This window comes from Nostoc sp. DSM 114161, assembly GCF_052692665.1.
Map to the genome: position 1 here is coordinate 3,868,515 of NZ_CP195141.1, position 230,686 is coordinate 4,099,200.

At 41.8% G+C, this 230,686-nt stretch carries 199 protein-coding genes, 1 tRNA gene and 8 pseudogenes (1 of these 208 running past the window's edge); 103 read left to right on the forward strand and 105 right to left on the reverse strand.

All coding sequences use genetic code 11. From position 1 onward, the window contains the following. The first annotated feature begins 7 nt into the window (after positions 1-7). From NSTC745_RS16780 to NSTC745_RS16810, 7 genes and pseudogenes are all read left to right on the forward strand, one after another. Complete coding sequence (locus tag NSTC745_RS16780) at positions 8-1,108, forward strand: LLM class flavin-dependent oxidoreductase (protein WP_445638152.1); 1,101 nt, start codon at positions 8-10, stop codon at positions 1,106-1,108. Positions 1,109-1,226: 118 nt separating this feature from the next. Continuing rightward, the gene (locus tag NSTC745_RS16785; protein ID WP_445638153.1) at positions 1,227-2,411 is read left to right on the forward strand and encodes an LLM class flavin-dependent oxidoreductase; all 1,185 of its coding nucleotides are present in this window, start codon (positions 1,227-1,229) and stop codon (positions 2,409-2,411) included. A 90-nt stretch (positions 2,412-2,501) separates the two neighbouring features. Continuing rightward, positions 2,502-3,218 carry a Type 1 glutamine amidotransferase-like domain-containing protein gene (locus NSTC745_RS16790; protein ID WP_445638154.1) on the forward strand — a complete coding sequence of 239 codons (717 nt, stop codon included), beginning with the start codon at positions 2,502-2,504 and terminating at the stop codon, positions 3,216-3,218. 420 nt (positions 3,219-3,638) lie between these two features. After that, positions 3,639-3,866 (forward strand): annotated as a pseudogene (locus NSTC745_RS16795) (co-chaperone GroES); the annotation flags it as partial. A gap of 527 nt (positions 3,867-4,393) precedes the next feature. Next, positions 4,394-6,301, forward strand: coding sequence for an ABC transporter ATP-binding protein (locus tag NSTC745_RS16800; protein WP_445638155.1), 1,908 nt, complete (start codon positions 4,394-4,396; stop codon positions 6,299-6,301). 375 nt (positions 6,302-6,676) lie between these two features. Next, on the forward strand, positions 6,677-8,428 hold the full coding sequence (locus tag NSTC745_RS16805) for an ABC transporter ATP-binding protein (protein WP_445638156.1): 1,752 nt from the start codon (positions 6,677-6,679) through the stop codon (positions 8,426-8,428). Positions 8,429-9,253: 825 nt separating this feature from the next. Beyond that, complete coding sequence (locus NSTC745_RS16810) at positions 9,254-9,493, forward strand: transposase (RefSeq protein ID WP_445638157.1); 240 nt, start codon at positions 9,254-9,256, stop codon at positions 9,491-9,493. Between the two features lie 47 nt (positions 9,494-9,540). Here NSTC745_RS16810 and NSTC745_RS16815 read toward each other — a convergent pair. Beyond that, positions 9,541-9,978: pseudogene (locus NSTC745_RS16815) on the reverse strand (CHASE2 domain-containing protein); the annotation flags it as partial. A 108-nt stretch (positions 9,979-10,086) separates the two neighbouring features. Here NSTC745_RS16815 and NSTC745_RS16820 point away from each other — a divergent pair. The 5 genes and pseudogenes from NSTC745_RS16820 to NSTC745_RS16840 all read left to right on the forward strand — a co-directional run bounded on the left by NSTC745_RS16820 (position 10,087) and on the right by NSTC745_RS16840 (position 12,429). Continuing rightward, a pseudogene (locus NSTC745_RS16820) lies at positions 10,087-10,796 on the forward strand (IS1 family transposase). Positions 10,797-10,808: 12 nt separating this feature from the next. Then, a complete protein-coding gene (locus tag NSTC745_RS16825) occupies positions 10,809-11,714 on the forward strand; it encodes a PAS domain-containing protein (protein WP_445638626.1) in 906 nt (301 codons plus the stop codon). Positions 11,715-11,726: 12 nt separating this feature from the next. Further along, positions 11,727-11,939: a PAS domain-containing protein gene (locus NSTC745_RS16830; RefSeq protein WP_445638158.1), complete on the forward strand. Its 213-nt coding sequence runs from the start codon at positions 11,727-11,729 to the stop codon at positions 11,937-11,939. Continuing rightward, a pseudogene (locus tag NSTC745_RS16835) lies at positions 11,905-12,248 on the forward strand (sensor histidine kinase); the annotation flags it as partial. The gene NSTC745_RS16830 and the pseudogene NSTC745_RS16835, both read left to right, overlap by 35 nt. Beyond that, positions 12,154-12,429 carry a hypothetical protein gene (locus NSTC745_RS16840; protein ID WP_445638787.1) on the forward strand — a complete coding sequence of 92 codons (276 nt, stop codon included), beginning with the start codon at positions 12,154-12,156 and terminating at the stop codon, positions 12,427-12,429. The pseudogene NSTC745_RS16835 and the gene NSTC745_RS16840, both read left to right, overlap by 95 nt. On the opposite strand, the gene NSTC745_RS16845 is transcribed toward NSTC745_RS16840, so the two are convergent. Then, on the reverse strand, positions 12,426-13,658 hold the full coding sequence (locus NSTC745_RS16845; RefSeq protein ID WP_445638159.1) for a cysteine desulfurase-like protein: 1,233 nt from the start codon (positions 13,656-13,658) through the stop codon (positions 12,426-12,428). The two genes, NSTC745_RS16840 and NSTC745_RS16845, sit on opposite strands and share 4 nt — an antisense overlap. A gap of 533 nt (positions 13,659-14,191) precedes the next feature. Between NSTC745_RS16845 and NSTC745_RS16850 the strand changes: the two genes are divergently transcribed. Further along, positions 14,192-14,413, forward strand: coding sequence for a DUF4327 family protein (locus tag NSTC745_RS16850; RefSeq protein WP_445638160.1), 222 nt, complete (start codon positions 14,192-14,194; stop codon positions 14,411-14,413). Positions 14,414-14,716: 303 nt separating this feature from the next. Here the strand turns inward: NSTC745_RS16850 and NSTC745_RS16855 are convergent, their stop codons facing one another. Then, complete coding sequence (locus NSTC745_RS16855) at positions 14,717-14,968, reverse strand: hypothetical protein (protein ID WP_445638161.1); 252 nt, start codon at positions 14,966-14,968, stop codon at positions 14,717-14,719. A gap of 470 nt (positions 14,969-15,438) precedes the next feature. On the opposite strand from NSTC745_RS16855, the gene NSTC745_RS16860 reads away from it, so the two are divergent. From NSTC745_RS16860 to NSTC745_RS16870, 3 genes are all read left to right on the forward strand, one after another. Next, positions 15,439-15,933, forward strand: a complete 495-nt coding sequence (locus tag NSTC745_RS16860; RefSeq protein WP_445638162.1) for a helix-turn-helix domain-containing protein — start codon at positions 15,439-15,441, stop codon at positions 15,931-15,933. A gap of 52 nt (positions 15,934-15,985) precedes the next feature. Then, entirely contained in the window at positions 15,986-16,522 is a 537-nt protein-coding gene (locus tag NSTC745_RS16865; RefSeq protein WP_445638163.1) for an IS630 family transposase, read from the forward strand. Between the two features lie 420 nt (positions 16,523-16,942). Further along, positions 16,943-20,005 carry a PAS domain S-box protein gene (locus tag NSTC745_RS16870; protein WP_445638164.1) on the forward strand — a complete coding sequence of 1,021 codons (3,063 nt, stop codon included), beginning with the start codon at positions 16,943-16,945 and terminating at the stop codon, positions 20,003-20,005. Here the strand turns inward: NSTC745_RS16870 and NSTC745_RS16875 are convergent. After that, a pseudogene (locus NSTC745_RS16875) lies at positions 19,994-20,440 on the reverse strand (transposase); the annotation flags it as partial. The gene NSTC745_RS16870 and the pseudogene NSTC745_RS16875 sit on opposite strands and share 12 nt — an antisense overlap. Before the next feature lie 25 nt (positions 20,441-20,465). Continuing rightward, positions 20,466-20,816, reverse strand: a complete 351-nt coding sequence (locus NSTC745_RS16880) for a transposase (RefSeq protein ID WP_445634837.1) — start codon at positions 20,814-20,816, stop codon at positions 20,466-20,468. A gap of 66 nt (positions 20,817-20,882) precedes the next feature. Between NSTC745_RS16880 and NSTC745_RS16885 the strand changes: the two are divergent. Both NSTC745_RS16885 and NSTC745_RS16890 read left to right on the forward strand, forming a co-directional pair. Beyond that, positions 20,883-21,713 (forward strand): annotated as a pseudogene (locus NSTC745_RS16885) (ATP-binding protein); the annotation flags it as partial. A 398-nt stretch (positions 21,714-22,111) separates the two neighbouring features. Continuing rightward, entirely contained in the window at positions 22,112-22,495 is a 384-nt protein-coding gene (locus tag NSTC745_RS16890; RefSeq protein ID WP_445638165.1) for a beta-lactamase hydrolase domain-containing protein, read from the forward strand. A gap of 303 nt (positions 22,496-22,798) precedes the next feature. On the opposite strand, the gene NSTC745_RS16895 is transcribed toward NSTC745_RS16890, so the two are convergent. The 8 genes from NSTC745_RS16895 to trxA all read right to left on the reverse strand — a co-directional run bounded on the left by NSTC745_RS16895 (position 22,799) and on the right by trxA (position 30,032). Beyond that, positions 22,799-23,062 (reverse strand): HetP family heterocyst commitment protein, encoded by a 264-nt coding sequence (locus NSTC745_RS16895; RefSeq protein ID WP_445638166.1) that lies wholly within the window; start codon positions 23,060-23,062, stop codon positions 22,799-22,801. Positions 23,063-23,605: 543 nt separating this feature from the next. After that, positions 23,606-24,376 carry a class I SAM-dependent methyltransferase gene (locus NSTC745_RS16900; protein ID WP_445638167.1) on the reverse strand — a complete coding sequence of 257 codons (771 nt, stop codon included), beginning with the start codon at positions 24,374-24,376 and terminating at the stop codon, positions 23,606-23,608. Positions 24,377-24,409: 33 nt separating this feature from the next. Continuing rightward, positions 24,410-25,099 (reverse strand): SDR family NAD(P)-dependent oxidoreductase, encoded by a 690-nt coding sequence (locus NSTC745_RS16905; protein ID WP_445638168.1) that lies wholly within the window; start codon positions 25,097-25,099, stop codon positions 24,410-24,412. A 4-nt stretch (positions 25,100-25,103) separates the two neighbouring features. Next, on the reverse strand, positions 25,104-26,396 hold the full coding sequence (locus NSTC745_RS16910) for an MFS transporter (RefSeq protein WP_445638169.1): 1,293 nt from the start codon (positions 26,394-26,396) through the stop codon (positions 25,104-25,106). A 226-nt stretch (positions 26,397-26,622) separates the two neighbouring features. After that, positions 26,623-27,285 carry a nitroreductase family protein gene (locus tag NSTC745_RS16915; protein WP_445638170.1) on the reverse strand — a complete coding sequence of 221 codons (663 nt, stop codon included), beginning with the start codon at positions 27,283-27,285 and terminating at the stop codon, positions 26,623-26,625. Between the two features lie 176 nt (positions 27,286-27,461). Further along, entirely contained in the window at positions 27,462-28,574 is a 1,113-nt protein-coding gene (locus NSTC745_RS16920) for an alkene reductase (protein ID WP_445638171.1), read from the reverse strand. Positions 28,575-28,719: 145 nt separating this feature from the next. Continuing rightward, on the reverse strand, positions 28,720-29,514 hold the full coding sequence (locus NSTC745_RS16925; protein WP_445638172.1) for an SDR family NAD(P)-dependent oxidoreductase: 795 nt from the start codon (positions 29,512-29,514) through the stop codon (positions 28,720-28,722). A gap of 194 nt (positions 29,515-29,708) precedes the next feature. Further along, positions 29,709-30,032, reverse strand: a complete 324-nt coding sequence (trxA, locus tag NSTC745_RS16930) for a thioredoxin (protein WP_096535548.1) — start codon at positions 30,030-30,032, stop codon at positions 29,709-29,711. Positions 30,033-30,113: 81 nt separating this feature from the next. Between trxA and NSTC745_RS16935 the strand changes: the two genes are divergently transcribed. Beyond that, positions 30,114-30,482: an ArsR/SmtB family transcription factor gene (locus tag NSTC745_RS16935; protein WP_445638173.1), complete on the forward strand. Its 369-nt coding sequence runs from the start codon at positions 30,114-30,116 to the stop codon at positions 30,480-30,482. 18 nt (positions 30,483-30,500) lie between these two features. Here NSTC745_RS16935 and NSTC745_RS16940 read toward each other — a convergent pair whose 3' ends face one another. The 3 genes from NSTC745_RS16940 to NSTC745_RS16950 form a co-directional block, all read right to left on the reverse strand. Continuing rightward, entirely contained in the window at positions 30,501-31,397 is an 897-nt protein-coding gene (locus NSTC745_RS16940) for a DUF4351 domain-containing protein (RefSeq protein ID WP_445638627.1), read from the reverse strand. A gap of 189 nt (positions 31,398-31,586) precedes the next feature. Continuing rightward, positions 31,587-32,117 carry a hypothetical protein gene (locus tag NSTC745_RS16945; RefSeq protein WP_445638174.1) on the reverse strand — a complete coding sequence of 177 codons (531 nt, stop codon included), beginning with the start codon at positions 32,115-32,117 and terminating at the stop codon, positions 31,587-31,589. Positions 32,118-32,248: 131 nt separating this feature from the next. Then, complete coding sequence (locus NSTC745_RS16950; protein ID WP_445638175.1) at positions 32,249-33,550, reverse strand: glycosyltransferase; 1,302 nt, start codon at positions 33,548-33,550, stop codon at positions 32,249-32,251. Positions 33,551-33,676: 126 nt separating this feature from the next. On the opposite strand from NSTC745_RS16950, the gene shc reads away from it, so the two are divergent. After that, positions 33,677-35,590, forward strand: a complete 1,914-nt coding sequence (gene shc, locus NSTC745_RS16955; RefSeq protein ID WP_445638176.1) for a squalene--hopene cyclase — start codon at positions 33,677-33,679, stop codon at positions 35,588-35,590. Positions 35,591-35,713: 123 nt separating this feature from the next. On the opposite strand, the pseudogene NSTC745_RS16960 reads toward shc, so the two are convergent. From NSTC745_RS16960 to NSTC745_RS16975, 4 genes and pseudogenes are all read right to left on the reverse strand, one after another. Further along, a pseudogene (locus NSTC745_RS16960) lies at positions 35,714-36,190 on the reverse strand (Uma2 family endonuclease); the annotation flags it as partial. 46 nt (positions 36,191-36,236) lie between these two features. Further along, on the reverse strand, positions 36,237-36,875 hold the full coding sequence (locus NSTC745_RS16965; protein WP_445638177.1) for a Uma2 family endonuclease: 639 nt from the start codon (positions 36,873-36,875) through the stop codon (positions 36,237-36,239). A gap of 294 nt (positions 36,876-37,169) precedes the next feature. Further along, positions 37,170-39,089, reverse strand: a complete 1,920-nt coding sequence (locus NSTC745_RS16970; RefSeq protein WP_445638178.1) for a sensor histidine kinase — start codon at positions 39,087-39,089, stop codon at positions 37,170-37,172. A 235-nt stretch (positions 39,090-39,324) separates the two neighbouring features. After that, positions 39,325-45,249 carry an ATP-binding sensor histidine kinase gene (locus NSTC745_RS16975; protein WP_445638179.1) on the reverse strand — a complete coding sequence of 1,975 codons (5,925 nt, stop codon included), beginning with the start codon at positions 45,247-45,249 and terminating at the stop codon, positions 39,325-39,327. A 314-nt stretch (positions 45,250-45,563) separates the two neighbouring features. Between NSTC745_RS16975 and NSTC745_RS16980 the strand changes: the two genes are divergently transcribed. The 4 genes from NSTC745_RS16980 to NSTC745_RS16995 all read left to right on the forward strand — a co-directional run bounded on the left by NSTC745_RS16980 (position 45,564) and on the right by NSTC745_RS16995 (position 48,511). Further along, complete coding sequence (locus NSTC745_RS16980; RefSeq protein WP_445638180.1) at positions 45,564-46,289, forward strand: pyridoxine 5'-phosphate synthase; 726 nt, start codon at positions 45,564-45,566, stop codon at positions 46,287-46,289. Positions 46,290-46,449: 160 nt separating this feature from the next. After that, the gene (locus tag NSTC745_RS16985) at positions 46,450-47,166 is read left to right on the forward strand and encodes a SnoaL-like polyketide cyclase (RefSeq protein WP_445638181.1); all 717 of its coding nucleotides are present in this window, start codon (positions 46,450-46,452) and stop codon (positions 47,164-47,166) included. Between the two features lie 65 nt (positions 47,167-47,231). Beyond that, on the forward strand, positions 47,232-47,561 hold the full coding sequence (locus NSTC745_RS16990) for an MgPME-cyclase complex family protein (protein ID WP_445638182.1): 330 nt from the start codon (positions 47,232-47,234) through the stop codon (positions 47,559-47,561). A 326-nt stretch (positions 47,562-47,887) separates the two neighbouring features. Further along, complete coding sequence (locus tag NSTC745_RS16995) at positions 47,888-48,511, forward strand: hypothetical protein (RefSeq protein ID WP_445638183.1); 624 nt, start codon at positions 47,888-47,890, stop codon at positions 48,509-48,511. A gap of 223 nt (positions 48,512-48,734) precedes the next feature. Here the strand turns inward: NSTC745_RS16995 and NSTC745_RS17000 are convergent, their stop codons facing one another. The 3 genes from NSTC745_RS17000 to folD form a co-directional block, all read right to left on the reverse strand. After that, positions 48,735-49,190 carry a divergent PAP2 family protein gene (locus NSTC745_RS17000; RefSeq protein WP_096538633.1) on the reverse strand — a complete coding sequence of 152 codons (456 nt, stop codon included), beginning with the start codon at positions 49,188-49,190 and terminating at the stop codon, positions 48,735-48,737. A gap of 157 nt (positions 49,191-49,347) precedes the next feature. Next, positions 49,348-50,280: a geranylgeranyl diphosphate synthase CrtE gene (crtE, locus tag NSTC745_RS17005; RefSeq protein ID WP_445638184.1), complete on the reverse strand. Its 933-nt coding sequence runs from the start codon at positions 50,278-50,280 to the stop codon at positions 49,348-49,350. 178 nt (positions 50,281-50,458) lie between these two features. Next, positions 50,459-51,337: a bifunctional methylenetetrahydrofolate dehydrogenase/methenyltetrahydrofolate cyclohydrolase FolD gene (gene folD / locus NSTC745_RS17010; RefSeq protein WP_445638185.1), complete on the reverse strand. Its 879-nt coding sequence runs from the start codon at positions 51,335-51,337 to the stop codon at positions 50,459-50,461. Positions 51,338-51,481: 144 nt separating this feature from the next. Between folD and NSTC745_RS17015 the strand changes: the two genes are divergently transcribed. The 4 genes from NSTC745_RS17015 (at position 51,482) to NSTC745_RS17030 (ending at position 54,187) form a co-directional block, all read left to right on the forward strand. After that, the gene (locus NSTC745_RS17015) at positions 51,482-51,784 is read left to right on the forward strand and encodes a hypothetical protein (protein WP_445638186.1); all 303 of its coding nucleotides are present in this window, start codon (positions 51,482-51,484) and stop codon (positions 51,782-51,784) included. A 131-nt stretch (positions 51,785-51,915) separates the two neighbouring features. Then, a complete protein-coding gene (locus tag NSTC745_RS17020) occupies positions 51,916-52,404 on the forward strand; it encodes a hypothetical protein (protein ID WP_445638187.1) in 489 nt (162 codons plus the stop codon). Positions 52,405-52,433: 29 nt separating this feature from the next. Further along, positions 52,434-52,865, forward strand: a complete 432-nt coding sequence (locus NSTC745_RS17025; RefSeq protein WP_445638188.1) for an NUDIX hydrolase — start codon at positions 52,434-52,436, stop codon at positions 52,863-52,865. 212 nt (positions 52,866-53,077) lie between these two features. Further along, the gene (locus NSTC745_RS17030) at positions 53,078-54,187 is read left to right on the forward strand and encodes an AI-2E family transporter (protein WP_445638189.1); all 1,110 of its coding nucleotides are present in this window, start codon (positions 53,078-53,080) and stop codon (positions 54,185-54,187) included. A gap of 179 nt (positions 54,188-54,366) precedes the next feature. Here NSTC745_RS17030 and NSTC745_RS17035 read toward each other — a convergent pair whose 3' ends face one another. Then, complete coding sequence (locus NSTC745_RS17035) at positions 54,367-55,803, reverse strand: ATP-binding protein (protein WP_445638628.1); 1,437 nt, start codon at positions 55,801-55,803, stop codon at positions 54,367-54,369. A 412-nt stretch (positions 55,804-56,215) separates the two neighbouring features. On the opposite strand from NSTC745_RS17035, the gene NSTC745_RS17040 reads away from it, so the two are divergent. After that, on the forward strand, positions 56,216-57,796 hold the full coding sequence (locus NSTC745_RS17040; RefSeq protein WP_445638190.1) for an alkaline phosphatase D family protein: 1,581 nt from the start codon (positions 56,216-56,218) through the stop codon (positions 57,794-57,796). Positions 57,797-57,968: 172 nt separating this feature from the next. Here NSTC745_RS17040 and NSTC745_RS17045 read toward each other — a convergent pair whose 3' ends face one another. Beyond that, complete coding sequence (locus NSTC745_RS17045; protein ID WP_445638191.1) at positions 57,969-58,682, reverse strand: calcium-binding protein; 714 nt, start codon at positions 58,680-58,682, stop codon at positions 57,969-57,971. A gap of 281 nt (positions 58,683-58,963) precedes the next feature. Here NSTC745_RS17045 and NSTC745_RS17050 point away from each other — a divergent pair, with 281 nt between their 5' ends. Together NSTC745_RS17050 and NSTC745_RS17055 are read left to right on the forward strand one after the other, a co-directional pair. Next, a complete protein-coding gene (locus tag NSTC745_RS17050) occupies positions 58,964-60,148 on the forward strand; it encodes a sensor histidine kinase (RefSeq protein WP_445638192.1) in 1,185 nt (394 codons plus the stop codon). A 163-nt stretch (positions 60,149-60,311) separates the two neighbouring features. Then, positions 60,312-60,956, forward strand: a complete 645-nt coding sequence (locus NSTC745_RS17055) for a response regulator (protein ID WP_445638193.1) — start codon at positions 60,312-60,314, stop codon at positions 60,954-60,956. 313 nt (positions 60,957-61,269) lie between these two features. Here the strand turns inward: NSTC745_RS17055 and NSTC745_RS17060 are convergent, their stop codons facing one another. After that, the gene (locus tag NSTC745_RS17060; RefSeq protein ID WP_445638194.1) at positions 61,270-62,151 is read right to left on the reverse strand and encodes a hypothetical protein; all 882 of its coding nucleotides are present in this window, start codon (positions 62,149-62,151) and stop codon (positions 61,270-61,272) included. Positions 62,152-62,529: 378 nt separating this feature from the next. Between NSTC745_RS17060 and NSTC745_RS17065 the strand changes: the two genes are divergently transcribed. From NSTC745_RS17065 to NSTC745_RS17080, 4 genes are all read left to right on the forward strand, one after another. Next, positions 62,530-62,760, forward strand: coding sequence for a hypothetical protein (locus NSTC745_RS17065; RefSeq protein WP_445638195.1), 231 nt, complete (start codon positions 62,530-62,532; stop codon positions 62,758-62,760). 100 nt (positions 62,761-62,860) lie between these two features. Beyond that, positions 62,861-63,556 (forward strand): hypothetical protein, encoded by a 696-nt coding sequence (locus NSTC745_RS17070; RefSeq protein WP_445638196.1) that lies wholly within the window; start codon positions 62,861-62,863, stop codon positions 63,554-63,556. 354 nt (positions 63,557-63,910) lie between these two features. Beyond that, entirely contained in the window at positions 63,911-66,217 is a 2,307-nt protein-coding gene (locus NSTC745_RS17075; protein ID WP_445638629.1) for a CHAT domain-containing protein, read from the forward strand. Positions 66,218-66,289: 72 nt separating this feature from the next. Then, entirely contained in the window at positions 66,290-66,460 is a 171-nt protein-coding gene (locus tag NSTC745_RS17080; protein ID WP_445638630.1) for a hypothetical protein, read from the forward strand. Between the two features lie 42 nt (positions 66,461-66,502). Here NSTC745_RS17080 and NSTC745_RS17085 read toward each other — a convergent pair whose 3' ends face one another. Beyond that, on the reverse strand, positions 66,503-67,009 hold the full coding sequence (locus NSTC745_RS17085) for a hypothetical protein (RefSeq protein ID WP_445638197.1): 507 nt from the start codon (positions 67,007-67,009) through the stop codon (positions 66,503-66,505). Between the two features lie 192 nt (positions 67,010-67,201). Here NSTC745_RS17085 and mutS point away from each other — a divergent pair, with 192 nt between their 5' ends. The 5 genes from mutS (at position 67,202) to NSTC745_RS17110 (ending at position 72,368) form a co-directional block, all read left to right on the forward strand. Further along, the gene (mutS, locus tag NSTC745_RS17090) at positions 67,202-69,841 is read left to right on the forward strand and encodes a DNA mismatch repair protein MutS (protein WP_445638198.1); all 2,640 of its coding nucleotides are present in this window, start codon (positions 67,202-67,204) and stop codon (positions 69,839-69,841) included. 218 nt (positions 69,842-70,059) lie between these two features. Beyond that, the gene (locus NSTC745_RS17095; protein ID WP_445638199.1) at positions 70,060-70,452 is read left to right on the forward strand and encodes a hypothetical protein; all 393 of its coding nucleotides are present in this window, start codon (positions 70,060-70,062) and stop codon (positions 70,450-70,452) included. Continuing rightward, positions 70,449-71,669 carry an NRAMP family divalent metal transporter gene (locus NSTC745_RS17100; RefSeq protein ID WP_445638200.1) on the forward strand — a complete coding sequence of 407 codons (1,221 nt, stop codon included), beginning with the start codon at positions 70,449-70,451 and terminating at the stop codon, positions 71,667-71,669. The genes NSTC745_RS17095 and NSTC745_RS17100 overlap by 4 nt, the downstream gene beginning before the upstream one ends. 1 nt (position 71,670) lies before the next feature. Beyond that, positions 71,671-72,030 carry a hypothetical protein gene (locus NSTC745_RS17105; RefSeq protein ID WP_445638201.1) on the forward strand — a complete coding sequence of 120 codons (360 nt, stop codon included), beginning with the start codon at positions 71,671-71,673 and terminating at the stop codon, positions 72,028-72,030. Beyond that, positions 72,030-72,368, forward strand: a complete 339-nt coding sequence (locus tag NSTC745_RS17110; protein ID WP_445638202.1) for a hypothetical protein — start codon at positions 72,030-72,032, stop codon at positions 72,366-72,368. The genes NSTC745_RS17105 and NSTC745_RS17110 overlap by 1 nt, the downstream gene beginning before the upstream one ends. A 191-nt stretch (positions 72,369-72,559) precedes the next feature. Here the strand turns inward: NSTC745_RS17110 and NSTC745_RS17115 are convergent, their stop codons facing one another. Next, the gene (locus tag NSTC745_RS17115) at positions 72,560-75,322 is read right to left on the reverse strand and encodes a beta strand repeat-containing protein (protein WP_445638203.1); all 2,763 of its coding nucleotides are present in this window, start codon (positions 75,320-75,322) and stop codon (positions 72,560-72,562) included. Positions 75,323-76,230: 908 nt separating this feature from the next. Here NSTC745_RS17115 and NSTC745_RS17120 point away from each other — a divergent pair. Beyond that, positions 76,231-77,589 carry a lipopolysaccharide biosynthesis protein gene (locus NSTC745_RS17120; RefSeq protein ID WP_445638631.1) on the forward strand — a complete coding sequence of 453 codons (1,359 nt, stop codon included), beginning with the start codon at positions 76,231-76,233 and terminating at the stop codon, positions 77,587-77,589. 382 nt (positions 77,590-77,971) lie between these two features. Here the strand turns inward: NSTC745_RS17120 and NSTC745_RS17125 are convergent, their stop codons facing one another. The 9 genes from NSTC745_RS17125 to NSTC745_RS17165 all read right to left on the reverse strand — a co-directional run bounded on the left by NSTC745_RS17125 (position 77,972) and on the right by NSTC745_RS17165 (position 89,376). Beyond that, positions 77,972-79,363 (reverse strand): ATP-binding protein, encoded by a 1,392-nt coding sequence (locus NSTC745_RS17125; RefSeq protein ID WP_445638204.1) that lies wholly within the window; start codon positions 79,361-79,363, stop codon positions 77,972-77,974. Positions 79,364-79,595: 232 nt separating this feature from the next. Beyond that, complete coding sequence (locus NSTC745_RS17130; RefSeq protein WP_445638205.1) at positions 79,596-81,260, reverse strand: FAD-dependent oxidoreductase; 1,665 nt, start codon at positions 81,258-81,260, stop codon at positions 79,596-79,598. Between the two features lie 427 nt (positions 81,261-81,687). Beyond that, positions 81,688-81,897 carry a hypothetical protein gene (locus NSTC745_RS17135; protein ID WP_445638206.1) on the reverse strand — a complete coding sequence of 70 codons (210 nt, stop codon included), beginning with the start codon at positions 81,895-81,897 and terminating at the stop codon, positions 81,688-81,690. Positions 81,898-82,247: 350 nt separating this feature from the next. Then, the gene (locus NSTC745_RS17140; RefSeq protein WP_445638207.1) at positions 82,248-82,442 is read right to left on the reverse strand and encodes a hypothetical protein; all 195 of its coding nucleotides are present in this window, start codon (positions 82,440-82,442) and stop codon (positions 82,248-82,250) included. 211 nt (positions 82,443-82,653) lie between these two features. Beyond that, entirely contained in the window at positions 82,654-85,959 is a 3,306-nt protein-coding gene (locus tag NSTC745_RS17145) for a type 2 lanthipeptide synthetase LanM family protein (protein WP_445638208.1), read from the reverse strand. A gap of 139 nt (positions 85,960-86,098) precedes the next feature. After that, positions 86,099-86,386 carry a Nif11-like leader peptide family natural product precursor gene (locus tag NSTC745_RS17150; protein WP_445638209.1) on the reverse strand — a complete coding sequence of 96 codons (288 nt, stop codon included), beginning with the start codon at positions 86,384-86,386 and terminating at the stop codon, positions 86,099-86,101. 272 nt (positions 86,387-86,658) lie between these two features. Continuing rightward, positions 86,659-86,949, reverse strand: coding sequence for a Nif11-like leader peptide family RiPP precursor (locus NSTC745_RS17155; protein WP_445638210.1), 291 nt, complete (start codon positions 86,947-86,949; stop codon positions 86,659-86,661). Between the two features lie 106 nt (positions 86,950-87,055). After that, complete coding sequence (locus NSTC745_RS17160; RefSeq protein ID WP_445638211.1) at positions 87,056-87,346, reverse strand: Nif11-like leader peptide family RiPP precursor; 291 nt, start codon at positions 87,344-87,346, stop codon at positions 87,056-87,058. A 941-nt stretch (positions 87,347-88,287) separates the two neighbouring features. Further along, positions 88,288-89,376 carry an aromatic ring-hydroxylating dioxygenase subunit alpha gene (locus NSTC745_RS17165; RefSeq protein ID WP_445638212.1) on the reverse strand — a complete coding sequence of 363 codons (1,089 nt, stop codon included), beginning with the start codon at positions 89,374-89,376 and terminating at the stop codon, positions 88,288-88,290. A 387-nt stretch (positions 89,377-89,763) separates the two neighbouring features. Between NSTC745_RS17165 and NSTC745_RS17170 the strand changes: the two genes are divergently transcribed. Further along, positions 89,764-90,183 carry a heavy metal-responsive transcriptional regulator gene (locus NSTC745_RS17170; protein WP_096539039.1) on the forward strand — a complete coding sequence of 140 codons (420 nt, stop codon included), beginning with the start codon at positions 89,764-89,766 and terminating at the stop codon, positions 90,181-90,183. Between the two features lie 194 nt (positions 90,184-90,377). Beyond that, on the forward strand, positions 90,378-92,999 hold the full coding sequence (leuS, locus tag NSTC745_RS17175) for a leucine--tRNA ligase (protein ID WP_445638213.1): 2,622 nt from the start codon (positions 90,378-90,380) through the stop codon (positions 92,997-92,999). A 111-nt stretch (positions 93,000-93,110) separates the two neighbouring features. On the opposite strand, the gene NSTC745_RS17180 is transcribed toward leuS, so the two are convergent. Together NSTC745_RS17180 and NSTC745_RS17185 are read right to left on the reverse strand one after the other, a co-directional pair. After that, positions 93,111-93,857 carry a DUF561 domain-containing protein gene (locus NSTC745_RS17180; protein WP_445638214.1) on the reverse strand — a complete coding sequence of 249 codons (747 nt, stop codon included), beginning with the start codon at positions 93,855-93,857 and terminating at the stop codon, positions 93,111-93,113. 198 nt (positions 93,858-94,055) lie between these two features. Further along, positions 94,056-95,615, reverse strand: coding sequence for a hypothetical protein (locus NSTC745_RS17185; RefSeq protein WP_445638215.1), 1,560 nt, complete (start codon positions 95,613-95,615; stop codon positions 94,056-94,058). Positions 95,616-95,912: 297 nt separating this feature from the next. Between NSTC745_RS17185 and NSTC745_RS17190 the strand changes: the two genes are divergently transcribed. The 5 genes from NSTC745_RS17190 to NSTC745_RS17210 all read left to right on the forward strand — a co-directional run bounded on the left by NSTC745_RS17190 (position 95,913) and on the right by NSTC745_RS17210 (position 99,678). Beyond that, complete coding sequence (locus NSTC745_RS17190; RefSeq protein WP_445638216.1) at positions 95,913-96,494, forward strand: protein-tyrosine phosphatase family protein; 582 nt, start codon at positions 95,913-95,915, stop codon at positions 96,492-96,494. Between the two features lie 108 nt (positions 96,495-96,602). Beyond that, positions 96,603-97,298: an SAM-dependent methyltransferase gene (locus NSTC745_RS17195; RefSeq protein ID WP_445638217.1), complete on the forward strand. Its 696-nt coding sequence runs from the start codon at positions 96,603-96,605 to the stop codon at positions 97,296-97,298. 70 nt (positions 97,299-97,368) lie between these two features. Beyond that, positions 97,369-98,289: a histone deacetylase family protein gene (locus NSTC745_RS17200; RefSeq protein ID WP_445638218.1), complete on the forward strand. Its 921-nt coding sequence runs from the start codon at positions 97,369-97,371 to the stop codon at positions 98,287-98,289. A 630-nt stretch (positions 98,290-98,919) separates the two neighbouring features. Then, complete coding sequence (locus NSTC745_RS17205; protein ID WP_180267350.1) at positions 98,920-99,057, forward strand: hypothetical protein; 138 nt, start codon at positions 98,920-98,922, stop codon at positions 99,055-99,057. Between the two features lie 177 nt (positions 99,058-99,234). Next, on the forward strand, positions 99,235-99,678 hold the full coding sequence (locus NSTC745_RS17210; RefSeq protein ID WP_445638219.1) for a tellurite resistance TerB family protein: 444 nt from the start codon (positions 99,235-99,237) through the stop codon (positions 99,676-99,678). Positions 99,679-99,859: 181 nt separating this feature from the next. Here NSTC745_RS17210 and NSTC745_RS17215 read toward each other — a convergent pair whose 3' ends face one another. Then, a complete protein-coding gene (locus tag NSTC745_RS17215) occupies positions 99,860-100,279 on the reverse strand; it encodes a hypothetical protein (RefSeq protein WP_445638220.1) in 420 nt (139 codons plus the stop codon). A gap of 56 nt (positions 100,280-100,335) precedes the next feature. Continuing rightward, positions 100,336-100,884, reverse strand: coding sequence for a bifunctional adenosylcobinamide kinase/adenosylcobinamide-phosphate guanylyltransferase (gene cobU, locus NSTC745_RS17220; protein ID WP_445638221.1), 549 nt, complete (start codon positions 100,882-100,884; stop codon positions 100,336-100,338). 589 nt (positions 100,885-101,473) lie between these two features. Between cobU and NSTC745_RS17225 the strand changes: the two genes are divergently transcribed. From NSTC745_RS17225 to NSTC745_RS17250, 6 genes are all read left to right on the forward strand, one after another. Further along, complete coding sequence (locus tag NSTC745_RS17225; RefSeq protein ID WP_445638222.1) at positions 101,474-102,274, forward strand: hypothetical protein; 801 nt, start codon at positions 101,474-101,476, stop codon at positions 102,272-102,274. 275 nt (positions 102,275-102,549) lie between these two features. After that, positions 102,550-103,494, forward strand: coding sequence for a glycosyltransferase family 2 protein (locus NSTC745_RS17230; protein ID WP_445638223.1), 945 nt, complete (start codon positions 102,550-102,552; stop codon positions 103,492-103,494). A 12-nt stretch (positions 103,495-103,506) separates the two neighbouring features. Further along, positions 103,507-104,463: a glycosyltransferase family 2 protein gene (locus NSTC745_RS17235; protein ID WP_445638224.1), complete on the forward strand. Its 957-nt coding sequence runs from the start codon at positions 103,507-103,509 to the stop codon at positions 104,461-104,463. A 90-nt stretch (positions 104,464-104,553) separates the two neighbouring features. Further along, positions 104,554-105,135, forward strand: coding sequence for a hormogonium polysaccharide biosynthesis acetyltransferase HpsU (hpsU, locus tag NSTC745_RS17240; protein ID WP_445638225.1), 582 nt, complete (start codon positions 104,554-104,556; stop codon positions 105,133-105,135). Positions 105,136-105,640: 505 nt separating this feature from the next. Continuing rightward, positions 105,641-107,689, forward strand: coding sequence for an ATP-binding response regulator (locus tag NSTC745_RS17245; RefSeq protein ID WP_445638226.1), 2,049 nt, complete (start codon positions 105,641-105,643; stop codon positions 107,687-107,689). Between the two features lie 150 nt (positions 107,690-107,839). Next, positions 107,840-108,328, forward strand: a complete 489-nt coding sequence (locus NSTC745_RS17250; RefSeq protein ID WP_445638227.1) for a hypothetical protein — start codon at positions 107,840-107,842, stop codon at positions 108,326-108,328. Between the two features lie 118 nt (positions 108,329-108,446). Here the strand turns inward: NSTC745_RS17250 and NSTC745_RS17255 are convergent, their stop codons facing one another. Next, positions 108,447-108,845 (reverse strand): nuclear transport factor 2 family protein, encoded by a 399-nt coding sequence (locus tag NSTC745_RS17255; RefSeq protein WP_445638228.1) that lies wholly within the window; start codon positions 108,843-108,845, stop codon positions 108,447-108,449. Positions 108,846-109,390: 545 nt separating this feature from the next. Here NSTC745_RS17255 and NSTC745_RS17260 point away from each other — a divergent pair. Together NSTC745_RS17260 and NSTC745_RS17265 are read left to right on the forward strand one after the other, a co-directional pair. Continuing rightward, complete coding sequence (locus NSTC745_RS17260) at positions 109,391-110,296, forward strand: DUF4437 domain-containing protein (RefSeq protein WP_445638229.1); 906 nt, start codon at positions 109,391-109,393, stop codon at positions 110,294-110,296. 95 nt (positions 110,297-110,391) lie between these two features. Continuing rightward, positions 110,392-111,135: a maleate cis-trans isomerase family protein gene (locus tag NSTC745_RS17265; RefSeq protein ID WP_445638230.1), complete on the forward strand. Its 744-nt coding sequence runs from the start codon at positions 110,392-110,394 to the stop codon at positions 111,133-111,135. Between the two features lies 1 nt (position 111,136). Here NSTC745_RS17265 and NSTC745_RS17270 read toward each other — a convergent pair whose 3' ends face one another. From NSTC745_RS17270 to NSTC745_RS17280, 3 genes are read right to left on the reverse strand one after another with little or no spacing between them, the layout of a single operon-like run. Further along, positions 111,137-112,459 carry a hypothetical protein gene (locus tag NSTC745_RS17270; protein ID WP_445638231.1) on the reverse strand — a complete coding sequence of 441 codons (1,323 nt, stop codon included), beginning with the start codon at positions 112,457-112,459 and terminating at the stop codon, positions 111,137-111,139. Then, complete coding sequence (locus tag NSTC745_RS17275; RefSeq protein ID WP_445638232.1) at positions 112,452-112,613, reverse strand: hypothetical protein; 162 nt, start codon at positions 112,611-112,613, stop codon at positions 112,452-112,454. The genes NSTC745_RS17270 and NSTC745_RS17275 overlap by 8 nt, the downstream gene beginning before the upstream one ends. A gap of 24 nt (positions 112,614-112,637) precedes the next feature. After that, positions 112,638-113,279: a hypothetical protein gene (locus tag NSTC745_RS17280; RefSeq protein WP_445638233.1), complete on the reverse strand. Its 642-nt coding sequence runs from the start codon at positions 113,277-113,279 to the stop codon at positions 112,638-112,640. A 1,105-nt stretch (positions 113,280-114,384) separates the two neighbouring features. On the opposite strand from NSTC745_RS17280, the gene NSTC745_RS17285 reads away from it, so the two are divergent. Continuing rightward, positions 114,385-114,813: a hypothetical protein gene (locus NSTC745_RS17285; RefSeq protein ID WP_445638632.1), complete on the forward strand. Its 429-nt coding sequence runs from the start codon at positions 114,385-114,387 to the stop codon at positions 114,811-114,813. Positions 114,814-115,180: 367 nt separating this feature from the next. Next, on the forward strand, positions 115,181-115,735 hold the full coding sequence (locus NSTC745_RS17290; protein WP_445638234.1) for a hypothetical protein: 555 nt from the start codon (positions 115,181-115,183) through the stop codon (positions 115,733-115,735). Between the two features lie 125 nt (positions 115,736-115,860). Here NSTC745_RS17290 and NSTC745_RS17295 read toward each other — a convergent pair whose 3' ends face one another. Continuing rightward, positions 115,861-116,535, reverse strand: a complete 675-nt coding sequence (locus NSTC745_RS17295; protein ID WP_445638633.1) for a glycoside hydrolase family 24 protein — start codon at positions 116,533-116,535, stop codon at positions 115,861-115,863. Between the two features lie 387 nt (positions 116,536-116,922). Between NSTC745_RS17295 and NSTC745_RS17300 the strand changes: the two genes are divergently transcribed. After that, positions 116,923-117,885, forward strand: coding sequence for an aldo/keto reductase (locus tag NSTC745_RS17300; RefSeq protein WP_445638235.1), 963 nt, complete (start codon positions 116,923-116,925; stop codon positions 117,883-117,885). 44 nt (positions 117,886-117,929) lie between these two features. Here the strand turns inward: NSTC745_RS17300 and NSTC745_RS17305 are convergent, their stop codons facing one another. Both NSTC745_RS17305 and NSTC745_RS17310 read right to left on the reverse strand, forming a co-directional pair. Beyond that, positions 117,930-118,445: a DoxX protein gene (locus NSTC745_RS17305; protein ID WP_445638236.1), complete on the reverse strand. Its 516-nt coding sequence runs from the start codon at positions 118,443-118,445 to the stop codon at positions 117,930-117,932. A gap of 202 nt (positions 118,446-118,647) precedes the next feature. Next, positions 118,648-120,063 carry an NAD(P)/FAD-dependent oxidoreductase gene (locus tag NSTC745_RS17310; protein ID WP_445638237.1) on the reverse strand — a complete coding sequence of 472 codons (1,416 nt, stop codon included), beginning with the start codon at positions 120,061-120,063 and terminating at the stop codon, positions 118,648-118,650. 441 nt (positions 120,064-120,504) lie between these two features. On the opposite strand from NSTC745_RS17310, the gene NSTC745_RS17315 reads away from it, so the two are divergent. After that, positions 120,505-120,951: a DUF3592 domain-containing protein gene (locus NSTC745_RS17315; RefSeq protein WP_445638238.1), complete on the forward strand. Its 447-nt coding sequence runs from the start codon at positions 120,505-120,507 to the stop codon at positions 120,949-120,951. A 200-nt stretch (positions 120,952-121,151) separates the two neighbouring features. On the opposite strand, the gene NSTC745_RS17320 is transcribed toward NSTC745_RS17315, so the two are convergent. From NSTC745_RS17320 to NSTC745_RS17335, 4 genes are all read right to left on the reverse strand, one after another. Next, on the reverse strand, positions 121,152-122,552 hold the full coding sequence (locus NSTC745_RS17320) for a cytochrome c biogenesis protein (protein WP_445638239.1): 1,401 nt from the start codon (positions 122,550-122,552) through the stop codon (positions 121,152-121,154). A 229-nt stretch (positions 122,553-122,781) separates the two neighbouring features. After that, on the reverse strand, positions 122,782-123,522 hold the full coding sequence (locus tag NSTC745_RS17325) for a cytochrome c biogenesis protein CcdA (RefSeq protein ID WP_445638240.1): 741 nt from the start codon (positions 123,520-123,522) through the stop codon (positions 122,782-122,784). Positions 123,523-123,853: 331 nt separating this feature from the next. Continuing rightward, a complete protein-coding gene (locus tag NSTC745_RS17330) occupies positions 123,854-124,417 on the reverse strand; it encodes a pentapeptide repeat-containing protein (protein WP_445638241.1) in 564 nt (187 codons plus the stop codon). Positions 124,418-124,781: 364 nt separating this feature from the next. Then, a complete protein-coding gene (locus NSTC745_RS17335) occupies positions 124,782-126,515 on the reverse strand; it encodes a protein kinase domain-containing protein (RefSeq protein WP_445638242.1) in 1,734 nt (577 codons plus the stop codon). Positions 126,516-126,810: 295 nt separating this feature from the next. Between NSTC745_RS17335 and NSTC745_RS17340 the strand changes: the two genes are divergently transcribed. Together NSTC745_RS17340 and NSTC745_RS17345 are read left to right on the forward strand one after the other, a co-directional pair. Then, positions 126,811-127,188 (forward strand): papain fold toxin domain-containing protein, encoded by a 378-nt coding sequence (locus NSTC745_RS17340; RefSeq protein WP_445638243.1) that lies wholly within the window; start codon positions 126,811-126,813, stop codon positions 127,186-127,188. A gap of 32 nt (positions 127,189-127,220) precedes the next feature. After that, entirely contained in the window at positions 127,221-127,568 is a 348-nt protein-coding gene (locus NSTC745_RS17345; protein ID WP_445638244.1) for a hypothetical protein, read from the forward strand. Between the two features lie 148 nt (positions 127,569-127,716). Here the strand turns inward: NSTC745_RS17345 and dnaG are convergent, their stop codons facing one another. Then, positions 127,717-129,630, reverse strand: a complete 1,914-nt coding sequence (gene dnaG / locus NSTC745_RS17350) for a DNA primase (RefSeq protein ID WP_445638245.1) — start codon at positions 129,628-129,630, stop codon at positions 127,717-127,719. 256 nt (positions 129,631-129,886) lie between these two features. Here dnaG and tftA point away from each other — a divergent pair, with 256 nt between their 5' ends. Next, positions 129,887-131,236 (forward strand): hormogonium tapered terminus morphoprotein TftA, encoded by a 1,350-nt coding sequence (tftA, locus tag NSTC745_RS17355; protein WP_445638246.1) that lies wholly within the window; start codon positions 129,887-129,889, stop codon positions 131,234-131,236. 127 nt (positions 131,237-131,363) lie between these two features. On the opposite strand, the gene NSTC745_RS17360 is transcribed toward tftA, so the two are convergent. Then, positions 131,364-132,137: a hypothetical protein gene (locus NSTC745_RS17360; RefSeq protein WP_445638247.1), complete on the reverse strand. Its 774-nt coding sequence runs from the start codon at positions 132,135-132,137 to the stop codon at positions 131,364-131,366. A gap of 315 nt (positions 132,138-132,452) precedes the next feature. Between NSTC745_RS17360 and NSTC745_RS17365 the strand changes: the two genes are divergently transcribed. After that, a complete protein-coding gene (locus NSTC745_RS17365) occupies positions 132,453-133,610 on the forward strand; it encodes a hypothetical protein (RefSeq protein WP_445638248.1) in 1,158 nt (385 codons plus the stop codon). A 163-nt stretch (positions 133,611-133,773) separates the two neighbouring features. On the opposite strand, the gene NSTC745_RS17370 is transcribed toward NSTC745_RS17365, so the two are convergent. Next, positions 133,774-134,178, reverse strand: coding sequence for a hypothetical protein (locus NSTC745_RS17370; RefSeq protein ID WP_445638249.1), 405 nt, complete (start codon positions 134,176-134,178; stop codon positions 133,774-133,776). Positions 134,179-134,245: 67 nt separating this feature from the next. Between NSTC745_RS17370 and NSTC745_RS17375 the strand changes: the two genes are divergently transcribed. Beyond that, positions 134,246-134,911 carry an O-methyltransferase gene (locus tag NSTC745_RS17375; protein WP_445638250.1) on the forward strand — a complete coding sequence of 222 codons (666 nt, stop codon included), beginning with the start codon at positions 134,246-134,248 and terminating at the stop codon, positions 134,909-134,911. A gap of 75 nt (positions 134,912-134,986) precedes the next feature. Here NSTC745_RS17375 and NSTC745_RS17380 read toward each other — a convergent pair whose 3' ends face one another. Next, positions 134,987-136,630 (reverse strand): metallophosphoesterase, encoded by a 1,644-nt coding sequence (locus tag NSTC745_RS17380; RefSeq protein WP_445638251.1) that lies wholly within the window; start codon positions 136,628-136,630, stop codon positions 134,987-134,989. A 330-nt stretch (positions 136,631-136,960) separates the two neighbouring features. Here NSTC745_RS17380 and NSTC745_RS17385 point away from each other — a divergent pair, with 330 nt between their 5' ends. Then, complete coding sequence (locus tag NSTC745_RS17385; protein ID WP_445638252.1) at positions 136,961-137,200, forward strand: hypothetical protein; 240 nt, start codon at positions 136,961-136,963, stop codon at positions 137,198-137,200. Continuing rightward, a complete protein-coding gene (locus NSTC745_RS17390) occupies positions 137,188-137,631 on the forward strand; it encodes a type II toxin-antitoxin system VapC family toxin (RefSeq protein ID WP_445638253.1) in 444 nt (147 codons plus the stop codon). The genes NSTC745_RS17385 and NSTC745_RS17390 overlap by 13 nt, the downstream gene beginning before the upstream one ends. Before the next feature lie 42 nt (positions 137,632-137,673). On the opposite strand, the gene NSTC745_RS17395 is transcribed toward NSTC745_RS17390, so the two are convergent. Further along, positions 137,674-137,967 carry a hypothetical protein gene (locus NSTC745_RS17395; RefSeq protein WP_445638254.1) on the reverse strand — a complete coding sequence of 98 codons (294 nt, stop codon included), beginning with the start codon at positions 137,965-137,967 and terminating at the stop codon, positions 137,674-137,676. Positions 137,968-138,085: 118 nt separating this feature from the next. Here NSTC745_RS17395 and NSTC745_RS17400 point away from each other — a divergent pair, with 118 nt between their 5' ends. After that, positions 138,086-138,601 (forward strand): hypothetical protein, encoded by a 516-nt coding sequence (locus NSTC745_RS17400; RefSeq protein WP_445638255.1) that lies wholly within the window; start codon positions 138,086-138,088, stop codon positions 138,599-138,601. 60 nt (positions 138,602-138,661) lie between these two features. On the opposite strand, the gene NSTC745_RS17405 is transcribed toward NSTC745_RS17400, so the two are convergent. The 4 genes from NSTC745_RS17405 to NSTC745_RS17420 form a co-directional block, all read right to left on the reverse strand. Beyond that, positions 138,662-138,735: transfer RNA gene (locus tag NSTC745_RS17405), tRNA-Pro, on the reverse strand. Positions 138,736-138,830: 95 nt separating this feature from the next. Further along, on the reverse strand, positions 138,831-139,196 hold the full coding sequence (locus tag NSTC745_RS17410; protein ID WP_445638256.1) for a DUF1818 family protein: 366 nt from the start codon (positions 139,194-139,196) through the stop codon (positions 138,831-138,833). A gap of 62 nt (positions 139,197-139,258) precedes the next feature. After that, positions 139,259-139,777 carry a hypothetical protein gene (locus tag NSTC745_RS17415; RefSeq protein ID WP_445638634.1) on the reverse strand — a complete coding sequence of 173 codons (519 nt, stop codon included), beginning with the start codon at positions 139,775-139,777 and terminating at the stop codon, positions 139,259-139,261. A gap of 190 nt (positions 139,778-139,967) precedes the next feature. Next, positions 139,968-140,204 carry a DNA-directed RNA polymerase subunit omega gene (locus tag NSTC745_RS17420; RefSeq protein WP_094351515.1) on the reverse strand — a complete coding sequence of 79 codons (237 nt, stop codon included), beginning with the start codon at positions 140,202-140,204 and terminating at the stop codon, positions 139,968-139,970. Between the two features lie 151 nt (positions 140,205-140,355). Here NSTC745_RS17420 and NSTC745_RS17425 point away from each other — a divergent pair, with 151 nt between their 5' ends. Then, the gene (locus NSTC745_RS17425) at positions 140,356-140,775 is read left to right on the forward strand and encodes a fasciclin domain-containing protein (RefSeq protein WP_445638257.1); all 420 of its coding nucleotides are present in this window, start codon (positions 140,356-140,358) and stop codon (positions 140,773-140,775) included. 210 nt (positions 140,776-140,985) lie between these two features. Here the strand turns inward: NSTC745_RS17425 and NSTC745_RS17430 are convergent, their stop codons facing one another. Next, the gene (locus NSTC745_RS17430) at positions 140,986-142,443 is read right to left on the reverse strand and encodes a glycoside hydrolase family 13 protein (protein ID WP_445638258.1); all 1,458 of its coding nucleotides are present in this window, start codon (positions 142,441-142,443) and stop codon (positions 140,986-140,988) included. A gap of 12 nt (positions 142,444-142,455) precedes the next feature. Here NSTC745_RS17430 and NSTC745_RS17435 point away from each other — a divergent pair, with 12 nt between their 5' ends. The 3 genes from NSTC745_RS17435 to NSTC745_RS17445 all read left to right on the forward strand — a co-directional run bounded on the left by NSTC745_RS17435 (position 142,456) and on the right by NSTC745_RS17445 (position 145,040). Beyond that, on the forward strand, positions 142,456-142,638 hold the full coding sequence (locus tag NSTC745_RS17435) for a hypothetical protein (RefSeq protein WP_445638259.1): 183 nt from the start codon (positions 142,456-142,458) through the stop codon (positions 142,636-142,638). Positions 142,639-142,895: 257 nt separating this feature from the next. Then, on the forward strand, positions 142,896-144,623 hold the full coding sequence (locus NSTC745_RS17440) for a S8 family peptidase (protein WP_445638260.1): 1,728 nt from the start codon (positions 142,896-142,898) through the stop codon (positions 144,621-144,623). Positions 144,624-144,737: 114 nt separating this feature from the next. After that, positions 144,738-145,040: a hypothetical protein gene (locus tag NSTC745_RS17445; RefSeq protein WP_445638261.1), complete on the forward strand. Its 303-nt coding sequence runs from the start codon at positions 144,738-144,740 to the stop codon at positions 145,038-145,040. Between the two features lie 40 nt (positions 145,041-145,080). Here NSTC745_RS17445 and NSTC745_RS17450 read toward each other — a convergent pair whose 3' ends face one another. Beyond that, positions 145,081-145,449: a CU044_2847 family protein gene (locus tag NSTC745_RS17450; RefSeq protein ID WP_445638262.1), complete on the reverse strand. Its 369-nt coding sequence runs from the start codon at positions 145,447-145,449 to the stop codon at positions 145,081-145,083. A gap of 146 nt (positions 145,450-145,595) precedes the next feature. On the opposite strand from NSTC745_RS17450, the gene NSTC745_RS17455 reads away from it, so the two are divergent. Beyond that, positions 145,596-146,741 carry a caspase family protein gene (locus NSTC745_RS17455; protein WP_445638263.1) on the forward strand — a complete coding sequence of 382 codons (1,146 nt, stop codon included), beginning with the start codon at positions 145,596-145,598 and terminating at the stop codon, positions 146,739-146,741. Positions 146,742-146,757: 16 nt separating this feature from the next. Here NSTC745_RS17455 and NSTC745_RS17460 read toward each other — a convergent pair whose 3' ends face one another. Next, complete coding sequence (locus tag NSTC745_RS17460; protein WP_445638264.1) at positions 146,758-148,098, reverse strand: trypsin-like serine peptidase; 1,341 nt, start codon at positions 148,096-148,098, stop codon at positions 146,758-146,760. 40 nt (positions 148,099-148,138) lie between these two features. On the opposite strand from NSTC745_RS17460, the gene NSTC745_RS17465 reads away from it, so the two are divergent. The 4 genes from NSTC745_RS17465 (at position 148,139) to NSTC745_RS17480 (ending at position 153,646) form a co-directional block, all read left to right on the forward strand. After that, entirely contained in the window at positions 148,139-150,163 is a 2,025-nt protein-coding gene (locus NSTC745_RS17465; protein WP_445638265.1) for a pentapeptide repeat-containing protein, read from the forward strand. 323 nt (positions 150,164-150,486) lie between these two features. Next, the gene (locus tag NSTC745_RS17470) at positions 150,487-151,776 is read left to right on the forward strand and encodes a glucose-1-phosphate adenylyltransferase (RefSeq protein WP_445638266.1); all 1,290 of its coding nucleotides are present in this window, start codon (positions 150,487-150,489) and stop codon (positions 151,774-151,776) included. 114 nt (positions 151,777-151,890) lie between these two features. Beyond that, the gene (locus NSTC745_RS17475) at positions 151,891-152,349 is read left to right on the forward strand and encodes an AAA family ATPase (RefSeq protein WP_445638267.1); all 459 of its coding nucleotides are present in this window, start codon (positions 151,891-151,893) and stop codon (positions 152,347-152,349) included. A 301-nt stretch (positions 152,350-152,650) separates the two neighbouring features. Beyond that, positions 152,651-153,646 (forward strand): DnaJ C-terminal domain-containing protein, encoded by a 996-nt coding sequence (locus NSTC745_RS17480; RefSeq protein WP_445638268.1) that lies wholly within the window; start codon positions 152,651-152,653, stop codon positions 153,644-153,646. A gap of 165 nt (positions 153,647-153,811) precedes the next feature. Here the strand turns inward: NSTC745_RS17480 and fabD are convergent, their stop codons facing one another. From fabD to NSTC745_RS17515, 7 genes are all read right to left on the reverse strand, one after another. After that, positions 153,812-154,693: an ACP S-malonyltransferase gene (gene fabD / locus NSTC745_RS17485; protein ID WP_445638269.1), complete on the reverse strand. Its 882-nt coding sequence runs from the start codon at positions 154,691-154,693 to the stop codon at positions 153,812-153,814. A gap of 25 nt (positions 154,694-154,718) precedes the next feature. Next, the gene (locus NSTC745_RS17490) at positions 154,719-154,913 is read right to left on the reverse strand and encodes a hypothetical protein (protein WP_445638270.1); all 195 of its coding nucleotides are present in this window, start codon (positions 154,911-154,913) and stop codon (positions 154,719-154,721) included. After that, on the reverse strand, positions 154,901-155,893 hold the full coding sequence (locus NSTC745_RS17495; RefSeq protein WP_445638271.1) for a beta-ketoacyl-ACP synthase III: 993 nt from the start codon (positions 155,891-155,893) through the stop codon (positions 154,901-154,903). The genes NSTC745_RS17490 and NSTC745_RS17495 overlap by 13 nt, the downstream gene beginning before the upstream one ends. Before the next feature lie 175 nt (positions 155,894-156,068). After that, positions 156,069-157,091, reverse strand: a complete 1,023-nt coding sequence (gene plsX, locus NSTC745_RS17500; protein WP_445638272.1) for a phosphate acyltransferase PlsX — start codon at positions 157,089-157,091, stop codon at positions 156,069-156,071. Between the two features lie 261 nt (positions 157,092-157,352). Then, the gene (locus NSTC745_RS17505; protein ID WP_445638273.1) at positions 157,353-158,834 is read right to left on the reverse strand and encodes a leucyl aminopeptidase; all 1,482 of its coding nucleotides are present in this window, start codon (positions 158,832-158,834) and stop codon (positions 157,353-157,355) included. A gap of 92 nt (positions 158,835-158,926) precedes the next feature. Then, positions 158,927-159,232, reverse strand: coding sequence for a hypothetical protein (locus NSTC745_RS17510; RefSeq protein ID WP_445638274.1), 306 nt, complete (start codon positions 159,230-159,232; stop codon positions 158,927-158,929). A 39-nt stretch (positions 159,233-159,271) separates the two neighbouring features. After that, entirely contained in the window at positions 159,272-160,435 is a 1,164-nt protein-coding gene (locus NSTC745_RS17515; protein ID WP_445638275.1) for a hypothetical protein, read from the reverse strand. A 163-nt stretch (positions 160,436-160,598) separates the two neighbouring features. Between NSTC745_RS17515 and NSTC745_RS17520 the strand changes: the two genes are divergently transcribed. Continuing rightward, on the forward strand, positions 160,599-160,991 hold the full coding sequence (locus NSTC745_RS17520; protein ID WP_445638276.1) for a DUF1308 domain-containing protein: 393 nt from the start codon (positions 160,599-160,601) through the stop codon (positions 160,989-160,991). Between the two features lie 48 nt (positions 160,992-161,039). On the opposite strand, the gene NSTC745_RS17525 is transcribed toward NSTC745_RS17520, so the two are convergent. The 4 genes from NSTC745_RS17525 to NSTC745_RS17540 all read right to left on the reverse strand — a co-directional run bounded on the left by NSTC745_RS17525 (position 161,040) and on the right by NSTC745_RS17540 (position 163,438). Then, complete coding sequence (locus tag NSTC745_RS17525; RefSeq protein ID WP_445638277.1) at positions 161,040-161,237, reverse strand: type II toxin-antitoxin system PemK/MazF family toxin; 198 nt, start codon at positions 161,235-161,237, stop codon at positions 161,040-161,042. Positions 161,238-161,239: 2 nt separating this feature from the next. Then, positions 161,240-161,590, reverse strand: a complete 351-nt coding sequence (locus NSTC745_RS17530) for a hypothetical protein (RefSeq protein ID WP_445638278.1) — start codon at positions 161,588-161,590, stop codon at positions 161,240-161,242. A gap of 1 nt (position 161,591) precedes the next feature. Beyond that, entirely contained in the window at positions 161,592-162,419 is an 828-nt protein-coding gene (locus NSTC745_RS17535) for an alpha/beta fold hydrolase (RefSeq protein ID WP_445638279.1), read from the reverse strand. A gap of 296 nt (positions 162,420-162,715) precedes the next feature. After that, positions 162,716-163,438: a lysophospholipid acyltransferase family protein gene (locus tag NSTC745_RS17540; protein ID WP_445638280.1), complete on the reverse strand. Its 723-nt coding sequence runs from the start codon at positions 163,436-163,438 to the stop codon at positions 162,716-162,718. Between the two features lie 381 nt (positions 163,439-163,819). On the opposite strand from NSTC745_RS17540, the gene metG reads away from it, so the two are divergent. The 8 genes from metG to NSTC745_RS17580 all read left to right on the forward strand — a co-directional run bounded on the left by metG (position 163,820) and on the right by NSTC745_RS17580 (position 171,760). Further along, positions 163,820-165,424: a methionine--tRNA ligase gene (gene metG, locus NSTC745_RS17545; protein WP_445638281.1), complete on the forward strand. Its 1,605-nt coding sequence runs from the start codon at positions 163,820-163,822 to the stop codon at positions 165,422-165,424. Between the two features lie 166 nt (positions 165,425-165,590). Next, positions 165,591-166,220, forward strand: a complete 630-nt coding sequence (locus tag NSTC745_RS17550) for a LabA-like NYN domain-containing protein (protein WP_096541968.1) — start codon at positions 165,591-165,593, stop codon at positions 166,218-166,220. Beyond that, the gene (lptC, locus tag NSTC745_RS17555; protein ID WP_445638282.1) at positions 166,217-167,455 is read left to right on the forward strand and encodes an LPS export ABC transporter periplasmic protein LptC; all 1,239 of its coding nucleotides are present in this window, start codon (positions 166,217-166,219) and stop codon (positions 167,453-167,455) included. Before NSTC745_RS17550 ends, lptC begins: the two co-directional genes overlap by 4 nt. Positions 167,456-167,704: 249 nt before the next feature. Continuing rightward, positions 167,705-168,106 (forward strand): metal-sensing transcriptional repressor, encoded by a 402-nt coding sequence (locus NSTC745_RS17560; RefSeq protein ID WP_445638283.1) that lies wholly within the window; start codon positions 167,705-167,707, stop codon positions 168,104-168,106. Between the two features lie 113 nt (positions 168,107-168,219). Further along, a complete protein-coding gene (locus NSTC745_RS17565) occupies positions 168,220-169,242 on the forward strand; it encodes a serine/threonine protein kinase (RefSeq protein WP_445638284.1) in 1,023 nt (340 codons plus the stop codon). 71 nt (positions 169,243-169,313) lie between these two features. Next, a complete protein-coding gene (locus NSTC745_RS17570; RefSeq protein ID WP_445638285.1) occupies positions 169,314-170,645 on the forward strand; it encodes a GUN4 domain-containing protein in 1,332 nt (443 codons plus the stop codon). A gap of 329 nt (positions 170,646-170,974) precedes the next feature. After that, the gene (locus NSTC745_RS17575) at positions 170,975-171,304 is read left to right on the forward strand and encodes a hypothetical protein (RefSeq protein WP_445638286.1); all 330 of its coding nucleotides are present in this window, start codon (positions 170,975-170,977) and stop codon (positions 171,302-171,304) included. Further along, positions 171,305-171,760: a type II toxin-antitoxin system VapC family toxin gene (locus NSTC745_RS17580; RefSeq protein WP_445638287.1), complete on the forward strand. Its 456-nt coding sequence runs from the start codon at positions 171,305-171,307 to the stop codon at positions 171,758-171,760. Positions 171,761-171,801: 41 nt separating this feature from the next. On the opposite strand, the gene NSTC745_RS17585 is transcribed toward NSTC745_RS17580, so the two are convergent. After that, on the reverse strand, positions 171,802-173,970 hold the full coding sequence (locus tag NSTC745_RS17585; protein ID WP_445638288.1) for a DEAD/DEAH box helicase: 2,169 nt from the start codon (positions 173,968-173,970) through the stop codon (positions 171,802-171,804). Positions 173,971-174,122: 152 nt separating this feature from the next. Here NSTC745_RS17585 and NSTC745_RS17590 point away from each other — a divergent pair, with 152 nt between their 5' ends. From NSTC745_RS17590 to NSTC745_RS17600, 3 genes are all read left to right on the forward strand, one after another. Beyond that, on the forward strand, positions 174,123-174,560 hold the full coding sequence (locus NSTC745_RS17590) for a DoxX family protein (protein WP_445638289.1): 438 nt from the start codon (positions 174,123-174,125) through the stop codon (positions 174,558-174,560). A 45-nt stretch (positions 174,561-174,605) separates the two neighbouring features. Next, positions 174,606-175,172 (forward strand): DUF2808 domain-containing protein, encoded by a 567-nt coding sequence (locus NSTC745_RS17595; RefSeq protein ID WP_445638290.1) that lies wholly within the window; start codon positions 174,606-174,608, stop codon positions 175,170-175,172. Positions 175,173-175,262: 90 nt separating this feature from the next. Further along, entirely contained in the window at positions 175,263-176,126 is an 864-nt protein-coding gene (locus NSTC745_RS17600) for an SDR family oxidoreductase (RefSeq protein WP_445638291.1), read from the forward strand. Between the two features lie 241 nt (positions 176,127-176,367). Here the strand turns inward: NSTC745_RS17600 and NSTC745_RS17605 are convergent, their stop codons facing one another. From NSTC745_RS17605 to NSTC745_RS17615, 3 genes are all read right to left on the reverse strand, one after another. Next, positions 176,368-177,678: a GTPase family protein gene (locus NSTC745_RS17605; RefSeq protein ID WP_445638292.1), complete on the reverse strand. Its 1,311-nt coding sequence runs from the start codon at positions 177,676-177,678 to the stop codon at positions 176,368-176,370. 966 nt (positions 177,679-178,644) lie between these two features. After that, positions 178,645-179,196 carry a response regulator gene (locus NSTC745_RS17610; protein ID WP_445638293.1) on the reverse strand — a complete coding sequence of 184 codons (552 nt, stop codon included), beginning with the start codon at positions 179,194-179,196 and terminating at the stop codon, positions 178,645-178,647. Between the two features lie 409 nt (positions 179,197-179,605). Continuing rightward, positions 179,606-180,313, reverse strand: coding sequence for a rhomboid family intramembrane serine protease (locus tag NSTC745_RS17615; RefSeq protein ID WP_445638294.1), 708 nt, complete (start codon positions 180,311-180,313; stop codon positions 179,606-179,608). A 201-nt stretch (positions 180,314-180,514) separates the two neighbouring features. On the opposite strand from NSTC745_RS17615, the gene NSTC745_RS17620 reads away from it, so the two are divergent. From NSTC745_RS17620 to NSTC745_RS17630, 3 genes are all read left to right on the forward strand, one after another. Then, positions 180,515-182,644, forward strand: a complete 2,130-nt coding sequence (locus tag NSTC745_RS17620) for a tetratricopeptide repeat protein (RefSeq protein WP_445638295.1) — start codon at positions 180,515-180,517, stop codon at positions 182,642-182,644. A 226-nt stretch (positions 182,645-182,870) separates the two neighbouring features. Then, complete coding sequence (locus NSTC745_RS17625; protein WP_445638296.1) at positions 182,871-185,306, forward strand: ATP-binding protein; 2,436 nt, start codon at positions 182,871-182,873, stop codon at positions 185,304-185,306. Continuing rightward, positions 185,303-186,595, forward strand: coding sequence for a hybrid sensor histidine kinase/response regulator (locus NSTC745_RS17630; protein ID WP_445638297.1), 1,293 nt, complete (start codon positions 185,303-185,305; stop codon positions 186,593-186,595). Before NSTC745_RS17625 ends, NSTC745_RS17630 begins: the two co-directional genes overlap by 4 nt. Positions 186,596-186,768: 173 nt before the next feature. Here the strand turns inward: NSTC745_RS17630 and NSTC745_RS17635 are convergent, their stop codons facing one another. From NSTC745_RS17635 to NSTC745_RS17645, 3 genes are all read right to left on the reverse strand, one after another. Then, the gene (locus NSTC745_RS17635) at positions 186,769-186,972 is read right to left on the reverse strand and encodes a hypothetical protein (RefSeq protein ID WP_445638298.1); all 204 of its coding nucleotides are present in this window, start codon (positions 186,970-186,972) and stop codon (positions 186,769-186,771) included. A gap of 99 nt (positions 186,973-187,071) precedes the next feature. Next, entirely contained in the window at positions 187,072-187,254 is a 183-nt protein-coding gene (locus NSTC745_RS17640; protein ID WP_445638299.1) for a hypothetical protein, read from the reverse strand. Between the two features lie 56 nt (positions 187,255-187,310). Beyond that, positions 187,311-188,648 (reverse strand): LLM class flavin-dependent oxidoreductase, encoded by a 1,338-nt coding sequence (locus tag NSTC745_RS17645; RefSeq protein WP_445638300.1) that lies wholly within the window; start codon positions 188,646-188,648, stop codon positions 187,311-187,313. 502 nt (positions 188,649-189,150) lie between these two features. Between NSTC745_RS17645 and NSTC745_RS17650 the strand changes: the two genes are divergently transcribed. The 7 genes from NSTC745_RS17650 (at position 189,151) to NSTC745_RS17680 (ending at position 196,888) form a co-directional block, all read left to right on the forward strand. Beyond that, a complete protein-coding gene (locus tag NSTC745_RS17650) occupies positions 189,151-189,309 on the forward strand; it encodes a hypothetical protein (protein WP_445638301.1) in 159 nt (52 codons plus the stop codon). A gap of 345 nt (positions 189,310-189,654) precedes the next feature. Further along, positions 189,655-191,325: an FAD-dependent oxidoreductase gene (locus NSTC745_RS17655; RefSeq protein WP_445638302.1), complete on the forward strand. Its 1,671-nt coding sequence runs from the start codon at positions 189,655-189,657 to the stop codon at positions 191,323-191,325. Between the two features lie 13 nt (positions 191,326-191,338). Next, positions 191,339-191,680, forward strand: a complete 342-nt coding sequence (locus NSTC745_RS17660; protein ID WP_445638303.1) for a 4Fe-4S binding protein — start codon at positions 191,339-191,341, stop codon at positions 191,678-191,680. Between the two features lie 419 nt (positions 191,681-192,099). Then, a complete protein-coding gene (locus NSTC745_RS17665; protein ID WP_445638304.1) occupies positions 192,100-192,660 on the forward strand; it encodes a hypothetical protein in 561 nt (186 codons plus the stop codon). Positions 192,661-192,821: 161 nt separating this feature from the next. Beyond that, positions 192,822-194,084 (forward strand): MFS transporter, encoded by a 1,263-nt coding sequence (locus NSTC745_RS17670; protein WP_445638305.1) that lies wholly within the window; start codon positions 192,822-192,824, stop codon positions 194,082-194,084. A 137-nt stretch (positions 194,085-194,221) separates the two neighbouring features. Continuing rightward, positions 194,222-196,135, forward strand: a complete 1,914-nt coding sequence (gene ilvB / locus NSTC745_RS17675) for a biosynthetic-type acetolactate synthase large subunit (RefSeq protein WP_445638306.1) — start codon at positions 194,222-194,224, stop codon at positions 196,133-196,135. 303 nt (positions 196,136-196,438) lie between these two features. After that, on the forward strand, positions 196,439-196,888 hold the full coding sequence (locus NSTC745_RS17680) for a tellurite resistance TerB family protein (protein WP_190953747.1): 450 nt from the start codon (positions 196,439-196,441) through the stop codon (positions 196,886-196,888). A 210-nt stretch (positions 196,889-197,098) separates the two neighbouring features. Here the strand turns inward: NSTC745_RS17680 and NSTC745_RS17685 are convergent, their stop codons facing one another. Continuing rightward, entirely contained in the window at positions 197,099-197,707 is a 609-nt protein-coding gene (locus NSTC745_RS17685) for a hypothetical protein (RefSeq protein ID WP_445638307.1), read from the reverse strand. Between the two features lie 632 nt (positions 197,708-198,339). Here NSTC745_RS17685 and NSTC745_RS17690 point away from each other — a divergent pair. Beyond that, positions 198,340-198,618 (forward strand): Precorrin-3B methylase, encoded by a 279-nt coding sequence (locus NSTC745_RS17690; protein WP_445638308.1) that lies wholly within the window; start codon positions 198,340-198,342, stop codon positions 198,616-198,618. A 225-nt stretch (positions 198,619-198,843) separates the two neighbouring features. Here NSTC745_RS17690 and NSTC745_RS17695 read toward each other — a convergent pair whose 3' ends face one another. The 5 genes from NSTC745_RS17695 to NSTC745_RS17715 form a co-directional block, all read right to left on the reverse strand. Continuing rightward, positions 198,844-199,419, reverse strand: coding sequence for a hypothetical protein (locus tag NSTC745_RS17695; RefSeq protein WP_445638309.1), 576 nt, complete (start codon positions 199,417-199,419; stop codon positions 198,844-198,846). Positions 199,420-199,618: 199 nt separating this feature from the next. Continuing rightward, positions 199,619-200,242, reverse strand: coding sequence for a class I SAM-dependent methyltransferase (locus NSTC745_RS17700; protein ID WP_445638310.1), 624 nt, complete (start codon positions 200,240-200,242; stop codon positions 199,619-199,621). Positions 200,243-200,462: 220 nt separating this feature from the next. Next, positions 200,463-200,963 carry an anthrone oxygenase family protein gene (locus NSTC745_RS17705; protein WP_445638311.1) on the reverse strand — a complete coding sequence of 167 codons (501 nt, stop codon included), beginning with the start codon at positions 200,961-200,963 and terminating at the stop codon, positions 200,463-200,465. A 638-nt stretch (positions 200,964-201,601) separates the two neighbouring features. Further along, positions 201,602-201,847: a hypothetical protein gene (locus NSTC745_RS17710; RefSeq protein ID WP_445638312.1), complete on the reverse strand. Its 246-nt coding sequence runs from the start codon at positions 201,845-201,847 to the stop codon at positions 201,602-201,604. Between the two features lie 105 nt (positions 201,848-201,952). Then, positions 201,953-204,910, reverse strand: coding sequence for a PAS domain-containing protein (locus NSTC745_RS17715; protein ID WP_445638313.1), 2,958 nt, complete (start codon positions 204,908-204,910; stop codon positions 201,953-201,955). A gap of 635 nt (positions 204,911-205,545) precedes the next feature. Between NSTC745_RS17715 and NSTC745_RS17720 the strand changes: the two genes are divergently transcribed. Beyond that, positions 205,546-205,851, forward strand: a complete 306-nt coding sequence (locus tag NSTC745_RS17720; RefSeq protein WP_445638314.1) for a hypothetical protein — start codon at positions 205,546-205,548, stop codon at positions 205,849-205,851. Between the two features lie 390 nt (positions 205,852-206,241). On the opposite strand, the gene NSTC745_RS17725 is transcribed toward NSTC745_RS17720, so the two are convergent. The 3 genes from NSTC745_RS17725 to NSTC745_RS17735 form a co-directional block, all read right to left on the reverse strand. Next, on the reverse strand, positions 206,242-207,003 hold the full coding sequence (locus NSTC745_RS17725; RefSeq protein ID WP_445638315.1) for a TylF/MycF/NovP-related O-methyltransferase: 762 nt from the start codon (positions 207,001-207,003) through the stop codon (positions 206,242-206,244). Positions 207,004-207,478: 475 nt separating this feature from the next. Next, complete coding sequence (locus tag NSTC745_RS17730; RefSeq protein WP_445638316.1) at positions 207,479-211,978, reverse strand: PAS domain S-box protein; 4,500 nt, start codon at positions 211,976-211,978, stop codon at positions 207,479-207,481. A gap of 63 nt (positions 211,979-212,041) precedes the next feature. Next, positions 212,042-212,284 (reverse strand): helix-turn-helix domain-containing protein, encoded by a 243-nt coding sequence (locus NSTC745_RS17735; protein ID WP_445638317.1) that lies wholly within the window; start codon positions 212,282-212,284, stop codon positions 212,042-212,044. Between the two features lie 491 nt (positions 212,285-212,775). On the opposite strand from NSTC745_RS17735, the gene NSTC745_RS17740 reads away from it, so the two are divergent. After that, positions 212,776-214,122, forward strand: a complete 1,347-nt coding sequence (locus NSTC745_RS17740; protein WP_445638318.1) for a lipid-A-disaccharide synthase — start codon at positions 212,776-212,778, stop codon at positions 214,120-214,122. 319 nt (positions 214,123-214,441) lie between these two features. Here NSTC745_RS17740 and NSTC745_RS17745 read toward each other — a convergent pair whose 3' ends face one another. Next, on the reverse strand, positions 214,442-214,828 hold the full coding sequence (locus tag NSTC745_RS17745; RefSeq protein ID WP_096538568.1) for a hypothetical protein: 387 nt from the start codon (positions 214,826-214,828) through the stop codon (positions 214,442-214,444). Positions 214,829-215,581: 753 nt separating this feature from the next. Here NSTC745_RS17745 and NSTC745_RS17750 point away from each other — a divergent pair. After that, on the forward strand, positions 215,582-216,214 hold the full coding sequence (locus tag NSTC745_RS17750) for a M23 family metallopeptidase (RefSeq protein ID WP_445638319.1): 633 nt from the start codon (positions 215,582-215,584) through the stop codon (positions 216,212-216,214). Between the two features lie 96 nt (positions 216,215-216,310). On the opposite strand, the gene aroF is transcribed toward NSTC745_RS17750, so the two are convergent. From aroF to NSTC745_RS17815, 13 genes and pseudogenes are all read right to left on the reverse strand, one after another. After that, entirely contained in the window at positions 216,311-217,423 is a 1,113-nt protein-coding gene (aroF, locus tag NSTC745_RS17755) for a 3-deoxy-7-phosphoheptulonate synthase (protein WP_445638320.1), read from the reverse strand. Next, positions 217,407-217,595: a hypothetical protein gene (locus NSTC745_RS17760; RefSeq protein WP_445638321.1), complete on the reverse strand. Its 189-nt coding sequence runs from the start codon at positions 217,593-217,595 to the stop codon at positions 217,407-217,409. Before NSTC745_RS17760 ends, aroF begins: the two co-directional genes overlap by 17 nt. 93 nt (positions 217,596-217,688) lie before the next feature. Then, on the reverse strand, positions 217,689-218,810 hold the full coding sequence (gene trpD, locus NSTC745_RS17765; protein WP_445638322.1) for an anthranilate phosphoribosyltransferase: 1,122 nt from the start codon (positions 218,808-218,810) through the stop codon (positions 217,689-217,691). A gap of 123 nt (positions 218,811-218,933) precedes the next feature. Then, on the reverse strand, positions 218,934-220,163 hold the full coding sequence (gene trpB, locus NSTC745_RS17770; RefSeq protein ID WP_445638323.1) for a tryptophan synthase subunit beta: 1,230 nt from the start codon (positions 220,161-220,163) through the stop codon (positions 218,934-218,936). Positions 220,164-220,341: 178 nt separating this feature from the next. Continuing rightward, complete coding sequence (trpA, locus tag NSTC745_RS17775; protein ID WP_445638324.1) at positions 220,342-221,175, reverse strand: tryptophan synthase subunit alpha; 834 nt, start codon at positions 221,173-221,175, stop codon at positions 220,342-220,344. A gap of 48 nt (positions 221,176-221,223) precedes the next feature. Next, on the reverse strand, positions 221,224-221,535 hold the full coding sequence (locus tag NSTC745_RS17780) for a hypothetical protein (protein ID WP_445638325.1): 312 nt from the start codon (positions 221,533-221,535) through the stop codon (positions 221,224-221,226). Continuing rightward, positions 221,525-222,355: an indole-3-glycerol phosphate synthase TrpC gene (gene trpC, locus NSTC745_RS17785; protein WP_445638326.1), complete on the reverse strand. Its 831-nt coding sequence runs from the start codon at positions 222,353-222,355 to the stop codon at positions 221,525-221,527. Before trpC ends, NSTC745_RS17780 begins: the two co-directional genes overlap by 11 nt. Before the next feature lie 174 nt (positions 222,356-222,529). Continuing rightward, positions 222,530-224,734 carry an anthranilate synthase gene (locus tag NSTC745_RS17790; RefSeq protein WP_445638327.1) on the reverse strand — a complete coding sequence of 735 codons (2,205 nt, stop codon included), beginning with the start codon at positions 224,732-224,734 and terminating at the stop codon, positions 222,530-222,532. A gap of 421 nt (positions 224,735-225,155) precedes the next feature. Next, complete coding sequence (locus tag NSTC745_RS17795; protein WP_445638328.1) at positions 225,156-226,055, reverse strand: prephenate dehydrogenase/arogenate dehydrogenase family protein; 900 nt, start codon at positions 226,053-226,055, stop codon at positions 225,156-225,158. A gap of 15 nt (positions 226,056-226,070) precedes the next feature. Then, positions 226,071-227,361: pseudogene (locus NSTC745_RS17800) on the reverse strand (glycosyltransferase family 4 protein). Between the two features lie 158 nt (positions 227,362-227,519). Then, a complete protein-coding gene (gene scyF / locus NSTC745_RS17805; RefSeq protein ID WP_445638329.1) occupies positions 227,520-228,716 on the reverse strand; it encodes a scytonemin biosynthesis PEP-CTERM protein ScyF in 1,197 nt (398 codons plus the stop codon). A 174-nt stretch (positions 228,717-228,890) separates the two neighbouring features. Continuing rightward, positions 228,891-230,267 carry a ScyD/ScyE family protein gene (locus NSTC745_RS17810; RefSeq protein WP_445638330.1) on the reverse strand — a complete coding sequence of 459 codons (1,377 nt, stop codon included), beginning with the start codon at positions 230,265-230,267 and terminating at the stop codon, positions 228,891-228,893. 32 nt (positions 230,268-230,299) lie between these two features. After that, positions 230,300-230,686 carry the end of a ScyD/ScyE family protein gene (locus tag NSTC745_RS17815; protein WP_445638331.1) on the reverse strand. 912 nt of this gene lie beyond the right edge of the window, so the window shows 387 of its 1,299 coding nt (coding positions 913-1,299); its start codon lies beyond the right edge, outside the window — the gene reads right to left on this strand; it ends in the stop codon at positions 230,300-230,302.

Here is a 230,686-nt window from a genome sequence, read left to right on the forward strand (position 1 = left end):
AATTATCATGCCAGTTGAGTTCATCGGGTTAATCCGCACCAAACCTGCTTCGGAGTTAAACAGTGTACCAGGTAGTCTGGCGGATGACATTATTGACCCCGGATATGTACGTGAGTTTGCCCAAGCGCATGAAAAAGGCGATTTTGATAAAGTATTAATCGGCTATAGCTCTAGTAGCCCTGATGGTTTTACTGTTGCTACCCATGCAGCTGCATTTACCGATCGCTTAGGCTTTTTGATTGCTCATCGACCAGGTTTTGTAGCACCAACTTTAGCAGCACGCAAAGCAGCTACCCTCGATCATTTCACTAATGGTCGGATTGCAGTGCATATTATCACTGGGGGTAGTGATGCTGACCAGCAAAGAGATGGCGACTGGCTTGACCATGACAACCGTTATCGCCGTACTGATGAGTATCTCGAAATTGTCCGTCGTGTCTGGACAAGCGATACACCCTTTGATTATGAGGGTGAATTTTACCGTGTTAAAGATGCTTTCTCCGCCATCAAGCCACTGCAAAAACCCCATATTCCCCTTTACTTTGGCGGTGCATCTGGCCCAGCAGTAGAAGTAGGAGCCAAGCATAGTAGCGTGTATGCTTTGTGGGGTGAGCCAATTGCCGCAGTAAAAGAACGGATCGCCCAAGTTCGTGCGGCTTTACCAGCAGGTCGTTCTATTCGCTTTAGTGTATCTCTGCGTCCCATCTTGGGTATGACAGAAGAACAGGCTTGGGAAAAAGCCAGAAATATTTTAGGGCGGATTCAAGAACAACGAGGAGGTGCAAAAGTCGCTCCCCCAGCTAGACCACAGGCGGTAGGATCGCAAAGGTTACTGGATTTCGCAGCTAAAAGCGAAATCTACGATAAGCGTTTATGGACACCGATCGCTGCTGCTACTGGTGCTGCTGGCAACACAACTGCGCTAGTAGGAACACCAGAACAAGTTGCAGAAGCTTTAGTTGATTACTATGACGCAGGTGTAACTACCCTGTTAATCCGGGGTTTCGATCCGCTACAAGATGCCATTGATTACGGGCGGGAAGTCATTCCTCTAGTGCGTGCAGAAGTAGCAAAACGAGAACGTGAAACTGTTGCAGTTGGGAGATAGCGATCGTGGTACAAACATCTACTAGAACCGTTGAATTAATTACAGTTGATACCGCACTAGCAACGTTGAGTGCGATCGCAGTAAAGCCAATAGATTAGTTATCTACCAAATTTGAACGATGATCCTTAGCCATCACCCCGGTTCGATTGTCGGTTGCGATCGCTTTCTGGCTCCGACAGATTTTCCTAATAGCCCCCTCTCCCAAGCGTTGAAACAGCCTATATTGCTGGGTTTATTTTTACCCATCCAAGCAGGCGGTTGGAGCGCCTCCACACTACCACGGACTACAGACTGGAGCTTTGAATATAATAAGGCTCTTGTACTGCAAGCCGAGGCGCTGGGGTTTGATTTGATATTTGCGTTGTCACAGTGGTTACCCAAAGGTGGCTATGGCGGCGTGTTCAACGGCCAAGCCCTGGACTCTTTTGTGACCACAGCTGCACTCACCAGCCTGACACAGAAGATCGTGCTGATCTCCACCATCCATGTGTTGTATGGGCCGATTCATCCCTTACACTTAGCCAAATATGGCGCAACACTCGACCATATATCAGGGGGTCGCTGGGGTATTAACGTGGTGACTGGACACCGCGCTGTTGAACACGAAATGTTTGGTTGGAAGCGCATTGAGCATGACCACCGTTATGAACTTGCTGCTGAGTTTATCGAAGTGCTGCAACGCCTGTGGGGTGATGATGAGAACTTTTCATTTGAGGGCAAGTCTTCGTGGAAGCTCAATGATGCCTATATTACACCTAAGCCGAAATATGGCCGCCCAGTGCTAGTCAACGCTACAGGCTCAGATGCAGGAATTTCTTTCGCTGCACGCTATTCTGATATTGTGTTCATCACCAGCCCCACAGGTTCAGATTTCAAGAGCGCCATTGAAGCATTACCTGCACATACTAAAAGAGTAAAGCAAGCTGCACGCGATATAGGGCGGGAAGTACGAACACTCCTCAACCCGATGGTAATCAGCCGCGAAACTGAGCGCGAAACTTGGGATTATCACGATGCGATTGTTGCTCATGCTGACCCATCTGCACCCTTGGGCTTTAGCAGATTCGATAGTGACGCACACGCTTGGAAGGGTCGCGTGGGTAAAGATAAACCGAAGCGCCGGGCTATTGGCGGTAACATCGAGGTCATCGGTACGCCTGAGCAGGTAGTCGAGCAGTTTGTAAAGTTGAAAGAGGCTGGTATTGATGGGTTGCAGTTGAGCTTTTATGACTTTAAGCCAGACCTGGAATTTTTTGGCGATCGCATCTTACCTCTGATGAAACAGGCGGGTCTCAGGCTATAAATTGCTTGAAAATCAATATGTATAGCTATCAATAACATGATTTAACTAGCAAAATTATTTTGCTGAAGTTAGAAATTCTCAACTTTTAATATGAGCAATAATCTTCCCAGTAAACAAATATTTGCAATGGGTGGTGGTGGCTTTTCAATGGAACTTAAAAACCCTCTATTAGACAAATATATATTAGGACTAGTAAATAAAAATAAGCCGCGAGTTTGCTTTGTTCCTACAGCTAGTGGTGATTCTGCTCAATATATTGTTGATTTCTATTCAGCTTTTGCGAAATTATCTTGCACTCCCTCTCATTTATCATTGTTTAATCTACCAACTATCGACCTCAAAGCTTTTGTATTAGAGCAAGACATTATCTATGTAGGAGGAGGTAGCCCCAAAAATTTAATTGCACTTTGGCGAGAATGGGAACTAGATAAAATTTTTAGAGAAGCTTGGGAAAAAAGTATTATTCTTTGTGGCTTGAGTGCAGGCTCAATGTGTTGGTTTGAAGCGGGAATCAGTGCTTATGCTCCAGGCTCGCTGGATAATCCAGTAAAGTGTCTCGGTTTTTTAAAAGGTAGCTACTGTCCTCACTACGATCGCGAACCAGAAAGAAGACTAGGTTATTATCGGTTATTATCAGAAGGCTTGCTAGATGAAGGTTATGGATCTGATGATGGAGTTGGTCTGCATTTTGTGGGCGATCGCCTCCAAAAAATCGTTAGTTCTCGCCTCAATGCCAAAGCATACCGCGTTGAAAAAATTGGTGAAACCGTTAAAGAAAATCCTTTGGAGTCTACCTATTTAGGCTAACTATAGCTTCTGGCTTTTAACGGTATTTTCGCTTCAGGGTTGGGTGTGGAGCGTAGGGAAGGAAGAAGAGAATTTTTTTAGCTACAAAATTGCATAAAGCATTTGTTGAGTTGGAAGTCCCTAAATTCAGGGGTTTCAGAAATGCTTGATTTTTGAAAGACTATATGACATCATACTTAATATCATTAAAATAATACTAATTCGATAAATTTACAGTAGTTTAAACTCTATTACTAGCAATCTCTGATTTTGCTGGCTATTCATGAGATTGGTTTTATGATAAAACCTTCCATGCCTACTGTTTGATTGGAGAAAGACAACGCATGATGAATTTTCCTGCTAGTTAGATATGTGTGATTAGTTCATGACTTAATTGCACTAATTTGTTGGCTTTAAGAAAGTTCGTTTTCAGAATTTTGTATGGCAGCTATAGCGTTAAGCGTATCTACTGTTAAGCCTCTAGGCGATCGCGTTTTCATCAAGATTAGTGAATCTAAAGAGAAAACAGCAGGGGGTATTCTTTTACCTGATAGCGATAAAGAAAAGCCACAGGTGGGTGAAATTGTTGCAGTCGGCCTTGGTAAACAAAGAAGAAACTTAATGTCAGAGAAGTCTGATTTGCAAAACCTGCTTTTAGATGAAGTACTAGCTCATTATGAGCGTGGTCTGGAAGCCGAACGCTTATGAAAGCGGACAAATCCGATTGAACTTGTTCAAAAGTTCGGATCTCTATGTTCGCCATAGTAATTATGCTATTTGCATAGCATCACTATTATTAGACTACCTTGGTAAACCATTCCGTTGATTTGCGCCCTACACAGACCATAAGCCAGGAATTAACTAATCATTCTCATAGCAAGAATGGCTAGATATTTTTATGCTTGCCTTTTACTCTGGTTCATGAGACTATTAAACTTCATCAAAATGCGCTAAATCGACCGATTAACAGTATTTTACAAAAGTGGTTCTAGGAACTAAAACAAGCACTAGGAAATAGAAGAAGTAAAATATCAGCTTAATCTGGAATCAATAAGACCGGAAATTTATTGATCTCTCTAGTAGCAAATACATCAAACAAGTAATGATTACATGACCTAGCGAAAAACCAATGCCACAACGCCGAAGCAAGCTGTAAAGCAGTCACAAATCTATACAGAAGTCCTGGGGGAGCAACTATGACATCATCAAAGACCTCTAACACTCTTGGTCGGCTTGACCCCTTTGAAGTATCAATCGATAAACGTAATTCCTTTGTCAGCAATGTCTGGCGACTACGGCACTGGATGGCCCCGTACCGCTGGCGTATTGCGTTCGCACTGCTGTTTGCAATGCTTTCGGCTACAGCTGCCGTTTTGATACCAGTTGTAATTAGCCGGGTGGTAGTAGACGGCATCTTGATGAATAACTACCGGACTGATTTACCAGACTATGGACAAACGGCATTAATCCAATGGTTAACAACCATGCTAAACATCGAACAAATAATTGCTGCCGCCTTTGTGGGCTTACTTTGGGTACTGCTGTGGTCTGGCTTTGGGTATGCCTTCCGCTCGCAGTTGTCTTATGCAGCACTGTTGGGTCTGAGCGACTTGCGCCGCGATTTGTTTGCCCATGTCGAGCATCTGCCTGCTGCTTTTTATGACCGGGTGATGGTTGGGCAGGTATTGACCCGGATTACCAACGATATCGAGAGTTTGTCCGAACTTTTGACTGGTGTCGGTGCGTTGGCTGGAGAATTGATTCCATTGGTTGTTGCTTTCAGCGTAATGCTGTCTCTGGATGCAATGCTTACCGTAGAACTATCACCCTTAATGTTGTTTGTGGCGGGTGTAATCGTAATTTTTAGGCGTTACTCTAGTTCGATCTATCAGGTCATCCGTGGCACTTTATCGCGTCTCAACGAGCATTTGCACGAACACTTATCAGGGATTGAAATTGTGCAGATGTCTGGGCGAGAAGAACTCAGCTTTCAACAGTACTCTGCGATTAACCAAGCCAATAAAGTAGCCGAAACTCAGGCTATCATGGCAGAGACTGTGTACAATCCTATCATCGACAACATATCCTATTTAGCGATCGCTAGTATCCTGTGGTTAGGCGGGCAACACGTACTTAACCACACTACTACCCTGGGATCGGTGGTGTTGTTCTTGCAATTTAGCGATATGTTGTTCCGTCCGATTGTAGCTTTGGGGGATCAAGCAAATGCAGTGTTCCGAGCAGCGGCAGCCTGCGAACGCATATTCGGGCTGTTGGACTGGAACGAGTCTTTGTCAGTGCCATTGCAACCTATACCCTTACCTGAAGGTTTGCAAGGTCGGATTGAGTTTCGCGATCTGAATTTTTGTTATGAAAACGGCGAAACAGTTATTCGTCACTTCAATCTGACTGTGGCATCAGGAGAAAACATCGCGATCGTCGGGCCCACTGGTTCTGGCAAGACAACATTGACACGGCTGATTTGTCGTTTCTACGATGTGCCTGAAAATAGCTTATTCATAGATGGCATCGACATCATGCAGATAGATCCTGCACAGATCCGTAGGCGAGTAGGTATCATCTTTCAAGACTTTCATCTGTTCCCTGGTACTGTTTATGACAACATCGCCTTGGGTAATCCAACTATCACACTGGAAGATGCCCGACAAGCCGCTAAAGTGATACAGTCCTTGGATTTCATTGAAGCCTTGCCACTAGGCTTTGATACAGTATTGGAAGACCGCGGCCAAAATTTATCGCAAGGACAACGCCAGTTATTAGCGTTTACTCGTGTCATTGCCTTAAATCCTGAAATTCTGATTCTGGATGAAGCCACTGCGAGTATCGATCCGGAAACTGAAGCTGCCATACAAGCTGCTTTGGAGAAAGTAACAGCCAATAGAACTTCTATTATCATTGCTCACAGATTACAGACTATTCGCCGAGTAGACCGCATTGCAGTTTTAAATCATGGTCAACTAGTGGAGGTAGGAAACCACGAGGAATTAATGCTTCTTAATGGTTTTTATAAAACTCTTTATGAAGCGCAATTGTACAAAAATAGACGTGAAAACACGTCATCCTGCTTTGCTCAGGATGTCTAATATTGAAACAATTTATCAAAATCTATTTGTACAAAAAGTCAAACTCAAATAAGCTGGTTTGCTAACTTTCATTAACTTCATCATAATAATTCAAAAGCCCAAATTCAGTAGCCAGAATTGACTTAGTTTAATAATCAATATATAGAGTCTAATCAAACTTTTATTTAGTAATGACTGATTCTTTAATAACTCCCAATTCTGACTCCTGAATTTCTGAATTTTTCAGTTTCATTATTTGGTTGTAAATTAAAAACTGAAAGTTTTATTAAATGTGAAATATTATGATTGAGGAATTTCACAAAATAATTGCTTTTATCTAACCGAGATATTTTTCTATTTACCCAGATTAAACTAATATTAGCTGACCGAGGAAAAATGAAATCAGATTTACGTACTTTAACTGCGTTGTCAAGACTTTTTTACTACTTTAAACCTTATCTTTTTCAGTGGTTAATAGCAGTAATAGCCCTTTTGAGCGTTCATGTTGTTGAAGCTGCTATTCCTATTTATTTAAAAATTGGTATTGATTTAATTTCCAAACAGGATGAGAATATTTTATTACCGACTCTGGCGATACTTGGTTTGACAGTTGTGCGCTTTGCAATTCTGCACTTTGGTCGTCGCAAAAATGCGCTGATTTCAATTTATATATCTTATGATTTGCGGCAAGAATTCTATGCACACTTACAGACCCTTGGACGTGGCTTCTATGCAAACTACCATTTAGGTGACTTGATTGCACGAGCGACTAATGACATGGAATCGATTCGTCGCTTTTTCCGGTCTGCTGTGCATCGACTGGTGAGCCTGTTTGGTGTGGCGTTGATTGCCCCAATTTTTATGTTACAACAGTCACTTCAGTTGACATTGTTGCTCCTTCCTTTACTAGTAGTGATAGTTGCTAACGGCTGGTATTTAGCCGGACGCATTTTGCTAGCATCGGCAGCGGTGCAAGCAGGTTTTGGTAAGTTGACAGAAACAGTACAGCAAAACCTCAAGGGTATCCGTACCATCCAGTCTCATGCTCAGGAAGAGCGTGAGATTAGTCATTTTACAGGCGTGTCAAATCGTTATGCACTAGCTAATCAAAAGTCGATCGATTTGAATGCTATTCTCACTGCTTCCATTGTGCTAGGTAGTGGTTTGATGACCTTAATCGTTGTTGGAGTGGGTGGAAACCAAGTATTGGCAGGGCAAATGAGCGTCGGCACGCTGACAGCTTTCATTTTTTATTTGGCAATGATTTTGGGGGTAATCAAAGAGAGCAGCTTTGTCGTGTATACTTTGCTCAATGCCAGTACAGCTGCAAGTAGAGTATTTGAGATTATGGATGAAAAGCCAGAGATTCAAGATGCTCCCACCAGCTTATCAGCCCAGCCGATCGATGGCAAAATCGCAGTTTGCGATCTGTCATATAGTTACCCAGTCAGTGGAAAAGAGCCATCGCGTCTGGTTCTAGAGCAGATATCCCTGAATATTAGCCCTGGCGAAATGATTGCCATCATTGGTCGTGTAGGCTCTGGCAAATCTACCTTGTTGCGTTTGCTGGCCAGACAATTGGAGCCATCGAGCGGACAAATCAAAGTGGATGGGCAAGATCTACGAGACATCGGGCTGAGACATCTGCGCCAAAACCTGTCATTTGTTCCTCAAGATACTTTCCTGTTTGCTGCACCAATTTCAGATAACATCTCCTTCGATAAACCAGATCGACCATTAGAGTTAATCTGGCAGGCTGCGCGAGATGCACAGCTTGAGGCAACGATCGACAAATTCAGTGCAGGCTTATCCACATTAATTGGCGAGCGTGGGGTAACTTTATCAGGTGGACAGAAGCAAAGAACTAGCCTAGCTCGCGGGCTGATTCGCCAAACCCCCATCTTGTTGCTGGACGACTGCTTTTCTGCGTTGGATACCAGAACCGAAGCTTTGGTTCTATCGCAATTGCGAGCAGTCAGGGACGGACTCACCACGGTACTGGTTTCTCATCGGATGTTGGCGGCACGTTATGTAGACAGGATCTACGTACTTGAGCAAGGGCGTATCGTGGAGGCTGGCAGTCATGACGAACTACTTGCCCAGGATGGTTATTACGCCAAGCTAATTAGTATGCAAGACGAAACTTGAACTGTCGTGAATCGAACTCAATTTGCTTAATCGTTCCTGATTCCAAACACTTCACCTACCATACTTGGCAAATACGCTAAATCAATAGTTTTAACCTAGCGTGGCAAAACTTACTAGAGAAGAGTGAAAATCCTGTAATCTTGACCTTGTAGTAAAATAATGGTGCAAAAACTTGGCATGAAATTGTCTAAAACCAGAGGCAACATCGTTTGAAGTACTCGATTGTGTTCAAAAAAAATGCCCTTCGTGCGGTCAAGCAATGTGGAATGAATACAATAATCCTCGACATATAAGAACGTTAAATGGGGTAGTAGAACTACAGCTAAAAATTCGGCGATGTCAAAATAAATCATGTCTCTTGTACAAAAAAGCATATCGACCAGAGCAAGAAGGGTCACTCGCTCTACCACAAAACGAATTTGGTTTGGATGTGATTGCTTATATAGGAGCATTACGCTACCAGGAACATAGAAGTGTTCCCCAAATACACGCTCACCTAGAATTAAAGGGTATATGTATCTGATTTAGCACAGGTTGATATTCATACTTGGCTCGAATTACGCTCTCAATTGCAAAAACACCACGCATTGCCAGAATTGAACAGTATCGATTTCGCACAGACCCCAAGGCTTACTTAGCTAATCTAGAGAGTCGTCTTCTCTAGTGAGTTTTACCACACTAGGAAAAAATTGCAAATGCTGGGAATGTGAGTTCCTGAAATAGCTACTTGCATTTCCAGCATCAATGGGCGTTGTTGCATGAATAGGGAAAATGGTAAATTTTACCTATCTCTTAGTTATGTTCTATCGCCGCACTTAGCACAAGATGAAGACGAAAGCCCAGTACAAAGTTAAGAATTGGAACGCCTATGATGCAGCACTAAAGCTTCGAGGCAGTATAACTTTCTGGCTGGATGAAGAAGTAATCGAGCAGTGGCGCAACCAGCAAAAAACGGGGAAAAAAGGAGCATCGAATTATTACTCAGATACGGCGATGTCTGACGACAAGCCGCTAACGCGTCTACGCTACAATGGGAACAATTCAATCAGTGTTTCATTTACCTAGACGGCAAGCAGAAGGATTTTTAGAATCACTGTTTATGCTTATGGGGATTAAGGAGCCGCACACATAGCGATCGCACAAACTCCATATAAAATGATAGCGATCGCAAATATCGCGCATCCTTTATTGAGTAGCGAACAACACATGCACTCAACCATCAAACCAGACACACTCGACCATACCCATATCCAAACAATATCGCCCCAGAAAGGCAAAACCCCAAGAATCGGACGTTCGTCTAAAACTGCACTCAGAATTTGGCTGACCATTTGTGCTTGTATAAATATGCCCGGTATTTCCTGGTAAGGTTGCTGTGCAGCGGAGTTGGGAGTTGACCAAGTCTCGCTGATAGTGTTAGCTGTCACTCCAATAAGAACTATCCTATCTTTGAAAAAACCATAGTTAACCTTATCGCTCAATACATCTGCTAAAGAAACTCTTTGATAATCTGCATTCCGGTAGTTGACAAGTATTTGAAATCCGCCTAAATCAACTCGTTGTTGATAGCCACCACTGCGACCTGGCTTTAAGCGTTTAAATACTTTAGAACCAAATTAGGCGTTGCATAATAGAGGGATGAATTGAGGTCGTCTACTGTGCAATGTCCATACTGTAGGTCTACGAAAATACGGAAGAATGGAAAACGCAGAGGTAAACAAAATCACATTTGTACAAACTGCGACGTGCGTTCCGCCCCGCTTCGCTAACGCCAATTTATCGACGTGTACGATCCGCCCAAAGGATATTCAGAGGAACTGAAACAAGAATGCTTAAAAATGTACTTGAATGGCATGGGTTTTCGTGGGATAGAACGGGTTAAAAGTGTACATCATACGACGATAATTTATTGGGTTAAGCAATTAGGAGAAAAACTTTCAGATGTACCCAAAGAAGAGGAAATTCCCGAAGTTGGAGAATTGGATGAGTTGGAAACATTTATAAGTTCAAAAAAAACATAATTTGGCTGTGGACGGCAGTAAATCACTTTAATCAAGGAATTTTAGCCTGGGTTTTAGGAGATCGAAGTGCTAAAACATTTGAGCCATTGTGGGAAACCGTGAAACAATGGAAAAGCTATTTTTATGTAACAGATGGCTGGAAAGTTTACCCTATTTTTATTCCCAATGGAGACCAAATTATTAGCAAAACATACATGACAAGAGTTGAAAATGAGAATACCCGATTACGCCATTATCTTGCACGACTTCACCGAAAAACTTTATGTTATTCCAAGTCAGAAGAAATGCTGAGGTACTCAATTAAATTATTACTGCACTATTTGAAGTATCAAAACTTACCTGCATAAATTAATTCATCCCTGAATTCAGCAACGCCCCTTAAACAAATTATTGCTAACCTACTAGAAAACGCCATCAAATTCACGTCAGAGGGAGGAAGGGTAGAAGTTGGGTTGTCATTAGTCACTGGTCATCGATCGTCGGTAGAAGAACAAATGACAAATGACAAAGGACTAATGACTAACTACGTTCAAATTACAGTCAGCGATGTTGGCGGCAGCACCCCCCGTAACTTTAGACCGTGCGGGGTTTGTCTGGAGCAAGATGTTCCAGTTCTGTTTTCTTATCCTGAGCGCTATTTCACCTACTTTCAGGAAGCCAATACCCCGATCGTCAAAGGGTTAGTGTTGCCGCTTGTTGCCGACAGTCATGTCTTCGGCACGATCTGGATTACGTCCCACGATGAGCAGCGGCAGTTTGACTTAGAAGATGTGCGAGTCATGACGAGTTTGGCAGACTTTACCGCCACTGCCCTGCTGTTGCAGCAGCGTCAGACAGGAGAATTGCTGGCGGCGAATGCGGTGTTAGAGACAGAAATTGTAGAACGCAAGCAGGTCGAAGCGCAGACCCACGCTTTGATCGCAAATTTGCCCGGTGGGGCAGTGTTTGTTGTCGATCGCAACTTGCGCTATTTGCTGGCAGAGGGAGAAGCACTGTCCGCCGCCAGATTCAAGCCCGAAGACTTTGTTGGGCGAACTATTTTTGAGGTGCTGCCGCCTGAATTAGCCGCAAGTTACGAGCCGATGTACCGTCAAGCTCTGGCAGGCGAACCCTTTGAGCATGAACATAATGCCCACCATCACACCTACCTCTCACGGGGAACACCGCTGCGATCTCCTGATGGTGAAGTATATGCGGTGCTGGCAGTTTCTTACGACATTACCGAACGCAAACGTGCTGAATCAGCGCTGCGCGAATCAGAATAAAAATATCGGGGTTTGTTTGATGCGATCGATGCCGGTTTCTGCATTATCGAGGTACTTTTCGACCCACAAGAAAAGCCGTTTGATTATCGCTTTCTCGAAGCAAATCCCGCTTTTATCGATCAAACCGGACTCACCAACGCGATCGGCACAACCATTCTCGAATTCGCACCCGAACACGAAACATTTCGGACAAGTTATCTCCAATCTCCTCAGCAATGCCATTAAATTTACCCCCTCTTCAGGTAGCGTCACCATTGAATTATCAGTAATTGACGATGACCATTCTCCTAATATTTCTTGTGCTCGAATTTGTGTCACCGATACAGGCATTGGCATAGCTGCTGATTTCCTTCCCCATGTCTTCGAGCGCTTCCGTCAAGCTAGAGATTCAGATGCAGCCAAAGGGATGGGCTGGGGTTGGCGATCGCCCGTCACTTAGTTGAACTCCACAACAGTACAATTTCTGCCCAAAGTCCTGGAGTTGGTCAGGGAGCAACTTTTACAGTCAAACTACCGCTATATTTATCTCATTGACACTCCACGTGTACTCGCGCCTGTTATTGCTGGAAGTTTCGCCGCCTTCATCGATGCAAGACAAGTTTTCTTTTTGGATGCTCTCAGCTTTGCGATCGCGGCAGTCTTAATATTCACACTACCAGGTCGGCTCGTCGTTGCCCAAACTCAACAGCCTTCCATAACCCATGCCCCATATTAAAATACCTGTTCAAAAGCTTCAATCAGCCTATTAACTTCCTCAAGGGTGTTGTAATGTACCATACTCACCCTAACAATTCCACCTTGAGATGCTAAACCTAAATATTCAATTAAGCGTTTAGCATAAAAGTCTCCGTAGCGAATTCCAATATAGTGTTTGTCAATTTTTGGTGGAATTGTTGAACTGTGTATTCCATCTACGACAAAAGATATAGTTGGTACGCGAGAATTGCGGTCAGCTTTTGGTTGACCGATGACTCGAACATTAGGCTTACTGTTGAGGTAATTTAGGAGGCGATCGCTAATCTGTTCTTCGTGTATGCTAATTAAATCAAATGCCTGTACCATCTGATTTCTCAAATCCGGTGCAGTTTGATTATCGTAGTGAAGTTGTGCTAGTTCGCTCAGATAATCACATAAACCCAACATTCCATAACTCAATTCAAAATTCACATTTCCTAGTTGAAATTTATAAGGTATATCTGTTTGGCCGATAAAATAATGATTCAGCCCAGGCAATCTTAATAAATGTTCTTTTTTTCCATAAAGTAAAGCATGATGCGGTCCATAGACTTTATAAAAACTCAGAGCATAAAAATCAACATCTAAATCTTGAACATCAATCAATCTGTGTGGCGCGTAAGCAACACCATCGACGCAAATCATAGCATGGCGATCGCGTACAAATGCAGCAATTTCTTTAATAGGGTTGATAGTTCCTAAAACATTAGAAGCATGAGTTAAGGCTACTAATTTTGTCCGCTCATTCATCAATGGTTCCAAATCTGCAAGATCGAGTTCCAAGGTATCTGGGCGAATTTGCCATACTTTTATCTTTATTCCTTGTTTTTCCAGAGCAAGCCAAGCACCGATATTCGCCTCGTGGTCGCAATTAGTAACAATAATTTCATCACCAGGTGCGAAGGTTTGACCTAAACAAATTGAAAGAACTCTTAACATCATGGTAGTAGATGGCCCCATTACCACTTCTTGAGGAGAATTAGCATTAATCAAAGTAGCAATTGCTCTAGTTGCTAAAGCTAGTCGTTCTCCTGCAAGTTGCGAAACTCCATAAGAAGCTCCCAACTGAACATCAGAAGTCAAGAGAAATTCGCTAATTCTATCTACTACTTTTTTCAGGGTTTGTGACCCGCCAGCATTATCAAAAAAAGTCCATTCACCAGCAAGGGCAGGAAAATATTGACGAACTTTATCAACATTCAGGAGCATGGTACAAATTCTCTAGAGAACGTTATTTACACTAGCCTATCTTTTGGCAAGTCGCCCAGAGAACATATGCATCGTTCCCTGTTTGCTCTTAAAGTTTGTCATGCCAGCCTTTCTACCTTTCAAAAACCTCTATCTGAAGGGGGTATACTTAGAAGACAAAAGAGTATATTACTAACATTTCTAGTTTACAGCAAGCATTAATGTCTTGATTCTTCACAATTTTCACGAATTTTTTTGATAAGTTTAAGGTAGAGTCAAAGCAAGGATTGTTTTGATTCTTACAGTAGATTTCAAGTTAGTAAAGTACGCAAGCTAAATTCCAAAATTAGGTATTAATCCTGTTTTACCTCCAAAGTTTCCTTCGCCCTTGGCATTGGCAAAGCCAGGCGATCGCAAATACGCCTTAGCTGTGCGATCGCCCCAAGTCGGCAATAGAACTTAATCTGTTAAATTCTGTATTTTGTTAGCGTAGCGGGGCATAGCCCATTCTGAATTCTGCTGTAATTCCTTGATTGAAAACAAAGGAACAACCCATGAAAACTACGGTTAAATATGACATCGAGCTGATCAAGGAAGAAGCACTTGAACTTGTTAAAAAGAGACTTGTTAACCGTCAGCAGCAAATTTATACCCTCTGTAAATATATTCCTCATCGTGATTGGGTTAATTTTGAACTTGAGCTAGAAAAAAACGAATTTCTACTCAGAGATCGAATTATTGACTTACTAGAACACGAATCTTGGGATGAAGACTGAGGCTGCATTTAGAAGCTGAAGCTATTAGCAACACCGTAATAAATAGGAAATTACAAATCAAGTTTTCAAAACGAAAAACCCTTAAATTGATTCGGGGTTTATAAGATACAGCGTATTTCAGGTAAATGAAGTACGCAAAGAGGGGCAAAACATCTCGTGCCCCTCTGCTTCTCCACTCTCCTACTTTTTTCGTATTGTGTCAGGTAATACTTAATATGCGGGCTAGAGCCTAGCATTTTCAATCAATTCATTACCTAAAAAGATAGTAGGAAATTATACTTATTTAATTTCAGAAAATTGCTATTAGGCAGGTAACTCTTGTAATCCAATCCATCCATTGATGGATCGGCGTCGCCTTGCGTAGATAGGTGTAGTGCTACGTTCAATATTTTGAGGCTGGCTAGGTAATTTTCCTATAACGGTCTCTGCAAATGAACCGGGTTCGTTCCAATTATAAACAGGCATTTCTTGCCAACAGTGGCGACAGAACCAATAAGTTTCTCCACCGCGTATATGTTCTAAAAGTAGACCAGAACAGCAAGGACAGTAATTCATATTTTGTCAAATCCTGTTAATAAAAGTGTTATTGCAAATCCAGGCAGCCAGTTGAAAAACCCGTAGTTACTTAAAACTAATTTGTCTATATTTTGACTATAGTCTCAGAATGTGAGGAAGTTGTGAGGAAATATAAAATACTTATTATTTCTATAATATTTATACATATTTATTGAGTAATGGCCCCAGGATATTGAACTTTTTGTTTATAAGATCCTGAAATTTTCCTAGTACAACCACAGAGTTCAAAAGAGGCAGGGGAGGCAGGGAGGCAGGGGGGCAGGGGGGACAGGGGAGGCAGGGGGAGAAAAAAAGCTTAAGCTTAACTGAACGGTATGGGGCTATAGGGGTGTAGGGAAAAGAGTTACTGTCTGTTAACTCTTGTTCCTTTAGACCCTTATACCAATTCTGTATGAAGATGCGCCAAACTACGTCAAACTTTATAGATGGGTGCATTTAGTAATTTTGTTATGAGTCGTCCATTTGAAATTGAGATTTCAGAAAGCCTTGAAGAATTGGAGAAAGCTCTCAGACATGCCACAGTGGCAAGTAGCAAAGAAAGATTGCAAATGCTTTATTGGCTTAAGAGCGGTCAAGTCAGCAGCAGGCGATCGCTAGCAGAACGTTTAGGGCGTGATGAAGCAACTATAACTCGTTGGGTTAGAAAGTATAAAGATGAAGGGCGAAGTGGCTTGCTTGAAGTAAAACATGCACCAGGGAAAGTTCCCTTCCTCAGTGGTTCAGACTTAGAACGCTTGAAACAGCAATTGCAGGAACCATCTGGGTTTCAAAGCTATGGTCAAATTCAACAATGGCTCAAGAGCGAATTAGGACTTTCACTTGCCTACAAAACAGTGTATGAAATTGTTCGCAACCGTTTGGGTGCGAAGTTGAAAGTGCCTCGTCCTCAAAGCTCCAAGCAACACCCAGAAAGTCTATCTCACTTTAAAAAAAACTTCCTTTAGCATTTAAATTCTTGCAAGAGGAGTTTGGAGAGGGGAAACGATTGAGGTACTTGTGCGGAGCCGGAGACGCTCCGCCTCCGGTCAGGATGAAACACGTTTAGGATTAAAGACAATTGCAGGACGTTTAATTACGGCTCGAGGAGTTAAACCTGTAGGTTTAAGCCAATGGCAGCGTGAAAATTTTTATTTATACGGAGTTGTAGAACCCCTAAATGGATACAGCTTTTTCTATGAGTTCCCTTATCTCAATGGTGATTGTTTCCAACATTTTTTAGAGTTGCTGTCTGCTGACCTTGGTGATGACATCGCGGTTATCCAGTTTGACCAAGGGTCTTTTCACAAAGCGAAAGCTCTCGATTGTCCAGATAACATTATCCCTATTTTTCAACCTCCTCACTCTCCTGAACTCAACCCAATTGAGCGGTTTTGGGAATTTCTCAAATCTAAACTCCAATGGGAAAATTGTAAAACCCTCACACAACTACAGCAGAAACTAACTGATGTCCTCAAAGCGATTACACCTGAGATGATTGCCTCTCTCACTTCTTATGACTTTATTCTTGAAGCTTTATTTAGCGCAGCTTCATAAAGAAATGGTATTACACCCTCACACCCTTACACCCAGTCTCAACAGACAACCTTTGTGGGTAAGTGCTGCCTCTAATCGTATTGTCAATTTCTAAAATTTCACGCTACGTAATACTACAACGCCATTAATTAAGGTAATCTCTTTAAATAACAGCTCATCTATATTGAATTTGACAATAGAATTAGTTTGTCTGCTTTAAAATTCTATCTACTTGCTGTTCCTGGCTTAGTTACTAAATTGTGCTGTTTTTCCTGTATTCGTCTAGTGAAGTTTACAGGGCATATTTATCGACATACTTGATTGATTACTTCATTAAGCACAAAAATTATTGATTTCCAGCAATTTACTTACTTTTAATTTTGCTAGCTTGCGCTAGTTCCTCCTGTTATCAACAAGATAATTAGAACTGACTAATTAACTATGCAATTCAACGATCGCCTGATTGATTTACCTGCTTTATATCATGTGATTAATCGTACCCCATTAACGATTAACCCTGATAGTTATGTAGTCGAAGCTATTGTCTTAATGAGTCAGGAAAGATGTAATAAATATGCACAGTCTAGTTTAAATAGATCGTTTGATTTAAGTCTTCGAGAGCAATCATTAACCGATTGTGTGTTGGTTATGGAGGCAGGAAACTTATTAGGTATTTTTACACAAAAAGATGTAGTTAGACTTATAGCTTCTGAAATTGATTTATCGACGGTGACAATGGCTCAAGTGATGACGCAGCCAGTTGTGACTTTGAGAGAATCAGATTCTCAAGATATTTTCATGGCCTTATCGTTATTGCGTCAGCACCAAATTCACCATCTGCCAGTTTTAGACGATGGTGGGCAATTGGTAGGAGTCATCAGTGAGGCTAACTTGTTACAAGCCTTTGATTTAGTAAAAATGGCTGGCGTTGTTGAAGGATTACAGGAATGTTTCCAAAAACACACAAATGAATTTAGGCAAATTAATCAGCAAGTTGAAATAGACCAAGTGCGCTACCAAACTCAAAATTTTTTAAAACTATGGGTTGAGGCACAATCTCGTGAAATCATGCAAGTAAATCAGGAACTTCAGCAAGCGCTGGAAGAATTTCAGACGGCACAAGAGGATCTGCGGCAACAAAATGAAGAACTGCTTGCTGCTCGCGAACTAGTAGAATTAGAGCGGCAGCGTTACCAAGATTTGTTTGATTTTGCTCCAGATGGTTACTTAGTAACTAATACAGCAGGTATTATCCAAGAGGTTAATCATGCGGCAGCAACATTGCTTGCTATGCCCCAAAAATTTTTGTTTAACAAACCGTTAGTATTGTTTGTTGCTCAGGAAGACCGCCAGACCTTTAGCACCCGACTGAATAATTGCCAGCAGGTGCAGGAGTGGGAAATTAGCCTCAAACCGCTGAAAAAGAAACCTTTCCTGGCTAGGATTAAAGTGGCTGCGATATACGACTCACAAGATGAGCAGGTTGGCTGGCGGTGGTTAATTTGCAACATTAGCGAACGGCAACAAGCAAAAGAAGCACTGCGCCAAGCTAACGATGAGCTAGAAAGACGAGTGGCAGAACGAACAGCAGAACTTGTCTTGTCCAACGTACTATTGCAAAAAGAAATTAGCCAACGCCAACACGCCGAAGAGGCATTAAGGCAAAGTGAAAACCTCTATCGCCAACTCGTAGAAAGCCAAACGGATATTATTATCCGCATTGATTTGCAAGGGCAGGTGACCTTTGCCAATGCGGCTGCTTGTCAAACCTTTGGCTGGAAACAAGATGAGTTTCGCGGTCAGCCGATTTTTGAGTTTCTTCATCCAGATGACTTGCCGCAAACTAAGGAAAATATCACAAATTTAATATCTGGGTCTTATTCCTTGACAACTGGCGAGCGACGTGTATTGACTGTCAACGGTATTCGTTGGTTTGAATGGAAGAGTATTGGGATTAAAGATGAAAAAGGAGAGATTGTTGAAATTCAAGGGGTAGGGAGAGACATTACCGAACAGCAAGTAGCACTGCGCGATCGCCAAATTGCCGAAGAAGCACTGCGCCAGAGTGAGGAGAAATTCCGCAATTTCGCCGAAAATACCGAGGCAGTGATTTGGATTGCTAGCCCTAATTCATTGCAACCTTTGTACATTAGCCCAGCTTATGAAAAAATTTGGGGACGTTCTCGTAGGAATTTGTTTGAAGAGTCATTATGGATAGATACGGTTTATCCAAACGATCGCGATTTGGCCAGCAAATTCATCGAACAATTGCTGAATAATCAGTCGGCTTCAGCAGAATATCGGATTTTCCAACTTGACGGCTCCTTACGCTGGATTTGGAACCGGGGTTTTCCTGTGTGCGATCGCCAAGGAAAAATTAACTACTATAGCGGTATCGCCGAAGATATCACCGAGCGCAAACTCGCTGAAGAATCACTGCGCGAAAGTGAAGCGCGATTGAATTTAGCTCTAGAAACTGCCCACATGGGCATCTGGGATAGGAACCTGAAGGCCAATACCGTTATTTGGTCTGCCAATATGGGACTACTGTATGGTTTACCCTGCGGCAGTCCATGTCCTTCCTTTGAAGATTACCTGAATTTAATCCATCCAGAAGACCGCGAATCTATGCTTGCAACTATAACTCGCGTTATTGAAGAAGGAAGAGGAACCATAGAGTATCGAGTCGTCTGGCCTGATGGCAGTATACACTGGTTAAACTGTACAAGTCAGGTATACTACAACGAAATTGGCGAGCCAATACGAACCATCGGCACAAGCAGAGATATCACCGATCGCAAACTCAACGAACAAAAAATCTCCGAACAAGCTGCTCTACTTGATATTGCCACCGATGCCATATTAGTTCGAGATTTCCAATTCCAAATATTATTTTGGAATAAAGGTGCAGAGCGGATCTACGGTTGGCTTTCCACAGAGGTTGTTGGAAGAGACTCTAGAGAGATTTTGTTTCAACCAGAAACTCAATCGCAATTAGAAGTGCCGCTAAAAAGCGTAATAGAAAATGGTTCTTGGCAAGGTGAGTTAAATAAAATTACCAAATCGGGTAAGAAAATTGTCGTCGAAAGCCGTTGGACATTAATGCAGGATGCAAACGGTAAACCCAAATCGATCCTTTGTGTTGACACAGATATTACAGAAAAGAAACAACTCCAAGAGCAGTTTTTTCGTACCCAGCGATTGGAAAGCGTTGGTATCCTTGCAGGCGGCATTGCCCACGACTTAAATAACATATTGACGCCAATTTTAGCCGCATCTCAATTGTTACAAAACAAATTTTTCCAAGACGAAGACCGTTGTCAGCAGCTAATGACACTTGTAGAAAGTAACGCCAAACGCGGGGCGACATTAGTCAAGCAAGTCTTATCTTTTGCGCGAGGATTTAAAGGAGAGCGCACAATTATCCAAGTTGAGTATTTGATTTCAGAAATTATCCAAATTGCTCGGCAAACATTCCCCAGATCCATGAATCTATCCCACTAATAAAATTCTGCTAATCCAAATATGAATTGTGGCTAGAGAAAGAAAACCATTGAAGCAGGCAGCAATTCTTTCCCATCTCACAACGAGCCGACGATATTTTCGTTGGAACCAAGCAAAACAACGCTCTTGTTGAAAACGCGGCACGGAAATTTTAATTGGTCTACCCCGATTTTTCTTGCTCTTCCAAGTACGCTTGGGCCATTGGGGTCTAATACCTCGTTTACGTAAGGCTGCACGTTTATCCTTAGAATCGTAACCTTTATCAGCTGCAAGAACTTTAACTCGTTTACGAGGTCTACCGGGTCTATTCGTTTTGACTTTGACGCTATCGAGAAGCGGTATAACTTGTTCCCGTTCATTACCATTGGCAGGTGTTGTGCAATTAGCTAATGGCATCCCATTACCATCAGTGAAGGTATGTATTAGAACTCCCTTTCCTTTATGACCATACGCAACCCCCTCACCGCCACCTTTTCCAGGGGGAAAAAGACCCGTCTACAGCACCGTAGTTCCAGTTGATTAAACCCTTCTCTTGAGCAATTCCTAATGTACGTGCTTGTAAACTTTCTAACGTCCCATCTGTTTGCCAACGCTGAAGCCATCTGTGCGCTGCACTTTTTGATGCCCAAATTTCCCCTTTTGGAATATCACACCAACGACATCCTGTTATTAATATATACAGCAATGTGTTCAGTACATGACGAAATGGTGCATGAGGCATTCCGCGATCGCGCTTTTCTGGTTCCTTGGGAAATATATCCTCAAACAGCTTCCATTCCAGATCGCTTAATCCTTCAAATCGCCCAGCCATAACTCGATCAAACTTACCGTTATCAACAGCAGATTATCATATTGCTGGTATTAGTGGGATAGATTCATTGAATTTTCAACAAGCATCGCAGAAGATATTTGGGCTGTAACTGGAGACACCACACAACTACATCAAGTATTAATGAATCTAGTAGTCAATGCCCGCGACGCTCTGCCAGACGGCGGCAATATCCAAATTTCGGCAACAAATGAGTTTCTTGATGAAGCTTATGCGAAAATGAATCTTGATGCACAAGTTGGCAATTATATTGCGATTACTATTGCCGATAATGGAATGGGGATACCGCCAGAAATATTAGATAAAATTTTTGAGCCATTTTTTACTACAAAAGAAGTTAATACAGGTACTGGGTTAGGGCTTTCAACTGCAATTGGCATTATAAAAAGCCACGGTGGTTTTATTAAAGTATCCAGCCGAGTTGGTAAAGGCAGCAAATTTCACGTTTTTTTACCAGCAGTGGAAGCAACCCAAGTATTGAATGTAGAAAATTCAGAAGCGCAAATAGGACAAGGAGAATTAATTTTAGTTGTAGATGACGAACCTCAAATTCGTGAGATTGCTAAAATCATCCTCGAAAATCACAATTACAAAATGCTCGCTGCCAGTACTGGCATTGAAGCGATCGCCCTTTATGCCCAGTACAAACATCAAATTAAAGCTGTATTAATGGATATCATGATGCCAGAAATGGATGGCATTACCGCTATTCGCACCTTACAAAAAATGAACAACCAAGTTCAAATTATTGCCTGTAGCGGTCTCAACTCAATGGAAATCTTTACCGAAGCTGCTGATGCTAGAGTGCAAGCAGTTTTGTCAAAACCTTACACAGCAAAAGAATTATTGAAAATATTACACCAAATATTTAGAAATTGAAGATTCAGAATTGGCAATTTAAGATTCGTTGACTGTTGAGTGAAGAGTTAAAAGTTAAAAGTTCTTCTCCCCCTGCTTCCATTGCCCCTCCTTGCAAGAGTGATGAGTAGAGGCGGGGGGCAGGGGGCAGGGGAGGCTCTTGAGGCAGGGGAAAAGGTTAAAGGGAAAAGGGAAAAGGAATAAATTTAATCTTTCCCCTTTTCCCCGGTTGGTGAGCTTGCCTGTCCTGAGCTTTGTCGTTGGCGAAGCCTCTCGTAGAGAAGGGTCGAACCATACCCCTTTCCCCTTCCCCATGCCCAATGCCCAATTCCCAATTCCCAATTCACTCACAACTTCCTCAAATTGTTTTTTTAAACTGGGGCTGTGGGTAACATATTGTTAAAATTGGGATACTCCCGATGAATATTGTTAGGAAGATTAATGATGAGTTAGCGATCGCTGGACAAATTACATTAGTTCAGCTAAAACAAATAGCTGATGAGGGTTATAAGTCTGTACTGAATTTGCGTTCGCCTGATGAAACAGGTTTGTTAGCTAATGAACAGGAGAAAACTGAGTTTTTGGGATTATACTATCTAAACCTCCCGTTCAAACCTCAAGACATTAAAGACGAATCTACACTGCAAATATTTCAGAGAATTGGTGAATTACCAAAACCGACTGTCATTCATTGTGATAATTCAATTCGTTCAGTCACTATAGTATTGCTATATATTGCCTTAAAACAAGGCATAAGCTTTGATAAAGCACTGCAAAAAGTTATTAATTTAGGCTTAATTTAGCTAGAAAATCGGCATATTCTAGATGCTATCTGAGTCGTTTGCCGTAGGTTGCAACATCAATAGCCCAACTGTTTGAGACGTTTTTAAGTAGGAAGACATAATTAAATGTAAAATACAAATGTTTAAAACCTTAATAAAAACTGGCTTTTCCATCCTGCCCCCTGCCGACGCTCGCAGACTCGCTCTAAGCGTTCGTGCAGCGTCTCGTAGAGAAGCCATGCCCTTGGCAAAGCCTCTCGTAGAGAAGGCTTTACGCTGCGCTATCGTGCCTCCTACTTAATCATTGCCAAAATTAATTAAAAATTACGAATTTAGCCTAGTGGTAGATACAGGCGAGTTCGGAACATAGGTATTTTCTTCGATTGAACGACTGTAATTTTCTTTGATTAAACGGCTGTAAGTTCTTTGGGGAATAAAATGGAGTGGATTGTACCCAATAAAACGTAGAATCAGCACGCAAGCCCAGGAATATCGACCATCAGTAATTGCTGCGATCACCTGCTCCAATTGTTCTGGATTCATAGCTTTTTGAAAATTTTTTTGAGAGGAAGAAATTTGGTAGTTCATGGTTAACCCTGATGTAACTTACCCAAACAGTCTTGTTCGATAGCGATTACTCAATAATTTGGTTTGACTAAAGCGGCTTCACTCTTCAAGAAAAACAAATTTTTGCTTTTGATAGGATTGCTATAGTTATGCCTGATTGAAAACTTATACACATCTAGAATAATATGTATTTGCGTCTTAGTTAGCCAAATTGGCAGTTTTTTAAGAAAAAAGACTTGTATTTTTTCATTCTATAAGTTTGAATCTATAGGAATCCGATTTGAGTATTGAAAAAATCTAACTATGTGTAGTGGCGTGGCAAGCTTAAAATAGTGCATTAGCTTGACTCTTGTGGGGTGGGCATCCTGCCCGCCCAGACGGGTGAGGACACCCATCCCACAATAAAATCTATTGCAACATTTTAGCCTTGTCACGCCAGTAATATAACGCACCATTCTTAACTGAATGTTGTTTTGGTTCCTGAGTATCTGTGATGCCAAAAAATTCTTAAAAAGAGGCTGCTTAAATATAATCAGCAAATTTACATGTAAGTTTGAATTATTACTATGGCTTTGGTGATTTGGCGATCGCTGCCCACACTCGATGATGTACTTGCAAAATTGGTGTGGGATATTTCGCTTCCAGTAATAACGCTAGTTCCTGGTCAAATATTTCTACCTTTTCTTGTGTCAAACTCGCTCCTACACCCGCACTAGCACGAATTCGCCCCCGCCAATCTTCATGGGTATAAGATACAAATAGGTCGTAAGAAAATGTACGGATGTCTCGAAATCCGGCTTCTCCAATATCTTGTAACCACTGGGGATACAATCCATTACCGCCCCCCAGATTCCACGCGGGATTATGAGCTTTAATCAGTTGTTCTGTTGCTTCAAGGACATTACCTTTTAAAGGTATCCAATCAAAATGAGCGATCGCAATTAAACCATTCGCTCTCAGTATTCTGGTAATTTCCTTGACAGCACGCGCACGGTCAAACCAATGCCAACATTGTCCGGCGGTGACTACATCAGCACTTGCATCTGGTAACCCGGTATCTTCAGCAGTGGCGACTCGATAATCTACTTTGATTTGGGCTGATTCGGTTAACTGTCTGGCTTGTTCTAGAAGTGAAGCTGATGGGTCGATGCCAATTACATAAGCTCCTCTATTAGCAAAACCCCGCGCTAGCGTTCCTGTTCCTGTACCCAGGTCAACAATGTTCTGCCCTGGTAAACCAATACCATATTCAGACAGTTTGTTAAATAATGAACTGGGAAAACCAGCGCGGTGTTTTGCATAATCAACAGCAGTTGCACCAAAATCAATTTTCATACGTTCAAACTATTCTTGTAACAATTGCCTTGGCTAGAAGTTCTCTACCCACGGACGTAGTTCCACCTCCCATGTCCAAGCACTGCGGGGTTGGCGGAGGATACTGAGGTAAGTTTGGGCGATCGCATCCGGATCGAGAGTACTATCAGTATTATCTACTGGATCTGGGCGGACTGCCGAGCGAATTGCCCCATCAATTATAAAATGTGCCACATGGATATTCTTTGGTGCTAGTTCCTTGGCAATGCTCTGAGCTAAACCCCGCAGTGCGAATTTACCCATTGCAAAGGGAGCAGAGTGAGGAAAACCCTTAACACTAGCTGTGGCTCCAGTAAAGAAAATCGCACCACCCCCCTGTTGCAACATCCGTTTGGCAGCAGCTTGGGCAACCAAAAAGCCACCGTAGGCAGTCACTTCTAGAGTTTTTGCCACACCATCGGGATCTAGCTCAACCAAAGGCCCCCGGACGCGGAAACTAGGATTATAAATTACGATATTTGGCGAACCTAGCTGGTTTTCAACATCAATAAATAATTTTTCTACCTCATTAGGTTTTGAGGCATCAGCGGCTAAACTCAGCGCCCCAATTTCATTAGTTAGCTGAGTGAGTTTCTCTATTTGACGAGCAGCTAAAGCCACACTTATTCCCTCTTTCGCAAATAATCGGGCTAAAGAGGCACTTAGTCCGCTACCCGCTCCCACTATCAATGCTGTTGTTGCCATAATTTCAAGTTTCCTGTTTTAATAGCTGGGAATTGCCCTTAGTGGGACTTTGACCAATCCGCAGTACGCAAACTGCGGCAATCAAGCAGAGAACGCCCGATAAAATAAACGCCTGTAAGTAAGTGCCTGTAGAAGTTCTTAGCATCCCGGCTCCGAATGCTGCTGTGGCTGCACCAATTTGATGTCCTGCTACAATCCAGCCGAACATGACGCCGACGTTTTCTTTGCCGAAGACATTAGCAACGAGACGTACTGTAGGCGGTACGGTGGCAATCCAATCAAGCCCATAGAAGACAGCGAAGGCAGAAAGCCCATAAAAGGAAAAATTAAAACTGAAGGGTAAGAAAATCAAAGACAAACCCCGCAGTCCGTAGTACCAACACAACAAGTAGCGATTATTCCAGCGGTCAGATAGCCAGCCGGAAATTGTTGTTCCCAGAAAATCAAATAGACCCATGATTGCTAAAAGACCAGCAGCTTTGACTTCTGGAATACCGTGGTCAATACAAGCAGGAATCAGATGAGTCCCAATTAATCCATTTGTGCTAGCACCACAGATAAAAAAGCTACCAAATAATAACCAAAAGTCGCGGTTACGCATTCCCAGCCAAAGGGCACTGAAGGTAGAGGCGATGGAATTTGCTTTAGGCTGTAATACTTCAGCAGTTTCGCTGTTGTCACCAAAGGGCCGCAAACCGACTTGCGCCGGTCGATCGCGCATAAAAATAGCGATCGCTGGCATAATTAAAACTGCTGCACCAGCGAGAATCAAAGCCGCAGTTCGCCAGCCAAAGCGATCGGTAATTGAAGCCAGTACAGGTAAAAACACTAGTTGCCCAGTAGCAGTACTAGCAGTCAAGATACCTAAAACCAAACCCCGCCTTTCAAAAAACCAGCGATTGACAACAATCGCACCCAAAACCAGGGCGATAACTCCGCTACCACAACCGACAACTATGCCCCACAGCAAAACTAACTGCCAGGGCGCTGACATCAAAGTAGTTAAACCAACACCCATCGCCAGCGCAGCCAGGGAAAACACCATCATCCGACGAATGCCGATGCGTTCCATAACTGTGGCAGCAAAAGGGCCGATTAGTCCGTAAAGTACCAAGTTCAGCGAGATTGCCAAAGATATAGTAGCTCTACTCCAGCCGAATTCCTGTTCGAGAGGCACTATAAAAACTCCGGGAGCAGAGCGAATTCCGGCTCCCACCAACAAAGCGAGAAATGTTAAACCCGCGACGAGCCAGCCATAATGAAGCGAACGACGGGCGAGGAATGAGGGTAGGGACATAGGGCAGGGGGCAGGGGGCAGGGGCAGAGGGGCAGAGGGGCAGAGGGGCAGAGGGGCAGAGGAGCAGGGAGCAGGGGGCAGAGGGGCAGAGGGGCAGGGGAAAAGGTTAAAGGGAAAAGGAATAAATTTAATCTTTCCCCTTTTCCCCGGTTGGTGAGCTTGTCGAACCATACCCCTTTCCCTTTCCCCACGCCCCATGCCCAATGCCCCATGCCCCATATCCAATTTAGCTATATGGGTTACCGATTCTGTCTACAGAGACGTTGTAGGAAAATGGTAAACGGCCGGGATTTAAGCGTGGTTCTGCTGCGTAGCCTACGGGAACTACAACGGCGATCGCTAAATCTGGATTATCGGCAGCACCAATCACTTCTTTGACTTTCTCTTCAATCCAACCGTTCATAAAACATGTTGACAATCCCAGGCTTTCTGCTGCTAACACCAAATGGGTAGCGGCAATGATCGCATCTTTGATGGCATATTCACGTCGCTTGTCGCCTAACCCACCTTGGAATTGTGGGATGGCGGTTTTAAAGTAGTCTACGGTTTTATCATTCCATGCTCCAGTCTGGAGTGCCTGCTCAAAAATCGGGGTCAAATCTTGTTCGCCGGCGTTAGGATTGGCAGCAAATACAAAGGTTACAGGTGCTTGAACAATTTGCTGTTGATTCCAAGATGCTGCTGATAGCGCCGCTTTTTGTGCCTCATCTTGTACGAGAATAATTTGCCAGTCCTGGATATTAAAACTGCTCGGTGCTGCCACAGTTAACTCTACCAATTGTTTGAGTAGTTCTGGAGCTATGGGGTCTGATTTAAAAGTTTTAATTGAACGACGTTGAGCGATCGCAGTTGGTACATCTAAAGGTTGGACTTGGGTGATTGAACTCATGAGATTCTCCTCTTTTGATAGTTAGTTGAGTTAAGCAATTTTGGATTTTCGATTGAGATTTTAGATTCTTTCTACTTAGCTTACTTGGAGCAGAGCGAGTAGAAATTCGCTTGCTCTGAGACATTTTTAAACCTTAGATGCAAGAATTGTAAATCCAAAATCCCAAATTCGGCGAATTATGAGTTGGCTACTGCTTCGCTAGCAGCCGACCAAAATGGATAGTCTATATATCCCTTTTCATTGCCACCATAAAATGTGGCTTGATTGGGTTCATTTAGTGGTGCATTCAAAGCCAAACGTTGAGGTAAATCTGGATTTGAGATAAATAATGTGCCAAAGGCAACTAAATCTGCTGCTTTGTTTGCGATTACAGCATTGCCTTTTTCGCGAGTATAACCACCATTGACAATGAGTGTATTTGTAAAGCGATCGCGTATATGACTAGTAGGCACAACAACCGCACCATGTCTGATATCTGCTTCTATTGCTTCAAAAATATGCAGATATGCCAAATTAAACTGGTTTAACGCACCAGCCGCATAACCAAATGTCTCCAGAGGATTGGAGTCACGCATATCGTTAAAAGTCCCACTGGGAGAAAAACGTACTCCCACTCGCTGAGAATCCCACACACTAGTTACCGCCTCTGTCACCTCCAACAAAAATCGAGCGCGATTTTCTATGGAACCCCCATATTTATCTGTGCGCTGATTGGTGCCATCCCGCAGAAACTGATCTATTAAATAACCATTAGCTGCATGAATTTCCACCCCATCAAACCCAGCCGCCAGAGCATTTGCCGCTGCTTGGCGATATTGTTCTACTATCTGCGGTATTTCTGAAGTTTCTAAAGCACGAGGAGTAACAAACGGTTTCGGCCCCTCAAAAGTTGAGGCTTCACCCTTAGCAGCAATGGCAGAGGGAGCCACAGGTAAAGCTCCATCAGGTTGTAAGTCAGGGTGAGAAATTCTGCCTACGTGCCATAGTTGCAGAAAAATTCTCCCTCCCTCCTGATGTACAGCATTGGTTACTAACTTCCAACCCTCCACCTGTTCTGCCGAATGAATTCCTGGTGTAGCCGGATAGCCTTGTCCTTCTGGGCTTACCTGTGATGCTTCAGAAATAATCAATCCAGCCGAAGCACGTTGGGCGTAGTAGGTAGCATTAAGCTGGTGTGGTACGTTTCCCTCACCCGCCCGATTTCGGGTTAACGGCGCCATCACTACTCGGTTCGGCAGTTCCAGATCCCCCAATTGATAAGGAGAAAATAAGTTAATTTCAGTACTCATTAGTTATAGCTCCAAATTGTTATTAATTATTGGGTATTGGGCAAAACCCTTCGGGTAGGGAAAAGGAAAAGGGAAAAGGTAGGGTTTATTCCCTTTACCCCTTGCCCCTTGCCCTTTGCCCCTTACCCTTTGCCCTTTGCAGAGACTAAACAATCGACCGAATAACGCCACCATCTACTCGCAAAGCTGCACCATTGGTTGCTGAAGCTAGAGGACTCGATAGATAAACTACCAGGGCTGCTACTTCTTCATTGGTTGCAAAACGTTTAATTAGAGAAGTTGGACGCACATTTTGGAAAAATTCCGCCTCAACTTCGGCTCTACTGTTACCACGTTCCTGCGCTAGGTTGGAAATAAATTCTTCAACACCTTCTGAACGGGTTGGCCCCGGTAAGACAGAGTTCACTGTGACTCCAGTACCAATTGTCATTTCTGCTAAACCCCGCGCAATAGCAAGCTGCGCTGTTTTAGTTGTGCCATAGTGAATCATTTCCACAGGAATTTGAATTCCAGATTCACTAGAAATAAAAACAATCCGCCCCCAGTTTTCCTGTAGCTGCTTTTGAAGATATTGCCGACTCAAACGTATTCCACTGAGTACATTGATTTCAAATATTTTTAACCAGTCTTCATCGCTAATCTCAAAGAAGGTTTTTGGTTCGTAAATACCTAGATTGTTAATTAGGATATCAACGTGAGGAACTTCTTGAAAAAGTTGTTCTACTCCTGCTTTTGTACCTGCGTCAGCAACAACCCCAGAAACTTTCGCTTCGGGGATAGTTTGCTGAATTTTGGCGATCGCCTGTGCTACTCTTTCCTCAGATCGACCGTTAACAATTACCGATGCACCCTCTTCGGCTAACCCTTGGGCTATGGCAAAACCAATGCCTGCCGTTGAGCCAGTTACCAGTGCGGATTTACCATGCAATTTCAAGTCCATTTGGCTTTCCCCGCTTATTTACTCTAGGACTGGGTACTGGGGAGATGGCTTCGCTAAGGGAAAAGGTTAAAGGTTAAAGGGAAAAGGAATAAATTTAATCTTTCCCCTTTTCCCCGGTTGGTGAGCTTGTCGAACCATACCCCTTTTTCCATGCCCTATGCCCCATGCCCCATACCCCATACCCTTTACCTACATTAAAGATGCTGTGCTAAGGTCTTATTTAATGTGGTTTTCGGAACTGCCCCCACGACAGTATCGACTTGCCGACCCTCTTTGAAAACCATCAAGGTCGGAATGCTGCGAATTCCATAATGGCTGGCTACAGTAGGATTTTGATCTGTATTCAGTTTCACTACTTTTACCTGTCCTTGGTATTCAGTAGCCACTTCGTCTACAACCGGAGCCACCATCCGACAAGGGCCGCACCACGGTGCCCAAAAGTCCACTAACACTGGAATTGTACTTTCCAAAACTTCTTGCTTGAATGTGGCTTCTGTGACATTTGTAATGGATGACATAAATTGCCTTCCTGATTTAATTCTATAATTCGATAATATCGAATAATAAAAATATATGCTACTTGATGAGATAATGCAACTATGAGATTCCTTTATCATCCAGATAGAAAAAATATTTCTTTGCCGGGAGTGTTGTATGCATTGGGCGACCCGGTGCGGTTAGAGATTGTGCGGCTGTTAGCGAGTGAGGGGGAACAATGCTGTGCGAGGTTTGACTTTGCGATCGCCAAGTCTACCATGTCCAATCACTTTAAAATTTTACGCGAATCGGGCGTAGTATTTACACGTAAAGAAGGGACGCAGCACATTAATATCCTGCGGCGTGAAGATTTAGAGATGCTGTTTCCAGGTTTGCTCGATGCTGTGTTGAAAGCAGCTCGACCATTGTCTGTTGACCCCACCACTACTAAACAAACAGCCTCAACTAGAGGAAGGGGGCAAGATTGGTGATATATACTCGTATTTAAGTTACGAATTTTGCTGCCTTTGTGATAACCAATTAGTTAGATCGGTAACTGAGGTAAAATCAAGTAATGCTTCGGCTAATGCTTCCAACTCTCCAATAGATAAAGAACGTACACGGTCAATTAATGCGTTATCAATATTACCTAAACGTCGATTTAGTAGCCGCGTTACCAACAATAACGCTTCTTGCAGCCTAGCATCGCGCTCGAAAGTAGTTACATATTTCATACGTCGTTGCGCCTCAAGTTGTCGTATTTCCAGTTTAAACTCTGCTTCCAAATCTGGTGGTAGAGTTAACATCCAATCCACAAAAGCTAGTAAATTCAAAACATCTTGTTCTTCAAAGCCTTTTTCATACAATCTTCGTGCCAAAACCAGTTTTTGGACTTTCCGTTCGTTGCGATTACTGCGAGTATTTAATGCTGCTAAGTGGGCTATAACTACTGTTGCAAATGGGTTGTTATCGTTTTCTAGTTCAGATAATAGGGGTTGATAATCTATCAACTTAATAATTGGAAATTGGAAATTCAACGTACAGCCAAACAGACTATAACTAAATTGTGACGGTCGCCAATTTTTTCTTTCGTCTCCCAGAATAGCAAGCGAGGCTACAGATCTCTTATATTTATCGTAAATACGATAATTATATGTATACATTCGAGCGGCAAAGTCTGACTCTTCTTGAGACTGTACCTCGATATGGACTAATACCCACTTTTCTTGACCATTCTTGAGATATAACTTTACTAATTTATCGGCAAAACGGCGTCCAATTTCTGCATCTGCTACTACTTCTTGTAGTTCTTTGTCTAAGAATTCTGGCTGCTGTGTCCAATCAATTTCGTTATATGCCGCCGGGAAAAAGAATTGAATAAACTCTGGAAAATATACTGTTAAAATATCTTTCTAAGGTGAATCATATTCGGTTGCTGGGTTATTTTCTTTGTTATCGTTATTATTAGTCATTTGCAGTAACACTGAAATTTTTTAAATGCATTTTAATCTCCGATAAAAATTTTAGTAAATTTAGTAGATGTAGGGTGTGTGATGCATTAGGCTAACGCACCATTAACAATTAAAGGAGGTTAATTATTTGATTAATTCATATTGAATTAATCTGTCTGTTTCCGTTTCAGGTTCTGTTTTATAAAACTTATAATACATTACTTCAGAACTTCGATCTGCCAAATAGTATTCGTAATCTTCTTTTACATATAGACCTACTGACTTTAAATAATTATCAGAAATGGCAGTAACTTTTACTTTTGCTATGACAGTCATTTCATCTTCATCATCAAAAGGTATTCTCTTGTACTCAACCGTACATAAATATCTCTGTCTTTTTTTTGGGTCAGTACTAAGTGCAAAATCTCTTGCTAAAGTTAAACATTTAATATTATCTTCGTGAACAATTCGATTGCCTTGATAATCTAACAATTTTTGAGCAAAATCAGATAATTGTTTAGCATTGAAATTTTCAATTATAGTATTTTTATAATAACTATTAATAAAATCAAATAAAGGTTTTGTTTCTTGCAAAATTGAAGAATATTTATCTAAATAATCTGAAAAATTTTCAAAATCAATACGCATTTCAACTTCTTTTTCTAAGTTTAACATATCTGTTTTTCAACTTTGATACCTAAGATTTTTCGCTAAAGATAAAAGCTTGGACAACATATTCTAGATTCTAGAGTTGGAATTGGTTGTCTGTTATTATAACTGTTTGAATCAACCACTCTCGCTGACTTTTATTTTGCGGGATATACTCTTCCTTTCCAGTTACCGCCGCGTCCTTGCCAGTGACGGAGTGCAGAATCTAGAGTCATTAGGGTATAAAGAAAAGCGATCGCGGGTAAACTCAAGGCGAACCAAAAAGAACATTTATAAAAGCGAATTGTCGGGTAGTAAGCCAAGGTCATTAATAACCAAGCGAATAAAGCTGTAAAGGCGATCGCCCAATTATTCCAAAGTACACCCAAAATCAAACCTATAGGTGGAACTAAATAAATTAAGCTCATTCCTAGCAAAGTTCCTAATAGTAATAATGGAGAATAATTCAATTGTGTATAAGCAGTACGGGCAACCATATTCCAAATCGTCGCCAAGGAATTATAGGGGCGCAAACTGCGAGTTAAAGTACTCAATCCCAGCCAGATACGCCCTGTACTGGTGATTGATGATTGGGGATTGGGCAAAACCCTTCGGGTAGGGAAAAGGGAAAAGGGAAAAGGGAAAAGGAGGGATCTTTCCTCTGTCCTTGGCGAAGCCATCTCCCCAGTCTCCAGTCCCCAGTCCCCAGTCCCTCTTTTAACCGCCTTAGCCAAAGCGCAATCATCAATTAAAGCTTGGCGAATCGTTTGAATACCGCCAATTCGCTCTAAAGCTTGTTTGCGAATCAGGATGGAACCCCCAGCAGCAGCGGCTGTGGGATGGTTGGGATTATTTACCCAGCGGAAGGGATAGAGTTTTTGGAAGAAAAAGACGAAGGCGGGAATCAATAATTTTTCCCAAAAGCTTTCACATCTGAGTCGCACCATCACTGAAACTAAGTCTAAATTTTCTTCCTCAGCTTTAGCAACGAGTCGCCAAAGACTACTCACGTCATGTTCGATATCTGCATCGGTAAGGAAATAATAGTCAGGCGTCAATAAACTCGCCTTCTCGATACCTTGCTCAACTGCCCAAAGTTTCCCCGACCAACCGGGAGGTAGTGGTTCTCCTGAGATAATATGCAATTGCTCGGATTTACCTAAAGCGTAGGCGACTCCTTCGGCGAAATTTGCTGTACCGTCTGTGCTGCGATCGTCTACTAAAAACACATGCAAAGAACCAGGATAATCTTGGAGTAAGAGCGATCGCAAGCTGATTGGCAGTAATTCAGCTTCGTTACGCGCAGGAACCACCGCACAAACCGTAGGTTGTAAAGACGTTGTATGCAGCTTCTCTACCTCTAGTTGCTGGTCTAACCGCCAAAACTGCCCCCGAAAACACAGTAATCCTAACCAAATTGCCAAGGATAAAAGCATCAATCCTAATACAATTACACCCATGACCTATTGCAAATTCTCAGTGACTCAAGACAGAATACTATGTCTACTGATAGAGGAAAATAATTTTTTTCACCTGCATTGCCGTGTTGTTAACTAGTGTTGAGTGTTGAGGTTGAACGGTTTTTGATGCAAACACAAGACAGGGTAAAAGTCAAGCAAGTCGCCCAAGCGATCGCAGCTAGCCAAGAATATCTGCTTTCAATTCAAAATCCGGCAGGTTACTGGTGGGCAGAGTTGGAATCTAATGTCACCATCACTGCCGAAGTCGTGCTTTTGCATAAGATTTGGGGAACAGACCAAAAAAGACCTTTGCACAAAGTAGCAGCCTACCTGCGTCAAGAACAACGGGAGCATGGCGGCTGGGAGCTTTTCTATGGTGATGGCGGAGAACTTAGTACCTCAGTTGAAGCCTATATGGCGCTGAGACTGTTGGGTGTGCCAGCAAGCGATCCGGCGCTGGTTCGGGCGCGAAGGTTTATTCTCGAACGCGGTGGTATTAGCAAAACTCGGATTTTTACCAAGTTGCACTTAGCTTTGATTGGCTGTTACAACTGGCGCGGTATTCCTTCGCTACCACCTTGGATAATGCTGTTGCCGGAAGCTTTCCCGGTGAATATTTACGAGATGTCTAGTTGGGCGCGTTCCAGCACTGTACCGTTGTTGATTGTATGCGATCGCAAACCGATTTTTCTCACCGACCAAGGTATCAACCTAGATGAACTATACGTTGAAGGTGTGGATCGAGTCCAGTGGGAGTTACCCAAAAAGAACGATTGGACAGATTTATTCCTCACCTTGGATGATGCTTTCAAGTTGGCAGAACGCCTAAATTTAGTCCCTTTCCGGGAAGAAGGCATCAAAGCTGCCGAAAAGTGGGTTTTAGAACGGCAAGAAGCTACAGGCGACTGGGGCGGAATTATTCCGGCGATGCTCAATTCCATGCTGGCTTTGCGGTGTTTGGATTATGACCAAAACGACCCCATTGTGGAACGAGGGTTAGGGGCAATTGACAATTTTGCGATTGAAACAGAGGACTGCTACCGAGTACAGCCTTGTATTTCACCCATTTGGGACACAGCTTGGGCGATGCGTGCTTTGGTAGATTCTGGTTTTGCATCAGATCATCAGGCTGTGGTACGAGCTGGCGAATGGTTGCTGCAAAAGCAAATTTTAGACTACGGAGATTGGGCCGTCAAAAATCGCCAGGGAAAACCGGGGGCTTGGGCGTTTGAGTTTGAGAATCGCTTTTATCCCGATGTCGATGACTCGGCTGTGGTGGTGATGGCGCTGCATCAAGCGAAACTGCCTAATGAAAAAAACAAGCAGGCTGCGATCGCTCGTGCCTTAAAATGGATTGCATCTATGCAGTGTAAACCAGGCGGTTGGGCTGCTTTTGATTTGGACAACGACCAAGATTGGCTTAACTCCATCCCCTATGGAGACTTGAAAGCGATGATCGATCCAAACACCGCAGATGTTACCGCTAGGGTAGTAGAAATGCTGGGTGATTGCGGTTTGTCAATTGAACCGCGTAACCTTGAGCGGGCGCTCACTTATCTTTTAAACGAACAAGAAACAGAAGGTTGTTGGTTTGGGCGTTGGGGTGTAAATTACATCTACGGGACGAGTGGCGTTTTATCAGCTCTGGCGTCGATCGATCCTCAAAAGTATAAGCTCAATATAGAACGGGGTGCTGCTTGGTTAGCGGGATGTCAAAACCCAGATGGTGGTTGGGGCGAAACTTGCCGCAGCTACGACAATCCCAGCCTTAAAGGAAAAGGGCGCAGTACTGCATCTCAAACTGCTTGGGCTTTAATTGGCCTGTTGGCAGCAGGTGAGGCAACTGGTAAATTAGCCCTTGAAGCCATTGAACGCGGAATTAACTACCTTGTGGCAACTCAACAACCGGATGGTACTTGGTTTGAGGCAGACTTCACAGGTACTGGCTTCCCAAGCCATTTTTATCTCAAGTATCACATGTATCAACAATACTTTCCTTTAATTGCGCTAGGGCGCTATCAAAAGATGATTATTGACTAATGGTTGATGACTGTTGACTTAACAGTCAACAGTCACTACTTATGCGTAAGAAAATCAGCTTTGATGATAATTGTTCAACTTAATTTGCGGTAAATTCTGTTAGTAATGTATCGATTAAAATATTTGCTGATTACCATCTAAATGCCATCCTTGCAAAGAATTCGGGTCAAAGGGATCGTAGACAAAATAATCTGACGTATGAAAAGTTTGTTCGTAAAGGTCTTTCTTAACAGTTTTATCTATTTTGGCTGTGGATGGTGACATTAATTCTACAATTACATCAGGATAACGACCGTTTTCTTCCCACACTACCCAACCTTGCCGAGAATTAGTCCCGTCCACATTCAAGACAGCAAAGAAATCGGGGCCGCGGAAATCTTGGTTACGTACTTGGGCGCTGCTGTAATAAATAAACATATTACCACCAGCGAAGAAATCATTGCGATCGCCCCAAGCTTGTTGCAATGACCGAATCAACACATTCATCGCAATACGATGTCGATTTGATTCCAAAGGTTCCCCATCATCAAAAATTAAATCTGTGGGTGGTGTGGGGTGTTCCCAGTCTACAATCGTTGCTGGATTGTTTTCGGTAGTCATGAGCGATCGCCTTTTTCAAAAAGTGTTGAATAATAATTCAGAATGTCTATAAATTATCTTTAACCCAATTTCTAAAGTTACGCATAGCTTGACTTCTGCCAATTGTTAAACACTGCTGCACATATTCATTCACTAATTCAACAATTGGGATATTAGGAAAATTAGGGCTAGATTCAGATTTAATATATTTTCCTTCTTGTAACAAACAAATTTCTAAACCTTTTCGTGTATGTCGCCACAGTTCAGGAACTCCCAAAATTGCATAATTATCAAATCGGCTGCGAGAAGTAATATCAATCTCAATTGCTAAATCTGGGGGCGGATCTATATTTAAATCTATGCGGTTTTTGCCAATTACAGCAGCTTGATTTTGAATATAAAAACTAGTATCTGGTTCTACTGCTTGGCGCATTCGCTCATTTTTAAGTGTTGTAGAACCAAAAGGTTCAAAATCAATTTGTAGTGTTTCTAATAAAATTTTGACTAAATCACCAATATATTCTTTATCTTTTTCGTGTTCTGGTAGAGGAACCATAATTTCTAACCAACCATCACTATAAGAAATGCGTGCCGCACGCCTTTCTCCCATTTCTTCTAAAATATTTTCTAACTGCTGCCAACTTATGTCTTGGAGTAACATTTGTTGACCGGGTTTAACAACAATTTGTTGCAGTTTTAAAAGCATATCACCTCAGAGAGTTGATGTCTTAGCTGTTGTGTACGGAATTACCAAGAAATAAATTTTACAATCTTCCGGGGTGGACATATTGTCCGCTCTTGCTTACGGGCGGGCGAGACGCCCACCCCACAAGAAAAGTTGAATGTTTTTTATTTGGAATTCCTACGGGAAATTTAAATTATGAATCAACTTTCTTTAAGTATATAACCCTTGCCAATTACATGACGTACAAAAATTTGTCGGGATACCAAGCTTGACACCTCTATCTTTCAGCGATCGCTGAATTCTTATTTTTAACAATTACTTTTTACTTGTTAAAGGAATACGGATGGTAAACTCTGTCTGGCATCCTGGAGTCGAATCAACTTCAATACTTCCTGCATGTTTTTCTACGACAATTTGATAGGCGATCGCCATTCCTAATCCAATTCCTTTACCTACAGGTTTAGTAGTAAACATGTGGTCGAATACTCGTTGCTTGACCTCCTCGCCCATGCCAATACCATTATCATAAATTTGAACGATCGCGCTCTGAGCTAACTTGTCAAGTTGGGTTTGAATTCTAATATGATTGGGATTACTTTTAAGAGCCTCAAAATTGCGTTCTTCGCTGGCTGCTTCTAGTGCATCAATGGCATTTACCAAAACATTCATAAACACCTGATTGAGTTGCCCTGCATAACATTCTACTTCGGGTAAATCGCCGTATTTTTTAATAATTTGAATTTCTGGGCGTTCGGATGTGGCTGTCAGGCGATGATTGAGAACCATCAAAGTGTTGTCTAATCCTTCATGAATATCTACCAATTTCATGTCTGCTTCATCGAGACGAGAGAAGTTACGCAGAGACAGCACAATTTGACGAATGCGCTTGGTTCCCACTTGCATAGATGTCATGAGCTTGGGTAAATCTTCTGCCAAAAACTCAATATCAAGGTCTTGTGCGAGTTCGCTAATTTCTGGTGTTGAATTTGGATAGGTTTGTTGATAAAGTTTGAGCAAATCTAGGATGCTTTCGGTGTATTCGCTGGCATGGTTGAGGTTAGCATGAATAAAATTCGCCGGATTATTGATTTCGTGTGCCACCCCAGCCACTAATTGTCCCAAGCTAGACATTTTTTCTGAGTGAATGAGTTGAGCTTGAGTATTTTGCAATTCTCTGAGGGTTTTGCTGAGTTGCTGCGCCTGGTGGCTGGAAATCAAGGCGCGTTCCCGAATTTCTTCGTATAGTTGCAATTGTCGCCATGCACTAATCAACCCAACCAGCAGCAATCCTCCCAAAACTGTAGCCAAGATATTCAATGCTTGCAATGGGGATTCAATATTTTCTTGTGGCACAATCAAAGCGATCGACCAATTTGCCTCTCTCAGCGGCGTGTAAGCAACATAGTTCCATTTGCCATCTACTTGAGCTAATTCAATATTTGTGCGTTTAGCTACCATTTTTTTGGCAATTTCAGCTAACCGGGGATTGGGAGAGTTGAGGAAACTCTGGGCGGCTCTTTCAGGCGTGCCAATTAGTCGCGTGTCGGGATGGACGATGGGAACTCCTTGAGAATTGAGCGCAAAGGCATAGCTACCCTTGCCTTGCTGTAAATTGCTAACTACTTCAATTACTCGATTAATCGGAATTCCTCCCATCAACACACCTGCTGGTTTTGTGCCTGTTTTACTAGGAACTGGCGAACTAATTTGAACTTGTAACTGTTTGGTTGTGCGTCCAATAATTGGATCGGCTGCTATTGTTTCACCTACTATACTCCGCTGAAAAAATTCTCGGTCTCGAACGTCGAGACGATCTCCTGGAGTATTCATTAATACAGCATCTGGTGTAGCGAAGGCCATGAGCAAAAACGTTTGCAGCCGCTTTAACTCAGATTGCAAGTAAGGTTCCATCAATGACCAATCTAGCGATCGCACCACACCGGAGTTTGCCAAGGTCTTGATTTCTGTCTTGCGAATCGCTAACCAGTTATCAATATCATCCTCACCTTGTTGTGCTTTTAACAGTGCTTGCTGCTTGAGACTGTCGAGCAATAATCCTTTAACAAAGTTGTAACTAGCGATCGCGGTAGCGCTAATACTAATGGACAGCATTATTACAAGTGATAATAACAGGAGATTTCGCGATCGCCATTTCAATGAAAAGTAATTTTTTTGATTTTTACCAAACTTTTGCGGGTTGATTTTCAACCAGGCTTTGAATAATTTGAGTATCATCCTTGCTTGTCTCCAAGTTCAAAATAAAATGCCAAAGTAAAAATGTCAAACAAAGATGATTTTTGACAAAGAAGACAGGAGGAAAGAAGTATTACTCCCAATACTTGTCGGGTTTTGGGGAAAGGGGAAAGAAAAAACCTTTAACCTTTACCCTTTAACCTTTTCCCCAAATCCAATTCCGAGTTAAAAATCCACAAAGCGTGCAGTATTGGTATTACTCCTGCCTCCTGACTTTTTAACTTTGTTGAGTAGAAATTTTAATGACAAACTCTGTCCCTCGTCCAAGTTCGGAAGTGCAGGAGAGCGAACCGCCATGTCCTTCTACTATAATTTGACGAGCGATCGCTAATCCCAATCCCGTACCTTTGCCTACAGGTTTAGTAGTAAAAAGATGGTCAAATACTTTTTGTTTAACTTCTGGTGACATCCCCACACCATTGTCAGCAATCTTAATCGCAATCTGATTGCCTGAATCTGCTACACGCGTTTGAATGGTAATGCAATTGGGATTAGCTAAAATCTCTTCTAAGCTCCGCCCTGTATTATATTCTTCAAGTGCATCAATGGCATTTGCTAACAAATTCATAAACACTTGATTGAGTTGCCCAGCAAAACATTCCACTAAAGGTAATTGACCATAATCTTTGACTATTTCAATTCCCGGATGATTTTCGTTAGCTTTCAAACGGTGTCTGAGAATCAAAATAGTGCTATCAATACCTTCGTGAACATCAAAGGGAACTTTATAATCGCGATCGGCTCTAGAGAAAGTTCGCAGACTATTACTGATACTGCGGATACGGCTAACACCTAATTTCATCGAGTCGAGTAATTTCGGCAAATCTTCCCGTAAATAATTTAAATCCATCGCATCAATTTCGTCTTCAATTTCTGAACCGGGGCGGGGAAATTTTTCTTGGTAAAGGTTAATTAGCCCAAACAATTCTTTAACATAATCCTTAGCTGGCTCAATGTTACCGGCAATAAAGCTAATAGGATTGTTGATTTCATGAGCAACACCCGCTACCAAATTCCCCAGAGCAGACATTTTTTCATTCTGAACTAATTGCAATTGCATTGTTTGGAGTTCTTGCAATGCTTGTTCTAATTGTTGCTTTTGCTGTTGCAGCAATTGTTCTGCTTGCTGGCGTTCGGTTATATCTTCACTTGTGCCAAGGATGCCAAAAACATTTCCGTCTCGATCTCGTAGCGGAATCTTATTTGTATTCGACCAGATTTGTTTTCCGTCTGGTTGCAACAATGTTTCAATAATGTTGAGTTCAGCTTGTCCGGACTCCATGATGCGGCGATCGCATTCTACATAGTAATCCGAGTGTTCGTCAGACGAGGGAAATTGATAGTCGGTTTTACCGATAATATTCTCTGGTACTTCTAAACCCACAGTCTCAGCAAATTTGTGGTTACAGCCTAAATAAATGCTATTGCGATCTTTCCAGAAAACAGACTGGGGAATATTATCAATAATTAACCGCAAAAATTGTTCGGTTTGCCCAAGGTTTTTGAATGCTTCTTGTGCCTGTTGATACAATCTGGCATTTTCCAGGGAGATTGCAGCTTGAGTACATAATAAATTGAGGATTTCCACGCGATCGCTTGTAAATGCCCCAGTAGTCAGATTATTCTCTAGATACAAAATCCCCAATAGTTTGCCTTGGTGGATAATCGGCATACACAGCAGGCTTTTGGGCTGCTGACGCATGATATAGGGATCGGCGAGTAGCGTCGAATACATTGCTGTATCAATAATGACGCTAGGTTGCAGATTGCGTTTGACGGCGTAAATTAGGCTACGGGGAACCTCTGGGCTATCATCAATAGGAACTGATTGCAGGACGGTTGATTGCTGCCCAACTTCAGCAGTCGCCTCAACGACTAATCTATCTTCTTTGAGCAATAACAATACACACTTGTCTGCGCCTGCATTTTCAATTACTACAGAAAGCAGTTTAGTAAGTAATTTTTCTAGTTCAATTTCACCAGATAGTGTCTGAGAGGCTTTGAGAACTGTTGTCAAATCTAGCATCAATGAGATATTGCTACTAGAAGTTACCGATTTGCTGAAGCTGGGATGCAATGTAGAAAAGTTATCATTGTTTGCGATGGTGTCATTGGGCGCAAGCGGCGATACTCTTTGAGAGTCACTTCGTGAACGCGTTTGTTCTAAAATCGGAGCTAGGAGTCGCGGATAGCGCTGTTCTAAGTCATCAATTTTTGCTTTAGCATCCCAACGAGCGTAGCAATAGTATGCATCAATCAAATATTCTTGGGCAATGCGTTCTTTGCCCCATTCTAAATAAAACTTGGCTGCGAGTTCATTGGCAAGTGCTTCTTCGTTCAGGTATTCATTATTCTTAGCTTTGGCAATGGCGCGATCGTATAATTCGATGGCGTTCATATACTTGCCAGAAATTCTTGCCATTTCCGCAGATAACAATAGATATCTATGCAGAAAGTTTTTCGGGCAACTATTCGCCCAGTTTTTCTGGATTTGTTGATGCTCTTGCATAATTTCCCAATACTGCTTTTTCTCATCTGATGTCGCATAGGGATAAACTGCTGCCAGAGTCAATGGATAATAGAAATGATATTGAATAATTGGAAAGAAACCAGAGTTAGTAGGTAAAGTTTTCTTAGCTTCTTCTGCCGCTTGAATAGCATCTATATAGCGGCCATAAAGGTAGGATAATTGAATTTTGAGAAAACAGTACCAGTTAATTCCATGCTCAAAATTTTGCTTTTGTCTCCAAACTTCTATGTAAGGAATATCTTGCTCATTGTTATTATCCCAGAAATCAGAGTTGTTCGAGACACCTTGTAAGTTTAGGAGAAACTGCCGCTGTAAAGTAAAGGCATACAGCATATTGGGATCGTTAACTTGTTGTACGTAGCCCAGATATTTCTCAGTTTCGGCATAGACATCTGATAAGCGATCGCCTTTAATTAACATTGCCCAAATGTAAAACGAAACTGCCCAGACACCAAACACCAAATTTCCATTTTCTTGGCAGACTTGGAATGATTGCTGGGAAATCGGCAAATTTGTTTTTAAATGCTGATTATACGGGTTAATCGTGTGGGCAAAAATGTTATTTGTCTTAAAAATAAATTGGGTGCTATTGAAGTGGCGATCGAGTTTTAATGCTAACTTTCCAAACTCATAGGCAGTTTGATAATTTCCTTGATTTGCTAGACCCATTCCATACAGACAATAAGCAAAACCAGAGCTTTCGGCATTGCCATAACTCAAGGATATATTAATCATTAATAGAGGAATCAGACAACTCAGGTTTTGATGTCCTCCCATATAAGCAGCAGCCCAAACGTCAGCTAAAAGACTCATGCAAACCTTGTGAACTGGATCTGTCATCTCAGGCAAATCAAATAAATCTGCTGGGCGAATCGTTGCCAGTTGAGCTTTTAATTCTGCTTCTTCAGTTTCGATAGCAGCTTGCTGTTCTTCAGAAGTGACAGGCAAATGCATTCCCATGATGCTTAAAGCTTTCAGTCCAGCTTGAATACTAGCTTCGATATTTTCGCCCTGAGTCATTTTCAGATACATCTGAATGGCATAAATATCTGCCTGTTCAAATTTGTCATGACTATGATTTAAGGCAATTTCAAACAGCTTTTCTGTTTGGTTAAAATTGCCAATTAAGTATTCACACTCTCCACATTCTCTATATAAATTAAAAGTGAGTTTGTAATGAGTTTCCCAACTATCTTCACCGAGCAAACCTCTGGCAAAAGTGAAATACTTCACAGATGCTTTATAGGCAGTAGAAGCTTTTGCCTTCTTACCAGCAATGAAATTTAGTTGAGCGAGTTCATATTTTTGGGATTGTTCATCAATTATGTCAATTCCCTCATTGAACTGATTAACAATATCAAAAATGTTTGCTTCAATAGCCTCTGCTGGTGTAGATTTCAACAACAATCGTCCAATTTTTAAATGAGTAGCTTGCTTTTGAGATTCAGGAATCAGCGAATAAGCAGCTTGCTGGACGCGATCGTGCAGGAATTTGTACGAGCAATTATGATAATTGTCATGCTGAAATTCAGAATTTGAAATTCTAAATTCCGACTCCTCTTGATAAAATTTGTAGACTTCATTGATGGGAATAATTAAACCTTCCTGCACAGCTTTCCAAAAGTCGGTGGCTGTTTCCATCTGGGATTTTTCATGGACTATTGCCAGAGTCATCAAATCAAATTGGTTGCCTATACAAGCGGCTAACTTCAAAACTTCTTGAGTCTGTGTTGGCAACTTTTGGAGTTGAATTGCCATGAATTCGACTACATCATCAGTCAGAGAGAGCGATCGCACCTGAGCAAGATCGCATTCCCAATAGCCACCCTCAAAATTAAATGTAATTAGTCGATCTTGATGTAGCGCTTTGAGAAACTGGGTGCAGAAGAAGGGATTGCCTTTGGTTTTACTTAATACCAAGTTTGTTAACGGTATCGCTAACTCCAGAGAACAACTCAACGTGTCTGCAACCAAATGATTGACGGATATTTCGTTGAGGGGATCTAAAGTAATCGTATTGACTGTAGCGCCTAACTTCTGGATTTCATCTAAAGTCAGTACCAGCGGATGTACTGGGTTGACTTCGTTATCGCGGTAGGCACCGATTAATAGTAGATAGCTGATGTCAGCTTCACTCATCAACAAGTGCATTAATTTTAATGAAGCCGAATCCGCCCACTGCAAATCATCAATGAAGATTACCAAGGGATGTTCTGGCACAGTGAACACTTGAGTGAACTTCAAGAACAGCAAATTGAAGCGATTTTGTGCTGCACTTGGTGAGAGTTCTGGCGCAGGAGGCTGTTTACCAATCAGACTCTCCAGTTCTGGAATTACCTCAATCATCACTTGTCCGTTTTCACCCAAGGCTTTGAGAAGCTTAGACTTCCACTGTTCTAGTTGAGTGTCAGTTTCACTGAGCAGTTGTGTTATCAAATCTCGAAAGGCTTGCACAAACGCAGAGAAAGGGATATTGCGCTGGAATTGGTCAAATTTACCTTTAATGAAATAACCGCGCTGTCGGACAATTGGCTTGTGGACTTCGTTAACCACAGCAGTTTTGCCAATTCCAGAGAAGCCTGCTACTAACATAATCTCAGTGCTTCCCCAACTGACTCTCTCAAATGCATTCAATAAAGTTTCTACTTCAGGTTGCCGACCGTAGAGCTTTTCAGGGATGATAAAGCGATCGCAAATGTCTCGCTTAGCTAATTCAAATCTTTCAATCTTTCCAGTTTCTTGCAGTTGACGCCGACAAACTTCTAGATCGTATTTCAGCCCTAATGCACTCTGATAGCGTTGTTCAGCATTCTTCGCCATCAATTTCATCACAATATCACACAGAACTGGAGGAACTTCTCCCCTCTGCTCCCTGCCCCCTGCCCCCCTGCCCAAACTTGGCGGCTGTTTGGCGATGTGACAGTGAACCAACTCCATCGCATCGTTAGACTCAAAAGGTAGCTGCCCAGTCAGTAATTCATAAAATGTAATTCCCAGCGAGTAGTAATCGCTGCGGTAGTCAATTGAGCGATTCATTCGTCCGGTTTGTTCGGGGGAAAGGTAGACAAGAGTACCTTCTAAGACATTAGGATTCTGAATTTCCTGGGTTTCTCTGGGCAAAAGTGAGGCAATGCTAAAATCTATTAACTTGACTTCCTTAGTTTCTGGGTTAATGAGAATGTTGGCAGGCTTGATGTCTTTGTGGATCGTTCGATGTCGATAAAGTCCGTCGAGAATTTCACTCAAAGCGATCGCAATATCTAAAAACTCTTCCAAGAAATTTGGATTACTCTCCATTGCTGTTTTCATCCATTCCCTCAGAGAAATACCCCCGAAATCCTCCATTACCAAAGCATAGCTGTTGCCGTAGGGTTCTAAGCTGTAGGGACGAACAATACTTGGGAGGTCAATATTTTTGGCAATAGTATACTGATTGCGAAACTGGAGAAGTTCGCTGAAGGTAGGATACTCCTGATGAAGCAGTTTAATAATCACCGGAAGTCGATCGTCTTCTCGAATTCCACGGTAAACTAACGTTCTAAAGCTCGTATAAAGTTGCTCGCTAATTTGATAGTTTAGAATCTGAGATATATGTTTAACTGCTGTATTCATGCTTGATTGAGTCTCTTGAAATCAGCTATTTATTTCAACTAGTTTGCCCAAATATAAGGTTTAGCTAACTCAGTGTGATTTTGAGCGTAGGCGTAATACCATTTCACGAAAATCTTGATACATATAAATCTACCGTAGGGGCTTTTACAGCTGTGCGCCCTTACCAAGGTATTTGTATCAAGTTTAAAGTGAAACAGTATAACCCGTTGCAGACAGCGCATTTCTGATCTCTGGCATCCATAGCCAAAAGGCTAAACTCCTATTATTTCCGGTAAAATCAATTTCTGAGGACTGTAATTTGGGAGAATTTTGGGGTGCCCACACTTGGCGTTAACATTGACCACATTGCCACCATCCGGCAAGCACGGCGGACGGTGGAACCAGACCCCGTAGCGGCGGCGGTGCTGGCAGAATTAGGAGGTGCAGATGGAATTACAGTGCATCTGCGAGAAGATAGACGGCATATCCAAGACAGGGATGTGCGAATCTTAAGACAAACAGTGAGAACTCACTTAAATTTAGAGATGGCCGCTACAGATGAAATGTTAGCGATCGCCCTTGACATCAAACCAGATTATGTAACTTTAGTCCCCGAAAAACGCGAAGAAGTCACAACAGAAGGCGGACTAGATATCGTTGGGCAAATTGCTAGAATAGGTGAGATCGTTGATAAATTGCAAGGCGCTGGCATTCCAGTTAGTTTATTTATCGACGCCGAGCCAGCACAAATCGAAGCATCTGTCAAGGTGCAGGCTAAATTTATTGAATTGCACACCGGACAATACGCTGAGGCTAAGGATGAAACAACTCGCCACCGAGAATTAGCCGTATTAGCGAAAGGGTGCGAACAAGCGATTCAAGCCGGACTGCGAGTCAACGCCGGACATGGACTCACCTACTGGAACGTCTACCCAGTGGCTGCGCTTGCTGGCATGGAAGAACTGAACATCGGTCATACCATCATCAGTCGGGCAGCCTTAGTAGGTATAGAACGAGCAGTTCGGGAGATGAAAGAAGCGATAATAGGGCATGGGGCATAGGGCATGGAAAGGGGAAAGGGGAAAGGGGAAAGGGAAAAGGGGAAAGGCATTGATTTTTAATTATTCTCCTCTGCCCCTCTGCCTCCCCTGCTCCCCCTGCTCTCCCCCAGAGGGGTTGTAACTGCGAAATCTAGAAATCAATCTTCAACTAAAAAATTCTATGAGCGCAACACAGTCTAACAACCTGCCGCTTTGGGTACAGGATCGCGATCGAGTGATAACAGAAAGTATTGATACTGAGTGGCGCTATCAGACACCACCAGATTATTCTCGCTCCAAAGAAAATCTGGCTCAAGAAAGTACCCGCAATCACTTAGAAGGTACACTAGAAGCGATCGTGCAAAACTTGGTGCGAACCTTCGAGATGGAAGTATCCTTTAAAGCTAACCCAGAACAGTGGTTATCTATTGTGAATGATAAGTTTCGCCTCAGTACTAATGGCGGAGTGGACTATACAGCGGCAGATTTATCAGCCCAAGGTACTTACAATCTATTTATGCCTGATTCAGAACACTACAAAGCTTCAGAAGAAAGCTTTGAATCATCGGCAAAACTCTTCCACACAACATTTCCCAAAGGATTTCCTTGGGAAGTGCTGGAAGTTTTCTCAGGGCCACCGAATGTAACATTTAAATGGCGGCATTGGGGACATTTTAACGGACAATACAAAGACTATGCACCTACTGGAGAGACGGTGGAAATTATCGGCATGAGCATTGCAAAAGTTACCGATGACTTAAAGATTATTTCCTTAGAACACTACTTTGACAATAGTCTGTTCTTGACCAAGCTAACATCTGGTGGCAAGGCAAATGCAGACAATCAAGGAAGTGCTTGTCCCTTCAGTTCTTGGTTCAAAAAGTTCCAAAAAAGTTAATTTTCAGGGGTACAGTGTGTAGGACTGTGCCCTGAAATTATTTCCATAACAAGCAAAGGATGAAAATGCAAACATATCATTACGTTTTGGCCAGTCAACGTTTTATCCTCGAAGAAGAACCGATAGAGGAAGTTCTCAAAGAACGTACCCGTCATTACCACGAACAAGAAAAACAAATTGATTTTTGGCTAATTGAGCAACCCGCTTTCTTAGAAGCGCCCCAGTTTGCAGAAATAAAAGCAAAGTGTCCCCAGCCAGCAGTGGCAATTATTTCCACTAATCCCCAATTTATTACTTGGTTAAAGTTGCGTTTAGAGTACGTTATCACAGGAGAATTCCAAGCTCCTTGTGAGGAAATACCTGATGCTCTAGCATCTTTGGCTACTGTGTCTTAGGAATTGGGTATGGGGCATTGGGCATTAGGCATGGGAAGAGGACAAGGAGACAAGGGGAAAGGGGAAAGGGGAAAGGGGAAAGGGAAAAGGGGAAAGGGGAAAGGGAAAGGCATTGATTTTTAATTATTCTCCTCTGCCCCTCTGCCTCCCCTGCCTCCCCTGCCTCCCCTGCCCCTCTGCTCCCCCTGCTCCCTGCTCCCCATGCCCCATGCCCCATACCCTATGCCCATTTCGCATTTTTCTTTATAAAATCTTTGATGACACCATAATTTATCTATATAACTTTTGTGCTGAGATTTCAGATACCAAGTGTTTTAGGATTAGCGATGTCTACGACGAGCTTCGCTTACGCTGGGTTGATTGGTGGCATGAGTTCTGTCTCTGCCCAACAAGCCATTCCCAATTGTCAACCACCGAATGCAGGAGAATATCTTTTATTAGTAGTTAGTCCTACGTCAGAAAATCAAAAGCAGTTGCGTAGTGCCCTACCGCCTGAACTCAAGACTATCACCTGCCAATATCTCAACGAAACTGTGACGCGCATCGGGGGCTTTAATCAAATTGATGATGCCAATCGCTGGGCAAGGTATGTCAGTAATATTGTTGGTTTGTCTGCCATCATTACTACTCGGCCGACAGCACCAGATGTTGTACAAGCACAGCCACTTCAGCAGCAGAGAGTCACCTATAATCCTCAAGCGTTAGGAGAGGGTTATGCGGTGTTGGTAGATTATTACAATCGACCAGAAATAGCAACTAGCGTACAGCAAGTGGTGGGAGGTAACGTGGGTTTTGCTTCTTATGGGCAACGCCCATACTTGCTGGCAGTTTATACTACTAACCAAAGTGAAGCATACAACACATTACAAAAGCTAAACGATCGCGGTTTTGTTGCCAGTATCGTAAATAGCCGTAAGGTGATTTTGTTACGCTCAACCGTGGGATTGTAAGAACAAAGAATTCAGGAGCCAGGATTGGTGAATTCGTACTGAAGTCTGTACGAGTGGCGGTGAAGTTATCAGGTTGAAGCTCCTCACTAAATCTTCTCTACCAGATGCTCTTGCTAGCTTGCTTCGACTTAAAAGTACAATTTAATGGCAACAATAAAGTAGCGGGTCTAAATTACCCACTAAAAAATTGCTGAATTCTGTATTCTCAATACTGCATTCTTCTTTAATAAGCAGACCTAGCTAACCAATAAACGGTTATACCCAAAGCTGAGCCAGCTATTACCTGAACTGGTGTATGTCCAAGTAATTCCTTAAGGCGGTCTTGGCTAAAGTCTGGTTTTTCATGAAATAATTCATCAATCATTTGATTGAGAATGCGAGCTTGCTTGCCAGCCGCTTGGCGAACTCCGGCTGCATCGTACATAACGATGATGGCAAAAACCATTGCCACCGCAAAATCGGGAGACGCCCAACCAAGAGTTTGCCCTACACCAGCAGCTAGAGCCGTAACTAAAGCTGAGTGGGCACTGGGCATACCTCCGGTTGTGACTAAAACACGCACATTCAGCTTGCGATTTTTGACAATCTCGATTATGAGTTTTAATGCTTGAGCGATAAAACAAGCTACCAGAGCAACCAGCAGCACCCTGTTATCTAAAATGTTGCCTATATCCTGCATGGTATTGTGATTAGGTTAGTGATAAGAGCAGCAGTTGTTGGTTGAGGAAACATTTAGATTCAACCCAAAATCTTAAATTAACCTAGTACATCGGGTGGAAATAACCCGACGGTTAAAAATAGACAAAAAGTTGCCTCTTGCTTTTTGCCTTTTTGTACTAGTTATTGCGACTGATGATAAAATGAGCGATCGCTTGGAGTGGCTTGGCTCTTTCCCCAAATGTTTCTAATTCCGCGCAAGCTGCTTTAATTAGCTCTTGGGCTTTTGAGCGGGATTGCTCGATTCCCCAAAGGCTGGGATAAGTAACTTTCTTAGCTTTTTCGTCTTTGCCGGCTGTTTTGCCTAGTTGCTCTTGGGTAGCAGTGATATCCAGAATATCATCTACGATCTGAAATGCTAGCCCAATATTTTGAGCATAACGGCTGAGTCGTTGCACATCTTCAGATGAGGCCCCGGCTACGATCCCGCCACAAACTACACAAGCTTCCAAAAGGGCAGCTGTTTTGTGTTCGTGAATGAAATTCAGCGTTTCTAGAGAAATATCTGATTTACCTTCACATTCTAAATCCACAACTTGACCGCCGACTAAACCAGCTGCCCCCAGAGCGCGACCAAGACGGACAACTACTTGCAAAACTCGGTCTCTGGGAACACTTGCAGGAGTATGAAGGGCAACATATTCAAAAGCCAGAGCCAACAAACCATCTCCAGCTAAAATTGCCACATCTTCGCCATAAACCTTATGATTCGTTAGCTTTCCGCGGCGGTAATCGTCATTATCCATTGACGGAAGGTCATCATGAATCAAAGACATTGTGTGGATCATTTCTACCGCACAAGCTGTTGGCATAGCCATTTCGATGGTGCCACCCATCATTTCACAGCTAGCAAGGCAGAGAACTGGGCGTACACGCTTACCTCCAGCTAATAATGAGTAGCGCATCGACTCATAAATTGTTTCTGGATAAACGACGGGAATAGCCCGATCTAAAGCGGTATCACAAAGCTTTTGACGTTCTTTGAGATAGGCTGCTAGGTTAAAGTTAGCTTCCTCTGGTGGTGTCTTTTGAAACTTATCAGTTGCTACCATTCTTCAATTCCTGACATTTTGTGATTTTCGTCTTATACGTCACAATTTTAAGTTGCTGTGGGACTCAAAAAATGGGGAGTTGGGAGTTAAGAGTTAAGAATTAGGAGTTGGGAGTTGAGAATATAACTCATAACTTTTAACTCATCACTCTTAACTCATAACTCTTAACTCATAACTCTCACTTTTTTACTGCCCTAGAATAGCTAGCAAATGTATTTTGCAACAACAAGGCGACGGTCATTGGCCCAACACCTCCAGGAACTGGGGTGATAAATCCTGCTACAGCAGCAGTTGATTCCAAATCGACATCGCCAACTAGACGACTTTTGCCACTGGTATCAGTGACCCTATTCATTCCCACATCTACCACAACAGCGCCCGGTTTTACCATATCAGCAGAGATTAGTCCGGGACGACCTGCTGCTGCAATCAGAATATCAGCATTTTGAGCGATCGCTTTGAGATCGTGCGATCGCGAATGAGCAATGGTGACCGTAGCATCAGCTTCTAACAGCATTAACGCCATTGGCTTACCCACTAAAATACTACGTCCTACTACTACCGCCTGCTTTCCTTGCAAAGGAATTTCATATTCTTCTAAAAGCCGCATCACGCCAGCAGGGGTACAGCTACGTAAACCTGTTTCTCCCCGTACTAGTCGCCCCAAATTAACTGGGTGCAGCCCATCAGCATCTTTATCGGGATCGATTTGATGTAACAAGCTAACAGCATCCAAATGGTTAGGTAAGGGTAGCTGTACGAGAATGCCATCCACCCGTTCATCGTGATTGAGTGCAGTAATAACTTCTTCTAATTCCCCTTGGGTAGTTTGGGCGGGAAAATGCTTGCCAAAAGAGGCTATACCAACTTTAGCGCAGGCTTTTTCCTTATTGCGTACATAGGCAGCTGAAGCTGGGTTATCGCCAACCATCAGCACTGCTAAGCCAGGAGGCCTTCCAACTTCTGGCTGTAATTCGGTAATGGCAACAGAAAGTTCTTGCTGAATTTTTGCAGCTAAAGCTTTACCGTCAAGGAGTTTGGCAGTTTGTGTTTTCATAAGAATTTCTGGCTATGTTCGTCTTTTGTCGCAAGTTTGATTGAAAAGGGCATTGGGCATGGGGCACTTGTACTGAGCGTAGCCGTTGGCGCAGCCTCTCGTAGAGAAGTATTGGGCATGGGGCATGGGGAATGATTTATAACTATGATTTCCTATAAATCTAAGATTTGTGAACGAGTCTTTGATATTCGTGGGCGAGTCTTTGATACTCGTGAACGAGTCTTTGATACTCGTGAACGAGTCTTTGATACTCGTGGGCGAGTGTTTGATACTCGTGAGCGAGTGTTTAATACTCGTGAGCGAGTGTTTAATACTCGTGAACGAGTCTTTGATACTCGTGGGCGAGTCTTTGATACTCGTGGGCGAGTCTTTGATACTCGTGGGCGAGTCTTTGATACTCGTGGGCGAGTCTTTGATACTCGTGGGCGAGTGTTTAATACTCGTTAACGAGTTTTTGAACTCCACTCCTTTGCCCCCATGCCCGATGCCCCATGCCCAATACTTCTCTACGAGAGGCTGCGCCAACGGCTACGCTCAGTACAAGTGCCCCATACCCAATTCAGAACAAAGTACCATAGATGGGAACTGACCCGATGGAAGTGGCGACAAAACAAGCAGTGAAGCAAAAATTGGCTCAATCGGTGGCTTTCATGCAACAAACGAGAAATTTGTCCCTTGCCTTTTTGTATGGACACAGTATTGTTCTCTACCGTGTAGGGTTAGCTTTTTTCCTGGTAGCAGGACTTTCTAGTTGTGGTAATTTAGCTTCCTCTGGCTTGAATGGGGCTGGGTTAAAATTTGGCGCTAATGTTACTCCAATTCGAGAAATTAAAGCAGAACAAAAGAATCAGGCTACAGTTTACATCCAAGGTAAGGTAGAAAAGCAAGCTCCGCTGATGAAGCAGTGGGCTTATCAAATAGATGATACAACCGGCAAAATTTGGGTTGTCACTAACCAAAAAAGTTTGCCAGAGGGTTCGGAAGTAGTGTTTAAGGGTAAAGTTCGCTACCGAAGCATTCCTTTAGCTGGTAAAGAAGTGGGAGAAATTTATTTAGAAGAAGAGTAATCGAGCAATTAAAAATTAAAAATGAACATATGAGCAATGAAATAGTACATGTAGCGATCGCTATTCTCTACCAAAACAACAAATTTCTCATGCAACTAAGGGATAACATCCCCAGTATTCGTTATCCTGGCTACTGGGCGCTATTCGGCGGTCATATCGAACCTGGTGAAACGCCGGATGTGGCAGTCAAACGAGAAATTTTAGAAGAAATCGGTTATACTCTGCCGCCTTTTGTTGAATTTGGCTGTTATCTCGATGAAACAGTTGTCCGTCATGTTTTCCATGCACCACTCTTAGTGGAGATGAATGAATTGGTTTTGAATGAAGGCTGGGATATGGGATTATTGACTCCAGAAGATATTCGCCAAGGTAAGTGTTATTCAAAAAATGCCAACGAAGTGCGACCATTAGGGGAAATGCATCAGCGAATTATGTTGGATTTTATCGAGAAGAATCGATAAATTGGGGCATAGGGCATGGGGCATAGGGCATGGGGCAGAGGATGGGGGGATAAGGGGATGGGGAGATGGGGTGAAACAAGAATTACTTTCTCCCTCATCTCCCCACCTCCCCACCTCCCCACCTCCCCATCTCCCCATCTCCCCACCTCCCCCAGTCAACAGTCAACAGCAGCCAAAATAAAGTTAAAACTCTTGTGGAGTAATCATCACTAATGCAATCAGCAAACAAACTGCCACGATGGTTAAGTATAGGATTGGCATTCCCTATTATTATTCTCAACGGCTGGCTGTTGCTCCAGGTTGTGCAGTATTTTCAACCTCTGGTAAGCGTTATTGCCGCAGCCATGCTACTAGCTTTCGTTTTGGACTATCCAATTCAGTTTCTTCAGCAGCAAGGGGTGAAACGGAACTTGGCGATCGTGGGAGTGTTACTTTTGACTGTGGTGATTATAGTGGGTTTAGGCATCACTTTGGTGCCGTTAATAATACAACAACTCAATGAATTAGCTAATATTTTGCCGAGTTGGATTGATTCTGGTACTGAGCAGTTACAAGCTTTCCAAGATTGGGCATTAAGTCAACAGCACCTACCTATTAATTTAAGTGCTTTAGTTAGCGAAATTTTAGAAAGATTATCTAATCAACTCCAGTCTTTCACGGGAAGAATTCTCGGTTTTGCTGTTGATACTATTGGTACTGTGGTCAACGTACTGCTAGCGGTGGTGCTGACTATCTACCTGATATTGAACGGGCAACGTCTTTGGGATGGAATTTATCAATGGTTCCCTCCTAATATTGGCTCAAAAGTTCGACAGTTACTGCGAGAAGATTTTCACAATTACTTTATCGGTCAGGCTACATTGGGTGCTGTGCTGGGAGCGACAGTTACACTGGCATTTTGGATTTTGCAGGTTCCCTTGGCGCTACTTTTTGGTATTGGTATTGGCTTGTTTTCTTTGTTCCCTTTTGGTACAGGAATAGGTATCGCTATAGTCAGCCTTTTGGTAGCCTTGCAAAACTTTTGGTTAGGAGTGGAAGTTTTAGGTGTAGCTGTTGCGATCGATCAAGTTAATTCTAATTTTATTGCACCCCGAATTCTCGGCAATTTAACTGGCTTAAATCCTGTCTGGGTAGTAATTTCTTTACTATTGGGAGCTAAATTAGGAGGCGTGCTGGGTTTGTTAATTGCAATTCCGGTTGCCAGTTTCATCAAAGATGTTGCAGATAGTTGGCGTGCTGGCGAGTTTAATAAAATAGATGATGATGATATTGATTTAAAGCCTACAAAAACCGCAAATGAAACGGCAGGGACTTATAGTTAGCATTTAATTAATGATATTTGAGTCGTGAAATTAGTTGTGGAGATAGGCAATAGTAAATATTAAGTAGGGTGCGTTACGGCTATAGCCGTAACGCACCGCAAGATAACTACATTAAAATATGCGCCTAACACAGCCTCAAATCATTTTATTTTTAAATTCAAAATAAACTCTTATATTAACTAAATACAAAAACTAAGTTCAACTGGAATTTTAATAATAAACTCAGTTCCTTTGCCAGAAGCAGAAACACATTGTAGTTGACCGCGATGTTTTTCTACAATGATTTGATGGCTAATAGATAACCCTAATCCAGTTCCTTTACCAACGGGTTTAGTAGTAAAAAATGGGTCAAACAATCGCTTTTGTAAACTTTCTGGAATTCCAGAACCATTATCGGCAATGCGAATAATTACTTCCCTATCTTCAATGAGTTCAGTACGAATGCGAATTTCAGGTATGGGGCACTTGTACTGAGCGTAGCCGTTGGCGCAGCCTCTCGTAGAGAAGTATTGGGGATTGGTTATTTCTCCCCGTTCGCCACTCTCTATTACCTCTTCTATGGCATCAATAGCATTAGCCAAAATATTCATAAATACCTGATTGAGTAGACCAGGATAACACTCGATTAAGGGAAGATTTGCGTATTCTTTAATCAGGTTGATGTTTTTACCAATGTGATGATTGTTAAGACGACTTTGTAAAATTAACAAAGTACTTTCAATACCTTCATGGATGTCAACTAATTTTTTTTCAGATTCATCAAGGCGGGAAAAATTTCGCAAGGAAAGAATAATTTCCTCGATTCGCTTTGTACCCACCTTCATAGAGTTGAGAAGATTAGGGAGATCTCTAGTTAAAAAATCAAGTTCAATTTGAGCGATCGCAGTTTTAATATCTGCTTCTGGTTCGGGATAACATTGTTGGTACAATCTAATTAAACTCAGCAAATCCTGGCTATACTCAATTGCATGGACAAGATTACCAGCAATAAAGTTAACAGGGTTGTTAATTTCGTGGGCAATTCCAGCCACGAGTTGTCCCAAGGCAGCCATTTTTTCATTCTGAATTAATCTGGTATAATTTTCTTGTAAATCGCGAAAGCCTGCTTTAGCAATTCTCGATTGTTCTTCTACCTGCTGTAATTGAACTAGTGTTAAAACGTGAATTTGAGAGTAGGCTAAAAGTAATTGATGGAAATCAACCAATTTATATTTTCCAGAAGCACTTTTAACTAAAATTGGCTCATAGGTAATTTGATGTGGTCGTTGCAAAGTTACTTCAGTGGCTTTGACAATGGACATATCCTCAGAAAGTATTAATATCTCTCTGTGAAAAAACTTGTAGAGAATTCTAATCGGTCTAAGAGAAAATAATGACAAACTATAGGGATGACTCATCTGCTCAAAGAATTTTCGCCGTGAAATCATCCCCACATATTGTTGATGGTTATTAAGAATAATTCCTGGCAGTAAAGGCTCTTGCTTAAAAAGCGTAACTAAATCATTGCCTGGACGCTCTACTTCGATTTGAACCTGCCAAAAGGGTAATTCTTGTAAAGTTGACTCTAATCGCAAGTTCGGCTGATTAGCATTTTTCATGCCACTTGTAGCCATCATACTCTCAATACTAGACTGTTGAGGTAATATTTCTGGTAACATGCTGAACAACCATCTCGCTAATTTTTAACTTCATCAATTGTTACAAATTTATTTTTCCCAAATTGCTAACTAAAATTCACAGGTTATACCAATTCGTAATGGGCTACGCCCCGCTTCGCTAACGTAATACTTGCCTTCAACGAGAAGCAAGCTGCCTAAAAATTTTGTTCCTGAAGAGTAAAAAGATAAATGAAGTATAAGACATTCATACTTCATTTATCTTTTGTTTAATTTTAGGTTAATAAATCATTAAGGTATCGTACTTTTAACGCAGTAGATAGTTTCGTGTCGGCTATTGATAGTTGATTGTCTTAAAAAGATATGTTAAACACTTATCGTGTAATGCTCCTTAGGCTTGATATTATTTAATATGCTAAACCGTCGCCAGTTTTTGCTACATTCGGCTGTTACAGCAGGTGGAATTATCGCCACAAATGTTGTATCAAAATCCCCAGTTTTTGGACAAGCACCTGCAATTATTACCTCTGACAAAATGCGTCCTGATATACCTTATGGTGTAGCTAGCGGAGATATATCCAACGATGGCATTGTAATTTGGAGTAAGAGCGATCGCCCTGCTAAAATAATCGTAGAATATTCTACCAGCGAATCTTTTAGAAATGTACAGCGAGTTGTGGGGTCGGATGCTTTAAAAGATCGTGACTTTACAGCACGACTTTTTTTGAAGAATTTACCACCAGACCAACAAATATTTTATCGGGTAACTTTTCAAGATTTAAATTCTAAAAATACCTATAGCGCACCTGTTAAAGGTAGTTTCAGAACTCCCTCCAAATATGGGCGAGATATATTCTTTGTTTGGGGTGGTGACACCGCCGGTCAAGGATGGGGAATTAATCCTGATTTCGGTGGGATGAAAATTTACGAAACCATGCGCCAGCTTAAACCTGACTTTTTCATCCATTCTGGAGATAATATCTATGCTGATGGGCCAATTCAAGCAGAAGTTATCTTAGACGACGGTACAACTTGGAAAAATATTACTACACCAGAAAAATCCAAAGTTGCAGAAACATTAAAAGAATTTCGTGGCAATTATATCTACAATTTGCTTGATAATAATATTAAACGTTTCAACGCCGAAGTTCCCATTTTGGCACAGTGGGACGACCACGAAGTCACAAATAACTGGTATCCTGGCGAAGTTCTTTTAAGCGATAATCGCTATACAGTTAAAGATGTTAACTTGCTAGCTCAAAGGGCAAGGCAAGCGTTTTTAGAATATATGCCTATTGGGTATGAAACAAACAATCCAGATAAAGCGAGAATTTATCGCTCCTTTAAGTATGGCCCATTATTAGACATTTTCATGCTCGATGAACGCACTTACCGCGGGCCAAATACTCCTAATAATCAATCGATACCAAATAAAGAAACGCAGTTTTTAAGCAGGCCTCAAATACAGTCCTTAAAAAGAAAATTACTATCATCAAAAGCCACATGGAAAGTAATTGCTAGTGATATGCCTCTGGGATTAATAGTTAGAGATGGTAGCACAGATTTTGAAGCTTGGGCTAACGGAAACGGCCCAGCTTTAGGAAGAGAATTAGAACTTGCTGATTTACTACGATTTATCAAAAACAAAAATATCCAGAATGTTGTTTGGTTAACTGCTGATGTACATTATGCAGCAGCCCATTATTACAACCCTGCAAAAGCGCAGTTCGCTGACTTTAAGCCTTTTTGGGAATTCGTCGCCGGGCCTTTGAACTCTGGTACATTTGGGCCTAACGAATTGGAAAATACTTTTGGCCCAGAATTGAAATTTCAAAGCATTCCTCCAGGTACAAAAGCAAATCGTCCGCCAAGTGAAGGCTTGCAATTTTTTGGAGGAGTTAAAATTAATGCAAATACAAAAGTGATGACAGTTTCATTGCGTAACTTAACAGGAGAAACTGTTTACAAAGTAGATTTGCCACCGGAAAAATAAATATTCAGCAATCAGAATAATAAATTCGGTTGTGATGTTTAGATCCCCGACTTATTAAAGAAGTCGGGGATCTGACTTTTTACAAATGATTAACTAATACTATAAATCAGTCCTAAATCAGGAAGTGCAATCTTAGATACACTCAACGACCAACCGTCAACATTCATTAATATTAAGTAAGGGTGATAAAAGAGAAATCAGCACTGGAAAACTTAGCTTGGTTAGACAAGCTTGTAAGATTAGTCAGATTAGCCACAACGCTGATTGCTCCGCCGTCGTCTAAGTCAGTAGAATAGACTACTCTTGAAATGCCAAGTGTAGAGTTGTAATAAACAAATAATCCTTCATCAGATGTAATCTTATTGTTATTAGCAATTGCTTTAGCAGCAGCAGCAGCATTTGGAAATGCATCGAGCAATACTAATACATTCGCATTACCCGATAGTTTAGAGCTAACACCTTCTTGATATTTAACCTTAGCGCCAAAATCAAGCCCCAACTGTCCAGTTTCAAAGACGAAATTATCAAAACCGATTTGGTAGTCAGTAATTTTATCTGGCTGATTCAACACTCTAATCCCGTTGGGACTTTGCACTGGGTAACCGTTAGCAAACAGGGGATCGTAGTAGCCAAAAGTATCTCTACCAGAACCACCAGTGAGTACATCAACACCTGTACCACCATCTAAGAAATCGCTGCCCCAACTGCCTTTTAAAACATCATTGCCGCTACTACCATAAAGGTTATCGTTTCCCAGATTGCCTTGAAGAGTATCATTTCCTCCAAATCCATAGAGAAAATCATTTCCTCCCTTGCCATCAATCAAGTCATTTTTGGCTGTACCAAACACGATATTGTTGCCGTCATTTCCAATTATATTTGCCATAATTAGTTATCCTTGAAAAATGTAAATTCATGTTGTGCGAACTGCATTTATCGTAGAAATTTCACAAAGGATAAACATCTGAAAAACGTCTCTAATCGCAGCACAACTAATTAGATAAATTATTTTTGACTTTGGTTTCTCGCTAAGTAAATCTCTCTATATCTTTCGTCGTGGTTCAAAAGCATCTGCTACAACGAAAGTTATAAACATCTGAATTGCTGTGGTGTTAAAGATACAGTTAAGAGTATTAATGAAAGAAAGCTTTGCATCCAGCTAGTTCTATGAGTCTGTTACTTCCCATCCGTCCTAATCCTTTTCGCTTTCTGCTTTACACTGAATGGGTAATGCTCACGTGTTGCGGTTCGCTCGCTGTCATTGAAGGTGTAGAAAATCGAAGTATCCCAGTTCAACATGTGCTGATTTTGGTTTTGCTTGGTTTGATGGGTTTGAGATTACCAAGCGGTCATTTATGGCTGAAAGTGGTGTATACTGCGATCGCCATTATTTTGATTTTTAGTGGCACAGTATTGGGATATCTTCATATCTTGCCCACCTTGTATTTAATTGTGCTGATTCGCAGCTGCTTTTTATTTGGAGCGCGTGGGCGCTTAATTGTGGCAGGTTTGTGCTTTATTCTTTTTTTGGTGCATCAAGCACAATATCTTCAAACCGTTGTTCAGGTGGTACCGATGGGACAACAACAGCGATTTTGGATGCATCAATTAGCTGAGATGCTGATGTTTGCATTGGGATTATTCTTGGTTTTGCAATTGGTAAATATATTGTTGGTCGAGCAAAAGACGCGAAAACAACTCACTGTTGCCCACGAGCAACTGCAACAGTATGCTTTGCAAATAGAAGACCTCGCAGCGGTGCAGGAACGTAACCGCATCGCCCGCGAAATTCACGATTCCTTAGGTCATGCGCTGACAGCTCTCAACGTGCAAATCCAAACGGCAATTAGACTTTGGTCTGTTAATCCTGTCTCAGCCGAGTCATTTTTGACCCAAGCTCAACGACTAGGAGAAATGGCCATGAAGGAGGTACGCCAGTCTGTGAGGGCGTTGCGCGAAGATTTACCAGACCGACCTTTAGAAGATGCGATCGCATCTTTGGTGGAAGATTTTCGTCAAGGCACTGGTTTGTCTCCCAGTACTAAAATCAATCTGGGAGTAATTGTACCATTGCCTGTGGTCAGAACCGTATATCGAATTGTTCAGGAAGCCTTGACTAATATTTGCAAATATGCACAAGCCACAGAAGTCAAAATTGAGATTGTTAGTAGCAACGACACGATAAATCTGCGAATTGAGGATAACGGGAAGGGATTCGATCTCAACGATAAAATTACTGGATTTGGCATCCAGGGAATGCGAGAACGAGTGGCGGCTTTAGAAGGTTACTTCCACCTGGAAACCCAGCCTGGTTGTGGTTGTAGAATAACAGTTGAATTGCCATTGCAATAGTTTAGGACACAAAACCATCGTCAAACCCCAACTAAAATAGACTTTCTTTGCCTTTTGCCCATTGCCTATTGCCTATTCCCTGCTATATCTAAAAATAATCCGAAATTCTACTCGTCGCATTGGTAGATTAAATAATGTTTACCTAAGTAAAGTCGCACTTCACATGATTCGCTTGTTACTGGTGGACGATCAAAGTTTAATCTGCCAAGGTCTGAAAGCCATGCTAACGCTGGAACCAGATTTGCAAGTGGTAGGAACTGCTGATAACGGTGAAACAGCCATTGAGCAGGTAGCTGCTTTACAACCAGATGTAGTTTTGATGGATGTACGGATGCCTGTGATGGATGGTAGAGAAGCCACACGGATTATCTGTCAGCAGTATCCACAGACCAAAATCTTAGTCTTGAGTACATTTGATGATGATAGGTATGTAGCTCAGTCTATTCGTGCGGGAGCAAGGGGGTATTTGCTCAAAGATATGCCTTCCCAAGAGTTAGCGCAGGCGATTCGGTTTGTGCATTCGGGATATACTCAACTAGGGCCAGGGCTAATGGAAAAGCTGATGGCTAATGTTCCACCAGAGCCTGTTAAATCCAAGCCAGAAAAGAAAGAATTAACTGAGTTAACCCCCCGCGAACGAGATGTGTTGCGCTTGATTGGCCAAGGCTTGACTAATCGTGAAATTGCTCAAGAACTTTACATTGCCGAAGGAACGGTGAAAACTCATGTTACTCATCTCTTAAGCCGCCTCAATTTACGTAATAGATCGCAGATGGCGATTTATGCTAACTCTATTTGTACATCTTAAATTTTTTGGATAATTTATTGATAATTAAAAGCTTTTATTAACGTGAGTTCGACGGCTCTAAAAACCCCTCTCCAAACCTCTCCCCCGCAGGGAGAGAGGCTTTTAAAGCCTAATTTTTTCGTTGTCAACTAAGAATATTTCTGCCCCTCTCCGCCTCGGAGAGGGGTTGGGGAGAGGTTCATCGAACTCACGTTTTATTAGTGGCGTAGGTAAAGCCCACCGCAGGCATCGTACAAAAGGTAAATATTGAGCGATCGCCACTCATAAGAGCTAATACCACTTTGTTTCTATGACTTGACACTATTATTACAAATTAAGGAGAACTAGTTTTAGAAACTTCTGGGCTGCGAATTATAATATGTCCTTTATCACTTTCTTGAATAGCTAATATCGATGGTATCTCGTTAGGTTTGGCATTTGGAGGCAATGCTTGAAACAAATAAATCCAGCCCCCACGTTCTAAGAGTAAACGCCAGACTCTCGGCTGCTTGGGATTGCTAATATCATTATCTTCTCTGCCTCGCAAGTCCTCGAATAGACCTCTGTCGCCAATTATGCGGTATCCTTTCAAGTCAGGGTCAGCAAATATATTATCTAGTTTGCGCCCGACGGCAAATTTCTCTTCAGGTGTAACTAAAGCTATAACTGGCAAAGTCGAGTTTTCACCAGCGTCTCGCCTAGCATCTGCTATGCCTTGCCAACGAGCTAACCAAAATATCGCAATTAATACCCAGGATACTATTACTATCTCATTGATTAGCGATCGCAAAAACTCCACCGATCGCAGTTGTCCAATACCAAATTCCGCCAAAGACTTTAGCTGTTGAGCTATCCACGAGCGTTTGTGTTGGGTTGCCCAGATGATGCGATTCAGTAATAATTGGTTTGCCGAGACGACTGTATCAGTAACGATTTTTATTAACCATAATGTAACCTGAATTGCGATCGCAGTTACAAAAAAAGCGATCGTACTTTTAAATATTGCCCAACCATTTCCCAGAAATATTTGCAACGGAACTATGATAAAAGACTGCGCGGGTAAGTCAAGGGTATTAATTTCTAGCTGAAAAAAGTAGAAATACGACCAACGGTAAATCCACCCTGCAAAGAAAAGCGCCGCACCCAGTAAGCCAAGTACACTTGTAAATTTACCTAGAATATTAGTTTCTTGGTTCGGGTTAGGCGCTTGAGTCATGGTTAATTTGTAATTAAGTAGGGTGTGTTACCGCGAAGCGTAACGCACCGAAAATTTAGGATGGTGCGTTATATCAATTCTCTATGAAGTGTGCTTTACTAGACCCCCCTTAATCCCCCCTTTCCAAGGGGGAAAACAAGAAAAATCCGGTTCCCTCCCCTTGTAAAGGGGAGGGTTAGGGTGGGGTAAAAAATCTTTGATACATCACAAAAGACTTTTCAAACATCCTCTAACGCACCACCAAAGATTTACGGTGCAGCGCTTGGCGACAACACACCCTACGAAAAGAAATTTGAGGAGCTGCATCTTAGTTCAGTAAAATTATCAAAATTTTGTATGAAATAAAACAAGAAAATCTGTAATTAACGCAAAAATTATGTGTTTGTCAATGAAACAGATGTGTTTGTCAATGAAACAGATGTGTTTATCAATGAAACAGTTGCGTTTGTCAATGAAACAGATGTGTTTATCAATGAAACAGTTGCGTTTGTCAATGAAACAGATGTGTTTATCAATGAAACAGTTGTGTTTATCAATGAAACAGTTGCGTTTTACTCTAAATTAGAGAATTTAGAAAAACAGCCCCCAGCAAGAACTGTAAAAGCGTAACGCACCGAAAATTTCTGATGGTGCGTTAGCCTACCGCATAACACACCCTACAAAATCTTCTGTGATTTTACGGAAATTATACATCCGCTTTGGAAGTTTAATGAGAAAGTTAAATTATAGTCAAATATCTGTTAAAGCCATGAAAGCTTTTTTTCAGGGATGGTTTGTGGCAATTTTAGTAATGGCAGCAGCACTAGCAGGAAATATCAAAGCTGGAATTAGCAAGGATGTCAGCCCCTTTGGGGAAGTCAAAAGTCAAAAGTTTACACTGAGCGAAGTCGAAGTGTCAAAAGTCAAAACTGAAAACTTCTTGTTGGCACAGACACAAATCAAAACAGATGAATTAGAACTTCCAGTCGCCTTACCAGATTTAGCACAGATTGTTCTCAAGGGAGGTAACTCCAGCAGTGGTCGAGTAGTAGGAATTGATGCCAACACAGAAGCATTATCAATTGAGCGTAGTGGTAAAACTGGTACAATTCCCCTGAGCCAAATTCAAAAAGTCATCTTCAAGACTGGGGCGTTGGTTTATAGACGCGATGGTAGTCAATTTATTCGGGGTGAGCGAAACCGTCCCACAGGTAAGGCTGTAACTTGGAGTGGTATACCTCTAAATGCTTTTACTGTCAAAAATCCTGCTCAAGGTCAAGCGGTGGTAAAGCTCAAACCACCTATAGTTTCTACAGCCAAGTTGCAGGGTATTCAGTCAGTGGCTAGAGACCGGCAATATGTGGTAGATGAAATCCAGTTCAATCAGCAACAACGCACGATCGCAATTCTGGCAAAACCTTATTGAATGCAATTGAGTTGTAGGGCGATGTATGTCTAATACCCCCCCTAACCCCCCCTTTCCAAGGGGGGGAATAATCTCTTAAAGCCCTCCTTTACAAGGGGCTTAAATTTTGGTAGATGCTGATGGAAATGTATCTGGGGAATAATCTCTTAAAGCCCTGCTTTACAAGGGGGGTTGGGGGGATAATGTCAGAACTTAATGTGCTATACGACACTTTTCAAACATTCTCTTACGACAGATGTGGTTTTGCCCCTATTCATATTTTGTCACTTGTGTCAGTGCGTAAGTCTTAACTATATGAAAAAAATTCTGACCAATCTTTTGGCTGTGGGTATTTATCTCACGCCTGTAACAGTAATGCTAATTGCTCAACCCACTTGGGGACAAACTCAAAACTCGCAAGCGCAAGCAGCCGAAAAACTGCTAGAACAGGCAATACAAAAGGCACAGCAACAGGAATATAAACAAGCAATACCCATATTCCAGCAAGTTTTGGTCATGGCACAAGAACTTAAAGACCAAAAAAATGAAGCACTAGTACTGGTATGGCTTGGGTTTTGCAACAATGCATTAGGAGAAAACCAGCAAGCACTGTCATTCTTCAACCAAGCTCTGCCCCTATATCGTGCAGTGGGCGATCGCTCTGGGGAAGCGACTACACTCAATAACATCGGTCTAGTCTACTCAGATTTAGGACAAAAGCAAAAAGCACTCGAATTTTACAACTCTTCTTTGCCCCTAAGACGTGCAGTGGGCGATCGCTCTGGGGAAGCGACTACACTCAATAACATCGGTGCAGTCTACGACGATTTAGGACAAAAGCAAAAAGCACTGGAATTTTACAACTCTTCTTTGCCCCTCAGACGTGCAGTGGGCGATCGCACTGGTGAAGCGACTACACTCAATAACATCGGTGGAGTCTACTCAGATTTAGGACAAAAGCAAAAAGCACTGGAATTTTACAACTCTTCTTTGCCCCTCAGACGTGCAGTGGGCGATCGCACTGGTGAAGCTCGTACACTCAATAACATCGGTGCAGTCTACGACGATTTAGGACAAAAGCAAAAAGCACTGGAATTTTACAACTCTTCTTTGCCCCTCAGACGTGCAGTGGGCGATAAGGCAGGCGAAGCTATCACTTTGGCTAATAGAGGTATATTATTTCAAAATACAAATCGACCCACTGAAGCCATTACAGATTTAGAAAAATCTCTCCAAATCTCTTTAGAAATGCGTCGGGGTTTACAGCTGCAAAATCGCCAAAAGTTTTTACAACAAAATGATTGGAGTGCAACTGCATTAGTTAATGTCCTAATTGAACAAAAAAAAGATGCTCAAGCCTTTGAATGGGTTAATTTATTCACCACATCTGAGCTAGCTGACTATAATCGTTTAATTAATGCCAAAGTTGCAAATTCCGAAGCACAGCAAGCCATTAATAAGTGGAATCAACAAAATCTACAACTGGAATCACTCAGACAACAACTACAAACCGATGATTCGGAAGCTTTAGCCCAAAAAATTCGCCAATTAGAAACGCAAGTTTATCAGCAAGCAGCAGAAATATCAAGCAATTTTCCTGAAGTTGCAGAACTATTTGAAACTACACCCGCAGATATTAATCAACTTAAATCTTCAATCCCCGCAGGTACGGTAGTAATTCAACCTGTTTTATTGACAGATGTGATAGATATGCCTGATTTTCTTGCTATTTTTGTCTTAACTAAAGATAAACTAAATATTATTAAAACCTCGATTAATCCTAGTGAATTTGATAAATTACTTACTCAATATCTACAACAAGTGCAAGATGACAGTGATGCTGACTACGTTGAAACTAGTGGCAAACTCTACGATATCCTGATTCGCCCTGTAGAAGATGCCATCAACTTGTCAGATAAACAAGTGAGTATTATCGCCACTGGGAAACTGCGCCATCTACCTTTTGAAACCCTCAAAGACAGCAAAACTCAACAATATTTAATTGAGAAATACCCCATCAATTATCTCAGCCGCATCTCCACTCGTTCTTTAGAATCTGTCGAGAAGCAAGGTATTTCCACCCAAGTAAAAAAAGTAGTTTTAGCATTTGGAAATCCCGTACCCCGCAAACCGCAACAGTTACCGGGAGCAGAAACGGAAGTCAAAAGAATTGAGCAATTACTACCAGGAAGTAAAGCCTATATTCACGAAAAAGCCACCCTCGCAACCTTCAAATCTCAAGCCTTGCGCTTTCCTTTTCTGCACTTAGCTACTCATGGCTGTTTTCAAGACACAGATTGTAAAACATTAAATTTAGAAAATAACACATTGCTGTTTGCAGACACACAATTTAAAATTGCTGATGCTGCTCTATTAGGATTACAAGGCACGCAATTACTGACTTTAAGTGCCTGTCAAACTGCCTTAGATATTAATGCTAAAGGTCAAGGAATTGCAGGTATCGCTTATATATTTGAGCGTGCTGGTGCTAAAGCTGTGATGGCAAGTTTGTGGGCGGTTGATGATGCCGCAACTCAGGAATTGATGGTTGATTTTTATCAGAATCTCAACCAGGGTAAGACTAAAGGTGAAGCTTTGAGAGAAGCTAAGTTGAAGTTAATTAAAGACCATCGACATCCTTTTTATTGGTCGCCATTTATTTTAATTGGTGATGCACGTTAAAGTAATTCGTAATTCGCCGAGTGACACCTTAAATTGTTGATGGTGCGTTAGCCTACGGCATAACAGACCCTACTGGCTCGTGCCACTAAAAAGGGTGAGTACCACAAAATCAAACACGCCTCCAAGCTTTTAGAATTGCTAGACGCGGACAGAGTATGTCAAGCTTCGCCATATTGCGATCGCCTCTCTACCACACTAACTGCAAAAATGGGTATATCAACCAACGACCCCAGCCAAGAGTAAAAAAACCTCGATCGATCGCAATTCCATAGTTTTATTATCGCTCTACCCCATTCTTAGGGGAAGATAAAACAGCATTGCTTGTGGTTCGCAAAATTGTCTACGCCAAGGGTCACTGTTACAATACAATGTGAATCTTGTATAAATAGCGATCGCTATAATACTGTAAGTTAAAATCATCATCATTAACAACACTTTTTGTTTGCGCTTTGGAGAAAGTCTGAGTCCGCAAATAATACCTGCTACTGCTCCACAGATTACTCCTAAAGGTACTAAAAATATACCCATTTGAATTATTGTTAGCGCCCCAAGCCCCCCGCCACCTGATAAACCTGGTGTAGACAACATAGGCAACATGGCAATCAGCATTGTGCCGAAAAACGCTCCAATAATAGCAGGTAAAATTGTACGCTGGTTGTGATGAAAGATTGTCCTTGCTAATAATCCAATGACACCTCCAATTACAACTGCGATCGCGGCGCTAAAAATTGAGCTAAAGATTAACCTCGACACAACAGTATTAAAAATCAAGTAAACATTAAAATCAAACATTGTGGAAAATTTATATATGGGTAAGCTTAATGTAGCTGCGATTCGCCTTTTCAGTACACTAACAACAATCATGGGTGCATCAGCAAGCTAATATAACAAAGGGTAAAAAAACCTTGAGCGATCGCCCTTTGCCTCTAACATCACGTTATCATCGGATATTGTGGCATTTCCGTCGGTAACTCGATAGCATCTATGACCGCCTCTCACTCTGAAACTCCATCTACCAAGCCCGATGCAAGTACTTTTATTTCTGACCATCGACAGGTAGACCGCAGTAAGCTAAGTCAAATGTACCTGCATTATGTCGAGACGAAGGACAAATATCCTCACGCGATGTTGCTGTATCGAGTGGGAGATTTCTTTGAATGCTATTTCCAAGATGCTGTCAAACTAGCACAAGAATTAGAATTAGTCCTCACTAGCAAGCAGGCTGGAGAACAGGGACGGGTAGCGATGTCTGGCGTTCCACATCACGCTTGGGAACGCTACGCAACGATGTTAGTGGAAAAAGGCTATGCAGTGGTAATTTGCGATCAAGTGGAAGATGCAGCCGAAGCTACTGGGAGACTGGTAAGGCGGGAGGTAACCCGCGTCCTCACTCCAGGCACTTTGCTCGAAGAAGGAATGCTCAAATCAAGTCGCAATAATTACTTGGCAGCGGTGGTAATTGCCGCAAATCATTGGGGTTTAGCCTATGCAGACATCTCCACAGGAGAATTCCTCACTACTCAAGGTAGCGATTTAGAACATCTGACACAAGAATTAATGCGCTTGCAACCTTCCGAGGTGCTGGTGCCTACAAATGCCCCTGATTTGGGTAGCTTGCTGCGTCCGGGAGAAACTTCGCCACATCTGCCGGAGTGTTTGCCGCCAGCATTTTGTTATAGTTTGCGATCGCAAGTTCCTTTTTCCCAAGGCGAAGCTAGACCGAGATTATTGCAGAAATTTAAAGTGCGATCGCTCGAAGGACTCGGTTGCGACCATCTTCCCCTCGCCGTTCGTGCGGCTGGCGGTCTTCTAGAATATCTGGAAGATACCCAAAAAGAAAACCCAGTCTCCCTACAAAGACTGCGTACTTATACTGTTACTGACTATTTAATTGTAGATAATCAAACTCGTCGTAACCTAGAAATTACTCAAACTGTCCGCGATGGCACATATCACGGTTCCCTACTGTGGGCATTAGATCGAACGAGTACAGCAATGGGTGGGCGTGCCTTACGGCGGTGGTTATTGCAACCATTAATCGATATCAAAGGCATTCGGGCGCGACAAGATACCATCGAAGAATTGATGGAAAATACACCCCTACGTCAGGATTTGCGACAGTTGTTGCGGCAAATTTATGACTTGGAACGGCTAACGGGAAGGGCGGGTTCTGGTACCGCTAACGCTAGAGATTTAGCAGCTTTGGCAGATTCTCTTTCACGCTTACCGGAACTAGGGCACTTAGTTAATGATGCGCGATCGCCATTTTTGAAAGCTTTACAAAAAGTACCGTCTATTTTAGAAGAATTAGCACAAAAATTACATACCCATCTTGTAGAGTCGCCACCAATACATATCAAAGAAGGCGGATTGATTCGTCCTGGCGTGAATTCCCTCTTGGATGACAGGAAAGCAACTGTAGAAGCAGACCAGCAATGGATTGCTAATTTGGAAGTTGACGAAAGAGCGAAGACGGGAATTCCCACATTAAAGGTAGGATTTAACAAAACCTTTGGTTACTATATCAGTATTTCCCGCGCCAAAGCCGACCAAGTACCCGCTAATTATATCCGCAAGCAAACCCTAACCAACGAAGAACGCTACATCACCCCAGACTTGAAAGAACGGGAAGCGCGAATTCTCACGGCGCGGGATGATTTAAATCAATTGGAATATGAGATTTTTACGGCGTTGCGGGAAGAAGTTGCAGAACAAGCGGAAGTAATTCGCAATCTTTCCCGCGCAGTAGCCGCCGCAGATGTGTTGTGTGGTTTAGCAGAATTGGCGGTGCAGCAAGGTTACTGTCGTCCAGAAATGTTGTCAGGAAGGGAAATCAACATTGTTGATGGTCGCCATCCAGTGGTCGAACAATCTTTACCTGCGGGGTTCTTTGTCCCGAATTCGACGCAATTGGGTCAAGAGCCATTAGTCATCAGTCATTTGTCATTAGCAGAAGACCAAGAACAAACAACAAATGACCAAGGACAAATGACAAATAACAATCCCGATTTAATTATTCTCACCGGGCCAAACGCCAGCGGCAAAAGTTGTTATTTGCGTCAGGTGGGATTGATTCAGTTAATGGCGCAAATTGGGAGTTTTGTACCAGCGAGATTTGCTAAGTTGGGAATATGCGATCGCATTTTCACCCGCGTCGGTGCAGTAGATGACTTAGCAACGGGTCAATCTACATTTATGGTGGAAATGAATGAAACTGCAAATATTCTCAATCATGCCACATCTCGGTCATTAGTTTTATTAGATGAAATTGGCCGGGGAACGGCAACTTTTGATGGTCTTTCTATTGCTTGGGCGGTGGCAGAATATATTGCAGAGGAAATTCGGGCGCGAACGATTTTTGCCACTCACTACCATGAGTTAAATGAACTAGCGAGCATTTTGCCGAATGTTGCTAACTATCAAGTGACAGTCAAAGAATTACCCGACCAAATTATCTTTTTACACCAAGTCCAACCAGGAGGCGCTGATAAATCCTACGGAATTGAAGCGGGAAGATTGGCGGGTTTACCAGCGGTAGTTATTCAACGAGCAAAACAAGTAATGGGGCAAATTGAAAAACATAGTAAAATTGCCATCGGGTTGCAAAATTTGGATGTTGATTAACTAGTAGTTCATCGCATTAGTTATGAGGATTATAGATCCTCGACTTCTTTAAGAAGTCGGGGATCTGAACCCCCACAACCCAGCAAGAAAAGATGAGACTATTTTTTCTATCTAAGGGTTATTAAACAAAATCAGCAATAGTGATATATCTAAGCTATTCCTTTAAGGCTTAGGTCAGACTAAACAATATGCGATCGCCCATTCATTGGGAGCTATTAGTGTTAATATTTACAGCAACAGCTTGTAGCGCTCAGCCTTCTTCTCAACAAGTGGCAAATGAGTTAAAAACTGTAACATCATGGACTGCAACCGCTCACATGGTCGGTAACTTCTGGCTAGAGGGAAAAGTTCCCCATGCCTACGCCAAACAGACATTGCAAACTGCTCAAAAAAAGCTCCAAGAAGAAATTGATACTTTAGCTGAAGTAACTCCTGCCGAAAACAAAAAAACGGTAATCGATCGAGTAAAAATGCTCAGAGAAACTGTTGGGCAAATGGCAAAAACTGTAGACCAAAAAGACCGTAACGCTTTAACTAAAAGTATTGAGCAATTATCCAATCAAGAACAGGCAATTCATAACCTAGAAAAAGCAGTAGGTGGACAATCATGAAACCAGGAAAACTGCTGGAAGTTGCGTTGGGAATTCTCACTAGTATAGGAGGTTTTTTAGATGTCGGAGCGATCGCCACTGCGGCGGAAGCTGGAGCATCCTTTAGCTTTCAACTAATTTGGGCGATCCTTTTGGGTACAATTTGTGTGATTTTCTTAGTGGAAATGTCTGGTCGTCTAGCGGCTGTCAGCAAACATACGCTAGTGGATGCTGTACGCGAACGTTTGGGATTTCGGTTTTTAGTTATTCCCTTACTTGCAGAAATTTTCGTCGATTTTTTAGTATTAGCAGCAGAAATTGGTGGTGTTTGTATTGCTCTCCAATTACTTACAGGTATCAGTTTTCAATGGTGGGCGTTACCTGTAGGGTTTGTAATTTGGCTTTTACTTTGGAAAGGCAACTTTGACATTATTGAAAATGGTGTTTCGATTTTAGGATTAATTACCCTTGCCTTTGTTTTTGCCACTATTAAATTACATCCTTCACTAACTGCAATTGGCTCTGGATTATTACCAACTCTACCTAAACAAGACACCTCGCATTATTTATTTATCGCCGTCAGTATTTTGGGCGCTATCATTAGTCCCTATTTGTTTTACTTTTACTCTTCAGGTGCCGTAGAAAATCGGTGGGACAAAAGCGATATAGGCATTAATCGTGTTGTTTCAGTTTTGGGAATGGGATTTGGTAGCGTAGTATCTCTGGGTGTGCTGATAGTTGCGGCGTTGGTGTTGCACCCCCAAGGAATTCAAGTTGATAGTTACGAACAAGCCGCGCTGACTTTAACACAACCATTCGGTTACTGGGGTTTTGTGTTGTTTGCAGCATCGTTAGGTATAACTTGCTTGGGTGCAGCGTTGGAAATTACCCTGGATACAGGTTATATCGTTGCTCAAGCATTTGGTTGGAACTGGGGCGAAAACTTACACCCAAAACAAGCTGCTCGTTTTAGTACTGTTTATACTGTCTTTGTATTTCTTGCGACGCTGCTAATGGTAATTGGTATCGACCCATTGCAGTTGACTCTCTTTTCTATGGCTTTAACAGCCGTGATTTTACCCTTGGTTGTACTACCATTCTTGATATTGCTTAACGATGAATCTTATGTAGGTTCTCACCGTAATGGCTGGCTGAGTAACAGCGTTGTAATTTTGATAATTATCCTGACATTTATTTTGGCAATTACGGCAATTCCATTAGAGTTTTTGGGAGGATGAAATGGATTTGTTTAGAGATGTTTTGGATAATCAATTAGTTGACCGTAACCAGCAAAAGATAGGTAGAGTTGATGGTATTGTTGCCGAATTACGAGAGAATCAACCGCCACGTTTAGTTTATATCGATGTGGGTTTTCCTGTGTTGGCGCGAAGGCTGCATCATGGTTGGGAGCGTTGGGTTACAGCTATTCAAAGCCGCTGGGGAGCTAAACGCAGTGAAACTTTTCGCATACCTTGGTCTAAGGTGGTGGATGTTGGTATCGATGTAGATGTAGATTTGGATGGCGAACAGACACCTGCGATCGCCTACGAAAAGTGGCTGGAGGATAATTTTATTGGTAAAATCCCAGGAGCAGAGTAATGGCAACCCGTGAAATTCATTTAGAACTGCTCTTAGGTAAACAAGTATTAGACTCAGACGGTAAACCAATAGGGCGAATTGAGGAAATCAGAGTCGAAAAACAAGGCGATGAATGGGTGATTCAAGAATATTTAGCCGGCCCCATCGCAGCTTTAGAACGTTTATCTGCGTGGAGATTAGGTTTGAGTATTTTAGATTTTCTAGGCGCACGTAAGATTCACGGCGGTTATCGCATTCCTTGGGACAAGCTTGACTTGGCAGACATCAAACATCCGCGTTTGCGTTGTACTCTCTCGGAGTTAAAAGAGATTCACAACCAGCTAGAGGCACAAAAGTAGACTTATATAGCAGGCAAGAGGCAATAAGCAACAGGCTTGAAAATCTTTTTGTGTTTGGGTTTTATGCTAGGTTGATGTCCTAATCTACCTGGCAGCTGCTATACAATTTAAAATTCACGCATTAAGAAACTACGGCAGAATCTAGCAGAATATTTCCTACTTTTGTGCTGATAAGAGAGCGTTAATTGCGATTAAACAATCACAAAATTATTGTTGGTTAATAACAAACCAGCAGATAGTTGGGCAAATTGTACCTTGATAGACTCATTACCACTACCATCTTGGTCAAAGAACAATGCACCTGAAGTCGAGTTATAAATAAATCTCTGAGTGCTAGTGTTTGCAGATGTACCGATGGTAAATTGACTAGCTTTGAGTACACCTGGTGATAATCCGCCACCAAAATTAACAGCCGATACCTGAATCACTTCATTAGTAGCATTGAAATCATAAATGCGATCGCTACCTTCAGTGTAAGTATTAAAAGCAAAGGTATCAATCCCAGCTCCTCCATAAAGGCTATTATTACCTCTGCCGCCTGTGAGAATATCATCACCAGCAGCACCGTTGAGAGTGTTATTGCCGTCTGAATCAGCAATCAAGCTATCATTTCCTGCACCACCAATAATGGTATCATTGCCGCTAAAACCTGTGCTGAGCGTATCATTGCCATTGCTTCCTACAATCTTGTCATTGTAGCCTGTACCTGCGATATCTAATCTTTCGATATTCTTGTAACTAACCTGATTCGTACCTGTCGTAATTGAGCCAGTATTAGTAGTAGCATTGTATGTCGAAGTGATTCCGGCAGTATAATAACCATAATTGACAGACAACAAATCGTTACCCTTACCCCCATCTATCGTATCTTTGCCGCCAAAACCAGTGCTGAGGGCATCATTGCCATTGCTCCCTACAATGTTGTCATTGTATTCTGTACCTGCGATATTTAATCTTTCGATATTCTTATAGCTAACCCGATACGTGCCTGCTGTAATTGAGCCAGTAATTGAGCCAGTATTAGTAGTAGCATTGAACGTCGAAGTGATTCCGGCAGTAGGATAGACATCATAATAGCTATAGTTATAATTGACAGACAACAAATCGTCACCCTTACCCCCATCTATCGTATCTTTGCCACCCTTGCCGACAGAGAGCGTATCGTTGCCATTGCTCCCTACAATGTTGTCATCGTAGGCTGTATCTGCGATATTTAATTGTTCGATATTCTTATAGCTAACCCGATACTTGCCCCCTGTCATTTCTCCAATATTAGTAGTGGCATTGAATGTCGTTTTGATTCCGCCTGTAGCATTCCTGTAATCAACAGATAAGAAATCGTCACCAATACCACCATCTATCGTTTGAGTTTCTAAATAAGAAGAGGAAGTCTCACCAAATGAAGGACTTACATAGAATGAATCATTGCCATCGCCACCAGAGAGTAAGTTACTGCCTGTTGAAATCTCAGCACGCAATGTATCGTTACCAGCACCACCGTTGAGGGTGTTATTACCTGAAGTTGGATCGTAAATATCTATACTACTGGTTGGGATAACATAGCCAGAGACGGAGAGATAATCATTGTCATCGCCACCAGAGAGTAGGTTATTGCCTGTTGAATACTCAGCAAGCAATGTATCATTACCACTACCACCGTTGAGGATGTTATTGCCTGGGGAGCTAAAGCTATAGTACGATCTATAACTATCAATGCCAGAACTTGAAAGATAATCATTGCCATCCTCTCCATAAAGGAATTTATTGCCTTCTGGAGACTCAGCAAGTAAAGTATCGTCACCAGCGCCACCCTTGAGGGTGTTATTGCCTGAGGAACCAGTCAATTCGGACTCGCCGAAAATAGTAAAGAAAGAGGCATTAAGAATATCCTTACCATCGCCCCCAAAGAGTAAGTTATTGCCTTTTGAACCTAGAGCATACAATGTATCGTCACCAGCACCACCGTTGAGGGTGTTATTGCCCGTTGAAAAGTTAACACTCAAGTAATCATCACCAACACCACCGATGAGGCTGTTATTGCCAGAGACATAATAATACTTAAAGCCTTCAAATTCTGCATAGTAGCCAGAGGCATGAAGCGTGTCATTGCCAGCCCCACCAATGAGGGTATTATTGCCCAGACCACCCCGCAACAAGTCATCGCCACTTAAGCCATTGATGAGGTCATTACCTCCTTGACCATCGATCGTATCATTTGAGTTATCTAAACCCGTAATATTATTGTCCAAGTCGTTAAGGAAGGTCACCGTGTTTTTGATGCCAATGCTCGTATCAGTGGAGTTAGCATCAAGAACATTAAAACTGTCAACAATGGTAGTTTCCCCATCAAACAAGATATTACCAATTGCTGGTCTGCTACCAGAAGCTTTGAGGTTATCCAAGTCTTCTAGTTTAAAGTTTTGCAGGATGACTTTCGTGTACCTCCAGCCAAATCCCTGTTCAAACGTGATTTCGAGATTTGCACCATTCTGAGTCAGCAGCAGATTTCGCGCAGTTAAATCAGAGCCAGAGAATTTGATAGTATCAACTTCAGCAATAACTCCGGCTGTAGGGTTTGTGCCTTTACCGACGCCACCGAAATCAGTGATAATACTAATATCATCATAGCTAGAATTGTAAACGAATGTATCCTTGCCGCCCCCACCAGTCAGGGTGTCGTTGCCGCCCTCACCAGACAGGCTGTCGTTGCCGCTCCCACCAATCAGGCTATCGCTGTCGATCCCACCAATCAGGGTATCGTTGCCGTCCCCACCAATCAGGAGAGTGTTTTCGCCACCTCCACTAAACAGGCTGTCGTTGCCGCTCCCACCAATCAGGGTGTCCTTGCCGTAATCCCCTATGATGGTATCGTTGCCATTTCTACCATCAATTGTGTCGGCGTCGGTAGTACCATTTAGGGTATCATTTGCGTTGGTTCCGATGATATTTGCCATAACTTTTCCTTCCTGAATCGATGTTTGAAATAATTTCAGATCTCAAGTCTTAGGGCTGTTTTAGAACACAAATAATTTGCCAAAAATTGAGGCTTTTGGCATACTTAAGTCCCACCATTGGTGGTTACAAATTGTTAGTGAATATTCTCCTTTTGATTGACTTGCAAGGATTACTTATCCAAGTATTTCGAGCTATCTAAGTCTTAGGCACTGTACAAATCGATCGGGTGTGGATTTAGAAAAAAGTAGTCTGAAGTTGGGTGATTTCAATCATTCTTCTCTGTCCTATAGGCAAATATTTACCATAGACATCACTGAAAAAGAGTTGAAAAAATCAAACTTGAATGTCTCAAGACGAGATCCATAATTTAGTTATTTTGTCAATGCGTAAGTCTTACTAGTTTCTAGCCAAGATTTGACAGGCGCAGAAGCACTCTTTATGCCTTGAGTGTGGGCGATCGCTTTTGGCTATCTAATTAAAAAAATAGGAAACATCTAATATAAGCCAACAATAACTGACTACCAAAAATTTGGTTAAATGTCTATATCTTCACAAAAATCTTTGCATAGTTTTCATATTATTTACTGGTATCTGTATAAAAAATACTAATTTTTAAGTAAGCGGTGTATAAATTTTATAAGATATGCAATACACAATAAAGTATAAGAATTTTAGTTAAATATTATACATTATTTACTGAAGTTGCATTGAAAGCGCCATTAGCCAATTTAGTACTCGCTTTTGCAACACCAGATTTTAAATTTTCGATGAATAAATAATTCAAAATCTCAAATTTGCTGGCTCGCAAACAAGCTCATAAAATTGTGGCAAAATAATTCATGTATAATCTTTTAATTCCAATTTATTAATTAATTTATCACATCCATTTTTTATCTAATTTGCAATGATGAAGCGATGGCTGTCCGACAGCATTTTCCTGAACAAAATTATTAAAAATGCTAGCTGGTTGCTAGGAGGTCGAGTCATGACAGGACTCACCAGCCTGGTGTATTTAAGTGTGGTTACCCGTCACCTTGGCGTTACGGGTTTCGGTACGCTGGTTCTCATCCAAACTTATATTCAGATAGTAATAGATTTAACCACTTTTCAATCTTCTCAAGCGGTGATTCGTTACGGGGCTATTTGTCTCGAAGGAAACGATAAAGTAGCTTTGCAACAGCTATTAAAGTTTACCACCTTGCTGGATTTGCTAGGAGTGCTGATTGGTTTAGCGATCGCAGTTGTGATTGCTCCCCACATTGGTTTTTATGTGGGATGGGATGAAACCTTAATTACTCAAGTCCAGTGGTGTAGTTTGATTATTCTTTTTACTAGCACAGCAACACCCAGAGGCTTGTTACAACTTTGCGATCGCTATGATTTATTAGCCTTACAAATTACCATTCCTACCTTTATTTCCATGTTTGCAGCCCTCATCGCTGTAACCCTGAATGCTCCTTTATGGGGATATCTTTTAGTCTGGTTCATTGCACAGGGATGTGGAGGGTTAGCGTTGTTCGTGCTTGGTTGGAAAGAAGCCGCAAAACGAGGAATGCTCAAGAATATGAATTGGACTGGAATCGACTTGAGCGAACACCATCGCGGCTTATTGCAGTTTTGCATCGTCTCTAACTTTGATTCTTCCCTACCAACAATGATGAGACAAGCTAGTCCTTTAGCGGTGGGAATTTTCGCCACTCCCGCAGCCGCAGGATTATTCCAGGTAAGCTATGAATTGTCTACTCCCCTCAAGGATTTAGCTTTGATTTTGAATCAATCTGTATATCCAGAACTGGCTCGCTTAGATGTTCAACAAAAGTCGCGCTCGTTTGTGGCTTTGCTGTTAAAATCAAGTGCGATCGCCACAGCAATCGGCGTGCTAATCTTGATTGTCATCGTTTGCGCGGGTGAAATTTTCTTGAAATATTTCTTTGGCGATGAATTTATTTCTGCTTACAGTATTTTATTGCTTTTAGTAACAGCAGAAGTCTTCACGATGGCAAATTCCGCTTTAGAACCTGCCTTTTATGCAATTGGCAAACCGAGTTTTCCTTTGAGAATAAATGCGATCGCTATTTTGGGAGTTTATTTCCCATTGCTGTTGATTTTAACTAAATCCTTTGGCATCCTCGGTACTGGAATAGCAACCTTATCTTCCACAGCTTTAATCTTGATTCTCAGTAGCGTCCTAATTTCGCGCCAACTGCGTCAAAAATTACGAACATACACCAGAATTCAGAATTCACAAGTCAAAATCGGCAAGTAAAACAGGCTTGATCAAGGAAGGCAGGAGGCAGAAGGGAATTTTGATTTATGATACTATTTCAGTTTAAATTTGATACAAATACCTTGGTAGGGGCTTTACAGTTGCCATTGGTGTCAACTTAACGTGAAACCCTGATAGAAAGCTGATGAGCGAGTTCTACTCATTTACCATCAAGATCCGCGTTACCCCACCCCGATTTTGTCTAAAGCCAAAATCGCCCCTCCCCTTAGCAAGGGGAGGGGTTGGGGGTGGGGTAAAACGATTGTGGGGCAACAGTTTGAGCTTAAGTTGACACCAATGTACAGTTGTGTGCCCCTACCGTGTGGTCTATTCAACTGCAAATTGCTGTAAGTTGACACCAATGGAGGGCAGGGGGCTTCCTTCAAGTCAAAGGCAAACAGGTGCTGAAACAAGTTCTACCTGGCTGCGACTTAAACGACAAGGTACCGTAGTGACGATTCTCTACAATCCGCCGGACGGTTTCTAAACCCAATCCCGAACCATGTCCTACTGCTTTGGTGGTGAAGAAAGGTTCAAAAATGCGTGTTTGAATTTCAGGTGGAATTCCACTGCCAGAGTCAACGATCTCAATGTGAGCAAAGCGATCGCAATGGCTAGTTGTAATTTCTAACAATCCCTTCCCATCCATTGCATCGATAGCGTTGTCAATTAAGTTCGTCCACACCTGATTTAATTCGCTGCCATAGGCAAGGATTTTCGGAAGGTTGCGATCGTAGTTGCGCTGCACTTGCACGCCGCACTTGAGTTTATGAACGAATAATCGTAAGGTATCTTCTAAGCCTTGATGTATATCTATTTCTTGCTGAGTGCCTTGGTCGAGGTAAGTATAAGACTTCATCGCTTGTACGAGTTCGGAAATCCTCTCGGCTCCTCGCAAACCATGTTTAATCATCGACATGACTTCAAAGGAGAGCGATAACCAGTGCAATCCCATTTCTCGCAATTCCGTGTTGTCGTTGCGCCAACGTTCCATAAGCTGGTCTAAGGTTTCGACCTCAACACCACCTTCTGCTAAAGGTTCTGCTAATTTCCATGCCTGCTTGACTCCATAGTCTTCTAACCAATCGAGTAAGACGGCTTCGCGATCGCTTAGTGTCACCGGATCTAGCTGATTATTTAAAATCGCATCATAGCCGCGATCGCGTACCCTCAACCAGTGTTGAGTATGCGCTTCGTCAACATTGCGTTGTCCGTAAACTAAGTTCATTCGTTGTAGTTCCAGGATGGCGGCTGGCATTTCCCCAAAAGTCCGAACTAGCGCTGCCGCTGGGTTGTTGAGTTCGTGAGCTAAACCGGCGGCAAGGGTTCCTAAAGCTGCCATCTTTTCTCGCCCGCGAATGAAAGACTCTAGCCCCCGCACCCGACTTTGCATAATCCGGAAGACCATACGCTCGAAATCACGACATTCATGCAGCAGTTTGCGAAAGTCTTCTCCCTTTAGTCTATATAAGTTGCAAGTTGTCAAGGCCCGCATTGTTACAGGTGCAGGTTCGCCTGTAAGTACTGGAATTTCACCGAAAAACGATGGGGCTTCGTGTTGGCCGACGGGAATTTCAATTCCTTCACTGCGGCGGGTGACGTTAACTTTCCCTCTGACTAAGATAAATAAGCCACATCCAGGTTCTCCCTCATGGGCCAAGATATCTCCGGGAGCAAGTTCAAGTGTTTGAGCGCGATCGCAAACCCACTGCAATCGCTCTTTGGGAAGCTGTTGAAACGGCTCTAAGTCGATCAATTCCTCAACACATAACATTAGCGAACCTCCTGGTAATACCGTTTTACTTTAAGGTTGATACATTTAGGCAAGCAGGGGAGCAGGGGAGCAGAGGAGCAGGGGAGCAGGGGAGCAGAGGGGAAAGAATTTGTATCAGGATTTTAGTGAAATGGTATAACCATTCGTAATTAAGCGAACAAGGCAGTCCCAATAAAACAAGTTTCATTGGGACTGCCTTCTGCCTCCTGCCTCCTGCCTTCTGCCTTTCTTACTAAACATTGCTCAGGTAACGGTGAACGAATTGAATAGCAATGGAACCTTCTCCCACACCGGATGCCACGCGTTTGATTGAGCCGTAGCGGACATCTCCCGCTGCGAAGATACCAGGAGTGCTGGTTTCTAATAAGAAAGGAGAACGTTCTAAATACCAACCTGGGGGAGATTTGCCATTGTGCATTAAGTCTGGGCCGGTGAGAATAAAGCCTTGGGCATCGCGTTGAATAATGCCATCGAGCCAATCTGTTTTGGGGCTAGCACCGATAAAAATAAACAGCGATCGCGCTAACACGGTTTCAATTTCTCCAGTCTTGGCATGGGCGATGGTAATTGCTTCTAAATGTTCTTCTCCCTTGACTTCTACAACACTACAATTCGTACAAACTTGGATATTTTCAGTAGCGGCAATTTGGTCAATCAAGTATTGGGACATACTCGATGATAGTGACTCTCCCCGCACCAACATAATCACTTTGCAGGCATACTTAGAAAAGTGCATGGCAGCCTGTCCCGCCGAATTCGCCCCGCCTACCAGGTAAACCTCTTCATTGGTACAGGCGATGGCCTCAGTCATGGCAGCACCGTAGTAAATTCCTGCGCCTGTAAGCTTTTCGGCTCCTGGCACATTTAGCCAGCGGTAGGAAACACCGGTTGCAACTAAAAGTGCATGGCAACTAATCTCGCTACCATCTGCCAATTGCAGAACCCGATAAGGATTTTCCAGTCTAACGCCAGTTACTACTTGAGGTGTGAGAATCTCTACCCCAAATCGCCGCGCTTGAGTAACTCCCCGCCTTGCCAAATCGCTGCCACTCAAGCCTACAGGAAATCCTAAATAGTTCTCAATCCGCGAACTCGTACCCGCTTGCCCTCCTGGGGCTTCGCGTTCAATTAAAACAGTACTCAATCCTTCAGAAGCGCCATAGACGGCCGCTGCGAGTCCAGCAGGGCCGCCACCCACAATCGCCAAGTCATAAAAGGGGCGTTCTGCCTGAGTTTGCAGTCCAATTTTAGCGGCAATCTCTAAGTTAGATGGTTGGATTAATCGAGAACCATCTGGAAATAGCACCAAGGGCAATTGCTGTCTGCCATCAGTTTGTGCGTATTCCACCAGTTTTGCGGCATCTTGTTGCAGTTCAATATCTAACCATTGGTATGGAATCTGGTTGCGCGCCAAGAAGTCTTTCACTTGATGAGAAAAAGGCGACCAGCGATTTCCAATGACTCGAATGCCTTCAAAGGGTGGGTGGAATCCAGCTTGCCAGTCATCTAGCAAATCATTTAAAACCGGATATAGCCTTTCTTCTGGCGGATTCCAAGGCTTGAGTAAGTAATAATCAAGTTTGGCACTGTTAATTGACTTGATAGCGGCATCTGTATCTGCATACGCCGTTAACAGGGTACGTTTTGCATCGGGAAAAATACCTTTTGCTCGTTCGAGGAACTCCACACCCCCCATTTGGGGCATACGTTGATCCACCAAGAATAAAGCAACTGGTTCATTCCGTAATTTGAGTTGCTGTACCACATCCAGAGCTGTAATCCCGGAATCTGCTCTGACAATACGGAAGCGATCGCCATACTGATGCCGCAAGTCCCGTGACACTGCTTGTAAAACTTCTGGATCGTCATCAACGGTTAAAATTACAGGTTTTGCCATAACTACTGTTACTCAACAATTGCAGTGCTTGGCCGTTGTCTTCGATAAATCTGTTTTCCAAGGTAACAGAGAACGGCCAACAGGGAATAGTTCAATATCCCATATTTCAAAGCAGGGGATTTAGGAACTTGCAGATAATAAACGATCCCAAATTATTTGTACACTTCTAGGGGCGCACAGCTAGCTGTGCATCCCTAAATTTAGTTGCTCGCAGACACAATATTCCGGGTTGTTCTGACCGCTGTTGCCTGTTTTCTCAACCCCATTCCCTGGCCTCAGGGCTTATACCAATTCTGTATGAAGATGCGTTTAATTTTTTTAGCGTAGACGCGCAGCGGCTTGCCGCAGGCTACCGCCAAGAGCGCCAAGGTAAGAGTTTGAGAGAGTTTGGTGCAACTTCACAAAGAAACGGTATTGGTTAAAAGATTTACTCTTTAACCAGTTGCTTTAAACGAAAGTATGCCTCTTCTGGTGTTAAGGGTTCGGATTGACTTTCATTAGGTATGTAAAATACCCAGGTATCGCGAAAGTAATGCACGACAAAGCTGGGAATCAAACCTAAGTTGAGCGCTTGCTTTCCGAGTTTTTCAGTTTGTTCCTCTAAACTCAGTTGATCGTGAAATGAATGTTCAGCCATATTTTTTCATCTCCCTACACTTTAGTTTGACCCTAGAAGAACCTTCAACACGAGCATCACACGAATCATCTATAGGTGGTTTACTATCCACCATGTTCGAGAATAAGCTTGAGAATATTTTGAGAGCAGACCTAAATAATTTCAAATCTGCTTTCGTAGAAAATCATAAAACTATTTTAGTCTGTGGTGTTAACCTGAGATTTAATTGGATAGCAAAGTAGGGTAAAAAATGTCCAATTGTCATTGCGGAAGCGATCGCCCTATTTACTCGATCGAAAAACCTCTGGTTTTACTACGCAAAACCGTCCCTCTCCGAGTTGGAGCTACGGTATACACACAAGTCTCTTGACCTACACCTTTGTTGCATTGGCTTGCACCTTTGTTGCATCGACCTGCACCTTTGTTGCATCGACTTGCACCTTTGTTGCATCGGCTTGCACCTTTGTTGCATCGGCTTGCACCTTCGTTGCATCGGGTTGCACCTTCGTTGCATCGGCTTGCACCTTTGTTGCATCGACTTGCACCTTTGTTGCATCGAAAAGCAAAAACTAACCTTCTCTGTCTTACACAACAAGTTTTTTAAACTTGTGCGTACATGGTAGCCGACTCGGAGAGAAACAGAGTTTAACTTTAGTTCAAGGCAGGGAGAGGTTCGTCGAACTCACTCACGTTAAAAAGGGAACTTATAACCCTCTTTTACCCCCTTAAAAAGGGGGTCGCGGCAGGCGGGGGGATCTTCACCGAATCCTATTGCCCTTATTCCCAGAGAAGCACTGAAGGTAAATCATTGCTAGCTAACCGTAAAAACTCGTAGCCGATTCCCGCTGTACCCCTAAATAAACTGGGATGGAATACTGAACCAGGTAAATTAACGAACATTTGGTATGCTCCAGTTCGTCTGGCTTTAGCCACGACATTTGTAGCATTCTGGAGGGCAATTTGACGCCAATCAGAGCGCGAGTAGCGTTGCGCCCCGACTAACAGCGTTTCAATTCGACCTAAATTGCCACAGCACAAATGGTCGCTGGCTTCTAATCCGTAGTTCTGGGTGGTTTGCAGCGCAATTTCAATTTCGCCTTCGATTCCGGGAATTTCTCCAAGTCTGACGCAGCCTAAACGCGCCAAGCCAATCCCCGGCGCACCGTGACACCAGACAACCGGAAAGCTTGGCGGCTGATTGGGTTCTAAGCTGCGAAAGTCAGGCCAGTTCGCATTGGATTCGCTAAAGACGCTGCGCTCATATTCGATGCCTTCCATTGCTGCTTCGTAATAAGCTTGATTTTGAGTCACACTGTAGAGTTGCAGCAAAGCATAGGCGATTCCTGCTGCTCCGTGGGAGAACCCAGTTAAGGGCTTTTCGCTGACGGTTTGCCAAGCTTTGGGAGCATTTTCGTAGCTGATTCGATGCTTGAGCAAATGCTCTCCACAGGCGATCGCTTTTTCTAAAACGGTTGCATTCTCTGTTACTCTATGCAAAGACAACAACCCAAGAATGGCTCCAGCCGCTCCACTCATAATATCTAGCTTTTTATCCGCAGCAATCAACTCTGGTGTCATTAACTCTGCTAATGCTTGAGCATCTGCCAACAGTGTCTCATCCTTGAGGAATTGGCTCACCTTCACCAAGCTATAGATTAACGAACCCAAACCTGTTGCGCCACCGATACCCATGAGCCGAGCCATTAATTGCCGAGATTCTAAGTTGGCGGTTTGGATTTGCCGACGTAGGGGTTGCAATGCCTTTAATGCCAAATCACCGAAACGTGAATTATTACTTACCTGGCTGAGTGCGGCGAGAAACAAGGCGACTCCGCAGCGCCCATCGTAGAGATTGTAGCCCAAAACTTGCAATCGGAATCGCTCTGCTTCATGCACGTAACCTAAGCCAATCCAGTTGACACTGCCATCGGGATCTGGTATTGCTGTTGTTTCTAAGTTAGCAGCGATCGCACTGGCTTCGGCAATTAATTCTGCCGAACTCAGCAAGGGTAATGATTCGGCGTTCCATTGCGGACTTCCTTGGCTGGGAGTTTGCGCTACCTTAGCATGGAATGAGCCTTGAATAATCGCCGTTTGTCGAGCTAGATCGATTTCATCCATCGCCTGCAACTGATTCAAGGCGTGCTGATAACTAGGTTGCTGAAAGTATTGCCCAATAGATAAATCGCTGCTTACCCTCAAGTCATCACTAGCAGCATTCGCCGTGAAAAACGGAATATCCAATTGTTCCATTGCCCGCAGTTCTGCATTCAAAATCGGCAAAGCATTGGGTTTTTCTTGAGCAACTAGAAAGGCACGACTCAGGCGATCCAATTCGATGCTATAGTCTGCACCGTGTTTGAGATAATCGGGTGATAAAGTTTTTTGCAAGATGGCACTGTAGATGCGAGTGTTGCGGAAGACAAAGCGGACTTCCTGATTCTGCATCGCGGTTAACGGACTTCCATCAACCAGTAATACGTCCTTATGCATCATCAAAAAGCGATACATCACCTCGAATCCGGCAGTAATTTGTGCTTGATAATCGCTGGCAGATAAGGCAATCTCACCCAAGCGCGGCACATTTTTTCCCACGGACATGGTGACAGACTCGGAGTGCAGATACATATCGTCGGTATTGATGCGCTCCCATTTGGGTACTTTCTGACTAGCTTTTTGAGAATCTGTACTACCTAATCCGCTAACATCATAGGCAATGCGGCGATCGCTACTAAAGTCCCAACGCGGTAACAAGCCAGTCCGTAGCACAGATGCCCAGAATTGCTGTTCTGCGGCTGTCTCAAATGTAGCATCTGGTGAATTTTCTATCAAATTAGCTTCATGGTGCAGCAATGTTTCCATATCCACTAACACCAGATGTTCGCCACTGGCAATTAAATTTTCGTGGTGGCAATCTGTTCCCCGCAAAGCGTAAAGCACGCACAACAACATCCCAGCACGCTGATAAAAACGTTCTACAGCGGCTTCATCATTACAAGGCTGATGTGTAACATATTCTACCCAACCGTAATTATTTCGGTTCAGCACCTGGATGACTTTGAAATCTAAAAGCTGACTGTGTTGATTGCACCAGTCTAAAAATTGGTTATAAGCAACTTCCAGCCCTAAATCTTTTGGTTTATAAACAAGTTTTAGCCCAGACTCAAATGTAAGCAAAATAACTGTCCGCCCGCGCTTGTGTGGATCGGAAAGTGAAGTTTTAATTTCAATAACTTTGCCTAAATTATCACTTTTAAAGCTAAAAGTTCGCTTTATTTCTGCTTTGTCTTTAGCCAAACGCTGAATAAATTCGCCTGCTGACTCTACCCAAAAGTTGACTGCTGTTGCTACTAAGCGACCGAGAACGGGATATTTATTAAATAGAGTTAAAAATCCATCTTCTAAGAGTCGATCGACAAACTTATTATAGTGAGTTTTATTATTGCTATTTTCTGTTGCTAGTCCTAGCAAGTTGAATAAATTGTTACCAAATGGGCGAACTTGAGAAAATTCAAAATTCAGCGTTTTAGTACAAATTCCTGCCAATCGCTGTAGCAAACTGCGTTCTAATTCACTGTAGGCAGCTTTTGAAAGGACTGATAAAGGTAAGCTATCCTCAGTTAGTTCCCTAGAACCAAGTTGAGTTAAAAGCTGCTGTCTGGCAACTGCGATCGCAGGCAGCAAGATATCTTCAAAGGGAATCGGATATTCTGGATTGATTGGCAAATCTATTTCCAGTGCAGGCACAAATTCCTTTGCCGTTTCCATAATCTGTTGCAAAGTTTCCGCCCATGTCGGCAATGGTGCTTGCACATTCCAACCGATGCTTCCCAGGCGAGGACGAATGGTAGCCAGGTCTAAGCTTTCCCACTGCAAGCGTTTATGTAAAGTGTTCCAGTCACCTACGATTTGATTCCAGCGATCGAGCCGACGCTGAATTTCTTGTTCGTTAACCGAATCAATGTCAATGACAAATCTTTCTGTATCAAGGCGTTCCCAAAGAAAGCTAGCGTTGGCAACGATAGTCGTGAAATTTGCTATAGATGAAGGGACATCTGATTTAGCTATAACTGGATTTTTCATAATGCTGGCTCGACAATAAGAGAGCAGGGGAGGCAGGGGAGGCAGGGGGAGCAGGGGGAGAGAAAAAAGCTTAACTGAAACGGTATTGCCCCCTACACCCAAGTTCAACGAAGAATGTTGTTAGCTAAGTCCTGAAATATCAGCAAAGACCATTTCCCCCCGGACAATCAGTACAACATGACGCGTGGCCATGACCGGTGTCAATCAACCCTCCACTAACGCCGAGTAATTCTTCCTCGCTCAGTTCGCCGAATTCTACAGAGGTTAGTTCTGTCAGTACTTGAGACAAGCTTTCTACCGTGAAGTTATAACCCTTTTGTGCACCAGCGATCGCTAGTAGTTTGATAGCTTCTGCTTGGTTAGCTGCTGCTTGTACTTGCTGTTGTAGTTGTGCGTTTTGCAGCAATTCTTTGATTTGGTGTAACATAATTATCTTCTCATTTTTACTTTACTTAATTAATTTGCAGAGATTTTTTACTTGTGTTATGCGTTGTTCTCTGCATTTCTAAAATTTTTGCCTAAATCTTCAAATTAGGACTTACGCACTGAAGGCTGAAACCTCGATCCCCCTAGCCCCCCTTAAAAAGAGGGGGGAATTTCTAAAGCTACGCCACTTGCTACAAGTCTCTTAACCGCAAGGGCGCAGTGGCTCCCCTTTTTAGGGGGTTGGGGGATCTGAGTGCATAAGTCCTGCAAATATCAACATTGACCATTTCCCTTAGGACAATCAGTGCAACATGACATGTGACCGTGGCCGGTGTCAGCCATCATGCCTCCGCTAACGCTGAGTAATTCTTCCTCGCTCAGTTCGTTGGAGTCCACATAGGTCAACTGTGCAAGCATTTGAGACAAGCTTTCTACCGTGAAGTTATAACCCTTTTCTGCACTGGCGATCGCTAGTAGTTTGATGGCTTCTGCTTGGTTAGATGCTGCTTGTACTTGCTGTTGTAGTTGTGCGTTTTGCAGCAATTCTTTGATTTGGTGTAACATAATTACCTTCTCCCTTTTACTTTACTTAATTAATTGGCAGAGATTTTTTACTTGTGTTATGCGTTGTTCTCTGCATCTCTAAAATTTTTGCCTAAGTCTTCAAATATCAACATTGACCATTTCCCTTAGGACAATCAGTGCAACATGACATGTGACCGTGGCCGGTGTCAGCCATCATGCCTCCGCTAACGCTGAGTAATTCTTCCTCGCTCAGTTCGTTGGAGTCCACATAGGTCAACTGTGCAAGCATTTGAGACAAGCTTTCTACCGTGAAGTTATAACCCTTTTCTGCACTGGCGATCGCTAATAGTTTGATGGCTTCTGCTTGGTTCGCTGCTGCTTGTACTTGCTGTTGTAGTTGTGCGTTTTGTAGTAATTCTTTAATTTGTTGTAACATAACCATATCCTCTGTTTTGTTTGGCTCAATGCAGAGATTTGACGCTTGTTCTGTGCGGTGTTCTCTGCTCTTATGATTTAAATTTAGAGAGTAATAGGGGAAAACTAGGGGAGATAACTACAGCTAGAGAAAAATATTTTGGCACGAAGTAAAAGCTAGCCAAATCCACATCTGGCAAGCTTTCTGTTAATAAGTAGCCCTGCAAAATTAAATTTATTGCTGGAGAGAGGGAGGCAGGGAAGAAAAAAACTCTCTTGAGTCTAGAAAGTTGGAATAATTTATTTTTTGAAGTCCCATTAACACGGGTAGATACAGTACTTTAATTTATGAGAAATTTGCTATATATCTATTAAAATCAAGTACAGGCTATTGATAGCGATCGCACCACCTAAGCTGTTAAGCACCTAATTTGCACATTTAGACAGCAGGGGAGCAGGGGAGAAGGATTGAAGCTTTTTCTCCAAAATCAACAATATGCAAGTTAAATGCGTATTAGCTTATCTCCTAAAACAAGTCACACTGCTAACCCAAGTCTCTGCAACTTTGCAAAACATCCTTGCAGCCTACAACAAATCGTCAACCAATTAAATATGCTGTTATTTGCCCGATCAAAATCTGAGTATCCTAACTCAGAACACTAGCAAAACAAAGATATTCAGCCAATTGGTGTTTATTTATACTATTTCAATTTTTCGTAGTCGTTATACTCATGACTTAGGTTCTACCTGGGAATTAGGAAGTGGCTTTGCCACTTCTTTTTATTTATATCGCAGCCCAGCAGAAAATAAATTAAAAGTTAAAACTAATTTGTTTCAACTTTTAATTTTTATTTAGCTCTTCAGCAATTCGTCACTAAATGAAGTAAAATTTATGATTCTGAAACCCAGAAATCAAACTTTTTTCCCTCCTGAATTCTGAATTCTGACTCGTGAATTCTGATATCAGTCATTACTCATACTATCTCGCCATCTTTCGCGCTTGGCCTTGCTTTCATCATCGCGCGATCGGGTTTCTTCCCAAGTTCCCCACATTCGAGACTGCTGTTTTTCAACATGATTGATGAACTGCATAATTGAACGATCTGCCTTAATTGGGGTCTTCAAATCAAACTGAATAGTTTGGACAACTTTGATGTCACCCATGAGAAAGAACTTACCTGCAATCTTAGTCAACCACAGCACAACTCGATTGCATAACCAACCAAAAATACCCTTACGTTTTTTAACCATCAACAGAATTTGACCTTCAGCTTTTCCCCCTTCATGAAGGCGCGTAGCAAACATCATGTGAACGTGGAGAAAATCAGGGCCAACTGTCACAATATTAATCGTACCGTACCAATAGCAAATACTGTAAGTAATGTTATTTTTGTAGAAAAGACGGATGAGCTTGATGAAAAATGAGTTTTCTTTGATGGGTGCAATGTTGTTGAAGATAATTGCATTTTCGTTTATTTGCTGTCTTTCAAAGACAACTTCTACAGGTAATTTATGAACTGTATTCAGATGTTGAGCATCAATGGCATTAATCATCACCACATTAGGATGGCAATTCATTAAAAAGTGAGAATGGATAGCAACATCGCACTCTTTTTGTTCTAACTCTGGAACAAAAGGTAGAGGTTGTTGTGGTATTTCTCCAGTCCAAACCCAAATCATCCCGTATTTCTCAGCAGTTGGCCAAGATTGTAACTTCAAAGAAACCGGCGTATCTAAACACGGGATATCAATACACATACCTTCGCCATCAAACTTCCAGTGATGGAAAAAGCAACGTAATGCATTCCCTTCAACTTTGCCTTCAGCAAGGTGAGCGCCCATGTGCGGACAGTAGGCATCAAAAGTTACTACTCTTTTATCTTTCCCCCGATAAATCACTAGCTCTCTACCCAAAATTGTGATAGGCTTTACTTCACCTACCCGCAGATTTATAGAAGGTATTACCCAATACCATCCTTCAATAAAACGCTCTGAATTATTAAAATTTTTAGGTTTACGGGTTGGATTAAAAGTCTGGGAATTGAGATTCATTTTTATAGTTTCACTTACAGTGAAGCGTTCGATCTACAAGTAACATGGCAACTATAAATAAACAGTTACTTTCAGTACTAGGACAATTAATTAGCCAATAAATTGAAATGAACTTTAGAATATTACAGTAAAAAATGTTAAAATTGTAGCAAATATATCAAAACTTAAATAAGCTAGCATAGACTCAGAATAAATCTTTTAAAAATTACAACCAGTAAAATTTCGGGCTAAATAAAATTTTCAGCTATTGAACCAACATTTTGCTATATCAAGTTTCATTAAAAAGACAATATTGGGGTGCAGCAATGTTAACTACAAACTGCTAAATTATTTTTAATTTAATATTTAAATTATGTAATAATAATCACAAAAAAGGGGGGATCTACCGTGTTAGCTCAGGATAACAAACTGCTTTTAATTGGCCAGGTAACTAACTTAAGTAAAATTTCCATTAGGACAATCCGTTATTACGAAAGTTTAGGTTTAATCAAATCATCTAGGCGAACAGGAGGAGGCTTTCGCCAGTTTTCTTCAGATGTATTGACTCGTCTAGCTTTCATTAAAAGGGCACAAAACTTTGGTCTAAGCTTAGAAGAGATTAGAGATATTCTTCAAATCTATGACCAAGGGCAAGTACCTTGTGGTGAGATTCAAGAAAAGCTAGAAGAGAAGCTTTTGCAAATCGATCGCCAGATCGATCAGTTATTAACCTTACGCTCGGAAATCAAAGGATTACTATCAGGCTGGAAGAATATGGAAGATCGGCAGGAGGATACAATTTGTCCCAACATGCAAAATACTAAGTAGGTCGGTGTTGAAAATTGTCGTTATGACAAGGTAGGAGGTAGGAGACAGTGAGAGTGCCCTAAACAAAAACCTGCACCAAATCAGAAAATTTTATATTTGATTCTAACATCGCCTATTTTAAGCATCTGATTTCTTTGCCTACCATCTACAATATGGAGGCAGATACAATAACAGATATTGTAGGAGATTTTTTGGTGGATTCCCGATACAACCCCGCAGCGATTGAGGAAAAATGGCAAAAAACATGGGCAGAACTTGGCTTAGATCGAACACCCACAGCTAGCAATAAGCCAAAATTCTACGCTTTGTCCATGTTTCCCTATCCATCGGGCAGCTTACACATGGGTCACGTCCGTAATTATACGATTACTGACGTGATTGCCCGCCTCAAGCGAATGCAAGGGTATCGGGTAATACACCCAATGGGTTGGGATGCCTTTGGTTTGCCAGCAGAAAACGCCGCCATTGACCGTGGCGTACCGCCAGCAAAGTGGACTTATCAGAATATTACCCAGATGCGCCAACAATTGCAGCGTCTCGGTTTATCTATTGACTGGGAATGCGAACTCGCTACCTGTTCGCCAGATTATTACAAATGGACGCAATGGATTTTCTTGCAGTTTTGGCAAGCGGGTTTAGCTTACCAAAAAGAAGCGGCGGTAAACTGGGACCCCATTGACCAAACTGTACTGGCAAACGAACAAGTCGATAATGAAGGACGTTCTTGGCGCAGTGGGGCAATAGTGGAGCGCAAATTGTTGCGGCAGTGGTTTTTTAAAATTACTGACTATGCCGAAGAATTACTCAGTGACTTGGATAAGTTAACGGGTTGGCCGGAACGCGTCAAATTAATGCAAGCAAACTGGATTGGTAAATCCACAGGTGCTTACTTAGAATTTCCAATTATTGGCATAGATGAAAAAATCGCTGTCTACACCACACGCCCAGATACAGTTTTTGGCGTGAGTTATGTGGTATTAGCACCAGAACATCCTTTAACAAAGCGCGTTACCACCAAAGAACAACAAGCGGTGGTAGAAGACTTTATTAAAGAGATTTCTAATCAAAGCGAGTTGGAACGTACCGCTGAAGATAAACCGAAGCGGGGTGTCCCCACTGGTGGTAAGGCAGTTAACCCGTTTACAGGTGAAGAAGTACCTATTTGGATTGCTGACTACGTACTGTATGAGTATGGTACTGGGGCAGTTATGGGCGTACCGGCGCACGATGTCCGGGATTTTAAGTTTGCCCGGACTTATGATTTACCGATTGATTTTGTCATCGCTTCCCCAGATGATGTTGCAGGTTTTGACTTAACTCCAACATCGGAGACGGATGAAGTTACACAACTGGTGCAAATCGAATACAACCAGGCATACACCGAACCAGGAATTTTAATTAATTCCGGTGCTTTTACTGGCATGGCTTCTACAGATGCAAAACAGGCGATCGTGGAGTATGCCGAACAACAAGGTTTTGGTAAAATGCGGGTGCAATATCGGTTGCGGGATTGGTTGATTTCCCGGCAGCGGTACTGGGGCGCACCGATACCCGTAATTCACTGTCCCAATTGCGGGATAGTACCAGTGCCCGATAAAGATTTGCCAGTACAGTTACCTGAAGAGATAGAATTTACTGGACGTGGTGGTTCTCCTTTGGCGCAATTGGAAAGCTGGGTAAATGTGCCTTGTCCGACTTGTGGTACTCCAGCAAAGCGGGAAACTGACACGATGGATACTTTTATTGATTCCTCGTGGTATTTCTTGCGTTTTCCAGATGCTAAGAACGAACAACAGGTTTTTAATTCCACTAAAATCAATGACTGGATGCCAGTAGATCAGTACGTAGGTGGAATCGAACACGCAATTTTACATTTGTTGTATTCGCGCTTCTTTACTAAGGTACTGCGGGATAGAGGTTTGTTGAATTTTGACGAACCCTTCCAACGCCTGTTAACTCAAGGTATGGTGCAGGGTTTAACTTACACAAATCCTAATAAGAGTGGTAAAGATAAGTGGGTTCCTTTTAATCTTGTAGATCCAGCCGATCCGCGAGATCCTAAGACAGGTGAACCACTGCAACTCGTTTACGCCACCATGTCTAAATCCAAGGGTAACGGTGTAGCGCCAGAAGATGTAATTTCCAAGTACGGTGTAGACACAGCGCGGATGTTCATTTTGTTCAAAGCGCCGCCTGAAAAAGATTTGGAATGGGATGAAGCCGATGTCGAAGGACAATTCCGCTTTTTAAATCGGGTTTGGCGTTTAGTTACAGATTATGTTGCTGCTGGGGTATCCGATCAAAAAGCCGAAGTTTCTGATTTGAGTAAGGCAGAAAAGGAATTGCGGCGGGCAATTCACACCGCTATTCAAGCGGTGACGGAAGACGTTGAAGATGAATATCAATTCAACACAGCTGTTTCAGAATTGATGAAGTTGAGTAATGCTCTAACTGATGCCAGCTGCAAAGATTCACCAATTTATGCAGAAGGTATTCGGACTTTGGTGATTATGCTAGCGCCTTTTGCACCACACATTGCCGATGAATTATGGCATTTGTTGGGTGAAAGTGATTCAGTTCACACGCAAACCTGGCCATCATTCGATCCGGCTGCTTTGGTAGCTGATGAAATCACTTTAGTGATTCAAATTATGGGCAAAACTCGCGGGGCAATTCAAGTACCAGCACAAGCTGATAAAGCCGCGTTGGAGAAATACGCCCGCGAATCTGAAGTTGCCCAACGTTACATCGAAGGCAAAGAAATTAAAAAGGTAATTGTGGTGCCTGGAAAGTTGGTAAATTTTGTAGTCAGCTAAAGGCATGGGGAGTGGAAGACAAGGGGCAGGGGAGGTAGGGGAAAAGGGAAAAGGAATAAATTTAATCTTTTCTCCTTACCCCTTCCCCTTTCCCCATACCCGGCTCTTTCTTTACTTGTCGGTCAAAACTGTTGCAGTTGCTAACGCTTCTACTAAACCACGGACAGCGGCAATCATCGCTACTTCGCTGTTGAGTTGGTTGATGGCGGAACCAACACCAACACCAGCGGCACCAGCGGCGATCGCTAATGGTGCGGTAACGCTAGAAATGCCTGAAGCACACAGTACTGGTACTGTGACGGCACGAGAAATTTCATAAGCTGCTGCCAAGGTGGGGGCAGCTTTTTCAATTAATCCTAGAGTTCCAGGGTGAACTGGGTTACTGCTAGTACCGCCTTCGGTTTGGATAATGTCTGCTCCAGCTTTCACCAGTTCCTCTGCTAGTTGTACTTGGCGATCTAGTTCCAGGATGTGGGGAACGGTGACAGATAAGGTAATTTCTGGCAGCAGAGCGCGGGTTTGCTTAGTCAAAGCTAGTACTTCCTCAGCCTCGAAACGGCGTCCTTGAGCATAAAATGAATCGAAATTTCCGATTTCAATTAAATCAGCACCAGCAGCCACAGCTTGAACAAATTTCTCTGGTTCGACTGCTGACACACAAATTGGTAAATTTGTCAAACTCTTAGCTAGCTGGACTAAGCTCGAATCAGCGGCGATATCGACAAAAGTAGCACCACCAAATTCAGCAGCTTTGACAGTAGCGGCAACACTAGCAGTGTCGAAGTTATTTAAACCGCTGATTACTTTGAGAACGCAGCGGTTAGCAAATGCACGTTGGAGTGTGGAATGCATCGTCATAGTTCGGCTTTGAAGCTACAAAAATTAGGTATATTCTACCGTTCCTTAGTCGATCGAGAGCCTAAATCACTATGACAATTGCTAAATTTTGATAGCTCGATCGCAATGTGGATTGTAAGCGATCGCTTAAACTACCAATCAGTATACTGTAATTGTACGTAAATTTTTACACACTTCACTTCCCATCAAATAGTAGTTCTATATATCTAAAAAATTTATCTTTTTCGATATATCAGAGGGTGTAAGGGTAAATGATGGAATATTTTTTTGAATTACTAGATAAACATCATCATATTCATTGCTTTCTTTAAAGAACCTTATTACTTCATTTTTCTTCCAGCCTTGAATATAAAATATAAAATTATTCTTTTCATTTTGAACGGCAAGTAAATCTATAGTTTTTGTTGGATTTTTTTTCACAATTTTACTCAATTTCTGACGTTGAATTTGAGTATCTGTAAATAATGATGTTTTTAGAGGCTTAACCCGAACTTTACTAGATAAAAGTTGCATTTCTAGCACTACAGGGATTGAATCAGCAACCACAAAAATTCGTTGCTCTCTAGATGGTAAATTCTGGAGATTATTGGCAAGTCTTTTGTTGTCTTCGGTTTGAGTTTCCCAATAGGGATAAGGAACTGAATAAGAAACTCTGTAACTTACAAAAAATATACCAATCACAATTAACGCCAAGCTAATGCCGATGATTTTTTTATTTTTGCAAAAAGGAAGTACTTTTTTCAAGGTAGCGTACAAGAATACTGCATTACCAATTGCTAAAACTGGAGAGACATAGATGAAATGACGGGCTGGATAATAGTTTGGTAGCCAAAAGATATAATTGAGAACTAGTGTAGGAAAGATAAATAACAGAGTTAAAGAGCCGCGTTTGACCCATAGGTAAACCAAAGTAATAAAGAAAATGAAAATATATAATGGATTACAGGCTTGAAGAAAGGCTTTGTTTCCTACTTTGAAATTTTTAATTACTATATCAGGGCCATGATAGAAAATTAAATCTTCCAATATACCATCACTTTCTAGATTAATTTCTGGAAGTTGCGATTTGACTGCGAAAAATATAATTATGGCGAAAAAAATATATAAGCTAGAATAAGAAATAATTTTTGTTAAAGAATATCGCTCTAGAAAAAAGCAACCTGGAATAAGTAAAAACATTAGGACTGCATCCAGCCTAAACATTAAGCATAAGGAAAAGGCAGAAATTATCAATATATCTAATAATATTAATTTTAGTAGCCCAGCATCTGAAGATTTTTTCTCTGAACGATATGCAATTAACGCTAAACCTATGAACATCAATAATACAGCTTGGATCATTGGATGACCATACAAACTTGTACTCCACCAAACTGGAATCAATATTAATAGTAAATTCGCTAATACTGCCGTGGTTACTCCCCAATATTTTTTGACAAGATAAAAAACAGGAATAACCATTAAAATTGAACTCAAAGAACTTATATAGTTAGCAATTGGGGTAATTATAGTAAAGTTATTTTGAAAAAACGGTCTAAAAATATCTATTAGTGCATAGTAGCCAAAAGAGATGTTGCGACCATAAAGCAATGGGCTACCTAATGGTTTTCCAGATATAACTGAGTCAATTATTCCGATTTCCATTCTGAAACCATCCCTCTCACCTGGTGTATCTCTGTAAGTGAAAGGTAGATAGGAGATACTGGCTAAAATTAACAGCAAAACTACTGTCAGGATAATTTTTCGTCTGAATTGCATAATGGTAATCTCAGTTTTTTATTGTCAATCTAGTTCAGTTAAGAATGATTGTCCCCTGGATTGGGAGTAAGCAAATACGTTGGTTAAGAAAATGATAAGCTAGTATGCATTTAAATTCTATATTTTGCGCTCAAGTTGTCAAGAGTCTCAAGTGAAAGTTAGCCTTTGGACTCTTGAAAGACGATAAACATCGATCGCATAATTATTTACGCAAATTCACATTACGTATTTATTGTTTAAAAGTTTGAGCTAAAATATTGATTTCGGAATAAAAACTAATTCTATAATGGGTAGATTATGACTAAATTGAACAAATTAGAAATCCAACGTTTCAAGAGATACAAATTTGCCCCAGCTTGCGAGAAAGAGCAAGTAGTTTTTGGTGCTAGGCGGCCTGGATACACTAATCAAATGGTTGAAGATTGGATAGAATTCATGAAAAGCCAAGGTATTAAGCGAGTTTGTTGCCTTCTTCCCGATGAACAATTAGCTTCCTACTCCGATCTTCTAGGGAGATACAAACAGGAATTTGGTAGCCAACTAGTTTGTTGGGCGCCGATCGCAGATTTTCATTTAGCTGATTTAGAAACCCTTACACACAAAATAATTCCTTTTTTATCAGAAGCAGATAAACAAAATCAAAAAGTTGTTGTACACTGCTCTGGTGGAATTGGACGTACTGGACATGTGTTAGCGGCATGGCTAGTTAGCGTCCGGGGATTATCAAATGAAGCTGCAATCAAAGCTGTGAAAAAAACAGGGAGAAATCCTTATGAAGCGGCGATCGCTGCTGTATTCAAAGGCAAAAATCCTTGGAAAGTTGTAAAAGACACTAACATACTTTTGAATAATTGTCGTCTAGCCGTGCAGGGCAAATAGTAGATAATCGTATAATTCTAACGAATGCAAAATTTATTTAATATGTGTCTTAATGACGAATTTTCAATTACGAACTAGTGCAATCAATCTACTTAGAAGGCAAACTCTATGGTAATGGTTTTAGATAAAGTAGTCCCTTTTGGGAGGTCAATGGATGAATATATAAAAATGTTTAATTTGACAAAAGCAGATTTAAATAAAAGAATTATTGGAATTGGGGATGGCCCGGCAAGCTTTAATGCTGAAATGACACGTCAGGGAAAAAGTGTAGTTTCTATCGATCCACTGTACCAATTTTCTGGCAATGAAATTCTACAAAGATTTAATGAGGTAGTAGATAACATTATCAATCAAGTTAAGGCTACACCAAACGATTGGGTATGGAGCTATCATAAATCTCCAGAAGACTTGCGACACAATCGAGTGAAAGTCATTCAAGAATTTTTAGCTGATTATGACAATGGCAAAAAGGCTAACAGATACATATTTGGCGAATTGCCAAACTTGGCATATCAGAATCAAGAATGTGACATAGCTCTTTGTTCGCATTTGTTGTTTTTATATTCAGACCATCTAGATTATGATTTTCACTTAAATTCAGTGGGCGAAATGCTCCGTATAGCTCAAGAAATCAGAATATTCCCTCTCATAGATTTAATGTTAAAGCCTTCGCCACATTTAGAAAAAATAATTAAATATTACGCGGACAAAGGTTACAAGATAAATATTGAAAAAGTTCAATATGAACTACAACCTGGTGGAAATCAAATGTTGAAAATAACCAAAAATGGGAATATAATTTAAAATTCTCAAAGACTATTGTTAGACTAATAAAAATACAATCGCGTTCAGTGTTGGTACTGTTTTTCGCCCTATGCTGCCAGTCATCTATTCCGATGAATTTTTAGATCATAAGACTGGGAAATACCATCCGGAAAAACCAGAAAGGTTGACAGCGATCGCTAATGCCCTAAAAGCAGCTACGTTTGCAGATAAAATCGCATGGCGATCGCCCACACCAGCACCAGAACAGCCGGAGTTGATGCCTTTGTTAGTTAAGGCTCACAGCCCAGCCTACATCAAAAAACTCTCTTTCATTGCCTCTAGTGGCGGCGGCCCTTTGGATGGAGATACCCCAGTTTCGCCCCGCAGTTATGATGTGGCATTGTTGGCCGTCAGTGCTTGGTTAGATGGAGTTGAGGCTGTATTAAAATCCGGTAATCCGGCTTTTGTATTGGCGCGTCCACCAGGACACCACGCCGAAAGCGATGCTGGTATGGGCTTTTGCCTATTTTCTAACGCCGCGATCGCCGCTTTTTTTGCCCTAGAACAACCCGGAATTAACCGCGTCGCCATCCTCGATTGGGACGTACATCACGGTAATGGTACTCAGGCGATCGTCGAAACTCATCAGCAAATCGCCTACTGTTCCATACATCAGTACCCATGCTATCCCGGTACTGGCAGAGCAACAGAACGTGGATTTTATAATAATGTCTTGAATTTACCAGTACCCCCTGGTAGCGATATTACGGTCTATCAGCCATTATTTGAAAAAAAGGTAGTACCGTTTTTAACTAACTTTGAACCGGATTTATTAATTGTCAGTGCTGGTTATGATGCCAATGCGGCAGATCCTTTGGCAAGTATCAACTTGCAATCAGAAGATTACGGTTTATTCGCCGATTATTGTCTAGGCCTCACTCGTAAAATTCTCTTCGGTTTAGAAGGTGGCTATGATTTTGATGCACTTTCTCAATCGGTTGTAGCAACTATCGAACGTTGTTTACTTTAACCTGCCGCAAAATCGTAATATTTCTTTACATTTTTTTCGGCGATTGCTTTCCTCAGGCGTTCTCCAAAGTCGCAACATTTGTTCACATTTCCCAGATGCGATCGCGTAGTCTGCCGGAGGCGATTGCCTTTCAGCAGCTTCGATCGGTCTGGGAAAAAATAACGTCTTTTTATTTAAAAATTTTTTAGGGTTTCTTTTTTCTCAGTATAATCTGGGGATTGTCTATGGATCTCCTTTTGTATATGCACTGAGATAGATGCACATGGCTAGGAATTTTTTCAGTAAATTCTCTAGAATCTCTTCTTGAGATTTCAGAAAATAGTCTTGAAAAATAAACCTTTTATAGATATTTGGTTTATTGAGTATTTGTCACTGAATTGACGAGTCCAGAATCATATTTACGTAAGTTTAAGGTTTCATAATTTTTGTTGGGACTTGTGTCTCAGTAATTTCTTTTACAAATACTGTTTGAGGTTCATCAAATCTTCAGAAATAAAAAGTTTGAGCAGTGTTCATAAACAGCTAAAGTTTTGTTAAGATGCAATTGCTAGCACTTTTTCAGCGAAATTCACCTATCACCATGTGGAGAAATAAAAAGTACTAGCGGCACAAAGTTTAGAAGGTGAAGAAATGACCACCTATATTTTTTTCGATGAAGCCTTACGAATGCTGACCAACGCTTTTTTGATATCAGCAATACTGTTAATAGCAGCTTCTGGTATAGGTTTAGCTGTAATTGAAACAATAGAAAAGACAGGAGAACGCTAAGTTCGTAGATAGCAGTGTAATTATTGCTAAAAACCATTGGGTGCAAGTGTTCGCTGTGAAATAATCCTGGGAACACTAAACTATAAAAGTCTCACAGCGTTGCAGTCTTACCTGGAAGTCCAGCAAATGCACGGGTAACTGTATCGCTATTGAGACCTTAACCAAGGAGCTACTACAATGGGTCTACTCGATGCTGTGTTGGTTGCAGGAAGCCAAAAACCAGTACTGAATTCAGCGGAAGCTTTTGCTGTTATAGTTTTGATGGCAACAGCCCCAGACGGTTACCTTTCCGTCGAGCAATCAAACTCTATCACTTGTGTGCTGTCTCGGATGAAACTTTTTAAAAGTTATCCCCATGAGATGATGAAGAGTCTGTTGGATAAAATTTTATCTCTTTTCCAAGAGGATCATTTTAATACTTTATTTAATGCTGCTAAAGATTCTCTATCTCAAGACTTGCGGGAATCGGCTTTTGCAGTAGCCACCGATTTAGTCTTGGCTGAAGGTATAGTAGCTGAAGAAGAAAAAAACTTTTTGAATGATTTGTATCAAGCTTTAGGCGTTTCCAGTGAGATAGCAATACAAATTATCCAAGTAATGTTAATTAAAAACCGAGTATAGCTTAACAGAAAATATCCGCAATTTCAACTATATGAATACCCGATAAATAAATTAGGCCAAATTTGATTCCCTAAAAAAATACCATACACTATAAAGCAAGCTACAGTAAGCGAAAGGCACTTAATCTTTCCCTATTAGCTATATTACCAAAAACTATTAAGCTCGCGAATTGGTTATTACTTCATACACTATTATCCAACAGCCGAGCTTGGATGATTTTAAGTTGCTCCTGAGTCTTAATTGGCGCTCGTGGTGTTGGTAATTCAGTATTAGGCCAGCTTAATAAATCGTTGCAGGGACACGACAAAGCTGGCATCCCAAGGTTTCGTGCAGCCACTGGCATTGTGCAGCGACAGCAAGGTAGCATCTCCCATACCGATGTCAACAGTTCGGCAATGGTTTCGTCTGTACCTTCCAAATGACAGTTGGCAGATTCTTTGGAGAGAATCTGCTCCCAGCATTCTTCAAATTCTTTACTATAGCGATCGCCATCTAGTACGGATTTTGGCAAAATGCTTGCCTTGCCGTTGCCGACGATTACTTTCTTACCGAGTTGAAACCAGTAGGCGAGATATGCCTTAACTTCTTGTTTAGTAGCCATATCATAATTGTAAATTTTAATGAGGATATTTCGGAGGTTAAATGTTTAATTTTGAATTAAGTCTTTGACGTTGGTAATGGCGAACCAAGAACAGTAAGATTGAGAGCATAGCCACCAGCGATTAGATAAACAGCATCGCACAGCGAACTTAGCCGCCGTACTAAAGAACCCAGGCGATCGCGGAACGTCCTGCCAATAGGGTAAGCTGGCACTATACCCCAACCCACTTCTTCTGCCACAAACAACATATCAGCAGCCACCAAATCCACCGTGTCTAAAAACTCTGCAAGCATATTTTCCCAGGTTTGGTCATCTTGTTCTAGAAGATTAGCTACCCAAGTTCCTAAAGAATCAACCAAAAGACAGGTATGGGGTTTGGCGTCAGCAAGGGTAGCAGACAGTTCCACAGGTACAGACAGAGTTACCCAGTCTTGGGGACGACGTTTTTGGTGTTCTAAAATGCGTTTGTGCCATTCTTCATCATCTGGGTTATCAGTGGCTGTTGCTATGTAAATAACTGCTTTGCCCGACTCTATGGCCAGAGTTTCTGCCCACTCACTTTTACCAGATCGAGCTGGGCCTGTTACTAAGACGACTTTACCCAAAGTACTTTCCTGAGTATCTTCACAATATGGCTACGTTTGCAGTTTATCATCACAGCAGTTAACTGTTGGCTTCCTCACCCGCCTGGAACTAAAGTTCCAGGCTAACAGATCAAGTCTACTCAAGTAGACTCAAAAATTTTGCGTGTATTTAGTCATCTTTATATTACTTTTGCTATGAGCAAGGAACTTCAGTTCCTTGGGGGACATCGGTTTTACGTTAAGTTAACACTAATGACAGCTGTTTTGCCCCTACCTGTGTACTTCATTTACCTGAAAAACGCTGTATCTCTACTTCTAACTCCTAACTCCTAACTCAACATCAGCACTCCCTATTTGCCCAAATTTTTATTTCACAGGTAAGATTTTTGATTTTAAATAACTTTTAAGAGATAAAATTAGCACCAGCATCATTGGAAATTAATAATTACAGTAGATTGCAAGTTGGTGAAGTAAATAAATTTAAGTCTGATAGACAAGCATAAAATCTGTTTGACTTGTGTGACTAGGATAATTCACCAATTCTGCTGTATGTTTCAAGTCGGGATTGAAAACCCGCCAATAACTCGACAGCAAACTATAGGGTATGTTTATGAAACCAGGCTTAAAACGTATTGAAGCAACTCTACACGATTTAGGGACTCGTGGGACTGATGCCGCTGAACCAGCAGATTCAACAAAGCGGCCTTTCTCTTTTAGAATCAGTGTCGCAGCTAACGAACCTACAAAAAGCACAAATCCATCTTCTGAGGATGCTGAAGTCAACATACAAGGACAAGCAGCTGGCGTTGGCGTCGATACAGAACAAAATTTATTTCGCCAGCACGACTCTGTGCAAACGTTTCAAACAGAAGAGAACGGTGGTAAAACACCCAGCCTACCCAAGTTCAAAACTCCTAACATCAGTAGCCATCGTCACGGAGCAAATCCAGGCTTGGCAATGAACTTACTGCTAGAAATTCAGGAAAGCGTTGCTGGTTGGCAAATAGAACTACAAAATATTTTGCAGGAAATTCAGGATATTTACTTAGAAGGCCCAATTGTCAATGGCTGGTTAGAATGTAATTCCACCGAACCAGAACCAGGTGGAACTGCAACACTCCGTCATGCAGAAATTGACAGGCTCATGAACTATGTCGAAGAAATTTGTGCTAGTGGTGGGAAAGTGTCCTATCAATCATCTGCTACTAGCTATCGCCTCTGCGGTGTGGATGATTCTGGTAAAGTTTGGTCGCGCCCATGTCCAGCCGATCAGGTTCCTACCGTTAGTATAGCGATCGCTCGTTACCAAAAATTACGTCAGTTGTTGGGGCGCAAGCAAACTTTGGAAACGCGTTTGGCTCAACTTGCTCAAAGTCTTGTAGTTTTACATAGTCATATTCAGCAAACGTGAAGTTTTAAAGATTTTTTCCGAAAAAACTCGGTTGGTGGGTAGATAAAATTTGGTTTAGATTAACTAAGACTAAATGTGCATTAGATTTAACAAAACAGAATTCAGAAGTCAGTCGTCAGAATTCGGTTGAGAATTTTGTACGAGTGGCAGATGAATAAAGGGTGAAACACTATACCAAAATTTTCAATTTGGTGGTCTTCAGTGATTGCTGATTCAGAATTCACCAATTCTGAATTCTTCTTTAAGATTTTGATCGAAAATCCCAAATTAAATCTATGCCAGATATCCAAATCTCTGCCATTATCTGTACCCACAATCGAGATGCCTATTTAGGTGCTGCAATTGATAGTCTTTTAGCGCAGGATTTTGCTGCTAATTTTGAAGTTGTAGTAGTTGATAATGGGTCTAGCGATCGCACCCGTGAACTAGTAGAACAAAGGATTGACGATCCCCGCCTAAAGTATATCTTTGAACCCACCATCGGTTTATCTGTCGCCCGCAACACGGGTGCAAAAGTGGCTAGTAGTGATATTTTGGCTTATCTAGATGACGATGCCGTTGCGAGCAAGGGCTGGCTGCAAGTTTTATATTCTGCCTATTACAATAACTCTAAACTAGCGATCGCAGGTGGCAAAGTTACTCTCATCTGGCCTGAAGGAGTGCAACAACCACGGTGGCTATCTCCAGGGTTAGCAGGAAATCTAGGTGCATACGACTTGGGTGACAATATCATCTACATTCAGCAACCTGGCTCAACACCGAGAGGCTTAAATTACTCCATCCGCCGTAGTTTTTTAGAAGAAATTGGAGGTTTCGATCCTCATCTTGGTCGAGTGGGGAAAAATTTATTATCTAACGAAGAACTACAAATGACCGAATTTGCCTTACAACGCGGTTGGCAAGTCGCTTATCTTCCAGAAGCACTAGTCGCTCACAATGTTGCTCCAGAACGCTTGCAACGTTCTTGGTTTTTAAACCGAGGCTGGTGGCAAGGTATCAGCGAGTGCTATCGAGAACAACTCGCTGGCAGAGCTGGCATCGCTCAATTACGGCGAGGCAGCGAACGATTTTTGCGCGGTTTGTACAAGGCATTACAATATTTCTCTGACCCAGCAGAACGATTTGATAAACTTGTGTATGCTTACGGTCAAATTGGCTACTTAAATGCTGCTATTCAAGGTCTTTTATCCACATCAAATAAGAAGTCATCACTATCATAAATTATACTCATTATGTCAACTAAAATACCAGTTTCCGTATTAATTCCCGCGAAAAACGAACAAGCCAACTTGCCAGCTTGTCTCACTAGTCTCAGCAGAGCAGATGAAATATTTGTAGTCGATTCTCAAAGTACCGATAATAGTGTTGAAATTGCTAACAGTTATGGCGCAAATGTCGTTCAATTTAAATTCAATGGACATTGGCCTAAAAAGAAAAATTGGTCTTTAGATAATCTCCCTTTTCGTAATGAATGGGTACTAATTGTAGATTGTGACGAACGCATCACTCCCGAACTTTGGGAAGAAATTGAGCAGGTAATTAATCAAGATGAATATACTGGTTATTATCTCAACCGCCGGGTATTTTTCTTAGGAAAATGGATTCGCTATGGTGGAAAATACCCCGATTGGAATCTACGTTTATTTCAGCATAAAAAAGGACGCTACGAAAACCTACATACAGAAGATATTCCCAACACTGGCGACAACGAAGTTCACGAACATGTAATTTTGCAGGGGAAAGTTGGCTATCTAAAAAATGATATGCTCCATGAAGATTTCCGCGACCTTTATCATTGGTTAGAACGGCACAACCGTTATTCAAATTGGGAAGCCCGTGTTTATTATAATATTCTCACAGGTCAAGATGATAGCGGCACTATTGGTGCAAATTTATTTGGTGATGCAGTGCAACGCAAACGCTTTTTGAAAAAAGTATGGGTACACTTACCGTTCAAACCCTTTTTGCGATTTGTGTTATTTTATATCATCCAACGCGGTTTTTTAGATGGCAAAGCAGGATATATATATGCACGTTTACTGAGTCAATATGAATATCAAATTGGAGTTAAACTTTACGAATTACGGAATTGTGGCGGTCATCTAAATACTGCAACTACACCAAAGCAGGAAATTATTGAGCAGGGAAGCAGAGGAGCAGAAGGAAAGCTATTGACAATAGACTCCTAATTCTAGCAATTTTAGATTTTGAATTTTGGATTGAAGGAGAAATTTAAAATCTAAAATCTGAAAATCTTAAAATCTAAAATCCAAAATTGAATGACTAATGACAAACCTTTCGTAGATTTACGCAAATATGACCAATCTTGGTTCGATCGCGGGCGTCCAGCTTGGTATATTTTATTATGGTGGTTTGTACAAGCGATCGCCTTTCCCCTGACTCCCCAACCATTAAATATTTTACGTTCTACCCTACTGAGATTATTTGGCGCTCGTATCGGCAAAGGTGTATTGATTCGCCCCACAGCCCGTTTTACTTATCCTTGGAAAATTACTATAGGTAATTACAGTTGGATTGGAGATAACGTAGTTTTATATAGCCTCGATGAAATTAACATCGGCGAACACTGCGTAATTTCCCAGAAAAGTTACCTCTGTACTGGTAGTCATGATATCCAAGACCCTGCCTTTGGCTTGAAAACAGCGAGTATCACCATTGAAAATGGCGCATGGGTGGCGACAGATTGTTTCGTTGGACCGGGAGTAAAAATTGGTGCTAATGCTGTGATTGGCGCTCGTAGTAGTGTTTTTACCAGTATGCCTTCTGGACAAGTTTGTTGGGGAAGCCCCTGTCGTCCGAATAAAGCCCGGATAAAACTCGATCCTGTCACAACTCCATAATTTATTTGGATAGACCAGGGCAGCACAGCTAATTGTGCTGCCCTATGTTTTTCATATTTATAATTTAATCATCAATCATTCCTCTGTAAAATTTCAGTTGTTTTACTTACAGATTATATAATTTTTATACGAAGACAGCAGATTGGAAGTTCCTTAAGTAAACTAAGTAAATTTCAAAACCAAGCATAAAACCTGTTTTAATTTATAATTCTGGCTTTGAGAATTTCTTTTTGTTAATGAGTATATTTTATACAAACTATGCTTGACAGATCTAGGCATTTTTTTGGAGATAGTTTACTTTTAATTAAATCTTTTAAGTTTTAAGTACACAATTCGTGCGTATCTCAAAAATTTGGGAGAAGATGTGGTATCTCAAATCAATCGAGAGATGGTGTTGTTGAGCAAATTACAAAACTGGAATGTAAAAACCTGTGTTCGCGAACTTGACAAAGCTTTTAAAGGCGAAGAAATTTAAGAGTTAAAAAATTTAATCATAATATTAAGTATGAATTTTAATAAAGATGAGAATAATATTATTTTAATAGTCGACCGTCTTCTTACTAGCTTAAAAAACTTATCCGATTTTTTAAAAGATTCTGGCTTTCAAGTGTTAGTAGCTCAAGATGGAGAAAGTGCGGTTAAAATTGCAGAATACGCCTTACCTGACTTAATTTTATTAGATGTAGTATTGCCAGGAATTGACGGTTTTCAAACTTGCCAAATTTTGAAAAATAATTTAGCAAATCAAGATATTCCTGTAATATTTATAAGCGAACTAACAGATAAATTAAGTATAATCAAAGGTTTGAATCTTGGTGCAGTAGATTACATTACTAAACCTTTAGAAAATCGAGAAGTATTAGCTAGGGTAAATATCCATTTACGCCTCCGAAACCTCACAAAAAAACTCACACAGCAAAATGAGCGTTTGCAGGGAGAAATTTTTGAGCGCCAGCGAATAGAAGAGAAACAGCTATCTCATTCAGCCGCTCTGATTGACATTAGCGAAAAGCAAGCTGCCCTGCGGGAACGCAAGCACGCAGAACAGAAAATTTACGAACAAGCTGCTTTACTTAATATCACTACAGATGCGATTCTCGTTCAAGATTTGAGTAACCAAATTCAATTTTGGAATAAAGGAGCTGAACATCTTTACGGTTGGATAGCACAAGAAGCTTTGGGTAAGAATTCTAATCAGCTTTTATATCGCAAACAAAACTTCTGCCAACTCAAAAATATTCAGAAAACTTTAGCTGAAAGTGGTTCGTGGCAAGGTGAGTTACATCAAGTCACAAAACAAGGGCAAGAAATGATAGTTGCTAGCCGTTGGACCCTCGTAAATGATGAAGCAGGGCAAGCCAAATCTATCTTCATTGTCAACTCCGACATTACAGAAAAAAAACAAATTGAAGCCCAATTTTTCCGCGCTCAACGGATTGAAAGTCTTGGAACATTAGCAAGTGGTATTGCACACGACCTCAACAATGCACTGACACCAATCATGATGACAATGCAACTTATAGAAGCAAAACTTTGTGATGATAAAAGTCATCAATGGCTGGGAATTATGGAAACAAATGTTAAACGTATAGCAGATTTAGTTAAACAAGTATTGTGGTTTTCACGCGGATCTGTAGGTAATTTTAAAACATTACAGGTGCAGGATTTAATTTCAAAAATAGAAAACATTATCAAACAAACATTTTCCAGAGCTATTGAAATTCGTATCGACGTTCCTACACAAAATCTGTGGAATATCTTTGGTGATGCTACTCAGCTACACCAAGTGTTGATGAACCTCTGTATTAATGCTCGTGATGCTATGCCTAATGGCGGTATCTTGAAGATTTCTGCAAATAATTTCTGGGTTGATAGCCACTATGCCAAGATCAACATTGATGCTAAAGTGGGTTCATACATAATGATTAGCGTCTCTGATACAGGTACAGGAATCCCTAGAGAAATAGTAGATAGAATTTTTGAACCATTTTTCACAACCAAAGAAGTAGGTCAAGGCAAAGGGCTTGGCCTTTCAACGGTGCTTGGCATCATCAAAAGCCACGGCGGTTTTATAAATGTAGTTACTCTTAGCAAAGGCACAGAATTTCAAGTTTGCTTACCGGTCACTCAAACAATCGAAACAGATAGTGAATTATGTGGAGATCGCGAATTACCTTCAGGGCATGGAGAATTGATTTTAGTTGTTGATGATGAAAATTCAATTCTGGAAATTACTAAAAACTGGTTGGAACAAAATGGCTATAAAGCTATAGTGGCTAATGATGGTATTGATGCGATCGCACTTTATACAAAACATCAACAAGAAATTAGTGCGCTGCTAATTGATATGATGATGCCATATATGGATGGGCCAACAACTATCAATGTATTGAAAAAAATTAATCCAGATATCAAAATTATTGGCCTTAGTGGACTAGCCTCCAACCATGAAATGATTAAAACCCTTGGTAACAACGTTAAAACCTTTTTGTCTAAGCCCTACACCTCATGTGATTTGTTAAGAAATTTACAAATGGTGCTGAATACAAAGTAGGTTGGGAATTGAGCATTGGGCATGGGGCATGGGGCAAAGGGGAAAAGAAAGATCCCTCCTTTTACCTTTCCCCTTGGCGAAGCCATCTCCTAATCCCGATCCCCAATGAGTGGTAATATGTTCTCATGGCTGCTCTAATCCTTGCTATTGATGAACAAATTATTGGATGAAACGCTGTCAATTGAAATTGCTCAACGCATAAAAAGTAGAGCTAGTACTCCCTTTGACAATGCTTATAAAGCAGCATTGTCCACTGAGGGAGCAAAATATGTTCAAGGATTTTTAACTTTTGTTGGAAAACCATATAGACCAATTGAACACAGTTGGATTGAGTTAGATGATACTTCCACCGATGACTCCCTTATACGCATTGTCGATCCAACATTACCGCACCTGAAAAAAAATCCTCAAGAACTTTGGTATTTTGCTGCACAAAAGCTGACAGTAAAAAAACTGAAAGCCATTATTGAAGAATCAAAAGAAGATTATCCAGAAGACGATCCTTTACCTATCTATGGCGAACCACCTTATGAATATTACGGTGATGTAATGTTAGGTGGTCAAGAATATTTAGCAGCCTATCAAGCAGCAGAAGCTAAATGTAAAGAAATCAACCAACTTAATCCTGAAAGAAACTAATACAATTTTATACTTTAGATTTTAGATTTTTCTTTCAAGGGTAGTCACTGCTCTACGCTAGTTGCTTTTTGATGCAAAACGACTTCTGAATTCTGGATTCTGAATTCTGAATTCTCTTTTAATACGATTTACCATCACTACCAAAATATTCCCGATAGCCACAAATTTTGTCTCCGCGCACATCAAAGGAAACTGCTACTCGATTTTTGTAAGGTTGTCCAAACAAAAGTCCTTCATCACGGAATTCAAAGACAGCGGTTGTTTCATTGCTGGTAACACGGTCTAGACCAGTTAGCTCCAAGCCAGGGGCGAAGGATTGAGAAACATACTCGAAAAATTCTCTAGCTCGGTCTTTTCCCACATTCAAACCGTGAAATTTTCCCATAGGAAACCAAAAAGTGAAATCTTCTGAGAGCATATTTAACAATGCTTCCCACTCCCCTGTTGCCATCCCATGTGTAAGATTCTCAAATCCCTGCCGAGCAACTTTTAAAGTGTTTTCTGAATTTTGTGTCATTGTAGCTCCCCTTTGATATCTAACTTCTATACATTTTTAGTTTTTAGGTTTTAAAATTACTAGCAGTAGTTAGTTGAAATAGTGAAATATGTTGCGTAATTTATACATAATTTCATGAATTGTAAAGCTAGTTATATTGTTGAGGCTTGGTGGCGATCGCATTCATAAATAGTAATACTTTTAATCAAAATTATACACAGCTAGATTAAAACAGCTATGTTAACCTACGAGTATCTATTAGTTAATTATTTTTGTATGTAACTTCTTCATCTGCGAACAAGTGTATACAGCATAATTCAGCCAGAATCTACGAGTAAGACAAGCTTAATAGTTAATTTAAGGACTGAAATTGTGTACTTCATTTTCTTTAAAATCTTAAGAATTTTTAAATTTTTATTTTAAATTACAACTCAAGGTTAATTTATTCAACAAATTTAATAATTATTATGTAATTACTAAATTAGTAAAAACTAGCAATAGATATGGTTAAAGAACATCAAGACAATCAAAGCTCAAATTCCATCCATAATAACGTTGAGATTCAAATGAACACAAAGATCTTTACAGGGCGCAAACATGTAGAAACTGAGGAGTCACTCAACTCAGTTGTCAAATTTCCACAAGTACCTTTTGACGTGAAAAACTTTGTTATTGGAGAAGATGCTACTGCCCAAGTTCTATCCATTAACGAAAGTACAGGTGAATCTACACAGCGAGTAGTCTTGAAAAAAGGTTGGAGCGCACCTGTTGGTCATTTTACTACCAATGTGGAAATTTTTGTCTTAACAGGCGCACTTTCCCAGGGTGGGTTTATACTACGCAATCTTAGTTACTCTTTTATCCCTGCTGGTATACCTACTGGGCCTTGGAAAACAGAAGAAGACACCATTTTATTGTGGATGCCAGATGCTACGCCCACGTATATCACAGAAGACTACGCAGATCTCCCGCAAATCCCGGAAACTTCTGTATATCATACAAAGATGCAGACTCATGAACGCATGACTGAGTATATTCCATTGCAAGAACTCCACGCAATGAAATGGGAGAGTACAACCTTTTTGCCTCCTGGTTCAGCCCGTAAAAGTCTGTATACCAATAAAAAAACTGGACGGGCTACGTGGATTCTCGGTTTAGTACCTATGTGGATTGAAGGCAATTTCTATGCTGGTCATCCAACTACTGAGGAGGCGTATGTGATTTCTGGGGATGTGCTTGGACATTGGTCTATGAGCGACGATCCTTTTAATAGACGCTATTCAGCAATGTGCAAAGATGGCTATTACTGGCGACCCGCACACATTCCACACGGGCCGTTTTGGACAGAAAGTGGGGCACTACTTTTGTTTCGCACTAATGACCGCCTAGATTGTTATTGGATACTACATAATCCAGATATTACTCAGCAAGATGAGATACGTCTGAAGGCTGCAACTAATAAGGACAAGTAAAGTTTTAGTAGAGCGAAAACTTTTTTTATAAGGGCGATCGCACTCCTCCAAGCACAACCACCAAAGCAAATAACTTTATCCACAAGGATGTTACAATGACGGATGCCTTAGGATGGCGAAAAAAATTCGGAGTGCTTGCGCCCAGCACTAACACCATTGTGGAACCCGATTTTCACGCGATGGCCGTACCAGGCGTTACGTCTCACATGTCCCGGATTCATATTCGCGACCAGGACTTGAGTAGCGATGAAAAAATGTTGCGTATTCTAAAGGAAATCGACAACGAAATTTTTTTCGCAGTCGATCGCATCATGACTGCGGCTATCGACTATCTAATTATGGGAATGAGTGCCGAGACTTTTTGGGGAGGAATCGAGGGGAATCGAGCCTTCATCAAACGCCTTGAAGACTACACTGGCCTGCAAGTTGCTACCGGCGCTTCAGCATGTCAGGCAGCTGTGGAAGCGTTCAAACTAAAAAAGATTGCAGTCATCACCCCTTATCAGGCTGTGGCTGACGATAAGTTACGCCGCTTCTTTAGTGACATCGACGTGGAAATCCTGCGGCTCAAAGGATTGCGTTGCCCTACGGCAATAGCGATCGCTGAAGTCTCTGAAGATACTCTTCGCAACTATCTTCAGGAAATCGATGGTGATGATATAGATGGGATCGTACAGATGGGTACTAATTTGAGTATGCTCAGGCTTGCTGACGAAGCAGAGCGGTGGCTCAAAAAGCCTGTCATTGCCATCAATGCGGCAACCTGGTGGTATGCCTTACGACAAAACCATATTAGCGATCGAGTCTACGGGTATGGCAGACTCTTGAGAGAATTTTGAATTACCAACTACGAAGTTTTAAAGCTCGGTGTTTGTAACGGACTATGCACAATAAAACAATTAGCAATATAACGGCTTTCATCGTAGATGGCTCCACAACCTTTTTCACTTCCGTGGGGGTTTGAGGAGTTACACTACATGGAATTTCAATAGTTTGTGTGCGATCGGAACCATTATTATTTGGAGTTAGATCGCATTCTCCTTTGTTGGTGAGAGACAAAGGTGGATTTGTGGGAGAAGAAATCAATGGCTGTCCTGAAGAGCCTGAAGAGCCTGAAGAGCCTGAAGAACTACCATCATCCAGTAGTAGAAGCAGAATTAAACCAAGACCGCCAACTCCAATTATTGGCCAGAGTGGGAAGGAATCAGAACTGTCTTGTACCAAGACATCTCCCTCAGAACCAGGGAAAGTATCGAGACTTATTGTTTCTCCCTCCAATGGGACTGGATTGTCAGCCAGCAAAATATCTCCTGGTATATCTTCTCCTAAGAGTTGATTGAATTCTTGTGGAATTGCATTCAAGGGGCGTCCGAATTCCCCACCATCTTCAGAGTATGGAAAGGATAGTACTTCAAAAATCCTCTTTTCTAGTTGGTTGGGATCTCCAGAATTCAGCGCATCCAAGCCTCTAGAGATTTTATCTACATAAAAATTCGTCATTTCTGGCGATAGCCCTAGAGACTGAATCTGCTCTTTGATGTTGGAAATTTTTGAGGCTTCTTCAAACAACAGGCGTCCGTATGACAATTTCAAGTTTAGTAATCCATTACGGAGGCTCAGTGAGTCATTGCTTCCTGAATATGGGGCCCAGTAGAACTGCTTGGTTACAAGTCCCAACCCTTCTACTGGGTTACGGCCAAAAGATTGTCCCAGGACGTATTGAGATCCATCCATGATTGTGGAGGATTCTTTTCTCCAAAATGAAGCGAAAGGTACTGTAGAGAGATTGCGATTGTTACCGTAAAACCTAGCGAAATTCTGAAAATTTTTCTCCCCACCAGCCGCTTGTATCAGTAGATTTTGATAGCTAGTCCCGCCATTTAGATCGATTAATCGCTGGATTACCGTTCCAGTTTTATTGCAAGTCAAACCAAATCCCACATCACATCCAGGAATTACTCGCATCTGACTGAGATTTTGGTTATTGATTTGGTATTGGAGATACTCATACTCCAATCCTCGTTGGATACCATAGCGGCCAATCTTTAACTGTGCAAAAGCAGGCTGCCACGTAGTGAGTACTACAGCAACAGATGAAAATGCAATAGTCGCACAGCGAACCGCCTTTGACATACCAATTGTTTGAATACTTGATTTAGGCAAGATGTACCTCCGATAAATGGGAATTGGGCAAGCGGGCAGGTGTGGGAGGTGTGGGAGGTGTGGGAGGTGTGGGAGGTGTGGGAGGTGTGGGAGGATGGGGAAGAAATCTTTCCCCCCTCTCTCCCCACACTCCCCCATCTCCCCATCTCCCCATCTCCCCATCTCCCCAGTCCCGACTTCAACTCTTAGGTAAATCAATATTGATTGTGATTCCGGTACCTTTGAGATTTCCTGATGAGAGTGTGTGATATATGACCAATGCTCGGTTTGGTTGGTCAAAAAGGAATGCGCGAGGTGTAGGTTTGATCTTCCCTTGTTTAACTAGAGAAACAAAAGCTTCTAAATATCTACGTATACCTTGGCGGTTCTCTTCATTAGTATTCATATGACGCTCAATTAGCATCATAAAAAAGTCCAAGCTACGATTTTCTTGACCCTCTATCAGATTTCCCTCATCTAAGAAAGAACTTGCTATGAGTCTGTTATCAACTTGTTTGACTTTAAAAACAGTAAAGTAACGTCCTTCTTTTTTAGGATCGTTCGCATAACAAACCCACGAACCTTCTTGATTCTGTGTAAAACCCTGAGCGGCAAGGTAGGAAAGCAAAGAATTGCTTGCTTTGGTTTGTAGTGGAGGCAATAAATCTTCAATGGGATCTAAAGAGCAAATCCTTTGAGTTGTTGTTTGTTGAGGAACAGTAGGAGTCTTTTGGGTATAGACGCCAGTAGGCTTGTCCTCAGACATTGCAATATTAGACATCGCAGCCAACGCAGAGACTTGGAAGAAAAATATTCCAAATAAACGAAAAATAATATTCATGTTTTTCCTGTTACTTTTGCTTACATTGTCAATAATTAACTTGTTACTAGAGCGGCATTGAATTAGTAGTCTTAATTTATTTGCGAAATTTAAGTATTTCCCTCATTTGGTCAACTTTAATATGGATTTTCAGGAAGAATCTATGACTATTTGATATAAATAAATCAGCACAAATAGGCATAAATATTATTTAAATAAAATGCCAAATATCAAACTTATATTGATAATAGTAAACTTGCTTTTCGATATTTTTGCATATACGAAAAACAACTGGTACTATGCCAATTTTGTATATTTAAATTGAATTGTTCGCTATTTTCAGAAGGTTTTGTGATATACCCTTCTGTCTGTGATGATTATTAGAAAGTGGCTTTATTAGCTATTTGATAGCTTATATAACCAGCTTTATAAAAGCTCTATGTCTTGGACAGTAAGCTTTTTATTGATTCTGGTGGTAGATTAAATAATGTTTTGTGTCTTTGGAGGTAGCGCACCTAACTAGCTGTTTCAGCATGTTTTTTATTTGATGTATAAATAATATCTCTTGACAGTAAAATAATATTACCATGAGCCTGAGATGTGCAACACTTTTGTGGACAGTTGTCAAAGTTGTACACAGTGAATTGGAACCACCTCTTGATTAAATTTTATGGCAAATACGTCATACTCAAAGTCAATTGACTTACGCACACCTAGTATTTTAGAATTTAATGCTATTATTCTTGAGCTTAGTAGTAAAATGTTTTAAATATAACAAATATTTAAATTAAGTACGGATAATTAATATATATATGGTTGTTGGATAAGGCTGATTGTCTGAGTTTTTGGCTACAGGCGATCGCATCAAGGAAAGTTAAATTAAATTACAGTTATATAACTATTATTTAGCAGAGTGTTGTTATAGAACTTAATAAGCCTGAATCTTTTTATTCGCCGATAGTTTGAGGATTGCTACATATTGTTATGAGTAAACACATGTAGTTATGTTTGCTCTGTAGATAGAGGAATATCCTGAGCAAAATGAGTACAATCCTTTCATGGCGATCGCTATTCTTTACCACAATCAAAAGATAAACTTGGTGTTTTGACAAGTTTTGGCTGTATGATGAATGCGGAATTTTTTTACAGGATTCCTTTGATGCCTTTAGGCTTACTCTGGCTGGCTTATGCTTTCTTGGGGTGGTATCTTGCTGCTAACCATATTATTTGGTTAGTGGGAGCTTTTGTAGCTGCTGTGGTTATAGCTGTAACGCGCAAGAGTATTTCTTGGTTAGAACGTTTAGTTGAATTTGGTTCTAAAGCCTTAGTTGTTATCTTATTTTTAAGCATATCAATTGCTTTAATCGCAACTTGGTCGTTATTATTTAGTCTATTTATCATACCATTAGCAACTACGCTTTTAGCTGACTTGGAAATGCGTTTTGCTGGTTTTAATAAAATAGATTCATTTTGGATATTAACAATCCTAGCAATACTTGGTTTGATAGTGGGTGAAGTAATAGATATTCTGTTTTTTCCCAGTAGCAGATATTGAATAATTCTATAAAATTAATGATTATTATATCTTTTGAAAGATGACTATAAATTAGGTAATTTAAACTTGGCTTTTGCTGATATAACAGCGCTTTTCATTTGGATAGAATACATGCTTGAATACTAAATTATCGTAAGGGCACAACATTGTTGTGCCCTTACTGTGGTCTATTCAAATGCAAATTGCTGTAAAAGCGAGAATATTTACTTTATATTTCTAACTATTTTCCAAAATTACTTGATTTTATCTGGTCTTTAAAACGCATTTACCGCATTGTTTGATTTTGCTTGTCAGCGAATAGTTTTTCTTCTAAATTGGGCATCTTAAAACAAGAGTAAGTTATGATGTCTGATTAAAGTTAAAAATTATGAACCAAAATCGTCATAAACAGCCGAAATTCAAGCACACCGCCGCAAAATTATTTAAAGGCTTGGAGAAACATCTGATAAAAGTGACGAATACTGCGGAGAAGATATTCAACCAGCAAAGAGAGAAAGAAAAGCAGCGCGTTGCTCATGCAAAATTTCCCTGGCTGGAACTGATGCAGCTGTTTGGCATTCATCTAGCGATTGGTTGCTTGCTGTCTTTAAACATCTCGAATTGGTCAATTTTAGGATGGGGTATTGCAATCCTGATATCTTTGATTTTTACAATTTTTGCTTTCGATGACTTAATGTTTACATATAATTATTTGTTAGCAGTAATTATGGATGTGCTAGCTAGTCCTTGGACTAGGGCTGCAAAACAGTTAAAAGATGTGTTCGCACGTTGGATTTTTAATAGTAATAAAGCTGATTGGTTAATTGATTTGTTACAGGGCTTTGTACCGTTGGTTAGCTTTTTGCTGGTCTTAATAGTTGATGCTTTGGGTTTTGGAAGCGGTTACTTAATTTCCAGAATAGGAGCAATAGTAATTGGGTAATCTAAATTTACTAGACCGAAAATTTATGCGATGCCTTCTCTTTGACAGGCTTAGACAATGCCAACACTCGGTGTAGCGATCGCTCTAATTTTGCGACTTCAATTAGCTGTAAAGTTCATCTTATTTTATCGTCCTTTAGTGGAAGGATTTGGCAATGGAGTTGAATTTTGGGTTGTTAGTTGCTTGGCTGCGTTTAATTCTTCTTGCAACATTTTCTGATAAACTTTAGGCAAAGAACTACTAATAGAGTTAGTTTCTATGCCATATCCCAAACTTGTCCAGGTGGGAGAAAGTAGCCGCAAAACTTCATTTAATTTTCCCTGACGCAAGAGTTGAGAAATATCAGTTCTCCAAACTCTTGAATCATTTAGCCAACGATAAACTACTATGTCTTGATATTGTGGTTCAAAACTATAATTCACCCAAAACATTAACCGCATTGGGTTTGGGTGATAGCGAGGGGCTATATTATACCAGGTAGTATTGATGATTTGATATCTACCTGCGGCAGTGGAACAATTACCTGTGTTGGGGCCTGTAATAATTGTGATGCATATCTCAGGATGTCGGCTGAGGTCGTTGACTTGCTGTCCACCATACAACAGAGAATAAGGACGGTTACCATTTGCCTCACTTGCTGAGATGGTTCGCATTAAAGCGCGAATATAAGGGTCGCCATCTTTCATCACCAAAGGTGGCTGTTTAACTTCAAAGACCGGATCGGAAGGCGATCGCAATTCTCCTTGAATATACCACTGCAACAAACACACAAAGCCCAAAAGCGCCGCTATTGGCCCAATCAGTTTTTCAACACCTTTGAATTCAAAGCCTTTCAGAATTTGACTCCTTGAAATTTGCTTTTTTCGCTCATAAAAATTATCGACGAACTCATTGTGACAAAGTTCGCGTTTGTTGTCAGTTATGATTCCTGATTCGCCGATTTTGTTGATTAGAGGGAGTGAGGAGTAGAGAAGCAAGACATTTGTTTCATTTATAACGCGTGCGCCGCACCTAAACATTTTCTACTGAAATATTTCTGGAATTGAAATACTGACTAAATTATAGAAATCATGCCTTATTGTATCGAAAAGTGTATCTTGAGAAAGATATTGTGAGATTTATTCTTATGTTTAAATTAGCACGCAGTTATATGTACTTAAATAGTAGTTGCTATACAAGGAAAACAGATGTCTGAAACTGAATCGAATTCAGAAATGTTATATAGAGTTCTCGGTAGTACAAATGAGAGAGTTTCTGCCATCGGACTCGGTGGTTGGCATATTGGCTTGAAGTACGTTGATGAGCAACTCGCCATCCGAATTGTTCGCACAGCGATCGATCGCGGCATTACTTTTATGGATAATAGCTGGGATTACAACGGTGGAGTTAGCGAGATTCGCATGGGAAAAGCACTGCGCGATGGCTACCGTGACAAAGTGTTCCTAATGACGAAAATTGATGGCCGCTCTAAAAAAGCAGCAGCAAAACAGCTAGACGAATCACTTCAACGTTTGCAAGTTGATTGCATCGATCTCGTTCAGCACCACGAAATTCTTCGTCATGAAGATCCATATCGAGTTTTTGACTCAGAAGGTGCCAACGCTGCTTTGATTGAAGCGCGAGAAGCTGGTAAGCTGCGATACATTGGTTTTACTGGACACAAAGATCCCTACGTGCATCTGCACATGCTGGAAATTGCAGCCAGTCATAAATTTAAATTTGATACAGTGCAGATGCCGCTGAATGTAATGGATGCACATTATCGGAGCTTTGAAAAATTGGTTTTGCCAGAACTAGTCAAACAAAACATCGGCGTTCTTGGCATGAAAAGCCTAGCAAACGGTATACTTTTACGCTCAAAGACTGTAGAGCCAATCGAGTGTTTACACTATGCTCTGAATCTGCCGACATCGGTTGTAATTACCGGGATTGACAGTATGGAGATTCTCGAACAAGCCTTTACAGCGGTGCGGACATTCCAGCCAATGGATGAACAACAAGTGCGATCGCTCCTAGCAAAAACCGCAAAAGCAGCATCAAGCGGCGAGTTTGAACCATTCAAAACTTCATCAATTTTTGATAGCACTGCTCAAAATCTAGATTGGCTAGGAGATGAGCCACAACGCATTCAACAATTGATGCCAAATTAAAGAAGAATACAGAATTCAGAATTCAGAATTAAAGATGTTTCCTTCTACATATCATTGTCAGAAGCATTCAGAGAATAATCAGCTGCTGCTTGGGTGCGACGGCGGCTCATTTTTTGTTCGTAGTCATCGTAGGCGATACAGATCCAAATTAAAGCCATAAATAAGATGGTTTTGTTAAAGCTTTCTGCTCCATTAGGAAATAAACTGCCAGCAGGTATAATGCCAAATGCCAAAGTAATACTAAAGGTCATTAGTATTAGTAATAAACCCGTCCAACGCACCCAATAATTGAGAGCAAACAACGCACCAAAAACGATTTCTGCTAAAGGTAACAACCAGGCATAAGGAATAGCAATTAGCCAAGGTAGTGGCCCTAATCCTTCCCATCCCGGTGGAATTCCAGGGCCAATTATTTGCAGTTTTTGAATTAGAACTGTTTGGTAGAAACCGTTAGGAACGCTAAAGTTGAGATAGTTAGCAATACCAGAAAGAACAAAGAAAACACCTATAGTTACGCGACTGACAACAACAGCCGTCCGTAGATTGAGCAAGTATTTCATAAGTGGACTCCTAAAAATGAGATTTAGTTTGAATAAACTTCGGGCATCAGTGTCGTTCGTTAACTGTTAACCGTCAGCGGCGAACAATATAAGTGGCTCTGAAATTTCAAAGCGTTAAGTTCCGTTCGCTCTTAGCGTTGGCGCAGCCTTCGCTGGAAGTCGGCGCTCAGACTTCTCTTTGTATCCCCGCGTCCCGCGTCCTTCAACGAGAAGGGGGTGTTAAGCGATCGAGTAAGGTGGGTACACCTGTCCAACCGAAATTTTGTTGGAATTGCATCGGGAAAGCAGCCCGCCAGACGAGGGGAGTTGCCAAAATTAGTCCAGCAGCGACGGTTGCAACGCCATACAGTAAAGGGGTTTGTCCTAACTGCATGTGAGAAAAAGGGCGATCGCGCCCGAATAATTCGTCAGTCAGCCATTCGGTTGTGGCTTTGCGATTATGTGCAGAGTTTGGTAGCAGTTGTAAATATGTTGCTTCGCGAATAAGATGACCAGGTTGTCCTTTAATCTGGACTTTGTTAAACAAGTTAGCAACACCTTCGTTGAGTCCCAGTTTCATCAAAGTACCGCGCATTTGAATTTGCACGGATGTGGCGGGTTTACCTTCCCCAAGCCGCTTGAGATTGTGAGCGATCGCTTTTCCCTGTTGATAAGCTACTTGGGCTGTGGTTGGTTGGGGATTACCGCTATCTGTGGCACAGTCTCCAGCCGCAAATATTTCAGGAAAATCAGGTAGTTGCAATGTAGATGTTACCAGCAACCGACCGCGATTCTTTGGCACTGGTAACTCCATCAACAAAGGATTGGGAGCAGTTCCAGCAGTCCAAGCGATGGTTCCAGCAGGTAAAATTTGGGTTTGCTCGTGTTGACGGTACTCTATACCATCTGCGTGAATCTTGGTGACAGCGGCATCAAATAGAAAATCCACAGGAACTACCCGACGTTTGAGCGCCCGTTGTACTGTACACTTCAAATGGCTGTTCGCATCTCCTTTGAGGATTTCTCGGCTGCGGTTCACCAGTACCACCCGAATTTCATCGGCATCACCGCCCAACTCGTCGTACCAAATGGGTAGTAAATCTGCTAACGTACAAGCCAGTTCGATGCCAGCCGGCCCCGCCCCAATGATGGCCACAGTTAGCAGTAGCCGGCGATATTGCGAGTCTTGAGTTTGAATTGCCTGATGCAGCCTGTGTCGCAAGTGTTTTCGCAAAGCCATCGCCTCTTCCCCAGAGGTAAAGGGTATGGTATGTTCCGCAGCACCGGAAGTATCGAAGTAGGTTGTTTTACTGCCCAGTGCTAATACTAAGTTACCGTAGTCAAAAACCCTTCCAGAGGCTAGGATGACTCTGCGTTGATGTGGGTGAATTGATTCCACTGTGTCCTGCACAAAAGTGACACTACTATCAGCTAAAAGCTCTTTGTAGCGCGGGTAAACTTGTGTGCTGTGTAATTCGCCGCTTAATAGTTCATATAATAAGGGTTTGAAACTAAAGCGATCGCGTTGCTCAATTAAAATAATAGGATGCGCGTAATTTTGATGGCTTAAGTGCAGAGCTGTAAACAGTCCAGCAAAGCCACCACCCAAAATGACTGTGGGATGAGATGCTTGCTGCATAGGTGTAAGAGTCGCTGAGAGTGAACTGCTCTTAGTATGCCGACACCTAGCAACTCTTAAGTGATGAAAAAATAAAGCTTAACTGAAAAATTCCAAGGAATTTACAACATAGTTTTCATTACTTTCTCAGCAATAATTCAGATTATTGAGTTACTTAAACTCAGATAAGCACTTTTCATCTGTGATGTGGGCTGCGAAAAGACGAAAGTTCTGAAATTACCCTTTTCCCTTTCCCCAAACCGTATTGTACCCTCAGCTGTAACACTGCTTAGCAATAGAATGACGCTTACTGAGTTTTGGCTATACTAGTGGTCTGGCAAGTCATCTTTGCTTGGTGACAGGTAGGGGAGGAAAAAATATTGTTGAAAATGACTCTTTCTTTGCGTGACCTAAACAGCAATTTTGGGTTGGTCGAATACTAGACTTTTTCAGATCCTATGTATGAATAAAGATACAAAGTTTTTCCTGATATTTGGCTCAATATTCGCTGGTATCGGCATCATAATTGCTGTCACGGGCATAATTATTGGATTGAACACTCGTTCTTTTGTAGCCGCAGCAATTCCAGCACAAGGGACAATCATCGAGTTGGTGCAACGTTGGTCAACTGATAATGGGCGTTCCTCCTATGTCTACTATCCAGTGGTGCAATATACTACTCGTTCTGGCGAATCAACAGTGTTTGAATCAAATACAGGTGCTAACCCACCACAATTTACTAAAGGTCAGCAGGTAAAAATTCTATACATTCCTGACAAACCAGATTCTGCAACCATCGACTCCTGGGTAAGTTTATGGCTTTCAACTCTAATCTTGACCGGCTTAGGGTCGATTTTTACTTTGGTTGGAGGAAGTATATTACTCAAATCGTTTCCAAGTTTGCGGTAGAATTCAAAATTAAAATAGTCTTTTTGGCTAGCTATTAGACTTACATAATGCGTAGCAATGTATTTTGAGAATCAAATAAAATAATCGCAGCGACTATTAACACAACCGCTGCAACTACTAATGACTAATACTTCTCTACGAGAGGCTGCGCCAACGGCTCCGCTCAGTACAAGTGACTAATGACTAATGACAAATAACAATTAAACTTGAATTGCCATGCCTTTATCTTCATTCTTTGGCTGTGAACTCAATCGATCTAAAATTTCTAAAACTTCTTGTTCAAAAGCAACTTGAGCGCGATTAGTTTTACCCCCAACATATAAGCGATCGCCTTTTTGTAATGCCCAAATTTGCGAGTGCGAAAAATAACTCATCACCACACCCAACATTAATAAACCAAATCCTGAATAAACAATTGGTATGCCAGGATCGGCTTTAATTTGTAAACCTGTGCTGCCAATTACCTCTATTATTTTCAATTTCACGCCATTGACTTGGGCAGACATCCCAGCGCGTATAGTATTAATTAATTTGCCACTGGCATCATAAATTAATACCATTCCTTGCAAATCTTTGGCTAGCACCGAGACACCCTCACTCAAATCTGGTTTAATAGGAATCCAGGTTCCCCAAATTGCACCTTGACCGTTGGTATTCAGCTTGACCATCGGTAGCTGGAAAATTGGGCTGTTATTAAATTGGACGCGAATAGCTGCAATTCCCCAATCAGTTTGGTAGAAAGTTACGCCATGATAGCGCAGAGGTTGGTTGACGAAAATCTTTTTGCGGTCAACTTCTTTTCCCTGATTATCTAAAACAGATAAATCTGAATAAAATTGATCGATGCTTCCAGTTGGAGTGTAATCAATCCAAAAACGATTAACTCGCACAGACCAATCTTTCGGCACTTGGTCTACTGCTAAAGGCCCGGCATCTATAACATTTTTAACCTGAAATGTATCGCCACTGGCAACCATTTCCTGGGCAATAAATCCGGTCATTGCCCCCCAAATTCCCCCTAGCAAAATAGTCACGATACCAATATGAACTATAATTGGCCCAATACGTCCGACTATTCCCTTGCGGGCATATAAAACATTTTCTTTTTCTGGATCTGAAAAAATTTTATAGCGGCGGTTCTGCAATATTTCCTTAAGAGAATTCAAAGAGCCAGTATCTAATTCTGCACTTAAAGCTAGTTTTTTAAATTGCCGCGGTTCTTCGTAATATTTCCAGCGTTGGGCTGCTTTTAAGGCTGGTAGCTGACGGGTAAAAGAACAAGCAGTTAAGCTAGTGCCAAATAAAATGAGTAATGCTAAAAACCACCAAGTACGATATACATGATCTAAGCCAACTACTTGAATTACTTTCCAAGTTAAAAAACCAAACAATGCTGGATGTTCTGGATAATTAGCTTGGTAAAATGCAGGAGACTGGCCTTGCTCGATTACAGTACCGGTAGCGCTAAAGATGGCAATCAATAGTAATAGTGCGATCGCCAGTCGTAAATCTGTTAGTACAGGCAAAAACTCTCGGCGTAAATACTGCCCAGATACAGCCCACCAACTAATTTTTTTGGAAGTCGAATCTTCTAATGTCATTACTCACATGTGTTAATGGGTGTACAATCTTGAGAATCCAGAATTCAGAATTCAGAATTCAGAATTCAGAAAAATATAATAGTTCAGCACTTGGGAGACAGAATCACAAATTAGAAAGAATTTAGTATGATTTGTAAATTGATTCATCAAATGTTATTCTAATTCTTTAACTATTCTGACTCCTGAATTCTGAATTCTGACTCCTGCCTTCTGCCTTCTGCCTCCTGCCTTAAAAACTACCAAGGGGAATTCGAGAAATTAAAGAAAATACACCGAATCCTACTAATAGCGCCCCACTGACTGGATTAATCCAACCAGACCAGCGGCGTAGTTCTAGCAACTTTTTAATTGAAGCAGTAAAAGTGCCTGCTAAAATCAATGGTGCTACATAACCAGCTGTATAAGAAAGTAGTAAAACAGCGCCTAAAATTAAGTCTTGTGTATTAGCAATCCAACCAAGCAAGCTAGCTAAAACAGGCGTGCTGCAAGGAGATGCAACTAAGCCGAAAGTCAGTCCCAGCAAATAAGAACGCAACCCTGCTGGCAAATCTTGGGAAATCCAATTCGTTTCACCCAAGGATGGAAATTGCAGAGGTAGTGCTTCTAATAAGTTCAGCCCCATCAGAATGGCGATGATGCTCACTATGATTGGTAAACCGACTCCTACCTGACCGTAGACTTTTCCCACTAAACCTGCTAATATTCCTAAACCGGCGAGAGTAGTTGCTAATCCCAAAGCAAACCAAGTTGATTGGGCAACGCCTTGGAGACGGCTTTTGGCTTCATAACCGCCGATATAGCCAATGGTAATTGGCAGCATCGAAAGCATACAGGGCGTCAGGCTGGTGAGCAAGCCAGCGGCAAAGATCACAGCAACACTCACCACGCTAATGTGCGTCAGTTGCTGAGAAACAAGGGCGTTGGCAAATTGTTCTAGTTCGTAAAGTCGGGTTTCCAAAGTCTCAAGCATGGAGTGTTCCTAAGCGTGAAATGCTTACTCTGCTTGAATTTTAGCTTAACTTTAGCTATTTCGCTGCCAATGACGGGGCAGGGGGCAGGAGGCAGCACTTCGACTAAGCTCAGTGACCAGGCAGGAGGCAGAAGGCAAGAGGTAGAATTATTGCCATTCCTAGCGTGGCTACAGCTATATATACAGATCGAGAAACACGATCTTACTCCAAAAGCGATCGCCCCATCCACTAAAAGACACAGTTAGCGCAGGGGTCATATCTTATAGTCCAAGATTTTTTGCTATGGAAACAGATGTAGAGACGTTGCATTGCAACGTCTCTACCAGCTAGTTATTTTCCGTAGCAGATTGTACCTGGAGTATCTTCGGGTTTGAACTTGTTACATTCTCTGTTATTTGGACGTTCTAACGACCAACCGTAGGATTTGTCGGAGGTAACGACGCCATCATTCAAAATTGTTAGTCGGTAGTTTGCCGCCCGAAAATTGGTAAACAGCAATTTGGCATCCTTTAAGTTTGCTGCTTCTAAATTAGCGCTCATGAAACCTGCATAGGACAAATCGGCTTTTTCTAGGGATGCTGATTTCAAGTTTGCACCCGTTAAAGAAGCACCAGTAAGATTCGCCGAATTGAGAATTGCACCCTCTAAATTCGCACCTGTCAGATCGGCATTCGTGAGATTAACTTGAGATAATGTTGCACCACTCAAGTTAGCCCCCCGCAAATTGGCTCTACTTAGATTCAGTTGAGTTAGGTCAGCACCACTCAAATCACACCTGGGGCAAACATTTGTCGCCTTCAACTGTTCCAAGTCTTGCACGTTTGATGCAAAAGTCTGGCCTGCAAAGCCGAAACTAGCTAACAGGGAGAGGGTGGCGACAATCTTAAGTTTCATATTCGTTACAGATATTTACAAGGATGACAACTAATGTACACTCGGTACTGTCATAATTACATATAGAACCTGCTAAGTGAATAACAGGAATGAAGCATTGATTAAGAACCGATGAATATAAGATAAATTCTTGCGGTAGGACTACTCAAAGTTGAATCTAGGCTATACAATCGAGTCGTAAGGAACTATACCGAACTATTTATAGACTACCACATATGCGATCCCCCTAGCTCGATGAAAAAAACGACTAGGGGGATCTTGTTTTTGGCATAGGGCATGGGGAGATGGGGAGATGGGGAGATGGGGAGATGGGGAGATGGGGAGGACAAATGACAAATGACAAATGACAAATGACAAATACCATTTACCTCCACCCCAAAAAACGCAAGCCAGGGACAATTAGGTAAAAACTCACTCCTAACCAAAAGCTGAGAAACAAGCCTACAGAACCAAATAAAATCAGAGGCTTGTATAACTCTGTCCAGCCTGGTTGAGTGGAAAATTCCAATATTGGAGGTGCTAAGTTTAAAAGAATCAAAGTTGCATAGCCGATCGCACTACCAAAGCCAGCGAACACTGCATAAACTACATGATGGCTGCGAAGTCCTAAACTAAGGGTGAGTAAGCAAACTCCCACCAAAATCATTGCCACTAAGCCCTCGCCGCTGTTTCTTGGCGTTATGAATTGCAAAATCAACCAGCCGAAGCCATAACTAACGATCCCCATCAAGGAAGCTACTAAAAATCGCCGCCGCTGACCAAAACACCCGGATACTGTCAGCCCCCATGCGGTTCCCCAACCCGCAGCCACGAAGACTAAAATATCTGCCCCAAAGTTTGGTTGAGTGTTTGGAACTAATTGGTTAACCTGAATCAAAAGAAATTCCACAATGCGAGGCCCTAAGCTGGTGCGATAGGCCAAAATAAAACCAGCGATCGCACCAAAACAAGCACCAAAACTAGTCAGCATCATCGCCCAAATTGTTGCCAAACAAGCTCGGACAATTCTGAGAATTGTCTGAATAATAAAAATAAGGGTTTGATTTACACCTTGGCCTAATTGACCTAAAGCTCGTTCGACAACTTGCGTCAGCTGTGTCAAGTTTTGGGAGGCTTGGGTTGAGGTTTGCTTGAGGCGATCGCGCAGTTGGGAAAATAATCCCGGCGATGGTAATGGTTGAGAAATCTTCGCTAGCCGTTTTTGAATTATTGCTGCATTTAGCGGACGCGATCGCACATCTTCCTGCACCATCTCATCCAGCAAGTCTCCTAACTGTGGGTTGACATTGACTTGGGTTCGCCAGCGCAACTCGCCAGTTTGTTGGTCTTCTAAATCTGGCGGATACTTCCCCGTTAGTAGTTCAATCATCGTTCGACCAAGGGCATAAAAATCGGCACCAGGCCCCACAATCCCTCCAGTCACCTGTTCTGGTGGACTGTAGCCAGAAGAAAATAATCGAGTGGAACTAGATCGGGAACCCACTTTTGAAGGGCTAACTTGTTTTGCTCCCCCAAAATCAATTAATACGAGGCGATCGCTTTTTGGTTCCCCTCCAAAGGTATCCAGCATCAAATTAGAAGGTTTGATATCTCGGTGAATAATTTGACGTTTGTGTAATTCTTGTAAAATCTCTACTGCTTGGGCAAACCAGTTTAAAACCAAATTCTCCGGACACCCTTGTGGATATTTTTGTAATATCTCTTCTAATGTCTGCCCATTGATTTTTTCCATTACCAAACAAGGTAGTTGGTGTGGTTTGGGGTTGAACAAATTAAGATGAAAATACCCGTCAGCTTCAACTCTGGGCACTCCTGGATGCTGTAATCTCGATAAAACCTCCGCCTCTTGGGTAAATAATTCCAGTGCTTTTGGCGAATCTTCTACCAAAACTTTCAGCACTTTCTCGGTTTGAGTTTTTTCATCCCAAACCGTGTAAATTTGAGCAAATCCCCCGGAACCCAACCGCACAATTGGAACATAGCGGTCTAACAACTGTAGCGGTGCGCCACAACTGTTGCAAAATTTGTTTCCCCAAGGCTGAGGATAAGGACGTTGACAATCAGGATTTATGCAGTGAACCTTAGAAAAACTGTACATCAACGCTTTTGGGCATAATAAATGCAAAGATTCTCGTTTAATACTCAAATACCCTACTTTTAGCATTGTTAAGTATAAATTATTGATATATTTTTATACTCAATAACCATGCTCGACTAATGCTCACCCTCTGAGGGAAGGCAGAATAAAAGCTTATATCTATCTTAAATGGTAGAAGTTCTCCACGCTCATCAATAGCTACCATAACTCAACTTATCCTTAAATTTAGCGGGTAGTGTGTTACACCATCTCCCGTCATATCATTGAGCTAAAGCAATAGGGATTAGTAATGTAGATGGAGCAGTCATGGTCTAATGATGAGCTAAGTAAAGAAATTACGCAAATAGCGAATCGTTTTAAGTTATTTGAGTGTGTCGATTGCGCTGAGGCTATTAAAGAGTTTTTAACTCAAAGAAGAGTCCCAGGAAAACATATTAAACTGTATACAGGGAAAGCCCAAGGTAAGTATGGCAATATTTACCATGATGCCCTTCAACGTAATATTGCTACAAACGGTCGCCATGAAGGGATTGTAATTAAAATTAAAGGACAAGAAATTGTGTTTGATAATATTCACCATGAAGGCATTGCTAGAGAAGATTGGATGGCAAATCTCTACTGTCTGGCAATGGATTTGGGTGGTGGCTTTGAGGTAACAGAGATTGAATTTTAAATAAGTTTTGGACTCCTATATTGAGGTTGGATATGTCTAATTTATATGACATACTACAAAAAATTAAACAAAGACCAGCTTTATATTTAGGGAAGCGTTCTTTGAGTCATCTACAAGTTTTTTTAGATGCATACACATTTGCTCGGCGTGAGTTGGGAATAGAAGTGACAGAGCAAGAACGAGAATTTGAAGATTTTCAAGAATGGATAGAGCAAAGATTTAATCAGCCAGATACTCAATCTTGGAGTCGAATTATTTTGTTTTATTCGGAAGATGAAAGCGATGCTTTGGATAAATTTTTTGAATTATTTAAAGATTTTTTGCAGCGCAACAATAGTTCAGAAGTTAATGAAATAGGTCATGTGAAGTCTGGAGTTTGAAACTCCGATTGGCATGAAATTTGAGTGGTACCTTACCTCAAGCTGTGTTTCACTTTAAGGTTGATACATTTAGGCAAGCAGGGGAGCTTCAGGTGCAGGGGAGCAGAGGGGAAAGAATTTGTATCAGGATTTTAGTGAAATGGTATCACTACAATAATTCTGTGATGGAAAATAGCCGTTGTTTGTCTATTTTTTGAAGCTTGACTTTTTCGGCATAAAAAGCCTGATAATAAGATTGATATTTTTCTGGTTCGGTTTCGGGATCGGTTTGCTGCCATAGTTCGAGAAAGTGGCGATAGCGTTTTTCCAGCATTACCAAATCCATGCAAGCGATCGCAGCTTGAACCACCTGCGGAGTGCGAAGTATTTCTTTCTTCGTTTTCTCGTTCAAATGAAATAGATGCGATACTATTCCCAAGTCTTCTGATAATTCTAAATATTTATTTTGCAGAGTTGAAATTAAATCTATTTGTTCCACCTCAGTTTCTAAAATCTGTCGCCACAAAAATCGATGGTGGGAAAGGCTAAATTGCAAATCTCGTTCTTCTAATTCGTCAATAATTACTTGACGCTGTTCGGGACAATGCAAGTAAATTCGCAGTAATAAAGCTTCTGCATATTCTAAAAGGCTGCGTTCTGTAGGAAGTGGGGAAAGTTGTTCGCTACCTCCCCATGCTTTTTTCGCCGAGACGGGTTTGGAATATGTAGGCGCAGGGGGAGCAATTTGAGTTAATAAATTTTCGATTCGTAAGGGTATAAGTCTGCTATCGCCTAAACTCAGTATTTCTGCACAATAAGAAACATAATAATTTCGAGTATCGCTGTTAGCAATATTTTTGAGTAATTTAACTAATTGCTGAGTTACTTGTTGAAAATCAGTCGCTTGTTTTAAATCCCGGTTTTGAATAATTTGTTGAATTTGCCAATCTAGCCAAAGCGGTGCATTTGCTAACAATTCTGCATAATTTTCTGGTGTTTGTTCGCGCAAGTATTCATCAGCATCTTTGCCGTTAGGTAAATTGAGAATTTTTAGCTGAACTTCTCCTTTATAGGCTAGATCGGCAATTTCGCCGATCGCTCTTTCGGCTGCATTAGTTCCAGCTTTGTCAGCATCAAAGTTGAGTATTAATTGTTTCGATTCGCTGTAGCGTAATACTAGCCGCACTTGTTCTAAACTTAAGGCTGTACCGAGAGAGGCGACGGCGTTATTAATCCCAGCGGCGTGGAGAGCGATCGCATCAAAATAACCTTCTACCACCACCGCCCGATCGAGTTGGGAAATTCCGGTTTTGGCGCGATCGAGGGCAAATAATGTTTTACCTTTACTAAAAAGCTCGGTTTCTGGGGAATTTAAATATTTCGGTTGTTCGTCAGTCAGGGTTCTACCGCCAAAAGCGATGACGCGTCCTTGAACGTCGCGGATGGGAATCATCAAGCGATCGCGGAACACATCATAATAACCGCCGCCTTCTTTGCGTGGTTTAATCAATCCGGCTTTTTCCACCAGTTGCACTGGATAATGTTTGTCTTCCACCAAGTAGCGATACAGAGTTTCCCAACCTGCGGGGGCATAACCTAAACCAAACTGCTGTATGGTTTCTTCTTGAAGTCTGCGGTTAGATCGCAAATATTCAATTGCCTTTTGCCCTTGGGATTGTCTGAGGGCGTGTTGATAAAACTGCGCCGAAGAAGCCAGAACTTCATATAATTGTTCGCGCAAAGACAGCTGACGCTGTAATTCTTGGCGTTGTTCGGGTTCTAAGGTTTGTACGGGTATTTGGTAACGCCGTGCTAAATCCAGTACTACCTCAGCAAAGGAACGCTTTCCCAAGTCCATGACAAACTTAATTGCATTTCCCCCTGCTTGACAGCCGAAGCAATAATACATTTGCTTAGTCTGGCTGACGGTGAAGCTAGGAGATTTTTCATCATGAAACGGGCACAACCCGACGAAATCTTTCCCTCGTTTGCGTAAAACTACGTACTCCGAGACGACATCGACAATATCAGATCGTAGTTTAACTTCTTCAATTGTGTCTGGGTGTAAGCGGGGGATTTGCATGGTACTGGGGATTGGGGACTGGGGAAGAGGATGGGGGGATAAGGGGATGGGGAGATGGGGGGAAAGAAGAATTACTTTCTCCCCACCTCCCCACCTCCCTACCTCCCCATCTCGTCAGTCCCTTGCCATCAACTTTGGAGAAATAACAAAGGACAAATGACTTTCGACTTCTGATAGCTATTATATTGTTGTTGCAAAGCCACCAATTATGTCTAAAATTGCTAACGCTTAATTTTAACAGAGGAAATACTGAAAGATGGGACGTATTTTTATCTCGGCGGCTCACGGAGGCAAAGAAGCGGGAGGAATCGATCCGGGTGCGATCGCTGGTGGTACAACTGAAGCTAAAGAAATGATTCTGCTGCGGGATTTGATTGTCACGGAACTGCGGGCGCGGAATTTTGAAATTTTAGCAGTTCCCGATGATTTGAGTGCGGCTCAAACTATCAGCTGGATCAATTCCCGCGGACGCCGGGGTGATGTGGCGCTAGAAATTCAATCTGATGCAGCTAGCAGTCCTTCTGTACGTGGTGCTAGTGTTTTTTACATTACCAATAATACTGAGCGCAAAACCAATGCCGAACAATTACTAGTGGCTTTGTTGCGCCGCGTACCCCAATTACCAAATCGCGGAGTTAAGCCAGATACAAATAGTGGATTGGGTAGTTTGGCATTCTGTCGCCAGACAACACTTCCAGCTTTGTTAATGCAAGTGGGATTTCTCAGCAGTCCAGAAGATCGGGCTTTGCTGCAAACTCGTCGCCGCGATTTTGCTTTGGGAATTGCTGACGGATTGGCGTCTTGGAGTCGTGTAATCGATCCTACTGGAACTCCCACAGAACCTACTTATGCACCAATTAATATTAATATTAACGGACAAAATTATTCAGAACAAGGAATTTTAGTTAATGGTAATGCCTACATTCCCATTGATTTAGTAGACCGTCTGCGAATAGATTTATCAAAAGCGCCGAATGTCAATCGAATTACTTATCGGAAAATAGTTTATGTCAAAGCGATCGAACTCCGGGATTTTAATGTTGCAGTTGGCTGGGATGCTGCAACTCGTACTGTCAGCTTGCGCTCGAATTTAATCGTTTGTGCTGGTAAATTAGACCGAGTAATGTCAAACGGTAATACTTCAGAAGTCCAGTTACAATTATTCCTCAGAAATAATAATGAAAATGCTTTGGTAAAGTTTCCTGATATCTCAAAACTTTATCGAGAAGAAGCAGGTATAGAAGGAGTAAATTATGATATTGCCTTTTGCCAAATGTGTATAGAAACGGGCTTTTTAAGGTTTGGCGGTGATATTAAACCCGAACAAAATAACTTTGCTGGTTTAGGTACTATTGGTGGCGGTTCGGAGGCAGCATCTTTTCCCAGTGCCAGAATTGGAGTCCGGGCACACATCCAACATTTAAAAGCTTACGCTAGTTTAGAGCCTTTGGTACAGGAAGTAGTAGATCCCAGGTTTCGCTTTGTGACGCGAGGAATTGCACCATTAATTGACCAACTATCAGGACGCTGGTCAGCTGATTTAGATTATGGTGCAAGAATTACAGCAATGCTTAAAAGATTGTATGAGTCAGCAGGACTTCTTTAAGTTTATTTTCATAAATTCCATAAAATTACCCTAAATAGAAGATGGTGCGTTACGCTGTGCGACAACGCACCCTACTATTAAAGGATTTTTGGTGCTAACACCAAGCATATTGTTCTATATTTAAAAATTAAGCAGATTTAAAAAATCGGATAATTTCACGTACATGGTCGAGAAATTGTCCATCAGTGGAAAGTTGCGCGATCGCATTTCTCGCTTCTCTTCCTAAACGCTCGTGTTCTGTATGATTTATGGCGCGTAATTCTTCTAAATTCGCCGCAATCCGCGCTAAATCTCTGCGGGTTTCTTCGGCAAAACGTTGTTGAGTTGCTGGCAATGAAGAGGGTTGTTCTGGGTTAAGTTGCTCCTCTAAAGATTGCACTTTTTGTTCTAAATTAGCAAAGCGACCCTGGAGTTCAAAAATATCTTCACGGGGATACTTCAATTCTTGGCGAATCATCGCTAACCGTGCATATAAATACTCGTAAGCTCGAATCGCTGGACGCAGAATTGTTAACAATAAAGCTGCACCAGAACTGACATATCCAACTGTACTAATACCAGTGACAGCAAGAGTATAAAGACCAACAGCTGAGAGTAAGTGCAAAGCAATGGCAACCCAGAGCGATCGCTGTGCCAAAACCGTGATATACTTTACTTGTTTTTCATCGACTGGAATTCCTTTTTCACTAGATTGTGCTGCTTCTGCTAAAACTTCTTTAGCTTGAAAATGCACATTCCACGGTACCGTAACAATTACCAACAGCCACCAAAAACTTGTACCACCAATCACCCAGTCCAGAAAGTTACCAGCAGGTATGTGCAACCATTGGAGTAACCCAAAAGTGGCTAGCACTACAACCGCAATGCTAGTAATGGAACTGATAAAAAAGTTAATATACATTTTGCATTGTGTCCGATGAAACTATTATCTCCATCGTCCCTATGCTGTAGCTTTTATACCGAATGCTTGTGATAGTTTTTCTAGTAGCACATATACCACTGTAGAAAATTCAAACTTCAAAAATTTTTATGTTTGTAATCTGAAATTAGATACTTAAAATAAATATTTATCAATTATGGCTGTATAGCGTTTTGAGTTTTAAACGGCTAAAACCTGAAATTTATTAAATTATTGAAAGTTGAGATTCAAGAAGCTATTTAGCTTTTTTGTTCGATAAAGATTAACTTAATAGGCATACTAACTAAAATGAGGCTATTGCAAAATAATACTTCTAAAAAAAGGCTAGCATATATACTTTTCGCCTTTAGTATCATCAGTATAACTGTAATGTACTTATTGTGGAATTTCTTGTTCCACAACAAACTCTTTGGACTTAAATTAATAGATCTTTATGATATTGATGTTTACTTTCGTTCAAGTCGATGGGTTGTTGGAGAAGGAATACTATATGAAAATATTTTTTCTCAATATACTTTACTAGCAAACTTGATTTTTGGGTTTAGTCGATTCGTAGCTGAAGCGACTCATCCCTTTTCATCCGATTTAGAAAGTTTTTCATTTATTTGGGCATCTATTAGCTGGTTAATCTATCTTGTTGCTATATATGTAACATTAACTCAAGTATCAAAAAACTCTATTTGGCTTTGGTTAACTCCAGCCGCAGTTTACTTTGCCATATTTAGGTTTGACATCTACACATCCTTGACAACACTGCTTGCTCTATTGGCAATTCGCGATGAAAAATATACAAAAGGATCGTTTTGGCTGGGAATAACAATAGCCTTGAAAGGATATGCTCTATTTTTACTGCCTTCTTACCTTATTTTTATCTTTTACAAACAAGGTATTAAAGGCGTTATCAAGGCTACTATAGTTTCTTTGTCTCCCTTTGTTTTGGGTAACCTGATAGTATTTCTTTATGCGGGTTTAAAAGGTCTTTTGGTTCCCTATTCTTTTCATGCTGCGCGGCAATTGAATGGTGAAAGCACATACGATGTATTTTACTTAAATTGGCTTGTTGCTGTTTTTCCTAAATTACCCACGCTTTTACAAATTTCGTCATCTTTGCTCCCAGTATTGAAAAAGCCAAAAACATTTGAATCTTTAATTAATGCTTTTCTAATAGCACTAGTGGGCTTCATGACATTCTCAGTCTTTTATTCTCCGCAATTCTTTTTGTGGATTGTTCCAATTGCTTGCTTTTCAGGATCTATTTTAATCAAAAGACTTACACTTGCCTTCTGTTGGGCTACATTTTTCTACTATCCCATTGGTTGGGGTATCAAGAATAAAGGATTGTTTGGAAAAATATTTTTGAGAGCAGCTATGACTGTGACTGCTGTTATTCGCTTGGCTTTACTTTATAACTTAGTACGTCGAGGCAAAAAAACTGACCAGCCGAGCTTATCTTAAGACTATTAATCGTCATCGAGAGAGAGTAAATAATATCTTGGGATTTTTGATTATTGGCACATATTTCTTCTTTTGTTTCTAAGATATAAAAACATTTTGCCCAAGTTAATCTCCTCTAATCAACAAGACTTATTAATCTTGGGCAAAGATGCGACGTGCTTTGTTATTGGATGAGATAACTACGCCAAATTGGTTGAGTATCTTTACTATCTTTATCTGGAAGCAGCAATCGCCAAGTTTTACCTTCTTGCTGAATTTGCAAGTAAAGATTAAAAGGTTTTTTTGGTTGTGTTAAACGTCGTTTTGGTAACTTAACAATTAAATCATAGGTTCCTTGGACGCGGAAAGCTGGTAAATTTTCAATAGTTAGGGGTTGTTCTTGGCTAATTGATAGCCGCTTGATTTCAAATCCTTGAAAATCTAGATCCAACTGCTGGCTAAGCTTTTGTTGAGCTTGTTCTAACTCAAATGCGATCGCTTTTTGCACTAACTCGCTAGTCGGTACCAATCCAATACTGCCACAAGCCGTCAATAGAATTAACAATATTACTGTTAAAAGCCGCACCATATTAATCCTAATAAACCCCTAATCAGCGATAGTATAACTGTAGATTCCCTAAATTTTCTCATCTACCATGCCAAAACAGTCTATAGGTCTTGATAACCAACTATACAATTATCTTTTATCCGTTTCGCTGCGAGAACCAGAAATTCTTTGGAAGCTGCGTCAAGAAACCGCGAACCACCCCAATGGCACAATGCAGATTTCGCCAGAACAAGGGCAATTTATGAGGCTTTTGGTGCAGTTAATCGGAGCGAAGAAAACCCTGGAAGTTGGAGTGTTTACGGGTTATAGCTCACTTTCTGTAGCTTTGGCGCTACCAGATGATGGTAAGATTATCGCGGCTGATGTGAGTGAAGAATTTACTGCGATCGCCAGACGGTATTGGCAAGAAGCTGGAGTTGCCGATAAAATCGATTTGCACTTAGCACCAGCCTTGGAAACTTTAGATCGATTGTTAGCAACTGGCCAAGCCGAGACATTTGATTTTGCCTTTATCGATGCTGATAAAGAAAATTATGAAGGATATTACGAGCGATCGCTACAATTAATACGTCCAGGCGGATTAATTGCTATTGATAATGTTTTGTGGTCGGGACGCGTTGCTGACCCACAATTTCAAGATGAAAGTACCCAAGCAATCAGGGCGCTGAACGAAAAGTTACACCATGACGAACGCGTAATTCTTTCTCTTGTCCCCATCGCAGATGGACTTACTTTAGCACTTAAACGACGTTAGTGCATTTGGATATACTTACTTTATTTGATTGTCATTAGTCATTGGTTTTTATGACTAATGACTAATGACTAATAACTAATGACTAATAACTAATTCATCAAACTTTACTACCTTTGAATCAGGCTTGCGAGTATCAAAACGATAACTAGCGATCGTACCTGTTGCTGTGTCAAAGATACTAAAAACTGTCAGATCGTTACTAGCAATATAAGGCATCGGTTTAGCATCTTCACCTAACAAAGGAGCGATTGTTGGTATAATCGGTTCTAAACCATTGGGATCGCCAAGTTTAACATACTCTTCTTGATAGCCAATTGGCACTTCTCGCTTTCTTTCACCCCAAGCCGCACCATAAGTATTACCAACATTAGATGTTTCTAAAAAGTGCATTCCCCTAGCACTAACAAAGCGATTCCATAAATGGGAATGTCCATAAAATACTAATTGCACATTAGCTTTTTCTAGCAAAGACACAACATCTCGGATGATATAATCTGCACCTTTGGGATACTCGTAACGCACAGCCTTAATATTGCCACCATCTCGCTCAATTATTTGTACTGGTTCTGTATAAGCAGGAACTATATTATCACCCAGAGTATGAGGCGGATGATGAAACATCACAACTTTGTATTTTGCTTGTTTAAACTCAGGGCTGTTGAGTTCTGCTTCTAGCCAATTATACTGCTTGGAACCTTTAGCAATTTGCTCATAAATGACCTGTCCATAACCCCAATTTTCTGAATTATTGAAATCTTTTTCTGCTTCTTGATATCTACCCTTACGCTTTCCATCTAAACTGGGAGGACGCCACATATTCGTAATGTATAATACTACGAGACGTACATCTCCAAAGGTAACTGCGTAATATTTTTTTCCACCCTCTTGACTTGTCGGTAGAGTGAAAATTTCTTCGTAGGTAACAGTATTAAAAGAATTATCGATCGCAGATTTGCCAGGATACAATTTTTGGGCGATCGCCTGAGGAATGGTATCATCAAACTCATCATTTAAACTGCCAGTTCTAGCAAATCGTCCCATCACTTCATGATTACCAATGCAAGTAAACATGGGTGCATGTTGAATTATTTGCCCACCAGTGTAGGTTGTCTTAACACCGTCGTGGGTCATTTCGTATTTAGCACGACCTTGCAAACCGGGAAACAGCGCACCACCGCTATTATCATCAAACCATTCCGAGGCGCGATCGGGAACATTCACCAGATCGCCAGCAAACCATACCCCATCAACTCGTCCAACCGTTTCTACTACCTTTTGCAGATTTGCAGATGTCATCGGTTTTAATTGATGGTCTGAGGTAAGCAAAATTTTGAGTGGCGTACCGGGTTTTGGAGTAGCTGCAAGAGTAAAAACATCACTGCTAACAGCTTCGCCATCTTCCCGCACACTTGTAACGCGATAGTTTACCCGTACACCAGAGGTTAACCCAGTTACCTCAGCTTCATGTCGCCAAATGTCACGTCCAACAGGTTTTTGATAAACTTGGTTGTCTTGGGTTTGGTTTCCAACCCTTGATTTTTGGTCTTCACGCGTGCGACTGAGTTTGATAGTATCTGCCTTAGCAGTTTGTTTGAGATTTTCACCGTAGGACACTGTGTGTTGAGTACCAGCAAACTCGGTAAACCAAACTACTCGCACTGAATTTTCAGTTGGCAGCTGCAAAAATGGATCGGTCAGCAGATAAGGTGCTGATATCATATCTGTTTGCCTACATGAATGCACGCTTACTAGAGTAAAGCATATAACAAGCAAAAGCATAGCCACTGAGGAGATTTTACGGCTATCTATGCGTTTGAGCATGAGTAACATACCAAATTTTTATAGGGTATTCACCGACTGAATGCAATTTTATTATTAGCTTTTTTGGGGAGTAGGTTTAAAACTTATCTTCGATAAACCCTGTAGTTTCAGCTTTTTAATATGCAAACTTCGCCCTTTAGCCAAAGGTAACGATCTAGAATTAAACTCAATAGGGTTAACCCTAACAATGGTAAAGAAAATGTCCTAACTATATAAGGTTAAAAAACCATGCAAGCAGCTTTACGCATCACAACTAAAGTTTTACCAGGAAACAAAATAGAAATAGAACTTCCACAAGCCGAGATTGGTGACAACGTTGATGTATTCATTATTTTGCCAGAAAAACCTAAAGTAAAACAGCGTTCTGCAATAGAAATTATAGAAGAAGTCCACGCTAAACGCACACCAAAAAGTGCTGAAGAAATAGATAGACAGCTGCAAGAGGAGCGGAATTCATGGGACAGCTAATAATTTCCTCTTCTGGCGTTATCTATATAGACACACCAGTAGTGATTTATAGCGTGGAGTGGAACCCCGAATATTATTCACTGCTCCTACCACTATGGTTAAAGTTTCAGACAGGAGAAATTCAAATTATTAGTAGTGAACTCATATTGATGGAAGCTTTAGTTCTTGCTTTGAGAAATAATGATACATTTTTACTCAATGCTTACGAAGAACTGCTGTTGTCGGAAAATATGCAACTAGTTCCTATCAGCAAATCTGTACTAAGACAAGCTGCAAATCTCCGGGCCACTACTAACCTGAAAACACCCGATGCTATTCATGTAGCTACAGCGTTGTCTGTTAATTGCAACCAATTTCTAACCAACGATAAAGGCTTTCGCAATGTCCCCAGCTTACCAGTTATTATCCTTAGCGAAGTTTTAGCATCTTGAAGGATATGGTGTGTTAAATAAATTTAATGCACCTGAGTAAAATTATTTTTCCAAAGATTCCAGATATTTCAAAATTCTCTGATTTTCCAGCGTTAACTCTCTAATGTCTGCCGTATTATCATCAATTCTTCTTTGATTATCAATCATTTGGCGTTGTGTATTAACTATTTGCCGTTGCATCTCATCTAGTCTCGGTAAAATGCTACTAGATAAATCAGTCAATGCTTGAATTGCTCTAGCGTTAGATTGAATGAATTCATTGGTTCGCTCTGTCAATGCTTGAATTGCTTTAGCGTTAGACTCAACGAGTTTTTCTATACGTTCTAAATCGCTCATAATTTTATTCAACTACTAGTTATAGAACTTATGCCCACACATGATATTATAGATAACCGCAATCAAAAATTAGTAGACCAAATAAACTGCATTCTCGACTCATCAGCAGCAGCCCATTTTGCAGTATATCAAAGGCTATCAGCAGTTGTTTTTATTAGACAATGAAGGAAATATAGTTTTTAGGGATATCCCTCGCATCTTGGGTGCAATTAAAGCTGACTGTACTACTCCCACCTTAACAGTTTTCAAAGGGCATAATTATACCGTGATGCATGTTAAATTTCAATTTGCAGAAGAAGTAAAGCATCGGCAAGCAGAAAGGGAATTTAACCAGCGTTTGACTCAGGGACAACGTTATATTCTCCGCGAACTGAGAAGGTTTTTTCAATTCATTACAGACGAAAAAGTAAAAAGTGAAGTCAATATTATAGAAAAGGCGTTTCGCGGTTCTATAAATCAAGTAATTAATCGAGAGTTAAATATACTGCGACGTAATGGTTTTATAGGTCAGGAATTATTCAATCAATTGGTGCAAATTTACCATCAACATAACATGCAAGGATGGCTAAATAATAGTTTGCCTACACTGTCTGAGCCAATTCCGATTATTATTTGTAGTGAAGCTTTGGAATAGACTTGACTTAAAAAACCTGCTAACCTCTTGAAAAGACTAGCAGGTATCCTATATTATCAATCGGAGCGGCGGGATTTGAACCCACGACCTCCACTACCCCAAAGTGGCGCGCTACCAAGCTGCGCTACGCCCCGTGAATTAGTTTTGGATTTTAGATTTTAAACCTTGAATCCGTTTATTCACTTTCGCTATTCTAGCATGAAGACAAATAAAAGTCTAGATATTAGCTTTAAAAAACTTTGAGCATTCCGCTGGCTTGCAGTAAATCTCCAACAGCACAAGCATCCCATTTACCTTCTACACCTCGCCCTGCATTCAAAATGAAACGCAGGCTGTAGGCGTGGGGATAGCCTTCTACCTCCATCCATAATAAATCGCTTTCAGCTTCACAGGCGATTTTCTCTTCTTCCATTAATTCTGTTGCGAGTTGCTTCATGGTGTCTGCTAGCTGTGCCAGTAGACGACAAAAATCATTCAACTCGGCTTCGGTTAACTCAATTGCCCAGTCATCAGTACCTATTAAACCTTTAAATTCAGGTGCATCTGGGTTCCAGCCAATACGCCAACCGGAACCGCTTTTGATAACACGTTCCATAATTAGAGACGCGATTAACCCTTGTCTGTACAAGAGTGAGGAGTTATTAATTTACTCTGGCATTATTTAAGTAATTGTGCGCCTCCACCTTGGGGTGGTTGTGGAGTTGTTGATGTGCTGGGGTTGGCTGTTGAGTTGGGGCGAGGGGCTGATGTGTTTTGGGAATTAGGATTAAATATACTGACTAAAACTTCTACTAAGGCATTTCGTTGGCTGCGAGTGAGACGAGCGATCGCAGCTTTATCGCCTTCTATGGGATTTTCCCGCAGTGTATCATTTCCTGGATAGCTACTATCATACATAACTTCATTAGCACCCAGGTAATCAGCTAAAGTTAGTTTCCAATCCAATCGATAAACTGGGGGACGCCCTTTGGTGTAGACATGATACCTAATCAACCGAGTTGCTAGGGTATTGTTTTCAGCAACTTTGCCATTTTCTTTGTTGATATACTTATTTTCCCGTGGAAAATCTGGCAATTTCTGGTAAACTATCTGCCAAACATCGCTGGGAGTGATTGTCTGTCCTATCCCAGGTTGGTTAGTAAATAAAGTGGAACCCAAAATAATTAAACCCACCATTAACGCAAATAGTATTGGTGAGTACTGAGTTTTAAGTTTTGAAAGAACTGATTTCAAAAGAAATTTTCTCTTTTTCATAAAATAAGATTTTGGGCGTTGCTGAGTGCAAGTATGAATTTGGCTGAATCAGAATTCAGAACTATTGTACAGACGCGATTAATCGCGTCTCTACTTCACTCAGCACTATATTTTATAGTTCGCCAATAATTTCTGGCTGAGTCAATTCATCGGACATTTCGATAATTGCCCTTAGCACTGGCTTCATCATTGCATCTTCATTACTTTCAAAATCTTCATAACGCCGACGCTTGGCACGATTCGCCACCTGAACCGTAATGCGGTAACGATTTGAGGCTGCACTGATCAAATCCTCAGCACGGTGCATAATTTGAGACTGTGTTGTCTCGAACTTAGAACGCTTTAGCATAATTAGTGGTTCTTGGGGACATTCTCCAGTGTAACAGCACTAAATCAGTCTGCTACTGTCTGTTTAACCGCGAGCAACCTTTCTGTTGATAGAGGCTAAGAGTATTTTAGTCACTTTATAAGTAACTTGTAGTATTAACTGACGCACCCTCATGTCCGATCTTGTGGAAACTGCGATCGCAGCAGGAAATTTCAATACACTAATAAAGGCTGTTAAAGCTGTAGACCTCATAGAAACTCTCAAAAGTCCTGGTTCTCTGACAATCTTTGCACCCACTGACGAAGCTTTTGCCAATTTGCCAGAGGGAACTTTAGATTCTTTACTACAAGACATTCCCAAGCTGAAGAAAATTGTGGCGTATCATGTCGCTAGTGGAGATGTCAGATCTGATGACTTGGTACAAATTAATGAAGCAGAGACCCTTGAAGGGTCAATTGTAGCTATCGAATCTGTCAACGGCAAAATTCAGGTCAATGGCGCCAATGTCATCAAAACAGACATTTTGGCAGACAATGGCGTCATCCATATTATTGATGCGGTGTTGATGCCTGCAATGGTGGCAGGGAAGTAAGGGGAAAGGGTAAGGGGTAATACCAATTCAAAATTCAAAATTCAAAATTCAAAATTCAAAATTAAGAAATCCATATTTTACAAGGTTTTCTGGATTTGGATCTGTTTCAAAATTTTAGTGAATTGGTATAAGGGGAAAAGGGGAAAGATTAAATTTATTCCTTTTCCCTTTTCCCTTTAACCTTTTCCCCTGCCTCCCCTGCCCCAGTCCCTAGCCCAAAATACAACCGCTACGTTCAGGAATAGTTAATGACAACTGGTGAGTTTCTCCTTCACTATTCCACTCAAATTCAGCACTACCATATAAGAGTTTGTTCGGTTGAGTTTGCAAACTGGCGATATCTACAGTTGCTGTTACCGGACTTGTCCCAGCGTTGACGGCAATTATCAATTCTTCTTTCTCTAAAGTTCGCGCAAAGATGTAAAGTGCTCCTTGAGCGTAAAGAACTTGGTAATCACCTGTACGCAATGCTGGGTAAGTGTGGCGGAGGGCAATTAATTGGCGGTGAGTATCGAAAATTTCTCGGTTCCAGTTACTCTCTAAGGGAAAACCACGGCGTGAGTCTGGGTCTATGGCGCCAGGTAAGCCAACTTCATCGCCATAGTAGATACTGGAAGCGCCGGGAAATGTGAGTAGCAGTAGAGTTGATAATTCTATGCTGGGTATGTCACCACCGGCAATGGTCATCAATCGGGCTGTATCGTGACTTGCTAGCAAATTGAGTTGAGTCAGCTGAATTTCCCAAGGATAAAGTTCGAGTAATTCTTGGATTTTGGTGGCGTACTCGGCAGCAAATAAGGGTGGATAAGGTTTATAGTCGCGGCTTTGCACTTGATCTAAGACTACGCGATCGCCAGCCGCAAAGGCAATTGTCGGCCCGGCAAACAAATAATTCATCACTCCGTCAAATTGCGTGCCATCCAACCACTCACGGGAATCTCCCCAGACTTCGCCGACAATGTAAGCTTCAGGATTGATGGCTTTGACGCGATCGCGGAACTCTTGCCAAAAACCAGGGGTTTTAATTTCAAATGGTACATCCAATCGCCAGCCATCGATGCCGAATTTAATCCAATATTCGGCAATTTCCATAATGTATTCCCGCACTTCTGGATTGTCGTGGTTAAATTCTGGTAAAGCGCGATTTCCTGCCCAACCCACGTAGTTAGCAGGAAAGTCGCCGTTGTAAGCTGAAAGAGGCCAGCCTTCGATTTTGAACCAATTTACCCACGGGGAATGTGGCCCGTTCTCTAAAACGTCATGGAAAAAGAAAAATCCCCGGCTGGAATGGTTAAAAACTCCATCCAGAACAACTTTGATATCTCGTTGGTGGGCAGCGTCTAGTAATTCTTTAAAAGCTTCGTTGCCCCCCAGCATCGGGTCAACTTGATAATAATCGTGGGTATGATAGCGGTGATTGCTGGCAGATTGAAAAATAGGTGTAAAGTAAATGGCGTTAATGCCCAGATCCTTGATATAGTCTAAACCTTCCATGATGCCCCATAAATCCCCGCCTTTATAACCTTGCAGTGTTGGCATTGCGTCCCAATCTTCCCAACGGGCTTCATGCAACAGGCGTTTGCGTGGCTTTTTACTTCTAGCAAAGCGGTCTGGAAAGATTTGGTAGAAAACAGCGTGCTTCACCCAGTCTGGTGTTTGAATTTGCATGAATTACTCTCAGTGGCTTCAGAAGCGATCCTTGCAGATATTAGCTTCTTTGTGGCTCCTACTTATGATAGAAAATTGGGTGTTGGGCATGGGGCATGGGGCATGGGAAAATTGATTCGCATTTTTTATTATTTATTCAGAATCTGGCTGGCTTTTCTAGGGAAATATTATTCAGTATTAAGTACTTTTTTATAAAAACTTGCTACCCAAATTAGTAATTATTAACTTTATTTCATTTTTTAATAAATTTTAATATTGTTTAAACTAAATTTATCCGTAATGACTGAAAAAATTACTGGATGAGTTATATAGATTATGAATTATATCAAGTTCCATTCAATCAAAGTACTAAAAAAGGAAGCTATGATTCAAAACATCTTAACTCCTAACTCCCCACTCCTAACTCTCAACTCCTAACTCCCAACTCCTAACTAATTACATTTGAGGCAAAAATGAGACACGACAAACTTTCTCCCGGATTACTTTTGGCCTTTCAGGATTATCAAAACGAAGGGGAACAAGCCTTAGTTACACATAAGCGATCGCTTGGAATTATTGCCCATAAAACCACAGTCAAACCAACTAAAAGCGTTGTTTTTATCTACTGCGACTCTGATGCAGACTTGAGTTATTTATCGCAATATAATATTGAAGTCAATCAAAATTCCGGCAGCGTCCGCACAGCTTTCTTACCAATAAATGCTTTAGAGGTCTTATCTGAAGAAGATACAATCCAACGTATCAAACCATCACGCAAACTTCACCTCCGGATGGACGTTGCACCCGGAAAAGTCAAACTGCCGGAGTTTAAAAACGAAAGTGGGCTTACTGGCAAGGGTGTAATTGTCGGCATTATAGATAGTGGCATTGACCCGAAACACCCAGCTTTTGCTGGCAGAATTTTATATATTTGGGATCAAACACTCCCAGGCCCAGGAGTAGCAGAAGGGGGCTACGGGGCTGAATTTACAGGGGCGCAGCTGACAATTTCTCAGGATACCGACGGACATGGCACCCACGTTGCCGGAATCGCTGCTGGTGCGGATGCTACCTATAGCGGTGTAGCCCCAGAGGCGGAATTAGTTGTAGTCAGGTCAGATTTACAGGATGCCCACATTGCCGATGCCGTTCGTTACATTTTCCGAGTCGCCAGACAGTTGGGACGCCCAGCGGTTGTCAATCTCAGCTTGGGGGGACACGCCGATGCCCATGACGGTAGCGATTCTTTATCAAAGGTAATTGACGCCGAAACCGGCCCTGGCAGAATTGTTTGCTGTGCTGCGGGTAACGAAGGCAGCATCAATATTCACGGCCAAGCAACCATACCCAGCGATCGTACCCGTGGTATGCGCTTTAATGTTCCTTTGAATCAAGTAGGCATAGTTTGGTTAAATGGTTGGTATTCCAAAGATAGTGAGTTGGAAGTGTCGGTGCGGAGTCCCAACGATTTTGTTACTCCGTTCCAAAAAATCATTACTGACGGTAATCCTACCCAGGAATATCAGTTACCCGATGCACGGGTGGAAATTGTGACACCAGGGCCAGACCAAGCTAATGGCGATCGCAACTTCTTTGTCCAAATACGCGGTATCGGCCCTTCCCAAGTAATGGGAGGTATTTGGCAATTACGCCTACGCAATACTTCTGGAACTGACACACGTGTGGATGTGTGGACGTTAGACGATATGTCATCAGTATTTTTTACAGGTAAAAGCATCAAGGATGCAGTAAAAATTGGTTCCCCAGGAGCCGCTAGTAGTGCCATTACAGTTGCAGCTTATACTACCAAAGCTGAGTATACAGATATTGATAACCAAGTACGAGAAATGGGCTTAGATTTGGATACGATTTCCGAATTCAGCAGTGAAGGCCCTTTACGCAATGATGCCCAAAAGCCCGATATAGCAGCACCGGGAGCAATGATTGTTTCTACACTTTCTGCCGATGCTAATTCTGCCCGTTCGTCAATGATTAATTCTAAGTTTGTCGCAATGGCTGGTACGAGTATGGCAACACCTTTCGTCACTGGTTTAGTTGCATTACTCTTACAACGCGACCCCCAACTCGATCCCGCTACTTTGAAAGATTTGCTACGTAAAAATAGCGCCATTCCCGGAAAACCCGCAGGTACATTCGATGAGAAATGGGGTTATGGAGTGATTAATGCTTTAAATCTATAATTAGATTGAGCGAGGTGGATATTATTTCTGTACAAGGATAGGCGATAACAAACTATAAATTTGATAAGTTAGGGTAGGTAAAAATTGCCTACCCTGTTTAACAAGGAATTGTTTATGAATTATCAGAAGATAGACGCCGCCCTTGCTACAGCGTTGAATGATGTTCGAGATTCAGAAAAACCGAGCTTGGAGGTTTTTATCCATACCGAACCAATTTTAGACTCTAATGCAACTGCTGTTTTACAAAATTTCGGCGTTAGTGGTGTTACCAGCGGTAAAGATATTTTTACGGCAACACTCTCACCCAATGCCATCTCTCAATTATCAGAGCAACCTTGGGTGAAGTATTTGAAGCGATCGCAGCAATTAAGTTTGGTTAATAGGAGAATAGGTATTGGGAGATTGGGCGTTCAATAGGCATTACTTAAACCTACACCGCGCAGATATTTTTTTACTGTTACTGTGAATCAGGTTTTTGTTTTTCTGGAAACTTACACTTCACTTCGATTTCCAGATTACTTTCAGCTGAACCTTCAGTAATGTAAGGTATGCCTGCTTTACCACCCAACTTAATGCCAAATTTAAGTCTTACCTCTTCAATCTCAGCAGTATTGAAGTCTTTAAAAGCACTAAGAGCATAAATAGTATAAGAGCGAATCATTTGCCGAGCTTGTTGCATTCGAGCGATCGCATCTGTTCGGATATCCTTGTATTCTATGCCATCATCCTCCTCAATTTCCTGAGTTATTTCGGTGGCTGTGACGTTAATTTCAATCTCCTTAATTTCCCCGTCTGCTTGGAAAAATAGTTGCTGTACTTCTGACATGGGCTACCTCAATTAAATTTTTGTATCGTGTCTGAAATATTCCAGGCTGTTTGCGAAAAAATAACATATCGTATTGTTTCTAGTAACACAGCTATCATTTGTGTCTGTCAAGATTATCCAGTATTTACTAACCCAAGGTGTATTAAATGGCACGATACGCGCTTGTTATTGGCATCGCCGATTATCTCAGCCCATCATTACCGCGTTTGTCGAAAGCTACAAATGATGCTGAGGCTATAGCGCAACTTCTAGAGCAATATGGTGATTTCCAGTCTGTACAAAGGCTACCCCAGCGTTGGAATAAGGATAAAAACGGTTTTGAAATAGGAGCGCAAAAAGTTACTGGCGCTCAACTTGGCGAAGATTTGAGAACTTTTTTACTAGAGCAAGCTGCTAATAATGAAGCGCTAATTTATTTTAGCGGACACGGTTTTATAACTTGCGATCGCTTGGGACAAAAAAAAGGATATTTGGCAACTTCTGATTCTCAGATTGAAGTTGCAGAAAACCAAATTGTGGAACAAAAATCTAGTATTTCCCTCGACAGTCTCAATCAATTAATTCGAGATTCGCAATTGAGTAGTTTGGTAGTGCTACTCGATTGTTGTCATGCTGGCTATTTTTTGGAAAGACAGTTGGTAGAACAAACTCTTACCGCTTTCAGTTCCCAAAGAGATTATTATTTAATTACAGCTTGTCGTGGCTTTGAACGTGCGGCAGTAATTAAGAGTGAAGAATATAGCATTTTCACAGGTGCAGTTCTCAAGGGACTAGCGCCTGAGAATGCAGGTAATAGTAGAAGAATTAGCAGCGATCGCTTATTTGATTTTATCAGCGATGAACTTAGAGGTTCTGTACAAGAACCGATTCGCATGGGTTGGGGACGTTCGATTACTTTAATTAGCTATCCTGAAATCAGTCAGCCTCCAAATTCTACACCCCAATCAGACCAACCAGTAATTAATAACTCTTTTAACATGTCTGGTAATTCTATTGGAAGCTTTGCTGGTAGTGGCTCGATTAACTACAAAGAAGCTCCTAACCAAATTCGCAATATAACCGTTAATTCTTCTAGTTTGCCATCTCCATCGCTTAACCAATTAAGTAATCAGCAGCGATGTCAAAGCCTCCGCAATCATCTCAGCGAATCACTGGAATTATTAGAAGAGTATGAACAACAAGAAAGACTGACAAGCGACCCAAAATTACGTAGAAGTGCCAAAAATGAACAGGAAAAATTGCGACAAAAAATCGCCAGTTATGAGGAAGAAATCAATAATTTAGGATGTTGAATTATTGGAGATTAATTTAGGTAGAAGTTGGTACTGGATATGTATAATTGGTCTCAGCCTTTTTCTCTACTGTGTCAACAAAGATATCAAGGAAAGTCTGAATCTTTTTCGACCTTGGCTCTGATTTCTGTTGGACACTCAAATCCGGATCGGCCTTATATTGCTCTGTTTTTGCTTTTAAATCCTTGACTATTTCACAAGTTCTCACACCTTCTTCTGCTGTTATTTCAAACATTGTTTTACTGTCATTTATATCTGCTACTGCTGCATGATGTAACGCTACTAATTGCCATTGTTGATTAAAAACTGGGCTACCCGATGAACTAAAATCTGCATCAGCTTGATACCGAATAAATTGTTTGTAAATTTCAGTAACTCGATTACTAGAAAGAATAACTTGTTTACGCTTTCCTTTTGGATGTTGAATAATATTGACGGGTTCTCCTTCCAAAGATTTACTTTGAGGAATTTTAATATCGAAACCAGCGAGTTTCAAATTTTCGATTTTTGTTTCATCTACAGGCGGTGCAATCCTTGTTGGGTTTTCGTCTAAGGTAATCCAGCCAAAGCGATCGCCTGCTCGACCTAAAATAGAAAAGTCTGGATCTACAGGTTGATTTTGCAACTTAACCAAGGTGTAATCTAAATTTTCATTAGTTTCAAAAAAACCTGTTTCTAGATTGGTGTCAAGTTTATATCCTATCGGCGGAATTTTTCTTCCAAGACCATCTTGATCGTATCCAAATTCGGCTATAATCTCATGACATATTTCCCGATCTGGAATTACATGATGATTGGTAATTAAGTAACTATTTCCAACTAAAAATCCTGTTCCAATTGGAATTGGTAACAGTTTCTTAAAACGTTCTGGGTCTTGAAGCATATTTGAAGGAGATGCTCCAGCAAGATTAGGAAAAAAATCATCGCCAAAATCTTGTTCTTTTTCTGACATTGAAAATATTTCTTCTATTTCTTGCTTAGTTAAAATATCTTGATTATTATTTTTAAGTTCTTGTTCAAACTCACTAACTATATTGACTATTTCTTGCCTGAATGGTTCAGAGAAATTCCGAACTATTCGGCATACCGCAGCGCCTCTTCTTACTCCTAGCTCTAAAAAAGAAAATGGTAAAAAATCTGGATTTCCAAAAACTGCATTAATCCGCGATGTCGGGTTAACATCAAAACGCGAGTTGATAATTTCTACTAAATCTCCGGGGTCGATAGACTCAAGTAATTGTTTTTGCTCATTGTTAATAGGTATGGAACTTACCTTGAGTCTCTTTTTAAAAAGCCTGGTAGGCAGAAACCAATTATATAATATTTTGCTACGAGACTGAGTTATATTAATGCTCATAAAAGTTTTGTAAAATCCGAAAATTACTTGGTGGATTAGAATGCAGTCTCATCGTTTATCCCGACCTATCCAACCCGGACAAAATATCCGAGGTTGGCGTTTCTCTCAAGAATCTTTGCAATCGGAATTACGTGGTGTAATTGCTGGTCAACCACTATTAGTGAAAGCTTGGCTACTTTTATTTATAAATATTCTCTATTTAACATCAGGTATTGTATCTGGATTTTTTGGTGCAAATGTTTTTTTTAACATAAGTATACAAGCTGATGGTTGGATAGAACTAATTTGGATGATTGTGGTAGTGACCCTTTGGATAATTACTACTATACGCAGAGGTATTGCTGAAGGTTTAAAAATAGCATTTATAAGTTTTATGATAACTTTGTTTATAACAGCATTGTTAGTAAATTTTAATTTGTTGCCAGCTATAGAACAAGGTATTCCACCAGTTATCGATCGCAGTATTCAAAACTTAGTTGCCACTACATTTGGAATGTTCTTTGTAACGATTAGTCTGTTGGCAGGTAGCTTTGCTTTTGCTTTAAGCTCAACTTTATCTTATCGCGATAAATATTTACTTCGAGGGTTGGGAATTTTCGTTATCTTGTTTTCGTCAATAATTATTGCTGTGGCAGCATATCAATTTCAATGGTTAGAAAATAAAGCAGAAGAAGATAGTTTTTTAGTCAGGAGTATTTCTCTAAGTGGTGGTATAGCTTTAGGCTTTTGCACAATCATTGTTAGCCTAATTGCAACAAATTTTAATGATAAACATCGCAACCATTTAGATTTTTTACGAGATTGGGCGATCGCAGTCGCTTCTTGGGGCGGTACATCGTTCTATAACTTAGATTTGAGTAATGTTGATTTGACTGGTTCTCAGTTAGCAAATAGCGACTTAAGAGCGCGTAAATTTTACCATACTTGTTTCAAGGAAGTTACTGGTTTAGATAGAGCTAGGCTTGATAATAAATATTTAGATTTAACTAATTATAAAGTACAAAAGCTACTCATACTCACCGATGAAAAATGTGAATATACGAACTTTAGCAGAATAAATTTGCAAGGTGCATATTTACGAGATGTAGATATGAGAGATTTTATTTTAATAGAAACTAATTTCAATGGCGCAGATTTACAAGGTGCTGATTTGCGTCGAAGTATTTTGCTACGCGCTCAAGTTACAGGAGTGAATTTTACTGGTGCTAATTTGACAGGAATTTGTATCGAAGATTGGAGTATTAATTCCCAGACTTGTTTTGCTGGAGTTGAATGCGAATATATCTACCGCAAATTAGATGATAAAGGAGAGTCTACAGATAAATATCCTGTTGGCCGCAACTTTGAAAAAGGAGAATTTGAAGCTCTTTTTCAAAAAGTAGAAGAAGTAGTGGAATTAGTTTTTAAAGAAGGCATTAACTTGCAAGCTCTCAGCTTTGCTTTCCGGAAATTACAATTAGATGATGACGGTTTAGGATTAGAATTGAAAGGCGTCGAACAACGCGGCGACCTTTGGGTTGTGAAAGTAACATACAGAGAAGGAATTCCCCGGCGAGAGATTGAACAACGATTCAATCTAATTTATGACGATCTTAAAACTTTGATGGCTGTCAAAGACCAGCAACTTAATAGGCTTCTCGGTATTGCAGAAAATCAAGCAGAAGCTTTAAACAAAAGACCTTTCGGTAATAGTTTTTTTATTGTTGGTAGCACAATTACAAACCTTGCAGGTTCTGGTGAAATTAATTATGACGAAGCTGCTAGTAAGATTCGCAGTTTTGTAGCTAATGGTAGCAATTTAGCTGAAGCGACGACTTTAGCTCAAAGCTTGTTAGAGCAATTTCAAAGTCAAAATGTTGCTATTTCTACCAACCAACAAGCTGAACTAATTCAGCAGGTGATTCTCAATGAAGCTAAAAACGACCCATTTTTTAAACAGTTTCTTCTACAACAAGGACAGGAAATCGCTAATCTAATACCAGAGAGTGCGATCGCCACAGGTATTCAACAAGCATACTCCCAACTTAGAACAGCAAAAACGGAAACTTCACCAGGAGAAATCTAAGCAGCAGGCTAAAAAGCATAAATAACCCTTAGTTATCTAATAAACTTTCATTATATAACAATTACTATGTCTCAAAAGTTACTTATTAATGATTTGTAAAAAAAGCTAATAACTTTGTAGTTGTGATATTAGCGTAGCTAAGAGGAAATGTTTATTAGTATTAATTAACACTTTCATTTTTATTTTTAGTAGTTAATTATATCATTGAGCATAAGCAACATTTTTTAAAATTCATCCCTGAGATTCTCCGATCCCCCCTTATCAGCGGCTACATACAGTCCTAAACTGAAGATGAGAGTTGAAAGGCAGCTGGGAGAAATTTTGTGAAAAAAGTTTTATCAATCATACTTGGTGGTGGCGCGGGGACTCGGCTTTATCCGCTAACCAAACTTCGCGCCAAACCAGCAGTACCAGTGGCGGGGAAATACCGCTTAATCGATATCCCTGTCAGTAACTGCATAAATTCCCAAATATTCAAAATTTACGTTCTGACACAATTTAACTCAGCTTCCCTGAATCGTCACATTGCCCGTACCTACAACTTTACTGGTTTCAACGAAGGGTTTGTGGAAGTGCTAGCCGCACAACAAACACCAGAAAACCCCAACTGGTTCCAAGGTACAGCCGATGCGGTGCGTCAGTATCTGTGGTTAATGGAAGAATGGGATGTAGACGAATATTTGATCCTCTCAGGCGATCACCTCTACCGTATGGATTATCGCCAGTTTATCCAGCGCCATAGAGAAACCGGGGCCGATATTACTCTCTCAGTCATCCCCATTGACGAGCGCCGCGCCTCAGATTTTGGTTTGATGAAAATTGACGATTCTGGTAGAGTCATCGATTTTAGCGAAAAACCGAAAGGCGAAGCGTTAACCCAAATGCAAGTTGATACAAGCGTACTGGGATTAACAAAAGAACAAGCAAAGCAACAGCCTTACATCGCCTCGATGGGGATTTATGTCTTCAAAAAAGATGTTTTGTTCAAGTTATTAAGAGAGGGTACAGAAAGGACTGATTTCGGTAAAGAAATTATTCCTGATGCCTCTAAGGATTACAACGTTCAAGCTTATCTATTTGATGACTACTGGGAAGATATTGGAACAATCGAGGCATTTTATCACGCAAACTTAACACTGACTCGGCAACCCCAGCCACCTTTTAGTTTCTACGATGAAGAAGCGCCAATTTATACCCGCGCTCGATATCTACCTCCGAGCAAACTATTAGATTGCCAGATCACAGAATCAATAATTGGCGAAGGTTGCATCTTAAAAAATTGTCGCATTCAACATTCAGTTTTGGGAGTGCGATCGCGTATTGAATCTGGCTGCATCATCGAAGAATCTTTGCTCATGGGTGCAGACTTTTACCAAGCTTCTGTGGAACGCCAATGCAGCTTAGTCAATGGTGACATTCCCGTAGGTATCGGTACTGACACAATCATTAGGGGTGCCATCATCGATAAAAATGCCCGCATCGGTCATGATGTGAAAATTATCAACAAAGATAACGTCCAAGAAGCCGATCGCGAAAATCAAGGTTTCTACATCCGCAGTGGAATTGTAGTTGTCCTAAAAAATGCTGTAATTCCTGATGGAACCATCATTTAGTTATTAGTCATTAGTCATTAGTCACTTGTACTGAGCGGAGCCGAAGTATTAGTCATTAGTCATTGATTACAACCAACAAATGACAAATAACAAAGGACAAAGGACAAAGAACAAATGACTAAACTATTGTTGCTGATTGGTCTTCCAGGTAGTGGTAAGTCAACTCTGGCAAAACAATTAGTGGCAGAATGCCCCCAGATGCAGCTGATTTCTACAGATGCCATCCGGGGGCAACTATTTGGTTGTGAAGCTATTCAAGGATCGTGGCTATTAATTTGGCAGGAAGTGGAACGGCAATTTCAACAATCGATTTCCACTGGTAAGGCGGCAATTTTCGATGCCACCAACGCCCAACGACGCCATCGCCGTGAGGTGATTAGTTTAGCCCGTAGCTTTGGCTTTACCCACATTACTGGAATTTGGGTAAATATCCCAGTTTGGCTGTGTTTGGCACGCAATAAAAAGCGATCGCGCCAAGTTCCAGAAGAAATTATCTTGCGAATGCACCGTCAACTCCGGGATGCTCCGCCAAGTCTAGAAGAAGGATTAGACAACCTGATTCGCTTTCTTTGAAATTCCGGGCATGGGGCATGGGGCATGGGGAAAGGGAAAGGGGTAAGGGGAAAAGGGGAAAGATTAAATTTATTCCTTTTCCCTTTAACCTTTTCCCATCTCCCCATCTCCCCATCTCCCCATCCCCCCACTTCTTCAAAGTACGGAAATCGCGATCGCCTAGCGAGCAAGAACCACACTTGATTTTGTATATTCTTTGTTAATTTAAAGTCAGATTCTTTTTGCTTGGCATTATACCTGGCAAACTAAATATCTCTTATCTTAAAAAACATAACGTAAATTTATATAGGAGGCTGGTAGAATGGCTGCAACCGACTTCAAAGACTATTACGCAATTTTGGGGGTTAGTAAGACTGCCAGTCAAGAGGAAATTAAACAAGCCTTTCGGAAACTAGCCCGCAAATATCATCCTGATGTAAATCCAGGTAACAAACAGGCTGAGGCACGGTTTAAAGAAATTAACGAAGCCTACGAAGTCGTCTCAGACCCAGATAAACGCCAAAAATACGACCAATTCGGTCAATATTGGAAACAAGCTGGTCAAGGTTTCCCGTCTGGCGGCCCTGGTGTCGATATGGGCGGTTTTGACTTCAGTCAATACGGCAATTTTGATGAGTTTATTAACGAGTTACTAGGACGCTTTGGTGGTGGTAATCCCCGCGGTGGGCGACAAAGCTATTCTTACCGCACTTCCACAGGTGCCCCTAGTGGTTTTGGTGGGTTTGGCGATTATGGATTTCAAGATGCAGGCGCTGGTACTGCCCAAGATAGTGAAGCTGCTATAACTTTAACTTTCGGTGAAGCATTTCAGGGCGTGCAAAAGCGTTTTAGTTTAGGCAATGAAACAATTGATGTTCGCATCCCAGCTGGGGCTAAAACTGGTACTCGCCTACGCGTGCGGGGTAAAGGTCAAATTAACCCCATGACTCAACAGCGGGGGGATTTATACTTAAAAGTCGAACTTCAACCGCACTCGTTCTTCCAAATGGAAGGCGATAATTTGGTTTGCGAAGTGGCAATTACGCCAGATGAAGCAACGCTGGGAGCATCTATTGATGTACCCACACCAGATGGTATGGTTAATGTCAAGTTACCAGCAGGTGTGCGTTCTGGTCAATCACTGCGGTTGCGTGGCAAAGGTTGGCCTCTCCCCAAGGGCGGACGCGGCGATCAGTTGGTGAAGGTGGCGATCGCCCCACCAAAAGACCTCAGCCAACAGGAGCGGGAGTATTATGAAAAAATCAGGGCTATACGTACTTATAATCCCCGCAGTCATTTGTCCCAAGTCAAGCTGTAAGAAAAGTTATTATCAAGCACCTGTCGAAACAAAGCCTGCCTATAGACGTAACATCAGCGCTATAGGCAGGTTTTCAACAAGTTTGCTCCTTAAGCGATCGCATTGATTCTGATTCCTGAATTCACCAATTCTGAATTCTTCTTTTTAAAACATCCTTTCAAAAAATCAAACAGGCAAATCAGCAGCAGTATTGATGTTTTTTAGGATTAAGTCAGGGCTAGTACGTTTAATTAAGCCAGTTAGAACTTTACCAGGCCCAATTTCTATTACTTGCTCGATGCCGTTGGCTGGTAATTGCAGAGAAATTTCTCGCCAACGTACCGAACCAGTCATTTGTTGGTTGAGGCGCTGCTTCAAAATTTCAGCATCAATAGACGGAATTGGTTCTATATTCGATAAAACTGGAACAACAGCTGGCTGAAATTCCACAGATTGCAAAATATCTTGAAATTCAGCCGCCGCTGCCGCAACTAAATGTGAATGAAATGCCCCAGAGACTTTTAAAGGAATAGCACGTTTAGCTTTTACTTGAGACATCACCGCTTGTACAGCCTCAGCTGTGCCTGATATCACCACTTGAGCCTGACTGTTGTCATTTGCCACTACTACATCAGGCGTTTCGGCAATGACTTTTTCCAACTGTTCGCTGTCAAAATTTATTAGGGCTGCCATCATACCACCAGAGGCACTATCCATGAGTTCTGCACGGCGCTTCACTAGATATAAACCAGCTGACCACTCAAAGACACCCGCAATATAAAGGGCAACATATTCTCCCAAACTGTGTCCAGCAACTAAATCTGGTTGATGCCCTCGTTCCCGGAGAAGGTCAGCAAGAATGCTTTCTACTACGTAAAGGCTTGGCTGAGTATATAGCGTCTGTGACAATTTTTCTTCTTGTGTTTGACAAATTTCCGTCACAGACCAACCTAAAATTGCCTCAGCCTGGTCAAATTTGTCTTTAGCGGCAGGTATATCTAATAAATCTATTCCCATTCCCAGTGCTTGGGAACCTTGTCCGGGAAACACCCATGCAGTTTTAGTCATTGGTCATTTAGTCAGTGGTCATTGGTCATTGGTCATTGGGCATTGGGCATTGATGAGGTGTGGGAGGTGTGGGAGGAGAGGGAGGTGTGGGAGGTGTGGGAACAGAAGAAGATGGGGAAGCATAAATTTTCTTTCCCCCCACACTCCCCACACTCCCCACACTCCCCAGTCCCCAGTCCCCAGTCACCAGTCCCCAGTCCCCAATCCCTATTTTCCCCATTCAAAAATTGCTGCACCCCATGTAAGACCGGCACCAAAGCCGGATGTAGCAACGATGTGATTGGGTTTAATTTTGCCTTGGCGCACTGCTTCATCTAAAGCTAGGGGGATGGAAGCAGCGGAGGTATTGCCATAGTGGGCGAGATTACTAATAACTTTTTGTTCTGGGATATTGAGGCGTTGGGCAACGGCATCAATAATCCGCTGATTGGCTTGATGTAGAATTAGCCAATCGATGCGGTCAACAGTCAGGTTAGCTTGAAACAACGCTTTGTCAATGATTTCTGGCACTTTTTGGACGGCGAAGCGGTAGACTTCTTTGCCGTTCATACTAATGGGTTGGTAAGCGCCTTTCGTGACATTTATACCAGGAAGCAGTTCTTGGGATGAGCCTGTATAGCTAAGGTTGAGGTAATGGTTTTGAGTACCATCACTTTTGAGGGCAAAACCTAGTAAGCGATCGCTCTTGGATGCCTGCAATACCACTGCCCCTGCACCATCACCGAATAGTACACAAGTGCGCCGATCTTGCCAATCTACCCAACGAGAGAGGATATCTGCTCCTATCAACAGTACATTTTGATAGACACCGGTTCTGATGTATTGGGCTGCTGTAATCAGTCCAAATACAAAGCCTGAGCAAGCTGCCGTCAAGTCAAAGGCCACTGCTTTGGTCGCTCCCAATTTAGCCTGGACTTGACAAGCACTACCAAACAAATCCTCAGGGGTAGAAGTCGCAAGCAAAATCAGATCTAGGTCTTCTGGTTTAATTCCCGCAGCTGCGATCGCCCGATTGCTGGCCTCTGTAGCGAGTACACTCAATGACTCGGATGGTAGTGCTATTCGCCGTTGACAAATTCCAGTTCTTGTGGTAATCCATTCGTCGGATGTTTCAACCAGTTCGGTCAATCTCTGGTTGTGTAGGGAAGTTGCTGGTACTGCTGAGCCACTTCCTGTAATTGATATACCTAAGTTATGCACACCTAATCTCTCCAGCTATCAGCTTTTTGTCATTTGTCGTTTGTTATTTGTCCTTCGTCATTCGTCCTTTGTTATTTGTCTAATGTGACTTTGCCTTTTGTCATTATTCATATTTGTTGCTTTTAACTAATGACTAATGACCAATGACCAATGACCAATGACTAATAACTAATGACTAACCGTTCTCCCGCTCTAGGGTGTATTGGGACTGGATTCTTTGCAGTACCTGGTTGTCAACAGCTTCTTTTGCCATGCGAATTGCATTAAAAATTGATGGTGCTTGTGAGCTACCGTGACCGATCAAGCAAACTCCTGCAACGCCTAAGAGCAAAGCGCCGCCGTGTTCTGCGTGATCCATGCGCTGCTTGATGCGCTTGAGGTTTGGTTTTAAGAGTGCTGAGCCGATTTGACCGTGTAATCCTTGGGGTAATTCTTCCTTTAAGATTTGCAGAATTACTTCTCCGACAGCTTCGGCAAATTTTAATAAGACATTGCCAACAAAGCCATCACAGACAATTACATCAAAATGACCGGAAAGCACGTCGCGCCCTTCGGCATTGCCAATAAAATTAATTTGGGAATTTTCTCGTAGCAGTTGGTGGGCGCGGACGGCTGCATCATTGCCCTTAGAGTCTTCTTCACCGATATTTAACAAACCCACCTTAGGTTCATTTGTACCTAAGACATACCGACTGTAAGCCGACCCCATGACAGCAAACTGTTCTAAAAACTTCGGACGGCAATCTACATTTGCGCCGACATCAAGTACTAGCACTGGTTTACCAGCAACAATGGTTGGAAAAACAGTCCCAATGGCTGGGCGGTCAACTCCTGGTAATCGTCCTAAGCGGAGCAAAGCGGATGCCATAGCTGCGCCAGAGTGACCTGCTGAAAATACCGCATCTGCCTGTTGCTGCTTGACCAAATCCATCGCCACATTAATAGAAGCGTTGCGTTTGCGTCTAACTGCGTTTAAAGGCTCCTCATCCATCGCGATCGCTTCCTGTGCGGTCACGATTTCCACCTGCCCTAAATTTGTTTTTGGAGGTAAGGCAGCTTCAATTTGTTGGGGATCGCCGACCAACAATATATCTACACCCAATTCTTCTCTTGCTCGCAATGCGCCAGCAACAATTTCACCGGGTGCGCGATCCCCTCCCATTGCGTCAATTGCGATCCGTACACGAGTCGATGCCATTGCTTAGAGCTTCTAGAAACCTTACAAATTTTACCAGATGGCTTTGCCCAAAAAGCTTAACTTTCGAGATAGCCAAATACTTTTGTTAATTTTGCAACATTTTTTTGTGGCTAGCCCAAGATAGCACGAAATTGGGGATTGGGGATTGGGCAAGCGAGGAGTGTGGGAGGTGTGGGAGGAGAGGGAGGTGTGGGAGGTGTGGGAGGATGGGGAGGAAATCTTTCCCCCCACACTCCCCACACTCCCCACACTCCCCAGTCCCTATTCGCCAGCTGCCAATACCCAGTTAACCAGCGTCCGAACGCCGTAACCGGTTGCCCCGGAGCTGTTGTAGCCGTTTTCTTTATCTGTCCACACTGGGCCGGCTATGTCTAAGTGCGCCCAAGGGGTTTGTTTAACGAATTCTTTGAGGAAAAGGGCAGCGGTAATGGCTCCACCTGGACGGGGACCGGTGTTTTTCATGTCGGCAATGCCAGATTTTAGCCCTTCAAAATATTTTTCTTCCATTGGCATCCGCCAAATCTTTTCTCCTGAAGTTTGGGCAGCTTTTTCCAACTGGGAAGCTACTGCATCATCGGGAGTATATAAGCCAGCAATATCGTCGCCCAATGCGATGACGTTGGCCCCTGTGAGGGTGGCTAAATCAACGATCGCATCTAATTCCAATTTGTCGGCATACACTAGGGCATCTGCTAGGGTCAAACGTCCTTCAGCGTCGGTGTTGTTGACTTCGATTGTTTTGCCGTTTGATGCTGTGAGAATGTCTCCTGGGTGCATGGCGTGACCGCTAATCATGTTTTCGGTCGCCGCTGAGATAAAGTGTACTTCGGAATCTGGCTTGAGTTGAGCGATCGCTTTTGCCGCACCCAAGGTTGCAGCCGCACCACCCATATCAATTTTCATGGTTTCAATACCACTGCCAGCACCTTTAATGTTAAGTCCGCCGGAGTCGAAGGTTAAACCTTTGCCAATAATTGCGAGTTTCTTTTTGGGCGTACCTTCTGGTTTGTAAGTCAGGTGAATGAATTTCGGCGGCAAATCGGAAGCTTGGGCTACTCCCAAAAAAGCACCCATACCCAACTTTTCACACTCTTCTCGTTCCAGAATTTGCAGTTGTAAACCGTGTTCGTTGGCGATCGCCTGGGCTGTTTCTGCTAAGGTAATCGGTGTTACTGCATTAGCTGGGGCTGCTACTAATTGCCGTGCCAGAATTACCCCAGAAACTATTTGATGAGCGCGGTTGATGGCTGCTTCTTGTCCGCCAAAACCTAGTAATTCTACGGTTTCTATTTGTGGCGCTTTCTCTTCGGGTTCTGATTTAAAGCGAACATCTTGGTAGAGTGCTAATTCTACACCTTCAGCGATCGCTTGGGCACTTCCCTCAGGATCGTTATTCCATAATGGAAAACTCAAACCGAGAATTTTGCTTTTTTGCTTTTTGGCTGCCCTAGCTACCGCAGCCGCAGCGCGTCGCAGTGTGTCTAATTTGAGTGCTTCTGGTTTTCCTAAACCTACCACAATCAATTTACGCACTGGGCTATTACCACTCACACGGGTAAAAATCGTGCTATTGGCTTTCCCTTTAAATTCCTCTTCAGCAATCAGTTCTTTCAAGACTCCGGAAAATTGTCGATCTAAATTTGCCAGTTCTCCGGTTAACTCTACTCCATCTTCAAATAATCCAATTGCCAGACTATCGCCTGTCCACTCTAGCAAAGGCGTATCACTAGGTTGAATTTTCATTGCGGGATTTTATCTAATATATTCGTTCTTGTACCAGTATTGCTCAAAATTTGGGCATTGGGCATTGGGCATTGGGCATGGGGCATTGGGCATTAGGCATTGGGGTATATAAATGTAGAGTTCAAAGACTCGTCGGCGAGTATTAAAGACTCATTCGCGAGTATTAAAGACTCGTCGGCGAGTATTAAAGACTCGTCGGCGAGTATCAAAGACTCATTCACGAGTATCAAAGACTCGTCGGCGAGTATCAAAGACTCATTCACGAGTATTAAAGACTCATTCACGAGTATCAAAGACTCATTCACGAGTATCAAAGACTCGTCGGCGAGTATTAAAGACTCGTCGGCGAGTATTAAAGACTCGTCGGCGAGTATTAAAGACTCATCGGCGAGTATCAAAGACTCATTCGCTATGCCCCATGCCCAATGCCCTATGCCCTATGCCCCCTGCCCCGTGCCCAAATCAAATTTGTTGGCGATCGCGTCTATTATTTCCTGTTCAGCTGGTGTAATCTGGTTGTCAACCTGGGCAATTTTGCGACACTGAGCTAACAATGGTATGGCAAAATCACGGCTTAGCTGATTAAGGAGTGTATCTAAAGGCTTGGGTGATTTGATGTTTTCGGCAATGGCTTTTAGGGACGCAGAGCTTAAATTTGCAGCTTGCAATTGTGGCAAAATTTCTTGCCAAGTTTTTTCGGGATGGCTGGCGAGGATCGTGTGAACTAAAATTTGATCCATGACGGCTTGTTGAGCGATGGCACTTTGCAGATACTCTTCACTTTGTTGTTTTAATGTTGCCAATGTCTCTGGAGAATTAAGGGAAGTTGATTCATCTAATTTGGCTTCGTAAAATCGACAAGCAGCATATCCCAGTGAATAGATCATTGTTGCATTTGAACTAGCGGCGATCGCTGCACCCGCAAAGGGCACATTTCGTAACAAGCCTAATCCCGCAGCTTTCAAAAGACGCCCTCCACCCAAAGCCAAACCAAAAATTGCTAAAACTTCACCTCTGCGGGCAGGATCTTTTAAATCTAGCCCATAGTCAGATGCAATTTCATAAACCATTTCTGACTGCAATTTTGTTGTGGCTGCTAAATCAATTGCTAAAAATGTCAGTGCAAATCCTGGTAAAATACTCGTTGCCAAACCAATCCCACCGGCTCTTGCTGCTTTGTCCATCATGATGCGGTGAGCAATTTGGCTGGGTGATTCGTTGGGATACTTTTCCTTGAGTTTTTTAACTGCCACTTCTGCTTTTTCTAAATCAACATTATCAGTGGCACCAAATAGCCAATTGAGATTTAATACTCCAGATAGTTTTCTAATCAGCCAATTATCGCTCAGGTAATTTACAACTGAACCGCTGGTTTGAGTTGTTTGTTCAATTAGCTTGTGCGTTTGTTTAGTTGCTGCTTGTCCTACAGCTATTGCTGTGTCTAAAACTGCTTTACCAGTCTCAGCAACAGTTTTAGCAAAAGACTCTAATATAAAAGGTTGATTTTCAACAGATGATTGAGGTTGAATTTTTACTTTGTTTGTTTCTGTCGATGAATTAACTAATTTTTTTGCTTCTATTTCTTGGGTTCGATCTGTCATTGCTATACACCATTCTCTAAAGGCTCTCTATGTTATTTTGTAGCGGATTGCCATCGGCTTAACATCCCTCGACAAGTACAAGTTATGGATTAAAAATTCCTCTGACCTTTTATCAAAAGATATGTCACTCCTTTAAAATAACTCTATTGAGTATGACGTTTAAATGGTCAATATAAACACAGGTACTGTGTTTGCGTTTATTTCTGAAGGCTCACCTGTACGCTATGAATTACGACAATATGTACAAGGACAACAAATGGTAATAACTCAAACAGCTTTGAAAGAAGTTACCGATATTATTCAATGCTCAGGGGGACTATCAGAACAAGCAAGAGCAAGTAGATTAATGCAAAGATTAAATATCATACCTGACGAACCCTCTACTCTAGCCCTAAACTTACAGCCGACTAGGAGTCTGGGCGCTAATAATATCATCATTTTAGGAACAGGGGATCGGTTAGGCATTGTGACAATGACAGCAGATGCTAAAGCGGTCAGAGCAACACTTTCTCAGGGTGTAAAGTTTAATGTGTATATCCATCAGCCTTGCCTTTAACAGGAAACTAACCATGCAAATTACTATTGCACCTTATCTTTTAAGTACTTATAAACTCTGAATTAATAGACATGTTGGCAAAGAAGCACGGCGTAAATTACTAGTTAAGGGGATGATTATGACAGTAGTTGAAAATTGAGAAATTATTTCATTCTGAAAAACAATAACAGGTCGAGTACCTCCTTGTTCAGAACCTCTGGTTGGGTTTAGGTCTGCCAACCATACCTCACCTCGTTTGATAGCCATTCTTAGTCTTCTTGTTTCAAGAGTTTGGCATATTCATCCAATCCTTCTTCAGCAAGTATTCGATCTTCTTGTGCAAATTCATTGTATAGAGTAGCTATTTTATCTGTATCTACTTGCCAGCTAGCTACACGGCTACGGAATTTAATAAAAGCAAGAAAATCCCCAACTTGTCTAAGTTGTTCTTCATTAAGATTTTCTAGTTCTTTAATAACTAACTCTTTGAGAGTAAGCATTTCATTGTCTCCAAAAATATATCTTTCAGCTTTAAGAACTACGAGTGGGATCGCACTAACTTTTGTATACTTTCTCGAACAATGATTAGATGCTGCTGATTGTAGGCGATCGCTCCTCACTCTATCCTCTCACCTCTTGCTCTGTAACAGTATCAGCTTTATTTTCTAGAAAGTCGTTAGCTTTGAGAATTTCATAGAGATTAATATCTTGCTCTAGCAAACAAGCATGTCCGCATTCGGGCAGCACTACAATCTCGGTATTTGGTATGATATTCCCTAAGCGCTTGGCTTCAGTTACAGAAGGCAAAAGGCGATCGCTACCACCAGCAATTAACAAAACTGGCTGCTTTAATTGGCGCAATTTCTCTTCATCAATTTCAAACTCCCGCAGTAAAGACAATCGCCAATGAACGGTTTCTGGCGGTACAGAACGCATAGTTCTTAATAATTCATGGCGATCGCTGCGAGAAATTCGTGGCAAAGATGCTAAAAAGGGCAATAACCCCAGTGCGCCAACATCATATAATCCAGATGGGACTAAGTAAGTAATTTGCGATGCCCAATTCAAAAAAGGACGAAGGTGAAAGGCGGAAGCTGGATTAATTAAAATAATTCGTTTAAATAGCTGCGGTGCTTTGATTGCAACTTTCATCGCCAAGCAACCGCCAAAGGATTCACCACACAAGTAAACTGGTCTGTGGGAACTTTTTTCTAATTCGGCGTGGATTAAGTCTAATACACTGTTCGCTAGCACATCCCAGCTGGTGAGGTCTTTTCGGGGAATGGCAAAACAGCGGACATCAAAGCCAACTTCTAATCCAGCGGTTTGCGATCGCAATAATTGACCGGTTCCATCCATTCCTGGTAAATACACAAACAGCGGATACTCTGGTTGTAGTCGTTTCGGTGTAAGGAAGCAAGGCTTGAGTTCAACTTCTGGGGTAGTCATTGGTCACTTTGTACTGAGCGGAGTCGTTGGCGTAGCCTCTCGTAGAGAAGTATTAGTCATTGGTCACTAGTTAATGGTATAAAACTTTTGGATTGTCGATCGTTGGCTGCTTGTGACCAGACGCAAAAACTCCCTCCCAGCAAGCAACTCAAAGCCTTGACATTCAGAGACTTCCCAATCAAAAAACATCAGAATTTTTTTGTGGGGTGGACATCTTGTCCGCCCTCTGAACTGGGCGGGCGAGACGCCCACCCCACAAGATGAGATAATTTATCTGTTGGTAATCCAAAATGGCATCAGCAACCTTGACTCAATAAGTCGCTAATTTCGTTGTGGCAATATTCGGTTAGTTCAGCCACAACAGTTCTGGCTTGTTTGCCGTGATATCTTTTTTGATGTTGAGGCGTAATCCAATAAGGGCGACCAATTAACACGGCAACCCGGCGATACACTACTAAAGGATGCCAACCTGATTGTTTAAATAAAGGTTCTGAAGGGTCGAATAAACTCAACAGCCTGAGGGGAAAACCAGAAGTGTTGACTTCTTCAATTGAAGCGATCGCCACTGGCAAAATTGCTAAATCCTGCACATCAGCCCGCAATGCCAAATGAGCAAATCCCCGTTGAAATTCACCAACTGTGTTCGGCACGGTAAATTTTACCATTGGTTCTGTTCCTTCGGGAAATACTCCCACCATTTGCCGAGATTGCAATAGCGTTTGTGATTGCACAAAAAAGCTTTGTTGGCGGTTTTGGGGTTCCTCCAAAGGAAAACACCCCAATTGTCCGGTAACAATCTCTCGCATAATCGGCACTTGTCCCATGTAGTGATGACAAGCAAAGCGAATTGGATTCGATAACGCCGCCATTAAAATCGGTGCATCCATAAAGCTGCGGTGATTGCTAACCACCAAGACGCTACCATCTCGCGGAATGCGATCTTCGTAATAGCGAAACATTTGTGTTGAAAGCCCCGCTAACAAAGCTTGCGAAATCAGAGTCGGACTATTTAGACTCATACCTAATCAAATATATATTCCGGTAAATATGGCAGTTTATCTTAATTTAAGTTTTACATTTCTTTACCACTGCCATGACCGTCTTAAGATAGAAATGTCTGAATCTACAAAGGTAGTTAGATTTTTTCTGAGTATTTATGTATTCCTAAACACAATAATATTATGTAATAAAAAGTATTAGCTAAATTTCTTTAATAGTAAATTTCTGTATTTTAGGGAAAAATCACTTGAATTAATGCATATTATAAAACAATTGCTGACCGGATAAATTTGCTAATATTAAGGTGTTATTGGAAAAAATCGTAGGAATGTTATATAATTGCGTGGTTTTGCTCACAAAACTAAGATGTAAAACGTTTTAATAAGTTGATTTTATTTTGCATGAATCTAGTGAATAAAACACAAAAGACATTTGCACTGACAACACCCTTATATTATGTAAACGATGTCCCCCATATAGGCAGCGCTTATACAACGATCGCTGCGGATGTAGTGGCGCGATTTCAAAGATTGCAAGGGCACAATGTACTATTAATTACGGGAACAGATGAGCATGGGCAAAAAATTCAGCGATCGGCAGAAAGTTTAGGCAAAGCCCCACAAGATTTTTGCGATGAAATTGTGCCTAGCTTTGTGAGTTTATGGCAATTGCTTGATATTCAATACGATCGCTTTAGTCGGACTACAGCACCTCGTCATGCAGCGATCGTTAAAGAATTCTTTGAGCGAGTATGGGAATCTGGCGATATCTATCAAGGACAACAACAAGGTTGGTACTGCGTATCTTGTGAAGAATTTAAAGAAGAACGAGAACTTTTAGAAGGGCATCGTTGTCCAATTCACATCAATAAAGAAGTCGAATGGCGAGACGAAAAAAACTATTTTTTCCGCCTATCTAAATATCAAAATAAACTCACAGAATTTTATCAATTAAAACCCGATTTTATTCAACCAGAAACTCGGCGCAATGAAGTCCTAAGCTTTGTCAATCAAGGTCTGCAAGACTTTTCAATTTCACGAGTAAATTTAGATTGGGGCTTTCCAGTACCAACCGATCCCCAGCACACCCTTTATGTTTGGTTTGATGCGCTACTGGGTTATGTAACTGCATTACTCGAACCAGATGCCGAACCAACTTTAGCAAATGCTCTTGAGACATGGTGGCCAATTAATTTGCATTTAATTGGTAAAGATATTCTGCGCTTCCATGCAGTTTACTGGCCAGCAATGCTTTTATCAGCTGGTTTACCTTTGCCAGATCGAGTATTTGGACACGGCTTTTTAACCAAAGATGGTCAAAAAATGGGTAAAAGCCTGGGTAACACCCTCGATCCTGTAGAGCTAGTTAAACGCTATGGTAGTGATGCCGTTCGTTATTACTTCCTTAAGGAAATCGAATTTGGCAAAGATGGCGACTTTAATGAAAATAGGTTCATCAATTCTCTGAATGCAGATTTAGCAGATAAATTAGGTAATTTGCTCAATCGCACCTTGAGTATGGTCAAAAAATACTGTGCTGAGAATAATGTACCACCAATCAGCTACGAAACAATCTCTGAGGAAAATCCGTTAAAAACAATTGGTTTACGTCTGGGGGGACAGGTAAAAGAAGCATACGAACAACTAGCTTTCAGCCAAGCCTGCGAGTCCATCCTTTTACTGGTGCAAGCCAGTAATAAGTTTATTGATGAGCAAGCTCCTTGGTCGTTATATAAACAGGGACAGCAGCAGGAAGTCGAAAAAGTTCTGTATGCAGCTCTAGAATCAGTTAGACTAGCAGCTTACCTGCTATCTCCAATTATTCCGAACATCAGTAGCGATATTTATCAGCAGCTAGGCTTCGGAATCAACTTTAACGATCGAATACAAACTTCCTTTAATGCTCCTTTTGCTACCCATTCAACATGGGGAGTACTATCTGGCAAACAACAGTTGGGTAAAGCCCAACCAATTTTTAAGCGCATAGAACCACCAAAAAACGATTAGTCCATATCAAACTCTGATTTTGTTCGATTTCTAATTCTCTGGTAAAAATTTATCGGGGCTGAGCCTAATTAGCCCCGGAACATTATCATAAACCGCTGTGACTAGAATGTAAAACTCGTTAATTTGTATCAAAAATAACAGGGATAAAAATTGAGGTATGACAACAATGTTGAATAATTTAGAAAATGACTCGATATTTACACCAGAACAAGTTTTGGAGAATCGGGGTAGGGTCGCCATATTTATTGATGGCTCAAATCTATTTTACGCTGCATTACAATTAGGAATTGAAATCGATTACACAAAGTTATTGTGTCGATTAACTGGAGGTTCTCGGCTACTTCGTGCTTTTTTCTACACTGGTGTAGACCGGACAAACGAGAAGCAACAGGGATTTTTGCTGTGGATGCGTCGTAATGGCTATCGAGTAATTGCTAAGGACTTAGTACAATTGCCAGATGGTTCTAAAAAAGCCAACCTGGACGTAGAAATAGCAGTCGATATGATGGCGTTAGTCGATTCCTATGATACCGCAGTTTTAGTCAGCGGTGATGGCGATTTGGCTTATGCAGTTAATTCCGTGAGCTATCGTGGTGTAAGGGTAGAGGTGGTGAGTTTGCGTTCCATGACTAGTGACAGCTTAATTAATGTAAGCGATCGCTACATTGATTTAGAAGCCATCAAAGAGGATATTCAAAAAACCCCTCGTCAAAGCTATCCATATCGACCGTTATCGAGTATGGGATTTTTGGAAGACCCAAGAACGACCGACGGACACCTGGAAATCCAAGAATGAAGTATCAGTTTAATCAGAAAACGAAAGAGGTAAAGGGGCAAGAAACAGGAGGCAAAGAAAAGGAATTTTCCTTTTTCCCCAGTTTCCAACTCTCCTCTTTCTTTATTTTGCTTTTGACATTTTTTTTAGGAATTGGATTAGTTAGCTGTGGGGGAAAACCCCCCACAGTTTCTCAAACAAATACTCCTGATTCATCTAACCAAGATAGTAAATTGACATTTTTTGATGTCACCTTAGAACAAGCCGATGAAGTTGGACGGCCGATTTGGAAAGTCCAAGCCAAACGAGCAAAATATACCAAAGAAAAACAAATTGGTCAGGCGGAAAATCCTTATGGAGAACTGTACCAAGATGGCAAAATTATTTACCAAGTCAAAGCAGATGTAGCAGACATCGAACAAGATGGAAAACAGCTATTTCTCAAGGGTAAAATATTTGCCACAGACCCTACCAATGGAGTTGTGTTGCAAGGTAATGAGTTAGAATGGCGTCCCCAAGAAGGTTTGTTGATTGTCCGCAACCAGATTAACGGGACTCATAAAAAACTACAAGCCGTGGCAAAAGAAGCGCGAGTAAAAACTAGAGAACAGCGGATAGAATTTTCTGGAGGAGTAATAGCAAATTCCGCCGATCCCCAATTGCAAATGCGAACTGAGAATTTAAATTGGAATATTAAAGAAGAAAAATTAATTGCCGATCGCCCCATAGAAATTGACCGTTATAAAAATAATAAAATTAGCGATCGCGCCAAGGGAAATGCTGCCGAAGTCAACTTAAAAACCAAAATAGCGATCGTTCAAAAAAATGCCCAACTAGATTTACTAGACCCACCATTACAAATAGCTAGTAACTCTATGACTTGGAACATGAACGCAGAAACCATCACCACAAATTCCCCCACTCGCATGTTCCAGCGCGTCGAAAATGTCACCGTCACAGCCAACCAAGGGGAAATGAAAATCCCGCAAAAAACGGTTTATTTAACAGGTAACGTCAACGCCGTTGGTCAGCGTAGCCAGTCATTGAGATCTAATACATTAACTTGGTATTTAGACAATAAATTAGTTGAAGCTCAAGGAAATATAGTTTATCGACAAATTGACCCACCGTTAAATTTTACTGGTGAAACAGCAGTTGGCAATTTGCAAACAGAAAATATTGTTGTCAAAGGTGGAAATTCTGGCGGTAGAGTAATAACGGAGATTATTCCTCAAGAAAGGGCGAATCGTCAGTAAAGATAAGGGGGTGGGGAGATGGGGAGATGGGGAAGAGTTTTAGAATTGTGTTCATCTAGTTCAAAGGATCATTAATGGAGTTCAAATACTCATTCACGAGTATCAAAGGCTCGTTAACCAAGTTAAAGTACTCCCTCATCTCCCCACCTCCCTATCTCCCCATCTCCTCATCTCCCCACCTTCCCATCTCCCCAATTTTCGGTCAACGACTAGGCTAGGATCTTAGTACTACAAGTCCTTTGATAACCCATGAATGGCTCAAACCGATTAGCTAAAGAATCCTTGCCAACATCCCAGCAAGCAGAACACTCTCATAATCACCATACAGACCGCGAACATGCAGACCATACTCACGAGCATGGAGAGTTAAGCCATCCTCACGTCCATAGCGAAGAGTCATTACGGCGAATTGTCAATCGTCTGTCGCGGATAGAAGGACATATTCGTGGTATTAAAACAATGGTGCAACAAAATAGCCCTTGTCCTGATGTTTTGTTACAAATTGCCGCAGTGCGGGGTGCATTAGATAAGGTTGCGCGAATTGTTCTAGATGAACATTTAAGCGAATGTATTGCTAGAGCAGCAAAAGAAGGCAATATGGAAGTTGAAATTGAACAATTAAAAGCTGCTTTAGATCGGTTTTTGCCTTAAATCAGAATTCAGAATTCAGGAGTCAAAAAGGGTTTAGTCACTTCACCTAATCCCCAGTCCCCAGTCCCTTGCTATATGCCAAAATTAACACAAGTGTCTCACAGTCATAGCTGATGGTTTGGGCAGTTCCAAAGCAGTTGCAGGGGGGTAAATATACCCTCGAAAGTGTATTAGGGCGGGGACGTTTTGGCATTACTTATCTCGCCAAAGATCAAAAGGGCGATCGCATTGTCGTCAAAACCCTGGACGATCAATTATTGAACCAACCAGACTTCAAAAGGTTGCAAGAAAGATTTGTCCAAGAAGCCTTCAAACTCGCTAAATGCAAACATCCCCATATCGTGCGCCTCTTAGAAGATCCCTTTCAAGAGGACGATTTGTGGTGCATAGCGATGGAGTACATCGCCGGAATCGATTTAGCCCATCGCCCACAGAATATTTTGCCAGAAGCAGACGCCCTGCAATATATTCAACAAATTGGCGAAGCGTTAACGGTAGTCCATCAAAATAATTTAGTGCATAGAGATGTCAAGCCAGCCAATATTATGATTAGGGCTGGTTCAAAAGAAGCCGTGTTAATTGACTTTGGGCTAGCACGGGGAATTGACAGTAAAAAACTGAGTGTTAGCAACCTAGAAACAGAAGCCGAAGCAGGTTTTACACCACCGGAACTGTATTCACACAAAATTGAACTAGGTGCGTATACCGACGTTTATTCACTTGCAGCCACACTTTATAACTTATTAACAGGACAAGTACCAACCAGCGCCAAAGAACGTCTCCAAAATCATACTCCATTGACAGAACCAAAAGACTTGAATCCTCAAATTAGCGATAACATCAATCGTGGTATTCTTTGGGCAATGGATTTAGATCCCAAAAAACGCCCCCAATCGATTCAAGCTTGGCTAGATTCACTAGGATTAAAACCGACACCTGCTGTTGAGCCACAACCAAGACAAATTAATTACGATGCGTTAGGCCTATGGATTGGAATAATAGGTTTAATTCTCGCAGTCATAGCAATATTCACAGGAATTTTCCAAGGAGATATTCGAGAATTATTCATCAAACCTTCGCCTTCACCTACAGAAAAATCAACACCAACACCACCCCCAACAAAACCGCCAAATTAACTCCTATCTCTTTCTTCTCTCTGCGCCTCTGCGCCTCTGCGTGAGATAAAAAACTTCTAACTAATAAAAATATGTACTGGAATAAAGGTCATCAACTACACAATGGTAAATACATCATTGAAGACGAATTAGGACAAGGCGCTTTCGGCATTACCTATAAAGCTATACACAGCCGAATTAACCTGCCAGTTGTCATTAAAACTCCCAATATGCGCCTCAAAAAGGATAGAGAATATCCCCGCTATGTAAATAAATTTATCCAAGAAGCTGAATTATTAGGACAACTTTGCCAAGTACCTCATCCAAATATTGTGCGGGTAATTGATTATTTTGAAGAAGGCGACAGCAACACACCCTGCTTAGTAATGGAGTTCATTGCTGGGAAAAATTTAATTGATTTAATTGAAGGTGAAGTAATAACACCACTACCAGAAACAGAAGCTATAAAATACATTTGCCAAATTGGCGACGCACTAACATCTATGCATCAAAATTCAATAGTGCATCGTGATATTCATCCCGGTAACATTATGTTGCGAAGCGGTAACCAACCTATTTTAATAGACTTTGGTTTAGCTGGAGATATTGCTCCTGCAACTTCATTTTCTAGAAGTTTTGGTAATAAAAATTTTGCTCCTTATGAGCAGATGATGGGCAGCAAAGATATAACAGTAGATGTTTACGGTTTAGCCGCAACGCTTTATTATGTAGTGACAGGTGAATATCCTGCAAATTCTTGGGATCGCAAATATCATCAAGCTAATTTAATTGAACCAAAGCAACACAATTCAAGTATTAGCCAGCAATTAAATCTGGCGATTATTCAGGGAATGAGTTTAGAAGCAAATGAACGTCCAAAATCTATCCAAGCATGGTTAAGTTTATTATTAGTTGACCAAAACACATCTGATGATTTGAGTTCAGAAGTAGGGATAGATTACATAAAACTACGCGACTACCTAGCAGTAGGAAACTGGGAACAAGCTGATTATGAAACTTATTTAGTGATTATTCAAGCTGTAGGTCGCCAAGAAGGTGATTGGATTAGAGACGAAGAATTGTTGAACTTTCCTTGCAAAGACCTTCGCACAATTGACCGTTTGTGGGTCAAATATAGCAATGGGCGCTTTGGCTTCAGTGTTCAAAAAGAAATTTACCTTAGCGTTGGTGGTAAGCTTGATGGTAAGTATTATAGAGAAGCTTGGGAAAAGTTTGGCGATCGCGTTGGTTGGAGAAGGAATAGTAACTGGATTCATCACACAAAAGTTACTTTTGATCCCTCAGCAACACCTGGATACCTTCCTATAGCTTTATTTTATTATCGTTATTACGTTATGGATGGTATGGTATTTGTATTTAGGTGTGATGTTCTCTTCTCTCGCATCGAGACTTGTAAAGTATAACATTTAAGGCTTTCTGAAATTTGTAAATATTAATTACAGCCTAATTTTTCACGAATTAATCAACATTTCAGAGATCCGATACCTGGCACTGAGGGCATATAGCAATTCGCCTGAATAAATTTTTCTGCTACTTCATGTACTTCCGTAAGTTCAGAAACTTTCTGCTTGTCCCAAGGTAAACTCATTTGCCCAGGCGAAGATTTTTTCTGCTTTCCTTTAATCATCATTCCTGCCAGCAACCGGCTACCCCAATAATTCCGTTTCTCTGGTTTTGCCTGTGGTGCTTAAAACCATGATAATTAAACTAGGAACTAACTTCAGTATTATTTGTGGAAACTGATAACGCGATTAACAATAACAATCAAATACTACCATTACCCCCAGACGTTGACAGAGAAGAGTTAGAAGGCGTTGTGCAGGTGTTAGCAAACGTAACTAAGCTCCCTGTTGAAGAGATTAAGCCACATTTGGATGCATTGCTTGAGCAGTTGATGAAATCAAAACAGGAGCAACCATTTTACAAAACTGCCACGGCTATTGAGTGGATAACAGCTTTTCGGGAATGGGCAGAGAGCCATAGGCGAGATACGCCTTTACTATCAGAGTATGCTTTAAGTCGAGCAGGAATATACGATGATGAGGAGTCCGAAGATATTTAAGTGACTTATCTTGTCGATACCAACTTATTGCTACTAAGCGTACAGCCACACCACCCAATGTATGCAGATACACTGAATGCAATTTCAACTTTACGAGTCGCAGAGTCAGAGCTTTTTATTACTTCGCAAAACCTCATAGAGTTTTGGCGAAGTGCAACACGACCTGCCCAAAGGAACGGCTTAGGCTTAACCATAGCTGAAGCTAGGACGGAACTGGAGCGTTTAGAAAGTTTCTTCTTGGTACTGCCAGATGTACCTGAGATTTATCCAGAGTGGAAGCGATTAATTTTACAGTATGGGGTAGTGGGGGTAAATGTCCACGATGCTAGGCTTGTAGCCTCAATGTTAGTCAACAGACTAACCCATATCTTAACTTTCAACGTTAGGGACTTTAACCGCTATGCTTCTGAAGTCACACCTGTGAACCCAAATAGTTTTACACCACCCCATCCGTGAGAACTTCTCAACAGATTTGTGACTCTTGAATTCTGACACTTTTACCACTTTGCCACTTGTTGCCGCACTTCTTCCATATCTAAATAATCACTAATAAAAGCCTTCCGTAAAAGTAGATGAGGAATAAATTCATCATATTTTTGAATTTCCGGCGCTTCTGAATTACTAACTAAATCTTCTGCACTAATCCTTTGCTCGCATAACGAAGCAATTTCACCAGCAAGATATTCAAATTTACCTTTACCTAATTTAATTGTCAGATAATAAGGATTAATGCCACCAATACTTTTAATTTCCAAAGATTCCCGACACCAAGAATTAAGCAATCTTTCTAAAGTGCGATAACCAACAGTACCCATCCAAGGAAAAATGCAACATTTACCTTTCTCTAATTCCAAAATATTTTGCTTCTCTAATCCTACCCGCCGCACCAATTGGCGAACCGTCTGTAATCTTTGCAAAGCATTCTTTTGCAAATAGCTATACTCTACATCTTCAAATAAAACTTGCCGCATTCGTTGTAAAACTCTTGTATGAATAGTCCCACCACCACCACGCCAATAAACACTAGCTTTACCCTCAGCTGGTTTCACAAGAATAGCTCTTTTTTTGAAGTCAACTTCTACAACTTCCCAAGTTCTCCCAGCTAAACCAAATTGATTACCAACAGGAACCGGTGCGGCAATACTGCCAATTTCCGTCGTACCGTGTTTGACAATATATTCTTTTTGTTCGGCAAACACAGCATAAAACTGAAATCTTTTCACCACCTTTTCTCCTGCCAAACCCAGGATTAATTTACCTTGTTCGCTATGTTGAATATGACCGATATCAATTAAATAACGTAGCAATAGCCGAAAATCTTCTTGGGAAATAGCAGCAAAAGGCGGCAAACTAAAAATTTGTTTAGCTAAAGCATTAGGCGAAATTTCCCCGGTTGCTGTTAAAATACTCATGGTTTGGTGATAAAGCAAACTCAACGGATATTTAATCGGTTGAATTGGCTCAATCCACTTTTCCTCTGTATAAAGTTGAATAATAGCGATACATTGTAAAAGTTGCCAGGGCATTTGCTCAGGTAGAGAAGCTTCTGATAATGGCTGTTCTTCAGTGCAAATAAAGCGCATATCAGCAGTTTCCCCTCTTCTACCACTGCGTCCCAAACGCTGTAAAAAACTAGCAACAGACAAGGGCGAATCTAACTGAATCACTCGCTCTAAATGACCGATATCTATACCTAATTCCAGAGTTAGAGTTGCAGCAGTCACAGCAGGATTGTTGGGTTCGCGCATGGCATTTTCAGCCGCTTGCCGCAAACTAGCAGATATACTTCCGTGATGCACGTGATAGATATCTGGTAATTTTTGTTCTGTGGCAATTTTTCGCAAAGATGCAATAATAGATTCGGTGCGGGTGCGATTATTTGCAAATATTAGGCATTTACGAGATTTGCTAAGGTTAAAAATATATTGTTCGTAAGCTGTAGCCTCTGATTCATCAACTTCATCATTAATATAAAAATGTTCTACAGCTAGTTTTATTTGGCGTTTTACGCTATTTATTTTAGGAGTAATTACTGGCTTATCGGTTCCAGAACGCAACCAATCTTCAGCTAGGGAATAATCGCCGAGAGTTGCAGATAAACCAATGCGGCGGGGTTGTTTTTGTGTGGCTTTTGCTAAACGTTGTAATTGGCAAATAATTTGACAACCGCGTTCCGATCCCATAAAGGCGTGAATTTCATCAATAATCACAAACCTTAAATCACCAAATAAGCGAAGTAAGTCGTTGTTTTTATTAATTAATAAACTTTCTAAAGATTCTGGTGTAATTTGTAAGATGCCTTGGGGATTTTTTAAAAGTTTGTTTTTTCGATTTTGAGAAACATCACCGTGCCAGTGCCAAACTGGAATATCTGCTTCTTTGAGTAAGTCGTTGAGACGCTCAAATTGGTCGTTAATTAATGCTTTGATGGGACTAATATATAACGCACCTATGGTAGAAGCAGGGTAGGTGTGTAATAAAGTCAAAACCGGGAGAAAGGCTGCTTCTGTTTTACCGGCGGCGGTTGCAGCAGCAACTAGTAAGTGAGCATCGGTGTCAAATATGACTTGACAAGCGGCAATTTGGACTGGTCGTAATTCTGTCCATTGGTGATGGTAAATGTATTCTTGGATGAAGGGTGCGAGTCGGTTGAAGGCGTTGTTCATGTTTTTTATATCACGCAGAGGCGCAGAGGCGCAGAGAGGAGAACGCTAAGAAGGCTATTGGTTGATATTTTCATCCTATGGACTCAAGGCATATTCGGCATTTGTCGGTCAAACTGAAGTTATAGCGGTAAGTATATAATGAGGCAAAACTGATGAATCAGCATAAGGAACGTTTGCGTGTCATCCTTTCTATAGCAATTATTTTCGTTGGAGTGACGCATTTTCTGATTCCAGAACCTTATGTCAAAATTATGCCACCGCAACTTCCTTATCCTTTGGAATTAGTTTATCTGAGTGGTTTTTATGAAATTTTAGGTGGTATTGGGTTATTAGTCCCGCCTGTAAGTCAAGCTGCTGCTTGGGGGCTTATTGCTCTTTTTATTGCGGTTTTCCCTGCCAATATCAATATGGCGGTTAATCATATTAAGTTGGAATATATACCAAATTCACCTTGGGTACACGTATTCAGACTTCCTTTTCAAGCAGTTTTAATTGCTTGGGCTTGGTGGTATACGAAACCTTCTGATTTGGAAAAACAAGTTTCTATTATTCCCAAATCACTGATTCCCAAAGAATTAGAATTGAAATAAAGGTGTTTTTTTACCAACTTCACTTACTATTATTGATATCCGGCTATGCGCGTTGCAAGTTTATTTGGCATAACACTTTCGTTAGCAATTGGTATTGCGGAAGTTACTGTTCCAGTGACTCAAGCAGTGCAACTTGGAGATGGTACAGTGTATTTTGTCCAACCACCGAAGCTGGTTGAGGCGGTAACTATTTACAAAGATGTAAATTTTCCGGGCGGGACTTACTACTTTACTATCAGTGTGCCGGAAAATGCTGGAGAATCTTTACAGAAGGTAACGATCGCTCAACGTGAAGGAGGAGAGAATATCCAGTACGATCTTGATGATACCCGTGCATTTGTTGGAACGCGCGATCGCAAAGGGACACCATTAACGCTAGGTTCAGTCACCAAAGAACGCAAAACACGCACAATTACTGTCAACTTTGACCCACCTGTAACTCCAGGACAAACAATCACAATTGGCCTCCGTCCCTATAGTAATCCCAGTTTTTCTGGTGTTTATTTACTAGGTGTCACAGCATTTCCAGTGGGTGAAAAATCCCACGGTCAATTTCTTGGCTTTGGGCGGTTTCAGTTCCAAGGTAGTGGAAGAGACCTCTGGTTTCCTTAAGAAAGGTAGTAGGCAATAGGGTTAAAAGTCTGTTTTGTCAGGGTCTACAATCAGTCGAGGCAATTGCTACATTACCTTATTCAATTAAATATGAAAAGATTATTAATCGCTGGAGCCAGTGGTTTTTTAGGATGGCATCTTTGCCAGTTTGCAAAACAAGAATGGGAAATTTATGGTACTTATTTATCTCATCCTGTAGAAATTCCTGGCATTAAAATATTAAAAGTTAATTTAACAGACTTTCAAGAATTACAGCAGATATTTAATACTATCAAACCAGCAGCGGTGATTCATACAGCTGCTCATTCACAACCGAACTTTTGTCAAACTCACCCTGAAGAATCACACGCAGTTAATGTCACAGCATCATGCAATATTGCTGGACTTTGTGCTGATAATTCTATTCCTTGCGCTTTTACTTCAACGGATTTGGTTTTTGATGGTTTAAATGCTCCTTATTGTGAAAATGATTCTGTCTGTCCTGTAAACATTTACGGCGAACAAAAAGCCATCGCTGAAGCAGGGATGCTAGAGCGATATCCCATGACCGCAGTGTGCCGAATGCCTTTAATGTTTGGTGCAGAAACACCCACAGCAAAAAGCTTTATTCAGCCATTTATTCAAACTTTAAAAGACGGTAAAGGACTAAATTTATTTATTGATGAATTTCGGACGCCAGTGAGTGGAAAAACTGCGGCCAAAGGACTTTTATTAGCTTTAGAAAAAGTCAATGGTATTATTCATTTGGGTGGAAAAGAGCGACTGTCACGCTACGATTTTGGCGTGCTATTAGCAGAAGTATTTGAGCTATCAGCTAGTGGAATAAAAGCCTGTCGGCAACAAGATGTGAAAATGGCAGCACCTAGACCAGCAGATGTTTCTTTAGATAGTTCTAAAGCATTTGCGTTAGGGTATCAGCCTTTATCTATTAAAGAAGAATTAAGAATGCTATAGTTACTTGCACTTAAAGAATGACGCTTAGCGAAACTTATATGACTAATTACCCGAACATGATATTACCGTAAGAATTCAGCACCCAGGAGTCAGAAGTCAGAATGTAGAAGTATTCCAGTACAATTGGTACTTTGATTTATCAAAGTACACCTAGTTTTTTTAACTATTCTGAATTCTGTTAGCGCAGCGGGGCGAAGCCCATTCTGACTCCTGAATTCTTACATATTACCATCGCCTTGGGTTAACCTTTAAAACGTTCTTGTGCTGCTTTAAAAGCTTCTTGCATCACCGACTGAATTCTCTGGGGATCTGGTTTTTTACCTCCCATTAAATCGCCAAAGTAAACGCAGGCTGCTTCCCCTAATGCCCAGGTGTAGGCAGCTGCCCAAGATGCGGCGATCGCACTACCAAAAAGTGGTATAAATTTAACTAATTCCCGTCCGATTGCTTGTGCGAGGAAACCACCGGCGATGGCACTCACAACGCCCCCGGCTTGAGATGGCGTAAGTGTTTGCCCATATAATTTTCCTAACAGACCTACCATCGAAACTTGTAGTGCTGTTAGCACCGGCATTGTGGTAAATGGCAATGGCACAGCAGCTAGGGTTGCAGACATAATCGCAAAAGGCAGAATGTAACGGCGTGCTGTGTCGCGGTAAAGGTTGCCAATTTGGTTACCAGCTTCTTCCCGATTCAATAGCTGATAAATTGCTTGGGCTTCTGCTTGCGGGAGTAGTTCTGAGAGCGTATCTCTTAGGGCTTCCAACCCATAAAATACGGGGTTGTAACCATCTTCTTCTAAAGTAAAGTCAATGAGTACGCAGCGATCGTACAGTCCAGTAAAAGTTTCTTGTACAAGAGTAAATGCACGGTTGACTTCCTGAAAGTCTGGCGGATAAGCAGGATGATCGACAGTATCGGCCGGATAAACTTCGTGTAAGCACGTAACTGCTAACAAACATGGAATATCTGGATATTGCTGACGCAGCTTTTGAGCAATTTGTCGTAGAGTATCGGTTGCAAAATCATTGATTTTGACAGTCAAAACTAAGATTCTGGCGGAACGAGTCTCCTGTTGTAAATCGCCAACTAGTTCTTGAATGATTCCTTCAGTATCCTGGCGAACATCACCCAATCCTACAGTATCAGTAAAAATCAGTAGCGGCAGGTCATTGGAAGGATAGGCGTAGCGCTGGGTGTGCTGGGTATGGGGGCGAAATCCTTGACCGACAATTTCGGCAGAAACTCCCGTCAGTCCGCGGACAATTGAGCTTTTTCCGGCTTGGGGTTTCCCAATTAACAGCGCTTCTGTAGTTGGTAGTTCCGCTCGAACTTTCTCTAAAATCTCTGCAACTTCAGCCTCACTGACACTAAACCATCCAATAACCGTTTGTGCCGCTTGTTCTACGGGTAAGAATTGCGTCAAACTTGTTGTTGCTTTGTTCCAGACACCAGCAACGCGATTTTTCCAGGAATTACCGACCGATTTGTTGGTTGCACTATCGGTGAGTTCACTGAATTGCTGAGAGTCAGAATCGTGTTGCTCAGTCATTCCCATGAGAACGGTAGATAGAATTTAAATCCTGTTTATATTTATCCTAACGTTAAACTGGGTTCAGCTTCGGTTAATTTACTGATGAGCAGAAGGTTCGCAGCCCGTTTTGTTGTTTAAATGCGTAGTGGCGGTGTGGCACAGCTAAAATGAAGATGAATCCTACTATATAAGTAGGTGGACACAATTATTTTAGAAGACGCATTTCGGCTTCTCCCCTTGGGAGAAGGGTAGGGTACGCTCAATGCTCGATCGCTCAGAAGACGAGGGTTGAGTTTCGACTCCGCGGAAGTTGAGCGTAGTCGAAACCCGGTAACCTCCTTTTTCGTTTAATTTAGTGTTTCTATTTAGCTCGACTTTATCCATTTTTTTCGCAACGCGAACGCTATCGCTAAAACCTTTGGAGCACGGAAGTTTTACTTTTTTCAGTTCATCGAGAATCTATGACGCGTAAAAAGTATTTCCCAAAAAGCCAGGGTTTTTGCTGAATAAAGAAAACAAATTTTTAATTTTGGATAAAGTCGAGAGTTCTATAAATTAATGTAGAACTTTGTTTTTCTCGATGAAACTGACTTGAGTTTTTGGATAGTATGTTTGTTTTAAAATTGGCATTTCTTGCCAACATGTTCGGCAAAAAAAATAAATTTCATGACGCCGGATATGGCGCAAAAGCTGATTAGAACAGCAAGGACAATTATTCATTGTTGTTTAAATTTATCAAAAGGTTTTAAAAAAAATATGTTAGATAATTAATAAATTACTCATCTAACTATTTAAATAATTATGGTTTTGTTAAATAATATCTTCTGTAAAAACACTTAAAATCAACAGAGGATTTTCCCCAAGCCGAAATTTCAAGTAGATTTACTTAAGTAAATCTTACGTAAGTAAAATTTCTTATCAAATATATACTACTGAGATAAAAGAGAAATTGAAGCTATCAGTTATCGACAGTATTTCAGAAGGTTACTTAGCAACAGCTTGGTTCATCAAACCAACGATCGCTTCGACTAATTCATCTGGATCGATTGGTTTCGGAATATGTAGTTGAAATCCGGCTTCTAGTGCTTGCTGCTGATTGATTTCCCCAGCATAAGCGGTGAGAGCGATCGCTGGTACGTGTCCTCCTTCTTGAGGCGATCGCTTTCTCACTTCACGCATCAGCATATAACCATCTGTCTTTGGCATTCCAATATCACTGATCAAAACATCCGGTATCGATTCAGACAGTGCTTGTAATGCTTCTTGTGCTGATGAAACTGCGGTTACTCCTACACCGTAATCTTGCAGAATAAAGGTTACTAAATCGCGAATGTCAGGTTCATCATCTACAATCAAAATTTGAGTGTCACTCGGAAATGGGGTATCAGGGTCAGAAATAAAAGACTCATCTTCCTCATACCCAAGCTGTTCATTTGTGACTAAAAGCGGTAACTTGGTGGTGAAAGTTGGATTAAATTCTTCTCCAAGACTTTCTGCTTGAACCTTTTCACTGTAAATTAAATTAACATTTAACATCTGACGTACCGTTTATAACTAAACAATACCGACTCGAACAGTAGGCATCCGCTAGTGTGATGAGTATCGATTTTTCAGATAAAAAATACAATCTATCAAAAGGTACAGAAAGAATCAAAAATTGTGAAATATTGCTGACTTCTTGATTATAATTTCTGCTTATATCCTTTGTTTTGCCGGGGTAACTGAGAAATTTCAGCCAAAAGACATATAGCAATTTTATTTAATTTGTGGAATGGGCAAGCCTGGTATTGAGTCAAGCTAATTCATAATTTATAATTAATAATTCATAATTGCAATCAGTTGTTGGTTGAACTCTCCACTACATTGTTGCACCACGCTCATTTTTAATGAACGTGGGGGATTGTACCCGTTTTTAATTATGAATTATGAATTAATAATTATTTGGTTACCTAATAAACGTCCTAAATCGCATGAAACCCGCACCAAAGAGCAATCCTACAACCTGGCCCCAGTAAATAACACCAGATTGATTTACACCAACGGGCGGAATATTTAAACTACCTATACCATAAAATAGCTGTTGAACAAACCACCATAATATATATAAAAAAGCTGGGAGTTCAAGGGGTATATACAAAATTATTAACGGCAGAACTGAGTAGATTTTGGCTTGAGAAAACTTGATGATATAGGCTCCTAAAATAGCTGCGATCGCCCCATTTGCACCAATCAATGGAACTCTCAAACTCGGTTCGGCTAAAATTTGTGCCACTCCCGTCACAACGCCAGCCGCTAAGTAAAATCCTAGATAGCGCCTATGTCCGAGAATATTTTCTACAGTCTTACCAAAAACCCATAAAAATAGCAGATTTCCCAATATTTGACTAAAACTTCCATGCAAAAATATACTAAAAATTAGCGACAATACACGCCAAACTACAACTATCCAAGCAGCAAAATTCAAATAAATAGCATTGGCGATCGCTCCACTAAGCTGGACAGGAACCAATCCCCAACTATTCACAAAATAGCCCAATTCATCGCTAAATTCTAGTTTCAGTTCCCATAAAAACACGGCAATATTTATACTAATTAGCCAATAATTAATTATCGGCTTATTCCAACAACGAACATTATCACTAATAGGAATCATGGATTTGTCATTTGTTATTGGTCATTAGTCATTGGGCATTGGGCATTGGGCATGGAGAATGGGAAAGGGGTAAGGGGGAAAGGCTAAATTTATCGCTTTTCCCTTTACCCTTTAACCTTTTCCCCTACCTGCCCTGCCCCCCACTCCCCCTTAACCTGTGGCAAAATCAAAATCAGATCGCACTTATACTGGGCAAACGAGATGTTGGGAAACACACTTGTTGGAAGATACCAAATTATTAGTAACTTGGGAGGTGGGGGTTTTGGTGAAACTTTTGTTGCTTATGATACTCAATTACCTGGTTCGCCTCAATGTGTGGTCAAGAAACTCAAGCCCCAAGCCAACGATCCAGTAACTTTGGAAACGGCGAGGCGTTTATTTGATACAGAAGCTCAAGTTCTGTACAAATTAGGGACTCACGATCGCATTCCCCAACTTTTAGCTTATTTTGAAGAAAATGCCGAGTTTTATCTCGTACAGGAATTAATTGAAGGTCATGACTTGAGTGAAGAATTAATTCCAGCGAAAACCTGGAGTCAAGACCAAGTGATTTCACTTTTACAAGAAATTTTGACAATCTTAGAATTTGTCCATCAACAGAATGTAATTCACCGCGATGTGAATCCCCGAAATATTCTTAGACGGGATACTGATGGCAAGTTAATCTTAATTGATTTTGGTGCAGTTAAACAAATTGCTACCCAAATTATTACTCCCCAAGCTTCAACGCAATGTACCGTTGCCATCGGGACGCCTGGATATATTCCTGGCGAACAAGCTCATGGTACGCCAAAATTAAGCAGTGATATCTATGCGACAGGGATAATTGCTATTCAAGCACTGACTGGATTATCTTCTGAAGAAATAGTCAAAGATCCCGATACTAATGAAATTGTCTGGCAGGATAAAACCACGGTAACGGCAGAATTTGCTCAATTTTTAGATAGAATGGTGCGCTATGATTTTCGACAACGCTACCCTTCGGCAACGGTGGCATTAAAAGCGCTGCAAGAGTTAACGCAACCCCCGGCTGAAACAATAGCCTTGGCTCCTATTTCGCCACCAAATAAGATAAAAAAACCGCAACCGAAAAAAGGTTTATTGGGTAAGTTGCTATTAGCAATATTTTTGTTTGGCGTGACTGGAATAGCATCCATATTGATTTTGAATCACGTTAATTCTAAGAATGCCATAGAATTATCTAAACAAGGAAATACACTTTTTGATTTACAACGTTATCAAGAAGCATTAGCAGTATATGAAAAAGCAGTTAATATTAGACCAGATTACGCTCAAGCATGGAATGGTCAAGGCAAAACGCTTTCGCAATTGAAAAAATATAAAGATGCTTTAGCGGCGTATGACAAAGCAATTCAACTCAAGCCAGATTATTTAGAAGCTTGGGTAGGAAGAGGTTTGGCATTTGACAATTTACAACGATATCAAGATGCGATCGCTTCTTTTAACAAAGCCTTAGAATTAAATAATCAAAATCCCCAAGTCTGGAATGCCAAAGGAGACGCTTTAGGTAATTTAAGACAATACGACCTGGCAATTGAATCTTATACAAAAGCGATTGAATTTAAATCTGATGATTTTGAAGCTTGGTACAAAAAAGGATTAGCTTTACAAAATCTCAAACGATATAGTGAAGCGATCGCCGCTTATGAAAAGGTTGTTGAATTAAAACCAGATTACGTCTCAGCTTGGTACAATTGGGGGAATGCTTTAGTCAATTTACAACGCTACAAAGATGCGTTTACAGCTTATGATAAAGCAGTACAATACAAGCCAAATTTTTATCAAGCTTGGTTGTCTAGAGGTAATGTACTTATGAATTTACAGCGTTACCCCGAAGCAATTGAATCTTTTAACCAAGTAATTAAATATAACCCCAGCAACTATCAAGCATGGTATAATATAGGCTGGTCAATGCATCAAACCCAACGTTATGACGCTGCAATAGAATCTTATAATAAAGCGGCGAATTTTAAGAAAAACGATTATCAACTTTGGTATAACTTGGGGAATTCACAATATATTTTGCAAAAATACGAAGACGCCATCGCATCTTATGATAAAGCAGTTCGTTATAAACCAGATAGTTACGAAAGCTGGTATAGTAAAGGCAATGCTCTATTAAATTTGCAACGCTATCAAGATGCGATCGCTTCTTACAATCGAGCGATCAAATATAAGCCTGATTACCACCAAGCAATAAACGCCCGCGACCAAGCCCAAATTCAATTGCAAAGCCAAAAATCAAAGCCTGTAATTGTACCAATTCTCCCAACTCCTAATTCCACCAATCCACCGCAGACGACACCCTAATAACAATTAAAAATTAAAAACTTGTACTGAGCGCAGTCGAAGTATTCAAAATTAAAAATTAATTGTAGGGGCACAACATGTTGTGCCCCTAACCGCGTACTTCATTTATTTCAAATATGCTCTATTAATTATTCTATTAAAATCTGTGAGCATCGGTAGTATCTTGGGCAATCTAAAGATAACTAGAAATTCTGCTTACCGAATTATGTGATTCAGGAGCTAGCCCTTGATACAAGAAAAATTCAGGCTATCAGCATTTGATAGAGGAAATCATCCCTCACGAAATTTATTGATTCGATTTATTCTGGGTGGTACTACTCTTGTAGTTAGCATCTCTGCTTATTTTAGCTATCAAGCTGCTAGAAATCTGATGCTCAAAGATTTGAGACAGAGTGCTTTTTTAGAAGTACGCAGAGGAGTTGATGAAATTGAGGAGTGGTTACACGTTCGTCAAGTGGAGGTAGAAACCCTAGCGAATACTTCAACTGTACGCTCCTTAAATTGGTCTGTGGCAGAACCCTATTTAAAAACAGAAGTAAAGCGAATCGATGAATTTTTCTTTTTCCAAATAGCTACCCCAGACGGTTCATATTCCAATACAAAAGTTGGTCGAGCAAATAAAAATGTTCGGGATCGAGACTATTTTCAAAAAGCAATTGCAGGAAAGAGCAACATTTCCGATCCCTTCATTAGCCGTTCTACAGGAATTCCTTTAATTGCGATCGCCACGCCGATTTGGTCTAATTCTGCTAGCCATAGTTCGCCAATTGGAACCTTCCAGGGCAATGTCAGAGTCGATCGCATTGCAGAGGTTGTCAACTCACTTCAATACGGCGCGAATAGCTATGCTTTTGCCCTCAATTCCCAAGGAGAGGCCATCGTTCATCCTGACTCGGCATTAATGTCAACGGTAGAAAAACCTGCACCCAGCCTGCTAAAAATTGGCGATCGCAATTTAAATGCGATCGTCCAGCAAATGGTAAACAAAAAACAGGCAATTGAGTTGATGGAAATTGACGGCACTCAAAAGTATGTAGCTTATCTGCCGTTAACACAAGCTAATTGGTCTGTGGCTTTGGTAATTCCTCGCCAAAATATCGAATCTCGATTGCAATTTCTGGATTTGATTGCCTTAATTGTCGGCGGACTGACAGTTACTATGATTACTGTCTTATGGAACGTACAAGCATTTGAACAAGCTCAACTAAAAAAGTCCAAAGCAGCAGCTGATACAGCTAACCATGCTAAAAGCGAATTTTTAGCCAACATGAGTCACGAACTGCGAACGCCTTTGAATGGCATTCTCGGCTGTGCCCAAATTTTGCTCCGTTCCCCAACTTTAGCTGAGCAAGAGCAATATCATGTCAGTATTATCGAACAATGCGGCTCTCATCTGCTGACTTTAATTAATGACATATTGGATCTCTCCAAAATTGAAGCAAAAAAGCTAGAATTGCACCCGCAGGATGTGTATTTTCCCTCTTTTCTCCAAGGAATTGTCGAAATCTGCCACATTCGGGCAAAACAAAACGACATTTTGTTTGTCTATAAACCCGCGATTAATTTGCCTACAGCGGTTAGCGTCGATGTCAAAAGATTGCGTCAAGTACTATTGAATCTACTAGGAAATGCCATCAAATTTACAGATGAGGGTGAGGTTATTTTCAATGTTGAAGTCCTCGATCTACCTCCTAGTGACGAACAGACAGTGAAACATCGCCTCCGGTTTACAGTCGAAGACACAGGAATTGGTATAAGTCCCGCACAATTGAGCCAGATTTTCTTGCCATTTGAACAAGTAGGTGAGAAAAAGCGTCAAGCTGAAGGTACAGGTTTAGGTTTAGCTATTACTCGACAGTTAGTGCAAATGATGGGTAGCGATATCCACGTTCAAAGTCAGATTGGTCAGGGGAGTAGCTTCTGGTTTGAATTGGAAATTCCTAAAGCCAGCGATTGGGTAAAATCTGCGATCGCTGCATCAGATAAACAAATCATTGGCTTTGAGGGTGGCCCCTACACTATCCTGATGGTTGACGATCGCTGGGAAAATCGCACAGTGATTACAAACTTACTCCAACCACTGGGTTTTAATGTAATTGAAGCTAGCAACGGTCAAGAAGGTTTAGAAAAAGCGATCGCCCTCAAGCCAGACTTAATTATCACAGATTTGCTGATGCCACAAATGAATGGGTTTGAATTGATTCAACACCTGCGTTACACTCCAGAAACTCAAGATGTAAAAATTATCGTCTCTTCTGCGAGTGTTTTTGAAGCCGACCAACATCGCAGCCTGCAAGCTGGAGGTAACAAGTTCCTCAGCAAACCTGTACAGGCAGATGAATTATTGCAGCAATTACAAAGCCTCTTAAATTTGGTATGGATTTACAAGCAGTCTCAGCCTGAAGAACTAAAAACCAAACAAGCAACCACAGCAAATACCCAATCTACTCAATTAACCCCTCCTTCCCCCGAAGTATTGCAAGAACTAGTTACCCTAGCCACTAAAGGTAACTTCAATGCCATTCTCAAGTGGGCCGACCGACTGGAGGAAACAGACACAACCTTCGCGCTATTTGCTAGCGAACTACGGCAACTAGCAAGGCAATTTGATGAAGATTTAATCCTCAGTTTCTTGACTGAATATGCGGTGGAAACAGTATGAAAGCGACTATTGGAGACCAAAAAAATTCGATGGATTACTCTGCTTCTAGGGGAATTGTTTTAGTCGTTGACGATAACCCTGCCAATTTAGAAGTTTTATCCAGCTTTCTGGATCGGTCTAGCTTTGAAGTTTGGGCAGCACGCAGCGGAGAGAAAGCCCTTAGGCGATTAGAAAATGGTGATTTACCCGATCTAATTTTGCTGGATGTGATGATGCCTGAATTAGATGGTTTTGAAACCTGCAAACAGCTAAAAAGTAATCCTCGTCTCCAAGATATTCCGGTGATTTTTATGACAGCCCTCTCAGAAACTGCGGATAAAATCAAAGGTTTGCAATTGGGAGCTGTAGACTACATAACCAAACCTTTTCAGTATGAAGAAGTCTTGGTGCGGATCGAAAATCACCTCAAGCTAAGAAATTTGACGAAAACCTTAATCGCTAAAAATGCGGAATTACAACAGACTCAAACTCAACTGATTCAGGCAGAAAAGGTAGCAGCATTAGGTCAACTTACAGCTGGAATTGCTCATGAAGTTAATAATCCCATCAATTTTATAGCTGGCAACTTAAATTTTGTGGAAAAATATGTACAAGAGATAGTTAGTTTACTGCATCTCTATCAAAAATATCTGCCGGAACCACCAGAAGAAATTAAAACTGCGATTAACAAAAGCGAAATTAATTTTTTATTAGATGATTTATTTAAAGTTATTCAATCCATGCAAGTCGGCACGAATCGCGTTACAGAAATTGTTTCATCTTTAAACAATTTTTCTCGACACAGAGAAGCTGGTAAAAAACTAACTAACTTACATGAAGGAATAGAAAGTACGCTACTGATTCTCGGACATCGATTTAAAGCAAATACTCATCGTCCAGCCATCCAAATAATCAAAGAATATGGAAATTTACCTCTGATTGAATGTTTCCCTGGGGAAATTAATCAGGTTATTATGAATTTGATTTGTAATGCGATCGATGCAATTGAAGAAACACATAAAAATAAAAGTTTTAAAGAAATTTCTCTACATCCTGGTATAATTAAAATCAAAACAGAGGTAATTGGAGAGCAAGCCATTTTAAGAATTGCCGACAATGGCCCAGGTATAAACAAAGCAGACCAAGGAAAAATATTCGATGCCTTTTACACAACAAAACCCGTTGGTAAAGGAACAGGGCTTGGTCTATCTATTGCTTACCAGATTGTGGTGAATAATCATCATGGCAAGCTCACATATCATTCCAACCCAGGTGAAGGCATAGAGTTTATTATTGAACTACCCATCTAATAAATTCAACCGAACTCTTAACGCCACTCAAACAAAAATTAAGCCCAAATGTAACCCAAACTGGACTGACGATATAGTTTTTGCAATCATGAATTCTTTTCCACTCAAGCGATATGGGGAAATTTTTATGAATCGATCGCACTCTTAGCGACATCTAACCACAAGCCCAGCCCTTATTCCGGATCGTTGCCGTATGTCACACAAGGACTATCAACTTCCTGCATCGGTTGGAATGAATTGCAGAAATTTACACTAGCGCAATTAACACCTGCTTCATCGGGGTGAATACATTGCACAACGCCCTCCAAAACATGAAAGGCACAGTGATTACAGATAGTTTTACATGGCAATGGTTGAGCGTCGATTGAGTTTGACATAGATCGAAATTTTTAACAGAGGAAACAGCAGCAATAGCAGGCATAAAGCTGAGATGCCTTTTAGCTTCGGTGAAAACCATGTTAATTGGGCGTATACTGCTAGGCAACACCTACGACATCCCTAACGGCGATCGCAGCCTCATCAAAAAATACCTTACAAGAGCTAGTATCAATACTCCGGATTAAACGAATCAGCGTCAGCCGTTTCTGTCGCTGTGATTCATTAGTATCTGTAGTTTTTAAGTAGAACTCATCAAGAAAGAAGTAAACGACTTCAATCAAAACATGTTTTTGCAACTTAGCAATATGAGATTGAAGTAGTGATGAGTCATCGCAGTTTACACCAGACTAGTTTGGAAAAAGCGATTAACAGGGCGCGGCAATCCGAGATTTTCGCGCAGCGTGTTACCCTCATACTCTTTGCGGAAGATGCCACGCTGTTGGAGTTCTGGCACAACTTTGTCAACGAAATCGTTCAATCCTTCAGGAAGATAAGGGAACATGATGTTAAAGCCGTCAGACCCTTCCTCAAACAGCCATTGCTCCATTTCATCGGCGATGGTTTGGGGCGTGCCGACGAAAGCCAACCCGCCGTAACTGCCAACGCGTTGCGCTAGCTGTCGAATAGTCAAGTTCTCACGTTGTGCTAAGGCTATTACTCTTTCTCGTGAAGAGTGACCAGCGTTAGTCGGTGGGATTTCAGGCAAGGGGCCATCTGGATCGAAACCCGAAACATCGTAGCCCAGCGCACTATTTAGGCTGGCGATTCCACTGTCATAATGTACTAAGCTATTTAAATAAACACGTTTGGTTTGTGCCTCGGCGACGGTTTCGCCCACAATGACTAAAGCACCTGGAAGAATTTTTATACTGTCTGGGTCGCGCCCAATTGCCCGCGCCCGTCCTTTGATGTCGGCAAATAAAGCCTTGCCAGCCTCCAGATTACCAGCAGGTGCAAACACAGCCTCGGCGGTTTCGGCGGCTAATTGCCGTCCGGCTTCCGATGCGCCCGCCTGAACGATTACCGGCCAGCCTTGAACAGGTCTAGCAATGTTCAATGGCCCCCGCACCGAGAGATATTTTCCCTGATGATTCAGAACGTGAAGCTTGTCGGGATCGAAATAAATCCCAGCTTCCACATCTCGAATGAAGGCATCGTCAGCAAAGGAATCCCAAAGGCCTGTAACGACATCATAAAATTCTCTAGCTCGTCGGTAGCGTTCGTCATGCTCTATTTCTTCTTGTAAACCAAAGTTGAGTGCTGCGTCTGGATTGGCTGTGGTGACAATATTCCAGCCAGCACGGCCGCCACTGATGTGGTCGAGAGATGCAAAGCGGCGAGCGATATGGTAAGGCGCGTCATAAGTTGTGGAAGCTGTAGCTACCAATCCGATGTGTTCGGTGACGGTGGCGAGGGCAGAAAGCAAGGTGAAAGGCTCAAAAGAAGTAACAGTATGGCTGCGCTTGAGCGCGTTGATTGGCATATTTAATACTGCTAGGTGATCCGCCATGAAAAATGCATCAAACTTGCCTTGCTCTAGTTTTTGGATGAATTTTTTCAGTGCTGGGAAGTTAAAATTAGCGTCAGGTATAGCACCAGGATAACGCCAAGCACCTGTGTGTATGCTTACCGGGCGCATGAATGCACCTAGTTTTAATTGCTTCGTTCTGCTCATTATCCCTCCGTATCATAGTATTAAATCCGCTACTCTTCCTTGAAAACTCAATCTTTGAAATCCAGGATGAGAGACATTGATGATTAATTTGTATAAATAATTCGTAACTAAAAAGCTGAATTTTTTCTAAAGAATAAATGGCTTAAATAGTTCCAACAGGGTCAATTGCACATAATTTTTTCCCTATTACCCACTCCCTATTCTCTGTCCCCTCTCTTAGCATTAATGCACCTCAAGAGGATGGTTGATTACGCCGCAGTTGCCATAAACGGCAATCCAAATCCCATAGCGTGGTTCAGACATAGTTTTCTCGAACCTTATTAATAGGTGCTAAAGGTTGATTTTGCAGCCAATATAAATTACGGTAAATCTATTGATTTACTGTAGTATACTATGAGGTTTGCACAGTTAAGCATAAAAAACAAGGGGGTATTAGAGATTAAGTTACTCATCTTTAGGGAAACTCAAGCCAGATGCCCCTCATTTCTTTAAGGAGGCAAGAATGTCAGAACCTCGATACGGTATTTGGTCGCCTGTGGGTAGTAACTTTGGCCCTCTCAATGCGCCAGATGAACCGATTGATGCTAGTTATGAACGCACGCGATCGCTAGTCGCTCAAGAAGTTATCCCTCGCGTGCAACACTTACAAAAAGTTGCTTAGTTATCGAACGAATACACCCTGCTAATGGAAAGTTTTACGGCAGTTTCAACCAGATAGAAAATTAACTTGCAATACTTATTGTTAGAAAACCTAATAATTAGTGTATCATACTAATTGTCATTTGCTGTACGCACTCTTAAGTATTATGCAAACTCTATCTACTGCATAATTAGTCGGACAAGGCAGCAAGTCTGCGGTATAGCTAACGCAATTTAATAGACAAATAAGCAGAACGCGCCAGTCTAGTAGCTCATTGTCGAAGATGGCATTGATGAAGAATTACTAGCAAAAAATGCAGGCAGTAAATTTTTGCCTGTAGAAGCCCCTCACAGTAAGTAGCAAAGTATGAAAATTACTACCAAACAGGAGGAAAAGGAATTGCTCGCAGAAAATGAATTACAACTAAGTGCTGACGTGCTGGTAATTGGTGGCGGCCCGGCCGCAGCATGGGCAGCATGGGCAGCTGCATCCCAAGGTGTCAAAGTCATCATTGCTGATAAAGGTTTTCTGGGTACAAGCGGTGCTGCTGCGGCTAGTGGTAATGGCATCATGGCTCCTTCTCCAGAGAATTGGGACAAAGTTGTATCGGAGCGTTATCGCGTAGCCAAAGACCTCGCTAACTTACGTTGGATTGAGCGTGTCGTCGAAAAAACTTGGCTTAGTTTACCCCTAGTAGAAAAATGGGGCTATCGTTTCCCTAAAGAAAATGGGGAATCTGTGCGTCAGAGTTATTATGGCCCTGAATATATGCGGGTAATGCGGAAAAACCTGTTGCGTTCTGGAGTGCAAATTCTCGATCAAAGTCCGGCTTTAGAGCTTTTATTGGCTGAAGATGGTTCTGTGGCAGGGGCAAGAGGTGTCCAACGACAGCATCATCGTACTTATACCGTTCGTGCTGGTGCAGTGGTCTTAGCCAATGGCGGTTGTGCATTCTTGAGTAAAGCATTAGGTTGCAACACTAATACAGGTGATGGAATGCTAATGGCAGTAGAAGCTGGCGGCGAACTCTCTAGTATGGAAGCTTCTAATCACTATGCAATTTCGACCGCTTTTAATGCCACAGTGACAAGGGGTGTTCCCTTTGGCTGGGCTAGTTACTCAGATGAAGCAGGTAACGATCTTGGTGGTTATATTAACGGTCGTCGCGATCCTGCGTTTCTCCCTAATGCCCTGATGAAAGGCTCTGTTTATGCTCGTTTAGATAAAGCCACAGATGAAGTCAAGGCAGTAATTGAAAAGTCTCATTTCATCGCTTTTCTACCATATAAAAAGGCTGGCATCGATCCCTATACAGAAAGAGTACCTGTAACACTGATTTTAGAAGGGACAGTCAGGGGGACAGGTGGCATTCGGATTATCGATGATAGTTGCGCTACAAAAGTGCCTGGACTTTATGCGGCTGGGGATGCGGCATCGCGGGAGTTTTTAGCTGGGTTAGCTTCTGGTGGTGGCGGCCCTAATGCTGCCTGGGCAATTTCTACAGGACAATGGGCTGGAGTTGGGGCGGCGGCTTTTGCGAAGAGTTTGGGCGCACTTGCAAATGAACGGGTTGCACGTGCAGCTGGTCAAGTGGGAATGCATTCAAACTCCCCCACATCTGAAACATTCGATAACGAGGCAATTGTGCGGGGCGTTCAAGCCCAGATGTTCCCGTTAGAGAAAAATTACTTGCGTTCTGAACAGAAACTTCTTGATTCTCTTGCCAAATTAGAAACGCTGTGGCAGCAACTACAAGGGAATCCAAAACAAGATACTGTGCGGGATATAGAATTTTCTCGTCGCGCAGTTGCTCTGACTGCTGTCGCGCGATGGGCATATTTTAGTGCTTTACATCGCACGGAAACTCGTAGCGAACATATTCGGGTGGACTATCCTCAAACCGATCCCAATCAGCGGTATTATCAAGCCACAGGCGGCTTAGATAAGCTTTGGGTAAGGCGCGATTGGATTACAGATGCTATCGCTACACCACCAGTACAAACCACTCAAACCCCACCGGTTGTATCAAAGTTGTAGTAGGAGCAATATCATGATTGAGCTTGTCAGCCATAAACTTTGCATTAATTGTAATCTGTGCGTTCAAGTTTGTCCTACTAATGTCTTCGATCCAGTCCCCAATCAGCCACCCGTAATTGCTCGGAAGGAAGACTGTCAAACTTGTTTCATGTGTGAGGCATATTGTCCGGCGGATGCGCTTTATGTTGCGCCCGAATCTCACACTGAGATTGCAGTCAATGAGGATGAGTTAATTGAAAGTGGCATTATGGGCGAATATCGTAACATATTGGGTTGGGGATATGGCAGGAAAAACAATAGTGAATTAGACACTGCTCATAAACTACGCCAACTGCCGCGTCCTTATCAAAGTTAATTTTATTAGGTTAATAGGCGATCGCATTTTATCTTCACCTTGGAAGAATGCGATCGCTTGGTTGTTCCTTGAGTGGATTTTTTGCTTTGTCGATCGAGTCGATGTTTCATTATCACTTAATGAGCCAGTTCGACTGTACAGTAGACCTCTTGCAATCAATTGCTTTTTGCACTCTTGTGGGAAAAGGTTAAAGGGGAAAGGGGAAAGCGAAAATACCAAACATGCACCCCTTTTACCTTTCCCCTTTTCCTGACTTGTGCAAGAAGTCTATTATTAATGGCGATCGCAATCCTCAAATCATTAAAAATTAGCGCTATCACTGCAATCTCAGTTGATAGCGCTTTTATCTATCTTCAAAAACCATCGGCTAAAGTTTAAATTATGAATAATTGTGCAAGCTGCTAACACGCAAAAGATAAATGAGTATAATTATTTGCCCTGGAATCCACGATCGCACCTTCACCCAATCCTTTATATCGGGATTGTTCGATGGCTTAATTGGGGAAAATCAAGCTAATATACTCGTTTTTCCAGGCAAAGACTTTTTAAATTTATCCGCTTTGCACATTTTAGAGTTTTTGCGCCATCGCCTCAACAACTCTTTAGAATCGCCACTGATATTTATTAGTTTTAGTGCTGGCGTCGTCGGGGCAATAGGGGCAGCACATTTGTGGCAACTTTTAGGTGGTCGCGTGAAAGCGTTTATTGCTATAGATGGATGGGGGGTGCCATTACAGGGGAATTTCCCGATTCATCGGATGAGTCATGATTATTTTACCCATTGGAGTTCTAGTTTGCTTGGTAGTGGGCAAAATAACTTCTATGCAGAACCAGGAGTCGATCATATGTCAATTTGGCGATCGCCTGAAACTGTACAAGGCTGGTGGGTAGATTCATCCATTGGAATTTTTCCCCCCAAAGGCCATCTGAGTGCAGCTGCATTTTTGCGTATGCTGTTAGAACGCTATGAAGCAAATTAATCCGGACAATGGAGTAAGTAAACAGGAGTTAGGAATGAGGAGTTAGGAGTAGACGCGATTAATCGCGTCTGTACAAGAGTTAGGAGTCAGCATTTATTCTCTCCCATGCCCAATGCCCCATGCCCCATGCCCAATACTGCCCCATCTACCCAAAGTAACTGATGTTTCCAACAGAACCTGCCGCTGTTAATAATGGCTTTAGCGCACTGCTAAAAAACCGTGGTTTTATGCTGCTGTGGATTGGGCAATTAGTCTCCCAACTAGCAGATAAAGTCTTCTTTGTTTTGATGATTGCTCTCTTGGAGAACTACTCACCGCTTCCTGGGTTAGCACAAAACTCGATGTATTCAACTTTGATGCTATCGTTTACAATACCAGCGATTTTGTTTGGTTCTGCCGGCGGTATCTTTGTTGACCGCTTCCCAAAAAAGCTGATTATGGTCGGCTCAGATGTCGTGCGTGGAATATTAACCCTGTGTCTTCCCTTGTTACCAAGGGAGTTTTTGATTCTCTTAATCCTAACTTTTGCAATTTCCACAGTCACACAGTTCTTTGCCCCAGCCGAACAAGCATCTATTCCCTTGTTGGTGAAGCGAGAAAATTTATTAGCAGCCAACGCACTATTTAGCAGCACCATGATGGGAGCTTTAATTATTGGCTTTGCCATAGGAGAACCGATTTTGAGTTTGGCGAAAAGCTTGATGGGTGAAGAATACGGTCAAGAACTTGTGGTTGGTGGACTCTACATATTATCGGCTGGGATTATGCAGCCCATTAAATTTAAAGAACACAAACCACCAAAGGAACATCAACAAGAAAATCACCCTTGGGCTGAATTTACCGCGAGTCTGCGCTATCTCAAGAAAAATCGTTTGGTTTTGAACGCTATGCTGCAACTGACAACCTTATATTGTGTGTTTGCAGCGTTAACGGTGTTGACGATTCGATTAGCCGAAGAATTTGGTCTCAAAGAAAAACAGTTTGGCTTTTTCTTAGCCGCAGCCGGCGTAGGTATGGTATCTGGTGCGGCGCTTTTAGGTCACTGGGGCGATAAATTGCACCACAAGCCCTTACCTTTAATTGGATTTTTGATGATAGCCCTAGTTTTAGGAGTGTTCACTTTCACGCACAATTTAATGCTAGCCCTTGGACTGTGTGCAATCTTAGGTATCGGTGCTGCTTTTATTGGCGTGCCTATGCAAACTTTAATTCAACAGCAAACACCACCAACAATGCATGGTAAAGTATTTGGCTTTCAAAATCATGCTGTCAACATCGCCTTATCTGCACCTTTAGCAATTACCGGCCCATTAACTGACGCTTTGGGATTGAGAACGGTGCTTGTAGTCATGAGTATTGTTGTCGTAGTTGTCGGCGTTTGGGCTTGGCAAAATACCCGCAGAGTCTTGCAAGACGTAATTTAAGTAATGTAGGCTAATAGTCTGGCTTTATTTTTAATATATAAATTAAATTAATCGGGATTTAATTGAAGTTTTCTATTAAAATGAAATCTTAACTACAGAAGTCAGCATTAACTTTAGCTATAGTCTGAGGTTTGAACGTGCGTTCACAAAGTGTCTCCATTGGAGAATTGCCTTCTCAAATCAGTATCCCACAAACCGAGAATCACAAACACTCCCGTAATTCAAACCCGCCAGTCGTGCCCAAACGTGCATCTGGCGGTTTTGCTCTGCTTGACAGCCTTCATCGCCACGGTGTTGAGTATATTTTTGGTTATCCTGGTGGGGCGATTCTGCCAATTTACGACGACCTGTACAAAGTGGAAGCTACTGGTGCGATTAAGCACATTTTAGTGAGACACGAACAAGGTGCAGCCCACGCTGCGGACGGTTACGCGCGTGCCACGGGTAAAGTAGGAGTATGCTTTGGCACTTCTGGGCCAGGAGCAACTAACTTGGTAACGGGCATCGCCACAGCCTACATGGATTCGATCCCGATGATTGTAGTCACGGGACAGGTTTCACGTCCAGCGATCGGTACAGATGCGTTTCAAGAAACCGATATTTATGGGATTACACTACCAATCGTGAAGCACTCCTATGTAGTGCGCGATCCCAAAGATATGGCGCGAATTGTGGCTGAAGCCTTTCACATCGCTAGCACGGGGCGTCCAGGGCCAGTTTTGATTGATGTGCCTAAGGATGTAGCTTTAGAAGAATTTGACTATGTACCTGTCAAACCAGGCTCAGTTAAGTTACGGGGTTATCGTCCCACAGTCAAGGGAAATCCCCGACAAATTCAGGCAGCAATCCAGTTAATTACTGAAAGTCGCCGCCCGCTTCTGTATGTAGGTGGAGGTGCGATCGCCGCTGGTGCCCACGAAGAAATCAAACAATTAGCCCAGTTATTCAATATCCCCGTCACCACAACCTTAATGGGGATCGGCGCCTTTGACGAACATCATCCCCTAGCTTTGGGAATGTTGGGAATGCACGGCACCGCTTACGCTAACTTTGCCGTTAGCGATTGTGACTTGCTAATTTGCGTCGGTGCGAGATTTGACGATCGCGTCACAGGCAAATTAGACGAATTCGCCTCCCGCGCCAAAGTAATTCACATCGACATCGACCCCGCAGAAGTCGGCAAAAACCGCATTCCCGAAGTGCCCATCGTCGGCGATGTGCGAAACGTGCTGATTGACTTGTTGCGTCGCTTCAAGGAAACAGGCATCAAGCCAACACCAAATCAAAACCAAGAGTGGTTAACTAAGATTAACCGTTGGCGGGAAGAGTATCCTTTAGTAGTACCCCAGCATCCCGACAGCATTTCGCCCCAAGAAGCGATCGTCGAAGTCAGCCGCCAAGCCCCCAACGCCTTCTACACCACAGATGTCGGACAACATCAAATGTGGGCAGCACAATTTTTGAAAAACGGCCCGAGACGCTGGATTTCTAGCGCAGGTCTAGGAACGATGGGTTTTGGCCTACCTGCGGCTATGGGCGCGAAAGTCGCGTTTCCAGATGAAGAAGTCATCTGTATTAGTGGCGATGCTAGTTTCCAGATGTGCTTACAAGAGCTTGGGACGTTAGCACAATACGGCATAAATGTCAAGACTTTAATTATTAACAATGGATGGCAAGGAATGGTACGCCAGTGGCAGCAAGCCTTCTATGGCGAACGTTACTCATCCTCAAACATGGAAGTAGGGATGCCAGACATTGAGTTATTGGCAAAAGCCTACGGAATCAAGGGTATGGTAATCCGCGATCGGAGCGAATTAAAAGATGCGATCGCCGAAATGCTGGCGCACAACGGCCCGGTAATTGTGAATGTCCACGTTACCAGAGACGAAAATTGTTATCCAATGGTAGCCCCTGGTAAGAGCAACGCTCAAATGGTCGGTTTGCCCAAGCAACAGCCCAAAGCCCCAGCAGAGCCAGTTTATTGTAGCCATTGCAACGCGAAAAATGCTCCTACCCATAACTTCTGTGCTGAGTGTGGGACGAAGTTGTGAAAGGGGCAGGGAGTAGGGAATAGGGAGTAGGGAGTAGTGAAAAAAGATTAGAGGGCAAAGGGATGATTTACCCCCAACGCCCAATGTCCACTCCCCACTCCCTACTCCCTACTCCCAAAATTTAGCCGTCTTTATACGCAGAGGAATGTGTCCTCTGCGTATTTTTTGTGAAACAAATATTTATATCAATCACCGATACCATTTGTATTTTTACCCAATTTTTTGGGAATTCTAAACCCACGAGGCTGTATAAACCGTAAGGTATTACTTCCTCAAATATCACCTAACTTTTAAAGGATAATTATGCCTCAACGCAGGTTGCCCAAAGGACGTAGTGCTAGTTCAGTTGCTTTAGAACCAGAAGTTGCGATCGCAATTCTTGGACTTTTTTCCGCAGCTGCTGATGGTGAAGGAATTTCTTCTACAGAAGAATATGCTTTGAGTGAATTTCTCAGTCAGGTTGGCTTATTTGAAGATTACTCTGATGATGACTTTGAAGAATTGACCGAGAAAGTCGTCAGCTTGATTGATGAAGAAGAACCTGAAGACTTAGTAGCCCAAGCGATCGAATCTTTACCAAATAGAGCTTATCGAGAAGCTGCATATATCACCGCTATTTTAGTGGTAGGTATTGATGAAGAAGTACCGGAAATTGAACAAGATTATATCTCTGAACTTCAGGAAGCCTTAAGAATTTCAGACGAACGAGCGCAAGAACTAATAGATGAAATATTCGGGGAAGAAGAGGAGTAATCATACTTGAAATTGCAGCCTCAGTCATCTACCATCATTAATTTGAGGTTGCTAATTTAAAGCATGAAATAATTTTGTTGGACTTGAGTTTTTCAGATTCCCGACTTCTTGAAGGAGTTGGGAATCTTGCACGTTGTAGAGAAAGAATAAAGGCTCGGAGCGTGTATTCTGACTTTCCTTTTGAGCAGTTATTTAATATCTGTTACTTAGCTAGGAAGAAATTGGTACATTTTTAAATGCGGCTGTATCTGGCACAAAAATGTCCAAATTATTGACACCATCGGGAACTCTTAGCCAGACATAAGCATCTGCGGAGGCTTGTGGACGTACTTGGAACAAAGAAACACTTCCTGTTGAGCGATCTAAAGCAACTCCTTTGTACGTTTCGCTAGTGTCAGGATTACGGGCTGTTGCACTAGAAACCGATATGATATCGCTACCAACAACTCCGTCTGTAGCAAGCCGACGGATACGCATTTGCACATTTATGACATCACGGTTTCCAGTTTGTGGATCTTTAATTCGCTTGGCTGAGAGTAATTCCACTTCTGCCTTATTCCCAAAAGCAGGCTGCACAAATTGGCCGGGTTGAATTGCTGAGGTAGTAGCAGTAGCTGGCGATGGTGATGCTATTGGTTCTTTTGAAGAAGTTGTAGTTGTGGGACTTGGTACTTGAGTGGGAGTGCTATTGCTTAGTGTATTAGTGTTGGTGGCGTTTAACGTCTCTCGCAGTGTGAAAAGTTCGTAAGCTACATAACCGCTACATCCCAAAGCCAAAGTAGAAAGTAATACAGCCACACTAGATAAAAATGTACTCACACCGTTGCCTCGATTTCATCTTTATGTAAATTTTAAAGCGGGGAGTGTCAAATCTGCGAACTTGAGGAAGCCTTAAAAATTTCAAACGAACGAGGGCAACAACTAAGTAGGTGGACACAATTATTTAGAAGACGCATTTCGACTTGGCTCAATGCTCGGTAAGCTTATTCTCAGAGGGTTGAGTTTCGACTACGCTCAACTTCCGCGCAGTCGAAACCCGGCGAGATCGAGTTAGGTTTAATTTAGTCCTTCTACTTAATAGTTGAAGTGTTTGCAAAGCAAGATGAGTAATACTTGTGAAATTGCAGCCTCACCAATGTACCATCCTTAATTTGAGGTTGCTAATTTAAAATATCAAATAATTTTGTTTGAGGGGGCAGTTGCGATCGCCTCAAGGGCTAGAAGTGGATTGTAAACTCGATCCATCTTGAAAACTGGAGTTTTCCTAGAAAACATATTACTGTGAATCAGTGAGTGTAGAGAATGAAACAGGGATGCTCAAAGTATAATGCGATCGTTGGAATGAAAGTGCCTCAATAAGAACTGAATTTAGCGATCGCGATATGACTCTAATTTGGAATCCTGCTTCTTATCTCGCTAGGATGCAATTAGAAATTTATAGCATTTAGCGTATGACCAAGGAAGATACTCCACTTACCACAGATGCACTGATTAAAGAAGTCTGTCGGCGGATTAGAGTAGCCCGCAGCTATTGGGATGCTCATAACAATGCTGCTTGTCGGGGCGAACGCGATCGCGCCTTAGCCCTTTACAATACCCTCACCAAGGAACAAAAAGAACAGATTCCCCAAGTGTTGCGGGTGTGGTTGCGTTACCGCAGCGAAAAATACTTTGGCGCACACCGAACGCCACCAAAGTCAGCACGAAAATCAAAAAAGTCCAATTCTTAATTCAGGCAGGGGGCAGGGGGCAGAGGGCAGGGGGAGCAGGGGAGGCAGGGGAGGCAGGGGGAGATGGGGAGATGAGGAAGTGTTACAACTAGAAGTTTAAAGTTCAGATATTCAGCGACGAACCTCTGATATTCAAAAGTTTCATTCTTATCTCTTGCATCTCCCCCTGCCCCCCTGCCTCCCCTACCTCATCCCAACTACAAATATTTACGCACGCTGTTGTATTTAATTGGCTTGAGTAATATTCGCGGAGTAGATATGCCATCTTTGCTGCTCTGGAGTTGAGCCAGGAACGTTATTGACTCGTCGCAGCACATAAGTACCGTGAAATCGTTGCGGAGTTCCATTGATGGTGACAGCAGTAACAGTAACTGGAATTTCAATGTATGACGAGCCTGCTGCCCCATCTAATCTACCTGGTTCTCCAACCTCTACAGTAACGGATGCAGTGTTGGCAAAACCCTGCTTGAAGCTCTCAAATGACTGCTTGCTAGCAGCTCCATCTCCATCCCAAGCTGAGTAGGCTTGTTTATAGTCTTGGCGGGCGATCGCATTGTAATACTCACGAATAACTTGGACTGCTTGTTGCTCAAGCGGCTTGGTATCAGCAGCATTTTGTGTGGGAGAGGCTGGGGATGGGGCTGGAGTGGAGGCGATGAGATTTGTAACTAATGGGCTGTTGGCGGAAGCTAATTCTGATTTGGCAGAATTATTCCAGGTTGTAATAGCGATCGCGAGTAGCATGACTCCAGCGATCGCGCGGTGCTGTTTTAACCAGACAGAAAAGTTGATTTTTGACAAAGATATCTCCTGACAAATGCTGAGTACTTTTCTAGATTCAGCATACTACAAATGCACTAGATATAGCCATTGACAATTTCATATGAATATGCACTTACCATCCTTAGTGTAGCGAGGTTAGGGAGTTCCAAAAATTAAATTATCCAATTTTGAGAGCGAAAATCACAGCCGAATTTTCCTCCTGTGCTTCCTCTTGTTTTCACTTTTTGAACAAGAAAGATACAAGTCTAGGTGGTTTATTTTGGTCTTGCTCGTGCCACCACTCGTTGAAATCCTCAAGCAGGAAACCATGATTTTTTGCTGCCTGAACAAAATCTGAGAGGTGATGTACAAATGCTGGAATTTGAATCACTTCTTGATTTCTTTGAAAATTAGCTTGTGTGCCTCCATATTGTCTGAATGGATGAAGTTCGCAAATGAAAAAGTATCCTCCTGTAACAAGTACGCGGTATGCTTCTGAAAAGATAAATGATAAATCTTCGATGTGTTCTAGAACGAGATTGCAGGTAATTAAATCAGCCGATTCGTTGCTACAAATCCATTGGTTTGTGATATCTGCTGTAACGAACATTACATTGGCTGAATTCACTTTCTGTTTCGCCTTCTCGATCATCGATGCTGAAAAATCTACTGCATAGACTGTTTGGGCAATTTGTGACAGCAGTAGCGTATTCTTGCCTGTGCCACAGCCAATTTCAACGACTGATTTACATCTCAAACCCATTAAGGTTTCTTTAGTAACGATTCGATCCAAATCGCGCGTCAAGTTTTCGTCAGCATCATATGTAGTTGACCAATTATCGTATGCGGCTTGAACACTCATATTTCGTGTGGTTGTTGATTTAGACCTTCGGGGGGGAGAGGGAACGAACAGGCAACAAAGAAAGCGCCTAACTAACAAAGCTTACTGTTGCCCATTGCCTATTCCCCGTTCTCTTTCTCGAAGAAGTTAACTCAAAAGTAGAATTATCCTAACTATACGTTTAACAGTCAACCCTCAACAGCCAGCCCGAAAATATGTACTGCGTTAAATGGGCGACAACTTAGCGCACTGTTCGATCGCACAGTCCCATTGTCAGTAATGTTGCTGCTCCAAACGCTGCTATTGTCCGGACATGGTTCCAGAGTGTCCAGTTCGTAAGATATCTAGCCCATAGATTTGCGCCTTCAGGGCTATCTGGTTTAGCGATCGCCAGCGCATCATTCAACGGTACATTGAAGACGATGGTCACTAGAATAGTGCCAACGAGGTAGAGCAAACTACCAAGCAATAAGTACGCCGCACCAGGCTGATGCCACTTTGAAAATGAAGCGATCGCCAGAAATAGGCAAGCCAAAGCCGTTCCAAACAGCGCCACCATAAATAAGGGATTGATTGCTGTGATATTGATCGATTGCATGGCAATAATGCCTTCTCTGGGCTGAAGTCGAGCAAGAGCGCTCATGACAAAAGTTGAAAAACCAAAGAAGACTCCCGCCACTAGTCCGCAGCCCAAGGCAGTGAAAAGTTTTAATGCAAAAGGCAAGTAGTCAACAGTTGTCATAAATACTCCTACATACAGATGACTGATTAGCAAATGCTTCAGAAATGGGCGATCGATGTTAACTTACATTGTTTAACAAGAGAATGCGTTTCCTTCACCACATGAAATCGAACCAATGCCAATTAATGTGCCATACTTCTTCTGAATTGAATTAATTTTCTTTAGATTAGGAAAACAATTTATTTTCTAACTATTTGATTCTTGTGCAACTATCAAAATCTTGCGGTCATATCGTGTTCGGTAAAAGACTTATTATTAAGACCGCAGGGAGCAGGGGGAAAGAGGGTTTTCTGATTTCTGCATAGATTACGGGAATTATAACTAATCAACCGTACTTGATATGATGACCCCTCCTGCATTGTTACAGCAGTTTTCATGTATTTGAACCACATCTGTCGTAAGGGCTTTAGCATTGCTCATACGTGTCAATTTAAGCTCAAACTGTTGCCCCACAATCGTTTTACCCCACCCCCAACCCCTCCCCTTGCCAAGGGGAGGGGAGGTTTTGCGTCAGCAAAGCCGGGGTGGGGTAACGCGGATCTTGATGGTAAGTAGAACTTGCTCATCACGTTTTCATCAGGGTTTCACGTTAAGTTGACACCAATGAGCAATGCTAAAGCCCCTACCGTGTGGTCTATTTACCTGAAAAAAGCTGTAAATACATCGACCTGCACCTTTGTTGCATTGACTCGCACCTTTGTTGCATCGACTCGCACCTTTGTTGCATTGACTCGCACCTTTGTTGCATCGACTCGCACCTTTGTTGCATCGACTCGCACCTTTGTTGCATCGACTTGCACCTTTGTTGCATCGACTCGCACCTTTGTTGCATCGACTTGCAATTGAGTTGTAAGTAAGCGGAGATAATTAAATATAAAATCCACAAGGGCGAAACCTTTGACTGTGGGGAGTTTTATCTTCTGCCTCCTGCTTTGAACGCAGAATTCTTACAAAATCGCGTTGCTTGCCTTGGGATGAGTTTTTTTGATTTATCCTTTGGCTAATTCTACAATGGCCGTTATTAGCTCCTGTGGAACCACAGGTTTGGCAATATGCTTGCCAAATCCGGCGGCTATGGCAAGTTGTCGATTCATTTCTCCAGCATAGGCAGTCAGAGCGATCGCTTTTATATTTCCTCCCCGTTCTGGTGGCAGATTTCTTACCTGGCGCATTAACATATAGCCATCCATATCAGGCATTCCCACATCGCTGACTAAGATGTCTGGAGGTGATTGTATTAATAGTTGCAGTGCTTCATGGGCGGATGCAGCTAAAGTTACCTTTGCGCCAGCTTGCTCTAACAAGAAGCTGATATAGTCGCGGGTATCTGCATCATCATCTACCATGAGAATTTGCATATCCGCCAGCGATAAAGCCGCAGACACATCTAATGAAGAATCCGAATTGAGTTGATTATCTGCTAGAGCAGTCTTGATTAGTGGTATCCTCACCGTAAAAGTGGCTCCATGCCCTTCGCCTAAACTATGTGCCGTCACCATACCACCGTGTAATTCTGTGAGATGGCGAACAATTGCCAAACCTAGTCCTAATCCACCAAATTTTCTAGTTGTGGCGGCATCTGCTTGACGAAAATAGTCAAATATGTATGGCAGAAATTCAGGATTGATACCTCTGCCTGTATCGCTAACGACGATCTGAGCTTGAGTAGCAACACGTTCCAAACGTATCTCGACGCTTCCTCCTACGTCAGAGAACTTTACTGCATTGGATAACAAATTCCAGACAATTTGCTGAAGGCGCGCTGTATCTCCTGCTACTTGAAATTTGTGGTTTTGGATTTCGGATTTGAGATTACTACATTGCTTGCTATTTGAACTAATATCAGGATTTTCCAATCCCAAATCGATAATCGAAAATTGTAAATCGATGGACTTGGCTTGAGCAGCTAAGCGCACTGTGTCTATTGCTGCTAAGATTGTAGTTTCTAAATTAACAGGGGCAATATCGAAACTGAGTTTGCCTTGCAGAATCCGGGATACATCCAGCAAATCGCCAATCAACTGGGTTTGCAATTGAGCATTGCGTTCGATGGTTTCTAAGGCGTAAGCTGTTTTTTGTTCGTCTAAGTTGGAGTTGCGGAGCAGCTTTGCCCAACCCAAAATGGGGTTGAGGGGTGTACGCAATTCATGGGACAATATCGCAAGAAACTCATCTTTGATGCGGTTTGCTGCTTCTGCTTGCTCGCGTGCCGCTTGTTCTCGTAAAAGTAGTTGTTCTCGTTCGGCTTCTGCCCTTTTGCGATCGCTAATGTCAGTATGAGTTCCCAACATCCGCAGGGGTTTTCCTTCGCTGTCCCAGGATACAATCTTGCCCACCGAGAGAATCCATTTCCAATCTCCGGCTTGAGTTCGCTGTCTAAACTCTACTCGATACTCATCAAGTTTCCCCGCCATGCAATCATCATAAGCCTGAGAAACCGCTGCTGCATCATCAAGGTGGAGGCGATCGCGCAACTTGGCATTAGTTTCCTGAAATTCATCCGGTTCGTAGCCTAGCATCTGGGCATACTCTGGATTCACAATTGCAGCACCAGTTTGCAGATTTAGGTCATAAAGTCCCTGATTTCCCGCTACTAAAGCTAAACGGAGGCGTTCTTCACTATCTTGCAACGCCGCTTGTGCTTGCTTGCGTTGAGTAATGTCCTGAAGAATCAGCAAAATTGCATTGACGTTACCGCACTCGTCGTAAAGGGGAGCCACTGAAATGTTAAGAAATACATTTGAGCCGTCACGCTTGCAGCGATAGGTTTCCACACCAAAGAAGACTTCGCCTTTAGTGACAGCCTCTCGTAGCTGGTCGAATTCTTGGAGCTTTTCTTCTGGGACAATGGGCAACTGGCGACCTAAAAGTTCTGCTTCACTCCAGCCAAATAATTGCTCTGCTGCTGCATTCCATAACTTGACGGTGGTGTCTGTTTCCACGACAACAATCGGCAGTGGCGAAGCTTGAATGAGCGTACTCAAGGTTTGTAGCGTTTGTTGGAGTTCTTGTTGGACTTCCTTATATTCAGTGATGTCCATATTCACCCCAATTAAACGATTTGCCTGACCTTCGTCAGCAAAAATTTTTGCCTTAGCAGCTATCCAGCGAATTCTACCATCAGGAAGGATAATCCGCCATTGGGTGTCGAAGTCAGCTCCTTGCGTGACAGTTCGTTGGGCAGCAAGATGGGCCTTGGAGCGATCGTCTGGGTGTAATCGTTTTAACCAATGCTCATAGCTACCCTCAAAACTTCCAGGTGCCAGCCCAAATAGAGCTTCCATTTCTTCTGTCCAAATCAATTCTCCGGTTTGGAACTTCCATTCACAAGTGCCGATTTTGCCGACTTGTTGTGCCAAAACTAACCGCTCGCGACTGGTTCGCAGGGCAGCTTCCACCCGATGCCGCTCATCGATTTCCTGTTGTAATTGCTGGTTAACTTCTACCAGTTCAGCAGTTCTGGCCTCTACACGCTGTTCTAATTCTTCTTGCAGCCTTCTTAGTTGGTTTTCAACTGCCAAGCGTTCCTCAATTTGTGCGGATAATGCCTTGTTTGCTTCCTTTAATTGCAGCGGACTCGGCAGGGCTAGCGCTTGAGGAACTAGCGGTACGAGTTCGATCGCTGTAAATAATGAAACCATCGCAGTTGTAGCTTTGAGGATGCCTGATAGCCAATAGGTAGGATGCCATAATGTCCAAATCTCGGCAATGTGCGTCGTACCGCAGAAGACAATAAAAGCGGCAAATAACAAAAATATCCAAGAAAATGGTAAATCTTCCCGTTTGCGAACGAAGTAGAACAATGCCAGCGGAATCGAATAGTAAGCAAGGGCAATGATGGCATCAGAAATTATATGCAGCCAAACTAACCCTGGCTTCCACAGGTAGCAGTGACCGTGAGGAATAAATGAGCCTCCGCTAAACAAATTAATTACAAAGTCGTGCATACCGCTGAAAACTAGGGTGAAAGGACAAGTCAAAACTGCGATCGACTGCCGAGAGCATCTAAATAATGTTTATTTAACTTTATTTTTGATGCAAATAAGGAGCGCAGAGGAAAGAATTAGAGACTAGTCATTTGTATCAGGTATTTTGTCAAATAGTATGATGCAGCACATCTTTTTTATTAACTGTTGACGGTTAACACTTAACTGTCAGCGATCGACAAACCTGATGAATGACTAAGCAATTTCAAAACCTAACAAATTAACACTATTTATACCAAATCCGGCTAAATCACTCTTTTATTCTTTAGTCTGCTGAGGCGGACGAGAGTTTGTATAGCTGCGACTTCTAGTCGCCAGGTGAAAGAGGGTTCATCAAAGCGGATTTAGTATTACTTATATCTTGCACCTAACAAGAAAAACCACTAATACGGTAATAGGAGTGTAAAAAAGTGACATCACAAGGGAGAATTTATATACGTAAGAAAAAGCAAATTATATAACAGTAGTAATAGTTATGTAACGTGAGAAATAAGGACGCAGGCACGACCAAATTCTCTCGCCTTGCTTGGATTTGCACTCATAACCCAAAATATGAGAAAAAAGGGCGTGAAAAGCATTATACAAAACCAAGAAAAATGGTTTCAATTCTTGCCCACGCCCAAAAGCTAGTTTACGCCCTAGTATCATTGATGCCCTTTGGCTATCAAAAACAGAACCTTGAGGCAATGTTGGGATTATTTTTGTCGGCACAAGGTTATCCTTTACCCGGACATGAGTTATGTAAGTCTGCAAGCGCCTTAAGTCGATTCCTCAACCTCTATAATTGGTCAACACGCAGTGTGATTCGTACAACTAGTGCGTGTATCATACAGGAGATATTGTCCGATTGTCCAAAGGGGCGCAAACCGTTTTTATATCATGTCCGCTTAATTGCTTATTAAACCCGAAGAACCCCACCCCGCCAAAGCTACGCTTTGTCTCCCCTCCCCGCGAGCTCTTAGGGGTTAGGGGTGGGGTATAATGACTGTGGTTAGCATAACTAAATTATGCGGACATGATATTACAGGTGATTATCGACCTGACAACTCTGGAAAAATTTGGAAAATTCAAGTCTTTTAACAGTTTAATCAGCGTTTATAACAGAAAACGAGGGCTGCATTTGGTCGTGGTGTATTAGTCGTAAACGTAATGATGGCAAGCTCCAAAAACGTTTCGTTGTGTCTGCTAAACCTTTAAAAGCTAGTACCATCAACTGGTAGGGGAAACACAGATGGCATAAATCGTGCTGCTAACCTAGAACATTTTGTTCGCATAATGTATTCCAAAAAAACCTAATTTCGTACAATATGCAAACGTGATTTACGTACAAACCTATATTTGTCTCGCTTATCTGCAAAATACTCATCAACCGCCTTACGACATCCCGACCAGCGATAGTAGTCATCTATAACTAAAACACCATCTCTAATAACGTGTGGTTCAATCTGTTGTAAGCAAGTCATAACAGAGCTATACCAATCTCCATCTATATGTGCTAAAGCTACTGGCTCTTCAACACGTAGCACATCTTCAAAAAGTCCTTTTACAAGGTGGACATTATTCTCCTCTACTGGCACATTATATGTGCGAAAGTTTTCTACAACTTTGTCTAGTAAGTTTTTCTGGTAGCCATAGTAAATGTCACCTCCTATGCCTTCGGATTGTCCGCTTTTTATTACTTCATATCGTTTATGAATATCAGCTTCATCTTTTTCCGTAGGGGGTGGAATCATATCGAATATATCATAAACGAACAATGGCCTGCATTTTGACTTAGCTGTAGCTATCACAATAGCCGACCCACCTAAGGCACAACCAGGTTCAATCAATATGCCATTAAGACCTTTTTTTTCTATTTCAGTCACACATTCAAATAAATCATTTAGAGCATCCTTGGAGAGATAGCTAAGTTTATTTGCACTTACTAAATTTACGATTTCTGGTATTGGTGATTTAAAAGGAGTTTTAACTTTATGAACTATTTTTTTGAAGTTATTAACCAGAGTTTGTATTTGATTTCGTACTTTATTTTTCAGACTTCCTGTTTGAACCATATGAAACCTTTTAGTCTGTGGGTGTAAAGACTCCGCCTAACTTAATAGCCTTTGTTTAATTAAATCAGGTTTTCTACCCTTAGTTCTATTTCTAATCTAAGTAAAATTTTGATTAACTCACATCTCGCATAGATAAAATCTGATGTATTTTTATTACTCAGTAATAGCCCAAAGCCATTGATTTAGCGATAAAAATCAGATAGCCTTATCGCGTAACTTTTTACGTTCCTTGGGGTTGTACAAAGAGGTGCAAGATATGAGCGCCCAACCTCCTTAAAAAGGGGCAAAAGACTTTAGTTCCCCCTTTTTAAGGCAGGAACGCTGCAAGACGAGTTTGGAGGCAGGATAAAAGTGGATGACGGAAGCTGTTTACGGACGCGCTCACTTCCTTTATGGATGGAAGAAACAAGTCAAATCCACTTCCCTCCTGCCTCCTGATTTGTTTCTTAGAACCAGGAATGCATTATGGTTTTGCTTAACTTCCAACTTGTTGAACTAAATCTGCGATCGCTTTCACTAAAACTTCCGGTTCCACAGGCTTGGGTACATGGCATTGAAAGCCTGCCAACATCGCCTGCTGGTAGTCGATTTCTCCGGCATAGGCAGTCAGAGCTATGGCTTTTATTTGTCCTTTCTGTGCTGGCACTAAAGCTCTTACTTGCCGCATCAGCATATAGCCATCCACCTCTGGCATCCCGATATCGCTCACCAGCACATCTGGCGCGGACTCACTTAAACTGGCAATGGCTTCAACGGCTGAGGCCACCGCAGTTACATTTGCCTGGTTCTGTTGTAGCAAGAAAGTTAAAAACTCTCGCGTATCAGTATCATCATCGACCACCAAAATTTTTATACCCTGCAAATTCCGAGATGGCTCAGACTGTTGCCCATCTGGGTTCCTTGGAGATGAATCCGCCAGACTCGGCAGTCTCACAGTAAAAATTGCCCCCTGGCCTTCCCCTGGACTCTCTGCCCAAACACTGCCGCCATGTAGTTCGACTAAATGACGGACGATGGCCAGCCCTAACCCCAGTCCTCCAAATTTTCGAGTTGTAGCCCCGTCCTCTTGGCGGAAATAGTCAAAGACATGGGGAAGAAAGTCAGGGTGAATTCCCTTACCTGTATCGCTGACGCTAATCTCGGCAAAACCATCAAGGCGCTGTAGGCGGATTTCAACTTGTCCCCCAACGTCGGTAAATTTGACGGCGTTGGAGAGGAGGTTCCAAATCACTTGCTGTAGTCGGTTGGCATCGCCTGATACTAACCCGACATTTGGTTCCAGCCTTGCCTCGATTTCAATGGACTTGGCTTGGGCGGCTAATCGTACCGTTTCGATCCCAGCTTGAACCGTCGTCGCCAAATCGACGCGGGAAACATTCAGGCTGAGTTTACCTCGGAGAATCCGAGAGACATCGAGTAAATCTTCAATTAGTTCCGACTGCAACTTGGCATTGCGTTCGATGACATTTAAGGCTTCAGCAGTCTTAGCTTCGTTAAGTTTGCCTGTTTTTAGCATCTGCGACCAGCCTAAAATCGGGTTGAGGGGCGATCGCAATTCGTGTGACAGAACGGCTAAAAACTCATCTTTGATCCGGTTGGCTTGTTGCAGCTGTTCGGCTTGTTGCTGCATTGAAGTCAGCAAATCTGCTCGCTCAAGGGCGATGGCTATTTGATCGCAGGTGGATTTCAGCAGGTTAATTTCTTCTAAGGTAAAATTAGTCCGCGTGAAACTGCCAAATGACAGCGACCCCAATAACCTTCCTCGAAGGATTAAGGGTTGACAGGCATAAGCAGTAATTTTCATTGAGTTGAGCAGTTGCGCGTTAGGATGGGTGGAAATTTGCCCTGCATCGAGGATAATTTGCCGTTGCTGTTGTACCACCAGTCCACACACATACCGACCAAATTCAATCCATTCTATTGAACGAGCCACATCATCAGAAATCCCTGCATAGCTTTTGAGATGCAGCATCGGTCGATTGTCTTTTTCTTCAACTCTGTAGTTGTAGTAGCAATGTAGCTCTAGCTGCTGTGAAAGTTTGCTAAATAAGTTGTTCATCAACTGCATGGGGTGTTCGGCGGCGAGTAAATCGCGAGTCATTTCATACAGCAAATGCAACCGTTCCTCTGCTTGCCGCTTTGCAGTTTTGTCTTGCAAGATTTTCACAAACCCGTGTATATTCCCCGCTTCACTTTGTAACGGCATCATTAAACCACTGGCCCAGAATTGGGTTCCGTCCTTGCGAAGATGCCAACATTCGTTTTCTGCCCGTTCTTGGGTTAAGGCAGTTTCCATCTCCCACTCGGCTTGTTTTTGCTCGTTATCTTCTGGTGTGAAAATGATTTGGGCGTTGCGTCCGATGGCTTCTGTTTCGGTGTAACCCAATAGCTTTTGGGCGCCGGAATTCCAACTGGCAATGATGCCGTTGAGGTCGAGGGTGAAGATGGCGTAATCTTTGGCGCTTTCAACCATGAGGCGAAAGCGAGATTCACTCTCGGCGATCGCTATCCGTGCCAACACTTGGGCAGAAATGTCCCGAAAATAGCAAACCACGCCGTAGCTACCCTCTGGTAAGGGAATGCGATTGATTCGCCACTCGTAATATTCAATTATCCCGCGATCGCGGCGTTCCTCGATGCGTTCTGGAACAAAGTACGGCTCCCCGGTTTGGAGCGTGTGGCGGAACTGTTGGACAACTTCATCTGCATAGGCTGGCGACCACAGTATGTGCATCACTTCCTCGAAGTCTCGACCGAGCAAATCAGGAATATCTCCAAAGGCCGGCAATGCAGTAGGATTTACTTGCCGGATGCGGAAGTCCTCGTCAAGTAAAAAGACACCAAGGGGGGCTTCGTCGAAGAGTGTTTGCAACTGTGCCTGACTCGAACGCAACGCCTCTTCTACCTGCTGACGCTCGGTGATGTCTTGAAACAAAAGTACGATGGCATTGCTATCATCCAGTAGGGCAGCCGAGATACTGACGATCGCGGTTGAGCCGTCGCGTTTGCAGCGGTACGTCTCGACTCCAGAGAAGATTTCCCCGTTGCTGACTGCCTCTCGCACTAGGCGACATTCGTCTTGTTTCTCTGGCGGTACAATGGGAATGGGTTTGCCTAACACTTCGGCTTCACTCCAGCCAAAGAGTCTTTCGGCTGCCGGGTTCCACAGTTGCACGATGCAATCTGGTTCTATGATGACAATGGGTAACGGCGAAGCTGCAATCAGGGTTTGTAGTGTTTGCAGAGTGCGTTGGATTTGCTGCTCTGAGAGTTCGCGATCGGTAATATCGACAAATCCGCCTACAACGCCTCTGACTGCGTGGTTTTCATCTAATAACGGCGAAGCATAACAGAGCAGTTTAATAACTGTGCCATCGGTATGTACAATGTCTACGACTTCATCCTGCACCGATGTGTTGTGAATTGCTGCGTACTGCATCGGTAAGTCTGCAATTGGAATGTCTTGGCCGTCTCGACATAGGCGATACAGAGGGTGTTCATCGGCGGGAGCGCCCATAGAGGCATTTGCTTCCATCGGAACTCGAACCAATTTAGACAGGTAAGAATTGACGCGAATTGTTCTGCACTCTAGATCTTCGGCGATGGCCACACCAATGGGCAATAAATCAAACAAAGTTTGTAACTCGTTGAGGCTTTGAGTGAGTTGCTGATTGAGTTGTTGAATTTCGGCTTCGGCTTGTTTGCGATCGCTGATGTTGGCTAACAGGATGGCGAATTTGTGGCTTGGGGCGGCATCGATGCAAAAAGCATTGACATCAAACCAACGATTGTTCATGGCTATGGATTGAGCCTCAAATCGAATGGGTTCGCCTGTCAGTACCACTTTGCCGTAAATCTCAAACCAAGAAGCTTCGAGATTGGGAACGAGTTCTCGCGCAGTTTTGCCTGTGGCTTGTTTTAACCCCGCGATCGTTTCAAAAGCCGGATTGACTTTAACAAACCGATAATCAATCGGTTTTCCGTTTTCATCAAACACCATTTCGCAGATGCAGAAACCTTGGTCGATGGATTCAAACAACGTGCGATATTTGGCTTCGGATTCGCCCAAGGCAAGATAAGAGCGATCGCGCTCGAACACAATGCTGGCAACTTTGGTGCCAAAATCTGCCAGCTGCAACTCCCAACCAGTAGGCATCCGCGATTGGTCAAAGCACAGCATCAAAGATCCCAGGGCTACACCATCCACGCCCATTACTGGCTTAGAATGACACGCCAAAATGCCGTGAGCCGCACATAAATTTCGCCATTCCTGCGACCAGCGATCGTCGTTAACAATGTCAGCGCAGGTAATCGGCTCGCCTCGATACGCCGCCTCGCCGCAGGTTCCAATGCACAAATCGTTGATTGGAGCATCCTTGAGTCCTTCCCCAAAGGACGATGGAAAGTCTGGAGTAATGGAACTCTTAAACATCGTCCCTTGAGAATTAGTCAGCAAAAAGCAGGCGCGTGTACCTGGATGAAGTTCAGACATTGAGGTACACATGGCTTTTAGGCATTCATTCAGTGGGCGTCCAGAAGCAATTAACTCCAGCAGTCGCTTCTGCTCGAATAGCATGAGTTCTGCTCGTTTGCGTTCTCGGCGTTCTTCGGTTTCTCGCAGTGCCCGTTGCACCGATGGTACTAGCCGCCCTAACCGTTCCTTCACCACATAATCTGTGGCTCCACGTTTGAGGGTTTCGATCGCCAATTCCTCACCTAAACTGCCAGAAACGAAGATAAATGGCACATCAGGGCGTAGATGGCAAGCAATTTCTAAAGCACTAATGCCATCAAACTCCGGTAGTGTATAGTCTGCCAGAATCAGGTCAAACTCATTCTCTAAAAGTGCGGCCGCAAAATCAGCACGAGTTTCCACCTGGAGCAGTTCGCAGTCGATACCGCCATCCCTAAGCGCGACTTCAACAATATTGGCATCCAACGGATTGTCTTCGAGCAAGAGAAACCGGAGTGGCATTATCATTCCTCCTGCTGAAACTCGACATCTTCTGCAACTGCTGTTTTCACGCGGGGCACAATTTCAACTCCTCCCAGATGCAAAATACCTGGCTAGTAAGTCTTCACCGCGATCGCCCAAGGAGTAGAGTAATGCTTCAATTTGTTTCATCGCCAGTGGTAAAGGCTTTGTCCGTCCGTTCTCCCATCGATTAACACTATGGAAAGAAACCCCCAGTTTCTCTGCAAACTTGACCTGTGAGAGTTCAAGGCGCATTCTTGTCTCACGGATCAACTCTGCAAGCTCTGTCTTCTCGATTGCAGTCATGAACGTGGATACTTTGATTACTATGTAAATATCGCACTATAGCAGGTGCGATACTTGCTGTTAGAATATATCATATTAACCTGTTGTTTTAGTCTCTACCCAAAGAAGCAGAAATGTTTGCCTGACAAAAATTGCAATTAGATGGGGTTAAAGCCACATCTAAATTACTTCCTTAGAGGCTTGTGCCTTCTTCACTTGATATATAAAATTTTTTGTATTTTAATTGCAAATTGACAATTGTTTTGGTTAACAATAGCCTCTAACACCAATTTAAAAAAACAATGTGACAGATATAGCAATCCTGTTAAAAGTTACAAACAAATCAACTCCCCATTCCCTACTCGCTACTCTCTCCCTGTACGAATAGTTTACAAATCAAATAGGATTGCTAAACAACCCTAGAAAGACAGATGAAATTTAGCTTTTTGAATGCGTGAATACTTCGACAAGCTCAGTACAAGTTTTGAATTTTGAATTCGGAGCGAAGCGACGTGACTCCAGTAGATATTCTCATTCTCTCCAACGGCCCAGGGGAAGTAAGCACTTGGGTACGTCCAGTGGTCAAGGCATTGCGGCAACAACTAGGGGATGACCGTTCTGTTGTGAGGATTTCTGTAGTTTTATCCCCTTGTCCCAATGCTACTGGTAAAGAAGGTGCGATCGCTCTTTCTTACCCAGAAGTAGACAGAGTTCAGCCAGCAGAGTATTTTTGGCAGTTTCTCCTCTGGGGTAAAACATTTGAAAATTGGGAGTGGAGAAGTCGCGGTGTAGTGGTTTTTCTCGGCGGCGATCAAATTTTCCCTGTAATCATTGGCAAAAAATTAGGATATCGCACTGTTGTTTACGCCGAATGGGAAGCCCGTTGGCATAACTTGATAGACCGCTTTGGAGTTATGAAACCTCAAGTTGCTGCCCGCGTTTCCCCAAAATATGCCCACAAATTTACCGTTGTGGGAGATTTAATGCTAGAAGCTAGTGGAGATTCGTCATTAGTCATTAGTCATTCGTTATTAACAAATGACCAAGCGCAAAGTCAGAGCGGAGGTTTCCTCCGATCTGAACTTTGTAAGAGAGGACAAATGACTAATGACCAAGGACAAATAACTGAATTAATTGGTCTGTTACCAGGTTCAAAAGCGGCAAAATTAACCCAAGGGATACCTTTAATGTTGGCTATTGCCGAACATATCCATGCCAAGAGATCCCAAACCAAATTTGTGATTCCTGTTGCTCCAACGGTGGATTTGCAAACCTTAGTTAGTTTTGGTGATTCCCAAAAAAACCCTTTTGTGGAAACTTTTGGTACTAGCAGTGTTTCTTTAATAATTCCAGAGGATGGAAAAAGCAAGCCATCACTGAAAACACAGACAGGTATAACTGTAGAATTATGGCAAGAAAACCCTGCATATAACTTGTTATCACAGTGCTGCATCTGCCTGACTACGGTGGGGGCAAACACCGCTGAACTCGGTGCTTTAGGAGTACCTATGATTGTTTTGCTACCTACCCAACAATTAGATGCCATGCGCTCTTGGGATGGTTTACCAGGTTTATTGGCGAATCTGCCAGGGGTTGGTTCTACCTTTGCCAAGGTGATTAACTGGGTATTTCTCAGACGCAAAGGTTTATTGGCATGGCCAAATATCTGGGCACAGTCAGAAATCGTCCCAGAACTTGTAGGCAAACTCCAACCGCGAGAAGTTGGAGACATGGTATTAGATTTTTTAGCTCATCCAGAAAAATTGGACGATATCCGGGACAAGTTACGTCAGGTTCGTGGTGAAAGCGGAGCAGCCCAGAAGATAGCAGAGATTGTTATTGAGGAAATTGGGAAGTAAGGGGTATGGGGAGGTGGGGAGATGGGGGGATGGGGGGATGGGGAGGTGTGGGGAGGTGTGGGGAGTGTGGGGAGATGGGGAGATAGAGAAGTGTGGGGAGTGTGGGGACTAAATCTTGGTCTGATTCTTGAAGAAATCTAAAGGAGATGGGGAGATAGATGAAGTGTAGGGAGTGTGAGGGAAAGAGAATTTATGCTTCCTCCTCTTCCCCATCTCCCACACCTCCCCATCTCCCCATCTCCCCATCTCCCACACCTCCCCATCTCCCCATCTCCCCATCTCCCCATCTCCCCATCTCCCCACTCCCTCATCCCTCTACCTAATCCGAAGACCCACCACTACGTCTTCCCAGTTCAAAAATGCCGCAACTAATACAAGCAAGTATGCCTAAGCTGATTCCCCAGCTACGTCCTAAACTGATTTCTACACCCCAATTGAACAAAGCGCCGGCTACCAAGAAAGGCACAATACTAAATAGTGAGGCGTAGAAGGCGTTTTGGGATTCTCTAGCTTTACGAGTTTTTTCAAATTCTGACTGGCTGGTATAAAGCGATCGCTCGGCAAAGTTAAACCAGCGGTTGAGTTGCTCGATCACCCATTCAGTGGCTTTTGAAAAACCCAGATATAACGCTAATGACCACAAACTCGCTCCAGCGATCGCGATCGTGTCTAATTCAAACCGGAAAGGCAAAATTTCAGTCAGCATGTCTTGGGGGAGTCCTGCAAGGGTAACTTTAGCTTTTAGTAGATGCTAAAAAACCTCTTGTGCAATTTTAAGCATAAACGTTAACAATATTTCAACTGGTTCGCAACTCTCTGACTGCTAAGTCTACTCCAGACTTGTCAGCTAACTTCGTCCAAAATTTTATTGTTTGAGACTTTTTTCACAAATAGTATGTATTTATTTTACCTTAGTAACAAAAATCATAATTATTCATTACTAGAAACAAGTAATAACCATTAACCAAACAGAAGATATAATTTATACTTCAGATTTAAGACCAATTCTATGTGAAGATGCACAGAATATTAAACGTAGACGCGCAGCGGCTTGCCGCAGGCTACCGCCAAGTACGCCTTCTCTACGAGAGGCTTCCGGCAACGCACAGCGTCTCGTAAAGAAGAGCGCCAAGAATAGAGAGTTACTCTATTTAGTGTAGCTTCACATTAAATTAATCTAAAATATTAGAAATTTATATTAATATCTAATTTTTGATTTTTTTATTTAAATATAAAATCATCCAAATTTGGCAAACAAAAAAAGTGCTATTATTATTGAGATTAATTTAATTTGCTGCATCTAAAAACTAAAATACATAAATAAATTAAATAATAAAAATGTAATTAATTTGCTATCTTCAGTAAGGGAAAAATTTTGATATTTCATCATGATTTAAAAGCGTTTAATCAGAGAATTAGTAAACAAGCAATAATTTTGTTAAATTTAGGAATCTCAAAAATGATTAATAGGCAACAAAGAGTAATACTTTCTGGAGCCACGGTGTTGATATTAGGATTTTGTTTTGGAAGTTTAATTACTCTATTGCCTAAGCCAGAAATAGTTACAGCAAAAGAAGTTCAGCCAAAGAAAGTAGCCAGAGCTAATAGTTGGCAAGCAGCTTCTTTTCCTGTAGAGAACTTTCAAACTTACACATCTGGTTTTGGTTACCGTCCCTCAGCTACAGGTGGTTCTAATTGGGAATTTCATGGCGGTTTAGATATGGCTGCTCCCCAAGGTAGTTATGTTCGGAATTGGTGGGTAGGTACAGTAACTAAAGTTGGTGCTGGCGACGCTTGCGGTTCTCATATAGTAATTAGATCGGGTGAATGGGAACACACTTATTGCCACATGGAAGGAAACGTCGAAACTGCATCCGGCCGCCGTTATTTCATTGACCGTGCAGGTGGAATTCTCATTGCGGAAGGTCAACAAATACCAACTGGAGCCAGAATTGGTAGGGTAGGAATGACTGGACGCACCACTGGCCCACATCTTCACTGGGGACTAAAATATAGCAATAATTATGTAGACCCAGCGCTTGTTTTGCAAGCGATGTTTTCTCAGCAAAAAGTTTCTAGAAGAAGAAGCTGAAGGGGAAAGGGGAAAGATTAAATTTATTCCTTTTCCCTTTAACCTTTAACCTTTTCCCCGCCTCCCCTGCTCCCCCTGCCCCCCCTGCTTCTCCGGTCAAGGTCTATCGGCTTTGAGAGTTCTGGCAGCGAGCAAAAGGTAGCTTTCAGCAATGCTATCAAATACGGATGTAGGCCAGCGATCGACTACTTTGCCTAGAACTGACATTTCTTGAACTAAGCGATCGAACTTTTCAGGGGTTAGAGATTGGGGGCCATCGGATAAAGCCTTAGCTGGATTGGGGTGAACTTCAATCATTAAAGCATCCGTACCAGCAGCGATCGCTGCCATTGCCATAGGTGGAACATATTCAGATCTACCTGTACCGTGACTGGGGTCAATGGCGATTGGTAGATGAGTGAGCGATCGCAACACCGGAATCACGGACAAATCTAAAGTATTGCGGGCATATTTGCCATCAAAAGTTCTAATTCCCCGTTCGCAAAGAATCACATTTGGGTTTCCCGATGCCAGAATATATTCTGCCGCCATCAGCCATTCGTCAATTGTGGCAGACATTCCTCGCTTCAGCAGCACCGGCTTATCTTGAGCGCCTACTTTTTTGAGCAACGAGAAATTGTGCATATTTCTCGCTCCAATTTGGATGATGTCAGCTACCCGCGCCACTGCTGGTAAATCCGCAGCATCCATCAGTTCTGTAACGATACCCAAACCCGTGGCTTCGCGAGCTGCTGCTAACAAATCTAAGGCACTTTCACCATAACCTTGAAAAGCATAAGGTGAAGTGCGGGGTTTGTAGGCTCCACCACGTAGAAACTGCGCTCCTGCCGCTTTGACTCGCTTTGCCGTTTCCACAATCATCGCTTCATTTTCAACAGAACAAGGCCCAGCGATCGTTACGATGGGATGATGTTCTCCGAAAAAGACACGGCCGTTAAGCGTGGGTACAACAACCTCGCTGGCTTCCCCATTTCTGAATTCCCGACTAACCCGCTTGAAAGGTTGTTGCACTCGTACCACTTGCTCAATCCAAGGACTGGTTTCTTGAATTTGCAATTTATCGATAGTAGAAGTATCGCCAATTATCCCCAGCACAACTTTATGAGTGCCGATGCTTTTTTCTACTGTGACTTTCCAAGTATCACTGATTTCTTGGCTGATACGAGTAATTTCCTCAGCAGGCGTACCGGTTTTAAGTACTATAATCATCTGTTTTTCCTTCCGTATAATTTGTGTAATGCGATCGCCCGTTTCCTAGTACCGTTCGATGCAACAAAGGTGCAAGTCGATGCAACAAAGGTGTAAGTCGATGCAATAAAGGTGCAGGTCGATGCAATAAAGGTGCAAGCCGATGCAATAAAGGTGCAAGTCGATGCAACAAAGGTGCAAGTCGATGCAATAAAGGTGCAGGTGAAGAGAGTTGTATGTAAACTGTTGGTTATTAGCAAAGCGAGGCTAGATAAGAAAAGTTTGTCTAGCGCAGAAATTGTGCAAGTTGTTCTAACTTTGTCCAAGCAGCACCGCTTCGCAGAATTTCTTTTGCAAGGACAATACCTTTGACACAACCTGCAAAAATATCTGTCTCTTTATTGATGGCTTGACCAACTTGCAGCGCTAAGGCTGTATTTAAAGCCACCACATCTTGCTGCGCTTGAGTGCCTTTACCTTGCAAAACTGCTTGCAAGATTGCGGCATTTTCTCGGACATCTCCACCCTGCAACGCTGTAGTTGGTGCAAAACTCAAGCCCAATTCTTGAGGATTAAGCGTTAAAGAACGTACTTTTTTATCTTGGAGTACGGCTAAATCAGTGACATCAGCTAAACCAGCTTCATCTAAACGTTCGCGTCCGTAAAGAGCGATCGCTTGTTGACATCCCAATTGTGATAAAGCTTGAGCAATTTCCTCTAACAAAAGCGGATCGTTCACACCAATAATTTGCCCCGTCGGTCGCATAGGATTTACTAAAGGGCCGAGCAAATTAAAAACAGTCCGCACTTTCAAAGTTTTCCGCAAAGTCGCAACCGCTTTGAGTGCAGGATGCCAGCCAGGAGCAAACAAAAAGGTGATTCCCACCTCACCCACCGCCGCTTGTACTTTTTCTGGGCTGGCATTGAGGTTTATACCTAAAGCTTCCAACACATCAGCAGAACCAGTCTTGCTAGATGAAGAACGATTGCCATGCTTGGCAACTTTTACCCCCGCTGCTGCGGCAACAAAAGCTACAGCAGTAGAAATATTGAAAGTTGAAGCACCATCTCCACCAGTTCCGCAGGTGTCAATTAGGGGAGTGGGGAGTGGGGAGTAAGTAGAGACGCGATTAATCGCGTCTGTACTAGGGGGAGAAGATTGGGATTGTAAAACACTCGCCATACCAACTAATTCTTCGGCAGATATGCCTTTAGCTTGAATTGCAATTAAAATCGCTCCCGATAGCACATGGGGAATGGCATCTGTGAGCCAACCCTGCATTAAATCGGCAGCTTGGGAAACTGTTAGCGATCGCCGATTGAGCAATTGTTGTAATAAAGCCGGCCAGTTGTAGAATTCAGCAGCGACGGAAATATTGTCGGCTGGAATTTGGGTTATAGATATCATATTTCTTATGGGGCATGGGGCATTGGGCATTGGGCATGGGGCATTGGGCATTGGGCATTGGAGATTAGTTTTCACAAATGACAAATGACTAATGACTAATAACAAATGACCAATGACCAATGACTAATGACTAATGACTTTAGAAACAGTTTGCACGTCTTTGTCGCCTCTGCCAGAACAATTGATGACGATGCGGGGATTGCCTGTTAGCTGGGGGCAAAGAATTTCCAAAAAGGCGATCGCATGAGCGGTTTCTAAGGCTGGGATAATTCCTTCTAGTTGCGAAAGTCTTTGAAATGCTTCTAGTGCCTGTTTATCGGTAATACTGTAATATTCGGCGCGGCGAATATCTTTGAGATAACTATGCTCAGGGCCAACGCCGGGATAGTCCAACCCGGCACTAATTGAATGAGCTTCGATTACTTGACCGTCATCATCTTGCAGTAAATAGCTCATTGCACCATGCAATACACCTATTTTCCCTTTTGTCAAGGTGGCAGCGTGTTTTTCTGTGTTTACGCCTTCACCCGCCGCCTCAACTCCGATGAGGCGTACAGGAGATTCAGGCAAAAACTCATGAAAAAGTCCGATCGCATTGGAACCTCCACCGACGCAAGCCAGTAAAATATCTGGTAATCCTCCCCATTTTTCCTGGCATTGAGCGCGAGTTTCTTTGCCGATTACAGTGTGAAAGTCACGCACAATCATCGGGTAAGGATGAGGGCCGGCAACAGAACCCAGGATGTAATGGGTTGTTTCTACATTCGTCACCCAATCCCGAATTGCTTCGGAGGTTGCATCTTTGAGAGTCCCGGTACCTGCTTCCACTGGACGAACTTCTGCACCCATTAATTTCATGCGGAACACATTCAGGGCTTGGCGTTCCATATCGTGGATGCCCATGTAAATTACACATTCCAAACCAAACCGCGCACACACGGTTGCAGTGGCGACGCCATGTTGGCCTGCACCGGTCTCTGCAATAATCCTTTGCTTACCCATGCGTTTGGCTAATAACACTTGAGCCAAAGCATTATTAATTTTGTGAGCGCCTGTATGATTTAAATCTTCGCGCTTTAAATAAATTTGCGCCCCCGTGCCGTCTGGTCTAGCGTAGTTTGCTGTGAGGCGTTCTGCAAAATATAATGGGCTGGGTCGTCCTACGTAGTCACGCAGCAAGTTTTGGAGTTCGGCTTGGAAATTTGCATCGTTGCGATATTGAACAAATGCAGTTTGTAGTTCGCTTAATGCAGGCATTAAGGTTTCGGGAACGTACTTACCGCCGAATTTTCCAAATCTGCCTAAAAAATCTGGTTGGGCGATCGCACTGTTGATGTCTTGTATACTTACCACTGTTTAAAATCCTTTCAGTTTCAAGTATTTTTTACTCTCGTTCTATTCAAGATGACTCTTAAAATCTCTGCGTTCTCTGTGCCTCGGCAGTTTGAAAGTATTTTATTGAACCACAGAGGCGCAGAGAGCGCAGAGAAAAGAGCAATTATCTTTGTGTTTTCCTTAATACTGAATTGCGTTAGCGTAACGTTAGCGACGTAGGAGCATCATTGCGAATTGGTGTAATTACTGCTTTGAGTTCCTGACAGAGTTGTGCAATAGCTTGTAGTCCTTGAATTGGGCGATTTTCGGCTAAGCGTTTGACAAAGGCGCTACCAACAATTACTGCATCTGCTCCCCATTCTCTGACTTGATAAGCTTGTTCTGGTGTTGAGATGCCAAAGCCAACGCCGATGGGTTTATCGGTGACGTTTCGTAAATTTGTAATTAAATTTTGTACGCGGTTTTGGAGTTGAGAACGTACACCTGTAACACCTGTAACGCTCACAAGGTAGATAAAACCTTGAGATTGATTAGCGATCGCAGTAATTCTATCTTGAGAACTGGTAGGAGCTACGAGTAAAATTACTTCTATTCCGAAAAAGCCAGCAGTTTGGATTAATTCTTCTGCCTCTTCTAAGGGTAAGTCTGGCACTACCAAGCCTCGCACCCCAGCAACGGCGATTTCTCCTAAAAAGGTCTTAATACCCCGGTGCAAAATGGGATTGTAATAAGTAAATAGAATTATCGGCGCTTTTAAGCTAGGAATCACAGTTTGCAACATCTCTAATACTTGCTCTAATTTCGTGCCATTTTGCAAGGCGCGAGTTGCTGCTGCTTGAATCACAGGCCCATCTGCCAGAGGATCGGAGTAGGGAACGCCCAATTCGATGAAGTCTGCACTGTTGCGATCTAAAATTCGTAAAGCCTCGGCAGTAGTTTCTAAGTTGGGATCGCCGGCTGTGATAAAGGGGATTAAAGCACACTCTTGGCGATCGCGCAAAGTTTGAAAGTCAGCGGAGATAGAATTCATCTTGAAATATACTTAATGATTGGTAAATAGTTCTGCAATAATCAACAATTAGAAATTAGCGATAACTACGCTCAAATTCTTGTTGTCGAGTCTTTGATACTCGTGAGCGAGTCTTTGATACTCGTGAGCGAGTCTTTGATACTCGCGAATGAGTCTTTGATACTCGTGAGCGAGCCTTTGATACTCGCGAACGAGTCTTTGATACTCGTGAATGAGTCTTTGATACTCGTGAGCGAGCCTTTGATACTCGTGAATGAGTCTTTGATACTCGTGAGCGAGTCTTTGATACTCGTGAGCGAGTCTTTGATACTCGTGAGCGAGTTTTTGATACTCGTGAATGAGTTTTGGCTCAACGCTCAACAGTCAACAAATTACGCACAGCCTGTTCTACATCGCTTTGTTTCACTAAAGACTCTCCCACCAAAACTGCGCGGACACCAGCTTCGGCGACAAGAGATAAATCAGCAGGTGTATACAGTCCAGACTCGCTGACGACGGTAATATCTAAGCTTTGCAAATATTGTTGACGCTGTGTTAAAAGTTCCTGTGTGATTCCTAAATCAACTGTAAAATCCTCTAAATTACGATTGTTGATTCCCAACAAACGTAAGTTGTCAAGCTTTAGCACGCGGTCTAGTTCAGCCAAGGTATGAACTTCGACTAATGCATTCATGCCCAAATCGTGAATCACTTGCAAAAAGTCTTGGAGTTCTTCGTCTGATAAAATAGCGGCAATTAACAAGACTGCATCTGCGCCCGCTGTCCGTGCTAAATAAATTTGATAGCGGTCAATGATAAACTCCTTGCACAGTAGGGGTAATGCTACTTGTTGACGCACAGCACGCAGATTATCAAAACTGCCTTGAAAGAACTTTTCGTCAGTGAGGACTGACAAACAAGCTGCGCCGCCTCGTTTGTAAGCTTGAGCGATCGCGATCGGGTCAAAATCTGCTCTAATAATCCCACGGCTGGGCGATGCTTTTTTGACTTCAGCAATTAAACTAGGTACTTTTGGATTTTCTTCCAAAGCACTCAAGAAATTTCGTACACTTGGAGCCACAATTAACTGTTGTTCCAAAAAAGCTAAAGAAAATTCTTCCTGCATTCGTGCAACTTCTTGCTTTTTATGCAACACAATCTCTTCAAGAATGTGGCGGCGATGGGTAAGTTGGTTAATCATAAAATGCTTGGGGGGAGTGGGGAGGTGGGGAGGTGGGGAGGTGGGGAGGTGGGGAGATGGGGAGATGGGGAGGTGGGGAGATGGGGAGGTAGGGAGATGAGGGAGAAATAACCAATGACTAATGACCAATCACCAATCACCAATGACTAATGACCAATCACCAATCACCAATGACTAATGACCAATGACTAATGACTCTTCATCTTGCGTATATGCATTTACGACATTTTTAATAATTCCCAGGCCGACTTCTCCTGCTAGGGTCATAATTGATTCTGGATGAAATTGAACGGCGGCGATGGGGAGTGTTTGATGTTCAATGCCCATGATTACATCGTCATCAGAAATGGCTGTTATTTTGAATTCCTTTGGTAAATGTTCTCGGATAGCAAATAATGAGTGGTATCTACCGACTGCAAAAGATTTTGGTAAATTTTTGAAGGTAACAGAATCAGGCTCAGTGACGAAAATTCGTGAGGATTTACCATGTTGGGGATAGTTAAGAACTCCTAATTCTCCACCAAAAGCTTCGACGATACCTTGAAGTCCTAAACAAACTCCAAAAATAGGAATTTGGCGAGAAAGAATTGCACCGATAGTTTCGGGAACATGAAAATCATTTGGCCTGCCAGGGCCGGGAGATAAAACAACTAAGTCCGGTCGTTCTTTGTCGAACAAGGAATCAGAAAAACCGTGACGTAATGTGGTAACGTTAGCACCAGTTTGGCGAATGTAATTAGCTAATGTATGAACAAATGAGTCTTCATAATCTATTAGCAAAATGCGTTTACCTGGTTTATCACTTGGGATATGTTTATTTAATTTGATAAAACTAGAATCATCTATTTTCTGACTCCTTTGTTTAACGCGGCGAATTGTTTCAAATAATGCAGCAGCTTTGGTAATTGTCTCTTGTTCTTCTGCTTGTGGTATGGAGTCATAAAGAACAGTAGCGCCAACTCGCACTTCGGCGATGCAGTCTTTTAATCGAATTGTTCGCAGGATTAATCCAGTATTTAAATTTCCGTTGAAATTTAAATAACCAACTGCTCCACCATACCAACGTCGAGCGCTTTTTTCATGTTGTTCGATGAATTCTATTGCTGCTCTTTTGGGTGCGCCGGTGACTGTAACTGCCCAAGTATGGCTCAAGAATGCATCTAAGGCATCAAATTGCGATCGCAGTGTACCTTCAACATGATCTACTGTGTGAATTAAATGGCTGTATAATTCAATTTGGCGACGACCAATGACTCGTACTGAACCAGGTTCGCAGATTCGGGATTTATCATTGCGATCGACATCAGTACACATCGTCAACTCAGCTTCATCTTTGTGTGAATTGAGTAATTGCCGAATTTGCACAGCATCATCAAGAGCATCTTGTCCTCTGCGAATAGTGCCACTAATTGGACAAGTTTCTACCCGCCTACCCTCAACCCGCACAAACATTTCTGGAGATGCACCAATTAGATATTCTCCACCTAAATTAAAAATAAATCCATAAGGACTAGGATTTATATCCTTTAAAGTTTCAAATAATTTGCTGGGTTCTTCTTCATAACCTTCAACAAATTTTTGACTGGGAACCACTTCAAATAAATCGCCTCTGCGAAAATAGTCGAGTGCAACTTCAACTTTTTTTGCATACTCACCTATTGCATGATCGGCAGTTTGAGTTGCTACCAGATGTCTTCCACGATAATCAATAGACTCGCCTGTGCGGGGAACATTCTTAGTACTACCATGCACCGTTTCAAATTCATATTGTAAACGAAATGCACTTTGCTGATAGTAGTCAACAATGATTAATTCATCAGGCAAATAAAGTACCAAATCTTGCTGGTCTATAGGACGTTCTAAACGCTGGCGAATTGGTTCAAATTGAAAAACTAAATCGTAACCAAACGCACCATACAATCCTAAATGCTCGTCTTCTTGGCTAGAAAAAATATGTAGAATTTCCCTGACAACTGTAAATGCTGAAGGTTGCTTACTGCGGTCTTCCTCAGCAAAGAATTGTTTGCTAGGTTTAACAAATCCTGTGATATATTTATTGTCTTGGCAAACTTTATCCAGTTGTTTTGATTGCCGTAAGTACTTTAACAATAATGGTAAAAGTATCCAGCCGCGTTCATTCAACGCTCTTAAAGTGAAAACATTCTCCTGGGTAGTCAATTCCAATGGTGGATTGACAAATCCAATCGCCCATCTTTTGTACCTTCCTGGATATTCGTAGCTACTCCTTAACAAGCCTCCACGCTGAGAGTTTAAGCGGAACAGAATATCTTCAAGGGCAGTGTCCATCTTAAGTTGGTTTATGGAGCGAGAAACGCTAACACCGCCAAGGGTTGTATAGGAACGGGAATCAAAAATCATGGGTAATTTCTCTGCAATAAATATTTAGTCAATCATTAGCCAATAACCATTTATAATTGTGAGTTTTTATTTTTTGATTGAGAACAAAATTAGATGACTCAATGCCAATCTGAATCAACCTGTCTAAATCCTGAACTTATTTATAAAAATGTAATTAAAATCTTTTCGCTTATTATTTAAGAGTACAAGATATCAAGCAAGAAGACATTGGATATTTTTTCGATTTGGTGTCAATTTATTCGCTTTTTGCAACGCTTTAATAAATTCTTTTTTGATGGCTTTTAATGTAGTAATTAACCTCTATCAAAAGTAGTAAATGATTATCTATCTATATACTATAATTACTTTAGCTCAATCGATTTCCAATCCAAAATCTAAAATCCAAAATACGATCGCCTATATTTTAATAACTTAACTTATTTTACAAGAGCCTTGTTTTTTCCTCAAAAAATTCTTGGATATTTTCAAACTCTTGAATTAATGCGTCCCGATCTTTCTTTCTCACCAGTCTTGCCAAGCGACTATAAGTATTAGCTAAAGAGTTAATTGCTTCGCATCTCTCTTCCGTAGCTAGCATAATATCCACACATAAGTGAGAGTTTTGGGAAAACAAACGTTTAATACTCTCAATTTGTTGCTGATAGCTAGGAGTTGATAGTAATAAACTCTGTTCTAGATTAATTCTTGTTTCTGCTAAGAAAATACCAAAGCTCAATCTACAAAAATGCTGCACTGCTTGAATAATTACCATCATGCGATCGTGTTCTTCAGGCGTGCAAACAATTAACTCACCACCTTGACCTTTAATCAAGTTTAATAACCATAGAAAAGCTTCATCGTTTCGCCCCGGACAAATCACAAATTTTTGTCCTAGAAACGATTTAATATTCGGCCCAAACATTGGATGTAAACCCATAACGGGGCCTGAATGGTGTTCGAGCATTGCTTGAGTTGACTGTATTTTAATACTTGTGACATCGCACAAAGCTGTAGTTGGTGTAAGATATTTAGCTGCACGCTTAATAACATCAACTGTGTATTCTATGGGAACGCTGACTAAAACTAATTCTGCTGAATTTAATAGTTGGTCTGCATATCCCCAATCTTGGTGTTCCAGAACGCTAACATGATGACCTACTCCTGAAAATTGCTCTTTAAACAATCTTCCCATCCTGCCGTGTCCACCGATGATAGTAATTTTTCGGGGACTGACATCATTTGTTGCAGATTCCGGAATATCAGCTTTAGAGAGCAATTGTTTATTTAATAATGATAGGCGATCGCCAATTACAGCGATGGAGCTTTGGTCGCTTTTATTCACCTTATTTCTCCATTTTCAAATATCAACAAGTGATTCTTTAGAACTCAGTTTTGGTAAGATATCCAAGGTTGATGTTTTTTTTGGCGATCGCATCCTCAAATAGCTTTTCATATCGATCCAAAGCTTGCTCGAAGCAATAATTTTCTACCGCAAACTTTCTTCCTTTTTGACCTAATTGCGCTACCAATTCCGGTTGCTTATATAAATCCAATACCGCAGTCGCCAAAGCATCTGCTGACTCTGGCTTAACAATCAAGCCGCCGCCACTTTGCTTGATAGCTTTGGCAGCAGTACCAGTGGCGGGAACTGAAGCCACAATTGGGCGACCGCTGGCTAACAGCAATGGTATTTTAGAAGGCATATTGAAAGAAATTACATTGCGCTTTTGCACAATCAACCCCACGTCCGCGCCTGCTAACATTTGTGGTAGTTTTTCTCGTTGTTCCAATGGCAGCAGTAAAACATTATCAGCCCCACAAGCAAGACAATGTTGTTGCAAAGTTTTGAGCGCTTCAGATTCTCCGGCTACGACAAAGGCAATTTCTTTGATGTGACGCAAGCAAGCTGCTGCTTCTACTACTGTTTCTAAACCTTGCGTTAAAGCAATATTACCTGAATAAAGAACTACAAATTTATCATCGAGTTGATGAGTAGTTCTCCAAGAGTTATTTTGCTTTGGAAAAGGGCGGATAAAATTGAGATTTACCCAATTTGAAATGCAGGAAATTTTATTAGCAGGTACATTTTTTTTGATTAAATTATCTACAAAACCATCGGCAATCACGCTGATAGTATGTACGCTTCGGTAAACAAATCTTTCTAAAGCTTCCAGAGTTCGGATCGTTGGCTTATTTTTAATTAATCCAACACGTACAGCAGCTTCCGGAAGGATATCTTGCACATTCAACACCACTGGGCAGTTGTATAACCAACCAAGTAAGATTGCAGGTAAGGAAATAAGTAGTGGCGGTACTGTTAACAGAATTACATCAGGCCGTTTACCTTTGATGGCTTGGGGAAAACTTGTAAAGACAAAACTCAACTCTAAAAGTAGCCTGTCTAAAAGGTTAGGTTTAGACTTAATTCGCAGGTAACAACGTTCGATAATCACGCCATTTTTTTCTTCAGTAATGTATAACTTACCCCGATACTCATCGTAAATCTGGCGCTGGGGATAGTTAGGCATACCTGTAATTACCCGCACTTGGTGACCTCGTTTGACTAGCCCTTCTGCTAATTCAGTCATTAAAGGTGCGATACCAATTGGCTCTGGATAATAGTTGTATGAATAAATCAGAATGTGCATTAAATGTTAATTTCCTGGAAGCAGTTGAGAATGTTGGTTTTTTGGTAATTCGTAATTCGTAATTACAATTGAGTGATAGCTCATCGCTAAATTAAAAATGAGGATCTGGGCTGCTCTATGCTTTTTAATTACGAACTACGAACTTGTTTAGTAATTATTTAGCACTGTTTTTGCAGTTCCTTTTCAAAACTGAAAGCTGATTTTTGTTGTCTATGTTTCCGCAATGTGACGGTAGCAACTCCAAGTCCGAGTAATGCTAGTCCCAATGCTGAACCAGGTTCTGGCACTTGTTTTCTGCCTTCTACGTTTAAGACTTGGACGCGACCTTGGAAGAAATCGCCCACATAAAGCTTGCCATCTTTATAACTTGTGCCACCCGTCCAGTTAAATCTGCCGGGAGTGAGGTCGAGGGGGTCGCCAAAGGGAGGGCCGGTTAATGCTGGAGGCGGTACAGGGTTACCTAATGCATCGCGGGCATTTTCACCAAAGGAAGTTAAGAAGTTACCGTTTTTATCAAACACCTGTACGCGACTGTTGATAGAATCGGCTACATAAACATTCTCATACTCGTCCACTTCGATGCCAATTGGCTGAAGAAGCTGTCCAGGTTCGCTACCTGCTGAACCAAATGCCAACAGAGGGTTACCATTTGGATCGAGTACTTGAACGCGGTTGTTATACTGGTCAGCTACAAAGATATTTCCACTAACTGGCGAAATTCTTACACCTGCTACACCTTGGAATTGCCCTGGTGCAGTGCCCACAGTGCCACCAATGACACCAATTTGCTGTCCGTCTGATGTGAATTTAAGGATTCGTTCGCCGTTAAAATCACCTACGTAAACGTTGCCAGCTTTGTCAAATGTCACACCAGAAGGCCCAAAGAAAAGCCTACCCTCTACGAGAGGGGTAAATAATCCATTGGCAAAGGATCTAATAAAGTTACCCTGAGAATCGAATTGATTGATGCGGTTGTTGTAAACATCACCTGCATACAAATCCCCTGTCACTGGATTAAAGTCTACAGTTGTTGGCTCGTCAAACTGTCCGGGCCCTGTGCCGCCGGAGCCAATTGCTCCAATATACTGACCGCTAGGATTAAATATTTCAATTTTGTTACCGAGGCTATAGTTAGGAGTACCATCCGGGTTAACACCGCGTCCGTTAGCTATGAGGGTATTCCCTTGGCTATCTATCGCGATGCCTTGGGGAACAAAAAGTTGCCCAGGGCCGAAGCCAGGACTGCCGATACTTCTGTCGTAGGTTAATGTTACAGCCTTGGCTTGGACTGCTGTTGCCAACACCGCAAATCCGGTACTGACAATGCCAATTGACAAATTTTTGACTAATCCCATGAGTTTTAAGTCCTGGTTGTATGAGTTATACTCTTTCCTGGAGTAATTTTGTTCCCAGTCCGAGTTTGGGAACTCTGAAGTTTGGACTGCTGCCTCGTGTTTGAAATGCAACTTTCTCTGTGAGGCAGCATTCTATTTTCTAAGCACTCCCTGACAAAGCCAGGTAAAAACGAATTAGACAGTCTCTGCTTTGGCTACCAACTCTTCATCTAACTTTTGTTGACGTTTTCGCTTGCCCATCGCAGCAGTAGCGCCTACACTAGCAAGTGCTAATAAGCCTGCTACTGAACCGGGTTCGGGGATAGTTTCTGTAACCAGGCCATCTACCCGAACAACTTCCCCTAGTCCTGCGCCGACACCGCGATTGGTAATATAAATCTTGCCGTCAGGGCCAATATCAATTCCATCAGCTGAATCTAGTCCTTGGCCTGCTGCAACAAGTGTTGTGCGAGTGCCATCAGCAGCAACTTTGATTAAAGAACCAGGTAGATTTGTAATGTCGCCTCCTAATTGCGAGGTGTCGCTGAACTGTAACACCAGCAAATTGCCGTCCTCATCAAAGGTTAGGTCTGTGATGTGCGTAAATCCATCCAAATAAACTTCTGGGTTGCCATCTTCACCGATGCGGAAAATCCGTGATTTATCTTCTGGATAAGGAAAACCCGTATATTCACCAACGTATAAAGCTCCATCTGGGCCAATTACACCACCTGTAGGTACTGATTGAATTGCGATTTTTCCTCCTGGAAGCTCATCTAATAGCCCTGGAGGTACTTCTAATCCTGGTGGTAAATCGGACTTACTAATAATATTTTTAGGAATTGCAATTGCCTGGGATTCACTTCCATCAAGTTTAATTTTGTAAGCAGTGTTCCCACCACCATCAACCACATAAGCACTATCACCGCTAATAGTCAGGTCATAGGGATTGGTTACCACATCTCCACCATCTGGATTTTTGGTGATTTCATACTTGGCGAAGTCAAAAATACTGTCCAGCTTACCGCTATTTAAGTCAACTTTGTACAGTTGCGCTAAAAGCGGTGTATTCAAAACTTTATCGGGTGTGGATGGGGGGAAAGTAGCAAGTTGCTGCGGTGGGAGGGGAAATTGAGAACCAAGGTTAAGTGTTTCTAAATCGCGGTTTCCTGGGTAACCAGCAAAGCCAGTCAAAAGATAAGCATTTCCTAGAGAATCGAATTGTATATCTTGAATACCAGCGCCTTGGTTGCCGCTTGGTTGTTCTGCTAGAGACTGAAAGTTTGTGAGTATACGCTGTGGCTGGCCGCCTGGTGTAACTTTGACGAGCGAACCACTGTTACCAGCACAAATAGGCTGAAACAGCGTACTCGGAGATGGTTGGCAATTGCCGTTTCCTCCGACACCTGGCTCTGCTACGTAGAGAGTTCCGTCAGGGCCAAAGCTAACACCCCGTGCATTACTAATTCCATCGACAATTGTGGTTAAAGTTGCGGCTTGTGCAGATGGTGTTCCAGAAATAGCAGCAAAGCAGAATGTTACAGATGTAAGAACAAATAACTTGAGTTTCATAGCTTGGGAGATTGAGAGTATTAAGTCAGGAGTCAGGAGTCAGAATTCAGAAGAAATTTTTTAGGACTGGTACCCAGTAGGGTTTTGGGGCTTCTTTTTTTGTGCAACCAACCAACGCCCAAAGCACCGATCGCTAATATGCCTAAAGCACTATTCGGTTCGGGAATAGACTTGAAATTTTCAATTTTGAGGACTTGCCCTTGACCGGGGCGATCGCCTCGATTTGTGATGTAAATTGCATTATCTAAACCAATTGTCAAGGCGCTGGGTGACTCTAATCCATTGCCGCTGAGGATGGTTGTGCGAGTCCCATCAGGAGCTATTTTGATTAAAGAACCATCAAAATTACCCTTCCAAGCTGACTGATTGGCATACTGCAAAGCATATAAATTACCTTCAGTATCAAATTCTAAGTCTGT

What these genes read in the sequence shown, in the direction of transcription:
- plsX (WP_445638272.1), bottom strand. Translation starts at nt 157,091, where the DNA reads ATGGCATCGACTCGTGTACGGATCGCAATTGACGCAATGGGAGGGGAT.
- NSTC745_RS17050 (WP_445638192.1), top strand. Translation starts at nt 58,964, where the DNA reads ATGAGTCTGTTACTTCCCATCCGTCCTAATCCTTTTCGCTTTCTGCTT.
- NSTC745_RS17310 (WP_445638237.1), bottom strand. Translation starts at nt 120,063, where the DNA reads ATGCAGCAAGCATCTCATCCCACAGTCATTTTGGGTGGTGGCTTTGCT.
- NSTC745_RS17070 (WP_445638196.1), top strand. Translation starts at nt 62,861, where the DNA reads ATGAGAAAGTTAAATTATAGTCAAATATCTGTTAAAGCCATGAAAGCT.
- NSTC745_RS17340 (WP_445638243.1), top strand. Translation starts at nt 126,811, where the DNA reads ATGGAGCAGTCATGGTCTAATGATGAGCTAAGTAAAGAAATTACGCAA.
- NSTC745_RS17610 (WP_445638293.1), bottom strand. Translation starts at nt 179,196, where the DNA reads ATGTTAAATGTTAATTTAATTTACAGTGAAAAGGTTCAAGCAGAAAGT.
- NSTC745_RS16855 (WP_445638161.1), bottom strand. Translation starts at nt 14,968, where the DNA reads ATGAATTACTGTCCTTGCTGTTCTGGTCTACTTTTAGAACATATACGC.
- NSTC745_RS17105 (WP_445638201.1), top strand. Translation starts at nt 71,671, where the DNA reads ATGGATTTGTTTAGAGATGTTTTGGATAATCAATTAGTTGACCGTAAC.
- NSTC745_RS16915 (WP_445638170.1), bottom strand. Translation starts at nt 27,285, where the DNA reads ATGAGTTCAATCACCCAAGTCCAACCTTTAGATGTACCAACTGCGATC.
- trpA (WP_445638324.1), bottom strand. Translation starts at nt 221,175, where the DNA reads ATGAATTCTATCTCCGCTGACTTTCAAACTTTGCGCGATCGCCAAGAG.
- NSTC745_RS17380 (WP_445638251.1), bottom strand. Translation starts at nt 136,630, where the DNA reads ATGATATCAGCACCTTATCTGCTGACCGATCCATTTTTGCAGCTGCCA.
- NSTC745_RS17335 (WP_445638242.1), bottom strand. Translation starts at nt 126,515, where the DNA reads ATGTACAGTTTTTCTAAGGTTCACTGCATAAATCCTGATTGTCAACGT.
- NSTC745_RS17075 (WP_445638629.1), top strand. Translation starts at nt 63,911, where the DNA reads ATGCTAATTGCTCAACCCACTTGGGGACAAACTCAAAACTCGCAAGCG.
- NSTC745_RS17465 (WP_445638265.1), top strand. Translation starts at nt 148,139, where the DNA reads ATGCAGTCTCATCGTTTATCCCGACCTATCCAACCCGGACAAAATATC.
- NSTC745_RS17445 (WP_445638261.1), top strand. Translation starts at nt 144,738, where the DNA reads ATGAATTATCAGAAGATAGACGCCGCCCTTGCTACAGCGTTGAATGAT.
- scyF (WP_445638329.1), bottom strand. Translation starts at nt 228,716, where the DNA reads ATGGGATTAGTCAAAAATTTGTCAATTGGCATTGTCAGTACCGGATTT.
- NSTC745_RS17245 (WP_445638226.1), top strand. Translation starts at nt 105,641, where the DNA reads ATGAATTTTAATAAAGATGAGAATAATATTATTTTAATAGTCGACCGT.
- NSTC745_RS16910 (WP_445638169.1), bottom strand. Translation starts at nt 26,396, where the DNA reads ATGTCCCTACCCTCATTCCTCGCCCGTCGTTCGCTTCATTATGGCTGG.
- NSTC745_RS17425 (WP_445638257.1), top strand. Translation starts at nt 140,356, where the DNA reads ATGTCCGATCTTGTGGAAACTGCGATCGCAGCAGGAAATTTCAATACA.
- NSTC745_RS16800 (WP_445638155.1), top strand. Translation starts at nt 4,394, where the DNA reads ATGACATCATCAAAGACCTCTAACACTCTTGGTCGGCTTGACCCCTTT.
- NSTC745_RS17260 (WP_445638229.1), top strand. Translation starts at nt 109,391, where the DNA reads ATGAACACAAAGATCTTTACAGGGCGCAAACATGTAGAAACTGAGGAG.
- NSTC745_RS17590 (WP_445638289.1), top strand. Translation starts at nt 174,123, where the DNA reads ATGAATCAGCATAAGGAACGTTTGCGTGTCATCCTTTCTATAGCAATT.
- NSTC745_RS17210 (WP_445638219.1), top strand. Translation starts at nt 99,235, where the DNA reads ATGGGTCTACTCGATGCTGTGTTGGTTGCAGGAAGCCAAAAACCAGTA.
- NSTC745_RS17420 (WP_094351515.1), bottom strand. Translation starts at nt 140,204, where the DNA reads ATGCTAAAGCGTTCTAAGTTCGAGACAACACAGTCTCAAATTATGCAC.
- NSTC745_RS17315 (WP_445638238.1), top strand. Translation starts at nt 120,505, where the DNA reads ATGAATAAAGATACAAAGTTTTTCCTGATATTTGGCTCAATATTCGCT.
- NSTC745_RS17730 (WP_445638316.1), bottom strand. Translation starts at nt 211,978, where the DNA reads ATGCCACTCCGGTTTCTCTTGCTCGAAGACAATCCGTTGGATGCCAAT.
- NSTC745_RS17345 (WP_445638244.1), top strand. Translation starts at nt 127,221, where the DNA reads ATGTCTAATTTATATGACATACTACAAAAAATTAAACAAAGACCAGCT.
- NSTC745_RS16990 (WP_445638182.1), top strand. Translation starts at nt 47,232, where the DNA reads ATGCAAACATATCATTACGTTTTGGCCAGTCAACGTTTTATCCTCGAA.
- NSTC745_RS17430 (WP_445638258.1), bottom strand. Translation starts at nt 142,443, where the DNA reads ATGCAAATTCAAACACCAGACTGGGTGAAGCACGCTGTTTTCTACCAA.
- NSTC745_RS17570 (WP_445638285.1), top strand. Translation starts at nt 169,314, where the DNA reads ATGTACTGGAATAAAGGTCATCAACTACACAATGGTAAATACATCATT.
- NSTC745_RS17595 (WP_445638290.1), top strand. Translation starts at nt 174,606, where the DNA reads ATGCGCGTTGCAAGTTTATTTGGCATAACACTTTCGTTAGCAATTGGT.
- NSTC745_RS16985 (WP_445638181.1), top strand. Translation starts at nt 46,450, where the DNA reads ATGAGCGCAACACAGTCTAACAACCTGCCGCTTTGGGTACAGGATCGC.
- NSTC745_RS16790 (WP_445638154.1), top strand. Translation starts at nt 2,502, where the DNA reads ATGAGCAATAATCTTCCCAGTAAACAAATATTTGCAATGGGTGGTGGT.
- NSTC745_RS17195 (WP_445638217.1), top strand. Translation starts at nt 96,603, where the DNA reads ATGGTAATGGTTTTAGATAAAGTAGTCCCTTTTGGGAGGTCAATGGAT.
- NSTC745_RS17040 (WP_445638190.1), top strand. Translation starts at nt 56,216, where the DNA reads ATGCTAAACCGTCGCCAGTTTTTGCTACATTCGGCTGTTACAGCAGGT.
- NSTC745_RS16810 (WP_445638157.1), top strand. Translation starts at nt 9,254, where the DNA reads ATGAAGACGAAAGCCCAGTACAAAGTTAAGAATTGGAACGCCTATGAT.
- NSTC745_RS17165 (WP_445638212.1), bottom strand. Translation starts at nt 89,376, where the DNA reads ATGAATCTCAATTCCCAGACTTTTAATCCAACCCGTAAACCTAAAAAT.
- NSTC745_RS17100 (WP_445638200.1), top strand. Translation starts at nt 70,449, where the DNA reads ATGAAACCAGGAAAACTGCTGGAAGTTGCGTTGGGAATTCTCACTAGT.
- folD (WP_445638185.1), bottom strand. Translation starts at nt 51,337, where the DNA reads ATGAAAACACAAACTGCCAAACTCCTTGACGGTAAAGCTTTAGCTGCA.
- NSTC745_RS16905 (WP_445638168.1), bottom strand. Translation starts at nt 25,099, where the DNA reads ATGGCAACAACAGCATTGATAGTGGGAGCGGGTAGCGGACTAAGTGCC.
- NSTC745_RS16900 (WP_445638167.1), bottom strand. Translation starts at nt 24,376, where the DNA reads ATGAAAATTGATTTTGGTGCAACTGCTGTTGATTATGCAAAACACCGC.
- NSTC745_RS17725 (WP_445638315.1), bottom strand. Translation starts at nt 207,003, where the DNA reads ATGGTTCAAACAGGAAGTCTGAAAAATAAAGTACGAAATCAAATACAA.
- NSTC745_RS16805 (WP_445638156.1), top strand. Translation starts at nt 6,677, where the DNA reads ATGAAATCAGATTTACGTACTTTAACTGCGTTGTCAAGACTTTTTTAC.
- NSTC745_RS16945 (WP_445638174.1), bottom strand. Translation starts at nt 32,117, where the DNA reads ATGTTAAACTTAGAAAAAGAAGTTGAAATGCGTATTGATTTTGAAAAT.
- NSTC745_RS17655 (WP_445638302.1), top strand. Translation starts at nt 189,655, where the DNA reads ATGAAAATTACTACCAAACAGGAGGAAAAGGAATTGCTCGCAGAAAAT.
- NSTC745_RS17690 (WP_445638308.1), top strand. Translation starts at nt 198,340, where the DNA reads ATGACCAAGGAAGATACTCCACTTACCACAGATGCACTGATTAAAGAA.
- NSTC745_RS17600 (WP_445638291.1), top strand. Translation starts at nt 175,263, where the DNA reads ATGAAAAGATTATTAATCGCTGGAGCCAGTGGTTTTTTAGGATGGCAT.
- NSTC745_RS17320 (WP_445638239.1), bottom strand. Translation starts at nt 122,552, where the DNA reads ATGACATTAGAAGATTCGACTTCCAAAAAAATTAGTTGGTGGGCTGTA.
- NSTC745_RS17205 (WP_180267350.1), top strand. Translation starts at nt 98,920, where the DNA reads ATGACCACCTATATTTTTTTCGATGAAGCCTTACGAATGCTGACCAAC.
- trpD (WP_445638322.1), bottom strand. Translation starts at nt 218,810, where the DNA reads ATGATATCTATAACCCAAATTCCAGCCGACAATATTTCCGTCGCTGCT.
- NSTC745_RS16970 (WP_445638178.1), bottom strand. Translation starts at nt 39,089, where the DNA reads ATGATACTCAAATTATTCAAAGCCTGGTTGAAAATCAACCCGCAAAAG.
- NSTC745_RS17190 (WP_445638216.1), top strand. Translation starts at nt 95,913, where the DNA reads ATGACTAAATTGAACAAATTAGAAATCCAACGTTTCAAGAGATACAAA.
- NSTC745_RS17055 (WP_445638193.1), top strand. Translation starts at nt 60,312, where the DNA reads ATGATTCGCTTGTTACTGGTGGACGATCAAAGTTTAATCTGCCAAGGT.
- NSTC745_RS17515 (WP_445638275.1), bottom strand. Translation starts at nt 160,435, where the DNA reads ATGACAGATCGAACCCAAGAAATAGAAGCAAAAAAATTAGTTAATTCA.
- NSTC745_RS17565 (WP_445638284.1), top strand. Translation starts at nt 168,220, where the DNA reads ATGGTTTGGGCAGTTCCAAAGCAGTTGCAGGGGGGTAAATATACCCTC.
- NSTC745_RS16975 (WP_445638179.1), bottom strand. Translation starts at nt 45,249, where the DNA reads ATGAATACAGCAGTTAAACATATATCTCAGATTCTAAACTATCAAATT.
- NSTC745_RS17615 (WP_445638294.1), bottom strand. Translation starts at nt 180,313, where the DNA reads ATGATTCCTATTAGTGATAATGTTCGTTGTTGGAATAAGCCGATAATT.
- trxA (WP_096535548.1), bottom strand. Translation starts at nt 30,032, where the DNA reads ATGTCATCCATTACAAATGTCACAGAAGCCACATTCAAGCAAGAAGTT.
- NSTC745_RS16950 (WP_445638175.1), bottom strand. Translation starts at nt 33,550, where the DNA reads ATGGGTGTAATTGTATTAGGATTGATGCTTTTATCCTTGGCAATTTGG.
- NSTC745_RS17045 (WP_445638191.1), bottom strand. Translation starts at nt 58,682, where the DNA reads ATGGCAAATATAATTGGAAATGACGGCAACAATATCGTGTTTGGTACA.
- fabD (WP_445638269.1), bottom strand. Translation starts at nt 154,693, where the DNA reads ATGACTAAAACTGCATGGGTGTTTCCCGGACAAGGTTCCCAAGCACTG.
- NSTC745_RS17255 (WP_445638228.1), bottom strand. Translation starts at nt 108,845, where the DNA reads ATGACACAAAATTCAGAAAACACTTTAAAAGTTGCTCGGCAGGGATTT.
- NSTC745_RS17455 (WP_445638263.1), top strand. Translation starts at nt 145,596, where the DNA reads ATGGCACGATACGCGCTTGTTATTGGCATCGCCGATTATCTCAGCCCA.
- NSTC745_RS17635 (WP_445638298.1), bottom strand. Translation starts at nt 186,972, where the DNA reads ATGTCAAACTCAATCGACGCTCAACCATTGCCATGTAAAACTATCTGT.
- NSTC745_RS17370 (WP_445638249.1), bottom strand. Translation starts at nt 134,178, where the DNA reads ATGGTGCGGCTTTTAACAGTAATATTGTTAATTCTATTGACGGCTTGT.
- NSTC745_RS16880 (WP_445634837.1), bottom strand. Translation starts at nt 20,816, where the DNA reads ATGGCTGGGCGATTTGAAGGATTAAGCGATCTGGAATGGAAGCTGTTT.
- NSTC745_RS17125 (WP_445638204.1), bottom strand. Translation starts at nt 79,363, where the DNA reads ATGTTATGTGTTGAGGAATTGATCGACTTAGAGCCGTTTCAACAGCTT.
- NSTC745_RS17630 (WP_445638297.1), top strand. Translation starts at nt 185,303, where the DNA reads ATGAAAGCGACTATTGGAGACCAAAAAAATTCGATGGATTACTCTGCT.
- NSTC745_RS17790 (WP_445638327.1), bottom strand. Translation starts at nt 224,734, where the DNA reads ATGATTTTTGATTCCCGTTCCTATACAACCCTTGGCGGTGTTAGCGTT.
- NSTC745_RS16995 (WP_445638183.1), top strand. Translation starts at nt 47,888, where the DNA reads ATGTCTACGACGAGCTTCGCTTACGCTGGGTTGATTGGTGGCATGAGT.
- NSTC745_RS17265 (WP_445638230.1), top strand. Translation starts at nt 110,392, where the DNA reads ATGACGGATGCCTTAGGATGGCGAAAAAAATTCGGAGTGCTTGCGCCC.
- NSTC745_RS17460 (WP_445638264.1), bottom strand. Translation starts at nt 148,098, where the DNA reads ATGAGCATTAATATAACTCAGTCTCGTAGCAAAATATTATATAATTGG.
- NSTC745_RS17415 (WP_445638634.1), bottom strand. Translation starts at nt 139,777, where the DNA reads ATGGTGGGTTTAATTATTTTGGGTTCCACTTTATTTACTAACCAACCT.
- NSTC745_RS17155 (WP_445638210.1), bottom strand. Translation starts at nt 86,949, where the DNA reads ATGTTACACCAAATCAAAGAATTGCTGCAAAACGCACAACTACAACAG.
- NSTC745_RS17720 (WP_445638314.1), top strand. Translation starts at nt 205,546, where the DNA reads ATGGTTTCAATTCTTGCCCACGCCCAAAAGCTAGTTTACGCCCTAGTA.
- NSTC745_RS16870 (WP_445638164.1), top strand. Translation starts at nt 16,943, where the DNA reads ATGCAATTCAACGATCGCCTGATTGATTTACCTGCTTTATATCATGTG.
- aroF (WP_445638320.1), bottom strand. Translation starts at nt 217,423, where the DNA reads ATGATTATAGTACTTAAAACCGGTACGCCTGCTGAGGAAATTACTCGT.
- NSTC745_RS17280 (WP_445638233.1), bottom strand. Translation starts at nt 113,279, where the DNA reads ATGAATATTATTTTTCGTTTATTTGGAATATTTTTCTTCCAAGTCTCT.
- NSTC745_RS17250 (WP_445638227.1), top strand. Translation starts at nt 107,840, where the DNA reads ATGAACAAATTATTGGATGAAACGCTGTCAATTGAAATTGCTCAACGC.
- NSTC745_RS17330 (WP_445638241.1), bottom strand. Translation starts at nt 124,417, where the DNA reads ATGAAACTTAAGATTGTCGCCACCCTCTCCCTGTTAGCTAGTTTCGGC.
- NSTC745_RS17520 (WP_445638276.1), top strand. Translation starts at nt 160,599, where the DNA reads ATGGTCAATATAAACACAGGTACTGTGTTTGCGTTTATTTCTGAAGGC.
- NSTC745_RS17215 (WP_445638220.1), bottom strand. Translation starts at nt 100,279, where the DNA reads ATGGCTACTAAACAAGAAGTTAAGGCATATCTCGCCTACTGGTTTCAA.
- NSTC745_RS17745 (WP_096538568.1), bottom strand. Translation starts at nt 214,828, where the DNA reads ATGCTGACTGAAATTTTGCCTTTCCGGTTTGAATTAGACACGATCGCG.
- NSTC745_RS17810 (WP_445638330.1), bottom strand. Translation starts at nt 230,267, where the DNA reads ATGAAACTCAAGTTATTTGTTCTTACATCTGTAACATTCTGCTTTGCT.
- NSTC745_RS17000 (WP_096538633.1), bottom strand. Translation starts at nt 49,190, where the DNA reads ATGCAGGATATAGGCAACATTTTAGATAACAGGGTGCTGCTGGTTGCT.
- NSTC745_RS17605 (WP_445638292.1), bottom strand. Translation starts at nt 177,678, where the DNA reads ATGACTGAGCAACACGATTCTGACTCTCAGCAATTCAGTGAACTCACC.
- NSTC745_RS17390 (WP_445638253.1), top strand. Translation starts at nt 137,188, where the DNA reads ATGGGACAGCTAATAATTTCCTCTTCTGGCGTTATCTATATAGACACA.
- NSTC745_RS16850 (WP_445638160.1), top strand. Translation starts at nt 14,192, where the DNA reads ATGAAAACTACGGTTAAATATGACATCGAGCTGATCAAGGAAGAAGCA.
- NSTC745_RS17525 (WP_445638277.1), bottom strand. Translation starts at nt 161,237, where the DNA reads ATGGCTATCAAACGAGGTGAGGTATGGTTGGCAGACCTAAACCCAACC.
- hpsU (WP_445638225.1), top strand. Translation starts at nt 104,554, where the DNA reads ATGACTAATGACAAACCTTTCGTAGATTTACGCAAATATGACCAATCT.
- NSTC745_RS17735 (WP_445638317.1), bottom strand. Translation starts at nt 212,284, where the DNA reads ATGACTGCAATCGAGAAGACAGAGCTTGCAGAGTTGATCCGTGAGACA.
- NSTC745_RS17450 (WP_445638262.1), bottom strand. Translation starts at nt 145,449, where the DNA reads ATGTCAGAAGTACAGCAACTATTTTTCCAAGCAGACGGGGAAATTAAG.
- NSTC745_RS17360 (WP_445638247.1), bottom strand. Translation starts at nt 132,137, where the DNA reads ATGTATATTAACTTTTTTATCAGTTCCATTACTAGCATTGCGGTTGTA.
- NSTC745_RS16920 (WP_445638171.1), bottom strand. Translation starts at nt 28,574, where the DNA reads ATGAGTACTGAAATTAACTTATTTTCTCCTTATCAATTGGGGGATCTG.
- metG (WP_445638281.1), top strand. Translation starts at nt 163,820, where the DNA reads ATGAATCTAGTGAATAAAACACAAAAGACATTTGCACTGACAACACCC.
- NSTC745_RS17275 (WP_445638232.1), bottom strand. Translation starts at nt 112,613, where the DNA reads ATGGGGAGATGGGGAGATGGGGGAGTGTGGGGAGAGAGGGGGGAAAGA.
- NSTC745_RS17285 (WP_445638632.1), top strand. Translation starts at nt 114,385, where the DNA reads ATGAATGCGGAATTTTTTTACAGGATTCCTTTGATGCCTTTAGGCTTA.
- NSTC745_RS17030 (WP_445638189.1), top strand. Translation starts at nt 53,078, where the DNA reads ATGCAATCAGCAAACAAACTGCCACGATGGTTAAGTATAGGATTGGCA.
- NSTC745_RS17185 (WP_445638215.1), bottom strand. Translation starts at nt 95,615, where the DNA reads ATGCAATTCAGACGAAAAATTATCCTGACAGTAGTTTTGCTGTTAATT.
- NSTC745_RS17715 (WP_445638313.1), bottom strand. Translation starts at nt 204,910, where the DNA reads ATGCACGACTTTGTAATTAATTTGTTTAGCGGAGGCTCATTTATTCCT.
- NSTC745_RS17130 (WP_445638205.1), bottom strand. Translation starts at nt 81,260, where the DNA reads ATGGCAAAACCTGTAATTTTAACCGTTGATGACGATCCAGAAGTTTTA.
- NSTC745_RS17115 (WP_445638203.1), bottom strand. Translation starts at nt 75,322, where the DNA reads ATGGCAAATATCATCGGAACCAACGCAAATGATACCCTAAATGGTACT.
- tftA (WP_445638246.1), top strand. Translation starts at nt 129,887, where the DNA reads ATGGGACGTATTTTTATCTCGGCGGCTCACGGAGGCAAAGAAGCGGGA.
- NSTC745_RS17120 (WP_445638631.1), top strand. Translation starts at nt 76,231, where the DNA reads ATGAAGCGATGGCTGTCCGACAGCATTTTCCTGAACAAAATTATTAAA.
- NSTC745_RS17505 (WP_445638273.1), bottom strand. Translation starts at nt 158,834, where the DNA reads ATGAAAATTCAACCTAGTGATACGCCTTTGCTAGAGTGGACAGGCGAT.
- NSTC745_RS17300 (WP_445638235.1), top strand. Translation starts at nt 116,923, where the DNA reads ATGTCTGAAACTGAATCGAATTCAGAAATGTTATATAGAGTTCTCGGT.
- NSTC745_RS17110 (WP_445638202.1), top strand. Translation starts at nt 72,030, where the DNA reads ATGGCAACCCGTGAAATTCATTTAGAACTGCTCTTAGGTAAACAAGTA.
- NSTC745_RS17290 (WP_445638234.1), top strand. Translation starts at nt 115,181, where the DNA reads ATGAACCAAAATCGTCATAAACAGCCGAAATTCAAGCACACCGCCGCA.
- NSTC745_RS16935 (WP_445638173.1), top strand. Translation starts at nt 30,114, where the DNA reads ATGAGATTCCTTTATCATCCAGATAGAAAAAATATTTCTTTGCCGGGA.
- NSTC745_RS16845 (WP_445638159.1), bottom strand. Translation starts at nt 13,658, where the DNA reads ATGCTCCTGAATGTTGATAAAGTTCGTCAATATTTTCCTGCCCTTGCT.
- trpC (WP_445638326.1), bottom strand. Translation starts at nt 222,355, where the DNA reads ATGATTAACCAACTTACCCATCGCCGCCACATTCTTGAAGAGATTGTG.
- NSTC745_RS16925 (WP_445638172.1), bottom strand. Translation starts at nt 29,514, where the DNA reads ATGGACTTGAAATTGCATGGTAAATCCGCACTGGTAACTGGCTCAACG.
- crtE (WP_445638184.1), bottom strand. Translation starts at nt 50,280, where the DNA reads ATGGTAGCAACTGATAAGTTTCAAAAGACACCACCAGAGGAAGCTAAC.
- NSTC745_RS17225 (WP_445638222.1), top strand. Translation starts at nt 101,474, where the DNA reads ATGAAACCAGGCTTAAAACGTATTGAAGCAACTCTACACGATTTAGGG.
- NSTC745_RS16895 (WP_445638166.1), bottom strand. Translation starts at nt 23,062, where the DNA reads ATGAACTACCAAATTTCTTCCTCTCAAAAAAATTTTCAAAAAGCTATG.
- NSTC745_RS17180 (WP_445638214.1), bottom strand. Translation starts at nt 93,857, where the DNA reads ATGACGATGCATTCCACACTCCAACGTGCATTTGCTAACCGCTGCGTT.
- NSTC745_RS17035 (WP_445638628.1), bottom strand. Translation starts at nt 55,803, where the DNA reads ATGATGGCTACAAGTGGCATGAAAAATGCTAATCAGCCGAACTTGCGA.
- NSTC745_RS17235 (WP_445638224.1), top strand. Translation starts at nt 103,507, where the DNA reads ATGTCAACTAAAATACCAGTTTCCGTATTAATTCCCGCGAAAAACGAA.
- NSTC745_RS17145 (WP_445638208.1), bottom strand. Translation starts at nt 85,959, where the DNA reads ATGAAAAATCCAGTTATAGCTAAATCAGATGTCCCTTCATCTATAGCA.
- NSTC745_RS17620 (WP_445638295.1), top strand. Translation starts at nt 180,515, where the DNA reads ATGTTGGGAAACACACTTGTTGGAAGATACCAAATTATTAGTAACTTG.
- NSTC745_RS16785 (WP_445638153.1), top strand. Translation starts at nt 1,227, where the DNA reads ATGATCCTTAGCCATCACCCCGGTTCGATTGTCGGTTGCGATCGCTTT.
- NSTC745_RS17665 (WP_445638304.1), top strand. Translation starts at nt 192,100, where the DNA reads ATGAGTATAATTATTTGCCCTGGAATCCACGATCGCACCTTCACCCAA.
- NSTC745_RS17705 (WP_445638311.1), bottom strand. Translation starts at nt 200,963, where the DNA reads ATGACAACTGTTGACTACTTGCCTTTTGCATTAAAACTTTTCACTGCC.
- NSTC745_RS17015 (WP_445638186.1), top strand. Translation starts at nt 51,482, where the DNA reads ATGATTTCCTATAAATCTAAGATTTGTGAACGAGTCTTTGATATTCGT.
- NSTC745_RS17440 (WP_445638260.1), top strand. Translation starts at nt 142,896, where the DNA reads ATGAGACACGACAAACTTTCTCCCGGATTACTTTTGGCCTTTCAGGAT.
- NSTC745_RS17490 (WP_445638270.1), bottom strand. Translation starts at nt 154,913, where the DNA reads ATGGGGAAAATAGGGATTGGGGACTGGGGACTGGTGACTGGGGACTGG.
- NSTC745_RS16860 (WP_445638162.1), top strand. Translation starts at nt 15,439, where the DNA reads ATGAGTCGTCCATTTGAAATTGAGATTTCAGAAAGCCTTGAAGAATTG.
- NSTC745_RS17230 (WP_445638223.1), top strand. Translation starts at nt 102,550, where the DNA reads ATGCCAGATATCCAAATCTCTGCCATTATCTGTACCCACAATCGAGAT.
- NSTC745_RS17020 (WP_445638187.1), top strand. Translation starts at nt 51,916, where the DNA reads ATGGGAACTGACCCGATGGAAGTGGCGACAAAACAAGCAGTGAAGCAA.
- dnaG (WP_445638245.1), bottom strand. Translation starts at nt 129,630, where the DNA reads ATGCAAATCCCCCGCTTACACCCAGACACAATTGAAGAAGTTAAACTA.
- NSTC745_RS17305 (WP_445638236.1), bottom strand. Translation starts at nt 118,445, where the DNA reads ATGAAATACTTGCTCAATCTACGGACGGCTGTTGTTGTCAGTCGCGTA.
- NSTC745_RS17395 (WP_445638254.1), bottom strand. Translation starts at nt 137,967, where the DNA reads ATGAGCGATTTAGAACGTATAGAAAAACTCGTTGAGTCTAACGCTAAA.
- NSTC745_RS17475 (WP_445638267.1), top strand. Translation starts at nt 151,891, where the DNA reads ATGACTAAACTATTGTTGCTGATTGGTCTTCCAGGTAGTGGTAAGTCA.
- NSTC745_RS17700 (WP_445638310.1), bottom strand. Translation starts at nt 200,242, where the DNA reads ATGAGTGTTCAAGCCGCATACGATAATTGGTCAACTACATATGATGCT.
- mutS (WP_445638198.1), top strand. Translation starts at nt 67,202, where the DNA reads ATGACCGCCTCTCACTCTGAAACTCCATCTACCAAGCCCGATGCAAGT.
- NSTC745_RS17585 (WP_445638288.1), bottom strand. Translation starts at nt 173,970, where the DNA reads ATGAACAACGCCTTCAACCGACTCGCACCCTTCATCCAAGAATACATT.
- NSTC745_RS17680 (WP_190953747.1), top strand. Translation starts at nt 196,439, where the DNA reads ATGCCTCAACGCAGGTTGCCCAAAGGACGTAGTGCTAGTTCAGTTGCT.
- NSTC745_RS17550 (WP_096541968.1), top strand. Translation starts at nt 165,591, where the DNA reads ATGTTGAATAATTTAGAAAATGACTCGATATTTACACCAGAACAAGTT.
- lptC (WP_445638282.1), top strand. Translation starts at nt 166,217, where the DNA reads ATGAAGTATCAGTTTAATCAGAAAACGAAAGAGGTAAAGGGGCAAGAA.
- NSTC745_RS17085 (WP_445638197.1), bottom strand. Translation starts at nt 67,009, where the DNA reads ATGTTTGATTTTAATGTTTACTTGATTTTTAATACTGTTGTGTCGAGG.
- NSTC745_RS17200 (WP_445638218.1), top strand. Translation starts at nt 97,369, where the DNA reads ATGCTGCCAGTCATCTATTCCGATGAATTTTTAGATCATAAGACTGGG.
- NSTC745_RS17060 (WP_445638194.1), bottom strand. Translation starts at nt 62,151, where the DNA reads ATGACTCAAGCGCCTAACCCGAACCAAGAAACTAATATTCTAGGTAAA.
- NSTC745_RS17670 (WP_445638305.1), top strand. Translation starts at nt 192,822, where the DNA reads ATGTTTCCAACAGAACCTGCCGCTGTTAATAATGGCTTTAGCGCACTG.
- NSTC745_RS17750 (WP_445638319.1), top strand. Translation starts at nt 215,582, where the DNA reads ATGATTAATAGGCAACAAAGAGTAATACTTTCTGGAGCCACGGTGTTG.
- NSTC745_RS16890 (WP_445638165.1), top strand. Translation starts at nt 22,112, where the DNA reads ATGAATATTGTTAGGAAGATTAATGATGAGTTAGCGATCGCTGGACAA.
- NSTC745_RS17150 (WP_445638209.1), bottom strand. Translation starts at nt 86,386, where the DNA reads ATGTTACACCAAATCAAAGAATTGCTGCAAAACGCACAACTACAACAG.
- NSTC745_RS17025 (WP_445638188.1), top strand. Translation starts at nt 52,434, where the DNA reads ATGAGCAATGAAATAGTACATGTAGCGATCGCTATTCTCTACCAAAAC.
- NSTC745_RS17375 (WP_445638250.1), top strand. Translation starts at nt 134,246, where the DNA reads ATGCCAAAACAGTCTATAGGTCTTGATAACCAACTATACAATTATCTT.
- NSTC745_RS17650 (WP_445638301.1), top strand. Translation starts at nt 189,151, where the DNA reads ATGTCAGAACCTCGATACGGTATTTGGTCGCCTGTGGGTAGTAACTTT.
- NSTC745_RS17535 (WP_445638279.1), bottom strand. Translation starts at nt 162,419, where the DNA reads ATGACTACCCCAGAAGTTGAACTCAAGCCTTGCTTCCTTACACCGAAA.
- NSTC745_RS17325 (WP_445638240.1), bottom strand. Translation starts at nt 123,522, where the DNA reads ATGCTTGAGACTTTGGAAACCCGACTTTACGAACTAGAACAATTTGCC.
- NSTC745_RS17385 (WP_445638252.1), top strand. Translation starts at nt 136,961, where the DNA reads ATGCAAGCAGCTTTACGCATCACAACTAAAGTTTTACCAGGAAACAAA.
- NSTC745_RS17160 (WP_445638211.1), bottom strand. Translation starts at nt 87,346, where the DNA reads ATGTTACAACAAATTAAAGAATTACTACAAAACGCACAACTACAACAG.
- NSTC745_RS17410 (WP_445638256.1), bottom strand. Translation starts at nt 139,196, where the DNA reads ATGGAACGTGTTATCAAAAGCGGTTCCGGTTGGCGTATTGGCTGGAAC.
- NSTC745_RS16780 (WP_445638152.1), top strand. Translation starts at nt 8, where the DNA reads ATGCCAGTTGAGTTCATCGGGTTAATCCGCACCAAACCTGCTTCGGAG.
- NSTC745_RS17560 (WP_445638283.1), top strand. Translation starts at nt 167,705, where the DNA reads ATGAATGGCTCAAACCGATTAGCTAAAGAATCCTTGCCAACATCCCAG.
- NSTC745_RS16965 (WP_445638177.1), bottom strand. Translation starts at nt 36,875, where the DNA reads ATGCTTTTAAAACTGCAACAAATTGTTGTTAAACCCGGTCAACAAATG.
- NSTC745_RS17660 (WP_445638303.1), top strand. Translation starts at nt 191,339, where the DNA reads ATGATTGAGCTTGTCAGCCATAAACTTTGCATTAATTGTAATCTGTGC.
- shc (WP_445638176.1), top strand. Translation starts at nt 33,677, where the DNA reads ATGCAAACACAAGACAGGGTAAAAGTCAAGCAAGTCGCCCAAGCGATC.
- NSTC745_RS17540 (WP_445638280.1), bottom strand. Translation starts at nt 163,438, where the DNA reads ATGAGTCTAAATAGTCCGACTCTGATTTCGCAAGCTTTGTTAGCGGGG.
- NSTC745_RS17135 (WP_445638206.1), bottom strand. Translation starts at nt 81,897, where the DNA reads ATGGCTGAACATTCATTTCACGATCAACTGAGTTTAGAGGAACAAACT.
- NSTC745_RS17480 (WP_445638268.1), top strand. Translation starts at nt 152,651, where the DNA reads ATGGCTGCAACCGACTTCAAAGACTATTACGCAATTTTGGGGGTTAGT.
- NSTC745_RS17645 (WP_445638300.1), bottom strand. Translation starts at nt 188,648, where the DNA reads ATGAGCAGAACGAAGCAATTAAAACTAGGTGCATTCATGCGCCCGGTA.